Source organism: Bacillus sp. XF8 (genome assembly GCF_017498755.1).
GTDB classification, from domain to species: Bacteria; Bacillota; Bacilli; order Bacillales; family Bacillaceae_G; genus Bacillus_A; species Bacillus_A bingmayongensis.
This window is the reverse complement of the sequence record NZ_JAGDQK010000003.1, coordinates 1-188,659: the sequence shown is the minus strand read 5'-3', so window position 1 is coordinate 188,659 and position 188,659 is coordinate 1. Positions and strand designations below refer to the sequence as shown.

Sequence of the window (188,659 nt, the reverse complement as noted above, 5' to 3'; positions counted from 1 at the left end):
CAGGGGGAAATGAAGAAAATGGGAACAATCGTATGTCAAGTTTGTGAAGGAACAATTGCACACTTTGAAGATGAAAAAACAACAGTACTTTACGGAAAATGTGAATCTCATTGCGAATGTGGTCACAAAGAGCATACAAAAGCCCAATAATTAAAAGGCGCCTGCACATTTGCAGGCGCTTTTTTAATAGATTGTAGTTGTGTGACCAACTGTTACAACAATTGCATCATCTCGAATTGGAATGAATTTGAGTGTTGTTTGTAGACTATTAGTAGAAGTATATTGGCTCATGAGGCGGCTATCTATGCGAGTAATAAAATCTGTTAAATATGCTGAGACAAAGGCATTGGGAATTCTTCGTTCATTTAATAAATAAATGATTTGTTCTTTTGTTTGTACTCCTACACCATGCCCATAAAAAAAGAAATTACCTAAATAAATCGCATTCTCTCCTTGCCATTCAATTGAAGTTGGATTCACTTGTGGATTTTTAAAGTAAACAAGATCGCCAGGAACGATATCCCCACCGGTTTTTGTTATCAGTTTTAAATCTCGGTCATAATCCCATGTATATAGTAGAAGATTCGCGAATAAGAAGTTAAAAGTTTTATCATCATATAGTGCTAAAAGTGCTTTGTAAAAAATAATAATCATTGCTGTTGCACATTCTGTTCCGTACTTTTTTCCATTTTTAAAAATATCTCGTATCGCGACGGAGGGTGGTACATTTGGGAGTAGTTGAAATCCTCCTAGTGGTGTCCTTTGCCAAAATTCAGGGTTACAATAGGATTGTTGGAATGTACGGAACTGAAGTCCACTTTGAAAGAGTTCTAAGGCAGATGTAATAATATGAATTCGCAAATTCAGATCAAAACTGAGTTCATCAGCTGTTCGGAATGAATATACTTCTTGATTTCCAGTCATAATGGCTAATATTTGTTGTTTCTCAGTAGCGAACGGTTCATTTTCACTCGTGATATAAGGATGTACAATAGAACGCCCAATCACAATCATAACTGTATCACCGCCTATACGTTACATTCTTTAGTATGGTATGAGTAAATGAAAAAAGGGTGAAAAAAAAGCCTATCAAATGATAGGCTTATATTCTTTAATGACGCGTAATGTTTTTAACGTCATATCTTCTGGACCTTGTACTGGTAGACCCGCTTCTAAATTTTTATGAATGTAATCTAAGTTTTCTTGTGTAATAATTTCACCTGGAGTAAAGATTGGAATCCCTGGTGGATAAACCATTACAAAATCAGCTATAATGCGGCCAGCAGCATTTTTAAACGGGATGACCTCTGTCTCTGAATAAAAGGCATCTCGAGGAGAGAGGGCAAGTACAGGGATTTCTGGAATTTCGACTTGTACTTGAACACCTTTGTCGGCTCTATGTTTAAATGTTGTTGCTAGTTCTTGTAAGGCTTTAATAAGAATGTTTGTCTCATCTTCTGTATCGCCTAATGTAACAAGACATAAAATGTTATATAAGTCTGAGAGTTCAACTTCAATGTTATAACGCTCTCTTAACCATAATTCTGCTTCGTGGCCTGTAATTCCTAAGTCCTTTACAGATATAATTAGCTTTGTTGGATCATAGCTAAACGTGGCATCTGTACCTAACATTTCTTTTCCAGGACAATAAAGATGTTCAGTATTGTTTATAGCGTTACGAACATGCTCAGCTAGCTGTATTGTCTTTGTTATTAATGTCTTTCCTTCAGTTGCAAGTCGTTTTCTTGCAACATCAAGGGAAGCAAGCAAAATGTACGAGGTCGATGTTGTTGTAAGCATGCTAATAATGGATTGGACATGTTTTACGCTCACAAGGCCCTCTTTTACATTTAGAATAGAGCTTTGTGTTAAAGAACCGCCGAGCTTATGAACACTTGTTGCTGCCATATCTGCACCAGCTTGCATAGCTGACATTGGTAATTCGTCATGGAAATGAATATGGACACCATGAGCCTCATCAACTAATACAGGTATTTCGTAGGAATGAGCTAATTCTACAATTTGCTGCAGGTCTGCGGCGAATCCAAAGTATGTTGGATTAATAACGAGTAATCCTTTTGCATCTGAATGTTCCTCGAGTGCTTTTTTTACAGATTGAATCGTAATCCCGTGTGAAATACCGAGATTCGGATCAATTTCAGGATGAATGAAAATTGGTTTTGCACCTGAGAAAATAATGGCTGACATTACAGATTTATGAACGTTTCGTGGTACAAGAATCTTATCTCCTGGGCCACAAACGCTCATCACCATTGTCATAATTGCACCGCTTGTACCTTGAACGGAAAAGAAAGTATGATCTGCACCGAACGCAATCGCTGCTAAGTCCTGTGCTTCTTTAATCATACCCTTTGGATGATGTAAATCATCGAGCGGCGCGATATTAATTAAATCAATTGCTAATGCATTATGCCCAATAAATTCGCGAAACATAGGATCCATTCCTTGTCCTTTTTTATGACCTGGGATATGGAATTGAATTGGATTTCGCTTACTGTGCTCTACTAAAGCGGTAAACAATGGTGTTTTGTATTGGGACAATCTATACACCCCTTCTTCTTCGTAATATTTATTATGAGTTGTTTTATGTGTATCTTGTTCAATTAGAAAGTTATCTCCTCTTATATAGTTAAATAACCGTCTAGAAGAACTTGATTTGTTTACTTACCATTCAAAAGTTTTTTCATGGAAGCTTCACTTTATTTTCAATAAAACAAAAGCATTATATCACCAATGATTATATATGTATAGAAAAAAATCATTATTTTTATTATATGCATAATTAGTAGTAAGTTTCTCCCATTATGCGTGAATAGTAAACGTTCATCTCGAGGTTTAAAGAAAGCGAGAAGATACGTAGCACCCTAACAATGGGAGTTACATTTTAAATTGGCTGAAATTACCTCATTGTCTTCGGTCTGGCAGGAGATAATTCCATAAAAAAAGAGAAATGGTGTATAATGCAAAGGGGTTATAGCGAAGAAGGATGGAAGTTGTATTTTTAAGGTAGCATAATGGTAAAAATAAAAATGAATGAGGTGTACATATGGAATATCAATACCCACTTGATTATGATTGGTCAAATGATGAGATGATTGCAATCGTGACATTCTATGAGGCGATTGAAAAGGCATATGAGAAAGGTATCGTGAGAGAAGAATTGATGAGACTATATCGTCGCTTTAAAGAAATCGTGCCTTCGAAAGCGGAAGAGAAGAAAATTGATAAAGAGTTTCAAGAGGTAAGTGGTTACTCTATATATCGGGCAATTCAAAGAGCGAAAGAAGCAGAAGAACAAAAGATTGTAAAAATGTAAAAAGATTTTGAAAAATTAAATTCAAAGTGCTATAATGGGAGAACAACTTAAAACGGACAATAGATCTATTGTCCGTTTTCTTACTATCGATTGCAAATTCTATATAAAGGAAGGAGTGAGTGCATAGTAGATGTAACCTTCGCAAGAAATTGCTCATCAGTAAGTGTTGAAAATTCTTCTGGTGAGATGTGAATACCAACTAGTAACTCTGCTTTTTTTATAGTCGCTAAGCGTTCAATCATCTTTTGTAAATCATTTGCTTCAAGCGTGTTATGTGGTTTTACAGCTGGTTTAGTATGGTCAATGGACCAAACGAAGTCATTTGGTATATTTGTTTTTAAATCATTTAAGTGTTCTAAGAAGGCATGAGCCGCTTCCACTTTCTGTGGACACTCATAGATTAAACCAAAGTATATGAAAGCGTGGGTACCCCATAAACCGATTTGAAAATGTGGTAGCATTTTATATCCGCGTTTATTTGTTGAAAAAGCAACCCAAGTATCGTTTGGTGGATTGACTTTACGACGTGCGTGTTTCGCAACATGATAGAAAAAAGTTTCCCCAGTTTGTTCTGATAAATAATGAGAAAATTGCTCGCCTAGAGCTTCTAATTTAGGATGAATATTCGTTTTAATAGCATTCATTCGTTCTTCGAGACCATCAACTGCAAAGACAGCAAAGTCAGTTGATTTAAATGTTTGTAATGTCATGACAGTTCCTCCAACTCCTAGTTTGTTTTTTATTTTAGCATAGCTTGTACTATTCATAAAAAAAACAGCATAAAAAAATTACGTAAAAAAAAATAATTATGTTGCATAGATGTTTTATCCAACATAATATAGTATAAAACAAAAAATCAGAAAATTAAGTTAATTCTAGTCCAAGGGCAGACGAATATTGGGAGGAGGCAATAAAAATGAGACAGGTGATTAATGCGTTAAAGAGAACAGATGCTGAAAAAAGAATTCCGGTGCTAAGATTGGAGTTAGATTATGAATTAGCAACGCTATATGATGCGATGATGGAAAATGATAATCAGAAAAAAGAAGAGTGCGTGCAAAAATTAGAAGTGCTAAGACTTGAAATGATTCGTTTGGAAGCGTAATAATAGTATATGTATAAAATTTTAGTTGGTGCGAACCTTATAAAGGGTTCGTTTTTTCTGTGAACAGTATAGATCGGAGTGTTTAAACATGCAAGAGGTATGGAAAGAAATCGATACAAATGCAAAGCAGTGGGTTCGAGAAGCTGGTGAACGTTTAATGGCATCATTGCAAAAGACACTTATTATAGAGACGAAATCAAATGCAGCTGACCTAGTAACAAATATGGATCGGGAAACAGAACAGTTTTTGATTGGGAAAATTAAACAAACATTCCCAGACCATTATATTTTAGGAGAAGAAGGATATGGGGATGAAGTTGCATCTTCTGATGGAGTTGTTTGGTTAATTGATCCAATTGACGGTACGATGAATTTTGTTCACCAAAAAAGAAACTTTGCGATTTCAATTGGTATTTATGAGAACGGTATCGGAAAAATCGGTCTGGTCTATGATCCGGTTCATGATGAACTTTATCATGCTGTAAAAGGAGAAGGAGCTTTTTGCAACGATGTATCTATTCCTACTCTAGAGAAAAGTACGGTGGAACATGGAATAATTGCTTTAAATGCAACTTGGCTTACTGATAATCCATTACTTAATATGGAGAAAATGATGCAACTTGTAAAATTGGCAAGGGGGACACGTTCATATGGATGTGCAGCATTAGAAATGGTCTATGTTGCAACTGGAAGATTGGATGCTTACGTGACGCCTAGACTATCTCCTTGGGATTTTGGTGGTGGAATGATTATTGTAGAAGAAGTCGGGGGTAAAGTAACGACATTCGCCGGTGCTACGCTTTCTATTGTGGAGAAGAGCAGTGTATTAGTTGCAAAACCTGGAGTATATGAAGAGTTATTACAATATGTATCACAGTAACAAAAAAAGTAAGAGGCCCAAGACGTAGCTTCTTACTTTTTCATGTTACTGTGATTTACGCATTTTGCGTTTTGTTATAAATCCATATCCGACTGTAACAAATGTACCAATAATGCAAATAATAATACCGATGGGACTATTTTCAGCAATCATAATTCCGATGCCAATTAAGAAAATAACACCGATAATAGCTGTTAGTAAAAAGCGATATTGAATGTGTTCCATATCTTCACCCTCCAATTTCATTTTACTTTCACAAAAGTAAGAATACAACTATATTTTCATTCTTGATTTTATTTTGATTGCCATTGTATCCCCTTCGCTCTTATAATAGAGAAGGATTAAAAAGACACTAGGAGTTGGACATGTTGAAAAAACGACAAGATTTACGTAATATAGCAATTATCGCCCACGTTGACCATGGTAAAACAACACTTGTTGACCAATTATTACGTCAAGCGGGGACGTTCCGTGCAAACGAGCACGTAGAAGAACGTGCAATGGATTCAAATGACTTAGAAAGAGAACGCGGTATTACAATTTTAGCGAAAAATACAGCGATTCATTATGAAGATAAACGAATTAACATTTTAGATACACCTGGACACGCTGACTTTGGTGGTGAAGTTGAGCGTATCATGAAAATGGTTGATGGTGTTTTACTTGTTGTTGATGCATATGAAGGTTGTATGCCACAAACACGATTTGTTTTAAAGAAAGCATTAGAACAAAATTTAACTCCAATCGTTGTTGTAAACAAAATTGACCGTGACTTTGCTCGCCCAGACGAAGTGGTTGATGAAGTAATCGACTTATTCATTGAACTTGGTGCAAACGAAGATCAATTAGAGTTCCCAGTAGTATTTGCGTCAGCAATGAACGGAACAGCAAGTTTAGATTCAAATCCAGCAAATCAAGAAGAGAATATGAAATCATTATTTGATACAATCATTAATCATATTCCAGCACCAATCGATAATAGTGACGAGCCACTTCAATTCCAAGTAGCACTTCTTGACTATAATGACTATGTAGGTCGTATTGGAGTTGGCCGTGTATTCCGCGGTACAATGAAAGTTGGACAACAAGTTGCGTTAATGAAGGCTGATGGAAGTGTAAAACAATTCCGCGTAACGAAACTATTTGGTTATATGGGATTAAAACGTCAAGAAATCGAAGAAGCAAAGGCTGGAGATTTAGTAGCTGTTTCAGGTATGGAAGACATTAACGTTGGTGAAACTGTATGTCCAGTTGAACATCAAGAAGCATTACCATTATTACGTGTTGATGAGCCAACACTACAAATGACATTCCTTGTAAATAACAGCCCATTTGCAGGTCGTGAAGGAAAATATATTACATCTCGTAAAATTGAAGAGCGTCTTCGTTCTCAGTTACAAACAGATGTTAGTTTACGTGTAGATAATACAGAATCTCCTGATGCATGGATTGTATCTGGACGTGGAGAATTACATTTATCAATCTTAATTGAAAACATGCGCCGTGAAGGATACGAATTACAAGTATCTAAACCAGAAGTAATTATTAAAGAAGTAGACGGTGTAAGATGTGAGCCTGTAGAGCGTGTACAAATTGATGTACCAGAAGAATATACTGGTTCTATCATGGAGTCTATGGGTGCGCGTAAAGGTGAAATGTTAGATATGGTGAACAATGGAAATGGTCAAGTTCGTCTTACATTCATGGTACCAGCACGTGGATTAATCGGTTATACAACAGAATTCTTAACTTTAACACGTGGTTATGGTATCTTAAACCATACGTTCGATAGCTATCAGCCAGCACATGCTGGTCAAGTTGGTGGACGTCGTCAAGGTGTTCTAGTTTCATTAGAAACAGGAAAAGCATCACAATACGGTATTATCCAAGTAGAAGACCGTGGTGTAATCTTTGTTGAACCAGGTACAGAAGTTTATAATGGTATGATCGTTGGGGAACATACACGTGAGAATGATTTAACAGTTAACATTGTAAAAATGAAACAACAAACTAACATTCGTTCTGCAACAAAAGACCAAACGTCAACAATGAAAAAAGCTCGTATCATGACATTAGAAGAATCATTAGAATACTTAAATGATGATGAATACTGTGAAGTAACACCAGAATCAATTCGTCTTCGTAAAAAGATTCTGGATAAGAGCGAGCGTGAAAGAGCTGCTAAGAAAAAGAAATCTGTAGAAGCGTAAAAAATAGGGAGCTACCTTTAAAAGGTAGCTTTTTTTTATTCTGTTATTTTTCGAAAATTTACTCTTTTATCTAGACAGTATTTTTTCTGCAATGTACTCTTATAGTAGGCAACATAGAATTTAAAAATTAAGAAGTAATGCGCTGCTAGTCAGTTGAATGAATGGGGCTCATATGGAATATTTTCTATCTTTATTTTAGATAGGGGAATTTTTATTCATTTTTGCTAGATAAAGGGGAGAAGTATAATGCTAGAAAGAATGTCATTTTTTGCAAAGCTATACAATGTAGATGTGAATCCAGAAGTAGGTATGTGGCTACTTTATGGTACAATGATTATTTTGAGTGCACTTGTATATAATTTGGGTTTTGCTAGGAAATTATCGCTATTAAAAAATGTTGTGATTTATGTGGTATTAGCAATTGGGTGTACGGTTCTAACTTTTTTTGGAGTTTTGTTACCAGTTGGGGAAGGGCTCGTTGTAGCGGCGCTTGTGCTTGGTATTTATAGATTGCGCTTACGTCAAGTAAAGAAACAGAGAGTGAGCTAAGGGGGGATGTTTCATGCGTTCTGTACAAGATGCATTATACAATTGGCTAACGATTAAAACTGTCGCGGAAGCACGCCCGTATGATGAGGCTGCAAAAGAAACATATTTACTGTTTCATAATATGTTACATGAAGATCATCAATTAAGAGATGTAACGGTGGAAAAGAAAGAAGATATGTATTTGGTTACATATGAACGAGACGGGGAAAAACATTCTACAAGATTTCCATTAGAGCTTATAGATTGTTTCTTAGATCAAATGAAACGAGAGCCGGAGAAATATAAATAAGCCCTCATCTGAAGGATTAAGGACTTATTTGGCAGTTTACCACTCATCTTCTATTGTTTTATCACGATATAAGTGGAATTTTCCGGTTGCATGGCGTTCCATTGTACGTTCTGCAATACGTTCTGTGCATTCCATGCACATATATGTATGAATAGGACGGTTACGAAGCCTTTTGGCCATAGGATTTTCGTCATCTAACTCTTCTTTTTTATCACAAAGCATGCATTTGACTCTCATTTCGTCACCTCAATACAAATTCTATCGATATAAGTATATCATGTAAATTTGATATTTTTGAACTATAGGGGGAAAAAATAATATTTTCGCAATTCGAAAAATAAGTTATTATTAAGATGAAGAAAAATTTGGAGGTGGAAATATGGCAAATGTAGTAGAAACTACATTGACAGATTCTTTAGTTCAATCTTTACGTGAAGGACATATTATTACAATTGCAACAATTGATTTTGAAAAGGCTGTTCCAAATGTAAGTGCTATTTCATGGGTATATGCAATGAATGAGACAAGTATACGATTTGCAGTTGATCAACGCTCTCGTATTGCGGAAAATTTACGCCATCAGTCAGGGCTTGTACTTACTGTAATGGCAAATGAATCTGTATTTTCCATTAGCGGTGAAGCAAAGATTTTAACAGATAGAATGGAAGGCATTCCCCTCAAATTAACTGTAGTAGAAGTATCTGTTCAAGAAGTGCGTGATGTTATGTTTTATGGAGCAAAGCTTGCTTCGGAACCAACATATGAAAAAACATATGATCTTCGTGCTGCTGAAAAACTTGATAATCAAGTTTTAACAGCAATGAAAGAATTGTAGGAATGGATGAGCGCTATGATTGTTCATCCTTTTCTACTATTTTAACCAAAGTAAATAGTTGATCTTTGTTGCATGTTAAAATATAAATTTTGATGAATAATACAATACCTAGTTATAAATGAGAAAAATGATTAAGAAAAGTTTTAATTTATATGAATTTCGATTCTACCTCGTTAATACATTACATATAATTATAACAATGGTTCGTCCATATCATGATCATGGATGAAACCCTTGTTCTACAAATTTAAAAGTGGAGTCAGGGGGTAACAGGTTGGATAAAATTTATGTGTTAGATACGAATGTACTTTTGCAGGATCCTTTATCTATTTTTTCTTTTGAAACAAATGAGGTAGTGATTCCAGCAGTTGTATTAGAAGAGGTTGATTCGAAAAAACGCTACATGGATGAAGTCGGACGAAATGCTCGTTATGTATCTAAATTGATAGATAAATTTCGCGAATTAGGAAAACTGCATGAGAGTATTCCTCTTGAAAATGGAGGGACATTTCGTATTGAATTAAACCATCGTTCATTTGTTCAACTGCAAGATATTTTTGTTGAAAAAACAAACGATAATCGCATTTTAGCTGTTGCGAAAAATTTATTTTTGGAAGAGCAAGAGAAAGAGAGTGGAAAGGCTGTCATTCTAGTCAGTAAGGATGTGCTTGTAAGAGTAAAGGCGGATGCACTTGGTTTACAAGCTGAAGATTATTTAAGCGATCGTGTAATTGAAGTGGACAATATATATTCAGGTTTTTTAGAAGGCTACATATCAAAAGAGAAATTAAATTATTTTTATGAAAAAGGGGAGCTTCCTTTATCAGAAATTGCAAATCACCCATTTTATCCAAATCAGTTTATTGTGATGAAAGATGCGTTGGGTGGTTCTAGCTCTGCACTTGGAATTGTGGATTTTTCAGGGAAAAAAGTGAAGAAACTTGTTTTTCATAATGAGCAAGTTTGGGGAATACGTCCGCGGAATGTGCAGCAAACTATGGGATTAGAATTGTTGCTCCGTGAAGATATTCCACTCGTAACATTAACGGGTAAAGCAGGAACTGGTAAAACTTTACTTGCGCTAGCAGCTGGCCTTATGCAAACGGAGGATTTAGGGTTGTACAAAAAACTCCTTGTTGCCCGGCCAATTGTTCCAGTTGGCAAAGATATCGGCTATTTACCAGGAGAAAAAGAAGAAAAATTAAGACCGTGGATGCAGCCGATTTTCGATAACCTAGAGTATTTATTTAATACAAAAAAACCAGGTGAATTAGATGCGATTTTAGCAGGGATGGGTTCAATTGAAGTAGAGGCGCTTACTTATATAAGAGGGCGAAGTATTCCAGATCAATTTATTATTATTGATGAGGCACAAAATTTAACGAAACATGAAGTGAAAACAATATTAACAAGGGTTGGAGAAAAGAGTAAAATTGTATTAATGGGAGATCCACAACAAATTGATCATCCTTACTTAGATGAATATAATAATGGTCTAACGTATGTTGTAGAGAAATTTAAAGAACAAAAAATTAGCGGACATGTAAAGTTTGTAAAAGGAGAACGTTCGAATTTAGCACAACTAGCAGCGGATTTATTATAAAAAGAAGCGGGACACAGTCCCGCTTCTTTTTTAAATAATTGTAAACTTACGGATGTTTCGAATGGGATTGTTTATATTAGAACCATCACCAAAGTAAAGGTGAACAGGCCCATCTTCTCGTAATGGTTTTCCGTCTTTTGAAAATCCAAGAATAACATTGTTTGTTTCTTCTAATGAAAGTCTGATTGTATCATGCAGTGTATGAATTTCAACATGTGTCGCTTCAGCTGCAATTTCAGCGTTTTTAAAAAAGGGATGAAGTGGTATGCCAAACGTTCCTGTAATGAGCTGTTCTTTTTTAAATTTTTTTACGCTTTTTTGAATAGGTGGGAAAGCGGCGCCATCACGGATTTCGCGATCCCAATGTTCGGAAGTATGCTTGAGATAGTCTTCTAATTCTGATTTTTCTTCTTTCGTTTCGGTGAAGTAAGTTGTTAAATCTACTTTTCGATCATCAAAAATCCAAACGCTTGGATCAAGTGTGATTGGAAAGCGGACTTTCCCGTTTATAAATAAAATTTCACTCATTGTTGTTCCCCCATTTGTATTATGCTCCCACTTTTCAGTATAATAGCATTAGACACGATTGTCACAAAAAATGTTTCTATTGCAATTTATTAAAACTATCGCTAATATTAATAGATAGGATAGGAGAGTAGGACGGAAACGGAGGGAATCAATTTGGCGTCTGAGACAGTAGCAAATCATCAGGAAAAGGCACTTGCCCTTCTACAAGCGGATGCGGAGAAGATTTTAAGACTTATTAAGGTGCAAATGGACCACCTTACGATGCCGCAATGTCCATTATATGAAGAAGTGTTGGACACACAAATGTTTGGACTATCCCGTGAAGTTGACTTTGCGGTTCGTCTTGGTCTTATTGCAGAAGAGCAAGGCAAAGACATGTTAGGAGAGCTCGAACGGGAATTATCAGCACTTCATGAAGCATTTACAAACAAACAACAATAAAGGGTTCAAATAAGGGGGCTCAAACTGGCTAAGTTTGAGCTTTTTATTTGTATAATAAAGAAGGAAGAATTCCAATACATATGGAATACAACAATTAAACTGAAAACAGAAAGAGGATATTGAATGAAAAAAGTATGGAAGTCAATGGATTATTCATTATTGCTTCCTCTTGTTATTTTATGTGTACTGGGAGTTATAATGGTATATAGTGCTAGCTCAATTTTAGCGGTTACAAAATATGGGAAACCGGCTAATTACTTTTTTTATAAGCAACTACTAGCATTAGGAATAGGGACAGTATTAGGATTAGGTATAATTGCTGCGATTCCATACCAGGTTTGGAGAAAACGGATTATTTTGCTACTAATGATGATAGGTAGTATAGGATTGCTAGTGTTATCATTATTGCTGGGAACAACAGCAAATGGTGCGCAAGCGTGGGTATTTGGGATACAACCAGCTGAATTCATTAAAATCGCTATTATTATCGTACTTGCACGTTTCTTTGCAAGAAGACAAGAAACAGATACTTCAGTGTGGCAAGGATCAGCGGGTACGATTCTATTTATAGGATTAATAGTACTTTTAATTCTTAAACAAAATGACTTAGGAACGGTTCTGATAATCATAGGTATTGTCGGAACTATGTTTCTTTGTTCAGGTGTTCCGATTAATAAGTGGATAAAGCGTTTGGTGTTAAGCTCTATTATATGGATTCCGCTTTTATACTTAATTGGTAACTACACATTGGAAGATTATCAGAAAGCCCGTTTTACAGCGTTTTTAAATCCATTTGAAGATACTCAACATGATGGATATCAGCTGGTGAATTCCTTTATTGCAATTGCATCAGGTGGCCTAAATGGTAGAGGACTTAGTAACAGTATACAAAAATTCGGATATTTACCTGAACCACATACAGACTTTATTATGGCGATTGTATCTGAGGAACTTGGTTTTATTGGTGTAGCGATTGTTTTAATTAGTTTGTTACTTATTATCATTCGTGCATTTAGAATTGCTCAAAAGTGTAAAGATCCATTTGGAAGTTTAATTGCAATTGGTATTGCTAGCCTGATTGGAATACAAACATTTGTTATTGTTGGTGGTATGACGGGGCTAATACCTCTTACTGGTGTACCTTTACCATTTGTCAGTTATGGTGGTAGTTCTTTAATGGCGAATTTTATTGCAATGGGGATATTGCTAAATATAGGTAGTTACGTGAAACGACAAGAGAAACAGCAAAAAGAAATATATGAGAAAAAAGAGCAAGGTGAGCCGCATCTTGTTGTTGTGAAATAAAAAGGCTTTGTGTTTTTTGACACAAAGCCTTTTTATTATGATATTTTAAATAGGTTATACTTTGTGGGGGTCGTAATGTTAATAGTGTAACATATTTATTTTAATGTGATATACAATAAAGCTGTTAGAAAAAGAAGAGTTGTGCTATACTATTTTTGTGAAACAAATTGATCAGAAAACTTATCATTTGTTGAAAAATAAGGTATGATGAATAAAAATAAAGTGAAGCTTTCCGAGTATAATTTAGAAAAGAAAGTGAAGAACTTCACGCTCAAAAGAGCGTGTACCTATTTAATCTCTAGAGTGGTAGGAAAGTAGAGGGGGAAAATCATGAAAAAGCTGCAACGTATTCAAAAAGTATTAGTAGCTAACCGTGGGGAAATTGCAATTCGTGTATTCAGGGCCTGTTCAGAACTTGGATTAAACACAGTTGCAATTTATTCAAAAGAGGATAGCGGTTCTTACCATCGCTATAAAGCAGATGAATCTTATTTAGTGGGAGAAGGCAAAAAGCCAATCGATGCTTACCTTGATATTGAGGGTATTATTGAAATTGCGAAAAGCAATCACGTGGATGCAATTCACCCTGGATATGGTTTCTTGTCAGAAAACATCCAATTTGCTAGACGCTGTGAAGAAGAGGGAATTATCTTTATCGGACCAAAAAGTAAACATTTAGATATGTTTGGAGATAAAGTAAAAGCAAGAACACAAGCGCAATTAGCTGATATTCCAGTTATTCCTGGCAGTGATGGGCCTATTAATTCAATAGAAGAAGTTGAAGAGTTTGCTAAGAAGTATGATTACCCTATAATTATTAAAGCTTCCCTTGGTGGTGGCGGCCGTGGTATGCGTATTGTGCGCAGCGGTGAAGAATTAAAAGAGTCTTATGATCGTGCAAAGTCAGAAGCAAAAGCGGCTTTTGGTAATGACGAAGTCTACGTTGAAAAATTTGTTGAAAAACCTAAACATATAGAAGTCCAAATACTGGCAGATGAACAAGGAAATGTTGTGCATTTATATGAGCGTGATTGTTCTGTACAACGTCGTCATCAAAAAGTAGTTGAAATTGCACCAAGTGTATCACTTTCAGATGATCTTCGTCATCGTATTTGTGAAGCAGCGGTGAAATTAACGAAAAATGTAAATTATTTAAATGCTGGTACAGTTGAATTCCTTGTAAAAGGTAATGATTTTTATTTCATCGAAGTAAACCCACGTGTTCAAGTAGAACATACTATTACAGAGATGATTACAGGGATTGATATTGTTCAGTCACAAATTTTAATTGCAGATGGACATGCCTTACATAGTCCAATGGTAAGCATACCAAAACAAGAGGAGATTATTGTACATGGTTATGCGATCCAATCTCGTGTAACGACAGAAGATCCACTTAATAACTTTATGCCTGATACAGGAAAAATTATGGCGTATCGCTCTGGTGGCGGTTTTGGTGTTCGTCTTGACACAGGGAACAGCTTCCAAGGTGCAGTTATTACACCGTACTATGATTCTTTACTTGTAAAGGTAACAACTTGGGCACTTACATTTGAACAAGCCGCTGCGAAAATGGAGCGTAACTTAAAAGAATTCCGTATTCGAGGTATTAAAACAAATATTCCATTCTTAGAGAATGTGGTAAAACATAAAAACTTTTTATCAGGGGAATATGATACATCATTTATTGATGCATCACCTGAACTATTCGTATTCCCAAAACGTAAAGACCGTGGTACAAAAATGTTAAGTTATATCGGTACAGTAACGGTAAATGGTTTCCCGGGAGTAGGGAAGAAAGAAAAGCCAATTTTCCCAGATGCACGTATACCAAATGTGAAGCACTATGAGCCAATTCAAAGTGGAACGAAACAAATTTTAAACGAGCGCGGTGCAGAGGGATTAGTAAAATGGGTACAAGATCAAAAGCGTGTACTTTTAACAGATACAACATTCCGTGATGCACATCAATCATTACTTGCAACACGTATTCGTACAAAAGATTTAAATCAAATTGCTGAACCAACAGCTAGAATGTTACCAAACTTATTCTCAGCGGAAATGTGGGGCGGTGCAACGTTTGATGTTGCATATCGTTTCTTAAAAGAAGATCCATGGGAACGCTTATTAGAACTTCGTGAAAGAATGCCAAATGTTTTATTCCAAATGCTTCTTCGTTCATCGAATGCAGTTGGTTATAAAAACTATCCAGATAATTTAATTCAAAAATTTGTGGAATGTTCAGCACAAGCTGGTATTGATGTATTCCGTATTTTTGATAGCTTAAATTGGGTGGAAGGTATGAGAGTTGCAATTGATGCTGTAAGAGATAGTGGTAAGATTGCAGAAGCAACAATGTGTTATACAGGGGATATTCATGACCCAATGCGTAGTAAATATGATTTGAATTACTATAAAAACTTAGCGAAAGAATTAGAAGCATCAGGGGCACATATTTTAGGTATTAAAGATATGGCTGGCTTGTTAAAACCAAATGCAGCGTACGATTTAGTTTCTGCGTTAAAAGAAACGGTATCGATTCCGATTCACCTTCATACGCATGATACAAGTGGAAATGGTGTTTTAACGTATACGAAAGCAATTGAAGCGGGTGTTGATATTGTCGATGTAGCGGTAAGCTCAATGGCAGGATTAACATCACAACCAAGTGCGAATACACTATACTATGCGTTAGGTGGAAATGAAAGACAACCAGATGTTGATGTAAATTCATTAGAAAAACTTTCACATTACTGGGAAGATGTTCGTAAATATTATGCCTCATTTGAAAGCGGCATGAATGCTCCTCATACAGAGGTGTACATGCATGAAATGCCAGGTGGACAATATAGTAATCTTCAACAACAAGCGAAAGCAGTTGGATTGGGAGATCGATTTGATGAAGTAAAAGTGATGTATCGCCGCGTAAATGATATGTTTGGTGATATTGTAAAAGTAACTCCATCATCAAAAGTTGTTGGTGATATGGCATTATTTATGGTTCAAAATCACTTGACAGAACAAGATATTTTTGAACGAGGACAGTCTTTAGACTTCCCAGGTTCGGTTGTTGAAATGTTCTCTGGTGATCTTGGACAACCATATGGTGGCTTCCCAAAAGAATTACAAAAAATCATTTTAAAAGGGAAAGAGCCGTTAACAGTAAGACCGGGAGAATTGTTAGAACCAATAGATTTCAATGCTTTAAAAGAAGAGCTATTCCATAAACTTGGACGTGAAGTAACAATTTTTGATGTAGTTGCATATGCATTGTATCCAAAAGTGTTTATGGATTATGAAAAAGTTGCTGGCCTTTATGGAAATGTGTCTGTGCTTGATACACCGACATTCTTCTATGGTATGAGACTTGGTGAAGAAATTGGTGTGGAAATTGAACGTGGTAAAACATTGATGGTTAAATTAGTATCAATTGGAGAACCGCAGCCAGATGGAACACGTGTACTTTACTTTGAATTTAACGGACAACCTCGTGAAATTGTTGTGAAAGATGAAAGTATTAAAGCAACAGTTGCACAGCGTGTGAAAGGGAACCGTGAGAACCCAAATCATATTAGTGCTACAATGCCAGGAACTGTTATTAAAGTCGTTGTGAATGAAGGCGATGAAGTGAAAAAAGGTGATTCCATGGCCATTACAGAAGCAATGAAAATGGAGACAACAGTTCAAGCGCCATTCAACGGTAAAGTGAAGAAAGTATATGTAAAAGATGGCGATGCTATTCAAACAGGTGATTTATTAATCGAACTAGATCAATAATTGTAAAAAAAGAGCTGCTGAAAAGCAGCTCTTTTTTAGTGCTCGTAAAAACTTAATTGGTGAGGACAGACCCCTCACTGGTGAAAGTGTCACTTTATATAAAAATAATAACTTGCCATAGTGGCAAGTTATTAAAATGATTGTTTCTTTTACGCTGTAGTTGATTCGTTTGTGTCTTGTGCGTTTGCTTTGCTTCTTGTACCTAACATAACTAAATAACATAATACGGCAAAGAGGCAAGAGATAAAGAGTGAGTGTAACAGTGCCATTGATAAGCTTGCATCTGTATATACAACTAAAACACCAACAATTGCTTGAAGGGTAACGAGAATAAATGAAATAATCCATCCCCAATATATAACTCGTTGTTGTTTATAATGACGAATAGCAATAATCATCGCATATAGAATCCAAGCAAATATTAACATGGCTGCAACCCTGTGCCCCATTTGAACCCATTCGTGTAACTGGGTAGGCCATGGTCTATTTTTACTACAAAGTGGGAAGTCTGGACATGCTAAACTTGCACGTTCATGACGTACCAGCGCTCCTGTATAGACGACAATATAGCTGTAAATTGTTACACCATAAATATGAAATTTCATTTTTTTGTCCATAATGAGAGATCGTGCATCGAATTTTTTATCAATCTCAAAAATAAGACATGTTAGTAAAATGACAGAAGCAAATGAAATTAAGGAAATACCAAAATGAATAGCGAGTACAGCAGGGACTTGTCCCCATACAACTGCGGCTGCTCCCATTAGCGCTTGTGCAACTAAAAAGACGAAAGATAAAATAGCTAGTGTTTTTGTTTCACGTACATGTTTATAGTATTTCCAGGCTAAGATACACAGAAGTGTAACGAGAATTCCTGCGGATCCTGATGTTAAGCGGTGACTTAGTTCAATAATCGTTTCCATCGATAGATTAGAGGGAACGAGTTCACCATTACAAAGTGGCCATGATTTACCGCAACCTTGACCTGAACCTGTTTTTGTAACCAAAGCCCCTCCTAATAAAACCCCTAGTAAATCAAGGCTTGTAATGACTGCTAACCATTTAATAAAGCGTTGCAATCTGTTTCACCATCTTTCTGTTATGAAGTTATTGCGAAATATTTTCATTCCATCAATTTTATAGAACAAAACGCGCTACAGTCCTATGATATATAAAAAATAATAAAATAGCAAAGAAATGAAGAAGGGGGATAAAGTTCTTTGAATAAGAAAAAAATGGAATTTAAATTACATATTTTAGGAGAAAATACTTCTATTATGAAAAGAAATAGGGAGAATATATGCTAAATATGACAAAATAGTTTATTATAGAAGGTAACCTCATGTTATGATAGGAAGTAATAGGAGAAACTTTTTTGTTATTCGACACAAAAAGTTCATGTTTTCTTCACAAAATGTTCGGGAAATATGATTTAATATATTCGAGTATGAGCGTAGATTAGTAGTAGAGTGAGAAAACAACATTTCTACTGTAATAATATTGCTATATAGAAGCGTATTACTTTTGTAAAGTAAAGACGCGAAAGAAGGATGAAAGTTTTAAGAGGGGGTTGAAATGATGAACCATGCAACAAGTGAGCTGCATGATGAGTCAGCTGTAACAGATGTACCGGAAACAACACGTGTACAAGATTTATTAGCGCTCGTTAAGATGGGGATTGTAAACTCAAATACACTTACTGTGTTTACAGGATTTTGGTTGGCTTTACACTTTAATGGATTAAATGCTGTGAACCACTTGGATAAAATGTTCTTTACAATTGTCGGTTCTGCATTAATTATGGCAGGGTCTTGTAGCTTAAATAACTATATTGATCGAGATATCGATCATTTAATGGAACGGACAAAAAACCGTCCGACAGTAACTGGAAAATATAAACCTGGGTTTGTGCTAACGTTAGGCATTACACTATTGCTTCTTGGTTTTGTATTCTTGCTACTTACAACACCAATGGCAGCATTTATTGGTTTCATTGGTGCTTTCACATATGTTGTTTTGTATTCATTATGGACAAAACGAGCATATACACTAAATACAGTAGTAGGTAGTGTATCTGGAGCAGTTCCACCTTTAATTGGCTGGGCAGCAATTGATTCTAGTTTAGATCATCCAATCGCTTGGATGCTATTTTTAATTATGTTTATTTGGCAAATCCCACATTTCCTCGCGTTAGCGATGAAACGTGTTGATGAATATCGAAATGCAGGCATTCCAATGCTTCCTGTTGTACATGGATTTGATATTACAAAACGTCAAATCATGATTTGGACAGTATGTTTATTACCACTACCATTTTATATGAGTGGACTTGGAGTAACATTCATGGTAATTGCAACACTGCTTAACATCGGATGGATCGTATTAGGATTCTATGGCTTCCGTAAGAAAGATGACATCAAATGGTCCGTGCAAATGTTTGTCTACTCCTTGAATTACTTGACAATCTTATTTGTGTCAATGATTGTAGTTACATTCTTCTAAGACAACGACATGAGGGGATTTCTTTACGTTGAGATTTACTTTACTTACTATAAATAAAGTACAATCTAATTCACAAAGAAAGTGGGGGTTGTTTGTATGAAGAAACAGTGGCGACTGCTTTCATTCGTTTCACTGCTGGCTTTACTGTTAGGGGGATGCGGTAAAGCCTTCCAATCTACTTTAATTCCGCAAGGTGAAGTAGCAAAAATGCAATATGATTTACTCTTGTTAGCAAGTGCAATTATGGTAGGTGTAGTACTTGTAGTTACTATTATTTTCTTGTATGTAATTGTGCGTTTCCGGCAAAAGAAAGGGCAGGAAGATTATATCCCGAAGCAAGTTGAAGGAAATCACAAGCTAGAGATTATATGGACAGTCATTCCAATTATCCTTTTACTGATATTGGCTGTTCCAACTGTTACATATACATTCAAACTTGCTGATGTAAGTGCGATGGAGAAAAAGAATATTGATAAAGATACAATCGTTGTTGATGTAACAGCGAATCTTTATTGGTGGGAATTTTCTTATAAATCAGAAAAGGTAGTAACTTCGCAAGATTTAGTCATCCCCACAGGAAAGAAAGTATATTTGAATTTGAAAGGTGCCGACATTAAACATTCATTTTGGGTTCCATCTTTAGCTGGAAAAATGGATACGAATACAGATAATGTCAACAAAATGTGGTTAAAAGCAGATAAATCAGGCACTTATAATGGTTTTTGTACTGAATTTTGTGGCCCATCACATTCTTTAATGCAATTTAAAGTGAAAGCTGTTGATGAAAGCGAGTACAAAGCTTGGATTGCTGATATGAAGAAGATTGATGGTAAGAAGGAAGTAGCTTCTACAAAAGAACAAGAAGGTAAGGAAATATTTAACAAAAGTTGTATTGGTTGTCATGCAGTTGGATCAAATGATAGTAGACCACCTTCTGCACGTATCGCACCAAACCTAGCAAACTTTGCTGATCGCGATATGGTTGCCGGCATTGCTGAAAATAATGAAGAAAACCTAAAAAAATGGCTAAAGGATCCTGAAAATATGAAACCAGGAAATAAAATGACCGGTAAGTATGGCAACTTAACGGATGAACAAGTAGATGCATTAAATGCATATTTGCAAACGTTAAAAGTTGAGAAGTAAAGAGGGATTATTTGCGAAGGGGAGGTTGAAAACGTGAGTTCTGTAGCAAAAAAACAGGGGATGGGTGCTGTTATATGGGATTATTTAACGACAGTAGACCATAAAAAAATTGCCATTCTCTATTTAATTGCAGGTGGGTTGTTTTTTATCATTGGCGGAATAGAAGCACTATTTATCCGTCTTCAATTAGCAATTCCAAATAATGCTTTTCTTGTTGGAGATGCGTATAACCAAGTATTAACGATGCACGGCACAACAATGATTTTCCTCGCAGCTATGCCGCTTGTATTTGCATTTATGAACGCTGCTGTACCACTTCAAATTGGAGCACGGGATGTGGCGTTTCCATTTTTAAACTCACTTGGATTTTGGTTGTTTTTCTTCGGTGGAGTATTTTTAAACTTAAGTTGGTTTTTAGGAGGAGCACCTGATGCAGGGTGGACATCCTATGCATCGTTATCCCTTGCTTCTAAAGGACATGGTGTTGACTTTTATGTATTAGGATTACAAATATCAGGTATCGGCACACTGATCGGTGGTATTAACTTCCTTGTCACAATTATTAATATGCGTGCCCCCGGAATGACATATATGCGTATGCCGATGTTTACATGGACAACATTTGTAACTTCTTCACTTATTTTATTTGCTTTCCCGCCATTAACAGTGGGATTGGCACTACTTATGTTAGATCGCTTATTTGGTACAAGTTTCTTTAACCCTGCTTTAGGAGGGAATACGATTATATGGGAGCATTTATTCTGGATCTTTGGTCACCCAGAAGTGTACATTCTTATACTCCCAGCTTTCGGAATATTCTCAGAAATCTTCGCTACATTTTCTAAAAAACGACTATTTGGTTACTCATCTATGGTATTTGCAACAGTGTTAATTGGATTTTTAGGATTTATGGTATGGGCGCATCACATGTTCACAGTTGGTCTTGGTCCTGTTGCGAATGCTATTTTTTCAGTTGCAACGATGGCAATTGCAGTTCCGACCGGTATTAAAATCTTTAACTGGCTCTTTACAATGTGGGGTGGGAGTATTAGGTTTACAACGCCAATGATGTGGGCTGTTGCTTTTATTCCATCATTCGTAATGGGTGGTGTAACAGGAGTCATGCTTGCCTCGGCTCCGGCTGACTATCAATTCCACGATAACTATTTTGTTGTGGCGCATTTTCACTACGTAATCGTTGGTGGGGTTGTGTTCGGATTATTAGCAGGTGCACATTATTATTGGCCGCTTATGTTTAACAGAGTATTAAATGAGACGTTAGGGAAAATTACATTTTGGTTGTTCTTCATCGGCTTCCATTTAACATTCTTTATCCAGCATTTCCTTGGTTTAATAGGTATGCCGCGTCGTTACTATACGTATTTACCAGGTCAAGGATTAGAGATGGGGAACTTAATTAGTTCGATTGGTGCTATATTTATGGGACTTGGAACGATTGTTCTATTATTCAATGTTGTGAAAACATCGTTGTCTAAAGAAAAAGCGGGCCGTGATCCATGGGATGCTCGTACATTAGAATGGACAATGCCAGCTCCAACACCAGAATATAATTTTAAACAATTACCATTCGTTCGAGGGTTAGATCCGTTCTGGATTGAGAAACGTGAAGGGAATAAAGAAATGACACCAGCAGAGCCTGTGAGTGACATTCATATGCCGAATCCTTCATTTTCACCATTTGTTATATCCCTTGGATTGTTTATAGCAGCATTTGGTGCAATGTATATGCAAGGTGGAAAAGATAAATTCTGGTTATTAGTTGCAATTATTGGGCTTATCATTACGTTCGGTGCAATGTTCTTGAGATCGATAATTGATGATCATGGGTATCATATTCATAAAGAAGATTTAGATGATAAGGGGGGCAAGGCGTAATGCATGTGGAGGAAAAATTAACGAATGAAACATTTCCAGCAGAGCCTGAAAAAGCAACCCTCGAGGGGAAAAATAAGTTTGTGGGATTTTGGCTGTTTCTTGGAGGCGAAACTGTATTATTCGCTTCCTTGTTCGGCACATATTTAGCATTAAAGAATTCTACAAACGGCGGCCCCACTTCTCAAGAAATGTTTCAAATGCCACTTGTCTTTATTATGACGATGCTTCTGCTAACGAGTAGTTTAACAAGCGTGTATGCGATGTATCATATGAAGAACTTTAACTTTAAGCAGATGCAGTTTTGGTTAATTGTTACGGTACTATTAGGATTAGGATTTTTAGGGTTTGAGATTTATGAATTTTATCATTATACACATGAATTCAAACATACGATGAGAAGTAGTGCATTTGGTTCAGCATTTTATGCGCTTGTTGGAACTCATGGATTACACGTATTGTTCGGATTGTTATGGATCTTAACATTAGTTTTTCGGAATGCAAAGCGGGGGCTGAATTTATATAATGCCCCAAAGTTTTACGTTGCATCTATTTACTGGCACTTTATTGATGTAGTTTGGGTGTTTATTTTCACTGTAGTATACTTGATGGGAATGGTGGGATAAACAATGGCGATAAAGCAAACAAACACAAGTAACTCAAAGATAGATCTCGTTTATCGTAGAAAAAAAAGTGCAGAGGAAATGAGACATCAAGTAATTACATTTGGTTTAATGATTTTCTTAACGATTGTAGCTTTTGTGGCAGTCGCTTATCCGAAAACATTTAGCCCTCTTTTCTCTGTACCATTTATTTTATTGTTAGCTGTCGTGCAAGTAATATTTCAATTATATTATTTCATGCATATGAGTCATAAAGGACATGAAGCAGCAGCCTTTTTCTTATATTCAGGGTTATTAGTAGGGTTATTAACCATTTTAGCTTTTATGACGATTGTCTGGGTTTAAAAAGTAAAGGATAGGGAGCTTGAAGTTATCTTCGCTCCCTTTTTCCTATGAGGGTAAGGAGTTCGTATTGAAAGGGTGGGTGTGAAAATGAGCAACTTATGGATATTTGGTTTTCAAGCTTTATGGAGCCCGATCTTTTTACTTTTTATGGTGTCTATCCTTATCTGTTATTTTCTTATTATCGGGCCATATAGAAAGCGGTTCGATGATACAGAAAAGGTAAATAAAAAGCAGATATTTTATTTTACGACTGGGATTGTCCTATTGTATTTTGTAAAAGGTGGACCTGTTGATTTACTGGGACATATTGTATTTAGTGCACATATGTTTGAAATGGCAGTGATGTATATTGCGGTACCGCCATTATTGTTATTAGGAATTCCGATTTGGTTATACAAATATATTACTTCTTTTCGTTTTATCCAAGTGATATTGACTATGTTTACAAAACCACTTATTGCTTTGTTTGTATTTAATGGATTATTTTCCATTTATCATTTGCCGGTTGTGTTTGATGCTGTAAAACAAAATCAAGTTGCTCATCCTATTTTTCTTGCTGTTTTATTTTTTACTGCAATGATGATGTGGTGGCCTATGCTGAATCCATTGCCGGAATATCAAACATTAAGTGAAATTAAAAAAATTGGTTATATGTTTGCGAACGGTGTATTATTGACACCAGCTTGTGCACTGATCATATTTGCTAGCGAATCGTTGTTTGCTACATATACGGATCCGAGTGCATGGATGAAAGCGATGGAGCTCTGTGTGCCTGCAGGAACATTGACTGATTTAAACATAACTGGACCAGACTTTTTACATTGGATACCAGTAGTAGAGGATCAACAAACAGGTGGTATCATTATGAAAATTGTCCAGGAAATAGTGTATGGTACGATTATTGGTTATGTGTTTTTTAAGTGGGCACGTAAAGAACGTAAAAAGGATGAGGAGCAACTTCAGGCAGTGCCTCATTATTTGCAAACGAAATGAAAAAAGGTGCATGAGTATGCGCCTTTTTTTCTGTGTATAGAATGAATTGTAATATGATTGTGTTTGGTAAAAGAAGGGATTTCCAGCATCTGTGTGGTATTTAATATAGGGATTGATGAAAATTCATATTGTTAAAGACATACAATGATTCACTACTAGTTTTATTGAAACACATTTTTAAACTCTAATTTTAGGTTTGAATCGGGAGACATAACATGCTCTCTTTATTAAACATAAATTATTTTTAAGGGGGACTTTAAATGGGGAGTAGTGGAAGTATGGTAAAGCCAATTAGTGGTTTTTTAACAGCTTTAATTCAATATCCGGTACCAATAGTGGAGTCACGAGCAGATATTGATAAACAAATTAAACAGATTATTAAAACAATCCATTCAACCAAAGCTGGCTATCCAGGATTAGAATTAATAGTGTTTCCTGAGTATAGTACGCAAGGGCTTAATACAAAGAAATGGACAACAGAAGAATTTTTATGTACAGTACCTGGACCAGAAACAGATTTATTTGCTGAAGCGTGTAAAGAAGCACAGGTGTATGGTGTGTTTTCGATAATGGAAAAAAATCCAGATGGTGGGGAGCCGTATAATACAGCAATTATTATTGATTCACAAGGTAAGATGATTTTAAAATATCGGAAATTGAATCCTTGGGTGCCAGTTGAACCGTGGAAAGCAGGAGACTTAGGTCTACCTGTATGTGAAGGACCAGGAGGAAGTAAGCTGGCGGTTTGTATTTGCCATGATGGTATGTTTCCTGAAGTTGCTCGTGAGGCAGCTTATAAAGGTGCCAATGTTTTAATCCGTATTTCTGGATATAGCACACAGGTGAGTGAACAATGGATGTTAACGAATCGTTCGAATGCATGGCAAAATTTGATGTATACATTATCGGTAAATTTGGCAGGTTATGACGGTGTGTTCTATTATTTTGGCGAAGGGCAAGTATGTAATTTTGACGGAACGACTTTAGTACAAGGACACCGAAACCCATGGGAAATTGTTACGGCAGAAGTATATCCAGAGCTAGCGGATCAAGCTAGATTAGGGTGGGGGCTTGAAAATAATATTTATAATTTAGGTTCTAGAGGTTATGTAGCTACTCCAGGCGGTGTCAAAGAAAATCCATATACATTTGTAAAAGACTTAGCTGAAGGCAAGTATAAAGTTCCGTGGGAAGATGATATTAAAGTAAAGGATGGTTCTATTTATGGCTATCCAGTTAAAAAGACAATTCATTCTTAATTTGTAAATAAAACAGGCGTGTCCATATGGATACGCCTGTTTTATTTACTCGATAACTTGAAATTCCTTCAATTCTTTTTCAATGTTTTGCAGAAGTTGTTCGCATTTTTGGATTACGTTTGTAGGAAAAACTTCATTCTCACCATACTCAACACCATGTGGATAATAATGTTTTCCTAGCAATGGTGAAAGTAATTTAACTTGTGCATGTCGTCCTCCGATTTCCCCTTCCACCGCAAAGCCTTGTATTCGTAAATAATATACATCCTTCAATATTTCAAATTTATAGTCATATGTAACTCGCTCATAATCCCACTGTCCAGCAAGTACAAAATGCTGATTTTGCATAACTTCCGTGAGCAGTGTAAAATCAATAATCGTACCTATAAGTTTTGAATCTGTAAATTGCATGAAATCCCTCCCTGTTTTTATGTGAAAACCTTTAATTTTATAATAGTATGAATAATAAGAAATCGCAATTCATATTGAGAGAAAAGGGAGAATCACGGCTTTTTTCATAAAAATATGATATAGTGAAAATAGTATGGTACACACAAAAGTGAAGACAGATATTTGTGTATATCTCAATTTTATGTTTGACCAGGAGGTATATTGTTTGAAGAAATTATTACGTATCGTAATGATTACGGTTTTTATTTTAGCAATGGATTTATACGGGAAATTACTCGTTTCGCAATATATATTACAGCCATCTCATTCTAAACAGGAACATAAGATTGTTAAGAAAAAGAAACAGATAAATGAAGGGTTTCCGGAGACGATCTCCCAATTAATAGGAGGAGATTCGGAAAATTTGTTAGCAAAATGGGGTGAACCAGCTCGAATCGAACCTTCTGCGTATGGTTACGAATGGTGGATTTATAATCAAGATTTATCGCAATATGTACAGTTTGGTGTTGCAGAACATAAAATTGTAACAGCTTATGCTGCTGGTGATCAAGTGGATGTGGCTCCATTTCGTATGAATGAAAGATATGAAGATGTCTATAAAAAAAATCCATTCTCACATGAAATTTCTTTGAAAAAAGGAAGGAACAGTTATCAATTTGAATTATCTGATAATGAAATTGCAGAACAACCACTTGTTTCGATAGAAGAAGATGGTTGGGCACAGTTATATTTTGACCGATTCACACATGAACTTGTTGGAATTCGGTATATGGATGATGAGACATTGCTTCGACAAAGACCGTATCAGCTTGTTTATTCTGGAGAGTTAGCGGCAGTGCAGCCAACCACTCCAGAAAAAATGACACAAATAGAACATGGGAATATGCAACAAATTCTAGATCTGACTAATATTATTCGTAGTCGTCATCAATTGCCATTATTAACATGGGATCAACAAACAGCTGAAGTGGCTTTTGGGCATAGTAAAGATATGAAAGAAAATAATTATTTTTCACATGATTCACCGAAATTTGGGACTTTAGGAGATCGATTACAACGAGGTCAAGTTGCATTTCAACTTGCAGGTGAAAATATAGCAGCGCAGCATACTGATGGGATCGCTGCAGTACAAGGTTGGCTGAATAGTGAGGGACATCGGAAAAACTTGTTAAATGAACAATTTACTGGACTAGGTGTTGGAGTCTTTGATAAATTTTATACTCAAAATTTCATTAGAAAATAGGGGAAGGTGCATGAATCGTTTAAAAATAGGCGAACCATGCGCCTTTTTTTTCTTACAATGATAGTAGATATATCTGAAGAGGTGAGGATTATGACAAAAACAAAAGGACCGTTACATCCTTCTGTTCAACAATTTAAAGCGTTTGTAAACCATCACCCTAAAATGGTTCATGAAGTTCGAAATGGTCAAAAAACATGGCAACAATTTTATGAGGAATGGTATTTACTTGGGGAGCAAGATGAAATGTGGAAGGTCTATAAAGCAGACGGAGAAGTGATTTCTTCTCCAGCACAAGAAAATAATGATGAAAAAGCTGCCGATTTGATGGGGCAAATGCTTTCTTTTTTAAAAAAATTAGATGCAGAGCAAATGCAACAACATCTGGCTAATGTAACGAGTGCGATTGGGAGTGTGCAACAGGTCATTCAGCAATTTCAAGGGAATCGTACACGACCTGAGCAAAGAACTTCTGAAAATAATCCATTTTTCTTTCGAAAAGATTAGGAGGAAAAAGAGGATGAGGGCAGAGCTTATGGAATTTATAAAAGTTGATAAAGATTTAGAGCGTTATATTCGTGAACAACCCCATTGGTATCGGAAATTATCTCGTAGTCCGGAGGAAAAGGAGGCATTTGAATTAGCTGCCTTACAGTATTATAAAAAGACAATCCCAGATAAAGTTGCAAAATTTCAAAATCAATTGGCAGTTGCTTCTATTATGATTGACATGTTTCAATATATGAAGCAGCAAAATGCAACGTAATTGGAAGGGAAAACTATGTCCGTCATGTGAAACTTTTGTTACAATAGAAACAGATTGTTGAAAAAAGGAGTTATAACATGACGGAAATTTGTTTAGTACGACATGGACAAACTGATTGGAATTTTCAAGAGATTATTCAAGGGCGTGAAGACATTCCGCTTAATGAAGTTGGGAAAAAGCAAGCAAGTCAAAGTGCAGCTGCGTTAAAATTGGAAACGTGGGATGTGATTATTAGCAGTCCCTTAATTAGAGCACAGGAAACAGCACAGGCAATTAGTGGGGCTGTTGGAATACATTCTATTCTTCTTGATGAGCGATTTGTTGAACGGAATTTTGGAGAGGCTTCAGGAAAACCAGTTCCTACAGTTAGAGAACTTATTGCAGAGGGAAATGTAGAAGGTATGGAGACAGATGAAGAGATTGTAAATCGCTGCTTTGCTGCATTGCAAGATGTTGCACAAGTACATGCAGGTAAGCGCATTATTATTGTTGCACATTCACATGCGATAAAAGCAATTTTACACGCAATCTTACCTGATGAAATTACATTTAAAACTCCATTGAAAAATGCGTGCATTAGTTATGTAAAAGAGGAGAATGGAAGCTGGGACGTATTACGATATAATATCGCGGAGCATATTTGTGTATAAGAAATTATGATGGATAAGTGTTTTCAGTAATAGAACTTTTTACTGTATATGCAGATGTGATACTCAAATTAGTAGTTCTGTTCTAAATGTGTTATGATGGTTACTCGGAGGTGTCTCTCATGATTGTAGCGACGCTTGAAAGCGTAATGATATTAGACGAGGCAGAGCAGCTTGCAAAAGCGATTGTCTGTTCAGATATAGCAGAGAGTTATCGTGAATGTTATAAGGCGTTACAGGAAGATTTGGAGGCTCAAACATTAATTGGCCAATTTACAGTAATGAAAGAGCGATATGAAGAAGTGCAACGCTTTGGAAAATACCATCCTGATTATACTTTCGTTTCGAAAAATATGCGAGAATTAAAACGTTCTGTAGATTTGCATGAAAAGGTATCTGCTTTTAAAAAAGCAGAAAATGCTTTGCAAAAACTATTAGATGAAGTCAGTGTAGCGATTGGTTCCGAAGTATCATCTGCTATTAAAGTTCCTACTGGAAATCCGTTTTTTGATGCAGGTGGATGCGGAGGCGGTTGTGGCTCTGGTGGAAGTTGTGGTTGTAAAAAGACGGGGTGATATGCCCCGTTTTTTAGAATATGGAAGAAACCGTATACAGAACTTGTTCTATAACGTACTATAATTTCACAAATTTCTGATTGATGTTTATAAGATACAAGAATATGAGTATATAAAAGGAGAAGATGGAGAAGATTATGTTCGGGCAACGACAAAGTATGATTGTTTATTTACATTCATTGAAACATGCCAAGATTTTAAGGAAATATGGTAATATTCATTACATATCAAAGCGTTTGAAATATGCAGTCGTATATTGTGATATGGAACAAATAGAGCATATGATGCAAAAACTAAATAAACTTCCTTTTGTGAAAAAAATTGAGCAATCATATCGTCCATTTCTTAAAACGGAATTTGAAAATTCACGTCCGGATCGCGCGAAAGAATACGACTATAGTTAAAGAGGAAGACCCCCACTAATTTTGGTGGGGGTTTTTTATGTTAATAAAATACAATGAGTATAAAGTGAAACTTCCATCAGTGGGGGGACTGCCTATAAATAGCGAGATGAAAATTGCTACTGCATTGGAGGAATGAAATGATTCATTCGTAAAATGCCGATAAGGTGATTAAAATATAATTCTTTTTCCGGGAAAATTGTAGAAGGTTTTACTGTAAAAGAAGTAACGTTTTTCCCGATTTGTTCAGCCGTTTCTTCAAATAAAATGATTCGTTTACTTTTTGTATCTTCAAGTATAGGAATCCCTTCGCGGCATATGTATAGCGGTTGGAAGTCACCAACCTTTGTTGGTTTAAGAACAACAACAAGTGAGCATACTTTTTTATCATTTTTTAAGGTTTCAAATTGTAACATATGTGACACACGATCTTTATTTGTGTGTGCAATCTCAAGTAATTCATATAAATCGGAGTAGCCTTCTCCTAGTTCAATAAAACGTTGAATCATATTATTTCCTCCTCTTTCTTTTACTGTATCATTTCATTTTTAAAATGAAAAGCAGACCAAAGAAAAAAACCCTGCAAAGCAGGGCCCTTCTTATACTAGTATGTACTAGTAAGAAGGCAAAGGGAGAGGAGAAACCGGAGGAAGAACTTATGGGGAAACGTAAGTCTTCTCCGCGGTTGGCAACAACATCGAAGGTGATGTTGTTATATTTATTTATGTCCAATCTAAATGAAGATATACATAATGAATTTAAAATTTATCGTAGGCTTTTTATTTTTCTTTCTTTTATTTTATGATAGGATAAAAAAGATAAAGTGAACCTTGTGTTAGTAGAGGCGATCTTACTTGTAAGTAGCGAGATGAATATACATATGGGACACTGGAAAGTTATCATACAATGATGGCCTTTAAAAGAAATAAATTGTTTTTTCTTTTAATAAGTAGTGGATTCGGTTATCCTTTAATGGAAAAATACCCAGAAAACAATGGGATTTGATAGCGATTACGGGAGCGGATATGCGTTTGTAATAATCGCTCGATAGATTGAAATAAAGGTAGTGACAGCGAATGAGAGTAGTTTCTGGAAAATGTAAAGGGCATCCGCTTAAGGCTGTGCCAGGTAATACAACGCGACCGACAACGGATAAAGTAAAAGAAGCCATTTTTAATATGATTGGTCCTTATTTCGAAGGAGGGGTTGCCCTCGATTTGTTTGGAGGTAGCGGAGGACTTGGGATTGAAGCACTTAGCAGAGGAATTGACAAAGCTATTTTTGTTGATCGAGATAATAAAGCGGTGAAGGTTATTCATCAAAATTTAGAAAGTTGCAGAGTACATGATCAAGCTGAAGTGTATAGAAATGATGCAGAGCGGGCTGTAAAGGCGTTGATTAAACGTGAACTATCATTTGACCTCATACTGCTAGATCCACCATACAAAGATCAAAAAATCATTTCATTAATTAGTGTTATGGACCAACATGGATTATTGAACGAAGATGGATTGATTATGGCAGAACATGGGGATGATGTAGTCTTACCTGAGACAATAGGGGGACTTGTAAAGGTAAGAGCAGAAAATTATGGTATTACGGCGATTTCGATTTATAAGTATGAAGGTGAGGGGACCGAATGACAAGCATAGCAATTTCTTCAGGGAGTTTTGATCCGATAACTCTTGGACATTTGGATATTATTAAAAGGGGCGCAAAGGTGTTTGACGAGGTGTATGTTGTCGTTTTGAATAATTCTTCTAAGAAACCGTTCTTTTCAGTAGAAGAGCGCCTAGAGCTAATTCGAGAAGCAACAAAAGATATTCCAAACGTTAAAGTTGATTCGCACAGCGGACTGTTAGTTGAATATGCAAAAATGCGTAATGCAAACGCAATTTTGCGTGGTTTACGTGCAGTTTCTGATTTTGAATATGAGATGCAAATTACATCGATGAATCGTAAGTTAGATGAAAACATAGAAACCTTTTTTATTATGACAAATAATCAATATTCATTTTTAAGTTCAAGCATTGTGAAGGAAGTGGCTCGTTATGGTGGAAATGTAGCAGGTCTTGTTCCTCCTATTGTAGAGCGTGCTTTAAAAGAAAAGTTTCAAACCCCGTTAAGATGAACGGGGTTTTTCTTTGTTTATTATGCGTAAGAATAATAAAATAACATATAGATATAAACAAAATAGTGTAAAGGCTGGACCGTAGTAAAGTAATAGTTCCCAAGCCTTCGCAAGAATAGAAGAGTGGTTTAATAAAAATACGGGAATATCTTGTTGGTTCGGTGAAAAAGAATGTAAATTTTCATAAAGTGGCACCCAAAATATAAAAGTGTAAATTGGGGCGAGAATACTTTGGATAATTCTTGCAAAGAAATATGGTTTAAAGCGAATATCAGTTTCGGCTAAAATACTTGCTACCTGAGCTTGGATAGAAAGGCCGCTAAATGCGAGAATAAAGCTCGTTACCATGGCTTGTTCAAGAATTGTGGTCTGATTGGTTTGGCTAATCATTTGGCTACCTAGTGTCATTTCAAAAATCCCTGATAAGATAGGGATGCTAAAGTGTGGTGATAGTTGGAAGAATGTTAAAATATGTTGCATAATAAAAGCAAGCGCTTCCGTGATTTGGAAAACAGTAATCATTTTATTTAAAACGGAGAATAAAATAATAAATCCACCAATCATGAGTAAAGTTTGAATAGAGGAGATAATCGCATCACCAAGTAGTTTTCCAATCGGTCTGTTCTCTTGTAAACGTGTTTCGTGAAGAATAGCAAAAGCGTGTTGTAAGGGACGTTTTTGAATGGAATGTTTTTCTTTTATGTAGGTATTGTTGTTGCCATAAAAACGCATAAGTAATCCGACGGTAAAGTTACTAACATAATGTGCAGCGGCTAATATGAAACCTAATTTTGGATTGTTAAAAAAGCCAATAGAAACAGCTCCAAAAATAAATAATGGATTTGAAGAGTTTGTAAATGATACGAGTCGTTCTGCTTCAATTTGTGTTAGCTGATTACTTTGCCGAAGTCTCGCGCTTAATTTGGCGCCTGAGGGAAAGCCAGAAGCCATTCCCATTGCCCAAACAAAGCCACCAATACCAGGCACACGAAAGAGCGGACGCATAAGCGGCTCTAATATAACACCGATAAACTTTACAACACCTATACTAATTAACAGCTCCGCAACGATAAAAAAAGGTAGTAGCGAAGGAAAGACAACTTCCCACCATATATTTAATCCGCGAATAGAAGATTGCAAAGCGGCTTGGGGGTGAAGTACGAGAGAAAATGTTAGAAATATCATCGTTATGGTGAGAAAAGCTGTTTTCCATTTTTCATACATTTTAACGTAGCCCCCTTTGTCCCAAAAACGTTCATTTCAGTATACGTGGATACATGGTGGGTTTAGACCATAAGTATGAAAAAGAGGATGAAAAAATTTTAAGGGTGAGAGAAATGAATGAACCGAAAATAGGTTTAGCTCTTGGATCTGGAGGTGCGAAAGGCTTCGCGCATGTTGGTGTGATTAAAGTATTACGAGAAGCGAATATCCCCATTCATATGATTGCTGGAAGTAGTATGGGAGCATTAATTGGTACCTTTTATGCAACGAGTTGCAACGTGGAAAGGCTCTACCGAATGGCTGCATTATTTAAACGAAAATACTATTTGGATTTTACTGTACCAAAAATGGGATTTATTTCTGGAAAACGTGTAAAAGATATGATTAAAATGTTTACATATAATAAAAAATTAGAAGAGTTAGATATCCCAACGGCAGTTGTGGCCACTGACATTTTAAAGGGGGAAAAAGTTGTATTTACAAGCGGTCCTATTGCTGATGCGGTTAGAGCGAGTATTTCTGTTCCAGGTGTATTTGTACCAGAGAAAATAGACGGTCGCTTATTGGTGGACGGTGGGGTCATTGATCGTATTCCCGTATCTGTCGTAAAAGAGCTAGGTGCTGATATTGTGATTGCTGTAGATGTATCTCCTATTAAGGTGAACGGGGAAGTTACATCCATTTATGATGTTATCATGCAGAGTATTGAAATTATGCAGCATGAACTTGTTGTTAATCGGCAAATTGCCTCAGATTTAATGATGCGTCCGGCAGTAGAACAGTTTAGTTCTCGTGCTTTTACCAATATTGAAGACATTATTCGGGTTGGAGAAGAAGAGGCTGAAAAACATATTCAGAAAATTTACTTGTTAATTGAGCAGTGGAAGGAGAAAAATAATGTTTAAGCGTTTTCGGTTTATATATGCAATTTTAATTGGAGTTATATTGGCAATGTTACTTGTCTATGTACGCCTTCCGTATTATGTAACAAAACCAGGAATGGCAGCAAAATTAGAGCCATATGTACAAGTTGATGGTGGAAAGAAAGAATCAGGTGATTTTATGCTCGTGACAGTGTCAATGGGGCCTGCAAATGTTGTAAATCTAATAGCTGCCCAATTTAATAAATATAATCACATTTCTAAAGCAGAGGAGATTTTACAAAAAGGCGAGAGTGATGAGGAATATCAATTCCGCCAAGCGTATGCAATGAAAGATTCTCAAAATGCAGCGATTTATAATGCATATAAGCGTGCAAATCGTTCAGTTTCCTTTCAAGAGAAAGGAGTATTAGTTGCTGGGATTGCTAAAAATATGTCCGCTGAAGGAAAATTAAAACTTGGGGATGTAATTGTCGCTGTTGACGGTCAGCCGTTTGAAGCGATAGACCAATTTATTGCGCACATGGCAGGGAAAAAAGAAGGTGAAGTAGTAAACATTGAATATGTTCGAGGGGAAAAGCGTTTGGCGGAAAAGTTGACACTAAAACAAATTCCTGATGGTAAGGGACGTGTAGGGATTGGGGTTTCGATTGCTCCTTATAAGGAATTAGTAGTAGATCCAAAAGTGAAAATCGACTCACATGAAATTGGTGGCCCCTCGGCAGGATTAATGTTTACATTAGAAATTTATAATCAATTAATTGAAAAAGATATGACAAAAGGTCATGAAATTGCTGGGACAGGAACCATTAATGAAAAGGGAGAAATCGGTCCAATTGGTGGTATTCAACAGAAGGTTGTAGCAGCTAGTGATGCGGGAGCAGAAATATTCTTTGCTCCAAATGAAAAAGGAGCACCCGAATCGAATTATAAAGACGCACTTGAAGCAGCGAAAGATATTAAGACGAAGATGAAAATTGTACCAGTAGATACATTAGATGATGCGTTAGCATATTTAGAAAAAATGCCAGAAAAAAAGTAAACCTCTCGCCCTAGAGAGGTTTTTTTACAAAAAGTTATTCGTTGTTTCATCATACCGAATAGGATGTTGCGTTATATCCTTCTGTATACATTTTGTACGTAAAGGTTCTTGTAGCACTGAAAAATAAATAGCGTTTGCTTTTCGCTCTATATCTAGAACAGGATGCCTGAATGTCTTCGTATGAGCGAGAAGTGGGAGTCCGAGATTTTTTTTATGTTTTGAAATATAAGTTTGTCCTTTTTGTGACATACCAAGTAAACGTATATATGGTGAATGTTGCTCTATATGTGCCTTTTCCATTTCTTCTTTTGTTGTATTCGTTAAAATATGTGTACATGCTCGTTGTAATCTAGTCCATGTATAACGTTTTGTTTTTAATGCTTCCATGAAAGTAAGAAATGAAGAGGCATTATGTATTTTTGATAAAATACGATGCTCCAATCCTTCCTCTATCTCATATATATGTTGTAACTCCTGGGAAGACATTGTCAGAAGTTTATATTTGAAAAATGGGAAATACTCCTCCCAACAATGCAAGGTATGATACGTTTGTTTATAGCTTTCTAAAAAGGATGCGGTACAATTTGGTACAAATGGATATATGTTTGAGAATGAATCATTTTCACTAAATAATTGTTTGCGAATGCTGGTCGCACTTGCGATATGGTTATCTTGAAAAGTTTCATCATGATAATGAGATGCGAACCTTTCAATGGTATGTGCATGAATTGAACTTTTCTGGGAAAGAATCGCCTCAATGTAATGTAAGCCTAATATATTATTTGGCTGGGACATATCAACAATATTGACGTCCGAAAAAATATGTGAGAAGGCTTGAGAAGTTGCTTTGGCATAGCTGTTTCCAGCATTCATAAATTGCTGCACAAGTTGATTGAAAGTATCTTTTTCTTTTTGGCGTAAAGAAATGGTGTTATAGAAATTTTGAACTTCTCCATCCTCACTGCCAAAGCAAATTTCAGAAACGCCAAGGGCATCTAAAATAGAAATGGCTCCACTAGCAAATGTTTCGGCTTTTTGTGTTGCGAATGCATAAGGGAGTTCAACAACAAGATCTATACCACCAGCTAGAGCCATCTTGGTTCGATACCACTTTGATACGAGAGCTGGTTCGCCACGTTGTAAAAACGGTCCGCTCATAACAGCGATTGTAATGTCAGACTGTGTTAACTTTTTTGTTTGTTGCACATGATAAGCATGACCGTTATGAAAGGGGTTATATTCAACAATAATACCGCTTGCCTTTATGATAATCTCTCCTTTCGATGTAGCATCTTTTCTAAAAACATGATAATCTATATATTATTTCCTATAATGACTTCATTATAGTGTAAAGAAAAAACATTGACAAATATAAAATGGCTAGCTATAATTTTGTTTGTTGCCTTGAGGTGATATGATATGAAATGGTCCATCCATCAATTAAATAAATTGAGACATAAAGGATTGACATTGGATGAGATGGTAGATGTAAGTGAGCTAAAAGAAGTCGAGAAAGAAATTCGCGAAATTAATCCTGTTCATGTAACAGGTAGAGTTGATTTTGGCTCCAGTAAGTTTACGTTTCATCTACATATAACTGGAAGCATGGTTTTACCATGTTCTCGCTCTTTAGTAGATGTAACATTACCATTTGACATTAAAACAACTGAGGTGTTCCAAACTTCAGCAGAAGAGTACGAAACGGAAGCGGAAATCCATTACTTAGAGGGAGAAGTACTTGACTTACTCCCAATAATCAAGGAAAATATACTTTTGGAGATTCCAATGCAAATTTTCAGTGATGATGTTTCCGGTGGAGCACCGACGCAAGGTCAAGACTGGCAAGTGATTTCGGAAGAAAGCAAAGAAAAGCCTGTTGATCCAAGGTTAGCAGGACTTGCGAAGTTTTTTGACAAATAATCGGAAGACTGGTTCAGGCCTTCATATGAAAATAACTATTTCTTTTAAGGAGGTGGGAAGAATGGCTGTACCTTTTAGAAGAACTTCTAAAACAGTAAAAAGAAAGCGTCGTACGCATTTCAAATTATCAGTACCTGGTATGGTAGAGTGCCCAAGCTGTGGTGAAGCGAAATTAGCTCACCGTGTATGTAAAGCATGCGGTACTTACAAAGGTAAAGAAGTAATCAGCAAGTAATTGCAAAAATAAACGCAGAAGATATCTTCTGCGTTTATTTTTTTTGTTTTTTTTCTATTAGAAGAAAGAAGAGGTTTTTCATTATGCTCCTTGAACAATAACTGTGAAGTGAAAGGGGAGAAAAAATAATGAAACTTTTGGTAGAGCAGAAAGAAGATGTAATGTGGATTACACTAAATCGCCCAAAGAATCACAATGCAATTGATAATGAAATGATGAATACATTAGAAAAGTTGATAAAAGAGATTAGGCGAGCGGATTGGATTAAATGTGTAGTTATTACAGGGAATGGCAAGTCGTTTTGCGCAGGGGGGACTTAGAGGAGTTTCATGGATTGAAAACGGAAAGAGCTGCTTATGAGATGCTTGAACGAATGGGGAGAGTTTTGTATGATATTATGACGCTTCCTGTACCGACAGTAGCGCTTATAAATGGTGCGGCTGTTGGAGGCGGATGTGAACTTGCCGCAGCATGTGATTATCGTTTTGCCTCTAAAGATGCGGTCATTGGCTTCATACAAGGAAATTTAGGAATTATAACGGGGTGGGGAGGGGCTGCGATGTTGCATGAGAAGGTTTGCTATTATCAAGCGATGATAATGCTTTGTTCGGCGCATCGTTTTTCTGCCGAGAAAGCAAGTGAATATGGATTTGTAAATGAGATATTTCTCGGCGATGTCATGAAATCATGTCATAAATGGCTAGATAATATGATTGTTCCAAACATCAAAGTTCAAAAAGCATATAAAGCTGTTGCGATTCGAAAGTGGGAAGAAAGTAATTTACGAGAGCGAATGAAAGAAGAAATAACGGAATGTGCACGTTTATGGGAGTCTGAAGAGCACAGTCAGGCTATTGCAGCATTTTTAAAAAAATAGAAAAATATATTCTTTACATGTTAGTATTCTATCTTTTCTAGTAACTGCATATGTTTAATAAAAAATGCATAAGGAGGACTAGAGGGATGGCGACAACAAGACAAGATGCATGGACTGATGATGAAGATTTACTTCTGGCAGAAGTGGTACTCCGGCATATTCGTGAAGGTGGAACGCAACTTTCCGCATTTAAAGAGGTAGGCAGACATTTATCTCGTACACCCGCAGCATGCGGATTTAGATGGAATTCTTACGTTAGAAAGCAATATAAGGAACGTATTGAAGAGGCGAAACAAATTCGTAAGGTAGAAAATTATGAAGTAAGGCAACCAAAAGTAGTGGAGTTTCCCCCTGTATCGATTACATTAGATGATGTTATTACCTTTTTACAAAAATATAAAGATGAAAAAGAAGTAAAAGAATTACACCAAAAAATTGAATTGTTACAAAAGGAAAAGGAACGGCTTCTTCAGCGTTTATCTGTATATGAAGAAGAGTATCGTACTTTGCTTGATTATATTGATCGAAAAAGAAGTGTGATGGTGTTAGAAACAAGAGAAAGAGATGCAATTCATGAGCATGAAACATTAGAAAAGTTGAAAAAATAAAAACAGCTGAATAACAGCTGTTTTTATTTTATGCGGATTCTTCGTTTGTAACCGCATTCAAATTAGTTTCTGGATGCCAAATATAAAATTCGCCATCAGCCGTTGATACTTGCCCGAAATTTTGTTTATCCCAAAATGCAGCAGATTGAATGCGGGCTGTTGTTTTGATTGGGAATTGTAGTTGTTTTGCGTAGTTAACAAGCATTTGACCAAAACCTTGTTTTTGAAAATTTGGTAACACTTCAAGTTTTGAAAGTTCTACGTAAGATCCAGTAATCTCAGGATTGGATTCACTATGTCTTCTCATGTACAAGCTCATACGTGCGATAAGGGATCCACCGTAATAAATGCCGTAAAAGGGAGATTCGCTACCGTTTTCAATAATATTTGCTTGTAATTCTTCAAACATGGAAAGTTCTTGAGCACCACAGCCCTTAAATTTTTTAAATTCGTCTAACGTTTTATAATTGATGAGCAAGCGCTCAACTTTTGGGAATGTCATTACATCACATCCTTTTCTCGTTTTGTAAAATAAAGAAAAGTATAAATATTTTCAATAATATTATAACTCATTTTTTCATTTTTATGAAGAAAATAGAATATTTCTTTCAGTATTTTTTTAAAGTGTTTGCTACACTAGTCATAGGAAGGGGATTTATACATATTTATGAAATGTACTTTCGGTTGTTGAAATATAAATAAGATATAATCAATGTTAGAACAAGTATAGAGAGGAGGAAATCAGAAGGCTTCTAAAGGATGACAGGATATATTTCTTTTTGGTATTCGTTAGGAGCTTCTGAAGGATAGAGATGAAAATTGGGATTGTTGGTCCAGGAGCGATTGGTCTGCTTTTTGCATTTTATTTAAAAAAGAACAAACAGGATGTTACATTATTTACAAGAACGGTGGAACAAGCTGAAAAGTTAATGCAGGAGGGGATAAGGTGTATTCGTAAGGGAGAAATGGAAACGGTATTTATAAATGTTATGCCATTAGAGAATATTGTAGACGAACAAATGGATTATATGTTCATTGCTGTAAAACAATATCATTTAGTGAATATACTTCCGTTCATAAAAGAACAAAGACGGATTATCTTTTTGCAAAATGGGATGTCTCATCTGCATATCTTGCAAGAAATAAAATGTGAAAATGTAGCGGTGGGAATTGTAGAGCATGGGGCAAAAAAAGAAAATGAATATACAGTGAATCATACAGGAGTAGGGGTTACAAAATTTGGAGTGATAAATGGTGATTTGTCTCAATTTGAGTCACTATTAGAGTGTTTTTCCCAAAAATATTTTCCGGTGCAAGTAGAAGAAGATTGGAAACGGACGATGTGTTATAAACTTGTAATAAATGCCTGCATTAATCCGCTAACAGCTTTATTGGGTATACAAAATGGAGCATTGTTATCGAATCCTTATTTTTATAAAGTCATGGAGCAAATATTTCAAGAGGTTGTGTTTCTTGTAGGGGAGGGCGAAAAAGAAGAACTGTGGCAATTGGTTTGTCGTGTATGTGAAACCACAGCCGGTAATACATCCTCTATGTTAGCTGATGTAAGAGAGAGTCGGGAAACGGAAATTGATGCTATTATTGGTTATGTGATAGAAGAAGCGAGGAAACAGCAAAAGCAAGTTCCCACACTGCAATTTGTATACAATTCAATAAAGGGATTAGAAGTATAAGATATATTCTTTGCTTTTACATCAAACATTGACTACAATTTGGATTGGTGAGAGAACAGGATAGGAAAGGAAGAATTATATGGAGATAAAAGAAATCTCTGTTCCACTACAAGGTGTTGTGGCGGACTATATGAATGGTAGAAAAGAAGTGCAGGCATACTTCGATTATCCGTTGACAGAAGATGGATTCGGACAACGTCTGCATGATTTGCGTGATAAGAAGTTTTTCCGTCAAGATGTAGTGGCACATTTATTAGAATATAATACTAATTTACATGCTGGAGAGCATACTCTTCGGAATATAAAGGCGCTAGCGGATGAAAATACATATGTTGTTGTTGGGGGACAACAAGCAGGACTATTAACAGGACCTCTTTATACTGTGCATAAAATCATTTCGATTTTACAGCTTGCAAAAGAAAAAGAAGCCAGTTTAGGAGTCCGCGTCGTTCCTGTTTTTTGGATTGCTGGTGAAGACCACGATATTGATGAAATTAATCATGTGTTTGTAATGAAAAATAAAAAAATAAAAAAGACGATTTTTCATGATCGTCATCCGAAAAAGGCGAGTGCGTCTGAATCTGATCTTTCGATAGAAGACTGTAGAAAGTGGATTGAAGAAATTTTTAAAACATATCCAGAAACGAATTTCACAAAGGATGTGTTACAGTTTGTTGAAGATGCTTTGCAGAATTCGCGTACATATGTAGATTTCTTTGCGCATCTTATTATGAAATTATTTGTAGATTCAGGCTTGATTCTCGTTGATTCGCATCATCCATCGTTAAGAAAATTGGAGGTCTCCTTTTTCAAACAAATACTAAGTCGATATAAAGAAGTGCAGGGGAGCCTTCAAAAACAACAGCAATTGATAAGGGAAAAAGGATATAAACCAATTATTGAAACGAAATCAAATGCAGTGCACATATTTATGCAAATTGAAGAAGAACGTGTGTTGTTAGAAGAAGAGAATGGGAAATTTGTTGGAAAAGATGGTGCTTATTCATTTTCGTATGAAGAATTGATAGCGGAAATGGAAAAAAATCCGGAACGATTTAGCAATAATGTTGTAACAAGACCACTTATGCAAGAATATATATTTCCGACATTAGCGTTTATTGGAGGACCGGGTGAAATTGCTTACTGGAGTGAATTACAGCAAGTATTTCATGTGTTTGGTTTTCGCGTGCCTCCTGTTGTCCCAAGACTCACAATTAGTTATATGGAACGCGATATTTTAACAGACTTGCATGATTTGCGATTACAAGAGAGTGATCCATTTGTAAATGATATAGGTGTGCTACGTGAAAATTGGCTTTCTAACCAAATAGAAGAACCGATTGATAATCAGTTTATTGAAGCGACAGAGAAAATGATGGATATTCATACTTCTTTACAGCAGTTTGTAAAAAAAATAGATCCAGGATTACAGCAATTTGCTGAGAAAAATGAGCGGAAAATTAAAGAGCAAATTGAGCTGCTAGAAAGAATGTTAAAGCGAAGTGTTGAGAAAAAACATGAAGTAGAGCTGAATAAATTTCGCCGTTTACAATGCGGGATCCGTCCGTTAGGTGCACCGCAAGAACGTGTATGGAATATATGCTATTATTTAAATCAGTTTGGATTAGATTTTGTTGAAAGAGTAATGAAACAATCCTACTCTTGGGACGGGAAACATCATATTATAAAACTATAAAATCTTGCTCTTAGGAGCAGGATTTTATTTTTGATTTGTGGAACTAACTGTAAAGTTCTTTTTTTCTGAATTATCTAACGTTATAACTCGGAGTATGATATGGATAACAAAACGAATGTATATGACAAAATAGAACAAAATGTAAACGTATTATCGTGCTTTTCGACATGTTTTTATTTAATTTCCCGCAAAAAATGATAAAATTTAGTATATAATAAAGAGAAACTGCGATTTGTGGATATTAGATTTCCACTGACGCTAAGTTGGATGTGACATGTTTTCGGAGTATTAATTTCCCAACACATTGTGTGGTTTATTAGAAGGAAAAAGAGAGACATTCAACGTAATTATTTTGCAAAAAGTAGGTGCAACAATGTTTAAACACGTAACAGTTCTTTTAAAAGAAACAGTAGATGGTTTGGATATAAAACCGGGTGGTACATATGTGGATTGTACGCTAGGTGGTGGAGGACATAGTTCTTATTTATTATCCCAACTAACGGAAGGAGGAAAATTAATTGCATTTGATCAAGATGAGATTGCGATTCAAAATGCAAAAGAAAAATTTTCTTCTTATGGTGATCAATTTGTAACAGTGAAGAGTAATTTCCGCTATTTATCAGAAAAACTACACGAACTAGGAATAAAAGAAGTAGATGGCATTTTATTCGATTTAGGTGTTTCATCCCCACAATTAGATACACCAGAACGTGGTTTTAGTTATCATCATGATGCACCCTTAGATATGAGGATGGATCAAGATGCCTCATTAACGGCATATGATGTTGTGAACAACTGGTCATATGAACAACTCGTAAGAATCTTTTTCCAATATGGTGAAGAGAAATTCTCAAAGCAAATTGCAAGGAAAATTGAAGCATATCGTGAAAATAAGGCGATTGAAACAACAGGAGAGTTAGTGGAGTTAATTAAAGAAGGAATTCCTGCTCCAGCTCGTAGAACGGGAGGACATCCTGCAAAACGAGTATTCCAAGCAATTCGGATTGCTGTAAATGATGAATTGAAAGTGTTTGAGGAAGCACTAGAATCTGCGATTGAAATGGTCAAGCCTGGTGGAAGAATTAGTGTAATTACGTTCCATTCGTTAGAAGATCGTATTTGTAAAACAACATTTAAACGAAATAGTACAACACCACAGCTACCTCCAGGATTACCAATTATTCCGGATGAGTTTAAGCCAAAACTAAAACTCATTACAAGAAAACCGCTTTTACCTTCTGATGAAGAGTTAGAAGAAAATAATCGAGCGCGTTCTGCAAAGTTACGGATCGCTGAAAAACGATAAAAGGGAGAGAGAGGTATGACAAATTTAGCTGTAAAGTATAAACAACAACAAGTACAAGAACAAGTACAATCTCAAGCTCCGCAGCAAAAAGTACAACCAAAGGCGAAAACAAAGATCACAAGGATTGAAAAATTGTTGTATGTGGCTTTTATTGGCTTTTTATTATATGCTTGCGTTGCTTTTATTGGAAATAAGGCGGGACTGTACCAAGTTGATGCGGAAGCAGCAAAAATAGAAAATACAATTGTGAAACAACAAAAAACAAATCAAGAATTACAAGCTGAAGTGGAAAAATTAAAGCGCTATGAGCGTGTCGCAGAAATCGCAAAAAAACACGGGCTAGAAATTAATGCGAATAATGTGAAAGGTTTACATTAATATAGTAGGTGTGAAGAAAATATGAAGATGAATATGAACAAAATTCATACCAATAAAGGAGCAGGTTACTTTATGATATTTTTCCTCCTGCTCTTTTTGCTGTTGTTAGCCCGATTCTTTTATATTCAAGCAACAGGAACGGTACATGGGCAAGATTTAAAGAAACTTGCACAAGACAAGCACAATAAAAATGGCGTACTTGAAGCGAATCGCGGAACAATTTATGATCAAAATGGGCATGTGTTAGCACAAGATGCGAATTCATACAAGCTTGTTGCAGAATTAAAAGGTGAGGATCCTGTAAAAGATAAAGAGGATACCGCAAAAAAAATTGCAGGCGTACTTGGGAAAGGCGAAGATGAAATTTTAGCTGCTTTAAACAAGGATAAGAGTCAGGTAGAGTTCGGAGCGTTAGGAAAGAACTTGACGAAAGAGACGAAAGAACAAATAGAAACTCTTAAGATACCAGGGATTTCATTTGTTACAGAGAAAGCTAGGGTTTATCCAAATGGCGATTTCGCATCTTATGTGTTAGGTTTTGCAAAGCCTGATGATAAAGGAATTGCAGAGGGGAAATTTGGATTAGAAAAGAGTTTAGATAAGTATTTACGTGCTTCGAATGGAAGTGTGGCGTATACGGGAGATCGTAGGGGGGTTTCTCTTGATGGTGGAAAGCAAAGTGTAAAGCCACCTGAAAATGGAAAAAATGTGTATTTAACAATTGATCAACGTATTCAGGGATTTTTAGAAGATGCGATGAAAGCGGCTGATCAGCACTATGAACCTTCTATGCTAATTGGATTGGTTGCAGATCCGAAAACAGGAAAAATACTTGGGATGTCTAGTCGACCTAGCTATGATCCGAACAAGCGTGATATTCAATACTTTTTAAATGATCCAATCGCAAATGCATATGAGCCGGGGTCTACGATGAAAATCTTTACATTAGCTGCGGCGATTAATGAAGGTGTATATAATGGTCAAGAATATTACCAGTCAGGTACGTATCCAGTTGGAAATCGTAAAATAAAAGACCACAATGGTGGTGCAGGTTGGGGATCTATTACATTCGATGAAGGGGTTGAGCGTTCTTCTAACGTTGCATTTGCCATTTTAGGAGATCAGAAACTGGGTCCAGATCGTTTCCGTCAATATATTCACAAATTTGGATTGGATGAAAAAACTGGCATTGATTTACCTGGTGAAGGCGAGAATACAATTGTATTTGATAAGCAGATTCAGCAGGTAACAACTGCCTTCGGACAAGGGTCAACGGTAACGCCAATGCAGCTTGTACAAGCCGCAACTGCAATTGCGAATGATGGAAAAATGATGAAACCTTATACAATCGATAGGATTGTAGATCCAATAACGAATAAAGTGGAATTACAGCATAAACCAGAAGAGGTAGGAAAGCCGGTTTCAAAAGAAACTGCGGCACAAGTAAGACAATTATTAGAACAAGTTGTTACATCACCGAAAGGAACAGGGAATGCGTATAAAATAGATGGATACTCTGTCGGTGGTAAAACGGGAACAGCGCAAATTCCGGATGGAAAAGGTGGATATATGACAGGAAGAGAAAATTATATTTTCTCATTCCTTGGTATGGCGCCAATGGACGATCCACAGTTAATTGTTTACTTTGCAATTAAGCAACCGAAATTAAAAGATAATGAATACGGAGCGCAACCTCTTGCAGAAATGTTTAAATCTGTAACGAAAAATAGCTTAGAGTATTTGAAAATTAAACCGAATGAAGTAAAAGATTCGAAGAAATATGTGAAAGAGCAGCAGGCTACTGTTCCAGATGTAACTGAAAAAACAATGGAAGAGGCGAAAGCAACATTAGAAAAAGCCAAATTCCATCCGATTATACTAGGTGAAGGAAAAGTAAAACAACAGGTACCAAAAGCGACTGAAAAAACATTGAAGGGCGATCGAGTCTTCTTAGTGGGGGATAAGCCATTAATGCCAAATGTACAAGGGTGGGCACTTCGTGATGTAATGAATTTAGCGAAAACGTTAAATCTGAATTTGAAACCATCTGGTACAGGGTATGTGACAGAACAAAGTGTGGCGGAAGGAACGCCGTTACAAGCAGGTACGGAATTAGCTGTAACACTTGTACCGCCACTTGAACCACAGCAAGAGGCAGAAACGCCATAATGTTCTAGGGGCATATAATGTAAGAAGTGCAAGAGGTTCTATCTGAACAGGTACAAGCATATATTGGAACAAGCTAGGCGTGAAGGAGGCTTGTTCCAATATGCGTGTATCGAATGTAACAGTTAGAAAACGACTCATCTTTATACTTATATCAGGTATACTCATTTTTACAATTATTGATATTCGTCTTGGATATGTACAGTTTTTTCTTGGGAATATGTTAACAGATCGTGCGAAGGATTCGTGGAGTCGTAATATTACTTTTGAACCTGAGCGAGGAAAAATTTTAGATCGAAATGGTGTGGAGCTTGCAACAAATAAAAGTGCACCAACTGTCTTTGTTGTACCAAGGCAAATTGAAAAACCAGCAGAGACTGCAGAGAAGTTAGCTGCAGTTTTAGGTGTGCAAAAAGAGGAAATCTATAAACGGATTACAAAAAAAGAGTCTATTGTAAGATTGGATAAAGGCGGAAGAAAAATTTCTCATGATAAAGCGAAGGAAGTACGTGCTTTAAGTTTAAAAGGTGTTTATATTGCTGAAGATTCCATTCGATATTATCCATTCGGCAAATATTTATCGCATGTACTAGGGTTTGCTGGTAGTGACAATCAGGGACTTATGGGACTTGAGGCATATTATGATAAAGAGTTAAATGGTGATAAAGGCCATGTGCGCTTTTTTGCAGATGCGAAAGGGCAAAGGATGCCAAATGTCGGTGATGATTTTAAAAAACCAGAGGCTGGTTTAGATTTAAAATTAACAATTAATTCGCGTATACAAACAATTATGGAACGAGAACTCAATATCGCAGAGTCAACTTACGACCCTGATGGTATGATTGCAATCGCCATGAATCCAAAAAATGGTGAGATTTTAGGGATGTCTAGTCGACCAAGTTTTGATCCAGCAGATTTTCAGAGTGTTTCACCAGAAGTGTTTAATCGAAACTTGCCTGTATGGAGTACATATGAGCCGGGGTCGACTTTTAAAATCATTACATTGGCGGCTGCTTTAAATGAAAAATTAGTAGACTTAGAGAAAGATACGTTTTATGATGATGGAGCAGCTGAAGTTGGTGGAGCGAGGCTCCGTTGTTGGAAAGCTGGTGGCCATGGTAGTCAAACGTTTTTAGAAGTTGTTCAAAATTCTTGTAACCCAGGTTTTATTGAGCTTGGGGACCGTCTTGGTAAAGAAAAGTTATTCCAATACATTCATGATTTTGGTTTTGGACAAAAGACAGGAATTGATTTGCAAGGAGAAGGGAAAGGGATTTTATTTAACTTGGATAAGGTTGGTCCTGTTGAACAAGCAACAACTTCTTTCGGGCAAGGGGTTTCTGTTACACCGATTCAACAAGTCGCTGCGGTAGCAGCAGCTGTAAATGGTGGGACGTTATACCAGCCGTATATTGCGAAAGAGTTTGTTGATCCCTCGAATAATCAAGTTGTAAGAAAGAAAACACCGGTCGAGAAAAGAAAAGTTATTTCCAAGGAAACATCGGAAAAAGTTCGTTATGCGTTAGAAAATGTTGTAGCGAAAGGTTCTGGTAAAGGTGCATATATTGATGGATATCGCGTTGGTGGGAAAACGGGAACTGCCCAAAAGGTAAAAGATGGGAAATATTTGGAGAATAACTATATTGTATCTTTTATCGGATTTGCTCCAGCAGATGACCCGCAAGTTGTTGTGTATGTTGCGGTTGATAATCCAAAAGGAGTTACTCAATTTGGTGGTGTTGTTGCTGCGCCAATTGTAGGGAATATTCTTCGTGATGTGCTTCCTGTTATGGGAGTAGAGCCACGCAAGGAGCAAGTTGAAAAGGAATATAAATGGGGAGATACACCTACAATAGAAGTTCCGGATTTAATCGGGATGAAGAAGAAAGATATACAAACGCAGCTTGTAGATTTGCAGCTCGATGTAAGTGGTGAGGGTGATAAAGTAATTAAACAATCACCAGAAGCTGGTGCCAAAGTAAAGGAAGGTTCAAAAATTAGAATTTACTTCGGTAATTAAAGGTCAGAGATTGTGTTTTATGATACAATTGGTGGAAGTTGAGTTAATATATAATATCTGTTTTCATAGAAATTTAATTTCTATGAAAACAGATTATATTGCTCTTGAACATAAAAAATAAAGTAAACAATTTATCAGATGAGCTATTATATGCCGCACTGATAAACGAGTCTGATTTTTCGGGCTCTCAGCAAATGCTTCCTTTCTCGATTTTTAACGAATGAAGGACGGGGAGAACTGCTTATTAAGTAAGAGATAAATAAACAATGTAGAGAGGGTTTAGTGAAATGAAGTTGCACACACTTGTATCATGTTTGCATGATTTTCCAGTTGTTCCAAAAGAAAATCCAGAAATTACATCCATTGAAGCAGATTCACGTAAAGTGACAAATGGAAGCTTATTTGTATGTATGAAAGGATATACGGTTGATAGCCATGATTTTGCTAAGCAAGCAGCCGCGCAAGGTGCGGCTGCTATTGTTGCGGAAAGACCGATTGATGTTGACGTTCCAGTTGTACTTGTGAAAAATACCTATCGTTCTTTAGCGGTTTTAGCTGATTATTTTTACGGACAGCCAACGCATAAGTTACACTTGATTGGGATTACAGGTACAAATGGAAAGACAACAACGTCGCATATTATGGATGAAATTATGCGAGCACATGGTCATAAAACAGGGCTAATTGGAACAATTAATATGAAAATCGGTGATGAAACATTCGAGGTGAAAAATACAACGCCAGATGCACTGACACTTCAGCAAACGTTTCACCGTATGGTTGAGCAAAATGTAAATAGCGCAGTAATGGAAGTTTCTTCACATGCATTAGATCTTGGCCGTGTACATGGCTGTGATTATGATGTGGCAGTATTTACAAATTTAACGCAAGATCATTTAGATTATCATAACACGATGGAAGAATATAAACATGCAAAAGGTTTGTTGTTTGCTCAGCTTGGTAATAGCTACCATCATGACCATGAAAAGTACGCTGTGTTAAATAGTGATGATCCAGCAGCAGAAGAGTATATGAGAAGTACTGCAGCTACAGTTATTACGTATGGAATTGATACACATAGTGATATTATGGCAAAAGATATTGTGATGACGAGCGGTGGAACAACATTTACTCTTGTTACGCCAAATGAGAGTATAAATATTACGATGAAGTTAATTGGAAAGTTTAACGTATACAATGTTTTAGCAGCGATAGCAGCTGGTCTTGTTTCGGGTGTATCTTTACAAACAATTATTGATGTTGTGGAAAAGTTAACTGGAGTTCCAGGGCGTTTTGAAGTTGTGGATGGCGGTCAGGATTATACAGTCATTGTCGATTATGCGCATACACCAGATAGCTTAGAAAATGTATTAACTACAGCAAAACAATTTGCGAAAGGAAATGTGTATTGTATTGTTGGTTGTGGCGGCGATCGTGATCGGACGAAAAGGCCAATTATGGCTGGAGTTGCTACAGAATACGCAACACATGCAATCTTGACTTCAGATAATCCAAGGAGTGAAGATCCAAAAGCAATTTTAGATGATATGTTAACAGGTGCAAAAGGAAATAATTATGAAGTAATTGTTGATCGAAAAGAAGCGATTTTCCATGCAGTTTCAGAAGCGAAAGCAGAAGATATTATTATTATTGCTGGAAAAGGGCATGAAACGTACCAAATCATTGGCAAAGAAGTACATCATTTTGACGATCGTGAAATTGCTAAAGAGGCAATCAATGAGCGTCTAAACAACAAAGAGTAACAACATGAGAGGGGGACTACATGTGCTTGAACAAGGTTTATTAGTAACGGCTGGGGTAGCGTTCTTAATTTCAGTTGCCCTTTCGCCATTGTTTATTCCATTTTTACGTAAGTTAAAGTTTGGGCAGAGTATTCGTGATGAAGGACCGAAATCACATCAAAAGAAATCAGGAACACCAACGATGGGTGGTATTGTCATTTATGTGTCTATGATGGTGACAACACTTATCATGGCAATTAAATTTAAACATTTAGGTGCGGAAGTATCATTATTGTTATTAGTTACATTTGGCTATGGATTGATTGGGTTTTTAGATGACTACATAAAAGTAGTTAAAAAAAGAAATCTTGGTTTAACATCAAAACAAAAATTAATCGGTCAGTTAGTTATTGCGATTGCATTCTTTCTAATCGCAAAAGGACAGGGATTTGATACACATTTAATGATTCCAGGAACCGATATTAAATTTGATTTACACTGGGCATATTTTATCCTTGTACTATTTATGCTTATTGGTGGATCAAATGCAGTCAATTTAACGGATGGTCTAGATGGATTATTATCAGGAACAGCAGCAATTGCATTTGGAGCATTTGGCATTATTGCAGTTGCGCAAAACCAATATGCGGTAGCTATTTTCTGTATGGCAGTTGTCGGAGCGGTACTTGGATTTTTAGTATTTAATGCAAATCCAGCTAAGGTATTTATGGGAGATACAGGCTCCCTTGCTTTAGGTGGTGCAATAGCCGCTGTAGCCATTTTATTAAAACAAGAACTATTACTTGTTGTAATTGGCGGCGTATTTGTAATGGAAACATTATCTGTTATTATTCAAGTTATTTCATTTAAAACGACAGGAAAACGTGTCTTTAAAATGAGTCCACTGCATCATCATTATGAATTATGTGGCTGGTCAGAGTGGCGTGTTGTTGTAACATTCTGGTCTGTAGGATTTTTATTGGCAGTATTAGGAATTTATATCGGGGTGTGGATGTAATTGAAAACTGTAACTGACTATCAAAATAAAAATATTCTTGTATTAGGTATTGCAAAAAGTGGCTATGCAGCAGCAACTTTATTAAAAAGTTTAGGTGCAAATGTGATTGTAAATGACGGAAAACCATTAGCTGATAATGTATTAGCTGCAGAATTGCAAGCAAAAGGAATGGACGTTGTATGCGGGGGACATCCACTAGAATTGTTAGAAAGAAATATTTCACTTGTTGTAAAAAATCCAGGGATTCCATATTCTAATCCATTACTTGTTGCAGCGAAAGAAAAACAAATTCCAATTGTAACAGAAGTGGAATTAGCGTATCGTATTTCAGCGGCCCCGTTTGTTGGAATTACAGGATCTAACGGAAAAACAACAACGACAATGCTAACATTTGAAATGTTAAAAGAAGGACAAAAGCATCCTGTTATTGCTGGAAACATAGGTACTGTAGCATGTGAAGTTGCACAATTTGCGAAAGAAAATGAAGTAGTTGTTACAGAACTTTCATCATTCCAGTTAATGGGGGTGGAATCATTCCAACCGAAAATTGCAGCATTTTTAAATTTATTTGAAGCACATTTGGATTATCATGAAACAAAGAAAGAGTATGGTTTAGCAAAAGCGAATATTTTTAAAAACCAAACTGAAACTGACTATAGTGTAATTAATGCTGATGATGCAGATGTGATGGCTTTATCAGCAAATAGTAAAGGGCAAAAAGTATTATTTTCAGCTACGAAAGTAATTGAAGATGGTGCATGTATTAAAGATGGTGCTCTTTATTTTAAAGGTGAGAAAATCGTTGAGGTCCAAGACATCGTTTTACCAGGTAAACATAATTTAGAAAACATTTTAGCAGCAATGAGTATTGCTAAATTGTTAGGTGTAGCAAATGAGGCAATTATCCTAGTATTAAAACGATTTACAGGTGTAAAACATCGCCTGGAATATGTAACAACAATTAATAATCGTAAGTTTTATAACGATTCAAAGGCAACTAATATGTTAGCAACGGAAAAGGCGTTATCGGCATTTACACAGCCTATTATTCTGTTAGCGGGTGGTCTTGATCGTGGGAATGAATTTGATGATTTAATTCCATATTTTGAACATGTAAAAGCGATTGTGACATATGGACAAACTGCATCAAAATTAGTAAAGGCAGCGGAAAAAGCAGGATTAGATATCATTGAAACTGTCGATAATTTAGAAGAGGCTGTAGAAAGAGCATATTCTCATTCTACAGCTGGAGATGTCATTCTTCTTTCTCCAGCTTGTGCAAGCTGGGATCAATTTAAAACATTTGAAGAAAGAGGAGACATTTTTATACAAGCTGTGCATAAACTTATATAAAGTAAACAAAACATCAGTAGGCTAACACCTACTGATGTTTTGTTACATAGAACCAAAAAGCTTCTTCAAAAGAGGTGGTGCTCATTGCCAATGAAAAAAACGCCTGATTTTATTTTAATTATCGTTACACTTTTGTTGTTAACAATTGGAATGATTATGGTCTACAGTGCAAGTGCTGTCTGGGCTTCCTATAAGATGGGTGATTCATTCTTTTTTGCAAAACGACAGCTGTTATTTGCGGGACTTGGTGTAGCTGCCATGTTTTTTATTATGAAAATTGATTACTGGACATGGCGTACTTATTCGAAAGTGATTTTGCTTATTTGTTTTATCCTTCTCATTCTTGTCTTAATCCCCGGAGTTGGACTTGTTCGGGGGGGAGCAAGAAGCTGGATTGGAATTGGAGCATTTTCGATTCAACCGTCAGAATTTATGAAATTTGCAATGATTATTTTTTTAGCAAAATTTTTAGCAGAAAGGCAAAAATTGATTACATCTTTTAAAAAGGGGCTACTTCCTGCGCTTAGTTTTGTTTTTGTTGCATTTGGAATGATTATGTTACAACCAGATCTTGGGACCGGAACAGTAATGGTTGGGACATGTATCATAATGATTTTTATCTCAGGAGCGCGTGTTTTTCATTTTTCGATGTTGGGGCTAATAGGAGTAGCAGGGTTTGTTGGATTAATTGCATCGGCACCATATCGAATGAAACGGATTACCTCTTATTTGGATCCATGGTCAGACCCACTCGGGAGTGGATTTCAGATTATTCAATCGTTACTTGCGATCGGGCCTGGTGGTTTGTTTGGACTTGGACTTGGACAAAGTAGACAAAAATTTTTTTATTTACCCGAGCCACAAACTGACTTTATTTTTGCGATTTTATCTGAAGAATTAGGTTTTATTGGTGGGTCGTTTGTGTTATTATTATTTAGTCTGTTATTATGGCGTGGGATTCGTATAGCATTAGGAGCGCCTGATTTATATGGTACGTTTTTGGCAGTAGGTATTGTGGCGATGATTGCGATTCAAGTGATGATTAATGTTGGTGTTGTAACAGGACTAATGCCTGTTACAGGAATTACTTTGCCATTTTTAAGTTATGGTGGGTCGAGTTTGACCTTAATGCTAATGGCAGTTGGCGTATTATTGAATATAAGTCGTCATTCTCGCTACTAAACCCTGTTTATAAGACAGGGTTTTTCGTGTGTATATAAATACAGATTGAAAAAACGACATAAAGCCTAATATTTAAGTGGGAGAGAGCGTCCGGCCGAACATAGAAGCGGTCAGTGCTTTTTAGCCCCATGCTATGTGGAAACAAAGGGAGAAAATGAGTGGAGATTCTTTTTTATTTTCATAGCCGGGAATTATGTGTCGGAAAATCAAAATGGATATATAACGGAAAATATATTATGAATATATAAATTTGAATTTAGAATAGAGAAGCGGAGGAATTTGTAGTGCGAGTATTAGTTAGTGGTGGTGGCACAGGAGGTCATATATATCCAGCTCTTGCGTTAATTAGAGAAATAAAAAAACTACACCCTGAAGCAAGATTTTTATACATTGGTACGGAAAATGGACTAGAAAGTACAATTGTTCCAAAAGCAGGTATACCATTTCAATCCATTGTCATTAGTGGATTTAAACGAAAAATATCTCTTGATAATGTAAAAACAGTGATGCGTTTTCTAAAAGGTGTGCAAGATAGTAAACGATATATTCGACGTTTCAACCCAGATGTTGTAATTGGGACAGGAGGCTATGTATGTGGTCCAGTCGTTTATGCGGCAGCGAAATTAGGAATTCCAACAATTGTACACGAACAAAATAGTGTGCCTGGTGTAACGAATAAATTTTTAAGTCGCTATGTGGATAAGGTAGCTGTTTGTTTTGAAGCGGCAGCTGAACATTTTCCAAAGTCGAAAGTTGTAATGACAGGAAATCCGCGTGCATCAGAAGTAATGAATCAAAATGGCATGAAAGGGAAGCGTTCTGTTGAATTATCTCTTTCTAAAAAGTCTGTGCTTATTTTTGGTGGGAGTCGCGGAGCAAGACCGATTAATGATGCATTTGTGGCAGCAATTGAACAATTTGGTAACAAAAATTATGAAGTATTGTATATCACAGGTGAAGTACATTATGATAAAGTCATGGAGGCTGTGAAACAAAAAGGGAATCCGAATAATGTAATCATTAAACCATTTATTCATAATATGCCAGAGGTACTTACTGGTGTGGATCTTGTCGTTTCACGTGCTGGTGCTACAACGTTAGCAGAGTTAACAGCGTTAGGAAAACCAAGTATTTTAATTCCAAGTCCTTATGTGACTAATAATCATCAAGAGAAAAACGCGAGATCAGTTGTCGATAAGGGGGCAGCAAAAATGCTTCTTGAAAAAGATTTAACTGCTGAAACCCTTCTTCATGATATTGATGAAATTCTATTAAATACACAAACATTACAAAATATGAAATTAGCTGCTACGCAGTTAGGAGTTCCGGATGCAGCAAATAAGTTATTTGAAGTAATGAAAAAACTTGTACAAAATAACGTTAGGTGAATGCCCTGCATACTACTGTAATACGGAGATTTAATATGGGGGAGATCATCATGAAACAATTAGCAAAGGAACTTATCGAAGCAGAAGTTGGTAAAGTGTTAGAAAATGAAGCGTTAGCTCGTTATACAACTATGAAAATAGGTGGGCCAGCTGATATTCTAATCGTGCCAAGTAGTGTGAGTGGTGTGGAAAAGACTTTAGATTTAGTAAAGAAGTATCACACAAAGTGGACAGCAATTGGACGTGGGTCTAATCTTCTAGTATCTGATAAAGGTATTGAAGGTGTTGTAATTCGTTTAGGAGAAGGATTAGATCACTTAGAAGTAGAAGGAACTACTGTAAGAGTTGGAGGAGGATATCCTCTTATTAAGTTGTCAACATTACTTAGTCGCCAAGGTCTAGCTGGATTAGAATTTGCTAGTGGTATCCCAGGAAGTGTCGGTGGAGCAGTATATATGAATGCAGGTGCACATAAATCAGATATGTCAGAAATTTTAATGAGAGCGCGCATTATGTTTGAAGATGGTACAATGAAGTGGTTAACAAAAGAGGAGATGGGATTTTCTTATCGTACTTCTGTTCTACAAACAAAGCGTCCTGGCATTGTAGTAGAAGCGGAATTGCAGTTAAAAGCAGGAAATCGTGAAGAAATAGTAGGTATAATGCAAAAGAATAAAGACTATCGTCGTGAAACTCAGCCATGGAACCATCCTTGTGCTGGTAGTATATTTAGAAATCCACTACCCAATTTCGCTGGAGATCTAGTGGAAAAAGCGGGCCTACGTGGACATCAAATCGGTGGTGCGAAAATTTCTGAAATGCATGGAAACTTTATTGTCAATGCAGGATTTGCGTCAGCGCAAGATGTACTGGATTTAATTGCATTTGTTAAAAAAACAATTAAAGAAAAATTTGATGTAGATATGCATACAGAAGTAGAAATCATTGGAAGATAGCTGTTATTTGTTCCGCTCATTATCATTTATGGTATAATAAGAAGATAAGAACGGCATGCGTAACATGCCGTTCTTTATGTTACATAGGGGGATCGTACATGAAAAATAGTAAAGTGATTAAACTACAAGATCGTGTACCAAAACTAAAGAATCAAAAGAAAAGGAATAAAAAACCTGTCAATCAGAGATTAATTTTATATGTATCGATTTTATTTTTACTAGTACTTTTTTTAATTTATTTTCGGTCTCCACTTAGTAATATAAAAAAGATAAGTGTTCTAGGGAATCATTATATGACAGATGCACAAGTCATGAAGGAATCTGGAGTTACATATGAAACGAGTTATTTTCGAGTGACGGCACATAAGGCAGAAAAGAATTTAACAAAACGAAAAGAAATTAAAAAAGTGAATGTCAAAAAGCGTTTTCCGAATAAAATTGACATTCACATTGAAGAGTATGTAACGATAGGCTATATAAACAAAGGTGGGAAATTACAACCGCTTTTAGAAAATGGTAAAACACTTGATGTACTACCAAACGGAAAGTTACCTGTCGCAGCCCCGATTTTTGAACCATTTAAAGAAGAAAAAATGAAAGAGTTAATTGAAGAACTAGAAAAGTTAACTCCGACGATTATCCGGTCTATTTCTGAAATTCATTATGCTCCAACGGATTCAAATGAAGATCATCTTACTCTATATATGAATGAAGGCTATGAAGTGAGTACAACGATACAAGATTTTGCAGAGCGTATGGGAAATTATCCACTTATTATAAAGAATATAGAGTCTGGTAGAAAAGCTCTAATTGATTTAGAAGTAGGGGCATACTTCAAATATTTGGATAGTGAAGAGGAAAAGCAGTAGAGTAGTAGTTTTATTTCTTTTTAAATACAATAATGACAAGTGTGTTCTTCTATGTGTAAATTTCATTACAATTAGAATCAATTTGGTGAAATTATCTAGATTTTCTTCGATTCATATTAGGATTGGTATAAGTTTAGCTTTTCTACGAGTACATCTTAGTGTAGACTTATATTTGGCGGTAATCTTTGCATTTGAAATAGAGTTATTTCAAAATAAAGCAGTCATTCACAGGTTACTGTAATATCAATAAGTGAATGTTAAATAAAAATAAGAAAAATACAGGGTTAAAAAAGGGAAACGCATAAAGACGTTGAATATTTTTCTTATAAATAGTAAAGCTGCGATTGTTGTTCCATATATTGACTTGTATGGTATAAATAAAGAAGGAGGTGCCAAAGAATGAACAGCAATGAAATATATGTTAGTCTTGACATCGGTACATCCAATGTTAAAGTCATCATTGGTGAAATGGTTAATGACGGCTTAAACATTATTGGTGTTGGAAACGTAAAATCAAATGGTTTGAAAAAGGGCTCCATAGTTGACATAGACGAAACTGTTCGATCAATTAAAAAAGCAATTGAACAAGCTGAGCGTATGGTGGGAATTCACATTGAACAAGTTGTTGTAGGTGTGAATGCAAATCAGGTGCAGCTTCTTCCTTGTCACGGAGTTGTCGCTGTTTCAAATGAAGATCGTGAAATTGGAAATGAAGATGTCTTACGCGTTCTGGATGCAGCACAAGTTGTATCAATTGCTCCTGAACGTGAATTTATTGATGTGGTGCCTCGACAGTTCATTGTAGACGGTCTTGATGAGATTAACGATCCACGCGGGATGATCGGTGTAAGATTAGAAATGGAAGGCACATTAATTACAGGTTCAAGAACGTTACTACATAATTTACTACGCTGTGTAGAAAAAGCGGGCCTTGAAATTGTTGATATTTGTCTGCAACCTTTAGCAGCTGCGACGGTTGCTTTATCTTCTGATGAAAAAAACAGAGGTGTAGCTCTTGTTGATATTGGCGGAGGATCTACAACTTTATCAATTTTTCAAGATGGAGAGTTACAAGCAACAAGTGTATTGCCTTTAGGTGGAGATCATATAACGAAGGATATTGCTATAGGACTTAAAACTTCAACTGAAAATGCGGATCAAATTAAGCTGAAATATGGACATGCTTTTTATGATACTGCATCTGAAGAAGAGATGTTTACGGTTCCTATTATGGGAAGCGATCAAACAGAACAATATTCACAACTAGAGTTATCTGATATTATTGAGGCACGTGTAGAGGAAATTTTGATGTTTGTTCAGGAAGAGGTCCGGAAGCTAGGAGTAAAACAAGTAGCGTCGGGTTATGTATTTACTGGAGGCATTGCTTCTATGCCGGGTGTTCTTGATCTTGCATATGATATTTTACATGAAAATGTTCGTATAGCAACTCCAGATTATATTGGCGTTCGTGAACCGCAGTATACAATTGGGGTTGGATTAATTAAACATTCTTATCAAAAAGCGAAATTGCGCGGAAAAAATGTTCAGGAAAAGGAAGAACATTTTGAACCAGTACCAGCACCAATGCCGGTACAGCAACAACCTGCAAAGCAAACAACTCGTAAGCAAAGCAAAAATAATGAAGACAATGAGCGTATGATGTCAAAAGTAAAACGTGTATTCCGCTATTTATGGGATTAAAATTGCACACGAAAAATGAGGTTCTAGGGGGATTTCGACATGTTAGAGTTTGATACTACTCAAGATCAATTAGCGAGCATAAAAGTTATCGGTGTCGGTGGTGGCGGAAATAACGCTGTAAACCGTATGATTGAGCATGGTGTACAAGGTGTAGATTTCATCGCTGTGAATACTGATGCGCAAGCATTAAATTTATCAAAAGCTGAAACAAAAATGCAAATTGGCGGGAAATTAACGCGTGGACTTGGTGCCGGCGCAAACCCTGAAGTAGGGAAAAAAGCCGCTGAAGAAAGTAAAGAACAAATCCAGGAAGCACTTCGCGGTGCAGATATGGTCTTTGTAACAGCTGGTATGGGCGGTGGAACTGGTACGGGTGCAGCTCCAGTTATCGCACAAATCGCAAAGGAGCTAGGTGCGTTAACAGTTGGTGTTGTAACACGCCCATTTACATTTGAAGGTCGCAAACGTGCAACGCAGGCTATATCTGGGATTGCAGCATTTAAAGATAATGTAGATACAATCATTGTTATACCGAATGATCGTATTTTAGAAATTGTAGATAAAAATACACCAATGCTTGAAGCGTTCCGTGAAGCGGATAACGTATTACGACAAGGTGTACAAGGTATTTCAGATTTAATTGCTACACCTGGTCTCATTAACTTAGACTTTGCAGACGTAAAAACAATTATGTCTAACAAAGGTTCTGCGTTAATGGGTATTGGTGTTGGAACTGGTGAAAACCGTGCAGCAGAAGCGGCAAAACGCGCGATTTCTAGTCCATTATTAGAAACATCTATCGATGGTGCGCAAGGTGTTCTTATGAATATTACTGGGGGCACAAACTTAAGTTTATATGAAGTGCAAGAAGCGGCAGATATCGTTGCTTCGGCTTCAGACCCAGAAGTAAATATGATTTTCGGCTCTGTAATTAATGAGAGTTTAAAAGATGAAATTGTTGTTACTGTAATTGCAACTGGTTTTGATGATAGTGTTACAGTTCAGCCACCAAAACCATTTGTACGTCCAGTGGCAACTACAAATCACGCTCAACAGCAACAACCAACAGCTCAACCACCAAAACAACGTGAAGTAAAACGCGAAGTGAAACGTGAAGAGCCTGTTGTGCATGAGCGTAATACAGATTCAGATGATATCGATATTCCAGCATTTTTACGTAACCGTCGTAGACGATAAAAAAGAAGGGAGCTTATGGCTCCTTTCTTTTTTTATATTTAACATCCTTAAATATTAATGTGAGTATTTATCCCGCTATTTGAGGGCAGTAAGACCCCCACCTCAAAATTCAGCGAAAGCAAAGAAGTTAGGTGGGGGGCGGGCTGCCCGTAAAAGCCCGATGGTGAGGGCTAATAATCAGTGAGGGATGAAGAAAACCCCCACTGATTAAAGTTTCACTTTATATCATCCTGCTATTTGTAAATAGTAAACTTTTAGAAAGCAATAAAAGAATCACTATATATCCCACGACAGATTATGTCTAGAAACCACAAAATAACAAAAAAACCCCTCCGTAAATTGACACACTTTCCCATTGGATATGCTTTATACTAGTCTCAACTTAAAAAAAGAGGTGAATTGTTTGGTTGTTTACGCCGACGTTGTTTGGTTGTTAAACGCCTGCATTGATTTTCTTTTACTTTTATTGACAGCAACTGTGTTGAAAAAGAAGATCAAAAGATGGAGGCTTGTGCTAGGAGCATTTATAGGTTCTACAATTGTTATTTTTGCCTTTACTCCTTTTGCTTCTATGATGACACACCCAATTATGAAACTAGTGTACTCGCTACTTATTGTGTATACAGCATTTGGATTTTCTACTTTTAGAGATTATACACAGACTGTTTTCACTTTTTATTTTGTAACATTTATGGTAGGAGGAGGGTTAATTGGAACTCATTTTTTCCTACAAACGAATGAAATGGTAGATGGATTAGTTCAGGCGAAAGCAATTTCTTATGGTGATCCAGTAAGCTGGATGTTTGTGATTTTAGGATTTCCGATTATTTATTACTTTTCCAAAAAACGTATTGAAACTGTGGAAGTGACTAAGATTCATTATGACCAAATTGTGCAAGTGAATATTAGACTCGTTGAAAATGAAATTAAACTAGATGGCTTAATTGATAGTGGAAATCAGCTTTATGACCCTTTAACGAAAACACCAGTTATGATTATGCATATTTCATCATTAGAGCATTGTTTACCAACATGGTTAACAGAACAGATTTATTCAAAAACAGAGATTCCGCAAATACCAGAAAATGATTCAGGTTGGGCAACGAGACTACGCTTAATTCCTTTCCGAGCGGTAGGAGTTGATCATCAGTTTTTGTGGGCAATTAAGCCAGATGTTGTTCAAATTCATCATGAAGGAAGCGATATGATCGTAAACAAAGTATTAATCGGTTTAAATACACAGCAATTGTCTACAAATGGAGAGTATCAATGTATTATACATCCAAAAATGTTGATATCACCAAAAGTGACAATCGCTTAATTATGAGAGGTGGGAGAATATGGCGAAAATAAAATTTTATTTCATATATCTTTGGTATAAAGTATTGTTGAAACTTGGAATTAAGACCGATGAAATTTACTATATTGGTGGAAGTGAGGCGTTGCCACCGCCTTTGACAAAAGAGGAAGAAGAAGTACTCCTCAATAAATTGCCCAAAGGTGATCAAGCCGCACGATCATTGCTCATTGAGCGTAACTTACGGCTTGTTGTGTATATAGCCCGTAAATTTGAAAATACAGGAATTAATATTGAGGATTTAATTAGTATTGGAACAATTGGTCTTATTAAGGCTGTGAATACATTTAATCCTGAAAAGAAAATAAAACTAGCAACTTATGCATCACGTTGTATAGAAAATGAAATTTTAATGCATTTACGTAGAAATAATAAAAATCGTTCAGAAGTGTCATTTGATGAGCCATTAAACATTGATTGGGATGGGAATGAATTGTTACTATCAGATGTTCTTGGTACGGATGATGATATTATTACAAAAGACTTAGAGGCTACTGTAGACAGACATCTTCTTATGAAAGCACTACACCAATTAAATGATCGTGAAAAACAAATTATGGAACTCCGCTTTGGACTTGCGGGGGAAGAAGAAAAAACACAAAAAGATGTGGCGGATATGCTAGGGATTTCACAGTCTTACATTTCTCGACTTGAAAAGAGAATTATAAAAAGGCTTCGAAAAGAATTTAATAAAATGGTATAAAGTGGCGCTTGAAAAGCTTGTGTTATCAAGGAGAGTATATAAAACCAATCGGTATTCCGATTGGTTTTATTGTATTTTTTATTTGAAAGTACTAAAAAAACGGTATGCATAAAATTCCCTCCAAAGGAGATACTTTACACTGTACAGCAACTCCCGATAGGAGGGAACACTTTGACGAGAAACAAAGTAGAAATTTGCGGTGTTGATACAGCTAAACTTCCAGTACTAAAAAATGAAGAGATGCGTAAATTATTCCGAGAAATGCAAAGTGGAGAGATAAGCGCAAGAGAGAAATTAGTAAATGGAAACTTACGTCTTGTACTGAGCGTCATTCAGCGATTTAACAACAGGGGAGAATTTGTTGATGATTTATTTCAAGTCGGCTGCATTGGACTTATGAAATCCATTGATAACTTTGACTTAAGCCAAAATGTTAAATTTTCAACATATGCTGTGCCAATGATTATTGGGGAAATCCGTAGATATTTGCGTGATAACAATCCAATTCGCGTCTCTCGTTCACTGCGAGATATCGCGTATAAAGCATTACAGGTAAGAGAAAAGCTTATTGCTGAAAATTCAAAAGAGCCGACAGCGATGGATATTGCAAAAGTACTTGAAGTGACACATGAAGAAATCGTTTTTGCACTTGATGCCATTCAAGATCCAGTATCACTATTTGAACCAATCTATAATGATGGGGGCGATCCTATTTTTGTAATGGATCAACTAAGTGATGAGAAACAAAGGGACGAGCAATGGGTGGAAGAATTGGCGTTGAAAGAAGGAATGAAACGATTAAATGATCGCGAAAAAATGATTATTCGAAAACGTTTTTTTCAAGGGAAAACACAAATGGAAGTTGCCGAAGAAATTGGAATTTCACAAGCGCAAGTATCGCGCCTTGAAAAATCAGCAATTAAACAAATGAATAAAACAATTCAAGGATAAGGTCTCATCATTTTAGATGAGACCTTTTTATGTGCATGATTGAGATTCTGTTCATAGGAAAGATTGCGTGTTCATATAATGACAATAAAGTGAAACTACTGGCAGAAGGAAACTTCTCGATTACAAATAGCAACATAAAAGGGGAGAATGACAATGATACGGATTTCAGAGTTTCAAATTAAGGATGTTGTAAATGTCTCTGACGGAAAAAAGCTTGGAAACATTAGCGATATAGATATTGATCTGAACACAGGGAAGATTCAAGCTGTCATTATTTCAAAGCAAACACGAATGCTAGGGATATTTGGGAAAGAGGCAGAGTTTGTCATTCCGTGGAAGCAAATTGTAAAAATTGGAGAGGATGTAATATTAGTAAGAGCTGATCATGTCAATTCTGTAACAGAATCAATACAAACACCGACAATTTCTTAAAGAATATTACAAATTCCTCTTTTTTTTATGTTGTCATTATGGAAAAATAAAAGTATGGTAAAATAGACAGGAAGTACCATGCTTTTTTATGTTATTTTATTAAAAGGAGCCGCTTTATGAGAGAACCATTTATATATGAGGACGGTATATTGTATTTACAAGCGTGGAAAGAACTTGGAAACATTACTGCAGGATTTACGACAAAAGATGGTGGAGTAAGTACAGGCTCCTTTCAGGCGATGAATTTAGGGTTACATGTGAATGATATGATGGAGAATGTTCATGAAAATAGACGTATTTTAGCGAACAAGTTACAAAAACCATTAGAAAATTGGATTTGTTCAGAGCAAGTTCATGATCATCACGTTGAAAAAGTAGGACAAGGGGAAAAAGGGCGAGGAATCTATTTATATGAAGATGGTATTCCAAATACAGACGGTATTTATACAACTGATACAGATGTATGTTTAACATCTTGTTATGCCGATTGTGTTCCACTCTATTTCTATGCACCATCACATGGTATGATAGGACTGGCACATGCTGGATGGAAAGGAACTGTAAAAGAAATTGCAAAAGAAATGATTCAAAAGTGGAGAGCAGAAGGGGTACCAGTTCATGAGATTTATGTTGCGATTGGACCAGCCATTGGGTCCTGCTGTTATGTAGTTGATGATCGCGTATTATCAGCAGCAAAACAAGCGGTAAACGGACCTGTTCCATATAAAGTGATTTCAGACGGACAATATGCAATTGATTTAAAAGAAATCAATCGTATATTATGCATACAAGCTGGCATAAAAGATGAGCATATTGTGATGTCGTCTCTTTGTACAAGCTGTGAAGAACAATTGTTTTTCTCACATCGCCGTGATCGCGGAAAAACAGGAAGAATGTTGAGTTTCATAAGCTTTAAGGAGGATTGAAAACAAGTGGCAGTGCAAGAAAATTTAATATTCGTAAATGAGGAAATCAAAAAAGCATGTGAGCGAGCAGAGCGCTCGGCACATGAGATTAAGCTTGTTGCAGTAACAAAAACAGTAGGAATTGAAAACACAAATGAAGTAATAGAAGCTGGACTTACTGATTTAGGTGAGAATCGTAATGAAGGTTTTTTACAGAAGTATGAGCATTTCGGTTCAAAAGTAAATTGGCATTTCATTGGTTCGTTACAAACAAGAAAAGTAAAAGAAATTATTAATGAGATTGATTATTTGCATTCATTGGATCGCATTTCACTTGCAAAAGAGATTCAAAAGCGGGCTACAAAAACAGTGCGATGTTTTGTACAAGTGAAAACATCGTCTGAAGAATCAAAGCAGGGGATACCAGCAGAAGAAACAATTGCGCTTATTCGTGCCCTGCAAGAGTTTGATAAAATTGAAGTTGTTGGATTGATGACGATGGCACCATTCACTGAGGAAGAAGCAGAAATTCGTCATTGTTTTAAGGAATTGCGTGGGTTGCAAAAACAAGTGCAAGAACTAGGGTTATCGTATGCTCCGTGTAAAGAGTTATCGATGGGAATGTCAAATGATTATACGATTGCAATTGAAGAGGGTGCTACATATATTCGTTTGGGAACGATTTTAGTAGGGAAAGCGTAAAAGGAAGGAGAATATTATTATGAGTTGGTCAAAAGTAAAATACTTCTTTTTTGACACACCGGAAGAGCGAGAAGCTTACGAAAAGGAAAAGGAGCAAGCTGAAATGAAAAAACAACAAGATCCTCCAGAGCAGCAGGATATTCCACTTACGAAAGCACAGCCGAAACAAAATATTGTAAGTATTGAAACAGCGAAGCAGTCTTCTAAAGTTGTTTTGCTAGAACCGCGTACATATTCAGAAGCACAAGGTATTGCGGATCATTTAAAGGGAAGAAGAGCAGTGGTCATCAATTTGCAAAGGATGTCAACAGATCAAGCTGTGCGTATCGTTGACTTTTTAAGTGGTACTGTATACGCTATAGGCGGGGATATTCAAAAATTAGGACCGAAAACATTTATTTGTACACCTGAGACTGTTGATATTGTTGGGGCCATTTCTGAGTTGTTCGGTGAAGAGGAAGAGACAAATATAAAGAGGTGGTAATACGCCATGACGATTATTTTACAAGCATTGGTCTTGATCATTCAAATTTACTCCTGGGCGCTTATTATCTATATTCTTCTATCATGGTTTCCAGGGGCTAGAGAATCAACATTTGGCGATTTTCTATCGCGTATTTGTGAACCATATTTAGAGCCGTTTCGGAGATTTATCCCACCTTTTGGTATGATTGATATTTCTCCACTTGTTGCAATTATTGCGTTGAGATTGGCTAGTAGTGGTTTAATAAGTCTGTTTAGTTATTTCTTGTAACAAGAGGTTGGATGAATGAGCATCTATGAGCATTTTAGACCAGAAGAAGCGGTCTTTGTAGATAAAGCGTTAGAATGGAAACAGGTAGCTGAAGAATATCATCAAGTGAAATTAACGGATTTTCTTGATCCGCGTCAGCAACAAATTGTTGCTACGATAATTGGTAATCAAGGAGATGCGACTTTGCGACTTTATGGTGCTACGCCAAAAGCGGAAAGGAAAAGAGCTCTTATTTATCCGAGTTACCTTGATTTAAATGAAGAAGAGTTTCAAGTTGAAGTATTAGAAATTGACTATCCTTCCAAGTTTTATACGCTTGAACATAGGCAAATATTAGGTGCATTTATGTCTCTTGGTCTCACAAGAGAAAAGTGCGGTGATATTTTGCTTCAAGAAAATCGTGCCCAAATTATTGTTGCAAAAGAAATTGTTTCATACATTGAAATGAATTTACAATCGATAGGGAAAATGAAGGTCTCACTCTCCTCTGTACAAGCAGAGAAAGTATTGCGATTGCAAGAAGAATGGAGAGAACAGTCTGGAACTGTTTCATCACTTCGATTAGATGTCCTGCTAGCTGAAATGCTCCATATATCACGGCAAAAAATACAGCCGCTTATAAAAAACGGCCTTGTGAAAGTAAATTGGAAAACGGTTGAGCAAACTGCATACGAGTGTTTTCCGGGTGATGTTTTTTCAGTTAGGGGATATGGCCGGAGTAAATTATTTTCTGTAGAAGGAAAAACGAAACGCGACAAATGGAGAGTTTTGTATGGTATACTAAAATGATTAGTTTTTTAGAAGGAAAATCTCTAATTTTGTCGAAGAAAAGATATAATTAAAAGAGGAAAATTTAGATAACTACTTGGAGGTGGCGTTTGTGCCGTTAACACCATTAGATATTCATAACAAAGAATTTGGTCGCGGATTCCGTGGCTATGATGAGGATCAAGTAAATGAGTTTCTTGATCAGATTATCAAAGATTATGAATTGGTCATTCGTGAGAAGAAAGCATTAGAAGAAAAAGTTGCCCAACTAGAAGGGAAATTAGATCATTTCTCTAACATTGAAGACACGTTAAATAAATCTATCGTTGTTGCACAAGAAGCAGCGGAAGAAGTAAAGCGTAATGCACAAAAAGAAGCAAAATTAATTGTACGTGAAGCAGAAAAGAATGCAGATCGTATCATTAATGAAGCTTTAGTAAAATCAAGAAAAGTTGCATTTGATATTGAAGAGTTAAAGAAACAAGCGAAAGTATTCCGCACGCGTTTCCGTATGCTATTAGAAGCACAGCTTGAAATGCTAAACAACGATGATTGGGACAAATTAATTGAGCTAGAAGAAGAAGTGGACGAGCTGTTAAAGAAAGAAGAAACAGTGTAAGCTTGACGTTTTTCTCATTATTACATATAATTTTAAACAACATATTTATTAAGAAAAACGAAGATAGGGATAAGTACCTTTTTCATACCTTATATAGCGAACTGAGGACGGTGTAAGCTCAGGATAAGGAGATAAATGGGAATATCACCCTGGAGTTCCGCGCTGAACAAAAAAGTAAGCGTAGGCGTATATTCGCGTTAAGAATATAAAGAGGACTTTGTATATACATGCATGGTCTACTAGGGTGGTACCGCGGGAGACTTTCTCGTCCCTTTTTGGGGGATGAGAAAGTCTCTTTTTTATTCCATTTTTTAGGGTCTTTCTTTTATACATTCGAGGAGGAATTGAGCATGGAGTATAAAAACACATTACTAATGCCGAAAACAGAATTCCCAATGCGAGGGAATTTACCAAAACGTGAGCCTGCAATGCAAGAAAAATGGGCTGAGATGAACATTTATGAAAAGGTACAAGAACATACAAAAGGTCGTCCTTTATTTGTACTGCATGATGGTCCTCCATATGCGAATGGTGACATTCATATGGGACATGCGTTAAATAAAGTATTAAAAGATTTTATTGTACGTTACAAATCGATGACTGGATACTGTGCACCATATGTACCAGGATGGGATACACACGGTTTACCAATTGAACAAGCTTTAACAAATAAAGGTGTAAAACGTAAAGAAATGACGGTTGCGGAATTCCGTAAATTATGTGCAGAATATGCATATGAACAAGTAAATCGTCAACGTGAGCAGTTTAAACGTCTTGGTGTACGTGCAGATTGGGATCGTCCATATATTACTTTAGAGCCAGCATATGAAGCGCAGCAAATTAAAGTGTTTGGTGAAATGGCGAAAAAAGGTTACATCTATAAAGGACAAAAACCTGTTTATTGGTCTCCAACAAGTGAATCTGCGTTAGCTGAAGCTGAAATTGAATATAAAGATAAAAAATCAGCATCTATTTACGTAGCATTCCCAGTAAAAGACGGGAAAAACGTATTAGAAGGCGACGAGAAATTTATCATTTGGACAACAACACCTTGGACATTACCAGCAAACTTAGGTATTTCTGTTCATCCAGAACTGGAATACAGCATTGTAAATGTAAATGACGAAAAATATATTATCGCTTCTGAACTATTTGACACAGTTTCTAAAACGTTAGAGTGGGAAAATGCTCAAGTTGTGAAAACGATTAAAGGTAGTGAACTTGAGTATACAGTTGCGAAGCATCCATTCTATGATCGTGATTCTCTAGTTATGCTTGGTGAGCACGTTACAACAGATGCTGGTACAGGTTGTGTACATACAGCGCCTGGACATGGGGAAGACGATTTCCTTGTTGGTAAACAGTATGGCTTAGAAGTTCTTTGCCCAGTTGATGATAAGGGTGTATTAACAAGTGAAGCACCTGGATTTGAAGGGCTATTTTATGATAAAGCGAATAAGCCAATCACAGAAAAACTAGAAGAAGTTGGCGCATTATTAAAACTAACATTTATTACGCATTCTTATCCACATGACTGGAGAACGAAAAAACCAATTATCTTCCGTGCGACAGCGCAATGGTTTGCATCTATTGAAGTGTTCCGCAGCGAATTATTACAAGCGGTTGAAGAAACAAAATGGGTACCAGCATGGGGTGAAACACGTCTTCATAATATGGTTCGTGACCGTGGTGACTGGTGTATTTCTCGTCAACGTGCGTGGGGTGTACCAATTCCTGTCTTCTATGCAGAGAATGGCGATCCAATTATTACAGATGAAACAATTAATCATGTAGCAGATTTATTCCGTGAGAACGGTTCTAACGTATGGTTCGAACGTGAAGCGAAAGATTTATTACCAGAAGGATTTACACATCCATCTAGTCCAAATGGCGAATTCCGTAAAGAAACAGACATTATGGATGTATGGTTTGATTCAGGTTCTTCTCACCAAGCTGTATTAGAAGAGCGTGACGATCTGCAGCGTCCGGCTGATTTATACTTAGAGGGATCTGACCAGTACCGTGGTTGGTTTAACTCTTCATTATCAACAGCAGTTGCAGTAACAGGTAAAGCACCGTATAAAGGCGTTCTAAGTCACGGATTCGTACTAGACGGTGAAGGTCGTAAAATGAGTAAATCTATTGGAAACATTGTTGTGCCGAAGAAAATTATGGATCAATTAGGCGGAGATATTTTACGTCTATGGGTATCTTCTGTTGATTATCAATCTGATGTACGTATTTCAGATGATATTTTAAAACAAGTTGCAGAAGTATATCGTAAAATCCGTAACACATTCCGTTTCTTATTAGGAAACTTAGCTGACTTTAATCCAAGTCAAGATGCAGTAGCAGCAGCTGAACTACGTGAAGTGGATCGTTATATGCTAGTGAAATTAAATGACTTAATTACAAAAGTAAAAGAAGCATATGAAACATATGATTTTGCGGCAGTATATCATGCAATTCATAACTTCTGTACAATTGATTTAAGTTCATTCTATTTAGACTTTGCAAAAGACATTTTATACATCGAAGCTGCAAATCATCATGACCGCCGTGCAATTCAAACAGTACTTTATGATGTTCTTGTTGCATTAACAAAGCTTGTAACACCAATCTTACCTCATACAGCTGATGAAGTATGGCCATATATTCCTGGTGTTACTGAAGAAAGCGTTCAGCTAACTGATATGCCAGAAGCTGTAGAAGTAGAGGGTGCTGAAGCGCTAAAAACAAAATGGGATGCATTTATGACACTTCGTGACGATGTATTAAAAGCGTTAGAAGTGGCGCGTAATGAAAAAGTAATTGGTAAATCGCTTAATGCGAGCATTACTTTATTCCCAACTGCGGAAATGAAACAAATGTTAGAGTCTATTAGTGAAGATTTAAAACAATTGTTTATTGTTTCTGAGTACAAACTTGGTGGAACAATGGAAGAAGCGCCAATCGATGCTCCGAAATATGAGCATACAGCTGTTGTTGTAGCGCAGGCAACTGGTGAAACATGTGAACGTTGCTGGGTTGTTTCTGAAACAATTGGTAAAGATGCTGAACATGAAACATTATGTGAGCGTTGTGCAACAGTAGTAAAAGAAAACTATGTAAAATAATGATGTGATAAAAAACTGACTGCTATTACGGTAGTCAGTTTTTTGCATTCAGTAGGGATTTTTCTTAACAGCTGGCAGATGTATGGAAAGTTCGATTGCTTATAGATTTTCTATCAGGCAGGATGAAGTGATTTTTAAGTACTTTCCTATGAAGGAAAAATGTGTGAGCGGTAAGTGAGAAAATTTCGGACACACTAACGGTACATTGCAGCCGGGAGGAATGTACACGTGAATGACATCTACATGGAAATCAAAGAAGAATTGCAATTGATGAAAAAAGAATTACAGGAGCGACTGGCAAAAGAAGCGATGCACACGTACCGTATGGAATTCGGACAAGAACTAGGTTATGAAATGAAGGAAGATGCGAAAAAGAAATTATTTTTACATGATATAAGAGAAGATTTAAAAGATGTTGAACGAGCATTATTTAAAATGGAAATCGACATGTATGGAATTTGTGAAGAAACTGGAAAATATATTCCTGTAAAGCAAATGCAAAGGATGCCAACAGCTCGTACAATTCATGAATTTTTATATGAGAAAGTAAATGTCTGATAGGCACAACGATATTATATTACCTTTTTTCGTTTTATTTTATTCTTCCGTAAAGGTTCATTGTGAAAAGACGGTAGCTATGCTAAAATTTTGAGGTACACTGTCTTTGTGGGGGAAATGAAAATGATATATTATTTAATAGCCTTATTTGTCATTGCCATCGATCAAGTATCGAAATGGTTAATTGTAAAGAACGTGGAATTAGGTACAAGTATCCCGATTATCGATAATGTATTATACATAACATCACATCGGAATAGAGGAGCTGCCTGGGGCATTTTAGAAAATCAAATGTGGTTCTTCTATATTATTACAGTTGTTTTTGTAGGATTTATCGTATTTTATATGAAAAAGTATGCAAAAACAGATAAGCTCCTAGGGATTTCATTAGGTCTTATTTTAGGCGGAGCAATTGGCAATTTTATTGATCGTGTATTTAGACAAGAAGTGGTGGATTTCATTCACGTGTATATTTTTTCATACAACTATCCGGTATTTAACATAGCTGACTCAGCTTTATGTATTGGAGTTGTATTAATTATTATTCAAACATTATTAGAAGGAAAGAAAATGAAGGAGTAATTGAATGAGCGAAGTAGTACAAGTAACAGTTGCAGAAGAACAAAAAAATGAACGGATTGATAAATTTGTTGCTGGTGTAAACAATGAGTGGTCACGTACTCAAGTGCAGCAATGGATTAAAGATGGTGTTGTAACCGTAAATGGAAATACCATCAAAGGAAATTATAAAGTAAAAGCAAATGATGAAATTGCAGTAGCAATTCCAGAACCAGAAGAGCTTGATATTTTACCAGAAGACATGAATTTAGAAATTTATTATGAAGATGCAGATGTACTTGTTGTGAATAAGCCACGTGGTATGGTTGTACACCCAGCTCCTGGACATACAAGTGGTACACTTGTAAATGGATTAATGCATCATTGTAAGGACCTATCAGGGATTAACGGTGTAATGCGTCCTGGTATTGTTCACCGTATTGATAAAGACACGTCTGGTTTATTAATGGTTGCTAAAAATGATATGGCACATGAATCTCTTGTAAATCAGCTTGTGGCAAAAACAGTAACAAGACGATATAAGGCGATTGTTCACGGTGTAATTCCACACGATAAAGGAACAATTGATGCACCGATTGCTCGGGATAAGAAGGATCGTCAAAGTATGACGGTTGATGAAAATGGGAAACACGCTGTTACGCATTTTCAAGTATTAGAACGATTTAAAGATTTCACGCTTGTTGAATGTCGTTTAGAAACGGGACGTACACATCAAATTCGTGTTCATATGAAATATATTGGATACCCGCTTGCGGGAGATCCGAAATATGGTCCGAAAAAAACATTAGATATAAATGGACAGGCACTTCATGCAGGAATTTTAGGATTTGATCATCCTCGTACAGGCGAATATATCGAATTTGAGGCGCCTGTACCAGCGGTATTTGAAGAAGTCTTAAATGTTTTACGAAAATAGTATTGACAAAATGAGTAAAAACTGCGATACTAACAACAGTTAAATAATGATCCTTTAACACAGCCCCGTGAGGTTGAGAAGGTAACGGTTTGAAATACTTAGGGTATGCTTGTACCCTTTTTTCAAAAGTCCTCTCGCACACGTTGAGAGGACTTTTTTTATACCATCCCTCTCACGCAAGAAAAAAGCTTGGAGGTGTAGAGCATGAAAGAGAAAGCTGTCGTTTTAGATGACCAAATGATTCGCCGCGCTTTAACACGCATCAGTCATGAAATTGTGGAACGTAATAAAGGTGTTGATAATTGTGTTCTTGTCGGAATTAAAACACGTGGTATCTTTATTGCACAGCGTTTAGCAGAACGCATTGGTCAAATTGAAGGGAAAGAAATAGAAGTAGGTGAGTTAGACATCACATTGTATCGTGATGACCTAACACTACAATCTAAAAACAAAGAACCACTTGTAAAAGGTTCAGATATTCCTGTAGACATTACGAAGAAAAAAGTCATTCTTGTCGATGATGTATTATATACAGGAAGAACAGTTCGAGCAGCAATGGATGCTCTTATGGATTTAGGTAGACCATCACAAATCCAACTGGCTGTTCTTGTAGACAGAGGTCATCGTGAATTACCAATTCGCGCTGATTATGTAGGGAAGAACATTCCAACGTCAAGTGAAGAACGTATTGAAGTTGATTTGCAAGAGACAGATCAGCAAGATCGAGTAAGTATATACGATAAGTAAAGCCCTTTTAAATGTAGTCCCGTGAGGCTGCCAAAGGGTCTTGACTTTCGTATGTCAAATTTGACATACGAAAGTATAGGACTCTTTGTGCACAGGGCGCAAAGAGTTTTTTTATTGCAAAGTTTTAAACTGAAGGAGGATGTAACAATGGAGCAAAAGCCAGTGTTAGACATTCATGAAGTACCGAAACCGGGAAAATGGTTATTTTTGAGTATACAACATTTGTTCGCGATGTTTGGATCAACAGTGCTTGTTCCGTTCCTAACAGGACTGAATCCATCAGTAGCTTTAATCTCAAGTGGGTTAGGAACACTCGCGTTTCTACTTATAACAAAAGGTCAAGTACCAGCATATCTAGGGTCATCATTCGCGTTTATCGCACCGATTATAACGGCGAAGACTGCAGGGGGACCAGGAGCGGCAATGCTTGGTGGTTTACTAGCAGGACTTGTGTATATCTTGATTTCACTTGGAATTAAGAAATCGGGATCAGCGTGGATTATGAAGTTACTTCCACCGATTGTCGTTGGTCCAGTTGTAATGGTTATCGGATTAGCATTAGCGCATACAGCAGTTAATATGGCAATGAATGATACGGATGGTAAGTATAGTTTTACACACTTCTCAGTGGCATTAGTAACACTTGCAATTACAATCATTTGCTCGATATTTGGAAGAGGATTTTTCAGTATCATACCAGTCTTACTCGGGATTATCGGAGGATATATCTTCGCTTACTTCCAAGGGCTAGTGGATTTAAAGCCAGTGGCTCAGGCAAAATGGTTTGATGTACCAGATTTTGTAGTACCATTTGTAACTTATACACCAGAGTTTTCATGGAAAATCGTACTCTTAATGGTACCAGTTGCTCTAGTGACGATTTCAGAACACATTGGGCACCAAATTGTGCTAGGAAATGTTATTAAAAGAGATTTAATTGAAAAACCAGGTTTACATCGTTCAATTTTTGGCGATGGTCTAGCCACATTAATCGCATCAGTAATTGGTGGACCACCAAATACAACATACGGTGAAAACATAGGTGTACTGGCAATTACGAGAGCTTACAGTGTATATCTATTCATCGGATCAGCGGTCTTCGCGATTATGTTCGGATTTATCGGTAAGATTTCAGCACTGATTCACTCGATTCCAACACCAGTTATGGGGGGCGTATCAATCTTACTCTTTGGAGTAATTGCATCAAGCGGTTTACGCATGATGGTAGATGATAAAACAGACTTAAGCGACAAACGAAACTTAATGATTGCATCAGTGATTCTTGTAATCGGTATTGGTGGTGCGGTACTTCATGTCGGAGAATCATTCCAAGTAGAAGGAATGGCACTTGCAGCAATTGTAGGTGTACTGTTAAATCTACTGTTACCAGAAATGAAACAAAAACAACAATCTAAGCAGATTGCTTCATAAAAACAACCTTTTAATTCAGTCCTGTGAGACCGAAAAGGGTGGCTTCTTTCTTGCACCCTAGTCTCACATGACTAGGGTATTTTTATGCGAATATTGTTATATAAATACAAAAATGTTATCATAAAAATCAGAAAGATGAGGGATGACAATGAGCCATTTGTTAACGATGAGTGAATTATCGAAAGAAGAGATTTCAGAAATCCTAAAAGACGCAGAAGATTTCGCAAATGGAAGAGGTAAAAAAATAACAGAGCAAACATTTGTAGCGAACTTATTCTTTGAAAATAGTACGAGAACAAAGTTTAGCTTCGAAGTTGCTGAGAAGAGATTAGGACTAGATGTGTTAAACTTCTCAGCAGATTCATCTAGCGTACAAAAAGGAGAAACATTATACGATACGATAAGAACACTAGAATCAATCGGAACAAAAGCAGTAGTCATCCGCCATCAGCAAGATCGCTACTTCGATGAGCTAAAAGATAAAGTAAATATTCCAATTCTAAATGCTGGCGATGGATGTGGAAATCACCCAACGCAATGTCTGTTAGATCTTTTAACAATTAAACAAGAGTTTGGAAGATTTGAAGGATTAAAGATTGCAATCGTAGGAGACATCCGCCACAGTCGAGTAGCACGCTCTAATGCTGAAGCATTAACGAAACTAGGAGCAACAATTTACTTTGCTAGCCCAGAAGAGTGGAAAGATGAAACAAACACATTCGGAACATACAAAAGCTTAGATGAACTTGTTCCAGAAGTTGATGTGATGATGTTACTTCGTGTGCAACATGAGCGTCATGATCATTATGAAACAGACATCATGAAAGAATATCATGAGCAGCACGGTTTAACAATTGAGCGAGAAAAACGTATGAAACAAGGAAGCATTATTATGCATCCAGCTCCTGTAAACCGCGATGTAGAAATTGCGAGTGAACTCGTTGAGTGTGAGCGTTCTCGCATATTCAAACAGATGGAAAATGGAGTTTACGTAAGAATGGCTGTATTAAAACGCGCATTACCAAATGTATTAGGAGGAATGAAACATGAATTATTTGTTTAAAAACGGACGTTATCTAAATGAAGAAGGAAAAATCGTAGCAACAGATCTTCTTATACAAGATGGTAAAATTGCGAAAGTAGCAGAAAATATTACGGCAGATAATGCTGAAGTAATCGATGTAAACGGAAAATTAATCGCACCTGGATTAGTAGATGTACACGTTCATCTTCGCGAACCAGGTGGTGAACATAAAGAAACAATTGAAACTGGTACACTTGCAGCAGCAAAAGGTGGTTTTACAACAATTTGTGCAATGCCAAATACACGCCCAGTACCAGACAGCAAAGAACATATGGAAGACTTGCAAAAGAGAATTAAAGAAAAAGCACATGTAAATGTACTGCCATATGGCGCAATTACAGTACGCCAAGCAGGTTCTGAAATGACAGACTTTGAAACATTAAAAGAACTTGGAGCATTCGCGTTTACTGATGATGGAGTAGGCGTACAAGATGCAAGCATGATGCTAGCAGCTATGAAACGTGCGGCAAAATTAAATATGGCAGTCGTTGCACACTGTGAAGAAAATACACTGATTAATAAAGGTTGTGTACATGAAGGGAAGTTTTCTAAGGAACACGGATTAAACGGTATCCCATCAGTATGTGAATCTGTACATATTGCCCGGGACATTTTACTTGCGGAAGCAGCAGATTGCCACTATCACGTATGTCACGTAAGTACAAAAGGATCTGTACGAGTGATTCGTGATGCAAAGCGTGCTGGAATTAAAGTAACAGCAGAAGTAACACCGCACCACTTAGTATTATGTGAAGATGATATCCCATCAGTTGATCCAAACTTTAAAATGAATCCGCCGCTTCGAGGAAAAGAAGACCACGAAGCATTAATTGAAGGATTATTAGATGGAACAATCGATATAATCGCAACAGATCATGCACCGCATGCAGCAGAAGAAAAAGCACAAGGTATTGAAAGAGCACCATTTGGAATTACTGGTTTTGAAACAGCATTCCCATTACTATATACAAACCTTGTGAAGAAAGGAATTATCACATTAGAACAATTGATTCAATTTTTAACAGAAAAGCCAGCAGATACATTTGGTTTAAAAGTGGGGCGTCTGAAAGAAGGAAGAGCGGCAGATATTACAATTATTGATTTAGAACAAGAAGAAGAGATTGATCCAACAACATTCTTATCAAAAGGAAAAAATACGCCATTTGCAGGCTGGAAATGTCAAGGTTGGCCGGTTATGACAGTAGTTGGCGGTAAGATCGCATGGCAAAAGGAGAGTGCATTAGTATGAAAAGACAGCTTATCTTAGAAGATGGAACAGTATTAATTGGAAAAGGCTTCGGCGGAGAAATTGAAAAATCAGGTGAGGTCGTATTTACAACAGGAATGACAGGATACCAAGAAACATTATCTGATCCATCATACTGTGGTCAAATTGTAACATTTACGTACCCATTAATCGGAAACTACGGAATTAACCGTGACGACTTTGAATCGATTCAGCCATCTGTACACGGCTTAATCGTAAATGAAATTTGTGATCACCCATCGAACTTCCGTAATGAAATTTCATTAGATGAGTATTTAAAAGGAAGAAACATTCCAGGACTTGCAGGAATTGATACTAGAAAATTAACACGAAAAATTCGTCAATATGGAACATTGCGCGGACGTCTTTGTAACATGGATGCAGATGTAGACTATATCGTAAGTCAATTAAAAGCAACAGTCTTTACAGATCATGTAAAACGCGTATCAACAAAAGATCCATATCCAAGCCCAGGCCGTGGCTACCGCGTTGTACTTGTGGACTTTGGAATGAAGCACGGTATTTTGCGCGAACTAAATAAACGTGACTGTGATGTAATCGTTGTGCCTTACAATACATCAGCAGAAGAAATTCTACGTTTAAGCCCAGATGGAATTATGCTAAGTAACGGACCTGGAGATCCAAAAGATGTACCAGAAGCAATTGAAATGCTAAAAGGCATTATTGGAAAAGTACCGTTATTCGGAATTTGTCTTGGACATCAATTGTTCGCTCTAGCATCTGGTGCGAATACAATCAAATTAAAATTCGGTCACCGTGGTTTAAACCATCCTGTAAAACATGTAGCAACAGGAAAAGTTGCAATTACTTCTCAAAACCATGGCTATGCAGTAGAAGAAGAATCAGTGAAAAGTACAGATCTTGAAATTACACATGTTGCTTTAAACGATGGTACAGTAGAAGGTCTTCGTCATACGAAGTTCCCAGCATTTACAGTACAATATCATCCAGAAGCATCAGCAGGACCAGAAGATGCAAATGACTTATTTGAAGATTTCTTAGCAATGATTGCAAACTTTAAGAAAGAAGGGGAAGAGTTATGCCAAAACGCCTAGACATTAACACAATTTTAGTAATCGGATCAGGACCAATTGTAATCGGGCAAGCAGCGGAGTTTGATTACTCTGGAACACAAGCTTGTCAATCTCTTAAAGAGGAAGGTTACAAAGTAATCCTTGTCAACTCTAACCCAGCAACTATCATGACAGATACTGCAACAGCAGATAAAGTATACATCGAACCATTAACATTAGAATTTGTAAGCCGTATTATTCGTAAAGAACGTCCAGATGCAATTTTGCCAACACTTGGCGGACAAACAGGATTAAACATGGCTGTTGAACTTGCGAAATCAGGTGTACTTGATGAGTGCGGAGTTGAAATTTTAGGAACAAAATTATCAGCAATCGAGCAAGCGGAAGATCGTGATTTATTCCGTACATTAATGCAAGATTTAAATGAACCAACACCTCCAAGTGAAATTATTCATACGCTTGATGAAGCATATGAATTCGTAAAAGAAATCGGTTATCCAGTAATCGTTCGTCCAGCATTCACATTAGGAGGAACTGGTGGCGGTATTTGTAATAACGAAGAAGAGTTAATTGAAATCGTAACAAGTGGTTTAAAACATAGCCCAGTAACACAATGTTTATTAGAAAAAAGTATTGCTGGCTGTAAGGAAATTGAATATGAAGTAATGCGTGATTCAAATGATAACGCAATCGTAGTATGTAACATGGAAAATATCGATCCAGTTGGGGTTCACACAGGTGATTCTATCGTTGTAGCGCCGAGCCAAACATTAAGTGACCGTGAGTATCAAATGTTACGTAACACTTCATTACGAATTATTCGTGCATTAGGAATTGAAGGCGGATGTAACGTTCAGCTTGCACTTGATCCACATAGCTTCCAATACTATGTAATCGAAGTAAACCCACGTGTAAGTCGTTCATCTGCACTAGCATCCAAAGCAACTGGATATCCAATTGCGAAGTTAGCAGCGAAAATTGCAGTCGGTTTAACATTAGATGAAATTGTAAACCCAGTAACACAAAAAACATATGCATGTTTCGAGCCGGCATTAGACTATGTTGTTTCAAAAATTCCACGTTGGCCATTTGATAAGTTTGAATCAGCGAACAGAACGCTTGGTACACAGATGAAGGCAACTGGTGAGGTTATGTCAATCGGACGTAATTTAGAGGAATCATTATTAAAAGCGGTTCGTTCTTTAGAGCTTGGCATTTATCACCTAGAGTTAGAGCACTTAAAAGAGCTTGATAAAGAAACAATGAAAAAACGTATTATAAAAGCTGATGATGAGCGTCTGTTTGTTGTAGCAGAGGCGATTCGTCAAGGTGTAACGAAAGAAGAAATTAACTCATGGTGTGAAATGGACTTCTTCTTCTTACAAAAAGTTGAAAACATCGTAAACATGGAACGCGAAGTAAAAGCGAATGTAGGAAATATGGAAGTATTACAATACGCGAAAGAAATGGGCTTCAGTGATCACTACATTGCAGCTGCTTGGAACAAAACTGAGCGTGAAATTTACGATATGCGTAAAGAAAATAATATGACGCCAGTATTTAAAATGGTAGATACTTGTGCGGCAGAGTTTGAATCTGCAACACCGTATTACTACAGCACATACGGTGACGAGAATGAATCAATTGTGACAGATCGTAAGAGTGTAGTTGTACTAGGATCTGGACCAATCCGTATTGGTCAAGGTGTTGAGTTTGACTATGCAACAGTTCACTCTGTATGGGCAATTAAAGAAGCTGGATATGAAGCAATCATTATTAATAATAACCCAGAAACAGTATCAACAGACTTCAGTATTTCTGACAAATTATACTTTGAACCATTAACAATCGAAGATGTAATGCACATCATTGACTTAGAGCAGCCAGAAGGTGTTATCGTTCAGTTTGGTGGACAAACGGCAATTAACTTAGCGGCGAAATTAGAAGAACATGGTGTGAAAATTTTAGGAACATCACTTGAAGATTTAGACCGTGCAGAAGATCGTGATAAATTTGAAGCAGCTTTAACACAGCTTGGTATCCCACAACCAGTTGGTAAAACAGCAACAACTGTAGAACAAGCGGTAGCGATCGCTGAAGAAATTGGTTACCCAGTATTAGTAAGACCATCTTACGTACTAGGTGGGCGTGCGATGGAAATCGTATATCGTCAAGAAGAACTACTGCACTACATGAAAAATGCGGTTAAAGTTCATGCAGATCATCCAGTATTAATTGACCGCTACATGGTTGGTAAAGAAATTGAAGTAGATGCAATTTCAGACGGTGAAAATGTATTCATTCCAGGTATTATGGAACATATTGAACGCGCTGGAGTTCACTCTGGTGACTCGATTGGAGTATATCCACCGCAAAGCTTATCTGCAAAACTGAAAGAACAAATTATTGAAAATACAATTGCACTTGGAAGAGGATTAAACATTGTTGGATTACTAAATATCCAGTTTGTAGTATTCAAAGATGAAGTGTATGTAATTGAAGTAAACCCACGTGCGAGCCGTACAGTACCATTCTTAAGTAAAATTACAGGCGTACCAATGGCGAATATCGCAACGAAAGTTATTTTAGGCCAAAACCTTGTAGAACAAGGGTATGGAACTGGCTATCACCCAGAAGAGAATGAAGTGTATGTAAAAGCGCCAGTATTCTCATTTGCGAAACTACGTTCAGTTGATACAACATTAGGACCTGAAATGAAATCAACAGGGGAAGTAATGGGTAAAGACTTAACGCTTGAAAAAGCATTATATAAAGGACTTGTTGCTTCTGGAATTAACATTCCAACGCACGGATCAGTAATCATTACTGTGGCGGATAAAGATAAAGAAGAAGCAATGGAAATCGCAAAACGCTTCCATGAAATCGGTTATAACTTATTAGCAACAGCAGGAACAGCAAAATCTTTAACAGAACAAAATATTCCGGTGCAAGTTGTAAACAAAATTGATTCTGAAGACTACAACTTACTTGATATTATTCGTCAAGGAAAAGCACAGTTTGTTATCAATACATTAACAAAAGGAAAACAACCAGCGCGTGATGGTTTCCGCATTCGTCGTGAGTCTGTAGAGAATGGTGTAGCATGCTTAACATCACTTGATACAACAAGAGCAATTCTAAGAGTACTAGAATCTATGACATTCTCAGCTCACGCAATGAAAGAAATCGCGCCAGCGCAGCGTCACGAGGTGATACATGCATGATGCAAAAGCAAAATATGATCGTCGTTAATCAAACAGAAATCGCAAAAAACATTTACGAATTAGTGCTTCAAGGTGATCTTGTACAGCAAATGAACGAACCAGGGCAGTTTGTACACATTAAAGTAGCAGAAGGCATTACGCCTCTGCTGCGCCGCCCAATTAGTATTTGTAATGTCGATCAAGAAAAGAACGAATTTACAATGCTATATCGTGCGGAAGGACAAGGAACAAAAACACTAGCAAAGAGAAAACAAGGTGAACTTGTAGATGTATTAGGACCATTAGGCCATGGATTTCCTGTAGAAGAAGCAGAGGCTGGACAAACAGCTCTATTAGTAGGAGGCGGAATTGGTGTGCCACCACTTTATGAGCTATCACAACGCCTTGTTGCAAAGGGAGTACGTGTGATTCACATCTTAGGCTTCCAAACAAAAGATGTTGTCTTCTACGAAGAGAAATTTGCGGAACTTGGTGATACGTATATTGCAACAGTCGATGGCACACATGGTACAAAAGGATTTGTAACAGATGTGATTGATAGCTATGGAATTGACTTTGACATTTTATATTCATGCGGACCTTTAGCGATGCTTCGTGCATTAGAAGGCCGTTATAAAGAGAAAAAAGCCTATATTTCACTAGAAGAACGTATGGGCTGTGGTATTGGAGCATGCTTTGCATGTGTATGCCACTTGCAAGAAGATCCAAGCGGACATTCTTACAAGAAGGTGTGTAGCGACGGGCCAGTATTTCCAATCGGGGAGGTTGTACTATGAACAGATTGCAAGTTGACTTACCAGGATTATCATTAAAGAATCCGATTATCCCAGCATCTGGTTGTTTTGGGTTTGGTCGTGAGTACGCACAGTTTTATGATTTAAGTGTACTCGGATCAATCATGATTAAAGCAACAACAGAACAACCTCGTTATGGAAATCCAACGCCTCGTGTTGCTGAAACACCGGGCGGAATGCTAAATGCAATTGGGCTTCAAAACCCAGGGCTAGAAAAGGTAATGACTTCCGAATTACCATGGTTAGAGCAATTTGATCTTCCAATTATTGCAAACGTTGCAGGCTCACAAGCTGAGGATTATGTAGCAGTAGCGAAAGAAATTTCGAAAGCACCAAATGTTCATGCGCTAGAATTAAATATTTCTTGTCCTAACGTAAAAACGGGAGGTATTGCTTTTGGGACAGTCCCAGAAATTGCTGCTGATTTAACGAAGCGAGTAAAAGAGGTTTCTGAAGTACCGGTATATGTGAAATTGTCACCGAACGTGGCAAACATTGTGGAGATTGCGAAGGCAATTGAAAATGCAGGTGCGGATGGTTTAACGATGATCAATACATTGCTTGGTATGCGTCTAGATTTAAAAACAGCAAAACCCATTTTAGCAAACCGTACAGGTGGACTATCAGGCCCTGCAATCAAGCCAGTGGCGATTCGTATGGTGCATGAAGTAAGCCAAGCGGTTAACATTCCAATTATCGGAATGGGTGGTATTGAATCAGCGGAAGATGTAGTTGAGTTCTTTTACGCTGGTGCAAGTGCAGTTGCAGTTGGTACAGCGAACTTTGTAGATCCGTTCGTATGTCCAACAATTATTGAAGAATTACCAGCATTATTAGATGAGTTAGGGTTTGAACACATTTCGGAATGCCAGGGAAGGAGCTGGAAATAATCATGTCACAGTCACTAATCGTTGCACTGGATTTTTCAGGTAAGGCAGAGGTAGAACAGTTTTTAGGCCACTTTGAAGGGGAACAGTTATTTGTCAAAGTTGGTATGGAGCTATTCTATAAAGAGGGACCTGCTATTATTATGTACTTAAAAGAAAAAGGACATAAGATTTTTCTAGATTTAAAACTTCATGATATTCCGAATACAGTAAAAAGCGCAATGCGCAGCCTAGCTAGTCTAGATGTTGATATGGTAAATGTTCATGCTGCTGGGGGAAGCAGCATGATGAAAGCTGCGCTTGAGGGGTTAGAGGAAGGTAAGCAAGAAGGAAAAGAGAGACCGATTTGTATTGCAGTTACACAACTAACAAGCACTTCGGAAGCTATGATGAAAAAAGAGATTGGTATTGAGAAAACGTTAGAAGAAGCGGTTACTCATTATGCAAAGTTAACGAAAGAAAGTGGACTTGATGGCGTTGTATGTTCAACGTTAGAAGTACCAAAGTTACGTGAAGTATGTGGACCTGGATTTGTAACAGTAACACCGGGGATTCGTCTTGCAAGTGATGATGTAAATGATCAAGTGCGAGTGGCAACACCAAAACGTGCGAGGGAACTTGGTTCAAGTTACATCGTAGTAGGACGTAGTATTACAAAGGCAGAAAATCCGCTTGAAGCGTATAAAACAGTAAAACAACAGTGGGAAGGTGTAACAATATGAAAAAAGAAATCGCATCTCATCTATTAGAAATTGGAGCAGTATTTTTACAACCCAATGATCCATTTACATGGTCTTCTGGCATGAAATCACCAATTTACTGTGATAATCGTTTAACGTTATCATATCCAAAAGTACGTCAAGCGATTGCAGCAGGATTAGAGAAGTTAATCGAGGAACACTTCCCAACTGTAGAAGTTATTGCAGGAACAGCAACAGCTGGTATAGCACACGCTGCGTGGGTAAGTGATCGTATGGACTTACCAATGTGCTACGTACGTAGTAAAGCAAAAGGTCACGGTAAAGGGAACCAAATTGAAGGAAAAGCAGAAAAAGGTCAAAAAGTAGTTGTAGTAGAAGACCTTATTTCAACTGGCGGTAGCGCAATTACTTGTGTAGAAGCACTTCGCGAGGCTGGTTGTGAAGTATTAGGAATCGTATCAATTTTCACATACGAGCTTGAAGCAGGAAAAGAAAAACTAGCAGCAGCAAACGTAGCATCATATTCTTTAAGTGACTACAGCACATTAACTGAAGTAGCAGAAGAAAAAGGTATGATCGGACAAGCTGAAACGAAGAAATTACAAGAATGGCGTAAAAATCCAGCTGACGAGGCTTGGATTACAGCATAATTATAAAAAACACGACCGCGGGGGGAAACGCGGTCGTGTTTTAATAGGGATAGATGAATATTGTCTTACCTTTTATTAAAGCTCTTTTATTTGTTTCGTAAGTTCTTTAAATCTTTTATCAAGTTCCGTGTATGCTTCATCTTTAGGAGTTAGGAAGCTGAGTTTTCCTAAAACTTCTTGTCGTTCTGTTTCAAGCTTTAAACGTAGTTCAACGAGATTATCTCTTTTTTGAGATGTTTCTTTCGACTGTTTTTGTATGCTATTGTTTGAAAACACCAATCTGCTGGTAGTCGTTTTTTCAAGGAAGTATCGATCATGTGAAACAACAAGCAGTGTACCATTATATTGTGCTAATGTATTTTCAAGCTGTTCACGTGAAGGTAAGTCAAGGTGATTTGTTGGCTCATCTAAAATAAGCACATCTTTTTCATCTAATATATATGTCATCAGCTTACACTTTACACGCTCTCCCATACTCATGTGTTTGATTGGTTCTGTCCATTGAGAAGATTTAAATCCTAAATGATTCATTAAACTTTGTACTTTTCCTCTTTCTTCAAAAGTCTCTTTATAAAATAATTGTTCTGGTGTTTTTTCAACAGGTAAATCAAATACTTCTTGTGTTAAATAACCAACATTTGCAGATGGTGAAATCCATACTTCACCTTCAACAGTTTCATGTCCCATAATCATCTTCAATAATGTTGTTTTTCCACAACCATTAGGACCCATTAGTGCAATCTTTTCACCATGTTGAATTGTAAAATTAACTTTTTCAAATAATGTCCGTTCCTCAAAACATTTTTTTAATTGTTTTACTTCTAAAAAACGTTTTCCTACCTTTTTATTTGTTTGAATTGAAAACTCTACAATAGGGTCCGGCTTGACACGGTCTGTTTTCATCTTTTCAAGTTCTTTTTCAAGACGTTTTTGTTTCGACTTTACTTGTGCATCTGTTCGCTTTGCTTTGACACGATAATATTCTTTAAAACCCTCTTTTTTTGTCGACTGTGCATGTGCTTTTTGTGACCATGATGTTAATTCTTTCATTTGTGATTCTATACGTTCAATATTTTTTTGTTGTTTTTCATATTCGCGCTGCTGGGTGAGCCTCTTTTGCTCTCGAGCTTGCATATAACTCGTGTAATTTCCTTTATGCTCAATTAGTTTTTTATCTTCTATCGACCAAATTCTTGTTGCAACAGTATCTAAGAAATAACGATCGTGCGATACAACGATAATTGTTCCACTAGTGCTTTTTATCTGTTCAATAAGAAATTCTGTACTTTTTTCATCTAAATGATTCGTCGGTTCATCTAGTATTAGAAGGTTTGTTCCTTTCGCAAATCCTTTGGCGAGTCGGATTTTAACCTTTTCGCCACCACTTAACTTATGAAAATCGTTTGCTGGTACGCCCCATTTTGCAAGAAGTTCCGCTTCTACTGCTGAGATTTCGTTAGATGTAAACCCCTCTGTTTCTTGTTCAACATATGCCATTGTGACGTTCGTCTGTTGCCAGTCTAATTTCCCTTTTGTTGGTTCTATTTTTCCATTTATTAATTGTAGCAAAGTGGATTTTCCAGCACCATTTTTTCCTATGACGCCGATAATATCTCCTTGTTTCACTGTAATATTCAATTGTTCTAACAGGGTATTTTCCATTATTTCCACACAAACATCTTTTATTTTTAAAAGTTCTTTCATACTATCTAATCCCTTCTTTTAAAGGAGAACAAAAAAATCCTCCCAATTAAATTTGGCAGGATTAGTCGTTATATTATTTATACCCAAATAAGCTATTGTATGAAATAGCAATACTTTCTTATGGAGAATGGGCAGACTAATCCTATTTTTTATAAATTGAAATATCAAATTTCAACATTTAAAAATAAGATTAGTTAATCATCGTCCACCCATCATCCTTTCCATCATTAGTAATGATATTGTAGCACGGTAATGTTGTATTAGTAAATGAGATTATTTGTAGTACAAAAAAGAAAGATAAGAAAAAGTACATTTATCCTAGCTTGATAGTAATGGGGAGCATCAAAGAAACACAAATTTCGTACGATAAGGAATTTGTGTTTCAAAAAATTTAGCTTTATCGTACGCTAAAAAAGTTCCCCAAAATCATTTGTAGCAACTTTTAAGGTGTTTTTTTGCAAAATACGAAATGGATATTTATGTTGATTAAAAGAAGGAATTGTGAAGAGAGGTACTTAAGCGAATGGAGCAGGATAGTTGAATAACTCTCAAGTTTGATTAAAACAAGTGACTCAATAGACTAAATTGAATCACTTGTTTTCTTTTAAATAACATTGTTCAAGTATTTACTCTATTTGACAAGAATTGAAAAAGCACTAAATACCAATAAAACTGCCATAATTATATTAAACTGTTGTCGGTATTGTAATAAGAGCTTTTGAAAAACCGAGCCAAATAGACTCCAACTAAACGTACTCATTAAACCAACCATTCCTAAAAATAATGAGAAAAGAAGATAGCTGGAATATGAATTGTAATAGGGGAGAATAAAGGTTGCTACTACTGTAAGCCCAAAAAGAATACCTTTTGGATTAATAAATTGTAGCAAGATACCTATTAAGAAAAAGTTTCTATTACCTTCATCATTTTCGCCCGTATTCTCTTTACTGGTAAGTATTTTAAAAGCCAAGTATAACATATAACCTACACCCAAAATGGTTAAAGGAAATTCAATGATTGGTATAACACTTGTAAGTATAATATTAAAAAAGCTACACAATAATGTGAGAACAAAAAATCCAAAACTTACTCCTAAACAAAATGTAAATGTTTTCTTTAATCCATGTTTATTCGCAAACGTCATTGCCATGATATTATTGGGACCTGGAGTAAAACTGCTAATAAAAACAAATAACAAAAATGAAAATAAAGGCATTTTTAGCCTCCTCCTTTTCATGGGTGTATGTTATAATGTCCAAAATGAACAATATAACGTTCTGCTTTTTATTATACATAATGGTCGTTATAATGTATACAGTATAGGAGTGATTTTATGGAGGAAATTCAGCTTATTCTTGCAAAGAATTTAAAAGCTATCAGAGAGAAGGAAAAATTAAGTCTGGGGAAGGTCTCTCAATTAAGTGGAGTAAGCAAAACGATGATAGGACAAATTGAAAGAGGAGAGTCAAGTCCAACTCTTACAACGATTTGGAAGATAGCGAATGGATTAAAAATTTCCTTTACTTCCCTAATAAATAATCCACAGCCTGATACGACAGTTGTTTTAAGAAATGAAATTCAAGTATTGTCTGAAGACAATGGAAGGTATAGAGTCTATCCTTACTTTCCCTTCCAAGAGGATAGACGCTTTGAAGTTTACTCTGTTGAAATTGAAAAAGAAGGGATATTAAGTTCTGATTCCCATAGAGAAGGAACTGAGGAATTTATCACTGTTTTTGATGGAGAAGTAACGATTCATGTTAGTGAATGCAAATATAAATTAAAAAGTGGTGATTCAATCAGATTTAAGGCTGATAGACCTCACACATATTATAATTCTGGAGAAACATTAACTCGATTAAGTATGACGATATATTATCCAAGCTAACAAGTAACCTAAAAAAGTCCACTTTCTTAACATAAAGGAAGTCGACTTTTTTATCATTTTAACCGAGAAGAACCCCTCCTCTAAACGAAGTGAAGGTGGGGGTAGTTCAATGGGAGAATGTTTAATTAACCATTTCTTTTTCGTGATGGTCACTTGTACATGAAGAAATAGGACTATCTAATAGAAGTCCTAAATTTTTACTAATTGTCAATATTATGCCTTAAAAGAACTTAAATAAAAATATTAGAATTTTCCCTCTACAGCTTCATATCCTTTTACAAATAATAAAGTTATATAAGAAACGATAAATGAGAAAATGCTATACATGCCAACCCAAAAGAAAAAGGATGGGGTAAACAATGTAACTCCTAATATTAGAAATATAGCAAACGTTATAATTGGCATTACGTAATACGTTCTTGTTCTACGTGTTCCAATTATTGAAACAATAAAGATAAGTAATGGACAAATAAATAAGACGAAAATTAATTCACTCATGGTCATGTCCCCTTTTCTTACGAAGTAATATGTTTCTCGTAAACGTTTTGGAATAATTGTTGTTCTAATATAATTTCGGTAGATGGTTTAGAATCCCTTTGTGAAATCAGTATATTTTAACAATTTACAAGAGAAAACTGTAAGAAAAGAAAATCTTGCTTACGGTTATAAAAGAAACATCGCTACAATTGTAGTAACAAATAATCCGATAACAACCGGTATAAAATTTCGCCGTGCAAGTTCAAATGGATCTACTTTACAAATTGCTGCTGCCGGAATAAGTGCCCAAGGAATTAAGGTGCCGCCTCCAGTCCAAATGGCAGCTACTTGTCCAAGTGCTGTTAACGTAGCTGTTCCGTGTCCAAGTGCTGTTCCAAAAAGATTTGCAATAGAGCCGGCAAGAGAAATACCAGAGAATCCAGAGCCGTCTAAACCGGTGATAACACCAACACCGGTCAACGTAATGGCAGAGACATATTGGTTAAGAGGAACAGTTTGTGAAAGGGCAACACCTAAATCATTAATAATCCCATGCGATCCTTTTGGTAAATAGTCTCCAATAATTTTGACAAAACCGCTGTCGCCTAAGTAAAAAAGTGCAGCAATGGGAATGATGGGACCGAAAATTTTAAAGCCAAATTGGAGCCCTTGGATAAAATAATCAGTTGTTTTTTCAAATCCTTTTCCTCTATATGCAATGAGGGAAATGATGATAATCATTACAACCGTTGTTCCACCAATAATTGCTGTTGCATCACTTCCTTGTAAATGAAATTGAATCATACACAGAATATCAATGGCATAAATGATAGGAATACAAATTGCGAGCCATCTTTTGACCCGAGGAGTAAGAGAAGTGAGGGTTTTAGATAATACAGTTGATTCTACATGGCTTGTATGCAACGAACCTGTTTGAAATTCTTTTCGTAAGAAGAAAAAGGCGACAGAGGTTGTAACAACACCCATAACGATAACAAGAGGAACACTGGCAGAAACAACGCTGGAAACAGGAAGACCAGCAGCATCGGCTGTTAATTTTGGAGCGCCTTGAATAACGAAATCCCCAGATAAAGCAATCCCGTGTCCGAATAAGTTCATGGCAATCGCCACACCGATTGGTGGAAGACCGACGCGAACGGCAACTGGTAACAAAATTGCTCCCATTAACGCAACGGCAGGAGATGGCCAAAAGAAGAAAGAAATCGTCATCATTAAGAGACCGATAATCCAGTAGGCAAGAGTAGGGGTACGAATCATTTTTGTAAATGGTGAAATCATCGTATCGTTTATTCCGGTATGCACGAGTAAATTGCTCATCGAAACAATAATAGAGATGATTAAAATTGTTGGTAGTAGTTCGGTAATGGCATAGATAAGACTTTGAAAAATCCCGCTAACAGCAAGAGGAATAGAATGTGTTGCGGTTAGAGCTAATAAAAAGATAAAAACAATACAAATGATTGTCGTATCTTTTCGGAGAATAAAAAAGGTGATAATTGTAAGTAAACAAAGAATATAGAGGGCGTGCAGAAGTGTTAATTCTACTCCCATTATGCTCACATCCTTTAGGCGTTCGTGTAGTTTAGTTTATGAAGAGATTGGGAGTGTGTGAGTGTAGGAAGAAAATATATAGTTTCATGCACTTTAATAATGAAAGAAAAAAGGCATCATCACGATTGTTGAATAGATAATGCCTTATTAAAGGGATGTATTCGTTATTTCATATAGTCAGGTTTCCAGAAACCTTTAAAAGAAGGATCTGTTTCAATAAGTTTTTTAAACTCTGGAGAGTGATAGGCTTCAATAATGTCTTTTACAAATTGTTTATTTTTATCTTCTTGACGGACTGCTACTAAGTTTTGATATTCAAAAGGCGGGTCTTCAATTGCTAAGGCTTCGCTAATTTTAATACCGGATGCAATTGCGAAGTTCCCGTTGATTAAAGCATAATCAGCATCGTCTAATGATCTTGGTAACTGTGGTTGTTCAAGAGTTGTAAAAGAAAAATCTTTATTTCTTTTTGATATATTTTGCTCAGATACAGTAAGAGGATTGATGTTTTGTGTTAGAGTTAACCAATTAACTTCTTCAAGAATTCGAAGGCTGCGTGCGAAATTTACCGGGTCGTTTGGTGCGGTAATTTTAATTTTACTATTCACCTCATCTAGTGATTTATGTTTTTTTGAATATAAGCCCATTGGTGCAGTAGGGACTTTTAACACTTCAGATAAGTTCAATTTGTTTTCTTTAGTAAAAGCTTTAAAATAAGCTGTGTGTTGGAATATATTTACATCTAATTCACCTTTTGATAATGCGAAGTTTGGTTGAACAATATCATTAAATTCTACAATAGAAATTTTATATCCCTTTTTTTCTAAATAGGGTTTAATAACTTTTCGTACTTGGTCACTATATGGACCAGGAGTAAATCCAAATACTAATTCTTTTTTAGCAGATATATTTGTAGAAGCAGTTTTACTTGTTTCTAAATTGGAAGTACAACCAATGAGTAAAAGTAACATAACAATAAAAATCAATAGTCTTTTCATTTGTGGCATCATTTCCTTTCTTTGTTATTTTTTTATCCTGCATTAACGGGCAGTAAGACCCCCACTTCAAAATTCAGCAAGAGCAAAGAAGTTAGGTGGGGGATCAACTGACCGTAAAAGCCCGATTGGTGCGGGCTGATTAAAGTTTCACTTTATTGAGCTTGAGATTGTCTGTGGAGTGGTGAGATATTTCAAGCATATAAACGTATAAAAAGAAAAGAGGTATGAATATAATTTCATACCTCTGGTGATCCAGTCAGAATCAAAATTTAGTAAACGTATGTATTTAATTGGTTTAAATGTATTATAAAAGGGAATCTATTTATATTGCAACTATTTATTTGGAAAATTATTCATGTAATTTTCTTTTAATGACAAAACATTTTAATAATTCATACTTGACAACTCTGTTTTGTTGGTATTAGAATGGAACAAAGTTATTTATTAAGTATAAAATCTGCTGACTGGACAGCCAGAGGCCTTTCGTGTATATACGCGAAAGGCCTTTTTATTTTGGTTGAAGGAGGAATCTGTGTAGTGACCAAATCAATTGGGAAAAATTTTATAGAAAGCTTAGATGATAATCGATCTGTTTGGATAAGTGGTCGTAGAATTCAATCTGTTTCTAGTAATTTAGCTTTTAAAGGAACGTTACAAACATTAAGCTCTTTAATGAATACGTTAGAAAATCCATCTACTCAAAAAATAGTAGGGCACGTCAGTCCTAAAACAGGAAGTTACGTTCACAATGCTTTTTTAGTACCGAAGAATCATGAAGATTTAAAAAGAAGAAAAGCAGCTTTTGAGTTATGGGCGAGTCAAACCTACGGTGTGATGAGTAGATTATCAGAATATGCAAGGTCTCTTGTAACGGGTTTGTATGCATCTAAATCGTATTTTCAGATGTTTGATTCTCAGTTTTTGGATAAAATAACGGAATATTTCGAGAAATCTCGCGATGAAAATAGGATGATTACGACAGCTATATTAGATCCGCAAATAGATAGATCAACAGATATTTATAATCAAAAGGATGATGCGATTTTACGTGTTATCCGCGAAACAAAGGATGGGATTGTAATACGAGGGGCTAAAATGATTGCGACAGCAGCCCCTTATTCTCATGATGCGATTATTATGCCGCATCAGCGTTTAAAGGATGAAGATATTTCAACTACAAATTTACTGATTGTACCTCTTAATTTACCTGGGATTCATATCGTATGTCGTGAATCGTTTGCAGAGCAAGAAGCAAATCGATTGCCTTTAAGTGCTAGATTTGAAGAAATGGATGCAGTGTTGATTTTTGATGATGTACTTGTCCCTTGGGAGAGAGTGTTGATTCGTGGGAATGCAGAAGGAGTATGGCAAGCACAGCGACAGCAAAAAACAAATGAATTAGCGAACCATCAAACTGTTGTAAGATTGGTGAAAAAGTTAGAGTTTGTGACAGGAGTAGCCATTGCTGTTGCGGAGTCAATCGGAGCGGATCATTTCTTACATGTACAAGAAAAGCTCGGAGAACTGATTATGCAAGTAGAAAGCATTTCAGCTTTATTGACTGCGTCTGAAGTAAATGCGAAGTTAAATGAATTCGGTGTATTTGTCCCAGATGCAACCCCATTGTATACTGCTAGAAATTTAGGAACTCGTTTTTATCCACGTGCATTAGAAGTAATACAACAAATCGGAGCTGGCGGATTGATTCAAATACCTTCTGGAAACATCGGGGAATTTAGTGAAATAGATGAATTGATTCATAAATATTTTAAAGGGAAAAATATTGAGGCAGAGCAGCGGATTCAATTATTTCGCCTTGCTTGGGACTTAGTAGGAAGTGAACTGGGATCTCGGCATGAATTATATGAAAGGTTTTATACAGGAGATCCAGTCCGGATGTTTGCTTTTCAATATGAAATGTATGACAAACAAGTCCTTCATAAAAGAATAGAGGATGCGCTTCAGGTGTTTCATAAACAAGTAAAGGAGGATGAAACAAATGGGTTACGGTCAAAAATATCTATCCCGTTTAAATGATGGTCGTAATGTTTGGTTACAGGGAGAGCTTGTAAAAAATATAGACACTCATCCAGCTTTTGAGGGGACAATTCAAACTTTTGCAAAGCTTCTAGATATGCAGAATCACCCAGAAACAAGAGATAAACTTACTTTTATTTTAGATGAAAATAAGGATAGAGCAAATCTTGCGTTTTTGGTACCTAAAACTACTCAGGATTTGGCAAGAAAAAGAGAGGCTTATAAAGTATGGTCTGATGCTACTTTTGGTGTGATGAGTAGACTTTCAGAATATTCACGTTCGCTCATTACAGGATGGTATGCAAGTAGACATCGTTTGGGGAAAAATGTGAATCATTTCGCTGAAAAGATAGAGCGGTACTATCAAAAAAGTTGTGTGCTTGATTTGTTATCTACAACAGCAGCACACGATCCACAAATTGATCGTTCGAAAAAAGCATCAGAAATGATAGATCCTTATACGATGGTCAGGATTGTAAAGGAAACAGAGGATGGAATAGTTGTTCGAGGTGCAAAAATGATTGCAACAGCAGCTCCATATGTAGATGAATTACTTGTTTTTCCATATCATAAAAGACCGCAAGAAGACATTCGATATGCAACAATGTTCGCTGTCTCTGTAAATACACCTGGTGTCCATATTGTATGCCGTGAATCATTTGCCTCCGAATATGAAGAGGATCATCCTTTAAGTGCCCGTTTTGATGAGATGGATTCGGTAGTGATTTTTGAAGATGTATTAATTCCATGGGAAAGAGTGTTTATTAAAGATGATCCGGAAGCTATTTGGAAGACACGGACAGATCCTGTTGTCTCCGCTTTAAGCCAACATCAAACGGTTGTTAGGCTTATTAGTAAATTGGAGTTTATTACAGCTTTAGGAAATGAAATTGCGGTATCTATTGGTGTTACACAGTTCTTGCATGTGAAAGAAAAGTTAGCAGAATTGATTATGCAGCTTGAAACTATAAAAGCATTGCTTCTAACAGCAGAGCATCAAGCAAAAATTTATGAAGGAATATTTTTACCAGCAATTGTACCATTAACAACTGCTAGAAATTTAGGAACTCGCTTTTATCCACGGGCTATTGAAATCTTACAGCAAATTGGCGCAGGTGGGTTATTACAATTACCATCTGAATTGCAAGAGTTACAAGGGCCTATTGGTCATCTACTTCATCGATATTATAACGGTGCAGACCGTAATGCAGAGAAGAAAGTGCGACTGTTCAAATTAGCTTGGGATATCATTGGTAGTCCACTTGGTGCACGGCATGAGTTGTATGAAAGATATTATTCAGGTGACCCAGTTCGGACGTTTGCAGCTCAGTATCAAGGATATGATACGAAAAAGCTCACAAAACAACTAACACCATTTCTTTGAAGAGGGAGGAGTATAGAATATGACAATTCAATTTTATTGGTTTGCCCCTACTAGTGGTGATGGACAATATGTTGGTACGCAAAAGCCAGAACGACCACCTACACTTGATTACCTGGTGTCTATTGCCCAAAAAGCAGAAGAAGCACATTTTGATGGGATTTTAATTCCAACAGGAACACCTTATTTAGATGCGTGGATGGTTGGATCAGCTATTATTCATGCAACAAAATCTATTTCTCCATTAGTGGCATTTCGACCTGGTTTTATTTCTCCTACAGTAGCTGCAAAAATGGCTTCTACTTTGGATGAGTTTAGCCGAGGGCGATTAATGGTAAACTTTGTAGCAGGTGGGTCTTCTGTTGAATTAGGACAAGATGGTGATTTTTTAGAACATGATCTTCGCTATGAACGGGCAGATGAATTTTTAGATATTATAACAAATTTGTGGAAGGGACAATTAGTTGATTATCAATCTAACTTTTATAAAGTAGAGAAAGCAAATTTAATTCCGAAAAACTATCAAAATCGAAACCTTCCTATTTATTTTGGAGGTTCGTCTCACGCAGCAAAAGAAGTAGCTGCTAAATATGCGAATGTATATTTACAATGGGGTGAACCTGCAAATGAAATTAGACAGCAGTTGCAAGATGTACAAGAAAGAGCGAAAGCATATAATCGTTCATTAGAGTTTGGGATTCGTATTCATATTATTGTACGTGATACTGAAGAAGAAGCCTGGAAGGCAGCTCATCATCTTCTCAGTGAAGTGAACACTAAAGTTAAGAATAAGATGAGTACGTACTATAAGGAAGCTGATTCTGTTGCGCAAAAGCGTATGAATGATTTGTTAACCGGCGATTATCGTTTTGGAAAATATAAATGGGCCGGGATTGGAACAGTACGGAAAGGGGCAGGAACAGCGATAGTGGGAACACCGAAGCAAGTAAGAGAAGGGTTACAAGAATATATTGATCTTGGTGTTACTCATTTTATTTTGTCAGGATATCCTCATTTAGAAGAAGTAGAGCGTTTTGGAGAATTAGTAATGCCGCTGTTTAAATCTAATGAAGTATTAGCTTGAGTAGGAGGGAACGGGATATGGAGTTTGCTACATGGGGATATAATGTTTCAGGTGGTTTCTTGCGTGCAAGCGTGGAACAGATTACAGAATGGTCTTATGAATATAATAGGGATTTAACCTTGCTTGCAGATCGATTGGGAGTAGAGTTTATACTGTTCCCAGTTCGATATATCGGAAAAATTGGTGGAGGAGATGACACTAGTGGTCAATTAGATCCTTTGAGTATCACTGCGGCTTTAGCAGTAGAAACAGAGCATATTCATTTTATTAGTGCCGTTTTGCCTGGTTTTATTCCTCCTGCCACTTTAGCGAAAATAGGAGCAACAATTGATGTTATTAGCGGAGGAAGATGGCATATTAATTTAGTAAGTGGATGGTTTCAAGGTGAGCAAGAAGCCTTTGGAATTCCGTGGATTACTCATGAAGAAAGATATAAACGCTCTGAAGAGTATTTAGAAGTTTTGAAAAGCTTATGGCAACAAAAAGATGTTACATTTACAGGAGATTACTATTCTCTCAAACATGCGCAAATGGAACCAAAACCCGTACAAAAGCCTTATCCTAAAATTTTTCAGGGAGGGAATTCTGAGGAAGCTAGAAAAATGGCAGGAAGGTTGTCAGATTGGTATTTTATAAACGGCGCTCCACAGGAAGAGTTAATAGCGCAGGTACAGGAAGTCAGTACAATTGCTAAAAGTTATAACCGGAAAGTACAATTTGCTGTAAATGCATTTGTAATTGCTAGAGAAACAGAAGAAGAAGCAAAACAAGAATTACAAACGATTGTTACTCATGCAGATGAAAATGTAATTCAAAAATTTAAAGAAAAAGTGGGAAATGCAAAAGGCATGTGGGCAAATGCAACAGAAATTAGTGACTTTGTTGCAGCTAATGAAGGATTCCGTACGGGTTTAATTGGTTCTTATGAACAAGTCACCAAAAAAATTCAACAACTAGAAGAAATTGGGATTAATCTAGTGTTATTGACATTTCGTGATCCGTTAAAAGAGTTGCCTACTTTTTATGAGAAAGTTCAATCTAAGTTGTTGCAGATTCATAGTCTATGAAAATAGAGGAATGTATGAATAAGAGAGATGACTTGAAATAAATTGGAGTCATCTTTTCCTAATTCTTTATATTCAAGGTTGTAAGATCATTGATTGATACAAGAGAGTTATAGTTTCATGTACTGAACTGACAAGATGGATAAAGTGAAACTTTAATCAGTGGGGGTTTTCTTCATTCCCCACTGATTATCAGCCCGCACCAATCGGGGTCTTACTGCCCACAAATAGCGGGATAAATGGATGGTATAATACAAAAAATCCTGAAAATGGCATAAAAGGAGGGGGCTTATGCTCAAGAAAATTAGTTTTTCAAAATTTATTATTTTACTGAATGAGCCTTTTGCATCTTTTTAATTAATCGAATTTGTCCGCGATGGTTGATTTCATCTTCAAAGACGTGAAACCATTTGAAATAGTTGTTTGCTGGTTTGTCATGCCAAAACGGTGTCGTTTGATATAGCCATTCATCAGGCAGTGATTGAAACGTTGCAATTGTTTTAGCGCGAACTTCTTGTAACGTATGTATGTAGTAGTCTAATGGATGATTTTTAATCGTTTGACGTCCAAGATCACCTAATTCAATCCCTGGTAACCAGCGTTCTAATTCAGCTTCTGTTGGTTCGCGATCTTCAAAAGTATGAATTTGATAGTAAAATTCGATTGCAGCCATATGATATAAAAGCATACCAATGGAATTCGCCTCATCATTGTACAAATAATCCAGTTCTTCAATTGTTAAGTCTTGTACAGCTTGCATAGTTTTATAACGAGCATAATTCATCATAGAAACAAGTTTTGAGAACTCTACGTTTAATCCGTCCATTTTATCAATTACAAAATTCAATAGAAATTCCTCCTAGTAAATAATCTCTTCAGAGAAGGATTTCTCTATGCAGAAAGAAATTCCTGTTAAATAAAGAAGGTGAAATTCCATATGTTAAAAGAAAAAATCGTTACATAGGGGATAGATTAACCAATAACAATAAGGTCTCTAATCGCTTTTGTAATGAGTAATCCGTCTATTACGTATTGATGTAGTTGTTCGTGGATTTTTTTATTCTTGAAGTCATTTTAATCTCTTCCTTTCATCTCCTTAATATAAAAACAATAATTGTGCCAACTCATAACAAGTGCTAATTCATGTATAATGTGTCAAAAAATAAGAAAGGAATTATGTATGTGTCTGGATTTTGACAATATAGAGATAAAGTGTCAATTTTTTATCAGTATATTGTCCAGAGAGAGCGAGAGTAGTAAATAAAAAACGCAATGATCTTAATCAATCATTGCGTTTTTATATTTAAGATTTTAACTTCATCACCATATCGGCATCAGGCGTTACATACAGTGTTTGTTGATTATCGTATGTAACAAATCCAAGTTTGGCACCACTCGGTTTTTTAACATGACGAATCTTTGTGAAATCTACAGGAACAGAGCTAGAGTCCTTTGCTTTGCTGTAATAAGCAGCAAGTTTGGCAGCTTCTAATAAAGTTTCTTCGGTAGGTTCTAATGAGCGAATGACAACATGAGAACCAGGAATATCTTTTGTATGTAACCAAATTTCATCACGGCGTGCAAATTTCGTTGTTAAATAGTCGTTTTGTTTATTGTTTTTACCAACTAAAATTTCAGTTCCATCGCTGGCGATATACTTATCTAGTACTGGCTTCGTCTGCTTTTTCTTTGTGTTTTTCGATTTGCGGTTACGCACATAACCCTCTTCAGCTAATTCTTCACGGATTTCTTCAATATCTTTTGAAGAAGCGGCCTCCATTTGTTGAAGTAGGCTATCAAAGTAAATGATTTCTTCATTTGTTTTTTCAATTTGTTCTTTTACGATTGCGACAGAATTTTTTGCTTTTTGATACTTTTGGAAATAACGTTGTGCGTTTTCTGACGGTGTTTTTAGTGGATCTAACGTAATTTTTACTGTTCCACCATTTTCATCGTAGTAGTTGACAACTTCAATTTCTTTGTCGCCTTTTTTTAATGCATACATGTTAGCTGTAAGGAGTTCACCGAATAATTGATATTTATCAGCTTTCCCAGCATCTTGTAGTGTTTTTTGTAATTTAATTAATTTCTTTTCATTCTTTGTTTTTTCATTGTGCATAAATCGTTCTAAATCATGTGCCTGTTGTTTTACACGGTCGCGCTCTGCTTTTCCGAAGAAGAAACGATCTAATAATTCACTAACAGATGAAAATGTTTTTTCATCACCTTTTAAGTGAGCGAGAGGGAATAGATAAAAGAATTCTTTTCCGTCTGCTGTTATCATTGTTGGTTCATATTGGTGTACTTGCAATGGTTTTTGTAATGTGAAAAACGCTTCTGATAATGCACTTTCATTTACCATACCAGCTTTTTTTACAACTTCTTTTGCAAATAGCGGAGAAAGCCCCATAAAGGCCCCAACGAGTTGTTTATCCATATTTCCTGCTAAAAAGTCTAGTGGCCTAATAAACTCATCTTGTGTTTCAATCTGCAAGGGATTGATTTTATGCTGTGCTGGTGGTGCAACATATTCTGCGCCAGCATATACAGTACGATGCCGGTTTACCGCTAAAGAAACGTGCTTTAAGCTATCCAAAATGTTATTCGTTTTCGTGTCTACTAAAATAATATTGCTGTGACGCCCCATTATTTCAATAACTAATGTTTTTAACGATTCGTCCCCAATTTCGTTACGGCTTCGAACGGTAATTTGAATGATTCGTTCTAAATCGATTTGTTCAATTTTCTCAATAAATCCACCTTCTAAATGTTTGCGAAGAAGCATACAAAACATTGGTGGTAATGCCGGTGAATCATAACTTTGATTTGTAAGATGCATACGTGCGTATGTAGGATGCGCGGAAAGAAGCAGTTTTTGATTTTTTCCGTTCGCTCGAATATGTAACAAAATCTCATATTTTGAAGGTTGATATATTTTCGAAATTCTTCCTGTTTGAAGAGAATTTGTAATTTCATGTGTAATCGCTCTTGTAAATAATCCATCGAATGCCATTATGAACACTCCTTTCTAACTAAATGTTAATTATAGCATTTTTTTGGACGGGGCTGAATAAGCTTTCATTAGAGCATGTCTGCAATCAGGAGGTCGATAGCGAGATGAATTGGTATGAAATGCGTGCAAATGAAGTGGAAGAAAGAACGAATACGAATGTGAAGGTAGGACTGTCAGAGCAAGAAGCGGAAGGGCGATTAAAGAAGCTAGGTCCAAATGAATTACAAGAAGCAAAGCGGCCTTCTGCACTCGTTGTATTTTTATCACAATTTAAAGATTTTATGGTGCTTGTTTTATTCGGTGCAACGATTATTTCAGCATTTTTAGGAGAGTATATTGATGCAATTGCAATTGTGGCAATTGTGATTATTAATGGGATTCTTGGTTTTTTTCAGGAACGAAAAGCAGAAAAGTCACTTGAAGCTTTAAAGGAACTAGCCGCCCCGCAAGTGACAGTTTTACGAAATGGAAAATGGATAAAGGCACCATCAAAAGCTCTTGTTCTTGGTGATGTCATTAAATTTTCTAGCGGGGATCGTATTGGAGCAGATATTCGTCTTATTGAAGCATCCAGTTTATATATCGAAGAATCAGCATTAACAGGTGAATCTGTACCTGTTCAAAAGAAAGTAGAAGCATTACAAGGTGAAAATGTTGCGATTGGTGATCAAAGAAATATGGCTTTTATGGGAACGATGATAACGAGAGGATCAGGGATAGGCGTAGTAGTAGGGACAGGAATGAATACTGCAATGGGACAAATTGCAAATATGTTACAAAATGCGGAGCAAATGGAAACACCATTACAAAGAAGGTTAGAACAACTTGGAAAGATTTTAATCATTGTTGCCCTTATTTTAACAGCACTTGTTGTACTAGCTGGGGTATATCAAGGGAATGAAGTGTACCATATGTTCTTAGCGGGTGTATCACTTGCTGTTGCAGCAATTCCAGAAGGATTACCGGCAATTGTTACGGTTGCATTGTCACTTGGTGTACAGCGCATGATTAAAAAGAGAGCGATTGTTCGAAAATTACCAGCAGTAGAAACGTTAGGATGTGCTTCTGTTATTTGTTCGGACAAAACAGGAACGATGACACAAAATAAAATGATGGTAACACATATGTGGTCAGGTGGCGAAACATGGCATGTAACAGGGCAAGGATACGAGCCTACTGGATCGTTTATGAAAGGTGAGCAGAAGATTAATCCGGCATCTACAAGGTCGTTATATCAATTGTTAACATTTGGGTGTCTATGCAATAACGCGAACATTGTAAAAAAGAAAAAAACGTATGTCCTAGATGGAGATCCTACAGAAGGTGCACTCATTGCAGCGGCGATGAAAGCGGGAATATCGCGTGAAGCTTTAAAAGAAAAGTTTGAAATTATTCATGAGTTCCCTTTTGATTCCACACGTAAAATGATGAGTGTTATCGTTCGTGATCGTGATGGTAAAAAATTTGTAGTCACAAAAGGAGCACCTGATGTTCTTTTGCAAATGAGTCAAACCATTTTATGGGGGGATAAACAGCAGCCTTTAAGTGAGTTATATCGTAAAGAAGTGCAGGCAGCAATTCATAACCTTGGAAGCCAAGCGCTTCGAACGATTGCTGTTGCATTTAGGGCTTTAAAAGTAACAGATTCAATTGAACATGAAAGAGAAGTAGAAAAAGGCTTCATGCTTGTCGGGATACAAGGAATGATCGATCCGCCAAGACCGGAAGTGAAACAGGCTGTAAAAGAGTGTAAAGAAGCTGGTATTAAAACGGTAATGATTACGGGAGATCATAAAGTAACAGCAATGGCTATTGCAGAACAGTTAGGAATATTACCACAAAATGGCCGCGTTGTAGAAGGTGTGGAATTAGCAAATATGTCTGTAGGTGAACTAGAAGATATTGTAGAAGATACTTATGTATTTGCACGTGTATCACCGGAACATAAGTTAAAAATCGTGAAGGCTCTTCAAAATAAAGATCATATTGTTGCAATGACAGGTGACGGAGTGAATGATGCCCCAGCAATAAAAACAGCTGATATCGGGATAGCGATGGGGATTACAGGAACGGATGTAGCAAAGGAGGCTTCATCTCTTATATTATTAGACGATAATTTTGCTACAATTAAATCGGCAATTAAAGAAGGTAGAAATATATATGAAAATATTAGAAAATTCATTCGTTATTTATTAGCATCAAATGTTGGGGAAATTTTGGTTATGTTATTTGCGATGATGCTTGCATTGCCACTCCCGATGGTTCCGATTCAAATTTTATGGGTGAATTTAGTAACAGATGGTTTACCGGCAATGGCACTAGGATTAGATGCAGCTGAAGGAGATGTAATGCGAAAAAATCCACGGCATCCGAAAGAAGGGGTGTTTGCAAGAGGGTTGGCTTGGAAAATTGTGAGCCGAGGATTTTTAATAGGGATTGTAACCTTACTTGCATTTATTATTGCGTTTAATCAGCACCCAAGTGAATTGAAATATGCGCAAACAGTAGCTTTTGCTACACTCGTTTTAGCACAGCTTATTCATGTATTTGACTGCCGGAGTGAGCACTCTATATTCCATCGTAATCCTTTTGGGAATATGTATTTGGTTGGAGCAGTTATTATTTCAGTGTTACTAATGCTTGTGGTTATATATTATCCACCATTGCAACCGATTTTTAGTACAATGCCAATTCAGGCGAGGGATTGGTTATTAATTGTAGGCTTATCATCTATTCCAACATTCTTATTAGTTGGATCTTTATTAACAGGGAAGAAAGAGAAAAAGAAAAAGCCTTTGTTGTATAAGAAGAGTGTAAACTTGAAATAGTCAATGATATGAAAATGTGATATAATTTACAAAAGGTAGTAGAGTTGCATCTCTATTACCTTTTTCATTGAGTTATTTCATGGCGTGGATGTGATAAAAATGATTTCTAGCATGACAGGGTTTGGAAGGTCAAAAGTAGAAAACGAAGCTTTTCAAATCACAGTAGAAATGAAGTCAGTGAATCATCGCTTTTTAGAGATGAACATTCGACTTCCGAAACAAATGATGGTTTTTGAAGATAAAATTCGTAAGTTAATTGCAGAGCAAGTTCGCCGTGGGCGCATTGAAGTGTCCGTTATTATTACAGGAGAAGCTCTTGTTGAAAGAAAGTTAAGTGTGAATTGGTCGCTTCTTGAACAGTATAAATCCATTATGGAAGATGTGAAAACGAAATTTCAATTACAAGATTCCATTACACTTCAACAATTAATGGCGATGCCAGAAGTAACGGCGATTGAAGAAATGGAAAATGTAAATGAACAATTTGAACAAAGTTTATATGAAGCTGTTCGCCAAGCTGCTCGTATGTTAAAAACGATGAGAGATGGCGAAGGAGAACGATTACATAAAGATATAGCACATCGTTTACAAGAAATTCACGATTGTGTCAATGCGATTATTCCGCATGCACCAATTGTTACTCAAAAGTATCGTGAACGATTGGAAAATCGCTTAAAGGAATTACATAATCAGGAGTTAGATGAACAAAGGTTGCTGACAGAGGTGGCGATATTTGCGGAGCGCTGTGATATTCATGAAGAATTGGTTCGCTTGCAAAGCCATTTAGATCAATTTCATGAAGCGCTTGCAATTGAGGAGCCTGTTGGTAGAAAAATGGACTTCATTGTACAAGAGATGCATCGGGAAATTAACACGATTGGTTCTAAGGCAAACGACTTAACAATTTCAAAATATGTTGTAGAAATGAAAAATAACCTTGAAAAAATTCGTGAACAGGTACAAAATATTGAGTAGCTGTCAAAAAATATATAAAGTTATACGTGGTGGAGAAATCGGATAGACTTACTAGGAGGCGCAAACTATGGCCATGCGGTTTTTAAATATTGGATACGGAAACATTGTATCTGCTCATCGAATTATTGCAATTGTAAGTCCGGAGTCAGCTCCTATTAAACGAACGGTACAGGAAGCGCGTGAACATAACGTGTTACTAGATGCTACGTATGGGAGAAAAACAAGGGCGGTTATTGTTATGGATGATGGGCATATTGTACTAAGTCCAATTCAGCCAGAGACGATTGCACATCGTTTAAATAATAAAGAAGATTTAAGTGAGGAAGGGTAGGTTTTACATATTTATGAGAAGTAGAAGAGGGTTGCTCATCGTTCTTTCAGGACCTTCTGGCGTTGGGAAAGGGACAGTTCGAAAAGAATTGTTTAGCCATGAAGATACAAAATTTCAATACTCTATTTCAGTAACGACACGTAAACCGCGTGAAGGTGAAGTGGATGGTGTGGATTATTTCTTTAAAGAAAGAGAAGAGTTTGAAGAAATGATTCGGGACGAAAAGTTGCTTGAATGGGCAGAGTTTGTTGGGAATTACTATGGAACACCAATCGATTATGTTGAAAAGACGTTGCAAGAAGGAAAAGATGTGTTCTTAGAAATTGAAGTACAAGGAGCAATTCAAGTAAAGAAAGCTTTCCCAGAAGGTGTATTTATTTTCTTAGCTCCTCCAAGTTTATCAGAACTAAAGAACCGAATCGTTGGTCGTGGTACAGAGACTGACGATGTTATTGAAAATCGTTTAACTGTAGCAAAAGAAGAAATCGAGATGATGGACGCTTATGACTATGTAGTAGAAAATGATAAAGTAGAACTTGCTTGTGAGCGCATTAAAGCTATTGTGGTTGGTGAACATTGCCGCCGCGAAAGAGTAGCGAAATATTATAAAGAAATGACGGAGGGTATATAATATGTTAAATCCATCAATTGATTCATTACTAAAAAAAATCGACTCTAAATATACATTAGTAACGGTAGCTGCAAAACGCGCTCGTGAAATGCAAATGGCTAACAACTGTGTTGTTGAAAATCCTGTTTCTCATAAATGTGTAGGTAAAGCATTGGAAGAAATTGATGCGGAAGCGTTAAATTATGTACCAAGCGAAGAGAAAGTGTCTGAGTAAGGCATTCTTTTCGACAAATGAAAACATAGACTTTATACTTTTCTATGTAACGGTAACAACCTATTTACAAGTAGGTTGTTATTTTTTTACGATAGAGCTAAAAAGAAATAGGTTTTTGTTTCATGAAATACTAGCACTGACGAGCTGGAATGAATACATTTCAGCAGAATAAGTTTGAAAAAGAAAGAGGACGAGTCATATGCTAAAAGGGAAAAAGATACTTCTATGTGTAACAGGAGGCATTGCTGTTTTTAAAGCGGCAGCGTTAACGAGTAAATTAACACAAGCAGGGGCACTTGTAAAAGTAATGATGAGTGAATCAGCGATGAAATTTGTTACACCTCTTACATTTCAAGCGCTTTCTCGCCATGATGTATACACGGATACGTTTGATGAAAAAGATTCTGCAGTTATCGCTCATATTGATTTAGCAGATTGGGCGGACGTTGTACTTGTTGCTCCAGCAACTGCGAACTGTATCGGAAAACTAGCAAATGGTATTGCTGATGATATGATTACAACAACATTGTTAGCTACTACAGCACCAGTTTGGATTGCACCTGCTATGAATGTGCATATGTATGAAAATAAAATTGTTCAAAAGAATATGATGACGTTAAAAACGTTAGGATATACATTTATTGAGCCTGGGGAAGGCTTTTTAGCATGTGGATATGTTGCGAAAGGTCGATTAGAAGAACCAGAAACGATTCTTGCTCGATTGCAAGAAGCTTTTTCGGAATATAAACCATTAAAAGGGAAGAAAATTTTAATAACGGCTGGGCCAACTCGTGAAAAAATTGATCCAGTACGTTTTATGACGAATTTTTCTTCAGGAAAAATGGGTTATGCTCTAGCGGAAGTTGCGGCTGACTTAGGAGCGGATGTAATTCTTGTTTCAGGTCCAACTGCAATAACACCGCCTATAAATGTAACAACTGTACAAGTAGAATCTGCACAAGAGATGTTAGAAGCTGTAATGCAACATTATGGACTTATGGATGTTGTCATTAAAACAGCTGCAGTAGCAGATTATCGCCCCAAAATAGTGCATGATCAGAAGATGAAAAAGAAAAGTGGCGATGCGGTCATTGAGTTAGAAAGAACAACCGATATTTTGAAAACACTCGGTGAGAAAAAAGAACATCAGCTACTTGTCGGTTTTGCCGCTGAAACGACAAATATAGAAGAATATGCAACGAAAAAATTACGCGAAAAAAATGCGAATATGATTGTTGCAAATGATGTGAAAGCCCAAGGAGCAGGATTCGGTACGGATACGAATATTGTAACAATGTATAGAAAAGATGGAGAAGTTATTCGATTGCCTCTTTTAACAAAGAAAGAAGTTGCGCGTGAAATCCTAATGCAAATCAAAGCGATGTTAGAAGAGGATCATGTATGAAGTTTGCAAGTGTAATCGTTGATGTACCGGCACGTCAAACAGATCGCCCGTTTGATTATGTTATCCCAAAGAAATGGGAGGATATTGTACAAACAGGTATGCGTGTAGTCGTTCCATTTGGTCCACGGAAATTACAAGGTTTTATTATTGAAATAAAAGATTCAGTCGATGTGGAAAGTAAAAAGTTAAAAGCATTACATGAAATACTAGATGTTACGCCAGTTTTAAACGAAGAATTATTAAAACTTGGTTTTTGGCTGACGGATGAAACGTTATGTTATACGATTTCAGCTTTTCAAGTTATGCTTCCAACGGCGATAAAAGCAACTTATAAAAAGCGATTGCAGCTCCATAAACCAGAAGAAGTAGCGCCGGAAATTCGTGATTTGTTTCAAGGGAAAGAAGCGATAGATTGGGAAGAAATTGCCACGCACTCACATATGTATCGCATGGTTCAAAAAGAGATAACAAACGGTACCATTGAAGTCATCTATAGAGTAAAGGACAAAGTGCAAAAGAAGAAACAAAGAGTGGTTCGGCCAGAATTGCCACAGGAACAATTGGAAGCAGCTGCATTTGAACTGAAAAGTAAAAAGCAACAAGATGTACTTTATTATTTTGTAGAAAATTATCACAGTGTGGCATTAAAAACGTTAACAGAAGAACTACAAATAACAGATGCACCTGTAAAGTCGCTTGTGAAAAAAGGACTGCTTTTAGAAAAGTATGTTGAAGTATACCGTAATCCATATGACGACGAGGCTTTTGAACAGACAAAGCCATTTCCACTCACAGATGAACAAACCCAAGTGATTACACCTATTTTGTCATCTATTGCAAATGAAACATATAATCCATTTTTACTATATGGTGTTACAGGAAGCGGTAAAACGGAAGTGTATTTACAATCCATTGCTGCGGTATTAAAAAAAGGAAAAGAAGCCATTGTGCTCGTTCCGGAAATTGCGTTAACGCCGCAAATGGTAGATCGTTTTAAAGGACGATTTGGTTCACAAGTTGCGGTTCTTCATAGTGCGCTTTCTGTTGGGGAAAAATATGATGAATGGCGGAAAATTTTACGGAAAGAAGTAAAGGTGGTCGTCGGGGCACGTTCTGCTATCTTTGCGCCATTTGAAAACTTAGGAATTATTATTATTGATGAAGAGCATGAATCAAGTTATAAACAAGAAGATAATCCAAGGTATCACGCACGAGATGTTGCAGTCTGGAGAGGTCAATATCATAATTGTCCAATCGTGCTCGGTAGTGCAACGCCGACACTTGAATCGTTCGCTAGAGCGAAGAAGGGCGTTTATAATTTATTAACAATGCAAAAACGTATGAATGAACAAGCGTTGCCGACAGTAGAAATTGTTGATATGCGTGAAGAACTTCGAGATGGAAATCGTTCCATGTTTTCTAAATTACTTCATGAAAAAATAGCGGATCGGTTAGCAAAAAAAGAACAAATGGTTCTTTTTTTAAATCGAAGAGGCCATTCAACGTTTGTCATGTGTCGTGATTGCGGTTATGTAGTACAATGCCCTCATTGTGATATATCACTCACTTATCATAAAATGAATCATCGTTTAAAATGTCACTATTGTAGCTATGAGGAAAGTATGCCAACTGCTTGTCCTGCTTGTAATAGTTCGTATATTCGTTTCTTTGGTACAGGCACACAAAAGGTAGAAGAAGAAATTACAAAGTTATTTCCAGAGGCACGGGTTATTCGTATGGATGTTGACACGACGAGTCGTAAAGGAATGCACGAAAAACTATTAAAAGCGTTTGGTGAAGAGAAAGCGGATATTTTACTTGGTACACAAATGATTGCCAAAGGGCTTGATTTTCCAAAGGTGACACTTGTTGGTGTCTTAACAGCTGATACGATGCTGCATTTACCAGATTTCAGGGCGAGTGAAAAAACGTATCAGTTATTGACGCAGGTGAGTGGACGTGCAGGGCGACATGAATTACCGGGAGAAGTGGTAATTCAAACGTATACGCCAGAACATTATAGTGTAGAACTAGCAAAGAATCAGCAGTACGATGTATTTTTCGAACAAGAAATGCAAATGAGAAAAATGAGGCAATACCCACCGTACTACTACGTCGCGCTTATCACCGTTTCGCATCCAGAGTTATTAAAAGCAGTGAAAGTAACGGAAAAAATTGTCGGTTATTTACGAACGCATTGCATGCAACAAACAATGGTACTAGGGCCGGTTGCTTCAGCAATTCCAAGGATAAAAGATAGATATCGATACCAATGCATGATAAAATACAAGCGGGAACCAAACTTAAAGTACGTGCTCAAAATGGTAAATGAACATTATCAAGCAGAAATGCAAAAAGATTTGCAGATTTCAATCGACTTTAATCCAACAATGTTAATGTAGCGGAGGAAAATATGGCAGTTTTAGAAATTATAAAGCATCCAGATGAAGTGTTAGAAACCCCATGTGAACGGGTAATTAACTTTGATAAAAAGTTAGTGAATTTGTTAAAAGATATGCATGAAACAATGTTAGTTGCAGATGGTGTTGGTTTAGCAGCGCCACAAGTAGGTGTAAGTTTGCAAGTGGCAGTTGTTGATATTGGTGATGATACTGGGAAAATCGAACTGATTAATCCGGTTATTTTAGAAAAACGTGGTGAACAAGTAGGTCCCGAAGGCTGCTTAAGCTTTCCGGGACTTTATGGTGAAGTGGAGCGTGCAGAATATATTAAAGTACGTGCGCAGAATCGCCGTGGTAAAATCTTTTTATTAGAAGCAGATGATTTTCTAGCACGTGCAATCCAACATGAAATCGATCATTTACACGGTGTGCTATTTACATCAAAAGTGACGAGATATTATGAGGAAAATGAATTAGAAGAGATGTAAAAGGAGCGGTCTTTGAATGATAAAAGTAGTGTTTATGGGAACACCGGACTTTTCTGTACCGGTGCTTCGTCGTCTTATTGAAGATGGATATGATGTGATTGGTGTTGTAACGCAGCCTGATCGTCCAGTGGGCAGAAAAAAGGTTATGACACCAACACCTGTTAAGGTTGAAGCGGAAAAACATGGTATCCCGGTGTTACAACCGTTAAAAATTCGTGAACAAGACGAGTATGAAAAAGTATTGGCATTAGAGCCTGATTTAATTGTGACAGCTGCGTTTGGACAAATTGTACCAAACGAAATTTTAGAAGCACCAAAGTATGGGTGTATTAATGTTCATGCTTCATTGCTTCCAGAACTTCGAGGTGGTGCACCAATTCATTATTCCATCATGCAAGGAAAAGAAAAAACAGGTATCACGATTATGTATATGGTAGAAAAATTAGATGCGGGCGATATTTTAACGCAAGTAGAAGTGGAAATCGAAGAGCGTGAAACAACTGGTTCATTATTTGATAAATTAAGTGAGGCTGGAGCACACTTATTATCAAAAACTGTTCCACTTTTAATACAAGGAAAATTAGAGCCGATTAAACAAAATGAGGATGAAGCAACGTTCGCTTACAATATTAAACGTGAGCAAGAAAAGATTGATTGGACGAAAACAGGAGAAGAGGTTTACAATCATATTCGTGGTTTAAATCCGTGGCCAGTTGCTTATACAACTTTAGCAGGGCAAGTTGTAAAAGTATGGTGGGGCGAAAAAGTTCCTGTAACCATGCAGGCTGAAGCTGGTTCTATTGTAGCGATTGAAGAAGATGGTTTCGTTGTGGCAACAGGAAATGAAACTGGGGTTAAAATTACTGAGTTGCAACCATCTGGTAAAAAACGTATGAGTTGTTCACAATTTTTACGTGGAACAAAACCTGAAATTGGTACGAAGTTAGGAGAAGACGCATGAGACAAAATGTTCGTGAGTTAGCTCTCGATGGTTTAATACAAGTTGAAAAAAGCGGTGCTTATAGTAACTTACTTTTAAATAATTTGATTGAGAAGAGTCAAATTGATAGAAAAGATGTTGGGTTGTTAACAGAAATCGTTTACGGAACAATTCAACGTCGCGATACGCTGGATTATTATTTACAACCATTTTTAAGAAAAAAGGTGGAGGCGTGGGTAAAAGTCTTACTACGTCTTTCCTTATATCAAATGATATATTTAGACCGTGTTCCAGAAAGAGCGGCAATTCATGAAGCAGTTGAAATCGCAAAACGCCGTGGCCATAAAGGGATTGCGGGAATGGTAAACGGAGTGCTGCGCTCGATTCAACGTGAAGGTGTACCGGCTGTAGAAGAAATACAAGATCCTGTAAAACGACTTTCTGTTGCGACGAGCCATCCTGAGTGGCTTGTACAAGAGTGGACGGCAGCATATGATTTAGAAACAGCAGAAAAAATGTGTGAAGTGAACTTGCTTCCACCTGTTTCAGCAGCGCGTGTAAATGTCGATAAAGGAACAGTAGAAGAAGCGATTGTCTTGTTAGAAAATGAAGGTGTAGAGGCAAAACGTGGTGATTTATCCGAAGATGCTATCCAAATTGAAAAAGGAAACGTAGCGCATACAGAAGCGTTTCAAAAAGGTTTCCTTTCTATTCAAGATGAAAGCTCTATGCTTGTTGCGCGTGCTTTGGAACCAGAAGAAGGAGATATGGTTCTTGATAGCTGCGCGGCGCCTGGTGGGAAAACAACACATATCGCAGAGCGTTTAAAGGGGACTGGACAGGTAACATCACTTGATTTACATCCGCATAAAGTTCGATTAATTCAGCAACAAGCGAAGCGCCTTGGCTTAGAAAATGTTGAAACAAAGGCCCTTGATGCAAGAAAAGTCCAAGAGCATTTTGCAAACGAAAGCTTTGATAAAATACTAGTAGATGCACCGTGCTCTGGGTTCGGTGTAATCAGACGTAAACCTGATATTAAATTAGGTAAAGAAAAAGGCGATAGTGAAAGATTGTCGACAATTCAGCTATCGATACTAGAAAAGGTAGCTCCACTGTTAAAAGCAGGAGGTCGCCTTGTTTATAGTACATGTACAATTGAAAAAATAGAAAATGAACAAGTGATAGAGCGATTTTTACAAGAGTATCCTGAATTTGAATGGGATACTACTATGAAAGAGCGCATGCCAGAAAAACTACGTCCTTATATAAATGATGGACAAGTACAAATTTTACCGCATTATTTTGCAACAGACGGCTTTTATATTGCTTGTTTAAGAAAGAAGGTGTAGCATCATGGAAACGACTGTAAAAAAACAAAAGAAAAATTTAGAAACAAAAAAACCATCTATTTACTCTTTACAACTTCATGAAATGCAAGATTGGTTAAAGGAACAAGGTGAACCGAAATTCCGTGCAGGTCAAATTTTTGATTGGCTATATAAAAAACGTGTAAAAAATTATGAGGATATGACAAACCTTTCCAAAGGATTGCGTGATAAATTGTCGAATTCCTTTGATATTACTACTTTAAATACGTTAGTAAAACAAACATCTTCTGATGGAACAATTAAATTTTTATTCCAATTGTACGATGGATATTCTATTGAAACGGTATTAATGCGACATGAATATGGAAATTCCATTTGTGTAACAACACAGGTAGGTTGCCGAATTGGTTGTACATTCTGTGCATCAACACTAGGTGGTTTAAAGCGAAATCTAGAGGCTGGAGAAATCGTAGCGCAAGTAGTAGAGGTTCAACGTGCGCTGGATGAGACGGATGAGCGCGTGAGTTCTCTTGTTGTAATGGGAATTGGAGAGCCGTTTGATAACTACGATAACTTAATGTCGTTTTTACGCATTATCAACCATGAAAAAGGAATCCATATTGGTGCGCGTCATATGACGGTTTCAACAAGTGGAATCATTCCGAAAATTTACAAGTTTGCTGAAGAAGATATGCAAATTAACTTTGCGATTTCATTGCACGCTCCAAATACAGAATTACGTTCAAAGTTAATGCCGATTAACCGTGCTTATAAGCTACCTGACTTAATGGAAGCTATTAAATACTATGTAAATAGAACTGGGCGTCGTATTACGTTTGAATATGGTTTATTTGGAGGAGAAAACGACCAAGTTGAGCATGCTGAAGAATTGGCTCAACTTTTAAAAGGTGTAAAATGTCATGTAAACTTAATTCCGGTAAACTATGTACCAGAACGCGATTACGTAAGAACACCACGTGAACAAATTTTCTTATTTGAAAAAACGTTGAAAGACCGTGGAGTGAATGTAACGATTCGTCGTGAGCAAGGTCATGATATTGATGCTGCCTGCGGTCAGTTGCGTGCAAAGGAGCGCAAAGAAGAGACGAGGTGACAAGATGAAAGCCGTGTTTCTATCGGATAAAGGAAAAGTTCGTCAACATAATGAAGATAGTGCAGGAGTTTTTCATAATTTAGATGGAGATATTTTAGCGGTGGTAGCTGATGGAATGGGAGGTCATCGAGCGGGCGATGTTGCTAGCTCGATGGCCATTCAACTATTCCATGATTATTGGAAGCAAACGTATAATATGGATATACCAAAAAAGGCAGAAGAATGGCTACATACAAATGTTAAAATGATTAACGAGAGGGTATACGAATACTCGAAAAAGCATACAGAGTGCAATGGTATGGGAACTACTGTTATTGTTGCAATTTGTACAGCGGGATTTGTAACAATTGGACACATAGGAGATAGCCGGTGTTACATGTTATCAGATGGGGAGATTTCACTTATAACTGAAGACCATTCACTTGTAAATGAACTTGTCAGGTATGGTGAGATTTCAAAAGAGGATGCAGAGTATCATCCAAAAAAGAATGTGCTTTTACGAGCGCTTGGAACAGAAGAAAAAGTTGGATTAGATGTTAAAACATTAGTGTTAGAAGAAAATGATCAACTGCTTCTTTGCTCTGACGGATTATCAAATAAAGTTGCAATGGATGATATGCGAAAAATTTTGCAATTAAACGAACAACTCGAGACAAAGGGAGAGCATCTTGTTCAACTTGCGAATGATCGTGGTGGAGAAGATAATATTACCCTTGTTATTGTTGATTATGCGGATTCGGCAAACGAAAGTAGGTGAATTACAACGTGCTGATTGGAAAACGCCTAAACGACCGTTATAAGCTGCTGAAAATGATTGGTGGCGGAGGAATGGCCAATGTATATTTAGCTCATGATGATATACTAGGCCGGGATGTAGCGGTAAAAATACTACGACTCGATTATGCAAATAATGAAGAGTTTATTAAACGTTTCCATCGAGAAGCGCAATCTGTTACAACGTTGTCGCATCCAAATATTGTGAATATGTATGATGTTGGGGAAGAAGATGGAATTTATTATCTTGTCATGGAATATGTACCTGGACAAACATTAAAGCAATACATAGATCAGCGTGGGATGTTACCTATTGGGGAAGCTCTTGATATTATGGAGCAGTTAACATCTGCAATGGCACATGCTCATCATTTTGAAATTGTCCACCGAGATATAAAACCACATAACATCCTCATTCGAAATGATGGCGTTGTGAAAGTGACGGACTTTGGAATTGCGACAGCTACAAGTGCAACGACGATAACCCATACGAACTCAGTGCTCGGTTCTGTTCATTATTTGTCACCAGAACAAGCGCGTGGAGGGATAGCGAATAAACAATCGGATATTTATTCACTTGGCATTGTTATGTTTGAATTGTTAACAGGGCGACAACCATTTTCAGGGGAGTCCGCCGTTGCGATAGCTTTAAAACATTTACAAAATGAAACACCATCTCCAAAACGCTGGAATCCAGATATTCCGCAAAGTGTAGAAAATATTATTTTAAAAGCAACTGCAAAAGATCCGTTCCATCGATATCAGTCTGCTAATGCAATGAAAAGAGATATTGAAACAGCACTTTATCCAGAACGTATAAACGAACAACCATTTTATATACCTAAAGATATGGAAGCGACGAAGGCGATTCCAATTATTCAACAAGAACAATTATTTGGAAATGTAAGTGATGAAACAATTGTATTGAATGGAAGCAAAGCGGATGAACAGATAAAAAATGAAGAAATCAAACCAAATGTGGAAAAAAAGCGGAGTAACAAATGGTTGAAAGTATTAATTACAACATTTTTACTTTTAGCAATCGGTACAACGTTAGCGCTTACGGTAATTCCAGGATTCTTTATCCCAAAAGATGTGAAAATTCCTGATGTGTCTGGTATGAAGTATGAGACTGCTGTTAATGCTCTTGTTGAGAAAGGATTTGAAGTTGCTGAGCCAAACATTGTTTATACAGATGATGTTGAAGCTGGGCAAGTAATTAAAACAAGTCCGGCAGCAGGAAGGGTTGTAAAGGAAAGTTCTAAAATTACAATCTATCAATCCGGTGGGAAAAAAAAGAGTAAAATGAGCAATTTAATCGGAAAAGATTTTGATAGTTTGAAGGACGAATTGGAAGGAAAATATAAAATTATTGTTCCATCCTATATTGAAAGTGATAAACCAAAAGGTCAAATTCTAGACCAAAGTCCAGCGGCAGATCAAATGGTTGTGGAAGCGGAGCAAGACGTGAAAGTTTGGATAAGCAAGGGTCCTTATCAAATTAGACTTGGTGATTTTTCAGGGTGGACTGAAAATTATGTGAATAGCTATTTGAATGAAAATAAACTTGTCCCTAATATAAAAAGAGAGTATTCGGATACAGTTGAGAAAGGTTTGGTGGTCTCACAATCACCAAAACCAGGGACTCCGTTAAAAGAAGAAGATAAAGTAACGGTTACTATTTCGGATGGACCAAAGCCGAAAGTAACGAAGACTGTAAAAGTTGATAATATTTCGCTTCCGTATGAGTCTCCCGCAGAAGGTGAGAAAAAGCCACAAACAATTGAAATTTATAAAGAAGATATGCAGCAAAAAATGGATAAACCAATTGAAACCCGAACAATAACAGAATCTGCTACTATTTCTTTGGAATTTGTGATCCAAGAAGGAACAAAAGGTCATTACAAAATTGTTCGAGATGGAACGACAATTATTGATAAAGAAGTGCCATATCCAGCCCAGTAAAGGTGTGAATCCATTTGGTGGATTCCACCTTCTTTGTATGGAGGGTGGAATTTGTTGCTCTTGCCTGTTATGCTGGTAACGTAGCGGACGGCAAAAAGGGCAAGAAATTACGTTTTGAAATAGAAGGATAGCCATAAAAGTGAAGTCGAAATAAAGGATAATCTGAACTGATAGATAGTTAGTGTTATCCAGTATTCGCTGGCAGTACCCCGTCTCAAGGCTTTAAGGAAGGGATAAATGCAGGGAGAGGCTGATAACAATTTCACTTTATATAGAATAAAGGAGAATTATATGGCAGAAGGAAAAATTATAAAAGCTTTAAGTGGTTTTTATTATGTGCAGCATGAAGGCGGCATTACACAATGCCGTGGTCGTGGTGTATTCAGAAAAAATAAAATTACACCACTTGTAGGAGATCAAGTAGTTTTTCAAGCGGATAATCCGAATGAAGGCTATGTTTTAGAGGTTTTTGAGCGGAAGAATGAACTTGTTAGACCGCCAATTGCCAATGTTGATCAAGCAATCCTTGTTTTTTCAGCAGTTGAACCAGATTTTAACCCAGGATTATTAGATCGATTTCTAGTATTAATTGAATATCATAACATTAAACCAATTATTTGTATCAGTAAAATGGATTTAGTCGATGAAAAAGTGCGAGAAACTGTTGAATCTTATGCAAATGATTATCGTGAAATGGGATATGATGTATTATTTACTTCTATAAATACATCGGAAAGTATTGATATTTTAAAACCATTTTTAGAAGGCTGTGTCTCAGTGGTTGCAGGACAATCTGGTGTAGGGAAATCTTCCATGTTAAATGTATTACGACCAGATTTAGCGCTGAAAACAAACGATATTTCTTCACATTTAGGGCGTGGTAAGCATACGACAAGACACGTAGAATTAATTGAGGTTGGAAGTGGGCTTGTTGCAGATACACCTGGTTTTAGTTCCCTTGATTTTATTGATATAGAAGTAGAAGATCTTACACATTGTTTTCCAGAGTTGAAAGAAGAGAGTCAATATTGTAAATTTAGAGGGTGTACACATCTTTCTGAACCAAAATGTGCGGTGAAAGTTGCGGTTGAGGAAGAGAAGATTACCCAATATCGTTACGAACATTACAAACAATTCGTAGAAGAAATTAGAGAGAGAAAGCCGAGGTATTAGTCATGATTAAAATTGCACCATCGATTTTATCAGCAGATTTTTCAAGATTAGGGGAAGAAATTAAAGATGTAGAAAAAGGCGGAGCGGACTATATCCATGTTGATGTAATGGATGGACACTTTGTTCCGAACATTACAATTGGTCCGTTAATTGTAGAGGCAATTCGTCCAATTACATCATTGCCATTAGATGTACATTTAATGATTGAAAATCCTGATAACTATATCCCTACTTTTGCAAAAGCTGGAGCGGATATTATTACTGTTCATGTAGAGGCATGTCCACATTTACATCGTACAATTCAATTAATTAAATCACATGGTATCAAAGCTGGAGTTGTATTAAACCCACATACACCAGTTTCAATGATCGAACACGTATTGGAAGATGTTGATATGGTATTACTTATGACAGTAAATCCAGGATTTGGTGGACAGAAGTTTATTCATTCTGTATTATCGAAAATTAAACAAGTTGCGGAAATGGTCAAAGAGCGTAATTTACAAGTAGAAATCGAAGTTGACGGTGGTGTAAATGCTGAGACTGCGAGACTTTGTGTAGAAGCTGGAGCAAATGTCCTTGTAGCTGGATCAGCAGTATACAATCAAAAAGACCGCGGAGAGGCAATTCGCCTAATTCGTGGATAAGGAATAGATGTAAGAAAATTTTCATGACCTGTTAGAACGGGAAAAATGTGAAAAAGGCAATCTACCGACTGGCAGATTGCCTTTTTCTATAGAAGGGGAAGAAAAGATGATTATTCATATTTTAGCTGGAGGACCTGAGGAATACTGTGCTGATTTCTCTCTATATGAAAATGAGAAAGTGATATGGGCAGCGGTTGACCGTGGTGTATATCGTTTGTTGCAAAGAGGGATCGCGCCAACAGTTGCATTTGGTGATTATGACTCAGTTACAGATGAAGAATTAGCGTGGATGCAAAAACAGACAGAGGAGTTACATATTGTTCCGCGTGAAAAAGATCAAACGGATTTAGAAATCGCAATCCATTGGGCATTGGAGCAAAAACCGGATTTAATTCGTATTTTTGGTGCTACAGGTGGAAGGCTTGATCATGGATTAGCGAACATACAAATGCTTTTAAAAGGATTAGAAGCATATACTGAAATGTATATCGTTGACAATAAAAATGAAATCTCTGTAAAAAAAGTAGGTACATATATAATTGAAGAAAATGAACAATTTCCATACGTATCCTTTGTGCCTGTTACCGAAATTGTAAAAGGTATTACACTTCGTGGCTTTAAATATCCTCTTACTGATAAAACGATAGAATGGGGATCAACGCTTTGTATTAGTAATGAACTCATTGCGGAAAAAGGTACTTTTTCATTTACTTCTGGCATATTAATGGTGATAAGAAGCACTGATTGAAGAAACACTTTTGCTACTCGCATCATATAGTAAACAAGTGGAGTAATGGGGATTAGGAGGGAAACCATGAGATTTTATACAATTAAGTTACCTAAATTTCTTGGTGGAATTGTTCGCGCGGTGTTAAATACCTTTAAAAAGGACTAAAAAAGCACCATTAATGGTGCTTTTTTCATGAGGATAATAAAAAAAGAGCCTATTGGCTCTCTTTTTTATTATTAAACACGTTCGATTTTGCCAGATTTTAATGCTCTAGCAGAAACGTAAACACGTTGAACTTTACCGTCGATGCGTACGCGAACTTTTTGAAGGTTAGCGCCCCATTTACGTTTTGTAGCGTTCATTGCGTGAGAACGAGAGTTACCAGAACGAGCTTTTCTTCCAGTAATAGCACAAACACGAGCCATCTATATTTCCCTCCCTTAACTACCTTACCATACGTAATTTTTCAATGTTAGTCTTTTATGCGATGCTAAAAACACTACTATAATTTAACACAACTAAAAAGAGAATGCAACAGTGTATAAAAAAGAAATCAAGAAAAATTACTTGACACTAAAGGTCAGTAAAGAAAAGTAGAAATCAAGAAAAATTGCTTGACATATTATAGTGGTACATGTTGTATAATAACAATGGACTATTTTGCTCGTCATAGAAAAGTGTAATAATAAGCATAAAATATGAGGGCGAAAAGAAAGAACGATGGAATTTTCTTTAAAAAGATTATATGATAGTAATTAAAGTAGTCTAGCTCACTTTCACCATTTATGAAGGGGGAAAAGAGATGTCAATTGAAATTAAAACGAAGTACGGTCAAATTGATATTAGTACAGATGTAATTGCAACGATTGCTGGAGGTGCCGCGGTAGATTGCTACGGTATCGTTGGTATGGCTTCAAAAAATCAATTAAAAGATGGATTAACCGAAATTTTACGAAAAGAAAACTTCACTAGAGGCGTTATTGTTCGTAAAGACGAAGATGAAGTACATATTGATATGTATATTATTGTGAGTTATGGTACAAAAATTTCAGAGGTAGCACATAACGTCCAAACGAAAGTGAAATATACATTAGACCAAACGGTAGGACTAGCAGTAGATTCTGTAAACATCTACGTACAAGGAGTTAAAGTAATAAACTTGTAATGTGCATTAAGGAGGAAAATCTGTGTCAATTCAAAAAATTGATGGAAAACGTTTATCACAAATGATTATTCAAGGAGCGAATAATTTAACAAACAATGTTCAGCTTGTTGATGCATTAAACGTTTTTCCAGTTCCAGATGGCGATACCGGTACAAATATGAATTTATCAATGACTTCAGGTGCGCGTGAAGTAAAAGCAAACCCTTCACAGCATGCTGGTAAAGTCGGCGTAAGTTTAGCAAAAGGATTATTAATGGGAGCTCGTGGTAACTCAGGTGTTATTTTATCTCAGTTATTCCGTGGTTTCTCTAAATCCATCGAACAAAAAGAAGAATTAACAACAGTTGATTTTGCGGCAGCTTTAGAAGCTGGTGTAGAAACGGCGTATAAAGCGGTAATGAAGCCGATTGAAGGAACGATTTTAACAGTTGCAAGAGAAACGGGTAAATATGCAGTCACAGTTGCGAAAAAACAGCGCGACTTTGTTTTGTTTATGGAAGACGTTGTAAAAGAAGCGAATGCATCGTTAAATCGTACGCCAGATTTATTACCTGTATTAAAACAAGTTGGCGTTGTAGATAGCGGTGGTAAAGGTCTTGTTGTTGTATACGAAGGCTTTTTAGCTGATTTAAAGGGAGAAACAATTTCTTCTGAGTTACCTGTGCAACCATCTATGAATGAAATGGTACGTGCAGAACATCACCGTAGTGTACAAAGCCAATTGAGTACAGAAGACATTAAATACGGATATTGTACGGAATTTATGGTGAAATTAGAGTCTGAGAAAATGAAAGAACATAATTTCTCTGAACAAAAATTCCGTGAAGATATTAGTGTTTATGGAGATTCATTACTTGTTGTATCGGATGATGAAGTTGTAAAAGTTCATATTCATGCAGAACATCCTGGTGATGCGATGAACTACGGTCAACGTTATGGTAGTTTAATTAAAATTAAAGTAGAAAATATGCGTGAACAGCATACTGCTTTATTAGATGAGCCAGCACCGATGCACGAAGAAGTGAATGTGCCAAAAGAAAAGCAACCATACGGTATTGTAACTGTAGCGATGGGATCGGGTATTAAGAACTTATTCGAGAGCATTGGGGCAACTGAGGTTATCGAAGGTGGTCAAACGATGAATCCAAGTACGGAGGATATCGTAAAGGCAATCGAAGAGGCGAATGCTGAAAAAATCATTATTTTACCGAATAACGGTAATATTGTGATGGCGGCAGAGCAAGCTGCATCTGTTGTTGATCAAGAAGTGATTGTTGTTCGTTCAAAAACTGTTCCTCAAGGAATGGCTGCGATGTTGGCATTTAATCCGGCTGGAACGTTAGAAGAAAACGAAGAGAACATGAAAGAAGCACTAGCACATGTGAAAACAGGTCAAATTACGTATGCGGTTCGTGATACGGAAATTGACGGTGTAGCGATTCAAAAAAATGATTTCATGTGTATAGCAGATGGGAAAATTGTATCTACAAATGCTAAAAAAGTAGGTGCAGCGAAACAATTGCTAGAAAGCATGATCGATGAAGATTCTGAAATCGTAACGATCTTGCAAGGTGAAGATGCAACAGATGAAGAAGTGGCAGAGTTAGTTGCATTTGTAGAAGAGAAATTTGAAGATGTAGAGGTAGAAGTTCACCAAGGAAATCAACCTGTATATTCTTTCATATTCTCTGTAGAATAAGTTGAATCTCTTTTTCGCAGAGATGAACGGTTTTACTTGCTAATGAGCAAGAGCTAGCGGCAATATATTGTCAGCGGTTCTTTTTCAAAAGGCTAGCATAATGATGATAAAAAAGAGCCTTGCTGCTATAGTAAGGCTCTTTTCTTTCGTATATCTTTCTTCGGGTGAAGCATCATTTGCTCGTAATATTTTAAGTAAGCATTTAGGTTCATGGAAGGGAAGGGCCATTGTATAGGTGATAATGTATAAGGCTAGTTTCTTTTAGAATGCTTATGATAGAATAGAAAAGGCAAAAGAGAGCGATTAAGTTAGGACAGTAAATGTATAAAGTATATGGAATTATATATTCATATAGGTATGCAGATTATATTTGAGTAAAAATAAGAAAATGATGCGACGGAGCGTGAAAATCTTGAATGAAGTTGTGCAAGTTCCTGTGACGGATGTAAAGGGAATCGGGGAAGAGACATCTGAATTATTACATGAGATGGGGATTTATACAGTTTCTCATCTATTAGAGCATTTTCCGTACCGTTATGAAGACTATGCGATGAAAGATTTGGCAGAAGTGAAGCATGAAGAACGTGTAACAGTGGAAGGAAAGGTACATAGTGCTCCATTATTACAATATTATGGGAAGAAGAAATCGCGTCTTACTGTTCGCGTACTTGTTGGTCGTTATTTAATTACGGCTGTATGTTTTAATAGACCGTATTATAAGCAAAAATTAAAGCTTGATGAAACGGTGACGATTACTGGTAAATGGGATCAACATCGTCAAACGATTTCTGTATCCGAACTTCACTTTGGTCCAGTCGTACGTCAGCAAGAAGTGGAACCTGTGTATTCAGTAAAAGGGAAATTAACAGTAAAACAAATGCGTCGTTTTATTGCGCAAGCATTAAAAGAATACGGTAACTCTATAACTGAAGTATTGCCAGATGGTTTACTAAGCCGTTACAAGTTGTTGCCTCGATATGAAGCTCTTCGGGCATTGCATTTCCCAGTTGGTCAAGAAGATTTAAAACAGGCACGTCGCCGATTTGTATATGAAGAATTTTTCTTATTCCAGCTCAAAATGCAAGCGTTACGTAAAATGGAAAGAGAGAGTTCGAAGGGGACGAAAAAAGATATTTCAATGAAAGAATTAGAAGAGTTCACTGATGCGCTTCCATTCCCACTTACTGGTGCACAGCGCCGCGTTGTTTCTGAGATTATGAAAGATATGCAGTCTCCTTATCGAATGAATCGGTTATTACAAGGGGATGTTGGATCTGGGAAAACAGTCGTAGCTGCAATTGCTCTTTATGCAGCAAAACTTGCGCATTATCAAGGTGCGTTGATGGTACCTACAGAAATTTTAGCTGAGCAACATTATCAATCGCTAGCAGAGACGTTCTCGCATTTTAATATGAATGTGGAATTGTTAACGAGTTCAGTTAAAGGCGCACGTCGTCGTGAAGTTTTAGCGAAACTTGAACAGGGAGAAATAGATATTCTTGTTGGGACACATGCTTTAATTCAGGATGAGGTCATTTTCCATAGACTTGGACTTGTTATTACTGACGAACAACACCGTTTTGGTGTAGCGCAGCGCCGCGTTTTACGGGAGAAAGGTGAAAGTCCAGATGTGTTGTTTATGACAGCAACACCAATTCCTCGTACATTGGCGATTACTGCTTTTGGAGAGATGGATGTTTCTATTATTGATGAAATGCCGGCTGGGCGTAAAGTGATTGAAACGTATTGGGCAAAACATGACATGTTAGAGCGTGTCCTTGGCTTCGTGGAAAAGGAAGTGAAGAAGGGGAGACAAGCTTATGTAATTTGTCCACTTATTGAAGAATCTGAGAAGCTTGATGTGCAAAATGCAATTGATTTGCATAGTATGCTGATGCATCACTATCAAGGGAAGTTTCAGGTTGGGTTAATGCACGGACGTTTATCTTCTCAAGAAAAAGAAGATGTAATGGAGCAATTTAGTGAAAATAAAGTGCAAATTCTTGTTTCAACAACTGTAGTTGAGGTTGGTGTTAACGTGCCAAATGCAACAGTTATGGTAATTTATGATGCGGAGCGCTTTGGTTTATCGCAATTGCATCAGCTTCGAGGTCGTGTTGGCCGTGGAAGTGAGCAGTCATATTGCTTGTTAATCGCAGATCCGAAATCGGAAACTGGGAAAGAACGCATGCGCATTATGACGGAAACAAATGATGGATTTGTATTGTCGGAAAAAGATTTAGAGTTACGTGGTCCTGGAGATTTCTTTGGAAGTAAACAAAGTGGTCTACCAGAGTTTAAGGTAGCTGATATGGTACATGATTATCGAGCATTGGAAACAGCGAGACAAGATGCGGCCATACTGGTTGATTCAGAAGCGTTTTGGCATAACGAGCAGTATGCTGCACTCCGCGTATATCTTGAAGGGACAGGTGTGTTTCAAGGAGAAAAGCTCGATTAAAAATAGAATATGTAAACTTTTTGTTGCATTCTACTTTTAATGATTATATACTACTGTTAGTACCTAGTCATAAAAATGGATGGTGCGGTATGAAAAAGAGAAAAAGTAAGAAAGAAAGACAAGCGTTATTACAACAAACGATAGAAACGAATCCGTTTATAACGGATGAAGAGTTAGCAGAGCAGTTTCAAGTAAGTATACAAACAGTTCGCCTTGATCGGATGGAATTATCTATTCCAGAGTTAAGAGAGCGAATTAAACATGTAGCGACACGGCAGCATGAAGAAGATGTGAAATCTTTACCGTTAGAAGAGGTAGTTGGAGAAATTATTGATATAGAATTAGATAGACATGCAATTTCTATTTTTGAAGTGAAGATGGAGCATGTATTTAAAAGAAATCAAATTGCACGTGGGCATCATTTATTTGCTCAAGCAAACTCACTAGCTGTTGCAGTTATTGATGAAGAACTAGCTTTAACTGCAAAGTCTACCATTCGATATATTCGTCCTGTAAAATTAGGAGAACGTGTTGTTGCTAAAGCGCGCGTTGAAGATGTGGAGAATGATAAAGGTCGAACGGTTGTAAAAGTGCGTAGCTTTGTTGGCGAAGAACTTGTTTTTTCAGGCACTTTTGAAATGTATCGATCTAGTAATTATAGTGAGGAAGGTAACAATTTATGAAAATCGCAATAGATGCAATGGGCGGCGATCACGCTCCAAAAGCAGTTGTATTAGGAGCAATGAAAGCTATTAAGGAATATTCGGATTTACATATTACCCTAGTAGGGAAAGAAGAGGAAATTCGTCAGTATTTAACAAATGAAGAGCGTATTACTATACTTCATACAGACGAAATGATTGAAGCGACGGACGAGCCGGTAAGAGCTGTTCGCCGTAAAAAACAAGCTTCAATGGTACTTGCAGCACAACAAGTAAAGACAGGTGTAGCAGATGCTTGTATATCAGCGGGTAGTACAGGAGCTTTAATGGCCGCGGGATTGTTTGTGGTAGGACGAATGGAAGGGATTGAACGACCAGCTTTATCACCTACAATGCCAACTGTTGATGGAGGAGGCTTTGTTATGCTAGATGTTGGAGCAAATGTCGACGCAAAACCGATTCATTTATATCAATACGCGGTTATGGGTTCTGTTTACGCTGAAAAAGTAAGAGGGATTCAAAATCCACGCGTTGGGCTTTTAAATGTTGGTACAGAAGATGGAAAAGGAAACGACCTTTCAAAACAAGTATTTGCTATGTTAAAAGATGCGCCGATTAACTTTGTTGGAAACGTTGAATCAAGAGACTTACTGCAAGGCGTAGCGGATGTTGTTGTATGTGATGGTTTTACTGGGAATGTAGCATTAAAATCATTAGAAGGAACAGCACTTGCGTTGTTCTCTATGCTAAAAGAACAATTAATGAGTTCGTTTGCAAGTAAATTAGCAGCAGCAGTATTAAAACCGAAACTTATGAGATTAAAAGATAAAATGGATTATTCGGAGTATGGCGGAGCAGCATTATTTGGATTGAAAGCTCCTGTCATTAAGGCTCATGGTTCTTCTAATGCTCAATCGATATTCAGTGCGATTCGTCAAACGAGAGAAATGGTAGCGAAAGAAGTAATTCCTACAATTTCAAGTGTAATGGAGAAAGAGCCGCTCCGATAAGAGGAGGATTTGAAATGGGAAAATTAGCATTTCTTTTTCCGGGCCAAGGTTCACAGGCAGTTGGAATGGGTAGACAGTTAGCGGAGAATCATAAAAAGGTTGCAAAAGTGTTTCAAAAAGCGGATGAAGTTTTACAAGAGTCTCTTTCAGATGTGATTTTTGAAGGACCACAGGAAAAACTGACATTAACGACAAATGCACAGCCAGCATTGTTGACGACCAGCTTTGCGATTTTAACAGCTTTGAAAGAATATGATATTACACCAGACTACGTGGCAGGGCATAGTTTGGGTGAATATAGCGCGCTTGTAGCAGCTGGAGCATTGACATTTGAAGATGCTGTGTATGCTGTGAGAAAACGTGGTGAATATATGGAAGAAGCTGTGCCGGGTGGAGAAGGGGCAATGGCAGCTATTTTAGGAGCTGATCCGGATGTCCTGAAACAAGTTACAGAAGAAGTAACAAATGAAGGTTATGCTGTACAAATTGCTAATATGAATAGTACAAAGCAAATTGTCATTTCTGGAACGAAACAAGGAGTAGAATTGGCTTCTCAAAGAGTGAAAGAAAAAGGTGCAAAACGAGCGATTCCGCTCCGTGTGAGTGGTCCGTTCCATTCTTCATTAATGAAACCAGCAGCTGAAAAATTTCAAAATGTTTTAAATGAAATTACAATCCAAAATGCAAATGTTCCAGTTGTTGCAAACGTTACGGCAGACTGTATTACGCGTAGCGCAGAGATTAAAGAAAAGCTAATTGAACAACTCTATTCACCTGTTTTATGGTACCCATCGATTGAACGTATGGTAGAGCAAGGGGTAGACACGTTTATTGAAATTGGACCCGGAAAAGTGTTAGCTGGTCTTATGAAATCAATCGCTCCATCTGTGAAAGTATATGCGATATATGATGAAGAGACATTGAAAGATACCATTTCAAGTTTGAGAGGAGAAAGCGGATGTTAAAAGGGAAAGTAGCATTAGTAACAGGTGCATCACGCGGGATTGGTCGTGCAATTGCAATTGATTTAGCAAAGCAAGGTGCGACGGTTGTAGTAAACTACGCTGGTAATGAACAAAAAGCAAATGAAGTAGTCGATGAAATAAAAAAATTTGGCTCAGAAGCAATCGCGGTAAGAGCTGATGTTGCAAATGGTGAAGATGTTGCAAATATGGTAAAACAAACTGTTGACACATTTGGGCAAGTTGATATTCTTGTGAATAACGCAGGAGTAACGAGAGATAATTTATTAATGCGTATGAAAGAAGAAGAATGGGATACAGTTATTAATACAAACTTAAAAGGTGTATTCTTATGTACGAAAGCAGTATCTCGCTACATGATGCGTCAACGTCATGGTCGTATTATTAATATTGCTTCTGTTGTTGGTGTTACAGGAAATCCTGGTCAAGCGAATTACGTTGCTGCAAAAGCAGGTGTAATAGGATTGACGAAAACGTCTGCTAAAGAATTAGCTAGTAGAAATATAACTGTAAATGCCATCGCACCTGGATTTATTGCTACCGATATGACGGACGTATTGGCAGAAAATTTAAAAGAAGAAATGTTGAAATTGATCCCTGCTGCTAAGTTTGGAGAGGCGCAAGATATTGCGAATGCTGTAACATTTTTTGCTGCTGATCATAGCAAATATATTACAGGACAAACATTACATGTTGATGGCGGTATGGTAATGTAATAAAAGAAACGATTTCACCTAGTTTTTTTGTGAAATATTTAATATAATATTTGAGGGGAGGTGAATGAATTATGGCAGATGTTTTAGAGCGTGTAACGAAAATCATCGTGGATCGTTTAGGAGTAGAAGAAACAGAAGTAGTACCAGCTGCAAGCTTTAAAGAAGATTTAGGTGCAGACTCCCTAGATGTAGTTGAACTTGTAATGCAATTAGAAGATGAGTTTGAAATGGAAATTTCTGATGAAGAAGCAGAAAAAATTGCTACTGTTGGCGATGCTGTGACTTACATAGAGAGTCATCTATAATGTTTGAGTGAAGTCCCGTTTTATAGCGGGGCTTTCTCGGCTTATATCTGGAGGGACCTATGCCGTACCGAAAATATAGAGAAAAAAAATATGAAACAAAATATCGTGAAGCTTTTAAAACGTTTCAACAAAAAATAGGTATTACGTTTACAGACGAAAAATTATTGATTCAAGCATTTACGCATTCATCGTATGTGAATGAGCATCGAAAAAAGCCACATGAAGACAATGAACGTCTTGAATTTCTTGGAGACGCTGTATTGGAACTAACTGTATCACAGTATTTGTTTCAAAAATATCCGACAATGAGCGAAGGAGAACTAACAAAGTTGCGTGCAGCTGTTGTGTGTGAACCATCTCTTGTCCGTTTTGCGAATGAATTGTCATTTGGAAATCTAGTTCTATTAGGAAAAGGTGAAGAAATGACAGGCGGGCGTGAACGACCAGCTTTATTAGCGGATGTCTTTGAAGCGTTTATTGGTGCCCTTTATCTTGATCAAGGATTGGATACAGTTTGGGAATTCTTAAAAGAAATTGTATATCCAAAAATTAATGAAGGTGCTTTTTCTCATGTGATGGATTATAAGAGTCAATTACAAGAATTAATTCAGCGTGATGGTAGCGGTAACATTGAGTATCAAATTTTGCAAGAAAAAGGACCTGCTCACAATCGAGAATTTGTGTCACGTGTTACATTAAATGGCGTGGCTCTTGGTCTTGGTAGCGGTAAGTCGAAAAAAGAAGCAGAACAACAAGCTGCTGCAGAGGCGTTGAAAAAGTTAAAAGAACAATCATAAGGAATCCCCCTTTCAATGAGGGGGATTCCTTATGCATAGAATGAAACTTTATTTTTATTTGGATATAAAAAGATAAATATGAATCCGTACAGTAGCTGGTTGTTACAGACATAGACTATAGCAGCGGAGAATAGGGGGAAGGCCTTTCGTGTTTTTAAAGAGATTAGAAATAGCAGGATTTAAATCCTTCGCGGAGCGTGTATCTGTTGATTTTGTTCCGGGTGTAACATCTGTAGTTGGTCCAAACGGAAGTGGAAAGAGTAATATTACTGATGCGATCCGCTGGGTACTTGGTGAACAATCTGCAAAATCATTACGCGGTGCGAAGATGGAGGATATTATTTTTGCAGGAAGTGATACGCGAAGAGCAGTTAATGTTGCGGAGGTAACATTAACCTTAAATAATGAAGATCAGCGTTTACCAATTGAGTATAATGAAGTGAGTGTTACGCGCCGTGTTTCCCGCTCAGGAGATAGTGACTTTTTTATTAACAAACAATCTTGTCGATTAAAAGATATTATTGATTTATTCATGGACTCTGGTATGGGGCGAGAAGCTTTCTCAATCATTAGCCAAGGGAAAGTAGAAGAAATTTTAAGCAGTAAATCTGAAGAGCGTCGCGGTGTATTTGAAGAAGCAGCAGGCGTATTAAAATATAAACTTCGTAAAAAGAAAGCTGAAGGGAAATTAGCAGAAACACAAGAAAACTTAAATCGTGTACAAGATATTATTCACGAATTAAGCAGTCAAGTAGAGCCACTCGAAAAACAAGCTTCTATTGCGAAAGACTATCTTGAGAAAAAAGAAGAACTAGAAAAAGTAGAGGCGGCTCTCATTGTATATGAAATTGAAGAATTACATGAAAAATGGGAAGCGCTTAGAAATCAGTTTGGACACAATAAAGATGAAGAAGTAAAAATGTCAACGCATTTACAAAAAAGTGAAGCAGAGCTCGAAGAATTACGCGGGCAATTGCAAGCGATTGATGAATCTGTAGATTCCTTGCAAGAAGTGCTCCTTCTTTCTAGTAAAGAGCTAGAAAAATTAGAAGGGCAGCGTGAATTATTAAAGGAACGAAAGCAAAATGCAACAACGCACTGCGCGCAGCTCGAGCAGTTAATTATTGAGTTGGCAGAAAAAGCCAAGGCTTACGATGGGGAAATCGAAACAAGTACAGAAGAACTCATGAAATTTGCAGATCAGGTAAAAGAGTTGGAACAGAAACTACATGAAAATGAGAAACTTCTTTCTACATATGCAGAAAACCTGGAAGAGCAAATTGAGCATTTAAAAGGTGATTATATTGAACTTTTAAATCAACAAGCAAGTAGCCGCAATGAATTATCTATGCTCGAGGAACAATTCAAACAACAAAATTCTAAAAATCAACGCCTTGATGAAGAAAATGAAAAGTATGTACAAATGCGTATGCAAATTACAGCTAAAAAGGGAAAAGTTGTAGAGAGTTATGAACAAGTAAAAGAGAAAGTGACAAGCGTTATTACAAATATACAAAAAACAGAAGCGGCGCTTGGAAAATGCAAGGCACAATATAGTGAAAATGAAACAAAATTGTATCAAGCGTATCAATTTGTTCAACAAGCTCGCTCTCGAAAAGAAATGCTGGAAGAGATGCAAGAAGATTATTCTGGATTTTATCAAGGTGTACGTGAAGTATTAAAAGCACGTGAAAGTAAACTTCATGGCATTGAAGGTGCGGTAGCTGAACTACTTACAGTACCGAAGGAATATGAAATTGCGATGGAGATTGCACTTGGTGCAGCAATGCAACACGTTGTTGTACAAACTGAAGAGCATGCTCGCAAGGCAATTGCCTTTTTGAAACAAAATCGCCATGGACGTGCAACGTTTTTACCGCAGGCAGTTATTAAGGGAAGATCTTTATCTTTTGAACAGCTAAGAATGGCAAAACAACATCCATCATTTGTAGGCGTTGCAGCAGAATTGGTACATTATAATAATAAATATGAAAACATAGTTTCAAATTTATTAGGAACGGTCGTTGTTGCGAAAGATTTAAGAGGTGCGAATGAGCTCGCAAAGCAATTGCAATATCGCTACCGTATTGTAACGATTGAAGGCGATGTTGTAAATCCAGGTGGTTCTATGACTGGTGGAGCTGTGAAGCAAGCTAAATCATCTTTATTAGGACGTCAGCGAGAATTAGAAGAGTGGAGCAAGAAACTTGCTGAAATGGAAGAAAAAACTTCTAAGCTAGAAAATTTTGTTAAAGCGTTAAAACAAGAAATTCAAGAAAAAGAAGTTAAGATAAAAGAATTACGTCAAGATGCGGAACAAGAGCGTGTAGATGAACAAAAATTAAAAGAAGAAATTAATCAGTTAGAGTTAGAAGAGCATCGCATTAATGATCGTTTATCTATCTATGATTTAGAAATAGAAGGATTTTTACAAGATCAAGTCAAAATGCAAGGGCGCAAAGAAGAGTTAGAAGGAATTTTAGCGAGCCTTCAAAAAGAAATTACAGAGCTGGATGAAAAAATTGCTGCTTTAACAAAGCAGAAAAGTGAGCAACATTCTTCGAAAGAAAAAGTTCAAACGGAGATGACGGAGCTGAAAGTACAAGCAGCAGAAAAGCAGCAACGTTTGTCTAATCAAAAAGAGAAAGTAGATCGTTTGACGAAAGAACAAGAAGAAACGCAGCGAACACTTGTAAAAACAAAAGAAGATTTAGCGTTCTTAAAGCAAGAAATGACATCAAATTCAAGCGGTGAAGAGCAAATTACCAATATGATTGAAAAGAAAGCACACGATCGAAATCAAACATCGGAATTAATTAGTTCCCGTCGTGAGCAACGTCTGGCCCTACAAGAACGAGTAGAACATATAGAGCGTGAAGTTAAAGAGACGAAAGGGCGATATAAATATGTTCTCGAGATTTTAAAAGATCAAGAAGTGAAAATCAATCGTCTTGATGTTGAATTAGAAAATAGATTGCAACATTTACGCGAAACGTATACTATTTCATTTGAAGCAGCAAAACTGAAATATACAATGACGATGCCTGCAGAGGATGCGCGTAAAAAGGTGAAACTAATTAAATTATCCATTGAAGAGCTTGGAACAGTGAATTTAGGAGCAATCGATGAATATGAACGTGTAGCCGAAAGACATACATTCTTGCTAGAGCAACGGGATGATTTGGAAGAGGCGAAGACGACACTGCACCAAGTTATAACGGAAATGGATGAAGAAATGAAAAAACGGTTTTCTACTACATTCCAAGCGATCCGAACAGAGTTCCAATCTGTATTTTGTGAATTATTTGGAGGCGGAAGAGCAGATTTAGTAATGACGAATCCGCAAGATTTATTAAATACAGGCATTGATATTGTAGCGCAGCCACCAGGTAAGAAATTGCAAAATTTAGGTTTATTGTCAGGTGGAGAACGTGCTTTAACTGCAATTGCATTGCTATTTGGTATTTTAAAAGTACGACCTGTTCCGTTCTGCGTACTAGATGAGGTAGAGGCTGCTCTTGATGAAGCGAATGTAGCTCGTTTCGCGCAGTATTTGAAGAAATTTAGTGATGAAACGCAGTTTATTGTTATTACACACCGAAAAGGTACAATGGAAGAGTCCGATGTACTATATGGGGTAACGATGCAAGAATCAGGTGTATCTAAGCTTGTTTCCGTTCGTTTAGGTGATGGGGAAGAAGAGCTTGTTACAAGTGAGTAGGAAGGATGAGAAGAATGAGTTTCTTTAAAAAATTAAAAGAAAAGATTTCACAGCAAACAGATACTGTAACTGAAAAGTTTAAGCAAGGGTTAGAAAAAACAAGAAATTCATTTGCGGATAAAGTAAATGATTTAGTGTATCGCTATCGTAAAGTCGATGAGGATTTCTTTGAGGAATTAGAAGAAATTTTAATTGGGGCAGATGTTGGTGTTGCAACAGTAATGGAGCTTATTGATCAGCTGAAGGAAGAAGTACAACGCCGCAATATTCAAGATCCGAAAGAAGTACAAGCTGTTATTTCGGAAAAATTAGTAGGGATTTACAAAGGTGAAGAAGACTTCAGTAATGAACTTAACATGCAACAAGACCAATTAACTGTTATTTTATTTGTTGGTGTTAACGGTGTTGGCAAAACAACAACAATTGGTAAAATAGCTCATAAGTTTAAAACAGAAGGTAAGTCTGTCTTATTAGCAGCAGGGGATACGTTCCGTGCAGGAGCAATTGAACAGTTAGAAGTATGGGGCGACCGTGTTGGTGTGGAAGTTATTAAGCAAGGATCGGGTTCTGACCCAGCAGCTGTTATGTATGACGCTGTACAAGCTGCAAAGGCTCGTAAAGTAGATGTACTATTATGTGATACAGCAGGACGTTTGCAAAATAAAGTAAACTTAATGAAAGAGCTAGAGAAGGTGAAACGTGTTATTGAACGCGAAGTTCCCGGTGCTCCTCATGAAGTGTTACTTGTTATTGATGCGACAACAGGACAAAATGGTTTAAGCCAAGCGAAAACATTCCGCGAAGCAACAAATGTGACAGGTATTGTTCTAACAAAATTAGACGGAACTGCTAAAGGTGGTATCGTATTAGCGATTCGTAATGAGATGGACGTACCTGTAAAATTCGTTGGTCTTGGAGAGCAAATGGACGACTTGCAGCAATTTGATCCAGAACAGTATGTATACGGTTTGTTTGCGAACTTAGTAGAAAAAGAAGAAGTATAAAGTGAAAGAAGCGGTGTTTCCGCTTCTTTTTTATAAAAAATATATCATGTTAAGAAAAAAACTTGACACTCTTTTATACTCCATGTAAACTAATTCATGTAAAGGGAAATCACTTAACAAAGGATGATCCAACATGCTCGAAAAAACAACGAGAATGAATTATTTATTTGATTTTTATCAATCGTTGTTAACGCAAAAACAAAGAAGTTATATGTCGCTTTATTATTTAGATGATTTATCTCTTGGTGAAATTGCGGAAGAATTTGATGTAAGTCGCCAAGCCGTGTATGATAACATTAAACGGACTGAAGCGATGCTTGAAGAATATGAAGAAAAATTAGTATTACTTCAAAAGTTTCAAGAGCGACAGCGACTTGTTGCAAAGCTAAAACAGCTAATCAGCGAAGAAGAGCATGTGAATGAAGAAATGAAACAAGTTGTTGAAGCTATCGAAAAATTAGATTAGGAGGGCGGCAATATGGCATTTGAAGGATTAGCCGACCGACTTCAACAGACGATGCAAAAAATCCGCGGCAAAGGAAAAGTTTCTGAAGCCGATGTAAAAGAAATGATGAGAGAAGTTCGTCTTGCTCTTTTAGAAGCGGATGTTAACTTTAAAGTAGTAAAAGATTTTGTAAAGCGTGTGTCTGAGCGTGCTGTCGGACAAGATGTAATGAAAAGTTTGACACCTGGGCAACAAGTAATTAAAGTTGTACAGGAAGAACTGACAGAGCTTATGGGCGGAGAGCAAAGTAAAATTGCTGTCGCTAATAAGCCTCCAACTGTTATTATGATGGTTGGACTTCAAGGGGCAGGTAAAACAACGACAACAGGTAAACTTGCGAATTTGCTTCGTAAAAAGCATAATCGTAAACCGATGCTTGTTGCGGCAGATATTTACCGTCCAGCAGCGATTAAACAGCTTGAAACATTAGGGAAGCAATTGGACATGCCTGTTTTCTCATTAGGAGATCAAGTAAGTCCTGTTGAAATTGCGAAACAAGCGATTGCAAAAGCAAAAGAAGATCATCATGATTATGTTTTAATCGATACAGCAGGTCGTCTGCATATTGATGAAGAACTAATGGATGAATTAGCGAAAGTGAAAGAAGTTGCGAAACCGGATGAAATTTTCCTAGTTGTCGATGCGATGACAGGACAAGATGCGGTCAATGTTGCACAAAGCTTCCATGAACAGTTAGGTTTAACAGGTGTTGTTTTAACGAAATTAGATGGCGATACGCGCGGTGGTGCAGCATTATCTATTAAAGCAGTAACGAATACACCAATTAAATTTGCTGGTATGGGTGAGAAGTTAGATGCAATTGAAGCATTCCATCCTGAACGTATGGCATCCCGTATTTTAGGTATGGGTGATGTTCTAACATTAATTGAAAAAGCGCAAGCTACAGTTGATGAAGAAAAAGCAAAAGAACTTGAGCAAAAAATGCGTACGCTTTCGTTTACGTTAGATGATTTCCTTGAGCAACTTGGACAAGTGCGTCAACTTGGACCGCTTGATGAATTGCTAGGGATGCTTCCTGGTGCAAATAAAATTAAAGGGCTGAAAAATGCACAAGTTGATGAAAAACAAATTGGGCATATTGAGGCAATTATTCGTTCTATGACAATCCTAGAGCGAGAACAACCGGAAATAATCAATGCTAGTCGTAAAAAACGTATTGCCAAAGGTAGCGGTACAACCGTACAAGAAATCAATCGTCTACTGAAACAGTTTGAAGATATGAAAAAAATGATGAAGACGATGACGGGCATGCAAAAAGGTAAGAAAAAAGGACTAGGTGGATTGAAGTTTCCATTTATGTAAGGAAAAAAAGATGGCTCTGTTAAGAAAAAATACTTTACAAAGCAATAGTCTTTTTGCTAATATAATTATCTGTGTGAAATAAATTCGGAGGTGCTTTATAAATGGCAGTTAAAATTCGTTTAAAACGTATGGGAGCTAAAAAGACTCCTTTCTATCGTGTAGTTGTTGCAGATTCTCGTTCTCCTCGTGACGGACGTTTCATCGAGGAAATCGGTACTTACAATCCAGTTGCTCAACCAGCTGAAGTGAAAATCGACGAAGAAGCAGCATTAAAATGGTTAGGAAACGGTGCGAAACCATCTGATACAGTTCGTAATCTTTTCTCTAACCAAGGTATCATGGAGAAATTCCACTTATCTAAACAAGGTAAGTAATTGAGGCAATGGCTATGAAAGGGTTAATCGAAACGATCGTCAAGCCTCTTGTAGATCATCCTGAAGATGTAAAGGTTACACAGGAACTTTGCAACGGAGAGATAAAATATCGATTAACTGTACATCCTGAGGATGTTGGGAAAGTCATTGGAAAGCAAGGGCGAGTTGCAAAAGCAATTCGAATGCTCTTGTATTCAGTGGGACATCATAATCATGAAAAAGTTACACTGGAAATTCAATAAATATTAAAAGGGCGAGGATCTGTTCCTCTCCCTTTTTTAACATTTTAAGAGAAAATGCATGTTCCATATATACAATGGAGATGCTTAAAATATATAGAAAACAGGGGTGACATGCTGTTTATGACAAAATGGTTTAACGTAGGGAAAATTGTAAATACTCATGGTGTTAGAGGAGAAATCCGTGTCATTTCTCGTACTGATTTTCCAGAAGAACGATATAAGGTAGGAAATACGTTATACATATGGAACGATAAAGGAACAGAATCGCTTCCGGTAAAAATCACTTCTCATCGTCAGCATAAAACATTTGATTTATTGACATTCGAAGGATATAACAATGTAGATGAAGTAGAGAAGTTTAAAGGTTCTCTATTAAAGGTGCCAGAAGATCAATTAGGTGAACTTGCTGAAGGTGAGTATTATTACCATGAAATTATTGGTTGTAAAGTTGTAACAGAGGATGGCGAAGCGTTAGGTACGATAAAAGAGATTCTATCTCCTGGTGCAAATGATGTATGGGTAATTAAACGTCCGAAAGGGCAAGATCTTTTAATTCCGTACATTGATGATGTTGTACTGCAAGTTAACATCGAAAATAAACTAGTAACCATTCATGTGATGGAAGGATTGCTATAATGAAAATTGATATTTTAACATTATTTCCAGATATGTTCACTGGTGTGTTTGGATCTTCGATTTTAAAAAAAGCGCAAGAAAAAGAAGCAGTTAAGCTTCGGGTTGTAAATTTCCGTGATTATACGACAAGTAAGCATAACAGTGTAGATGATTACCCATATGGTGGCGGGGCGGGTATGGTATTAACCCCGCAACCTATTTTTGATGCTGTAGAAGAACTTACAAAAGAGACAGAGCGTAAACCGAGGGTCGTACTAATGTGTCCGCAAGGGGAGCGTTTTACACAGAAAAAGGCGGAAGAGCTCGCTAGGGAAGAACATGTGATTTTTGTGTGTGGTCATTATGAAGGATATGATGAGCGAATTCGTGAGCACCTTGTAACGGATGAAATTTCTATTGGTGACTATGTGTTAACGGGTGGAGAATTAGCATCCATGGTTGTTACAGACAGTGTTGTACGTCTTTTGCCAGGAGTGCTAGGTAATCAAAATTCTCAGGTGGAGGATTCTTTTAGTACAGGTTTATTAGAACATCCGCATTACACGCGTCCTGCTGATTTTCGAGGTATGAAAGTACCAGATGTATTAATGTCAGGTAATCATAAGCATATTGAAGAATGGCGCCATAAGGAATCATTGCGCCGCACATATACACGTAGACCAGATTTACTTGAAGAACGTGAGTTATCCAAGCAAGAAGAAAAGTGGCTTGAGCAGATTAAAGGAGAACAATAACAACTTCATATATTTTCTATTGCAACAGGCCTAGCAATATGCTATTATAACATTTGTGCTACTGAAATCAGTGGCCGTATTAACGATGTTCCGCTGTAATTTATTAAAGACTTTATAAGAGCATCTGTTTAAAGGAGAGAATTGAATATGCAACAATTAATCGCAGAAATTACAAAAGGCCAATTAAAAACTGACCTACCTTCATTCCGTCCTGGTGACACTTTACGTGTACACGTAAAAGTAGTTGAGGGTACTCGTGAGAGAATTCAGCTTTTTGAAGGTGTTGTAATTAAACGTCGTGGTGGCGGAATTAGTGAAACGTTCACAGTTCGTAAGATTTCTTACGGTGTAGGTGTTGAGCGTACATTCCCAATCCACACACCAAGAATCGCGAAAATCGAAGTACTTCGCCGTGGTAAAGTACGTCGTGCTAAGTTATACTACTTACGTAACCTTCGCGGTAAAGCAGCACGTATTAAAGAAATTCGATAAGACATGTATGGGAGCTTGTAAATGCACAAGCTCCCTTTTTCCAATCTATATGAAATTTTGATATAATACGGGCAGCTTACATAATTGTGGAGGGGAAATGCATGAAGAAAGAGAAGAGTTCGCTTTGGGAATGGATAAAAGCAATTTTGATTGCTGTTGTGTTGGCTGGTGTCATTAGACAGTTTTTCTTTGCACCAATTCTTGTAGATGGTGTATCAATGTCACCGACGCTGCATGACCGTAATCGAATGATTGTCAATAAGATTGGCTATCACATTGGAGAACCGAAGCATTTTGACATAATCGTATTCCGAGCAACAGAAGAGAAAGATTATATTAAACGTGTTATCGGCTTACCAGGCGATGAGATTGAGTATCGTAATGATAAACTCTATATTAACGGAAAACCTTATAAGGAACCGTATTTAGACAAGCAGAAAAAACAACTTGCTGATGGACCGCTTACATATGATTTCAAACTTGAAGAAATTACAGGTAAAAAAACAGTTCCAAAAGGTCAATTATTTGTGCTAGGTGACAATCGTCGTTTTAGTAAAGATAGTCGTACAATTGGTACGATTTCGATGGACCAAGTAATTGGAAAAGCGAATATGTTATATTGGCCATTAGAAGATGCACGTATTGTGAAATAAATGAAAAAAAGAAGGTGGCAACATGGCAATTCAATGGTTTCCAGGGCATATGGCAAAAGCGAGACGCCAAGTAACAGAAAAGTTAAAGTTAATCGATGTTGTAATTGAACTTGTAGACGCTCGTTTACCTTTATCTTCCCGAAATCCGATGATTGATGAAATTATTACACATAAACCGAGATTGGTCGTTTTAAATAAAGCTGATATGGCTGATGATCGCTTAACGAAGCAATGGATCGCTTATTTTGAAGAAAAAGGTCATAAAGCGATTTCGATTAATGCGCAAGCTGGACAAGGTATGAAAGAAATTACAGCTGCATGTAAAGTGCTTGTAAAAGAAAAGTTCGATAAAATGATCGCAAAAGGGATTAAGCCGAGAGCGATTCGTGCATTAATCGTTGGGATTCCGAACGTCGGGAAATCTACGTTAATTAATAAATTAGCAAAGAAAAACATCGCGAAAACAGGTGATCGCCCAGGTGTTACAACAGCTCAGCAGTGGATTAAAGTAGGTAAGGAAATGGAGTTGTTAGACACACCGGGTATTTTATGGCCGAAATTTGAAGATGAATTAGTAGGACTTCGTCTTGCAACGACTGGTGCGATTAAAGATTCTATTTTAAACTTACAAGATGTTGCTGTATATGCACTTCGCTTTATGGAAAAACAATATCCAGAGCGATTAAAAGAACGTTATAAACTAAGTGAAATACCAGAAGATATTGTTGAATTATTTGATGCGATTGGCAAGAATAGAGGCTGTCTAATGGGTGGCGGAATGATTGATTATGATAAGACGTCAGAACTTGTTCTTCGTGAACTTCGTGGTGGTAAACTTGGAAAAATGACATTTGAAACGCCGGATGAATTTGTAGAAGAGGTATAAGACGTACGTTTGTACGTCTTTTCTTTTTGGTTATTTTTAAAAAAGGAGTGTACACAAAATGCAAAAATTAACAATTCAAGAAGTAGAGTGTTTATTGCAAGAAATTTTGGCCGAAGAAGATGAACGCTTTCAAATGTTAATAAAAGATGAGCGAAAAGGCGTTGAAAAGTTAATTGTGAAATGGCATAAACAGAAAGAGCAGGCGCAAAAAGAAAGAGAGCAATTTTTAGAGATGTCTAGATATGAACAAGCATTACGTGGACAGGGACTATTATATATTGCTGGAATTGATGAAGTAGGAAGGGGGCCGTTAGCTGGGCCTGTTGTTACAGCTGCTGTTGTCCTTCCAAAAGATTTCTATATACCAGGGCTAAATGACTCTAAAAAGCTAAGTGAAGCGAAACGTGAGCGTTTCTATGATGAAATTAAAGAAAAAGCAGTAGCAATTGGTGTTGGAATTGTATCGCCGCAGGTTATTGATGAGATAAATATTTATCAAGCAACGAAACGAGCAATGTTAGATGCAATTGCAAATTTATCATGTACACCAGAGCATTTATTAATTGATGCAATGAAACTTCCTACCCAAATTCCGCAAACGTCCATTATTAAAGGAGATGCAAAAAGTATTTCTATCTCAGCTGCATCTATTATTGCGAAAGTCACGCGTGATCGTATGATGAAGGAACTAGGTAAGGAACATCCTGAATATGGTTTTGAACAGCACATGGGTTATGGAACAAAGCAACATTTACAAGCGATTGAGACGTATGGCGTATTAGAAGAACACCGAAAAACATTTGCACCAATTAAAGATATGATTCAAAAATAAGCTGTGAATCCACAGCTTATTTTTTTATTTTGGCATATTAACATTACTATTTTCAAAAAAGAATAAAGCGATTTCAGTTTTCTGACACTTTATTGTAGACAGCGTGGCAATCATTTTATACAATGGCAATGTAGTGTTTTTTAAACATTAAAAAACTTTTTGAGTAAAACAGGGGAGGATGGGACCATGAATATCCATGAGTATCAAGGTAAGGCAGTCCTTAGAAGCTATGGGGTTAGCGTTCCGAACGGGAAGGTTGCCTTTACAGTAGAAGAAGCTGTAGAAGCAGCGAAAGAATTAGGAACAGATGTATGTGTAGTAAAAGCGCAAATTCACGCTGGTGGACGCGGCAAAGCTGGTGGTGTAAAAGTTGCGAAAAATTTAGAAGAAGTTCGTACATATGCGGAAAGTATTTTAGGTACTACGCTTGTTACGCATCAAACAGGTCCTGAAGGTAAGGAAGTAAAACGCTTACTTATCGAAGAAGGTTGCGATATTAAAAAAGAATATTATGTAGGTCTAGTTTTAGACCGTGCGACTTCTCAAGTTGTTCTAATGGCTTCTGAAGAAGGTGGAACAGAAATTGAAGAAGTAGCAGAAAAAACACCAGAAAAAATCTTTAAAGAATATATTGATCCAGCAGTAGGTCTGCAAGGCTTCCAAGCACGCCGCATTGCATTTAACATCAATATTCCAAAAGAGCTTGTTGGACAAGCAGTGAAGTTTATGATGGGCTTATATCGTGCTTATATCGAAAAAGATTGTTCTATTGCAGAAATCAACCCACTTGTTACAACAGGTGACGGGAAAGTTATGGCATTAGATGCAAAATTAAACTTCGATTCTAATGCATTATATCGTCATAAAGATATTTTAGAACTTCGTGATCTTGAAGAAGAAGATCCAAAGGAAATCGAAGCATCTAAATATGACTTAAACTATATTCCTTTAGATGGAAATATTGGTTGTATGGTTAATGGCGCAGGATTAGCAATGGCAACAATGGATATCATTAAACATTACCATGGTGATCCGGCTAACTTCTTAGATGTTGGTGGCGGTGCTACAGCTGAAAAAGTTACAGAAGCGTTCAAAATTATCCTTTCTGACAAAAATGTAAAAGGTATTTTCGTTAACATTTTTGGTGGCATTATGAAATGTGATGTAATCGCAGAAGGTGTTATTGAAGCAACGAAACAAGTAGGCCTTGAATTACCACTTGTTGTTCGTCTTGAAGGTACAAATGTAGAATTAGGTAAGAAGATTTTAAATGAGTCTGGTTTAAATATCGTTGCAGCAGAATCTATGGCAGACGGTGCACAAAAAATTGTATCACTAGTGGGCTAATAGAAAGCGGGGGAGAAAAATGAGTGTATTAGTTAATAAAGATACAAAAGTTATTGTACAAGGTATTACTGGTTCACAAGGTTTATTCCATACAAAACAAATGATTGAATATGGTACGAAAATTGTCGGTGGTGTAACACCTGGTAAAGGCGGCACTGAAATTGAAGGCGTACCTGTCTTTAATACAGTAGAAGATGCTGTAAAAGCAACGGGCGCAAACGCTTCAGTTGTGTACGTTCCACCTGCTTTTGCGGCTGATGCAATTATGGAAGCTGTTGATGCAGAGATTGACTTAGTAGTATGTATTACAGAAGGAATCCCTGTATTAGATATGGTTAAAGTTAAGAAATATATGGCAGGTAAACAGACACGTTTACTTGGACCAAACTGTCCGGGTGTAATTACACCTGATGAATGTAAGATTGGTATTATGCCAGGATATATTCATAAAAAAGGTCATGTAGGTATTGTATCTCGATCTGGTACATTAACATATGAAGCTGTACATCAATTAACACAAGAAGGCATCGGTCAATCAACTGCTGTAGGTATCGGTGGTGACCCTGTTAATGGTACAGACTTTATTGATGCGTTAAAAGCATTTAATGAAGATGAGGAAACACATGCCGTTATTATGATTGGCGAAATTGGCGGAACAGCAGAAGAAGAAGCTGCTGAGTGGGTAAAAGCAAATATGACAAAACCTGTTGTTGGGTTTATCGGTGGTCAAACAGCGCCTGCAGGGAAACGTATGGGCCATGCTGGTGCCATTATTTCTGGCGGAAAAGGTACAGCTGCTGAAAAAATTAAAACAATGGAAGCTTGTGGTATCAAAGTTGCTGAAACGCCAGCTGTTATGGGTGAAACTTTAATCTCTGTTTTAAAAGAAAAGGGATTATTTGAAACTTGTAAAAACTATTAATCTTTTTGAAAGACACCTTCATGCTAGAGGGTGTCTTTTTACATTTTTTCTGTTTACATAATAAAAATTATGGGTAAGGAGAATGGTTATGAAAAAGGAACGATTGCTCCATCTTCATTATGTGTTAGCGGATCATTGGAAAGCATTAGCTCGCTTACTGCATATGGATCCAGAGATCAAGAAACTGTGTAGTTTTAGCTCGGTGGAATTCGAAAAATATGCTGGATTAACTCCAAAAAAATCTTCTGAATTAGTTAGCTTCTTACAAACATATACCCCATCACAATGTACACGTCATTTAGAAAAAAATCGTATTTTTCACGTCACAATATGGGATGATGATTATCCGGAATTATTACGTGAAATACCAGATCCGCCTTTCGTTTTATATGGAAAAGGAAAGAGAGAATTATTAGGAAAAATAAATAAAATTGCAGTAGTTGGAACAAGAAAACCTTCTTTATATGGGAAAGGAAGCATACAATCTATTTTACAACCGCTAATAGATAAAGAATGGTTAATTGTAAGCGGCTTTGCAAGTGGAATTGATACGATTGCTCACCAAATCGCAGTGCAGCAACATAGTTCCACTATTGCTGTCTTAGGGCATGGCCTACAGTATATGTATCCGAAAGAAAATGGTCATTTTTATAAAATGTGGGATAATAATGTACTGTTATTAACAGAATATCCACCTCATTACCCTCCTAAAAAATGGTATTTCCCGAAGCGAAATCGAATTATAAGTGGTCTTTGTAAAGGGGTTTTAGTAGTGGAAGCAAAATCAAAAAGCGGCTCGCTTATTACAGCAGATCTCGCTTTAGAACAAAATAGAGAGGTATTTGCTCTTCCAGGTCCTATTTTTACGGAAAGTGCAGCAGGAACAAATCAACTCATAAAGCAAGGGGCAAAACTTGTTCAGAAAGCAGAGGATATTCTCGAAGAATTTTTAAATTAACCTTATATTTTTATGTTTTTATTAAACAATTATTGACAAATGGTAGATTGGCACTGTATGTTATACTCATTCTTGATTGACAAAAACAAGAGAAATCAATAAGATTAATGAAGACTTGAATCCACCTCTTAAGGAGGCACTAGCATGTCAGATTACCTCGTAATCGTGGAGTCGCCTTCTAAGGCGAAAACCATTGAGAAATATTTAGGGAAAAAATACAAAGTCGTCGCGTCTATGGGACATGTTCGCGATTTACCTAAAAGCCAAATGGGGATAGAAGTAAAGAACAACTTCACCCCGAAGTATATTACCATTCGTGGTAAAGGTCCTGTTTTAAAAGATTTAAAATCAGCAGCAAAAAAAGCAAAAAAAGTTTATCTCGCAGCCGATCCAGACCGCGAAGGAGAAGCGATTGCTTGGCATTTAGCGAATACGTTAAATGTAGATGTTGAATCAGATTGCCGGGTTGTATTTAATGAAATTACAAAAGATGCAATTAAAGAGTCATTTAAACATCCTCGTGCAATTAATATGGATTTAGTAGACGCGCAACAAGCAAGACGAATACTTGATCGCCTTGTTGGTTATAATATTAGTCCTTTATTATGGAAGAAAGTCAAAAAAGGATTAAGTGCAGGACGTGTACAATCTGTAGCGGTTCGTTTAATTATTGATCGTGAAAAAGAAATTCAAAGCTTTATTCCGGAAGAGTTCTGGACAATTAAAACAGAATTTGTAAAAGGAAAAGACACATTTGAAGCATCTTTTTACGGTGTAAACGGAGAAAAGGTTCAATTAACAAATGAAGCGCAAGTAAAAGACATAATTGAAACAATGAAAGACAATGCGTTTTCAGTTGAAAATGTAACGAAAAAAGAGCGAAAACGTAATCCTGCATTACCATTTACAACGTCTTCTTTACAGCAAGAAGCTGCACGTAAATTAAATATGCGAGCGAAGAAAACAATGATGCTTGCACAGCAGCTATACGAAGGAATAGATATTGGTAAACAGGGAACTGTAGGTCTTATTACGTATATGAGAACAGACTCAACGCGTATTTCAGAAACAGCTCAAGAAGAAGCACGTTCTTACATTACTGAAGCGTTTGGTTCGGAATACATAGGAACAGAGAAGAAGAAGGAAACGAAAAAAGCAAATGCACAAGACGCGCATGAGGCAATTCGTCCAACTTCTGTGATGAGAAAGCCAGAGGAGCTGAAAAGTTTCTTAAGTCGTGATCAACATCGTTTATACAAATTGATTTGGGAGCGATTTGTTGCAAGTCAAATGGCATCTGCTATAATGGATACTGTTACAGCTAGACTCATTAATAATAACGTTCAATTCCGTGCAAGTGGCTCAGTAGTGAAATTTCCAGGGTTTATGAAAGTTTATGTAGAATCGAAAGATGATGGTGCGGAAGAAAAAGATAAAATGCTGCCTCCTTTAGAAATAGGAGAGACCGTATTTTCAAAAGATGTGGAGCCAAAGCAGCACTTTACGCAGCCACCACCACGTTATACAGAGGCCCGTTTAGTTAGGACACTTGAAGAGCTTGGAATTGGGAGACCGTCTACTTACGTACCGACACTTGAAACGATTCAAAAGCGAGGGTATGTTGCATTAGACAATAAACGCTTTGTTCCTACTGAACTTGGAGAAATTGTAATTGAACTTATTTTAGAGTTTTTCCCAGAAATTATTAACATTGAATTTACGGCCAATATGGAGCAAAACCTTGATGAAGTAGAAGAGGGAAAAGCAAATTGGGTAAAAATTGTTGATGATTTCTACGTAGGCTTTGAACCCCGCTTAGAAAAAGCGGAAAAGGAGATGCGTGAAGTCGAGATTAAAGATGAGCCAGCTGGGGAAGATTGTGAATTATGTGGTCACCCGATGGTCTTTAAAATGGGCAAATACGGGAAGTTTATGGCTTGTTCTAATTTCCCTGATTGTCGTAATACAAAACCGATTGTGAAAGAAATCGGTGTAACTTGTCCGAAATGTGATAAAGGACAAATTATTGAACGCCGAAGCAATAAAAAGAAACGTCTTTTCTATGGATGTGGCACGTATCCAGAATGCGACTTTGTATCTTGGGATAAACCGATTGGTCGGAAGTGTCCGAAATGTGAAGGCATGCTCGTAGAGAAGAAGTTGAAAAAAGGCGTTCAGGTACAATGTATTTCTTGTGATTATGAAGAAGAACAACAAATGTGAGCGTAACTGCTCACATTTTTTTCGGGATAGAAAAGGAAAGGTGATAAATACATGACAACACAAGTAGTAAACGTCATTGGTGCAGGTCTTGCAGGAAGTGAAGCAGCTTACCAAATTGCAAAACGTGGTGTCCAAGTAAAATTATATGAAATGAGACCAGTAAGACAAACGCCGGCTCATCATACAGATAAATTTGCTGAGTTAGTATGTAGTAACTCACTTCGTGCAAATACATTAACAAACGCTGTTGGGGTTATTAAAGAAGAAATGCGCCGAATGGACTCTGTTATTATTCGTGCAGCTGATGAGTGTTCTGTACCAGCAGGAGGAGCTTTAGCTGTAGACCGTCATGAGTTCGCAGCAAAGGTAACTGAATATGTGAAGAATCATCCGAACGTAACTGTAATGAATGAAGAGATTACAGAAATCCCAGAAGGACCAACTGTTATTGCAACAGGTCCACTTACATCTCCAAATCTTTCTGCACAGCTAAAAGAGTTAACGGGTGAAGATTATTTTTATTTCTATGATGCAGCTGCACCAATTGTGGAAAAAGACAGCATCGATATGAACAAAGTATATTTAAAATCTCGTTATGATAAGGGCGAAGCGGCATATTTAAACTGCCCAATGACAGAAGAAGAGTTCGACCGTTTTTATGATGCTTTAATTGCTGCAGAGACAGTGCCATTAAAAGAATTTGAGAAAGAAGTATTCTTTGAAGGATGTATGCCTGTAGAAGTAATGGCAAGCCGTGGTAGACAGACATTGTTATTTGGACCGATGAAACCAGTGGGGCTAGAGGATCCGAAAACAGGAAAAACACCATACGCTGTTGTTCAATTACGCCAAGACGATGCAGCAGGAACGTTATACAATATTGTTGGGTTCCAAACACATTTAAAGTGGGGACCTCAAAAAGAAGTATTACAATTAATTCCTGGACTGGAAAATGCAGAAATTGTACGCTATGGTGTCATGCATCGCAATACGTTTATTAATTCACCGAAATTACTTCGTCCAACATACCAATATAAACATCGTGATGATTTATTCTTTGCGGGGCAAATGACAGGTGTTGAAGGATATGTAGAATCGGCTGCTTCAGGACTATTAGCGGGGATTAATGCAGCGCGCCTTGTAAAAGAAGAAGAGCCTGTTGTATTGCCACCAGTAACTGCAATGGGAAGTATGGCGAATTATATTACTGCAACAAACGCGAAAAACTTCCAACCGATGAATGCAAACTTTGGTTTATTTGCACCGTTAGAAAAGAAAATTAAAAAGAAACAAGAGCGAAATGAAGCATACGCAACACGCGCTTTAGAAACAATTCAAAATTTTGTAAATATTTAGTTAAATTTCTTGCAAAGGCTACTGAGTTGTGATACGATTTAGTAGCCTTTATTGAGGTGAGTTGTGTGAATGTGAAGAAATTGTTACAATTATTCGTTGGATATTTACAAATTGAAAGAAATTATTCAAAATATACAATTGCGAGTTATCAAAATGATTTAGAACATTTTGTGCAATTTATGGAGCGAGAAGGTATATCCTCTTTTTTAGATGTTACATACGTAGATGTTCGTTTGTATTTAACGACGTTACACGATGAAAAGCTAGCCCGTAAATCTGTCGCGAGAAAAGTATCAAGTTTACGAAGTTTATATCGTTTTCTGATGCGTGAAGGATATCGAGAAGATAATCCGTTTGCACTTGCGTCACTCCCCAAAAAAGAATGGTCAATCCCAAAGTTTTTGTACGTTGAAGAATTAGAGAAATTGTTTGAAGTTTCTGATACAGGAACGCCACTTGGTCAAAGGAATCAAGCTTTATTAGAGCTTATGTATGCAACAGGGATCCGTGTGAGTGAATGTGTAAGTTTACAACTTGCTGATATTGATTTTTCAGTAGGGACGATTCTAGTGACGGGAAAAGGCAAAAAACAAAGGTACGTTCCATTCGGAAGTTATGCGCAAGATGCTTTAACTACTTATATAGAAAACGGGAGAAAACAGTTAGCTAAAAAAACGGAGGAACACTCTCAAATGGTGTTTTTAAATGCAAAGGGTACGCCGTTAACAGATCGAGGTGTGCGTTATATTTTAAATGAGCTCATTAAGAAAGCTTCTCTTACAATGCGAATAAGTCCGCATATGTTAAGGCATACATTTGCTACACATATGTTAGATGAAGGTGCAGATTTACGAACTGTACAGGAGTTACTGGGTCATGAAAATTTATCAACGACACAAATTTATACGCATGTTTCAAAAGAAAGATTGCGTTCTGTTTACATGAAGCATCACCCGCGGGCATAAATTGCTTTTAAAGCTATAAAAACATAAAAAGGAGTTTTTTCTATGGGAAATTTCCACGCTACAACGATATTTGCCATTCACCATAATGGAGAGTGTGCTATGGCTGGCGACGGACAAGTGACATTTGGTAATGCTGTTGTGATGAAGCATACAGCACGCAAAGTTCGAAAGCTATTTCAAGGGAAGGTGTTAGCTGGATTTGCAGGTTCCGTTGCGGATGCGTTTACTCTTTTTGAAATGTTTGAAGGGAAATTAGAAGAGTATAATGGAAACCTACAACGTGCTGCAGTTGAAATGGCGAAACAATGGCGTGGTGATAAAATGCTACGTCAATTGGAAGCGATGTTAATCGTTATGGATCAAACAACGTTACTGCTTGTTTCAGGAACAGGAGAAGTAATAGAACCGGATGATGGCATTTTAGCAATCGGTTCAGGTGGACATTATGCGCTTGCAGCTGGTCGAGCTTTAAAGCAACATGCAAGTGAACATTTAACAGCAAAAGCAATTGCGAAAGCAAGTTTAGAAATTGCTGGTGACATTTGTGTGTATACAAATCACAACATTATTGTGGAAGAATTGTAGAATCGTAAGGGAGGCATTTTATATGCATTTACATTTTACTCCGCGTCAAATTGTAGAAAAATTGGATCAATATATTATTGGTCAAAAAGATGCGAAAAAAGCGGTTGCAGTAGCACTTAGAAATCGATATCGTCGCAGTAAACTAGCAGAAGATTTACGCGATGAAATTGCTCCAAAGAACATTTTAATGATTGGACCGACAGGGGTCGGAAAGACAGAGGTAGCACGACGAATGGCGAGGCTCGTTGGGGCACCTTTTATTAAGGTTGAGGCGACGAAATTCACAGAAGTTGGATATGTCGGCCGGGATGTAGAATCTATGGTGCGTGACCTTGTAGAAACTTCAGTTCGTATTGTAAAAGAAGAAATGGTTGTAAAGGTTAAAGATAAAGCTGAGGAGCAAGCGAATCAACGGCTTGTTGAAATTTTGGTACCGAGTCCACAAAAACAATCTGGATTCAAAAATCCGTTAGAGATGTTATTTGGTGGAAATCAAAATGCGAATCAGACATCTGAAACACAAGATGACACAGAAATTGAAAAGAATCGCCGAGAAGTTGAAAAGAAACTTGCTGCCGGTTTACTTGAAGAAGAGATTGTATCGATTGAAGTGACGGAACAACAGTCTTCTATGTTCGATATGTTGCAAGGAACTGGTATGGAACAAATGGGGATGAATTTCCAAGATGCATTAGGAAGTTTTATGCCGAAAAAAACGAAAAAACGCAAACTTTCTGTAAAAGAAGCAAGAAAAGTCTTGACAAATGAGGAAGCACAGCGCTTAATTGATATGGATGAAGTTACACAAGAGGCTGTTTATCGTGCTGAACAGCTCGGGATTATTTTTATTGATGAAATTGACAAAATTGCTGGTAAGCAGTCGAATAGCGTGGACGTATCGCGTGAAGGTGTACAGCGTGACATTTTGCCAATTGTAGAAGGATCGAACGTTGCAACGAAATATGGATCGGTGAAAACAGATTATATTTTATTTATTGCGGCTGGTGCCTTCCATATGTCCAAACCGTCTGATTTGATCCCAGAACTGCAAGGGAGATTCCCAATCCGAGTGGAATTAACAAAATTATCGGTTGATGATTTTGTTAAAATTCTTGTAGAACCTGATAATGCTTTAGTGAAACAATATATAGCATTGTTAGCAACTGAGGGTATAGAAATTGAATTTTCTGACGATGCTATTCGTAAGATTGCTGAGATTGCTTATCAAGTTAATCAAGATACGGATAATATTGGAGCGAGAAGACTTCATACCATTATGGAGAAACTTCTTGAAGATTTATCGTTTGAAGCATCTGAAATTACGTTAGAGAAAATAACGATAACACCTCAATATGTAGAGGAAAAATTAGCAACGATTGCTAAAAATAAAGATGTGAGCCAGTTTATTTTGTAATAGTGTCATCAGGTGACTCGCCCTAGTTTCCAAGTGATGAAAAAATATGTGAGTAACATGTAGGAGGAACTTTAGAAATGGAATTATTAGCAAAAACGAGAAAATTAAATGCGTTATTACAGAGCGCAGCAGGCAAGCCTGTTAACTTTAGAGAAATGTCAGATACAATGTGTGAAGTAATTGAAGCAAACGTATTCGTTGTAAGTCGTCGTGGTAAATTATTAGGATATGCAATTCACCAACAAATCGAGAACGAGCGTATGAAACAAATGCTTGCAGAGCGCCAATTCCCAGAAGAGTATACACAAAGCTTATTTAATATTACAGAAACATCTTCAAACTTAGATGTAAATAGTGCATATACAGCATTCCCTGTAGAAAACAAAGAATTATTCGGTCAAGGTTTAACTACAATCGTACCAATCGTTGGTGGCGGTGAGCGTCTAGGTACACTAGTGTTAGCTCGTCTTGGTCAAGAATTCTTAGATGATGATTTAATTCTTGCTGAATACAGCTCAACTGTAGTAGGTATGGAAATCTTACGTGAAAAAGCGGAAGAAATCGAAGAAGAAGCGCGTAGTAAAGCGGTTGTTCAAATGGCAATTAGCTCGTTATCATACAGTGAGCTAGAAGCAATTGAGCACATCTTCGAAGAATTAAACGGAACAGAAGGTTTACTTGTTGCAAGTAAAATCGCTGATCGCGTTGGAATTACTCGTTCTGTAATCGTAAACGCACTTCGTAAATTAGAAAGTGCAGGAGTTATTGAGTCTCGTTCTTTAGGGATGAAAGGAACATATATTAAAGTATTAAACGACAAGTTTTTACATGAACTTGCTAAATTAAAAACAAACTAATTTTTAAGGAAAGCTCTTCTCGTATGAGGAGAGCTTTTTGTATTTTTTGAGAGATTTATTGTGATTTAACGTGCGGGAAATTTTAGTTTTCTTCATTGGACAAGGTTGCTTAAAGTAGAAAAAGAGTGGTAATACTGGAACTGAAGCAGGGGAGAAAGAAGAGTAAAATCATAATCAAAAAGAAAGTTTTACATTGTTCGCATTTTCGACTTGATTGTAATATTTCATTATGATATAGTAAGCAGTGGTGTCAGTACAAAGTACACACGTTTACTGATTTAAGTGTTGGTGCTACGCTTGTAGTTTCGCTTAGAGATGAAGTAAACGGAGGATATCAAAAACCATTTAGGAGGAACTAAATTATGTCAGTAATTTCTATGAAGCAATTGCTTGAAGCTGGTGTTCATTTCGGACATCAAACTCGTCGTTGGAACCCAAAAATGAAACGTTACATTTTCACAGAGCGTAACGGTATCTACATCATCGACTTACAAAAAACTGTGAAAAAAGTTGAAGAAGCTTTCAACGTAATGCGTAACATCGCTGCTGAAGGTGGCGACATTTTATTCGTAGGTACAAAAAAACAAGCACAAGAAGCTATTAAAGAAGAAGCAACTCGTGCTGGTATGTACTTCGTTAACCAACGTTGGTTAGGTGGAACGTTAACAAACTTCCAAACAATCCAAAAGCGTATCAAGCGTCTTAAAGACATCGAAAGAATGCAAGAAGATGGTACATTCGATGTACTTCCTAAGAAAGAAGTTGTTCAACTTAAAAAAGAGTTAGAGCGTCTTGAAAAATTCTTAGGCGGTATTAAAGATATGAAAGGTCTTCCAAGTGCATTATTCGTAGTAGACCCTCGTAAAGAGCGTATCGCAGTTGCTGAAGCACGCAAATTAAACATTCCAATCATCGGTATCGTTGATACAAACTGTGATCCAGACGAGATCGATCACGTAATCCCAGCAAACGATGATGCAATTCGTGCTGTAAAACTTCTTACATCTAAAATGGCAGACGCGATCCTTGAAGCAAAACAAGGTGAAGAAACTGTTACTGCGTAACAAATTTGGAAAGGTGATAAGGGGTTCGGCCTTTTATCACCTTTTTTAAGGTATAAATACATATTTTAGGAGGATGAAAAGTATGGCAATTACTGCACAAATGGTAAAAGAACTTCGCGAAAAAACTGGCGCAGGTATGATGGACTGCAAAAAAGCTTTAACAGAAATGAATGGCGACATGGAGAAAGCAATTGATTTCTTACGTGAAAAAGGTATTGCGAAAGCTGCGAAAAAAGCAGACCGCATTGCTGCTGAAGGTTTAACATACATCGAAACACAAGGTAACGATGCTTTAATCTTAGAATTAAACTCTGAAACTGATTTCGTTGCGAAAAACGAAGGTTTCCAAGCTTTAACAAAAGAATTAGCTGCTCACTTATTAGCTAACAAGCCTGCAACTGTTGAAGAAGCTATGACTCAAACAATTGCAAACGGTAAAACAGTAGAAGAACACATTAACGAAGCAATCGCTAAAATCGGTGAAAAACTTACACTTCGTCGTTTCGAAATCGTAACAAAAACTGATGCAGATGCATTCGGCGCTTACCTACATATGGGTGGACGTATTGGTGTAGTAACAGTTCTTGAAGGTTCTACTGATGAAGCAGCTGCTAAAGACGTAGCAATGCACGTTGCAGCAGTTAACCCTAAATACATCGACCGCGATGCTGTAACAGCTGAAGAAGTTGAGCATGAGCGTCAAGTATTAACACAACAAGCTTTAAACGAAGGCAAGCCTGAAAAAATCGTTGCTAAAATGGTTGAAGGTCGCCTAGGTAAATTCTTCGAAGAAATTTGTTTACTTGACCAAGCATTCGTTAAAAACCCTGATATGAAAGTTCGTCAGTTCGTTGAGTCTAAAGGCGGAACGGTAAAAGGATTCGTTCGCTACGCTGTTGGTGAAGGTATCGAGAAGCGTGAAGACAACTTTGCTGAAGAAGTAATGAACCAAGTAAAAGGTAACAACTAATACAGATTAGGGAACACATTGTGTTCCCTTTTTTAAAATAAAGATGTAAGCAATTGGAGGTTCATTATGAGTAAACCGAAATATAATCGTGTTGTTTTAAAGCTAAGCGGTGAAGCTTTAGCTGGTGAAAAAGGATTTGGAATTAACCCAGCTGTTATTAAATCAGTTGCAGAACAAGTGAAAGAAATTGCAGAACTTGATGTAGAGGTTGCTGTTGTTGTTGGTGGCGGTAACATTTGGCGTGGGAAAATCGGAAGCGAAATGGGCATGGATCGTGCAGGAGCGGACTACATGGGCATGTTAGCAACCGTTATGAATTCATTAGCACTTCAAGATAGTTTGGAGAACATTGGGATTCAAACACGTGTTCAAACTTCTATTGAAATGCGTCAAGTGGCAGAACCTTACATTCGTCGTAAAGCAGTTCGTCACTTAGAGAAGAAACGTGTTGTTATTTTCGCGGCAGGTACAGGTAACCCATACTTCTCTACGGATACAACTGCAGCATTACGTGCAGCGGAAATTGAAGCTGATGTTATTTTAATGGCGAAAAACAATGTAGATGGCGTATATAATGCAGATCCATCTATTGACCCAACAGCTACGAAATATGAAACACTTACTTACTTAGATGTATTAAAAGAAGGTTTAGGTGTAATGGATTCTACTGCTTCTTCTTTATGTATGGATAATGATATTCCATTAATTGTATTCTCAGTTATGGAAAAAGGTAATATTAAACGTGCCGTTTTAGGCGAAAATATTGGAACAATTGTAAGGGGGAAATAAACATGGGACAACAAGTATTAAAAACTGCAAATGAAAAAATGGAAAAAGCAGTTGCTGCTTATTCTCGTGAGTTAGCTTCAGTTCGTGCTGGTCGTGCAAGCGCGTCTGCATTAGATAAAGTACAAGTTGATTATTATGGTGCACCAACACCTGTTGTGCAATTAGCGAATATTACAGTGCCTGAAGCACGTTTACTTGTAATTCAACCGTATGATAAAACATCTATCGGTGATATTGAAAAAGCAATTTTAAAAGCTGATTTAGGATTAAATCCTTCTAACGACGGATCAGTAATTCGTATCGCATTCCCTGCATTAACAGAAGAACGTCGTAAAGACCTAGTAAAAACTGTTAAGAAATATGCTGAAGAGGCAAAAGTAGCGGTTCGTAACGTACGTCGTGATGCTAATGATGATCTTAAAAAACTTGAAAAAGCTGGCGAGATTACAGAAGACGACTTAAGAGGATATACAGAAGATATCCAAAAAGAAACAGATAAATATATTGCAAAAGTTGACGAAATCGCAAAAAACAAAGAAAAAGAAATCATGGAAGTGTAATAGCGATACCTTCGCAAATATGACCCTCTTCTTAAGGGGGTCTTTTTACACTTTTAGGCATACGTCTGCTTGTTGGAGGGTATGAATGATGTTTAAAAAGTTTCCTTTTTTTAAAGGTAAAAAGGTCACATCGTTTGATCATCTCATTGAAGAAGTGAAAAAGGGGCATATCCCAGAGCACATTGCAATCATTATGGATGGTAATGGAAGATGGGCGAAAAGAAGAGCAATGCCTCGTATTGCTGGACATCATGAAGGAATGCAAGTAGTAAAAAAAATTACGAAATTTGCTAGTAAACTTGATGTGAAAGTGCTGACTCTTTATGCTTTTTCAACTGAGAACTGGAAAAGACCGAAAAAGGAAGTCGATTATTTAATGAAGCTTCCAGAAGAATTTTTAGGTACATTTTTACCAGAATTGATTGAAGAAAATGTACAAGTCCGAGTAATTGGACAAAAAGATCGTCTTCCTACGCATACGCGCAGAGCGATGGAGAAGGCCATGGAAGATACAAAAGAGAACACGGGATTAATTCTTAATTTTGCGTTAAACTATGGAAGTCGCGATGAAATCGTTTCTGCTGTGCAACATATGATGAAAGATAACGAAGAAGGGAAAGTTCGTTCAGAAGATATAAATGAAGAAATGCTTTCTTCATACTTAATGACAAGTTCTTTACCTGACCCAGACTTGCTTATTCGTACAAGTGGGGAATTGCGTATTAGTAATTTCATGCTATGGCAAATTGCGTATTCGGAGCTTTGGTTTACAGATGTGTATTGGCCAGATTTTACCGAGGAACATTTGCTAAATGCGATTACAGACTTTCAACATAGAGGGCGCAGATTCGGAGGCGTGTAGAAAGAGAGGGTTTGGTAGTGAAACAGAGAATTATTACTGGAGTGATTGCTGCCGCGCTATTCATTCCCATCGTATTTTACGGTGGCGTGCCTTTTACAGTTTTAGTGTATGCACTTGCTTCAATTGGATTATATGAATTAGTTCGTATGAACAAGCTTACACTTATTTCGGTACCAACGTTTTTAGCTGCATTATTATTATGGATTATTTTAGTTCCCAGTAATGCATTAGGATTTTTTGATTGGATTGGATTAGATAAATTAGAAATCACATTTTTGATTGTTTTATTACTTTTATCATATACAGTCCTTTCGAAGAATACATTTACTTTTGACAATGCTTCATTTTTACTTATGGCAACAACGTATGTTGCAATGGGGTTCTTATATTTAAATGAAACGAGAATAGCAGGAATCCATTATGTGTTTTATGCATTATTTGTCATTTGGGCAACTGATTCAGGCGCATATTTCATAGGAAAAGCAATTGGAAAAAGAAAATTGTGGCCAGAGATTAGTCCGAATAAAACGATAGAAGGTTCATTAGGTGGTATTGTTTGCGGGATTGTCGTTGCTTTTGTATACAATATGTTTTTCACAGTTCAAGGAAATGTTGGAATGTTAATTGTTGTTACAATCGCAATCTCTATTTTTGGACAAATTGGTGATTTAGTACAATCTGCATTTAAACGTCATTACGGTGTGAAAGATTCAGGTACAATCTTACCTGGACACGGTGGAATATTAGATCGAACAGATAGTTGGTTGTTCGTATTACCAATTTTACATTTCTTACATTTCATTTCATAATAAAACGAGGGGTTGGAGTTATGAAAAACATTAGTTTATTAGGTGCAAGTGGGTCAATTGGAACGCAAACTTTAGATGTACTGCGCTTGCATCCAGACCAATTCCGTCTCGTTGCTTTTTCTGTAGGGAAAAATATTGATTACGCACTAAAAGTCATTCAAGAATTTTCTCCTCAGCTTGTTTCTGTACAAAGAGAAGAAGATGTTGTAAGGTTACAATCCGTTTCTGGAAATACAAAAGTAGTATACGGTGACGAAGGACTATTAGAGGTAGCTCTTCACCCAGATGCAGAAGTTGTAATCAATGCTGTTGTAGGTAGCGTAGGATTGTTACCTACACTTCGTGCAATTGAGGCGAAAAAGACAATTGGAATTGCGAATAAAGAAACATTAGTAACTGCGGGGCATATTGTAATGGAAGCTGCACGCAAACATAATGTGCCGCTACTTCCAGTAGATAGTGAGCATTCGGCTATTTTTCAATGTTTGAATGGAGAAAATGAAAAGCGAATTTCCCGCTTAATTATCACTGCTTCAGGTGGAAGTTTCCGTGATAAAAAGAGAGATGAATTATATCATGTGACTGTGGAAGATGCGCTTCGTCATCCTAACTGGTCAATGGGTTCGAAAATTACAATTGATTCTGCTACAATGATGAATAAGGGGCTGGAAGTGATTGAAGCACATTGGCTTTTCGGCATACCTTATGAGCAAATCGATGTTGTTTTACATAAAGAAAGCATTATTCATTCTATGGTTGAATTTGAAGATCGTAGTGTAATGGCACAGCTCGGCTCACCAGATATGCGTGTACCAATTCAATATGCACTTACATATCCTGACAGGTTTCCTCTCTCTGATACAAAACAGTTAAATCTATGGGAAATTGGAACACTGCATTTTGAACAAATGAATCAAGAGCGTTTCCGTTGCCTGCGTTTTGCGTATGAAGCTGGAAAGATGGGCGGGAGCATGCCAGCTGTAATGAATGCGGCAAATGAAGTAGCTGTAGCAGCCTTTTTACAAAAGAAAATTGGTTTCTTAACAGTAGAAGACCTCATTGAAAAAGCAATGCACCATCACAATGTCATTGCACGTCCGAGCTTAGAGGAAATTCAGGAAATTGATGCAGCCACAAGACGATTTGTGATGGAACAAATTTAGCAAAGGTGGTTATGGGATTGAATACAGCGATTGCCTTTATATTAATTTTCGGTGCACTCGTATTTTTCCATGAGCTAGGGCATCTATATTTCGCAAAAAGAGCAGGTATTTTATGCCGCGAGTTTGCAATTGGTTTTGGACCAAAAATATTTTCATTTGAAAAGAATGAAACGGTTTATACAGTTCGGCTACTACCTCTTGGAGGCTATGTTAGAATGGCTGGCGAGGATGCAGAAACGGTTGAATTAAAACCGGGAAAAAAAGTTGGACTTGTGTTAAATGAAAACGAAGAGGTTATGAAATTAGTTTTAGACGGGCACGAAAAGTATCCAAATGTTCGCGTGATTGAAGTAGAACAAGCTGATTTAGAACATCATCTCACGATTTCTGGTTACGAAGAGTATGAAGAGGAATTGCAAACATTCCGCGTAAACGAAAAAGCTCGTATTGTGTCAGCGGGAGAAGAAATACAAATTGCACCGTTTAACAGACAATTTGGTTCTAAAACGTTAGGACAGCGAGCATTAACAATCTTTGCAGGTCCTGCTATGAACTTCATTCTTGCATTTGTTATTTTTGTTATCATCGGATTGGTACAAGGCATTCCAGTTGATAAGCCGATGATTGGTAAAGTAATGAAGGGTAGTGTTGCAGAACAAGCAGGATTGAAACAAGATGATACGATTCAAGCAATCGATGGGAAAGATACGAGTTCATGGAAAGATGTTGTAACGATTGTACGAGAAAACCCAAATAAGGAAATTACGCTTCATGTACAACGTGATAGCGAGAAATTTAATGTGAAAGTAACGCCAACTGCTGATACAGAAGGTAAAGAAAAGGTTGGTAGAATTGGTGTATACTCTCCTGTAGAAAAATCTATCTTTGGCTCTATTAAATCAGGATTTGAGCAGACGTATACTTGGACAAAATTAATTTTTGATTCCTTAGTAAAATTAGTGACGGGTCAGTTTTCTATTAATGATTTATCAGGTCCGGTAGGGATTTATAATTTAACAGACCAAGTAGTAGATTATGGTGTCATTCGTGTTCTTAGTTTGGCAGCTGTTTTAAGTATAAATCTTGGTTTATTTAACTTATTACCGGTTCCCGCTCTTGATGGAGGACGCTTGTTCTTCTTCTTAATTGAAGCTTTACGAGGGAAACCAATAGATCGTCAAAAAGAAGGAATGGTTCACTTTATTGGTTTTGCGTTATTAATGTTACTTATGTTAGTTGTAACGTGGAATGACATTCGGAAGTTTTTCTTGTAAAATAAAGTGAAACTTGTAGTAAGTGTGAATTTCACAATATTTTTTGTGGATAGTGAATGAAATGAATAGAGCTCTGAGAGTTGTAATCCCTCACCTAATTTGAGGTGGGGGGTTTTACTGCGTATTAGAGTAAAATAAAGAGGTGCGAATAGATGAAACAAAGTATGGTATTTAGTCCTACATTACGTGAAGTGCCAGCAGATGCTGAGATTAAAAGTCATCAATTGCTACTTCGTGCAGGATTTATGCGTCAAAATGCTTCTGGTATTTATAGCTTTTTACCACTTGGGCTAAAGGTGTTGCATAAAGTGGAGCGTATTGTTCGAGAAGAAATGGAGCGTGCAGGGGCTGTAGAATTATTAATGCCAGCATTACAAGCGGCTGAATTATGGCAAGAATCAGGTCGCTGGTATTCTTACGGTTCTGAATTAATGCGTATGAAAGATCGTAACGATCGTGAGTTTGCATTAGGAGCAACGCATGAAGAAGTTATTACTGATCTTGTCCGTGATGAGATTAAGTCTTACAAAAAATTGCCTTTAACACTATATCAAATTCAAACAAAATTCCGTGATGAGCAACGACCACGTTTTGGTTTATTACGTGGAAGAGAGTTTTTAATGAAAGATGCCTATTCTTTCCATGCAACACAAGAAAGTTTAGATGAAGTTTATAGCCGTTTATATCAAGCCTATTCTAATATCTTTGCTCGTTGTGGTTTGAATTTCCGTGCGGTTATTGCTGATTCTGGAGCAATGGGTGGTAAAGATACACATGAATTTATGGCGTTATCTGATGTAGGGGAAGATACAATTGCGTACTCTGATACATCTGATTATGCAGCGAATATTGAAATGGCTCCTGTTGTTGCTACTTATACAAAGAGCGATGAAGCAGAAAAAGCACTTGAAAAAGTAGCAACGCCAGACCAAAAGGCAATTGAAGAAGTATCTGCATTTTTAAACATTGAAGCAGCTAATTGTATTAAATCTATGGTATTTAAAGTAGATGAGAAATTTGTTGTTGTACTTGTTCGTGGAGACCACGAAGTAAATGATGTAAAAGTGAAGAACGTATATGGTGCTTCAGTTGTTGAGCTTGCTTCACATGAAGAGGTAAGAAGTCTATTAAATTGTGAAGTAGGTTCTTTAGGTCCGATTGGTGTAACTGGTGATGTTGAAGTAATCGCTGACCATGCTGTAGCAGCAATTGTAAATGGTTGCTGTGGTGCAAATGAAGAAGGATTCCATTATGTAAATGTAAATCCAGAGCGTGACTTCAAAGTAAGTCAATATACAGATTTACGTTTCATTCAAGAAGGAGATCAATCTCCAGATGGAAATGGGACAATTCGTTTTGCTCGTGGTATCGAAGTTGGACATGTATTTAAATTAGGTACACGTTATAGCGAAGCAATGAATGCAACGTTCTTAGACGAGAATGGAAAAACGAAGCCACTTATCATGGGATGCTACGGCATTGGGGTATCTCGTACAGTTGCAGCAATTGCTGAGCAATTTAACGATGAGAATGGTCTAGTTTGGCCAAAAGCTGTTGCGCCATTCCATGTACATGTAATTCCAGTAAATATGAAATCTGACGCACAGCGCGAAGTGGGCGAAACGATCTACAATTCATTACAAGAACAAGGTTATGAAGTATTGTTAGATGATCGTGCAGAACGTGCAGGTGTTAAATTTGCTGATGCAGACTTATTCGGTCTTCCAGTTCGAGTAACAGTGGGGAAAAAAGCTGATGAAGGCATCGTTGAAGTAAAAGTCCGTGCTACAAATGAATCTACAGAAGTAAAAGTAGAAGAACTTCATGCATACATTGCTAATATTTTAAAATAAGAAGAGGTACCTCCAGGTGAGGTACCTTCTCTTTCTTTGTAGAGTAAGCTTTTTAGTAAAGAAGTAAGAAACCTTCTTTGCCGAACGGAACATTTCAATTTATAATAGCAAATGGAAGGAGGTTGCTTATGTCGTTAACAAATGAACAACAAGAGCGATTTCAAATTTTGCTCCAGCAGTTGCAAATGCCTGAAGACCTTATAAATCAATATTTACAAGGTGGTGGCATACAAAGACTAGTTGTCGATAAAGCAAATAAAAGTTGGCATTTTGATTTACAAGTACCACGTATTTTACCAATAGAATTATATGAATTGCTTGAAACACAGCTTAAGCAGTCATTTTCGCATATTGCAAAAACGTCATTTGCACTAGAAACAGAGAATAAACAATTTACGGAAGAAGAGGTCAAGGCATATTGGCCACTTTGTACAGAGCGAATTACTTTTTCGCCTATGTTTGCGTATTTAAAAAAGCAACTTCCTCATGTAAACGGAGTGAAGTTGTTACTTGATGTGAATAATGAATTAGAATCTACAGCATTAAAGAAAAATCTTGCGAAGCCAGTCGGTGATCAATATGAAGTTTTCGGATTTCCACGTTTCCAGCTGGAAACAAATATAAAGCAAAACGAAGAGGAAGTTCAAAAATTTCGGGAACAAACACAGCAAGAGGATCGTCAGCGTGTTATACAAGCTATGGAAGAGATGGCTAAGAAGCAAGCCGAAGAAAGCGACATTGTACACGAAGGGCCGATTGTGCTCGGGTATCTTATTAAGCCTGATGAAGAAATCACACCGATGCGAGAAATTCAAGATGAAGAAAGACGAAAAACCGTCCAGGGTTATGTCTTCCATGTGGAAACAAAAGAACTCCGTAGTGGACGTACGTTATTAACTTTAAAAATAACGGACTATACGGATTCCATTATGATTAAGATGTTCTCGCGTGATAAAGAGGACCTTCCGCTTCTGCAATCATTGAAAAAAGGAATGTGGGTAAAAGCGCGAGGTTCAGTTCAAAATGATACGTTTGTCCGTGATTTAGTCATGATTGCGAACGATATTAATGAAATAACAGGACCTTCTCGTAAAGATAAAGCACCTGAAGGAGAAAAACGAGTAGAGCTACATTTGCATACACCAATGAGTCAAATGGATGCTGTTACATCAGTATCTAATCTCGTTGCACAAGCTGGAAAATGGGGACATGAAGCGATTGCGGTTACAGACCATGCAGTTGCACAGTCTTTCCCAGAAGCGTATTCTGCTGGTAAAAAAGCAGGTGTAAAAGTCATTTACGGTGTAGAAGCCAACTTAGTAAATGACGGTGTTCCTATTGCTTACAATGAAGAACATCGACTACTTGCAGATGAAACATATGTTGTTTTTGACGTCGAAACGACAGGGTTATCGGCTGTATATGATACGGTTATCGAATTAGCAGCAGTAAAAGTCAAAGGTGGCGAAATTATTGATCGCTTTGAATCGTTTGCGAACCCACATCAACCGTTATCAGCGACGATTATTGAGTTGACAGGTATTACAGATGATATGTTGACGGATGCACCAGAGGTAGACGAAGTATTTAAAAGGTTTGAGAAATGGATTGGCGACCATACATTGGTTGCCCATAATGCAAGCTTTGATATGGGATTCTTAAATGTTGGATTTAAGAAATGTGGATTAGACAAGCCGAAAAATCCAGTTATTGATACATTGGAGTTAGCTAGATTCTTATTCCCAGAGATGAAGAACCACCGCTTAAATACGATGTGTAAAAAGCTCGACATTGAATTAACACAACATCACCGTGCAATTTATGATACAGAAGCAACGGGATATTTACTTGTGAAAATGTTAAAAGATGTGATTGAAAAAGGTTTTGAATATCACGATCAATTAAATGACAGCATGGGACAAGGAGATGCGTATAAACGTGGACGTCCAAGTCATACGACACTACTTGCAACATCAGATGTTGGTTTGAAAAATTTATATAAGCTTGTTTCATATTCTCATTTGAATTATTTTTACCGCGTACCACGGGTGCCACGTTCTTTATTAAAAAAGTATCGCGAAGGTATATTAGTTGGTACAGCTTGTGATAAAGGTGAAGTATTTGAAGCGATGATGCAAAAGGCCCCTGAAGAGGTAGAAGAGATTGCGCAGTTCTATGATTACATTGAGGTTATGCCTCCAGAAGTGTTGCGTCATTTAGTGGAGCTTGAACTTGTGAGAGATGAAGGACAACTAAAAACGATCATTTCTAATTTAGTAAAATTAGGTGAAACGTTAGACAAACCTGTTGTTGCTACAGGGAATGTACATTATCTTAATCCAGAAGATGCAATGTATCGCAAAATTTTAGTAAGTTCACAAGGCGGGGCGAATCCATTAAATCGTCATTCATTACCGCCCGTATATTTCCGGACAACAGATGAAATGCTAGATTGCTTCTCGTTCTTAGGAGAAGAGAAGGCGAAAGAAATTGTTGTGACAAATACACAAAAGATCGCATCATTGATTGGTGACGTTCATCCAGTAAAAGATGACCTATACACACCGAAAATTGAAGGTGCAGACGATGAAACGCGTGACATGAGTTACAAAATGGCACGTAGCATTTATGGAGAAGAACTACCAGAAATCGTAGAAGCCCGTTTGGAAAAAGAATTAAAAAGTATTATTGGACATGGATTTGCCGTTATTTATTTGATTTCGCATAAGCTCGTGAAAAAATCATTAGTAGATGGCTATCTTGTAGGTTCGCGTGGATCGGTAGGGTCATCATTTGTTGCGACAATGATGGAGATTACGGAAGTAAACCCATTACCACCACATTATGTATGTCCAAAGTGTAAGCAGTCAGAGTTCTTTAATGATGGTTCTGTAGGTTCTGGTTTTGATTTACCGGATAAAGATTGTCCAACATGTAACATTCCATATGTAAAAGATGGACATGATATTCCGTTTGAAACGTTCCTTGGTTTTAAAGGAGATAAGGTACCGGATATCGATTTGAATTTCTCTGGAGAATACCAACCACGTGCTCATAACTATACGAAAGTGCTGTTCGGTGAGGACTATGTATATCGCGCTGGAACAATCGGTACAGTTGCAGAGAAAACAGCTTACGGTTATGTAAAAGGTTATGCGTCTGACCATAATTTAACCATTCGAAATGCTGAGGTTGATCGTCTTGTTGCTGGTTGTACAGGTGTAAAACGTACAACGGGGCAGCATCCAGGTGGTATTATCGTTGTGCCAGACTACATGGATATTTTTGATTTTTCACCAATTCAATTCCCTGCCGATTCAGTAGGCGCGGAGTGGAGAACGACACACTTTGATTTTCATTCTATTCATGATAATTTGTTGAAACTAGATATACTAGGGCACGATGATCCAACCGTTATTCGTATGCTACAAGATTTAAGCGGCGTAGATCCGAAAACAATACCGACAGATGATCCAGAAGTAATGAAAATCTTCTCTGGTCCAGAATCATTAGGTGTAACAGAAGAACAAATTAATTGTAAAACAGGTACACTTGGTATTCCAGAGTTTGGAACGAAATTCGTAAGACAGATGTTAGAAGAAACAAAGCCAACGACATTCTCAGAGCTTGTCCAAATTTCTGGACTATCCCATGGTACAGACGTATGGCTTGGTAATGCTAACGAACTGATTTATAACGGTACATGTACACTAAGCGAAGTTATCGGTTGTCGTGATGATATTATGGTCTACCTGATTTATCAAGGATTGGATCCATCCTTAGCGTTTAAAATCATGGAATCGGTGCGTAAAGGTAAAGGTGTACCGGAAGAGTGGGAAGAGGAAATGCGTAATAACAATGTACCTGGTTGGTATATTGATTCTTGTAAAAAGATTAAGTACATGTTCCCTAAGGCCCATGCGGCTGCTTATGTACTTATGGCTGTGCGTATCGCTTATTTCAAAGTGCATTTTGCACTCTTATTCTACGCAGCATACTTTACAGTACGTGCAGATGATTTTGATGTAGATGCGATGGTGAAAGGCTCAGCATCAATTCGTGCAAGAGTTGATGAAATTGCGCAAAAAGGATTGGATGCTTCTCCGAAAGAGAAAAGTTTACTCACAGTGTTAGAAATGACACTTGAAATGTGTGAGCGTGGTTACTCATTCCAAAAGGTTGATTTATATCGTTCACATGCAACTGACTTTATTATTGATGGAGATACGTTAATCCCTCCATTTAATGCAATACCTGGTCTTGGTACAAATGCCGCATTAAGTATTGTGGCGGCACGCGAAAACGGCGAGTTTTTATCGAAGGAAGACTTGCAGCAGCGCAGTAAGATTTCTAAAACAATTATTGAGTATTTAGATAGTCAAGGTTGTTTAGGCGACTTGCCAGATCAAAACCAATTGTCGCTGTTCTAGAGGTAGGAAAAGTCTTTGCAAATCGCTATTTGCTATGTTATACTATTAACCGAGATAACCATGTCATGTATATTTTGCAAAAAAAAGAGTGGGGAAACCCACTCTTTCGTGTTACTATCTATGTTTTATCTACGTATGTAGGTGAGACATTTCTGTCCTATATACATATTTTGTTACAAGTTTTACTTCTTAAATTTGGTAATACTAAGACAGATATTCCCTGCTTAACGGCAGGGGCTTTTGTTAGCTAACAAGAAAGAATAAGATAGGTCGTTATAAATGAGGCGGATCTTTTCTTTCAAATGGTACATGGCGGCAGGAAGGAGGCTGTTTATGGATAAGAAAGTCACAGAAGTTGTTGAAGCACTTGCGCAGCCGATTGTTGAAGAGTTAAATCTTGAACTTGTAGATGTAGAATATGTGAAAGAAGGAAAAGACTGGTTCCTACGCGTATTCATCGATTCTGAAACAGGAGTAGACATTGAAGAATGCGGTGCGGTAAGTGAACGTTTAAGCGAAGCTTTAGATAAAGAGGATCCAATTCCTCATCTTTACTTTTTGGATGTATCATCTCCTGGAGCAGAACGCCCATTAAAGAAAGAAAAAGACTTCCAGCAAGCGGTAGGAAAGCAAGTGGCAATTAAAACATATGAGCCGATTGATGGTGAAAAGATGTTTGAAGGAAAGCTACTTTCCTATGATGGTACAACAATTACACTACTATTAACAATTAAAACACGTAAAAAAGAAATCCAAATTCCAATGGACAAAGTTGCGAATGCGCGACTTGCTGTTACGTTTTAGTAAGAAGGGGGATCTTCATGAGCACTGAGTTGTTAGATGCTTTGCTCGTATTAGAATCAGAAAAAGGTATTAGCAAAGATATTATTATTGATGCGATTGAAGCAGCTTTAATCTCTGCTTATAAACGCAATTTTAACCAAGCACAAAACGTTCGTGTTAGCTTTAACCCAGAGGTGGGAACAATTCAAGTTTTAGCACGTAAAGACGTTGTTGATAATGTGTTTGATCCACGTCTTGAAATTTCTGTAGAAGAAGCAAGACATATCAATCCAAACTATCAAGATGGTGATGTACTTGAAATTGAAGTAACACCAAAAGATTTTGGACGTATTGCAGCACAAACTGCAAAACAAGTTGTGACACAACGTGTACGTGAAGCAGAACGAGGTGTCATTTATTCAGAATTTAGTGACCGTGAAGAAGATATTATGGTTGGTATTGTACAACGTCAAGATGCGCGTTTTATTTATGTAAGCTTAGGAAAAGTAGAAGCACTACTACCAGTAAGTGAGCAAATGCCAAACGAACAATACAAACCACATGATCGCATTCGCGTGTTCATCACAAAAGTAGAAAAAACGACAAAAGGACCACAAATTTACGTATCACGTACACATCCAGGTCTTTTAAAACGTTTATTTGAAATTGAAGTGCCAGAGATTTATGATGGAACGGTAGAGATTCGTTCTGTTGCACGCGAAGCAGGAGACCGCTCCAAAATTTCTGTATATGCAGAGAATATTGATGTTGATCCAGTAGGTTCTTGCGTAGGTCCAAAAGGACAACGTGTACAACGCATCGTAGATGAACTAAAAGGTGAAAAAATTGATATTGTTCGCTGGTCAAATGATCCAGTTGAATATGTAGCAAATGCTTTAAGTCCATCACAAGTTGTAAAAGTACTTGTGAATGAAGAGGAAAAAGCAACAACTGTTGTTGTTCCAGACCACCAACTTTCATTAGCAATTGGTAAACGCGGGCAAAATGCACGTCTTGCAGCGAAATTAACGGGCTGGAAAATTGATATTAAAAGCGAGTCTGATGCGAAGCAACTTGGCATTGTAACAGAAGAAGACAACATGATTGCATTCGATTCAGTTGAAGACGAAATCGAATAGAGGTGATGATTGTGAGCAATCGAAAAGTTCCGTTACGAAAATGTATTGCAACACAAGAAATGAAATCCAAACGCGAGCTCGTTCGCATTGTTCGTTCCAAAGAGGGCGAAGTGTCCATTGATTTAACTGGAAAGAAATCAGGACGTGGTGCATATTTGTCGAAAGACAAGGAATGCATCATCCAAGCGCAGAAGAAAAACATTTTGGAACATCATCTAAAAGCGAAAGTCGACAGTTCCCTTTATGAAGAGCTTCTCGAGCTTGTTGAGAAGGAGTCGAAATAAGTGTCCGATTGGAAATCGTTTTTAGGACTAGCAAACCGTGCTCGAAAAATAATTTCGGGTGAAGAACTCGTTTTAAAGGAAGTACGAAGTGGCAAAGCAAAGCTTGTATTGCTTTCTGAAGATGCGTCAGCGAACACTACAAAGCGCATTACAGATAAAACCACGTACTACAACATACCAATGAGAAAAGTCGAAAATCGACAACAATTAGGGCATGCGATTGGGAGAGACGAGCGAGTCGTTGTAGCTGTGTTAGATGAGGGCTTTGCGAAAAAGCTGCGTAGCATGCTCGATACAACTTACCGGGGGTGAAGGTATGAGTAAAATTCGAGTGTATGAATATGCAAAGAAACACAATATCTCAAGTAAAGATATTATTACAAAACTAAAAGAAATGAATATCGAGGTTTCGAATCATATGACAATGTTAGACGATGAAGTAGTAAACAAATTAGATAATCAATATAATACTGGAGCAGAAAAACCTTCTGTTGCAGATGAGTTTGAAGTAGAAGAAAAAGTTGTTCGCAGTAAAAAGAACAGCAATAAGAAGAAGAAAAAAGGCAAAGGAAATGAAGACAAACGTCAAGAAAACTTTGCTGGAAGACAACAAACACAAGTTGTAGAAACACCAGATAAAATTACTTTCTCTGGCACTCTTACAGTAAGTGAACTTGCAAAAAAACTAGGGAAAGAGCCATCTGAACTTATTAAAAAGCTCTTCATGCTAGGTATTATGGCGACAATTAACCAAGATTTAGACAAAGACACAATTGAGTTACTTGCGAGTGATTACGGTATTGAGGTAGAAGAAGAAGTAATTGTAAGTGAAACTGAGTTTGAAACATTCATCGATGAGCAAGACGATGAAGAAAACTTAAAAGAGCGTCCAGCTGTTGTTACAATTATGGGACACGTTGACCATGGTAAAACAACATTACTTGATTCTATCCGTAATTCAAAAGTAACTGCTGGCGAAGCTGGTGGAATTACTCAGCATATTGGTGCATACCAAGTTGAAGTAAATGATAAGAAAATTACGTTCTTAGATACACCTGGTCACGCAGCATTTACAACAATGCGTGCTCGTGGTGCACAAGTAACAGATATTACAATTCTTGTTGTTGCAGCAGATGATGGTGTTATGCCACAAACTGTTGAAGCGATTAACCACGCAAAAGCAGCAGGAGTACCAATTATCGTTGCTGTGAATAAAATGGATAAACCATCTGCAAATCCAGATCGTGTAATGCAAGAATTAACAGAATACGAATTAGTTCCAGAAGCTTGGGGCGGTGACACAATCTTCGTACCAATCGCAGCAATTAAAGGTGAAGGAATTGACAACTTATTAGAAATGATTCTTCTTGTAAGTGAAGTGGAAGAATATAAAGCAAATCCAAACCGTTATGCAACTGGTACTGTAATTGAAGCACAGCTTGATAAAGGTAAAGGAACAATTGCAACATTACTTGTACAAAATGGTACACTTCGAGTGGGGGATCCAATTGTTGTTGGAACATCATTCGGACGTGTTCGTGCAATGGTAAGTGATATTGGTCGTCGTGTGAAAGTTGCTGGTCCATCTACTCCTGTTGAGATTACAGGTTTAAATGAAGTACCACAAGCGGGCGATCGTTTTATGGCATTTGCTGATGAGAAGAAAGCGCGTCAAATTGGTGAATCACGTGCACAACAAGCATTGCTTGCACAGCGCGGTGAAAAATCTAAATTAAGCCTAGAAGATTTATTCCAACAAATCCAAGAAGGCGATGTGAAAGAAATTAACCTAATTGTGAAAGCAGACGTACAAGGTTCTGTAGAAGCAATGGCAGCATCACTTCGTAAAATTGATGTTGAAGGTGTAAAAGTAAAAATCATTCATACAGGCGTAGGGGCAATTACAGAATCTGATATTATTTTAGCTTCTGCATCTAATGCAATTGTAATCGGATTTAACGTACGCCCTGATGTAAATGCGAAGCGTACAGCTGAGCTAGAAAATGTTGATATTCGCTTACACCGTATTATTTACAAAGTAATCGAAGAGATTGAAGCAGCAATGCAAGGTATGCTTGATCCTGAGTTTGAAGAAAAAGTAATTGGTCAAGCGGAAGTTCGTCAAACGTTCAAAGTAACAAAAGTTGGAACAATCGCAGGTTGTTACGTAACAGATGGTAAAATCACACGTGATAGCGGCGTGCGTATCATCCGTGATGGTGTAGTAATTTACGAAGGACAACTTGATACGTTAAAGCGTTTCAAAGACGACGTAAAAGAAGTTGCACAAAACTATGAGTGTGGTATTACAATTGAAAGATACAATGATCTTAAAGAAGGAGACATCATTGAGGCGTACATTATGGAAGAAGTGAAGCGATGATTATCGCTTCACTCTCATTCGAGTGTATGATTTATGATGTACATTCTTTAAAAGAGAAACGAGCAATTTTACAGCGTGTGCTAACTCGTGTGAAACAACGTTATAATGTAGCTGTTTCCGAAGTAGGACATCAAGATGTATGGCAACGTACAGAAATTGCAATTGTTTCCGTATCCTCAAATCGTGTTGTCTGCGAAAAAGAAATGAATCGTGTACTTGAGTACATCGATTCATTTCCTGAAATTGAACGTACGATAACACAATTGGAATGGTATTGAATGAGGTGAATAGTTATGAAATTACGTGCAAACCGTGTGGGCGAGCAAATGAAAAAAGAATTAGGCGACATCATTAGTCGTAAAATTAAAGACCCACGTGTTGGATTTGTTACAGTAACAGATGTACAAGTGAGTGGAGATTTACAAATTGCCAAAGTATATATTTCTGTTTTAGGAGACGAAGAACAGAAAGAGAATACATTAAAGGGCTTAGCGAAGGCAAAAGGCTTTATTCGTTCAGAAATTGGCCAACGTATTCGTCTTCGTAAAACACCAGAGATTTCTTTTGAATTTGATGAATCTATCGGATATGGTCATCGAATTGATACACTTTTACATGAAATTAATAAAGACGGTAAACGTGAAGAATAATGGATAGACATTTGTCTATCCATTTTTTCAATGGAAAGTAAGTTTTGCATACAAGTGAGTGTTTAAAAGGAAGGATAAAGGGAGCTGAGCATTTCTAGGCAAAGAAGACGGAGTGTAGCTGGAACTTACACGAGGACTGATGACAAAATGAAAAATAGCGATTGCTATTTATACCTGATTTTTTGAACATCTCCTACAAAAGTATAACGATGAGGTGAACATATGGAAGGCGTATTATTATTACATAAACCAAAAGGAATGACATCACACGATTGTGTATTTAAGTTAAGAAAGATATTGCGTGAAAAAAGAATTGGCCATACAGGAACATTAGACCCAGATGTAACCGGAGTATTACCAATTTGTGTAGGGCGTGCAACAAAGATTGCGCAATTTTTAACAAGTGAAACAAAAACATATGAAGGTGAAGTTACACTAGGGTTTTCGACAACGACTGAAGATGCTTCTGGTGAAGTAGTGGAAAAGCAGGGTGTAAATCGCGTAATTACACGTGCGGAAGTGGAATCTGTATTAGCAGAATTAACGGGTACAATTGAGCAAGTACCTCCCATGTATTCAGCTGTAAAAGTAAACGGAAAGAAACTATATGAATATGCAAGAGCAGGACAGGAAGTTGAACGCCCAGTTCGTACAATAACAATCCACGAATTTGTGTTACTTGATAATCGTGAGGTATTTGAAGGAGAGAATATTTCATTCCGTTTCCGAGTTACATGTAGCAAAGGAACGTATGTGAGAACACTAGCTGTTATGATCGGTGAAAAACTAGGATTCCCAGCACATATGTCACACCTTGTGCGAACAGCTTCAGGAGAATTTCTGCTGGAAGATTGCATATCATTTGAAGAAATTGAAGAAAACATGCAAAATGGAACAGTAGAGTCTATTTTTATCTCAATTGATGAAGCGTTAAGTAAATTTCCGAAAATGATTGTAGATGAAAAACAAGCAGAAAAGATAAAAAATGGTATGTTTTTAAAGAACGAACTGCAAGTGACAGCGCCGTTTATTACAGTATTTGATAAGAACGAACATTGCTTAGCCATTTATGAACATCATCCAAAACACCCTGGTATGTTAAAACCAATGAAAGTACTTGTGAATAATCAGGAACTAAAGCTATAATGAATTATTGGAAGGATTATTACAGAAAAAGGTGAATTCAAGCGTGAAACTCATTCATTTAACTCATCCACATGAACAAAATAAAATAGAATTACCACCTACTGTAATGGCATTAGGATTTTTTGATGGCATTCATTTAGGACATCAACGTGTGATTCGGACAGCAAAAAAAATAGCGGATGAAAGAGGATGTAAAAGTGCTGTCATAACGTTCCATCCACATCCATCTGTTGTGTTAGGGAAAAAGGAAGCGCATGTAGAGTATATTACACCACCGTGTATTAAAGAAAAAGTAATTGCAAGTTTAGGAATTGATATATTATATGTGGTGAAATTCGATGAATCATTTGCTGGATTACTGCCACAACAGTTTGTAGATGAATATATTATTGGGCTAAATGTAAAGCATGTAGTAGCAGGCTTTGATTATTCATATGGACGTTTAGGAAAAGGGACGATGGAGACTTTACCATTTCATGCAAGAGGGGAGTTTACACAGACCGTGATTGAAAAAGTTGAATTTCAAGAAGAAAAAGTAAGTTCCACAGCATTACGAAAATTAATTCGAAATGGAGAGATGGAACAAATTCCATCTATTTTAGGTAGGGCTTATACAGTAGAAGGAACGGTTGTTCACGGGGATAAACGTGGACGTCAAATTGGTTTTCCGACAGCTAATGTAGCTTTAAGTGAGGAATATCTTTTGCCGCCTGTTGGTGTGTATGCAGTAAGATTAAAAGTTCATGATGAGTGGCATGATGGCGTATGTAATATCGGTTATAAACCAACTTTTAAAGAAGATGAGCGCAAACTGTCTATTGAAGTGCATCTATTCCATTTCAATAAGGATATATATGATCAGGTTGTTACTGTTGAGTGGCATATGCGTATTCGAGAAGAGAAAAAGTTTAATGGCATTGATGAATTAGTTGCTCAAATTGCAAAAGACAAAAAAACAGCACAAGAATATTTTAGCGCGGCAAAGAATATACTTGCTTTTTCAAATGAAAAGTAGTATTCTATGTTATGTACTTTATGACAACCATTGCTTGGCATTGCGACTCACCGACGCTTGCTAGGTAATTGGGGGTTTAATTATTAGGAGGTGAAATAGGATGGCTTTAACACAAGAGCGTAAAAATGAAATCATTGCACAATTTAGAACTCATGAGACTGATACTGGTTCTCCAGAGGTTCAAATTGCTGTCCTAACAGAGCAAATTAACACTCTAAATGAGCACTTACGTACTCACAAGAAAGATCATCATTCACGTCGTGGTCTATTAAAGATGGTTGGTAAACGTCGTAACTTACTTACTTACCTTCGTAATAGCGATATCACACGCTACCGTGAATTAATCACAAAGCTTGGCTTACGTCGATAGTCAAAGAAGCGGGAATATTCCCGCTTTTTTGTTAGGTAAAAATATATCTTCTACTCTTATAGCTTACTTAAATTTCGGTAATACTAGAGGAAGAATATTGTGATATATTATCCATTTACATAGAAGAATTGAATATTTTAAATTGAGAGGGGTACTTAAATGAGTCAAGAAAAGCAAGTCTTCTCGATAGATTTAGCTGGTCGTCAGCTAACAATTGAAACAGGCCAGCTTGCAAAACAAGCAAACGGGGCAGTGTTAGTAAGATATGGCGACACAGCAGTTCTATCTACAGCAACTGCATCAAAAGAGCCAAAAAATGTAGATTTCTTCCCACTTACAGTAAACTATGAAGAACGTTTATATGCAGTCGGAAAAATCCCAGGCGGCTTTATTAAACGTGAAGGTCGTCCAAGTGAAAAAGCAATTTTAGCAAGTCGCTTAATTGACCGACCAATTCGTCCACTTTTCGCAGACGGATTCCGTAATGAAGTGCAAGTTGTCAGCATCGTTATGAGTGTTGACCAAGATTGTTCTTCTGAGATGGCAGCTATGCTTGGTTCTTCATTAGCGTTATCGATTTCAGATATTCCATTTGAAGGCCCAATTGCTGGTGCAACAGTTGGTCGTATCGACGGCGAATTCGTTATTAACCCAACAGTAGAACAACAGGAGCAAAGTGATATTCACCTTGTTGTAGCTGGGACAAAAGATGCAATCAACATGGTAGAAGCAGGTGCAGATCAAGTACCTGAAGAAACAATGTTAGAAGCAATTATGTTCGGTCATGAAGAAATTAAACGTCTAATTGCTTTCCAAGAAGAGATTGTACAAGCTGTTGGAAAAGAAAAGACAGAAGTGCAGCTATATGAAGTTGATGCTGATCTTGATCAAGCTATTCGTGAAATGGCAGAGAAAGATATGCATGCTGCAATTCAAGTACATGAAAAACACGCGCGTGAAGATGCGATTAATGAAGTGAAAAAACGTGTAATTGAGCATTACGAAGCGCAAGAAGTTGATGCTGAAACATTAGGACAAGTAAATGAGATTTTATATAAAATTGTAAAAGAAGAAGTACGTCGTCTTATTACAGTTGAAAAAATTCGCCCAGATGGACGTAAAGGTGATGAAATTCGTCCTTTATCATCAGAGGTAGGTATTTTATCTCGTACGCACGGTTCTGGTTTATTCACACGAGGACAAACACAAGCACTAAGTATTTGTACATTAGGTGCATTAGGTGATGTGCAAATTTTAGATGGCCTTGGTGTAGAAGAATCAAAACGCTTTATGCACCATTACAATTTCCCATCATTTAGTGTTGGTGAAACAAGACCAATGCGTGGACCAGGTCGTCGTGAAATCGGCCATGGTGCATTAGGTGAGCGTGCACTTGAACCAGTTATTCCATCTGAACAAGACTTCCCGTACACAGTTCGTCTTGTATCAGAAGTATTAGAGTCGAACGGTTCTACTTCACAAGCAAGTATTTGCGGTAGTACATTAGCGATGATGGATGCAGGTGTTCCACTGAAAGCGCCAGTTGCTGGTATCGCAATGGGTCTAGTGAAGTCTGGTGAGCACTACACAATTTTAACTGATATCCAAGGTATGGAAGATCACTTAGGTGATATGGACTTTAAAGTAGCAGGTACAGCACAAGGAGTAACTGCATTACAAATGGACATTAAAATTGATGGTTTATCTCGTGAAATTTTAGAAGAAGCATTGCAACAAGCGAAAGTTGGTCGCATGCACATTCTAGATCATATGTTATCTGCTATTGCTGAGCCTCGTAAAGAGCTATCTGAATATGCTCCGAAGATCATTACAATGACAATTAATCCGGACAAAATCCGTGATGTTATTGGGCCAAGTGGCAAACAAATTAACAAGATTATTGAAGAAACTGGCGTGAAAATTGATATCGAGCAAGATGGTACAGTCTTTATTTCATCTATTGATCAAGAGATGAATGAAAAGGCGAAGAAAATCATCGAAGATATCGTTCGTGAAGTACAGGTAGGCGAGGTTTACTTAGGAAAAGTAAAACGCGTTGAAAAATTCGGTGCTTTCGTTGGATTATTCAGTGGTAAAGATGGTCTTGTTCATATTTCTGAGCTTGCACTTGAACGTGTAGGTAAAGTAGAAGACGTTGTGAAAGTCGGTGACGAGATTTCAGTAAAAGTTATCGAGATTGACAAACAAGGTCGTGTAAACTTGTCTAGAAAAGTATTGCTAAAAGAAGAGCAAGAAAAAGAAGCAGCAAAAGAAGAAGCTACAAAACAAGAAAATACACAAGAACAAAATTAAGTAAAAAAGCCAGGATTTCTGGCTTTTTTTTGTTAAATAAAATATATTTGATGCATAGATTTTTATTGATGAAAAGGTATAGTTTTTATGATAACGCTCAAATTAACAAGGATAATAAGAAAATGGATTTTTCTTATTCGTATAGTTAATGGGAGGGTTTGTATGAGAACTCGTATAGTTATATTCATATCTGTATTCATTCTTTGTATAGGTTTATGCTCATATTCAGCGCTAGCAAATGATGATCTTTATGAAGAAATTCAGAAACAAGCGAAACAATATTCAATTGCCGCGCAAAATGCGATAATTGATAAGATTTGGAAAGCTACGCCAGGGTATAATGGTAAAGAGGTTGATATTGAAGCGTCATATAATAACATGAAGAAAATAGGAAAATTTGATGAGAAGCATTTTGTATATCGGGAAGTTTCACCAAGCGTGCATTTAGAAGATTTATCACCTTCTCCTATTTATCGTGGTCATCCACATAAAAAAATGGTAGGATTAACGATAAATGTGGCGTGGGGAAATGAGTATCTTCCACGTATATTAGAAACATTGAAAAAGCACGATGTAAAGGCAACGTTTTTTTTAGAAGGACGCTGGGTAAAAGAAAATTTAAGATTTGCAAAAATGATCGTAGATGCAAAGCAAGAAGTAGGAAATCATTCTTATACGCATCCAGATATGAAAACGCTGTCTAAAATTCAGATACTAGAACAATTACAAAAGACAAATCAAATTATTGAGGCAGCTACAAATCAAAAAGTACGATGGTTTGCACCACCAAGTGGAAGTTTCCGTGATGAAGTTGTAGAGGTGGCGGATGGATTAAAGATGGGGACTATTATGTGGACAGTTGATACAATCGATTGGAAACGCCCAGAGCCTGAAGTGATTCTCCAGCGTGTGATGGGGAAAGTGCACCCGGGTGCAATTGTATTGATGCATCCGACATCTCCAACAGCTGAGGCGCTAGATACGATGATTTCGCAGTTGAAAAAACAAGGGTATAAAGTAGGCAATGTTACAGAATTATTAGATGAAAAACGCATTGATTAAATACATTTGCATGACATTCATGTTCAAACTTGTTATCATTAAATAATAGCAATAATTTAGAGAAACTGGCATTAGGAGGAAAGTTTTTGATTAAAAAATATACTTGTAAAAATGGTGTAAGAATCGTTATGGAGAATATACCAACTGTTCGTTCTGTTGCAATTGGTATATGGATTCATGCAGGTTCAAGAAATGAAAATGAAAAGAACAATGGAGTTTCGCACTTTTTAGAGCACATGTTTTTTAAGGGGACAGAGACGCGTAGTGCGAGAGAAATTGCAGAGTCATTTGATAGCATTGGTGGTCAAGTGAATGCATTTACTTCAAAAGAATACACGTGCTACTATGCAAAGGTACTTGATGAGCATGCAAAGTATGCGCTTGATGTATTAGCTGATATGTTCTTTAACTCCACATTTGATGAAGAAGAATTGAAAAAAGAGAAGAATGTTGTATTTGAAGAAATTAAAATGTACGAGGACACACCAGATGATATCGTACATGACATGTTAACGAAAGCGACATATGAAACGCATCCGCTTGGATACCCAATTTTAGGTACAGAAGAAACGCTTGAAACATTTACAGGTGATACACTGCGTCAATATATAAAAGATCATTATACACCTGAAAATGTTGTAGTTTCGATTGCTGGAAATATTGATGAAACATTTGTCCAAACAGTGGAACAATATTTTGGTAACTACGAAGGAACAACAAATCGTGAACAAGTACATAGCCCGATTTTTCATTTTAATAAAGTGGCCCGCAAAAAGGAAACAGAACAAGCTCATTTATGTTTAGGATTCAAAGGCTTGCAAATGGGTCATGATGATATTTATAACTTAATTGTATTAAATAATGTATTAGGTGGTAGCATGAGTAGCCGTCTGTTCCAAGAAGTACGTGAACAACGTGGTTTAGCATATTCAGTGTTCTCTTATCATTCTTCTTATGAAGATACTGGAATGCTAACACTTTATGGTGGTACAGGAAGTCAACAGTTAGATACGCTGTATGATACGATGCAAGAAACGTTAGAAACATTAAAGAATACTGGTATTACAGATAAAGAACTTGTGAATAGTAAAGAGCAGCTTAAAGGAAATCTGATGTTAAGTTTAGAAAGTACGAATAGTCGTATGAGCCGTAATGGTAAAAATGAATTACTTCTTAGAAAGCATCGTTCTCTTGATGAAATTATTGAGAGTGTAAATAGTGTTACGAAATCAGATGTAGATTTACTGATTCGCAATATGTTTACAAATGAATTTTCTGCAGCGCTTATTAGCCCGAATGGAGAGCTTCCAAAAGGAATGAAATAAGGAAAAAAACCGTATCTCTTACGAAGAGATGCGTTTTTTTTATGTATTAAGCTTTTATAACGAGTTTTTGAGTGGTAGAGAGAGGAGTTCATTTTTTTGGTATTTTTTAGAGACATGTAGAATACGTACTTATTATAGGATAGATTTAAGGATATTGCATGGAAGATGTTTGTAAAGGAGAGGGGCATATGCGTTTAAGTGAATTAAGTGGAAAAGAAATTGTGGACTTAGAGCGGGCAGAAAAAATGGGGGTTTTAGGTCACGCTGATTTAGAAATTAATGAAAAGGACGGTAAGATCCAAGCTCTCATCATACCAGTTGGAAAATGGGGTGGATTTAAAAGGGAGCAGCAGGAGGTACGTGTAGAATGGAATCGTATTAAAAAGGTCGGCCATGATATGATTATTTTTGACCTTGCAAACCACTCAGGCTCATAGTGAAAGATAACCATTTCGGTTGTCTTTTTTTATTTTATTCTCCTATTTGCGGACAGTAATACTTCACCTCAAAACTCAGTAAAAACATAGGAATTAGGTGGGAGATAAACGGTCTGTAAAAGCCTGATTAGTGAGGGCAAAAGTCTCCTTCAAACTGATTAAAGTTTCACTATATGCTTAGAAATATTGGATGCTTTTGTTTTTCAATCACCTCTAACTCGTACGGCACATATGATGTGGAGGAAAAAGAAAAAGTAGGCACTTTTCTTATAAATGAAAGAAAAAGAAGGTGAAGTAGGGAATGTTGACTGAGATGCACATTGCTGTCATAGGAGGAGATGCAAGGCAGCTAGAAGTGATTCGTAAGTTGGTTGAACTTGATGCGAAACTTTCATTAGTAGGATTTGATCAACTGGATCATGGTTTTACAGGGGCAGCAAAAGAGAGTATGCAAAATCTAGATTTCACTTCTTTAGATGCAATTATTTTGCCGGTAGCAGGAACAAATGCAAAAGGAGAAGTAGATACTATTTTTTCAAATGAAAAAGTTGCACTTACGAAAGAACAGATTGAAAAAACACCAGCAAACTTTACTATATATTCAGGAATTGGTACACCGTATTTAGAAAGTATTGTGTCTACCACAAATCGAAAACTTGTGAAACTATTCGATCGTGACGATGTGGCGATCTACAATTCTATTCCAACGGTAGAAGGAACATTAATGATGGTTATTCAACATACAGATTATACAATTCACGGTTCGAATGTAATAGTTTTAGGATTTGGTAGAACAGGAATGAGTGTAGCGAGAGCTTTTCAATCATTAGGAGCTCATGTCAAAGTAGGAGCACGACGTTCAGAACATATCGCTCGTATTTCGGAAATGATGTTCTCTCCTTTTTATATGCAGGATATTGAGAAAGAAGTAAGTGATGTTGATATTGTCATTAATACGATTCCACACCTCGTTGTAACGGCTAGTGTTATTTCGCGGATGCCAGCTCATACATTGATCATTGATTTGGCTTCTAAGCCTGGTGGTACGGATTTTCGTTATGCAGAGAAGCGGGGGATAAAAGCCTTGTTGGCACCCGGTCTTCCAGGGATTGTTGCCCCAAAAACAGCAGGACAAATTTTAGCGAATGTTCTTTCTCAGTTATTAACAGCAGATATGATTGCAAAGGAGGAGAATGGAAAATGAGTTTAAAAGGGAAACGAATTGGGTTTGGATTTACAGGATCACATTGTACGTATGCGGAAGTCGTGCCGCAGTTAGAGAAACTAATTGCAGAAGGAGCGGAAGTGCTGCCGGTTGTTTCATATACTGTACAAACAACAAATACTAGATTTGGTGAAGGAGCAGAGTGGATTGAAAGAATTGAGGAGATAACAGGAAATAAGGTTATTAATTCTATTGTAGGGGCAGAACCACTAGGCCCCAAAATCCCATTAGATTGTATGGTGATTGCTCCATTAACAGGAAATTCAATGAGTAAATTTGCCAATGCAATGACAGATTCTCCTGTATTAATGGCAGCAAAGGCGACGCTTCGGAATGGGAAACCAGTTGTATTAGCTGTTTCGACAAATGATGCACTTGGTCTAAATGGTGTAAACCTAATTACACCAATATGGTGACGACAAAAAGCAAACGCTTATTTGTCGCCATCTTTAGGGAGCTTAGGATAAAGAACAAGTTCGAAATCATCGAGTCTTTGCCACTTTTCCTTCTTATAAACAGCCTTTTCTAAAACCGACTTTAGGAGGCTGTTTTTCTTTTTCGGATCATCTGTTTTGAAGTACAGATCAAGAACGTGCTCGACTTGAGGAATTGTATCTTTCTTTACTTTTTCCTTTTTGATTTCTGTTTTAATTTCTTTTTTGAGATTTTCCATCGTTTCAGTAATTTCATTAATACGATCAGAAACAATATTAGAACGTTCTAAAAACATATCGACAGTATAAACACCACGCTCTAATAAATCATGCAAATTATTTTTTTGTTTTTGGACATCCACTAACTCTTTTTCAAGTTTTCGTAATGCAGCCTCGTTCATTTGGATAACTTGTGTTTCTTTCAACTTATCATCTTGCTTATGTTTTTCAAAATCAGCTTTATAATTGATATACCATTCTTTTAGAGCATCGAGTAAACGTTTTTCGATCAATTCTGTATAACTAGACTTATTTTCACAACCACGATGTTTACAATCCATTGTATGTTTTCGATTTTTGGGATATCGTTGTACCATGCTGTATCCACATTTTCCGCATCTGATAATCCCAGCTAGGGGGTTCTTTAATCCATTCGTATTATAAGGAACGTGATACCTCGTATTTAATTTCTCTTGTGCTTTTTCGAATAGGCTTTCTGGAATAATCGGATCATGTTTTCCATCCGCAATAATCCATTCTGACTTATCTTGTCTAGTGCAACTACGTTTCGTTGCATCCGGACGTTTCACTTCTTTTCTTTTTTGCCATGTTACTTTTCCAATGTAGACGTGATTTTTTAACATATCTAATATACTGTATGGATTCCAATCGTTGCCTAACTTACTTTTGTAACCAAGTTCATTTAGTTTTCGCATAATCGCAGTTGCGCCCATATCCTCATTGGCATACCATTCAAATATCATTCTTACAACAGAAGCTTCTTCTGAATTAATCGTTAGTGTACGTTCACGCTTATTTAGACGGTGGATATCATATCCGTATGGCGCATGGGTACCGAGGTAATTGCCAGCCTCTACACTTGCAATACGGCCGCGTTGCATACGGCGTGTAATAATCTTTAATTCTTTACGTGCCATAAACGCTTCAAATTCGCTGTATTCTTCGTCCCATTCGTCATTAAGGTCATAAGTCTTCCTAGGTGTCATAATCTTCGTATTCGAGCGTTTAAACGTTTCTAAAATGATTCCTTGCTCTTTCATACCGCCACGACCTAATCGGTCCATATCCATGCAAAGAACAACATCATATTTGTTGTCTTCAATTTCTTCAAGTAGCGCTAGCATTTCAGGACGTTTTACTAAGCTTTCACCAGAAACAATTTCCTCTCGGACAGCTAAAACATTTAAGTTTTTTTCCTTAGCAATTTTTAGTAGGGTAGAGCGGTGCTTTGCTAAAGTTTCCCCTTCACCGCGTGCTTCAGCTTCGAGATCGGCACGAGATTTACGTAAGTAGATTGCTGTTTTCATAGCAGAACCTCCTATAATTAGTATTAATTATATGAAAAGTAAGTAACATAAATTATAAAAATTCAATGTAGTTAATGTAGTTAATGTAGTTAAGTAGAAGTTATAGTTCTTATTATGTAATTAGGCATATTTGTGAAAAAACATTTTGCAAATGACTAGCCAGCAGCTGATTTTCATAATGTAACAAGCGTTGCTCCGCAGTATGAAATGAAACATTGAAAGTTTTTGCAATGAGGTATATCGATTCTTTTCTTGTTTCGGGGAGGTCTAGTGTCCTTATCATAAAAGTAGGAATACAAAAATGTAGCTTGAAATTGTTTGCTTTTGCTTCTTGATAGTCTAAAAATAATTTCGGTATGTATAGCTGATTTCCTACATGGAATAGAACATGGCAAAGCTCATGCCCAAAGTCCTCCCATTGTTGATAAGCCATGTTTCGATTATCAATAATAATACTAGGCAAGTTATTTCTACAAATAGCACGGCTTCCAAATGGAGCAAAATGTAACCAAATATTTAGTTTTTGGGAAATTGTTATCATATCAATTTGTTCGGGAGTAAAGATAGACAAAGAATGATACAATTTTTCAATATAGTCTTCGATTTGTGTTGTGTAGTAAGGCTGTGTTTTATGCACATCATTCACTCCATTGTCAAAAATACAAACGTAAGTTCTGGTTTTACTGTAAAAAGAAAAGCCCGTTAAGCGGGCTTAAAATATAATTCTAAGTATCTAAGGTGATTTCTCCATATTTACTATGAATCTCTTTTATGCCATTTTGATAACTTGTTTCATCAATAATTTTTCTTTCATGTAGATTTTTTAAGGAAAGAAATAGTCTGTCGTGATAAGGAAGTTTTATATTTTCGTCGCTATAATCATCTTCAATTTCATCAACTATGTTTTGATATTTGCGCTTTAACATCGTATAAAAATTATTTTCTGTTAAGCTTTCGAGTTCATTGATATTAAAACCAATAATAATTCTCTTTTCAGATAAGGCTAATTTTCTTCTTTTTCCTTCTGCAAAGTGCCACAAAGATTTTCCTTTGCTAAAAGATCGATATGAAGAGAATATTCCTAGTTTTGAGTATTTAGATCTAAGTAATTCATTCAAATCTGCAACTTCGCGTACTGATATTGATTTATTATGGTTTTTTGACTCTCCAACAAGTGTTAAGCCAATATTATGGTGAATAAATGTTGGGGTCATTCCATCAATAAATTCTATAATATGATCAATTTGATTATCGCCTCGTTGTACATTGTCATAGACGCGTATGTGTTTAAATCTTTTATATATGTAAGTCATTAATATTTCTAAGGTTTGTCCTTTTTCTTGTTTAGTCCCGTTATGGAACGCTTCGCGTACATTTTGGATTAACTGTAGAAAATCTTCTTTTTCATTACTTGATATAGGTCGCCAAATATTATCATCTGGAGAATGATCGACATAAAAATTATAACTTATTGTATCAGCCATGACCTTCACCCTCAATTGAAAGTATTTTTTTTATGAATGCTACTCTCACATCTGTTGTTTTTAATGTAGCTTCACAATCTGGGCATTTATCTTCTTGTTTTTTTATAAATTCAATGAGTTGTTCATCTGTTTTAAATTCAAAGCTATGAATAAGGTCTAAATCTTCATTTGTACAGTTAATTATAAAACTTACATCAATCAGATCTCTATTCTTTAATTCCATTAATAAGGTGATAGTTGTTTCTTTTGGTATGCGTGAAGTTCTCGATATGTACTTTGGAGAAATATGTTCCCCATCTTTTAAAATAGTTAATAAATCACTAACTATTTTCAATTTCTCCTGAGGTATTGCTAATTTCTTGCTTGTATTTATATTCATTAAACTTACATAAAACATTATCAACAACCTCCTTTTCAGTAGTAGAAGTTGTAATTCTTTTAAGCGAATAATAGTTATCCTCTTTGGAAACCTTATAAGGATAATTCTTCTCATCTTTTGTGTATATAATACCTACTTTTGAAGTATCAGCATTTTGTGACATTACTCTTATGATTTCTCTACATTCGATTAAACTTAATGGTTTTCCTTTAGAGTTAGCATTAAATGTTGTGACACCTTTATCAGTATTGTGTTGACATACCCTAAAAGGTGTTTGTTTAGGTATCATTCTATATGAATCAATTAATTCGTCTTCATAAATTAACTGTAATGCTTTTTTAATCCTCAGTTCACTTGAAGGAGTTGAAAAGCTAGGTTCTTTACTTAGAAATAACTTCATTAAATCATTTAGCATATTATTGTTAAAATCATTCATCTTCTTTTCAATTAAAGGGTTATTATGGAAGAAATATTCTTCTACAATATCGCACATAGCATCTACAATCCATTCAGGATCCTTATAATTAAAAGGAAAGAAATTCTTTCTAAAATGATTCATGAAAACAGGGATAAAAACATCCATGTCTTGTTTTCGAGTTGTACCCATAATCGAATACAAGTGTTGAGTTGGATGAAGAGAGAGTACTACATGCTTAAGGTTTGTGTCAACTAATATATATGCAAAGAATAGTTCTTTCTTCATATTAGGAATAATTTGATTGATTTTGTCATTTTTATTTTGGATATATGAAGGTGCTACAAATGTATACAATAGTTGATGTTCTTCAATAATATCAAGGTTTACTAATTTAACATCTGTTAGTTCCCTCCAATTTATATTGTAAATTTTTACTAAAGAATCTTTTGATTTCTTATACAATTCCACTAAATTTTTAGTGTTGAAGCTTTGAAGATTTTCAGGTTCAAAAATAAATAGTGTATTGTTTCCTTCTAAATGAAGTTGAGGTAGCCAATTAATAAAATACGAAAAATCAATTTGCTCCATCATTAAATCATGTATAACATTTTCGTGAAATTGCGATAAACATCCTCCAGGTTTAACATTGAATTGTTCTTTTAACTTATTGAGGTGGTGTCTGGTTGTTTTTTCTAAAATAAATAGTAGATTTTGGATTTGTTCTTCATTTAAATCCTTATAGTGTATTTGCTGTTCCATCTGTTTACCTCCTGTTAATAAAAAAGTTTGATGAAAGTTGAAACATTTCAATACAGATCTGTTATTTTGAAAATGGAAATAACATTTTTCTAAAATCTAATAATATAGGAACAATTAACCATTAATTGACCAAATAAATACACGCAATTTAGCGTGTATTTATTATGTTTCTTATTTAATTAGCCTTGTTTATCCCCAGGTTTACGATCTTTTTCTTTATCTTTAATAAATTCCCAAAACTGTCTAAGCTCTTCCTGTTTTTCAGGAGAAGCATCTTTTATATCTTTAAACCAAAGGCCAAGTTCAGGATCGTTAAGTGTTTTTTCTAAATTATGATCTATCTTGTTTTCTTTTGGAAGGATGGATTCTTCATTAAGAAGAAAATCTACAGAAACACCAAAAAAGTTTGCAATCTCAAGTAAACGTGACTTTCTTGGTAAACGATCGTCACTATTTTCATAATGTGTGATAGAAGAGCGAGGGATATTTAGTTTAACTGCTAATTCTTCTTGCGAAAGTCCTTTAGATTCCCTGAGTTCTCTTAATTTTGTAGAAAATGACAAATTTATCCCTCCTTTATAAATAAGATTTTAACATGATATGTTCGTGAAAAAAACAGTGCGAAAAACGCACGAAAATGTTGAGATGTTCGTTTTTAGAACATATTATGTACTTATGAGGTTCGAAAAACGCACTATATGGTGGTGAAAAATTGAATAAGATTACTAACTTAAGAAAAGAAAAAGGAATAACTCAAGAAGAGTTAGCCATAAAAATCGGAATAACAAGAGCATACTTATCAAATCTAGAAAATGGAAAGCATAAACCATCTTTAGATGTAGCTTTAAAAATTGCCGAAGTATTAGATAGTACTGTAGAAAAAATTTTTAAATGTAATGTGCGAAAAACGAACATATAAACTGATTAGAAAGAAGGTGAAAAAATGTCAGTAGTTCAAATGGCAGTACCAACAGATCAGCAGCATACAAATATAGAAAGCACTTCAAGAGGTGACACCATGAGCCAACAAGAAGAATATGCAGCGTCTTATGAATTTGGAAAAACAAAAGTCTACGTTGTGGCTCCTGAACCGAAACCACAAAAGGAAATTGATAAAATCCTTCAAGCATATTATAAGGCTGGTTGGGCCATCATCGAAGAAATGCAAACAAAAGAAAATATCGAGGATTAGTTCCTCTCTTTTTACATAAAAAATAGACAGGTCATGCATGTACTAAATATTTTAATACCTTAACAACTTAATATGGAGGCGAACAAACATGGGAACAAGCATATATTGTAATTCATCAATTGGTGATTTGTTACAAAATGCGAGAGAGTGTTGTGAAAATGCTGAGTTGAAAACAAAAAAAGGATTAGCAAAGTATCTTGGTATTACATATGAACGCTTACTACGTATTGAATCTGGTCAATCCAAACCGGAATTTGAACTGGCGATGGATTGGTGTGATGCAACAGGAGCAAATCTAAATAAGCAAGCAATTAAACATATTTATGGTGTCGGTTTACCGCCTACGGATCCACGTTTAACACAAGATGTAAATTTACAATTGATGAATTACATCAAGCAAGCTGAGGAAGGAATAGCTGCAGCAAAGGAAATTATGAATTTGCAAGTTACAACGCGGTCATGGCAGTTGAGTGAACAGAAGAAACATGAGTATGCAGTTCATGCGAAAGAGATATTCGATATGATCCAAGCGACTCAATGTGTAGTACAAGCCTTAACACAAGTTCATTCCGACATTATGGATCAAATACAAAGAAGTTGGTTACAAAAAGCGATGTCAGAAAACGTCATTATCCATTCAGTAGACAGTTTAATAAATATAACAAAAGTGTTGTAAGGGAGGTAATACATATGACAGTAGATTATAAAAATCCAAACTTAAATGATTACAAGAATTTAATTCGTTACGATGCAAAGTTAAACGGTGAAATAACAATAGCAAAAACGTTCGGTGATAATAGAAAATTTGAGGAGTTAAATCAAGAGAAGAAGTTAGTGGGTATTCGTATCAAAATTATTGAAGCATCTTTCACTTTAAAACATAAATGGGCAAAAGAAAAAGCTACCGCCTAGGAAACAGTAGCTCGCAATAAATTCAACAAAGCAATTATAACATTGTATAAATCATTTGGACAAGCACTGTGCTTGTCGTTACAACCAGAAAGGGATTGTTCCTCCCCATACCTCTACTATGCTCCTTTCTGGTTGTAACGATGCGTACAGCATCAACTCAAATAGAAAGGAGATGTAATTCATGACACATAAATACGATCGTCTTCATGATCTAGTTCTTCCAGGAGATTTTTCATTTGCTAATAAACTTCATAACTGTATGGTTGCATGTATTCATAGCATGTTTAATGCAGAATCAACTGAAGAATCAAATCGCTGGGAAGAAGAACTGGAGCGATGTATGAAAGAATTTAAAATGCTTCGTGATACAAAAGAAGAACATGAGGCATCGATGAGTTATCGTGTAGTGATTAAAGATTTAAGAGCAAGAGGAGTTAACGCCTCATTAGTAAGACGTAGAAAATAAAAAATCTATCACTTAGCAGAGTGATAGATAAATGGTTTTGCAAAAGATCTTAGGATTAATTATATCAAATTAGCATTCGTATAACAATGGAGTGTGTTGCATGCTTTTAGACAAATCATTACATAGGGTGTTACTGAACCCTAAGGTATTTCAGCGAGCGACCTCAGAGCAACACCTAATTTACTTAATAAAACAATATCTCAAAACAGGATACAAGAATTATCGCTTATTACGTGTAGAGGACGGATTCGCGATATGTAAACAGGAGGATGAATAAGATGGCAGTTTATAGACCAGTACATGTTTCATTTTGGCAGGACTCATTTGTTTTAGATCTTACACCGGAGGAAAAGTATTTCTATTTATATTTAATGACAAACAGTAAGACGTCTCAATCAGGAATCTATGAGCTTCCACTTCGTATTATTGAAACCGATACAGGATATAACCGTGAAACTGTTATGAAGCTATTAGAACGTTTTGCTGAGTACGGAAAAATTAATTACAACCAAAAAACAAAAGAGTTGTTCTTAATAAACTGGTTAAAATTTAATCCAATTAAAAATGTAAACATTGAAAAGTGCGTTTTAAAAGAGATTCAATCTGTGAAGGACCAGGATTTTTTAGTTGACTTCTATGAAACTTGTTTGCAATTAGAAAAAGAGCAAGATTTTAAAATTCCTCGTATTAAGGGGTATTTATCAGTCCGTTTGGAGGGGCTTATAAGGGGCTTCCAAGACCCTAGCAAGGAAGAAGAAAAAGAAGAAGAAAAAGAACAACAACAAGAAGAACGCACAGGCGTGGAAGAAGTTGTTGAGGTTAATCCAATTTCTTTTTACGAGCAAAACTTTGGATTCATGACACCTTTTATCGCAGATGGTATTCACGCTTGGATAGATGATTTAAATGCAGAGCTAGTTGTAAAAGCTATGGAGATTGCTTTAGAGAAAAATACGAGAAACATGTCTTACGTAAATACGATTTTACGAGATTGGCATCTTAAAGGATTGAAAACAGTAGCAGATGTTGAGGCTGCTAATCAAGCTTTTCGTGCTAAACAAACAGTACAAGCGAAACAACAGCCAGCACAACAACCTGTCACTATGTCTGAATCTACTAAGCAAGTATTACAGCAACAAGAATCATGGCAGAAAAACATTCCTACAGATGAGGAACTTGCAGCACTTAATCAACAGAATGGATGGATGCAATAATGAGTAACGACATCATTCGTAATGTAGAGGCAGAACAGAGCGTTTTAGGGAGCATCATTGTTGAAGGAGATTTGATTAAAGATTGTCAGTTGAAGTCAAATCAATTTTCTCTTCCAACGCATCAAGTCATTTTTAAAGCAATGAAGGAGCTTGATGATGCTGAAAGTCCTATAGATCTTGTGACTGTAGTTGAAAAATTAGATAGTTTTATACACCAAATTGGTGGCATTCAGTTTTTGGTTAATTTAGCTGAGGGCGTTTCAACAACAAAAAACTTTTCATATCACGAGGGTCTTGTGATAGAAGCGTGGAAAATGAGGCACGCTCAAGAGGTTGCTGGCAATTTATATAAATGCCTTCAAAAAGACAAAGATATTAGTGTAATCAGCACTACCATCGATGAACTAAGCGCAATTGAGGAAACGGGTTACTCAAATGAGTTTGATCTAAAAGGAACGCTTGTAGAGCTATATAAAAAAATGCAAATCGATGTTGGTGATTTAACAGGTATAAACACTGGATACAACGACTTGAATCGAATGACTTCTGGATTACAGGCAGGAGACTTAATCATTGTCGGCGCACGTCCGGCAATGGGGAAAACAGCATTTGTATTAAATGTTGCTTATCATGCAGCGAGCTCAGATACATCCGTTGGAATCTTTTCGTTAGAGATGGGAGAAGAACAATTGCTCAAGCGAATGATTTCTAGCACTGGCAACGTTGATGCAACAAAAATGAAAAACCCTAAAAAGCTTTGCAATATCAAGGACTGGGAGAAAATTAGCCAAGCAATGGGGCTGATTAACAATCTACCACTGGAAATATACGATAAGGCAAACGTCACAATGCAAGAAATTTATGCAAAGACTAGAAAGTTAAAACGTAAATATCCAGATAAAAAAGTATTAATAGCGATTGATTATTTACAGCTTATTGTTGGTGATCCAAAGCATAGAGGAAATCGCATGCAAGAGATTGGTGAGATTAGTCGTAAGTTGAAATTGATGGCCAGGGAATTAGATGTATGTGTAGTTGCTTTATCACAGCTAAGTCGTGCCGTTGAGAGCAGACAAGATAAACGTCCCTTGTTATCTGATTTACGCGAGACTGGGCAAATTGAGCAAGATGCTGATTTGATTGCATTCTTATATCGAGAAGATTACTACGATGCAGAAACAGCGAACAAAAACATAACTGAAATTATTTTAGCAAAACAAAGAAATGGCCCTGTCGGTACAGTTGAGCTTGCGTTCATTAAAGAGTTTAGCAAATTCATTAATTTAGAGAGAAAACACGATGACCAACAGGAGGCACGGTGATGTTATTACGACAAGAAGTTGAACGACGAAAATTGCTCATTATTCGTAAATTACTCGGTTTAGGGTTATCTGAAGTAAATAGACAAACATTAGACCAATTAACATTAACACAACTTGAAGGGATTTTAAAAACAGGCTTGCAGATATTGGAGGGAAAGAGCAATGCCAAAGCAGTTAACAATATTTGATGTTGAACCGGTGGTGGCGTTTGATTCTAAGAAGGCACATATTCATCTAGTTAATTCAAAATTACGCTTTGCTGATGTAGTCGTTAAAATACCGCGACAAGTAAAAGCGATTGATGAATTAAAACCAACAACAGCACCTGATGATCGTTACGAACTATTTGAAGATTATACGATTGGGATTTGGCGATACAAAAGAGCGGAGGGCAAACAGTTTGATTGGGAAGATGCAGAGAAGCTTTGTAAGAAAGCAAGAGATAATAAAGAGCCAATTCCAATACGGCTCCATTTATCACTTGAACAAGAATTTATTCCAGATAATGTTGTGCAATATTTATAGACAAATAAAAAAGCCGAGATTGCTCCCGACATAATTATTCGACAAAGTAATTATAACACATATGGGAGTGGTTTCGGTGGCAATTATCAAGGAAAATATTGCGGAAATGAAGGCTGAAATTTCTTTAGTAGAAAATATGATTTATGTCGTAAAAGATGGACAAATTCATCCGATAGAGCCGCCAACAAGTGGTCATGGTGAACAGTCCTTTATATATAAAAGCGGAAAAGTAACTCGTATGGATGAACGTGAAAGTCAATTATTTTAATACAATTTGAATTTTGTAGAAAAAGGAGAATGAGAGATGAAATAAGACCGCCTCATTTAAGAGAACGGTCATACAAAAAACATTTGCTGGAGGTCGCTACGAATAGCTAACAATGTCTTCTTTAGTTATTTTGGACAAGAATTTTGACGTCTATACATATAAAACGGCAGGCAACTGTTCAAGTTGCCCGCTACGTCTTTAGGATACCAAAGCACGTTTTGAATGGGTGAAGCCATCAAGTCGGCTTTCCGATAGTATATGTAAAACATAAAAAAGTATTCAAAAAGGAGAATGGATATGGATGACGAGGTAAAAAAATTAGTAGAAAAGACAAAGGAGCTTTTTCCAAAGTCTTTTGTAAACAGTGGTAACGAATTAATATTTGAACCTCAAAATAACCTTTACTTTAGATTAGAAGATGTAGAAAGTGAACTGGATTTTAAATGTAAGTTATTTGCCTGGCTATCAAGACCTATTAGTAAAGGATTGAGTGAATATTGGTCTAGAAAAGTCTTAAGAAGCTTTAATAGATTATTAGGGACAAACTTCACCAAACAAGAAATGAGATTGGTCTACACTTATTTAGGAAACGGTGTAAACAAATCATTGTGTGTGGAATTCGTCAAAGCTAATTATGATTTATCATTACTGAATCCTGAAAATAAAAGAGCAGCTAGCAAAAGCTAACTGCTTGGCTCCAAAGAATCTCCAAGGGGGTGGAGAAAGGTTAGGGATTATAAATGAGTTCTGGCTATCGCCTATCTACAGTATTGACGGAGTATTTAGATTTATTAACTGAAGAACAATAAAAAAGCTAGGATTTCTCCCAGCGAGTCATAGGGTATTCGTGCATAGACGAATTACTTATATTATATCGTAATAACTAACTTGGTGAGTTTTTAAGTTGGTTAAGTTTTTTACAAGATAATTACAATTGTAAATTGAAGGTTAAGGAAGGTTTTAACAAAATAGTTATTTGGGAGAATTGTGATTATTCAAATGTGTTTCAGCCATTCCAGCGCCAATAATAGCACCAATAATTAATGCGCAAGCAATTAAAATACCTAAAATAATTAACATAGCAAAAGTAATTTTTTTCGCTGTATCTCCTTTCGGGGCAAGAATAGCTAAAACAATTGAGATAGGTATTAAATAAATTAAGTAATTGTTTGTATGCCCAGATAATGAAGCAAAAAACACGATTGAAGTTAAAAACATTGAAATAAAACCAAAGTATTCTCTCATTTTGTTATCCTTTCTCGAAAAATGAATTATACAGATTATACCATGAGGGAATTGAATTAGAGTAATTTTCAAACAAAAACGCTATTTTAATAAAAAAAGAGCTTGTGACAGAAAACAAGCTCTTTCTAAGGGAAATAACATAATTGAGATT

Annotated in this window: 186 protein-coding genes, 4 pseudogenes and 1 other annotated feature; of the genes and pseudogenes, 164 read left to right on the top strand and 26 right to left on the bottom strand. The window is 36.8% G+C overall.

What is annotated here, in order from left to right:
• The first annotated feature begins 18 nt into the window (after positions 1–18).
• A complete protein-coding gene (locus tag J4P91_RS04145; RefSeq protein ID WP_017151127.1) occupies positions 19–150 on the top strand; it encodes a GapA-binding peptide SR1P in 132 nt (43 codons plus the stop codon).
• Between the two features lie 33 nt (positions 151–183).
• On the opposite strand, the gene J4P91_RS04140 is transcribed toward J4P91_RS04145, so the two are convergent.
• Positions 184–1,014 (bottom strand): protein-glutamine gamma-glutamyltransferase, encoded by an 831-nt coding sequence (locus J4P91_RS04140; protein WP_017151128.1) that lies wholly within the window; start codon positions 1,012–1,014, stop codon positions 184–186.
• A gap of 75 nt (positions 1,015–1,089) precedes the next feature.
• Positions 1,090–2,562: an aminotransferase class I/II-fold pyridoxal phosphate-dependent enzyme gene (locus tag J4P91_RS04135; RefSeq protein ID WP_243763705.1), complete on the bottom strand. Its 1,473-nt coding sequence runs from the start codon at positions 2,560–2,562 to the stop codon at positions 1,090–1,092.
• A 505-nt stretch (positions 2,563–3,067) separates the two neighbouring features.
• Between J4P91_RS04135 and J4P91_RS04130 the strand changes: the two genes are divergently transcribed.
• Positions 3,068–3,337, top strand: a complete 270-nt coding sequence (locus tag J4P91_RS04130) for a UPF0223 family protein (RefSeq protein WP_207993046.1) — start codon at positions 3,068–3,070, stop codon at positions 3,335–3,337.
• An 83-nt stretch (positions 3,338–3,420) separates the two neighbouring features.
• Here J4P91_RS04130 and J4P91_RS04125 read toward each other — a convergent pair whose 3' ends face one another.
• Complete coding sequence (locus J4P91_RS04125) at positions 3,421–4,047, bottom strand: YktB family protein (RefSeq protein ID WP_017151131.1); 627 nt, start codon at positions 4,045–4,047, stop codon at positions 3,421–3,423.
• Between the two features lie 206 nt (positions 4,048–4,253).
• On the opposite strand from J4P91_RS04125, the gene J4P91_RS04120 reads away from it, so the two are divergent.
• Entirely contained in the window at positions 4,254–4,442 is a 189-nt protein-coding gene (locus tag J4P91_RS04120; RefSeq protein WP_001250169.1) for a hypothetical protein, read from the top strand.
• A gap of 88 nt (positions 4,443–4,530) precedes the next feature.
• Positions 4,531–5,322, top strand: coding sequence for an inositol monophosphatase family protein (locus J4P91_RS04115; RefSeq protein WP_017151132.1), 792 nt, complete (start codon positions 4,531–4,533; stop codon positions 5,320–5,322).
• A gap of 45 nt (positions 5,323–5,367) precedes the next feature.
• Here J4P91_RS04115 and J4P91_RS04110 read toward each other — a convergent pair whose 3' ends face one another.
• On the bottom strand, positions 5,368–5,547 hold the full coding sequence (locus tag J4P91_RS04110; RefSeq protein WP_000400124.1) for a DUF5325 family protein: 180 nt from the start codon (positions 5,545–5,547) through the stop codon (positions 5,368–5,370).
• Positions 5,548–5,687: 140 nt separating this feature from the next.
• Between J4P91_RS04110 and typA the strand changes: the two genes are divergently transcribed.
• The 3 genes from typA to J4P91_RS04095 all read left to right on the top strand — a co-directional run bounded on the left by typA (position 5,688) and on the right by J4P91_RS04095 (position 8,370).
• Positions 5,688–7,532 (top strand): translational GTPase TypA, encoded by a 1,845-nt coding sequence (gene typA, locus J4P91_RS04105; RefSeq protein WP_017151133.1) that lies wholly within the window; start codon positions 5,688–5,690, stop codon positions 7,530–7,532.
• 246 nt (positions 7,533–7,778) lie between these two features.
• Positions 7,779–8,081: a YlaH-like family protein gene (locus J4P91_RS04100; protein WP_017151134.1), complete on the top strand. Its 303-nt coding sequence runs from the start codon at positions 7,779–7,781 to the stop codon at positions 8,079–8,081.
• Between the two features lie 13 nt (positions 8,082–8,094).
• Entirely contained in the window at positions 8,095–8,370 is a 276-nt protein-coding gene (locus J4P91_RS04095; RefSeq protein WP_207993045.1) for a hypothetical protein, read from the top strand.
• Between the two features lie 36 nt (positions 8,371–8,406).
• Here J4P91_RS04095 and J4P91_RS04090 read toward each other — a convergent pair whose 3' ends face one another.
• Positions 8,407–8,607: a YlaI family protein gene (locus J4P91_RS04090; RefSeq protein ID WP_026049164.1), complete on the bottom strand. Its 201-nt coding sequence runs from the start codon at positions 8,605–8,607 to the stop codon at positions 8,407–8,409.
• A gap of 142 nt (positions 8,608–8,749) precedes the next feature.
• On the opposite strand from J4P91_RS04090, the gene J4P91_RS04085 reads away from it, so the two are divergent.
• Both J4P91_RS04085 and J4P91_RS04080 read left to right on the top strand, forming a co-directional pair.
• The gene (locus J4P91_RS04085; RefSeq protein ID WP_017151136.1) at positions 8,750–9,205 is read left to right on the top strand and encodes a pyridoxamine 5'-phosphate oxidase family protein; all 456 of its coding nucleotides are present in this window, start codon (positions 8,750–8,752) and stop codon (positions 9,203–9,205) included.
• Between the two features lie 274 nt (positions 9,206–9,479).
• Positions 9,480–10,808, top strand: coding sequence for a PhoH family protein (locus tag J4P91_RS04080; protein WP_017151137.1), 1,329 nt, complete (start codon positions 9,480–9,482; stop codon positions 10,806–10,808).
• Between the two features lie 30 nt (positions 10,809–10,838).
• Here J4P91_RS04080 and J4P91_RS04075 read toward each other — a convergent pair whose 3' ends face one another.
• Complete coding sequence (locus J4P91_RS04075; RefSeq protein ID WP_207993044.1) at positions 10,839–11,336, bottom strand: molybdopterin-binding protein; 498 nt, start codon at positions 11,334–11,336, stop codon at positions 10,839–10,841.
• A gap of 153 nt (positions 11,337–11,489) precedes the next feature.
• Here J4P91_RS04075 and J4P91_RS04070 point away from each other — a divergent pair, with 153 nt between their 5' ends.
• From J4P91_RS04070 to pyc, 3 genes are all read left to right on the top strand, one after another.
• Entirely contained in the window at positions 11,490–11,777 is a 288-nt protein-coding gene (locus J4P91_RS04070; protein ID WP_017151139.1) for an Fpa/YlaN family protein, read from the top strand.
• A 123-nt stretch (positions 11,778–11,900) separates the two neighbouring features.
• A complete protein-coding gene (locus J4P91_RS04065; RefSeq protein ID WP_017151140.1) occupies positions 11,901–13,082 on the top strand; it encodes an FtsW/RodA/SpoVE family cell cycle protein in 1,182 nt (393 codons plus the stop codon).
• Between the two features lie 330 nt (positions 13,083–13,412).
• Positions 13,413–16,859, top strand: coding sequence for a pyruvate carboxylase (pyc, locus tag J4P91_RS04060; protein WP_207993043.1), 3,447 nt, complete (start codon positions 13,413–13,415; stop codon positions 16,857–16,859).
• A gap of 149 nt (positions 16,860–17,008) precedes the next feature.
• Here pyc and J4P91_RS04055 read toward each other — a convergent pair whose 3' ends face one another.
• Positions 17,009–17,938, bottom strand: coding sequence for a COX15/CtaA family protein (locus tag J4P91_RS04055; protein ID WP_207993042.1), 930 nt, complete (start codon positions 17,936–17,938; stop codon positions 17,009–17,011).
• A gap of 499 nt (positions 17,939–18,437) precedes the next feature.
• Here J4P91_RS04055 and cyoE point away from each other — a divergent pair, with 499 nt between their 5' ends.
• The 7 genes from cyoE (at position 18,438) to J4P91_RS04020 (ending at position 25,620) form a co-directional block, all read left to right on the top strand.
• Positions 18,438–19,361: a heme o synthase gene (gene cyoE / locus J4P91_RS04050; RefSeq protein ID WP_207993041.1), complete on the top strand. Its 924-nt coding sequence runs from the start codon at positions 18,438–18,440 to the stop codon at positions 19,359–19,361.
• 96 nt (positions 19,362–19,457) lie between these two features.
• Positions 19,458–20,507, top strand: coding sequence for a cytochrome c oxidase subunit II (coxB, locus tag J4P91_RS04045; RefSeq protein ID WP_207993040.1), 1,050 nt, complete (start codon positions 19,458–19,460; stop codon positions 20,505–20,507).
• A 60-nt stretch (positions 20,508–20,567) separates the two neighbouring features.
• Complete coding sequence (gene ctaD, locus J4P91_RS04040; RefSeq protein ID WP_207993051.1) at positions 20,568–22,403, top strand: cytochrome c oxidase subunit I; 1,836 nt, start codon at positions 20,568–20,570, stop codon at positions 22,401–22,403.
• On the top strand, positions 22,403–23,026 hold the full coding sequence (gene ctaE / locus J4P91_RS04035) for a cytochrome c oxidase subunit III (RefSeq protein ID WP_017151146.1): 624 nt from the start codon (positions 22,403–22,405) through the stop codon (positions 23,024–23,026). Before ctaD ends, ctaE begins: the two co-directional genes overlap by 1 nt.
• Before the next feature lie 3 nt (positions 23,027–23,029).
• A complete protein-coding gene (ctaF, locus tag J4P91_RS04030) occupies positions 23,030–23,368 on the top strand; it encodes a cytochrome c oxidase subunit IVB (protein WP_207993039.1) in 339 nt (112 codons plus the stop codon).
• A gap of 87 nt (positions 23,369–23,455) precedes the next feature.
• Positions 23,456–24,361, top strand: a complete 906-nt coding sequence (gene ctaG / locus J4P91_RS04025) for a cytochrome c oxidase assembly factor CtaG (protein WP_207993038.1) — start codon at positions 23,456–23,458, stop codon at positions 24,359–24,361.
• A 260-nt stretch (positions 24,362–24,621) separates the two neighbouring features.
• Positions 24,622–25,620: a formamidase gene (locus J4P91_RS04020; protein WP_207993037.1), complete on the top strand. Its 999-nt coding sequence runs from the start codon at positions 24,622–24,624 to the stop codon at positions 25,618–25,620.
• A gap of 45 nt (positions 25,621–25,665) precedes the next feature.
• Here J4P91_RS04020 and J4P91_RS04015 read toward each other — a convergent pair whose 3' ends face one another.
• Positions 25,666–26,031, bottom strand: coding sequence for a YugN family protein (locus J4P91_RS04015; protein ID WP_207993036.1), 366 nt, complete (start codon positions 26,029–26,031; stop codon positions 25,666–25,668).
• 205 nt (positions 26,032–26,236) lie between these two features.
• Between J4P91_RS04015 and J4P91_RS04010 the strand changes: the two genes are divergently transcribed.
• From J4P91_RS04010 to J4P91_RS03985, 6 genes are all read left to right on the top strand, one after another.
• Positions 26,237–27,274, top strand: coding sequence for a CAP domain-containing protein (locus tag J4P91_RS04010; RefSeq protein ID WP_207993035.1), 1,038 nt, complete (start codon positions 26,237–26,239; stop codon positions 27,272–27,274).
• A 90-nt stretch (positions 27,275–27,364) separates the two neighbouring features.
• Positions 27,365–27,778, top strand: coding sequence for a YlbD family protein (locus J4P91_RS04005; protein ID WP_207993034.1), 414 nt, complete (start codon positions 27,365–27,367; stop codon positions 27,776–27,778).
• Positions 27,779–27,791: 13 nt separating this feature from the next.
• Complete coding sequence (locus J4P91_RS04000) at positions 27,792–28,037, top strand: YlbE-like family protein (protein WP_207993033.1); 246 nt, start codon at positions 27,792–27,794, stop codon at positions 28,035–28,037.
• 77 nt (positions 28,038–28,114) lie between these two features.
• Positions 28,115–28,687: a histidine phosphatase family protein gene (locus tag J4P91_RS03995; RefSeq protein ID WP_207993032.1), complete on the top strand. Its 573-nt coding sequence runs from the start codon at positions 28,115–28,117 to the stop codon at positions 28,685–28,687.
• A 119-nt stretch (positions 28,688–28,806) separates the two neighbouring features.
• The gene (locus tag J4P91_RS03990) at positions 28,807–29,259 is read left to right on the top strand and encodes a YlbF/YmcA family competence regulator (RefSeq protein ID WP_017151155.1); all 453 of its coding nucleotides are present in this window, start codon (positions 28,807–28,809) and stop codon (positions 29,257–29,259) included.
• A gap of 137 nt (positions 29,260–29,396) precedes the next feature.
• On the top strand, positions 29,397–29,663 hold the full coding sequence (locus J4P91_RS03985) for a YlbG family protein (protein WP_026049165.1): 267 nt from the start codon (positions 29,397–29,399) through the stop codon (positions 29,661–29,663).
• 116 nt (positions 29,664–29,779) lie between these two features.
• Here J4P91_RS03985 and J4P91_RS03980 read toward each other — a convergent pair whose 3' ends face one another.
• Positions 29,780–30,169: a DUF7147 family protein gene (locus tag J4P91_RS03980; RefSeq protein ID WP_207993031.1), complete on the bottom strand. Its 390-nt coding sequence runs from the start codon at positions 30,167–30,169 to the stop codon at positions 29,780–29,782.
• 149 nt (positions 30,170–30,318) lie between these two features.
• Between J4P91_RS03980 and J4P91_RS03975 the strand changes: the two genes are divergently transcribed.
• From J4P91_RS03975 to coaD, 3 genes are all read left to right on the top strand, one after another.
• The gene (locus J4P91_RS03975) at positions 30,319–30,465 is read left to right on the top strand and encodes a hypothetical protein (RefSeq protein ID WP_170958144.1); all 147 of its coding nucleotides are present in this window, start codon (positions 30,319–30,321) and stop codon (positions 30,463–30,465) included.
• Positions 30,466–30,736: 271 nt separating this feature from the next.
• Positions 30,737–31,303, top strand: a complete 567-nt coding sequence (gene rsmD, locus J4P91_RS03970) for a 16S rRNA (guanine(966)-N(2))-methyltransferase RsmD (RefSeq protein ID WP_017151157.1) — start codon at positions 30,737–30,739, stop codon at positions 31,301–31,303.
• The gene (coaD, locus tag J4P91_RS03965) at positions 31,300–31,791 is read left to right on the top strand and encodes a pantetheine-phosphate adenylyltransferase (RefSeq protein WP_017151158.1); all 492 of its coding nucleotides are present in this window, start codon (positions 31,300–31,302) and stop codon (positions 31,789–31,791) included. The genes rsmD and coaD overlap by 4 nt, the downstream gene beginning before the upstream one ends.
• Here coaD and ylbJ read toward each other — a convergent pair.
• Entirely contained in the window at positions 31,783–33,015 is a 1,233-nt protein-coding gene (ylbJ, locus tag J4P91_RS03960) for a sporulation integral membrane protein YlbJ (protein WP_207993030.1), read from the bottom strand. The two genes, coaD and ylbJ, sit on opposite strands and share 9 nt — an antisense overlap.
• A 113-nt stretch (positions 33,016–33,128) precedes the next feature.
• Here ylbJ and J4P91_RS03955 point away from each other — a divergent pair, with 113 nt between their 5' ends.
• Together J4P91_RS03955 and J4P91_RS03950 are read left to right on the top strand one after the other, a co-directional pair.
• A complete protein-coding gene (locus J4P91_RS03955) occupies positions 33,129–33,920 on the top strand; it encodes a patatin-like phospholipase family protein (RefSeq protein ID WP_207993029.1) in 792 nt (263 codons plus the stop codon).
• Positions 33,913–34,938, top strand: coding sequence for a SepM family pheromone-processing serine protease (locus tag J4P91_RS03950; RefSeq protein ID WP_017151161.1), 1,026 nt, complete (start codon positions 33,913–33,915; stop codon positions 34,936–34,938). The genes J4P91_RS03955 and J4P91_RS03950 overlap by 8 nt, the downstream gene beginning before the upstream one ends.
• 24 nt (positions 34,939–34,962) lie before the next feature.
• On the opposite strand, the gene J4P91_RS03945 is transcribed toward J4P91_RS03950, so the two are convergent.
• Positions 34,963–36,204: a nucleotidyltransferase gene (locus J4P91_RS03945; protein ID WP_207993050.1), complete on the bottom strand. Its 1,242-nt coding sequence runs from the start codon at positions 36,202–36,204 to the stop codon at positions 34,963–34,965.
• A gap of 153 nt (positions 36,205–36,357) precedes the next feature.
• Here J4P91_RS03945 and J4P91_RS03940 point away from each other — a divergent pair, with 153 nt between their 5' ends.
• The 4 genes and pseudogenes from J4P91_RS03940 (at position 36,358) to J4P91_RS03920 (ending at position 38,578) form a co-directional block, all read left to right on the top strand.
• Positions 36,358–36,858: a YceD family protein gene (locus tag J4P91_RS03940; RefSeq protein WP_017151163.1), complete on the top strand. Its 501-nt coding sequence runs from the start codon at positions 36,358–36,360 to the stop codon at positions 36,856–36,858.
• Between the two features lie 61 nt (positions 36,859–36,919).
• Positions 36,920–37,093 carry a 50S ribosomal protein L32 gene (gene rpmF / locus J4P91_RS03935; protein WP_001984764.1) on the top strand — a complete coding sequence of 58 codons (174 nt, stop codon included), beginning with the start codon at positions 36,920–36,922 and terminating at the stop codon, positions 37,091–37,093.
• A gap of 158 nt (positions 37,094–37,251) precedes the next feature.
• Positions 37,252–37,970: pseudogene (locus tag J4P91_RS03925) on the top strand (enoyl-CoA hydratase/isomerase family protein); the annotation flags it as partial.
• Between the two features lie 86 nt (positions 37,971–38,056).
• On the top strand, positions 38,057–38,578 hold the full coding sequence (locus J4P91_RS03920; RefSeq protein ID WP_017151165.1) for an RsfA family transcriptional regulator: 522 nt from the start codon (positions 38,057–38,059) through the stop codon (positions 38,576–38,578).
• A gap of 28 nt (positions 38,579–38,606) precedes the next feature.
• On the opposite strand, the gene J4P91_RS03915 is transcribed toward J4P91_RS03920, so the two are convergent.
• Positions 38,607–39,080 carry an N-acetyltransferase gene (locus J4P91_RS03915; protein ID WP_207993026.1) on the bottom strand — a complete coding sequence of 158 codons (474 nt, stop codon included), beginning with the start codon at positions 39,078–39,080 and terminating at the stop codon, positions 38,607–38,609.
• Between the two features lie 304 nt (positions 39,081–39,384).
• On the opposite strand from J4P91_RS03915, the gene J4P91_RS03910 reads away from it, so the two are divergent.
• The 40 genes and pseudogenes from J4P91_RS03910 to pyrE all read left to right on the top strand — a co-directional run bounded on the left by J4P91_RS03910 (position 39,385) and on the right by pyrE (position 83,444).
• Positions 39,385–40,272: a 2-dehydropantoate 2-reductase gene (locus tag J4P91_RS03910; protein ID WP_207993049.1), complete on the top strand. Its 888-nt coding sequence runs from the start codon at positions 39,385–39,387 to the stop codon at positions 40,270–40,272.
• 79 nt (positions 40,273–40,351) lie between these two features.
• Positions 40,352–41,968, top strand: coding sequence for a bacillithiol biosynthesis cysteine-adding enzyme BshC (gene bshC / locus J4P91_RS03905; RefSeq protein ID WP_207993025.1), 1,617 nt, complete (start codon positions 40,352–40,354; stop codon positions 41,966–41,968).
• Between the two features lie 373 nt (positions 41,969–42,341).
• A complete protein-coding gene (rsmH, locus tag J4P91_RS03900) occupies positions 42,342–43,274 on the top strand; it encodes a 16S rRNA (cytosine(1402)-N(4))-methyltransferase RsmH (protein ID WP_026049170.1) in 933 nt (310 codons plus the stop codon).
• A 15-nt stretch (positions 43,275–43,289) separates the two neighbouring features.
• Positions 43,290–43,652, top strand: a complete 363-nt coding sequence (gene ftsL / locus J4P91_RS03895; protein ID WP_207993024.1) for a cell division protein FtsL — start codon at positions 43,290–43,292, stop codon at positions 43,650–43,652.
• A 21-nt stretch (positions 43,653–43,673) separates the two neighbouring features.
• A complete protein-coding gene (locus tag J4P91_RS03890; RefSeq protein ID WP_207993023.1) occupies positions 43,674–45,821 on the top strand; it encodes a penicillin-binding protein in 2,148 nt (715 codons plus the stop codon).
• A gap of 100 nt (positions 45,822–45,921) precedes the next feature.
• Complete coding sequence (locus J4P91_RS03885) at positions 45,922–47,838, top strand: stage V sporulation protein D (protein WP_207993022.1); 1,917 nt, start codon at positions 45,922–45,924, stop codon at positions 47,836–47,838.
• Between the two features lie 287 nt (positions 47,839–48,125).
• Entirely contained in the window at positions 48,126–49,601 is a 1,476-nt protein-coding gene (locus J4P91_RS03880) for a UDP-N-acetylmuramoyl-L-alanyl-D-glutamate--2,6-diaminopimelate ligase (protein WP_207993021.1), read from the top strand.
• A 22-nt stretch (positions 49,602–49,623) separates the two neighbouring features.
• Positions 49,624–50,598 carry a phospho-N-acetylmuramoyl-pentapeptide-transferase gene (mraY, locus tag J4P91_RS03875; RefSeq protein ID WP_207993020.1) on the top strand — a complete coding sequence of 325 codons (975 nt, stop codon included), beginning with the start codon at positions 49,624–49,626 and terminating at the stop codon, positions 50,596–50,598.
• A complete protein-coding gene (gene murD, locus J4P91_RS03870) occupies positions 50,599–51,951 on the top strand; it encodes a UDP-N-acetylmuramoyl-L-alanine--D-glutamate ligase (protein WP_207993019.1) in 1,353 nt (450 codons plus the stop codon).
• A 90-nt stretch (positions 51,952–52,041) separates the two neighbouring features.
• Entirely contained in the window at positions 52,042–53,133 is a 1,092-nt protein-coding gene (gene spoVE, locus J4P91_RS03865; protein WP_026049171.1) for a stage V sporulation protein E, read from the top strand.
• 284 nt (positions 53,134–53,417) lie between these two features.
• Complete coding sequence (murG, locus tag J4P91_RS03860) at positions 53,418–54,521, top strand: undecaprenyldiphospho-muramoylpentapeptide beta-N-acetylglucosaminyltransferase (protein ID WP_207993018.1); 1,104 nt, start codon at positions 53,418–53,420, stop codon at positions 54,519–54,521.
• 50 nt (positions 54,522–54,571) lie between these two features.
• A complete protein-coding gene (murB, locus tag J4P91_RS03855) occupies positions 54,572–55,477 on the top strand; it encodes a UDP-N-acetylmuramate dehydrogenase (protein WP_207993017.1) in 906 nt (301 codons plus the stop codon).
• A gap of 98 nt (positions 55,478–55,575) precedes the next feature.
• Positions 55,576–56,346 (top strand): cell division protein FtsQ/DivIB, encoded by a 771-nt coding sequence (locus tag J4P91_RS03850; protein WP_207993016.1) that lies wholly within the window; start codon positions 55,576–55,578, stop codon positions 56,344–56,346.
• A gap of 124 nt (positions 56,347–56,470) precedes the next feature.
• Positions 56,471–56,587 (top strand): annotated as a pseudogene (locus tag J4P91_RS28740) (DUF1290 domain-containing protein); the annotation flags it as partial.
• 158 nt (positions 56,588–56,745) lie between these two features.
• Positions 56,746–58,047: a cell division protein FtsA gene (gene ftsA, locus J4P91_RS03840; RefSeq protein ID WP_207993015.1), complete on the top strand. Its 1,302-nt coding sequence runs from the start codon at positions 56,746–56,748 to the stop codon at positions 58,045–58,047.
• A gap of 39 nt (positions 58,048–58,086) precedes the next feature.
• Positions 58,087–59,244: a cell division protein FtsZ gene (gene ftsZ, locus J4P91_RS03835; RefSeq protein ID WP_017151182.1), complete on the top strand. Its 1,158-nt coding sequence runs from the start codon at positions 58,087–58,089 to the stop codon at positions 59,242–59,244.
• A 403-nt stretch (positions 59,245–59,647) separates the two neighbouring features.
• Positions 59,648–60,565 carry a sigma-E processing peptidase SpoIIGA gene (gene spoIIGA / locus J4P91_RS03830; protein ID WP_207993014.1) on the top strand — a complete coding sequence of 306 codons (918 nt, stop codon included), beginning with the start codon at positions 59,648–59,650 and terminating at the stop codon, positions 60,563–60,565.
• Positions 60,566–60,584: 19 nt separating this feature from the next.
• On the top strand, positions 60,585–61,304 hold the full coding sequence (gene sigE, locus J4P91_RS03825) for an RNA polymerase sporulation sigma factor SigE (protein ID WP_017151184.1): 720 nt from the start codon (positions 60,585–60,587) through the stop codon (positions 61,302–61,304).
• 171 nt (positions 61,305–61,475) lie between these two features.
• A complete protein-coding gene (gene sigG, locus J4P91_RS03820) occupies positions 61,476–62,255 on the top strand; it encodes an RNA polymerase sporulation sigma factor SigG (protein WP_017151185.1) in 780 nt (259 codons plus the stop codon).
• 153 nt (positions 62,256–62,408) lie between these two features.
• Positions 62,409–62,687 carry a YlmC/YmxH family sporulation protein gene (locus tag J4P91_RS03815; RefSeq protein ID WP_017151186.1) on the top strand — a complete coding sequence of 93 codons (279 nt, stop codon included), beginning with the start codon at positions 62,409–62,411 and terminating at the stop codon, positions 62,685–62,687.
• Positions 62,688–62,803: 116 nt separating this feature from the next.
• Complete coding sequence (gene pgeF, locus J4P91_RS03810) at positions 62,804–63,613, top strand: peptidoglycan editing factor PgeF (protein ID WP_207993013.1); 810 nt, start codon at positions 62,804–62,806, stop codon at positions 63,611–63,613.
• Positions 63,614–63,619: 6 nt separating this feature from the next.
• Positions 63,620–64,294, top strand: coding sequence for a YggS family pyridoxal phosphate-dependent enzyme (locus tag J4P91_RS03805; RefSeq protein WP_207993012.1), 675 nt, complete (start codon positions 63,620–63,622; stop codon positions 64,292–64,294).
• Positions 64,295–64,313: 19 nt separating this feature from the next.
• Positions 64,314–64,778: a cell division protein SepF gene (locus tag J4P91_RS03800; RefSeq protein WP_003199801.1), complete on the top strand. Its 465-nt coding sequence runs from the start codon at positions 64,314–64,316 to the stop codon at positions 64,776–64,778.
• Positions 64,779–64,784: 6 nt separating this feature from the next.
• Positions 64,785–65,048 carry a YggT family protein gene (locus tag J4P91_RS03795; protein ID WP_017151189.1) on the top strand — a complete coding sequence of 88 codons (264 nt, stop codon included), beginning with the start codon at positions 64,785–64,787 and terminating at the stop codon, positions 65,046–65,048.
• A 15-nt stretch (positions 65,049–65,063) separates the two neighbouring features.
• Positions 65,064–65,837, top strand: coding sequence for a YlmH family RNA-binding protein (locus J4P91_RS03790; protein ID WP_207993011.1), 774 nt, complete (start codon positions 65,064–65,066; stop codon positions 65,835–65,837).
• Between the two features lie 91 nt (positions 65,838–65,928).
• Positions 65,929–66,435: a septum site-determining protein DivIVA gene (gene divIVA, locus J4P91_RS03785; protein ID WP_016116021.1), complete on the top strand. Its 507-nt coding sequence runs from the start codon at positions 65,929–65,931 to the stop codon at positions 66,433–66,435.
• 51 nt (positions 66,436–66,486) lie between these two features.
• Positions 66,487–66,711 (top strand) — a binding site (T-box leader).
• Between the two features lie 74 nt (positions 66,712–66,785).
• Positions 66,786–69,551, top strand: coding sequence for an isoleucine--tRNA ligase (gene ileS2 / locus J4P91_RS03780; RefSeq protein ID WP_207993010.1), 2,766 nt, complete (start codon positions 66,786–66,788; stop codon positions 69,549–69,551).
• Between the two features lie 228 nt (positions 69,552–69,779).
• Entirely contained in the window at positions 69,780–70,109 is a 330-nt protein-coding gene (locus J4P91_RS03775) for a TraR/DksA C4-type zinc finger protein (RefSeq protein WP_207993009.1), read from the top strand.
• Between the two features lie 123 nt (positions 70,110–70,232).
• Positions 70,233–70,691: a lipoprotein signal peptidase LspA gene (gene lspA / locus J4P91_RS03770; protein WP_017151193.1), complete on the top strand. Its 459-nt coding sequence runs from the start codon at positions 70,233–70,235 to the stop codon at positions 70,689–70,691.
• A 4-nt stretch (positions 70,692–70,695) separates the two neighbouring features.
• Positions 70,696–71,604, top strand: coding sequence for an RluA family pseudouridine synthase (locus J4P91_RS03765; protein ID WP_207993008.1), 909 nt, complete (start codon positions 70,696–70,698; stop codon positions 71,602–71,604).
• Between the two features lie 204 nt (positions 71,605–71,808).
• On the top strand, positions 71,809–72,351 hold the full coding sequence (gene pyrR, locus J4P91_RS03760) for a bifunctional pyrimidine operon transcriptional regulator/uracil phosphoribosyltransferase (RefSeq protein WP_017151195.1): 543 nt from the start codon (positions 71,809–71,811) through the stop codon (positions 72,349–72,351).
• A 147-nt stretch (positions 72,352–72,498) separates the two neighbouring features.
• Positions 72,499–73,782 carry a uracil permease gene (gene uraA, locus J4P91_RS03755; RefSeq protein ID WP_207993007.1) on the top strand — a complete coding sequence of 428 codons (1,284 nt, stop codon included), beginning with the start codon at positions 72,499–72,501 and terminating at the stop codon, positions 73,780–73,782.
• Positions 73,783–73,930: 148 nt separating this feature from the next.
• Positions 73,931–74,845: an aspartate carbamoyltransferase gene (gene pyrB / locus J4P91_RS03750; RefSeq protein ID WP_207993006.1), complete on the top strand. Its 915-nt coding sequence runs from the start codon at positions 73,931–73,933 to the stop codon at positions 74,843–74,845.
• Complete coding sequence (gene pyrC / locus J4P91_RS03745) at positions 74,829–76,115, top strand: dihydroorotase (protein WP_207993005.1); 1,287 nt, start codon at positions 74,829–74,831, stop codon at positions 76,113–76,115. Before pyrB ends, pyrC begins: the two co-directional genes overlap by 17 nt.
• Complete coding sequence (locus J4P91_RS03740) at positions 76,112–77,209, top strand: carbamoyl phosphate synthase small subunit (RefSeq protein WP_207993004.1); 1,098 nt, start codon at positions 76,112–76,114, stop codon at positions 77,207–77,209. Before pyrC ends, J4P91_RS03740 begins: the two co-directional genes overlap by 4 nt.
• Positions 77,194–80,412 carry a carbamoyl-phosphate synthase large subunit gene (gene carB, locus J4P91_RS03735; RefSeq protein ID WP_207993003.1) on the top strand — a complete coding sequence of 1,073 codons (3,219 nt, stop codon included), beginning with the start codon at positions 77,194–77,196 and terminating at the stop codon, positions 80,410–80,412. Before J4P91_RS03740 ends, carB begins: the two co-directional genes overlap by 16 nt.
• Complete coding sequence (pyrK, locus tag J4P91_RS03730) at positions 80,409–81,188, top strand: dihydroorotate oxidase B electron transfer subunit (protein WP_207993002.1); 780 nt, start codon at positions 80,409–80,411, stop codon at positions 81,186–81,188. Before carB ends, pyrK begins: the two co-directional genes overlap by 4 nt.
• Positions 81,185–82,096 carry a dihydroorotate oxidase B catalytic subunit gene (gene pyrD, locus J4P91_RS03725; RefSeq protein WP_207993001.1) on the top strand — a complete coding sequence of 304 codons (912 nt, stop codon included), beginning with the start codon at positions 81,185–81,187 and terminating at the stop codon, positions 82,094–82,096. Before pyrK ends, pyrD begins: the two co-directional genes overlap by 4 nt.
• A gap of 2 nt (positions 82,097–82,098) precedes the next feature.
• Positions 82,099–82,815 (top strand): orotidine-5'-phosphate decarboxylase, encoded by a 717-nt coding sequence (gene pyrF / locus J4P91_RS03720; protein ID WP_207993000.1) that lies wholly within the window; start codon positions 82,099–82,101, stop codon positions 82,813–82,815.
• Entirely contained in the window at positions 82,812–83,444 is a 633-nt protein-coding gene (pyrE, locus tag J4P91_RS03715) for an orotate phosphoribosyltransferase (protein ID WP_097895132.1), read from the top strand. Before pyrF ends, pyrE begins: the two co-directional genes overlap by 4 nt.
• Before the next feature lie 75 nt (positions 83,445–83,519).
• On the opposite strand, the gene abc-f is transcribed toward pyrE, so the two are convergent.
• Together abc-f and J4P91_RS03705 are read right to left on the bottom strand one after the other, a co-directional pair.
• Positions 83,520–85,148, bottom strand: coding sequence for a ribosomal protection-like ABC-F family protein (abc-f, locus tag J4P91_RS03710; protein WP_207992999.1), 1,629 nt, complete (start codon positions 85,146–85,148; stop codon positions 83,520–83,522).
• 631 nt (positions 85,149–85,779) lie between these two features.
• Positions 85,780–86,364 carry a LysE family transporter gene (locus J4P91_RS03705; protein WP_207992998.1) on the bottom strand — a complete coding sequence of 195 codons (585 nt, stop codon included), beginning with the start codon at positions 86,362–86,364 and terminating at the stop codon, positions 85,780–85,782.
• A gap of 117 nt (positions 86,365–86,481) precedes the next feature.
• Here J4P91_RS03705 and J4P91_RS03700 point away from each other — a divergent pair, with 117 nt between their 5' ends.
• Positions 86,482–87,036 (top strand): helix-turn-helix domain-containing protein, encoded by a 555-nt coding sequence (locus J4P91_RS03700; protein ID WP_207992997.1) that lies wholly within the window; start codon positions 86,482–86,484, stop codon positions 87,034–87,036.
• Between the two features lie 243 nt (positions 87,037–87,279).
• On the opposite strand, the gene J4P91_RS03695 is transcribed toward J4P91_RS03700, so the two are convergent.
• From J4P91_RS03695 to J4P91_RS03685, 3 genes are all read right to left on the bottom strand, one after another.
• Positions 87,280–87,534, bottom strand: a complete 255-nt coding sequence (locus J4P91_RS03695; protein WP_207992996.1) for a YbeF family protein — start codon at positions 87,532–87,534, stop codon at positions 87,280–87,282.
• Positions 87,535–87,699: 165 nt separating this feature from the next.
• A complete protein-coding gene (locus J4P91_RS03690) occupies positions 87,700–89,085 on the bottom strand; it encodes a hypothetical protein (RefSeq protein WP_207992995.1) in 1,386 nt (461 codons plus the stop codon).
• A 164-nt stretch (positions 89,086–89,249) separates the two neighbouring features.
• Positions 89,250–90,083 carry a MetQ/NlpA family ABC transporter substrate-binding protein gene (locus J4P91_RS03685; RefSeq protein WP_207993048.1) on the bottom strand — a complete coding sequence of 278 codons (834 nt, stop codon included), beginning with the start codon at positions 90,081–90,083 and terminating at the stop codon, positions 89,250–89,252.
• 537 nt (positions 90,084–90,620) lie between these two features.
• Here J4P91_RS03685 and J4P91_RS03680 point away from each other — a divergent pair.
• The 4 genes from J4P91_RS03680 to J4P91_RS03665 are packed head-to-tail and all read left to right on the top strand — an operon-like array spanning position 90,621 to position 95,652.
• On the top strand, positions 90,621–92,120 hold the full coding sequence (locus J4P91_RS03680) for a 4-hydroxyphenylacetate 3-hydroxylase family protein (RefSeq protein WP_207992994.1): 1,500 nt from the start codon (positions 90,621–90,623) through the stop codon (positions 92,118–92,120).
• On the top strand, positions 92,083–93,504 hold the full coding sequence (locus tag J4P91_RS03675; protein ID WP_207992993.1) for a 4-hydroxyphenylacetate 3-hydroxylase family protein: 1,422 nt from the start codon (positions 92,083–92,085) through the stop codon (positions 93,502–93,504). The genes J4P91_RS03680 and J4P91_RS03675 overlap by 38 nt, the downstream gene beginning before the upstream one ends.
• Before the next feature lie 19 nt (positions 93,505–93,523).
• Positions 93,524–94,585 (top strand): LLM class flavin-dependent oxidoreductase, encoded by a 1,062-nt coding sequence (locus tag J4P91_RS03670; protein WP_207992992.1) that lies wholly within the window; start codon positions 93,524–93,526, stop codon positions 94,583–94,585.
• Between the two features lie 17 nt (positions 94,586–94,602).
• A complete protein-coding gene (locus J4P91_RS03665) occupies positions 94,603–95,652 on the top strand; it encodes an LLM class flavin-dependent oxidoreductase (protein ID WP_207992991.1) in 1,050 nt (349 codons plus the stop codon).
• 319 nt (positions 95,653–95,971) lie between these two features.
• On the opposite strand, the gene J4P91_RS03660 is transcribed toward J4P91_RS03665, so the two are convergent.
• Both J4P91_RS03660 and J4P91_RS03655 read right to left on the bottom strand, forming a co-directional pair.
• Positions 95,972–96,496: a DinB family protein gene (locus J4P91_RS03660; RefSeq protein ID WP_207992990.1), complete on the bottom strand. Its 525-nt coding sequence runs from the start codon at positions 96,494–96,496 to the stop codon at positions 95,972–95,974.
• Positions 96,497–96,952: 456 nt separating this feature from the next.
• Entirely contained in the window at positions 96,953–98,662 is a 1,710-nt protein-coding gene (locus J4P91_RS03655) for an Rqc2 family fibronectin-binding protein (RefSeq protein WP_207992989.1), read from the bottom strand.
• Positions 98,663–98,766: 104 nt separating this feature from the next.
• Here J4P91_RS03655 and J4P91_RS03650 point away from each other — a divergent pair, with 104 nt between their 5' ends.
• From J4P91_RS03650 to spoVM, 17 genes are all read left to right on the top strand, one after another.
• A complete protein-coding gene (locus J4P91_RS03650) occupies positions 98,767–101,490 on the top strand; it encodes a calcium-translocating P-type ATPase, SERCA-type (protein WP_207992988.1) in 2,724 nt (907 codons plus the stop codon).
• A gap of 99 nt (positions 101,491–101,589) precedes the next feature.
• Positions 101,590–102,465, top strand: a complete 876-nt coding sequence (locus J4P91_RS03645; protein WP_017151217.1) for a YicC/YloC family endoribonuclease — start codon at positions 101,590–101,592, stop codon at positions 102,463–102,465.
• 67 nt (positions 102,466–102,532) lie between these two features.
• Positions 102,533–102,796 (top strand): extracellular matrix/biofilm regulator RemA, encoded by a 264-nt coding sequence (gene remA, locus J4P91_RS03640; protein WP_001251459.1) that lies wholly within the window; start codon positions 102,533–102,535, stop codon positions 102,794–102,796.
• 13 nt (positions 102,797–102,809) lie between these two features.
• Entirely contained in the window at positions 102,810–103,427 is a 618-nt protein-coding gene (gmk, locus tag J4P91_RS03635; protein ID WP_026049172.1) for a guanylate kinase, read from the top strand.
• A 1-nt stretch (position 103,428) separates the two neighbouring features.
• On the top strand, positions 103,429–103,641 hold the full coding sequence (gene rpoZ, locus J4P91_RS03630) for a DNA-directed RNA polymerase subunit omega (RefSeq protein WP_003199650.1): 213 nt from the start codon (positions 103,429–103,431) through the stop codon (positions 103,639–103,641).
• 199 nt (positions 103,642–103,840) lie between these two features.
• Positions 103,841–105,046, top strand: a complete 1,206-nt coding sequence (coaBC, locus tag J4P91_RS03625; protein WP_207992987.1) for a bifunctional phosphopantothenoylcysteine decarboxylase/phosphopantothenate--cysteine ligase CoaBC — start codon at positions 103,841–103,843, stop codon at positions 105,044–105,046.
• Positions 105,043–107,448 carry a primosomal protein N' gene (priA, locus tag J4P91_RS03620; protein ID WP_207992986.1) on the top strand — a complete coding sequence of 802 codons (2,406 nt, stop codon included), beginning with the start codon at positions 105,043–105,045 and terminating at the stop codon, positions 107,446–107,448. The genes coaBC and priA overlap by 4 nt, the downstream gene beginning before the upstream one ends.
• An 11-nt stretch (positions 107,449–107,459) precedes the next feature.
• On the top strand, positions 107,460–107,936 hold the full coding sequence (def, locus tag J4P91_RS03615; RefSeq protein WP_207992985.1) for a peptide deformylase: 477 nt from the start codon (positions 107,460–107,462) through the stop codon (positions 107,934–107,936).
• 16 nt (positions 107,937–107,952) lie between these two features.
• Entirely contained in the window at positions 107,953–108,897 is a 945-nt protein-coding gene (fmt, locus tag J4P91_RS03610; protein WP_207992984.1) for a methionyl-tRNA formyltransferase, read from the top strand.
• Positions 108,894–110,228 (top strand): 16S rRNA (cytosine(967)-C(5))-methyltransferase RsmB, encoded by a 1,335-nt coding sequence (gene rsmB / locus J4P91_RS03605; RefSeq protein ID WP_207992983.1) that lies wholly within the window; start codon positions 108,894–108,896, stop codon positions 110,226–110,228. The genes fmt and rsmB overlap by 4 nt, the downstream gene beginning before the upstream one ends.
• A gap of 4 nt (positions 110,229–110,232) precedes the next feature.
• Entirely contained in the window at positions 110,233–111,321 is a 1,089-nt protein-coding gene (gene rlmN, locus J4P91_RS03600) for a dual-specificity RNA methyltransferase RlmN (RefSeq protein WP_017151224.1), read from the top strand.
• 4 nt (positions 111,322–111,325) lie between these two features.
• Positions 111,326–112,078 carry a Stp1/IreP family PP2C-type Ser/Thr phosphatase gene (locus tag J4P91_RS03595; RefSeq protein WP_207992982.1) on the top strand — a complete coding sequence of 251 codons (753 nt, stop codon included), beginning with the start codon at positions 111,326–111,328 and terminating at the stop codon, positions 112,076–112,078.
• A gap of 8 nt (positions 112,079–112,086) precedes the next feature.
• Positions 112,087–114,060: a Stk1 family PASTA domain-containing Ser/Thr kinase gene (pknB, locus tag J4P91_RS03590; RefSeq protein ID WP_207992981.1), complete on the top strand. Its 1,974-nt coding sequence runs from the start codon at positions 112,087–112,089 to the stop codon at positions 114,058–114,060.
• Positions 114,061–114,351: 291 nt separating this feature from the next.
• A complete protein-coding gene (rsgA, locus tag J4P91_RS03585) occupies positions 114,352–115,233 on the top strand; it encodes a ribosome small subunit-dependent GTPase A (RefSeq protein ID WP_207992980.1) in 882 nt (293 codons plus the stop codon).
• Between the two features lie 2 nt (positions 115,234–115,235).
• The gene (rpe, locus tag J4P91_RS03580) at positions 115,236–115,880 is read left to right on the top strand and encodes a ribulose-phosphate 3-epimerase (RefSeq protein WP_017151229.1); all 645 of its coding nucleotides are present in this window, start codon (positions 115,236–115,238) and stop codon (positions 115,878–115,880) included.
• Between the two features lie 106 nt (positions 115,881–115,986).
• Entirely contained in the window at positions 115,987–116,628 is a 642-nt protein-coding gene (locus tag J4P91_RS03575) for a thiamine diphosphokinase (RefSeq protein WP_207992979.1), read from the top strand.
• Positions 116,629–116,694: 66 nt separating this feature from the next.
• On the top strand, positions 116,695–116,775 hold the full coding sequence (spoVM, locus tag J4P91_RS03570) for a stage V sporulation protein SpoVM (RefSeq protein ID WP_001213600.1): 81 nt from the start codon (positions 116,695–116,697) through the stop codon (positions 116,773–116,775).
• A gap of 71 nt (positions 116,776–116,846) precedes the next feature.
• Here the strand turns inward: spoVM and rpmB are convergent, their stop codons facing one another.
• Positions 116,847–117,035: a 50S ribosomal protein L28 gene (gene rpmB / locus J4P91_RS03565; protein ID WP_000124776.1), complete on the bottom strand. Its 189-nt coding sequence runs from the start codon at positions 117,033–117,035 to the stop codon at positions 116,847–116,849.
• Positions 117,036–117,412: 377 nt separating this feature from the next.
• Between rpmB and J4P91_RS03560 the strand changes: the two genes are divergently transcribed.
• From J4P91_RS03560 to dpaB, 56 genes and pseudogenes are all read left to right on the top strand, one after another.
• Positions 117,413–117,775, top strand: coding sequence for an Asp23/Gls24 family envelope stress response protein (locus tag J4P91_RS03560; RefSeq protein ID WP_000021111.1), 363 nt, complete (start codon positions 117,413–117,415; stop codon positions 117,773–117,775).
• Positions 117,776–117,797: 22 nt separating this feature from the next.
• Positions 117,798–119,474 (top strand): DAK2 domain-containing protein, encoded by a 1,677-nt coding sequence (locus J4P91_RS03555; RefSeq protein WP_017151231.1) that lies wholly within the window; start codon positions 117,798–117,800, stop codon positions 119,472–119,474.
• Between the two features lie 412 nt (positions 119,475–119,886).
• Positions 119,887–121,935: an ATP-dependent DNA helicase RecG gene (gene recG, locus J4P91_RS03550; protein ID WP_207992978.1), complete on the top strand. Its 2,049-nt coding sequence runs from the start codon at positions 119,887–119,889 to the stop codon at positions 121,933–121,935.
• 89 nt (positions 121,936–122,024) lie between these two features.
• Positions 122,025–122,618 (top strand): transcription factor FapR, encoded by a 594-nt coding sequence (fapR, locus tag J4P91_RS03545; protein ID WP_017151233.1) that lies wholly within the window; start codon positions 122,025–122,027, stop codon positions 122,616–122,618.
• Positions 122,615–123,607, top strand: a complete 993-nt coding sequence (gene plsX, locus J4P91_RS03540) for a phosphate acyltransferase PlsX (RefSeq protein ID WP_207992977.1) — start codon at positions 122,615–122,617, stop codon at positions 123,605–123,607. Before fapR ends, plsX begins: the two co-directional genes overlap by 4 nt.
• A gap of 14 nt (positions 123,608–123,621) precedes the next feature.
• The gene (gene fabD, locus J4P91_RS03535; RefSeq protein WP_207992976.1) at positions 123,622–124,572 is read left to right on the top strand and encodes an ACP S-malonyltransferase; all 951 of its coding nucleotides are present in this window, start codon (positions 123,622–123,624) and stop codon (positions 124,570–124,572) included.
• Positions 124,566–125,306, top strand: a complete 741-nt coding sequence (fabG, locus tag J4P91_RS03530; protein ID WP_207992975.1) for a 3-oxoacyl-[acyl-carrier-protein] reductase — start codon at positions 124,566–124,568, stop codon at positions 125,304–125,306. The genes fabD and fabG overlap by 7 nt, the downstream gene beginning before the upstream one ends.
• Before the next feature lie 71 nt (positions 125,307–125,377).
• On the top strand, positions 125,378–125,611 hold the full coding sequence (acpP, locus tag J4P91_RS03525; RefSeq protein ID WP_000786063.1) for an acyl carrier protein: 234 nt from the start codon (positions 125,378–125,380) through the stop codon (positions 125,609–125,611).
• Positions 125,612–125,670: 59 nt separating this feature from the next.
• Positions 125,671–126,408 (top strand): ribonuclease III, encoded by a 738-nt coding sequence (gene rncS / locus J4P91_RS03520; protein WP_017151237.1) that lies wholly within the window; start codon positions 125,671–125,673, stop codon positions 126,406–126,408.
• A gap of 148 nt (positions 126,409–126,556) precedes the next feature.
• Entirely contained in the window at positions 126,557–130,129 is a 3,573-nt protein-coding gene (smc, locus tag J4P91_RS03515) for a chromosome segregation protein SMC (protein ID WP_207992974.1), read from the top strand.
• A gap of 14 nt (positions 130,130–130,143) precedes the next feature.
• Positions 130,144–131,133, top strand: coding sequence for a signal recognition particle-docking protein FtsY (gene ftsY / locus J4P91_RS03510; RefSeq protein WP_207992973.1), 990 nt, complete (start codon positions 130,144–130,146; stop codon positions 131,131–131,133).
• A 133-nt stretch (positions 131,134–131,266) separates the two neighbouring features.
• The gene (locus J4P91_RS03505; protein ID WP_000891062.1) at positions 131,267–131,599 is read left to right on the top strand and encodes a putative DNA-binding protein; all 333 of its coding nucleotides are present in this window, start codon (positions 131,267–131,269) and stop codon (positions 131,597–131,599) included.
• Positions 131,600–131,611: 12 nt separating this feature from the next.
• Positions 131,612–132,961, top strand: coding sequence for a signal recognition particle protein (gene ffh / locus J4P91_RS03500; protein ID WP_174101815.1), 1,350 nt, complete (start codon positions 131,612–131,614; stop codon positions 132,959–132,961).
• 101 nt (positions 132,962–133,062) lie between these two features.
• On the top strand, positions 133,063–133,335 hold the full coding sequence (gene rpsP, locus J4P91_RS03495; RefSeq protein WP_000268748.1) for a 30S ribosomal protein S16: 273 nt from the start codon (positions 133,063–133,065) through the stop codon (positions 133,333–133,335).
• Positions 133,336–133,349: 14 nt separating this feature from the next.
• Positions 133,350–133,577, top strand: coding sequence for a KH domain-containing protein (locus J4P91_RS03490; RefSeq protein ID WP_017151241.1), 228 nt, complete (start codon positions 133,350–133,352; stop codon positions 133,575–133,577).
• Between the two features lie 120 nt (positions 133,578–133,697).
• Positions 133,698–134,213 carry a ribosome maturation factor RimM gene (gene rimM / locus J4P91_RS03485; RefSeq protein WP_207992972.1) on the top strand — a complete coding sequence of 172 codons (516 nt, stop codon included), beginning with the start codon at positions 133,698–133,700 and terminating at the stop codon, positions 134,211–134,213.
• Positions 134,213–134,947, top strand: coding sequence for a tRNA (guanosine(37)-N1)-methyltransferase TrmD (gene trmD / locus J4P91_RS03480; RefSeq protein ID WP_017151243.1), 735 nt, complete (start codon positions 134,213–134,215; stop codon positions 134,945–134,947). The genes rimM and trmD overlap by 1 nt, the downstream gene beginning before the upstream one ends.
• Before the next feature lie 147 nt (positions 134,948–135,094).
• Positions 135,095–135,439 (top strand): 50S ribosomal protein L19, encoded by a 345-nt coding sequence (gene rplS / locus J4P91_RS03475; RefSeq protein ID WP_017151244.1) that lies wholly within the window; start codon positions 135,095–135,097, stop codon positions 135,437–135,439.
• A gap of 101 nt (positions 135,440–135,540) precedes the next feature.
• On the top strand, positions 135,541–136,092 hold the full coding sequence (lepB, locus tag J4P91_RS03470; RefSeq protein WP_207992971.1) for a signal peptidase I: 552 nt from the start codon (positions 135,541–135,543) through the stop codon (positions 136,090–136,092).
• Positions 136,093–136,114: 22 nt separating this feature from the next.
• Positions 136,115–136,978, top strand: coding sequence for a ribosome biogenesis GTPase YlqF (gene ylqF, locus J4P91_RS03465; RefSeq protein ID WP_017151246.1), 864 nt, complete (start codon positions 136,115–136,117; stop codon positions 136,976–136,978).
• Between the two features lie 58 nt (positions 136,979–137,036).
• Positions 137,037–137,810 carry a ribonuclease HII gene (locus J4P91_RS03460; RefSeq protein ID WP_207992970.1) on the top strand — a complete coding sequence of 258 codons (774 nt, stop codon included), beginning with the start codon at positions 137,037–137,039 and terminating at the stop codon, positions 137,808–137,810.
• 186 nt (positions 137,811–137,996) lie between these two features.
• Complete coding sequence (sucC, locus tag J4P91_RS03455; RefSeq protein WP_016115965.1) at positions 137,997–139,157, top strand: ADP-forming succinate--CoA ligase subunit beta; 1,161 nt, start codon at positions 137,997–137,999, stop codon at positions 139,155–139,157.
• A gap of 19 nt (positions 139,158–139,176) precedes the next feature.
• Positions 139,177–140,079, top strand: coding sequence for a succinate--CoA ligase subunit alpha (gene sucD, locus J4P91_RS03450; RefSeq protein WP_017151248.1), 903 nt, complete (start codon positions 139,177–139,179; stop codon positions 140,077–140,079).
• A gap of 88 nt (positions 140,080–140,167) precedes the next feature.
• A complete protein-coding gene (gene dprA / locus J4P91_RS03445; RefSeq protein WP_017151249.1) occupies positions 140,168–141,037 on the top strand; it encodes a DNA-processing protein DprA in 870 nt (289 codons plus the stop codon).
• Between the two features lie 144 nt (positions 141,038–141,181).
• Positions 141,182–143,260: a type I DNA topoisomerase gene (topA, locus tag J4P91_RS03440; RefSeq protein WP_017151250.1), complete on the top strand. Its 2,079-nt coding sequence runs from the start codon at positions 141,182–141,184 to the stop codon at positions 143,258–143,260.
• Between the two features lie 51 nt (positions 143,261–143,311).
• Positions 143,312–144,616 carry an FADH(2)-oxidizing methylenetetrahydrofolate--tRNA-(uracil(54)-C(5))-methyltransferase TrmFO gene (gene trmFO / locus J4P91_RS03435; protein ID WP_017151251.1) on the top strand — a complete coding sequence of 435 codons (1,305 nt, stop codon included), beginning with the start codon at positions 143,312–143,314 and terminating at the stop codon, positions 144,614–144,616.
• A gap of 65 nt (positions 144,617–144,681) precedes the next feature.
• Positions 144,682–145,581, top strand: a complete 900-nt coding sequence (xerC, locus tag J4P91_RS03430; protein WP_017151252.1) for a tyrosine recombinase XerC — start codon at positions 144,682–144,684, stop codon at positions 145,579–145,581.
• A 42-nt stretch (positions 145,582–145,623) separates the two neighbouring features.
• Positions 145,624–146,166, top strand: coding sequence for an ATP-dependent protease proteolytic subunit HslV (gene hslV, locus J4P91_RS03425; RefSeq protein WP_003199482.1), 543 nt, complete (start codon positions 145,624–145,626; stop codon positions 146,164–146,166).
• Between the two features lie 22 nt (positions 146,167–146,188).
• Positions 146,189–147,580, top strand: a complete 1,392-nt coding sequence (gene hslU, locus J4P91_RS03420; protein ID WP_207992969.1) for an ATP-dependent protease ATPase subunit HslU — start codon at positions 146,189–146,191, stop codon at positions 147,578–147,580.
• 77 nt (positions 147,581–147,657) lie between these two features.
• Entirely contained in the window at positions 147,658–148,437 is a 780-nt protein-coding gene (gene codY, locus J4P91_RS03415) for a GTP-sensing pleiotropic transcriptional regulator CodY (protein ID WP_000421288.1), read from the top strand.
• 362 nt (positions 148,438–148,799) lie between these two features.
• Entirely contained in the window at positions 148,800–149,501 is a 702-nt protein-coding gene (gene rpsB / locus J4P91_RS03410) for a 30S ribosomal protein S2 (protein WP_012094919.1), read from the top strand.
• A gap of 82 nt (positions 149,502–149,583) precedes the next feature.
• The gene (gene tsf, locus J4P91_RS03405; protein WP_017151254.1) at positions 149,584–150,471 is read left to right on the top strand and encodes a translation elongation factor Ts; all 888 of its coding nucleotides are present in this window, start codon (positions 149,584–149,586) and stop codon (positions 150,469–150,471) included.
• Positions 150,472–150,537: 66 nt separating this feature from the next.
• Positions 150,538–151,260: a UMP kinase gene (gene pyrH / locus J4P91_RS03400; protein WP_017151255.1), complete on the top strand. Its 723-nt coding sequence runs from the start codon at positions 150,538–150,540 to the stop codon at positions 151,258–151,260.
• 2 nt (positions 151,261–151,262) lie between these two features.
• Positions 151,263–151,820: a ribosome recycling factor gene (gene frr / locus J4P91_RS03395; RefSeq protein WP_017151256.1), complete on the top strand. Its 558-nt coding sequence runs from the start codon at positions 151,263–151,265 to the stop codon at positions 151,818–151,820.
• Between the two features lie 85 nt (positions 151,821–151,905).
• Complete coding sequence (gene uppS, locus J4P91_RS03390) at positions 151,906–152,682, top strand: undecaprenyl pyrophosphate synthase (protein WP_017151257.1); 777 nt, start codon at positions 151,906–151,908, stop codon at positions 152,680–152,682.
• 17 nt (positions 152,683–152,699) lie between these two features.
• Positions 152,700–153,491: a phosphatidate cytidylyltransferase gene (locus tag J4P91_RS03385; RefSeq protein WP_207992968.1), complete on the top strand. Its 792-nt coding sequence runs from the start codon at positions 152,700–152,702 to the stop codon at positions 153,489–153,491.
• 20 nt (positions 153,492–153,511) lie between these two features.
• Positions 153,512–154,654 carry a 1-deoxy-D-xylulose-5-phosphate reductoisomerase gene (dxr, locus tag J4P91_RS03380; RefSeq protein ID WP_207992967.1) on the top strand — a complete coding sequence of 381 codons (1,143 nt, stop codon included), beginning with the start codon at positions 153,512–153,514 and terminating at the stop codon, positions 154,652–154,654.
• Positions 154,655–154,671: 17 nt separating this feature from the next.
• Complete coding sequence (gene rseP, locus J4P91_RS03375) at positions 154,672–155,928, top strand: RIP metalloprotease RseP (protein WP_207992966.1); 1,257 nt, start codon at positions 154,672–154,674, stop codon at positions 155,926–155,928.
• Between the two features lie 152 nt (positions 155,929–156,080).
• Positions 156,081–157,781: a proline--tRNA ligase gene (locus J4P91_RS03370; RefSeq protein ID WP_207992965.1), complete on the top strand. Its 1,701-nt coding sequence runs from the start codon at positions 156,081–156,083 to the stop codon at positions 157,779–157,781.
• A 128-nt stretch (positions 157,782–157,909) separates the two neighbouring features.
• Complete coding sequence (locus tag J4P91_RS03365) at positions 157,910–162,211, top strand: PolC-type DNA polymerase III (RefSeq protein WP_207992964.1); 4,302 nt, start codon at positions 157,910–157,912, stop codon at positions 162,209–162,211.
• A gap of 333 nt (positions 162,212–162,544) precedes the next feature.
• The gene (gene rimP, locus J4P91_RS03360; RefSeq protein ID WP_017151263.1) at positions 162,545–163,015 is read left to right on the top strand and encodes a ribosome maturation factor RimP; all 471 of its coding nucleotides are present in this window, start codon (positions 162,545–162,547) and stop codon (positions 163,013–163,015) included.
• Positions 163,016–163,032: 17 nt separating this feature from the next.
• Positions 163,033–164,133, top strand: coding sequence for a transcription termination factor NusA (nusA, locus tag J4P91_RS03355; protein WP_017151264.1), 1,101 nt, complete (start codon positions 163,033–163,035; stop codon positions 164,131–164,133).
• An 11-nt stretch (positions 164,134–164,144) separates the two neighbouring features.
• Positions 164,145–164,417, top strand: a complete 273-nt coding sequence (gene rnpM / locus J4P91_RS03350; protein ID WP_017151265.1) for an RNase P modulator RnpM — start codon at positions 164,145–164,147, stop codon at positions 164,415–164,417.
• Positions 164,418–164,729, top strand: coding sequence for a YlxQ family RNA-binding protein (locus J4P91_RS03345; protein WP_017151266.1), 312 nt, complete (start codon positions 164,418–164,420; stop codon positions 164,727–164,729).
• Positions 164,730–164,733: 4 nt separating this feature from the next.
• Entirely contained in the window at positions 164,734–166,800 is a 2,067-nt protein-coding gene (gene infB, locus J4P91_RS03340; RefSeq protein WP_207992963.1) for a translation initiation factor IF-2, read from the top strand.
• A complete protein-coding gene (locus tag J4P91_RS03335) occupies positions 166,797–167,078 on the top strand; it encodes a DUF503 domain-containing protein (protein ID WP_017151268.1) in 282 nt (93 codons plus the stop codon). Before infB ends, J4P91_RS03335 begins: the two co-directional genes overlap by 4 nt.
• 15 nt (positions 167,079–167,093) lie before the next feature.
• On the top strand, positions 167,094–167,450 hold the full coding sequence (gene rbfA, locus J4P91_RS03330) for a 30S ribosome-binding factor RbfA (RefSeq protein WP_017151269.1): 357 nt from the start codon (positions 167,094–167,096) through the stop codon (positions 167,448–167,450).
• Positions 167,451–167,672: 222 nt separating this feature from the next.
• Positions 167,673–168,596, top strand: a complete 924-nt coding sequence (gene truB / locus J4P91_RS03325) for a tRNA pseudouridine(55) synthase TruB (RefSeq protein WP_207992962.1) — start codon at positions 167,673–167,675, stop codon at positions 168,594–168,596.
• Positions 168,597–168,639: 43 nt separating this feature from the next.
• Positions 168,640–169,611 carry a bifunctional riboflavin kinase/FAD synthetase gene (ribF, locus tag J4P91_RS03320; RefSeq protein WP_017151271.1) on the top strand — a complete coding sequence of 324 codons (972 nt, stop codon included), beginning with the start codon at positions 168,640–168,642 and terminating at the stop codon, positions 169,609–169,611.
• 100 nt (positions 169,612–169,711) lie between these two features.
• Positions 169,712–169,981, top strand: a complete 270-nt coding sequence (rpsO, locus tag J4P91_RS03315; protein WP_001229392.1) for a 30S ribosomal protein S15 — start codon at positions 169,712–169,714, stop codon at positions 169,979–169,981.
• A 159-nt stretch (positions 169,982–170,140) separates the two neighbouring features.
• Entirely contained in the window at positions 170,141–172,294 is a 2,154-nt protein-coding gene (gene pnp / locus J4P91_RS03310) for a polyribonucleotide nucleotidyltransferase (protein WP_207992961.1), read from the top strand.
• Between the two features lie 162 nt (positions 172,295–172,456).
• Complete coding sequence (locus J4P91_RS03305) at positions 172,457–173,356, top strand: polysaccharide deacetylase family protein (protein ID WP_207992960.1); 900 nt, start codon at positions 172,457–172,459, stop codon at positions 173,354–173,356.
• An 86-nt stretch (positions 173,357–173,442) separates the two neighbouring features.
• Positions 173,443–174,681 carry a M16 family metallopeptidase gene (locus tag J4P91_RS03300; protein WP_017151274.1) on the top strand — a complete coding sequence of 413 codons (1,239 nt, stop codon included), beginning with the start codon at positions 173,443–173,445 and terminating at the stop codon, positions 174,679–174,681.
• A gap of 188 nt (positions 174,682–174,869) precedes the next feature.
• A complete protein-coding gene (locus J4P91_RS03295; protein ID WP_207992959.1) occupies positions 174,870–175,118 on the top strand; it encodes a YlmC/YmxH family sporulation protein in 249 nt (82 codons plus the stop codon).
• A 301-nt stretch (positions 175,119–175,419) separates the two neighbouring features.
• Positions 175,420–176,322, top strand: coding sequence for a dipicolinic acid synthetase subunit A (gene dpaA, locus J4P91_RS03290; protein WP_017151276.1), 903 nt, complete (start codon positions 175,420–175,422; stop codon positions 176,320–176,322).
• A pseudogene (dpaB, locus tag J4P91_RS03285) lies at positions 176,319–176,744 on the top strand (dipicolinate synthase subunit B); the annotation flags it as partial. The gene dpaA and the pseudogene dpaB, both read left to right, overlap by 4 nt.
• A 32-nt stretch (positions 176,745–176,776) precedes the next feature.
• Here the strand turns inward: dpaB and J4P91_RS03280 are convergent.
• From J4P91_RS03280 to J4P91_RS03255, 6 genes are all read right to left on the bottom strand, one after another.
• Entirely contained in the window at positions 176,777–178,324 is a 1,548-nt protein-coding gene (locus J4P91_RS03280; RefSeq protein ID WP_207992958.1) for a recombinase family protein, read from the bottom strand.
• A 112-nt stretch (positions 178,325–178,436) separates the two neighbouring features.
• Complete coding sequence (locus J4P91_RS03275) at positions 178,437–178,961, bottom strand: ImmA/IrrE family metallo-endopeptidase (protein WP_207992957.1); 525 nt, start codon at positions 178,959–178,961, stop codon at positions 178,437–178,439.
• A gap of 88 nt (positions 178,962–179,049) precedes the next feature.
• Positions 179,050–179,808 carry a hypothetical protein gene (locus J4P91_RS03270; RefSeq protein WP_207992956.1) on the bottom strand — a complete coding sequence of 253 codons (759 nt, stop codon included), beginning with the start codon at positions 179,806–179,808 and terminating at the stop codon, positions 179,050–179,052.
• Positions 179,801–180,142, bottom strand: a complete 342-nt coding sequence (locus tag J4P91_RS03265; RefSeq protein WP_207992955.1) for a hypothetical protein — start codon at positions 180,140–180,142, stop codon at positions 179,801–179,803. The genes J4P91_RS03270 and J4P91_RS03265 overlap by 8 nt, the downstream gene beginning before the upstream one ends.
• Complete coding sequence (locus J4P91_RS03260) at positions 180,129–181,364, bottom strand: hypothetical protein (protein WP_207992954.1); 1,236 nt, start codon at positions 181,362–181,364, stop codon at positions 180,129–180,131. The genes J4P91_RS03265 and J4P91_RS03260 overlap by 14 nt, the downstream gene beginning before the upstream one ends.
• Before the next feature lie 179 nt (positions 181,365–181,543).
• Positions 181,544–181,927: a helix-turn-helix domain-containing protein gene (locus J4P91_RS03255; protein WP_207992953.1), complete on the bottom strand. Its 384-nt coding sequence runs from the start codon at positions 181,925–181,927 to the stop codon at positions 181,544–181,546.
• Positions 181,928–182,076: 149 nt separating this feature from the next.
• Here J4P91_RS03255 and J4P91_RS03250 point away from each other — a divergent pair, with 149 nt between their 5' ends.
• The 12 genes and pseudogenes from J4P91_RS03250 to J4P91_RS29665 all read left to right on the top strand — a co-directional run bounded on the left by J4P91_RS03250 (position 182,077) and on the right by J4P91_RS29665 (position 188,533).
• On the top strand, positions 182,077–182,283 hold the full coding sequence (locus tag J4P91_RS03250; protein ID WP_207992952.1) for a helix-turn-helix transcriptional regulator: 207 nt from the start codon (positions 182,077–182,079) through the stop codon (positions 182,281–182,283).
• A gap of 24 nt (positions 182,284–182,307) precedes the next feature.
• Positions 182,308–182,556: a hypothetical protein gene (locus tag J4P91_RS03245; RefSeq protein WP_207992951.1), complete on the top strand. Its 249-nt coding sequence runs from the start codon at positions 182,308–182,310 to the stop codon at positions 182,554–182,556.
• A gap of 88 nt (positions 182,557–182,644) precedes the next feature.
• A complete protein-coding gene (locus J4P91_RS03240) occupies positions 182,645–183,232 on the top strand; it encodes a helix-turn-helix domain-containing protein (RefSeq protein WP_207992950.1) in 588 nt (195 codons plus the stop codon).
• A 14-nt stretch (positions 183,233–183,246) separates the two neighbouring features.
• Positions 183,247–183,468, top strand: a complete 222-nt coding sequence (locus tag J4P91_RS03235; protein WP_207992949.1) for an RNA polymerase subunit sigma — start codon at positions 183,247–183,249, stop codon at positions 183,466–183,468.
• A 181-nt stretch (positions 183,469–183,649) separates the two neighbouring features.
• A complete protein-coding gene (locus J4P91_RS03230) occupies positions 183,650–183,934 on the top strand; it encodes a hypothetical protein (protein ID WP_207992948.1) in 285 nt (94 codons plus the stop codon).
• Between the two features lie 278 nt (positions 183,935–184,212).
• The gene (locus J4P91_RS03225; protein ID WP_207992947.1) at positions 184,213–185,148 is read left to right on the top strand and encodes a DnaD domain-containing protein; all 936 of its coding nucleotides are present in this window, start codon (positions 184,213–184,215) and stop codon (positions 185,146–185,148) included.
• Positions 185,148–186,470 carry a replicative DNA helicase gene (gene dnaB / locus J4P91_RS03220; RefSeq protein ID WP_207992946.1) on the top strand — a complete coding sequence of 441 codons (1,323 nt, stop codon included), beginning with the start codon at positions 185,148–185,150 and terminating at the stop codon, positions 186,468–186,470. Before J4P91_RS03225 ends, dnaB begins: the two co-directional genes overlap by 1 nt.
• Complete coding sequence (locus J4P91_RS03215) at positions 186,470–186,658, top strand: hypothetical protein (protein ID WP_207992945.1); 189 nt, start codon at positions 186,470–186,472, stop codon at positions 186,656–186,658. The genes dnaB and J4P91_RS03215 overlap by 1 nt, the downstream gene beginning before the upstream one ends.
• Positions 186,633–186,995 (top strand): cell division protein SepF, encoded by a 363-nt coding sequence (locus J4P91_RS03210; protein WP_207992944.1) that lies wholly within the window; start codon positions 186,633–186,635, stop codon positions 186,993–186,995. The genes J4P91_RS03215 and J4P91_RS03210 overlap by 26 nt, the downstream gene beginning before the upstream one ends.
• Before the next feature lie 76 nt (positions 186,996–187,071).
• Positions 187,072–187,263, top strand: coding sequence for a DUF3954 domain-containing protein (locus J4P91_RS03205; protein WP_207992943.1), 192 nt, complete (start codon positions 187,072–187,074; stop codon positions 187,261–187,263).
• A gap of 297 nt (positions 187,264–187,560) precedes the next feature.
• Positions 187,561–187,950: a hypothetical protein gene (locus tag J4P91_RS03200; RefSeq protein WP_207992942.1), complete on the top strand. Its 390-nt coding sequence runs from the start codon at positions 187,561–187,563 to the stop codon at positions 187,948–187,950.
• 352 nt (positions 187,951–188,302) lie between these two features.
• Positions 188,303–188,533 (top strand): annotated as a pseudogene (locus J4P91_RS29665) (hypothetical protein).
• Positions 188,534–188,659: the final 126 nt, after the last annotated feature.

Excerpts from the sequence above, each read along its gene's own strand:
- murB (WP_207993017.1), top strand. The coding sequence starts at position 54,572 with ATGAAACAATTAGCAAAGGAACTTATCGAAGCAGAAGTTGGTAAAGTG.
- spoVM (WP_001213600.1), top strand. The coding sequence starts at position 116,695 with ATGAGATTTTATACAATTAAGTTACCTAAATTTCTTGGTGGAATTGTT.
- ylqF (WP_017151246.1), top strand. The coding sequence starts at position 136,115 with ATGGCAATTCAATGGTTTCCAGGGCATATGGCAAAAGCGAGACGCCAA.
- J4P91_RS03225 (WP_207992947.1), top strand. The coding sequence starts at position 184,213 with ATGGCAGTTTATAGACCAGTACATGTTTCATTTTGGCAGGACTCATTT.
- coxB (WP_207993040.1), top strand. The coding sequence starts at position 19,458 with ATGAAGAAACAGTGGCGACTGCTTTCATTCGTTTCACTGCTGGCTTTA.
- rpsP (WP_000268748.1), top strand. The coding sequence starts at position 133,063 with ATGGCAGTTAAAATTCGTTTAAAACGTATGGGAGCTAAAAAGACTCCT.
- trmD (WP_017151243.1), top strand. The coding sequence starts at position 134,213 with ATGAAAATTGATATTTTAACATTATTTCCAGATATGTTCACTGGTGTG.
- J4P91_RS03955 (WP_207993029.1), top strand. The coding sequence starts at position 33,129 with ATGAATGAACCGAAAATAGGTTTAGCTCTTGGATCTGGAGGTGCGAAA.
- J4P91_RS03505 (WP_000891062.1), top strand. The coding sequence starts at position 131,267 with ATGCTCGAAAAAACAACGAGAATGAATTATTTATTTGATTTTTATCAA.
- pyrF (WP_207993000.1), top strand. The coding sequence starts at position 82,099 with ATGTCACAGTCACTAATCGTTGCACTGGATTTTTCAGGTAAGGCAGAG.
- J4P91_RS03740 (WP_207993004.1), top strand. The coding sequence starts at position 76,112 with ATGAAAAGACAGCTTATCTTAGAAGATGGAACAGTATTAATTGGAAAA.
- J4P91_RS03885 (WP_207993022.1), top strand. The coding sequence starts at position 45,922 with ATGCGTGTATCGAATGTAACAGTTAGAAAACGACTCATCTTTATACTT.
- J4P91_RS03915 (WP_207993026.1), bottom strand. The coding sequence starts at position 39,080 with ATGACATTCCCAAAAGTTGAGCGCTTGCTCATCAATTATAAAACGTTA.
- hslV (WP_003199482.1), top strand. The coding sequence starts at position 145,624 with ATGGGAAATTTCCACGCTACAACGATATTTGCCATTCACCATAATGGA.
- ffh (WP_174101815.1), top strand. The coding sequence starts at position 131,612 with ATGGCATTTGAAGGATTAGCCGACCGACTTCAACAGACGATGCAAAAA.
- J4P91_RS04110 (WP_000400124.1), bottom strand. The coding sequence starts at position 5,547 with ATGGAACACATTCAATATCGCTTTTTACTAACAGCTATTATCGGTGTT.
- J4P91_RS04120 (WP_001250169.1), top strand. The coding sequence starts at position 4,254 with ATGAGACAGGTGATTAATGCGTTAAAGAGAACAGATGCTGAAAAAAGA.
- J4P91_RS03560 (WP_000021111.1), top strand. The coding sequence starts at position 117,413 with ATGTCAATTGAAATTAAAACGAAGTACGGTCAAATTGATATTAGTACA.
- rsgA (WP_207992980.1), top strand. The coding sequence starts at position 114,352 with ATGGCAGAAGGAAAAATTATAAAAGCTTTAAGTGGTTTTTATTATGTG.
- pgeF (WP_207993013.1), top strand. The coding sequence starts at position 62,804 with ATGAGAGAACCATTTATATATGAGGACGGTATATTGTATTTACAAGCG.
- rpsO (WP_001229392.1), top strand. The coding sequence starts at position 169,712 with ATGGCTTTAACACAAGAGCGTAAAAATGAAATCATTGCACAATTTAGA.
- fabD (WP_207992976.1), top strand. The coding sequence starts at position 123,622 with ATGGGAAAATTAGCATTTCTTTTTCCGGGCCAAGGTTCACAGGCAGTT.
- J4P91_RS03460 (WP_207992970.1), top strand. The coding sequence starts at position 137,037 with ATGCAAAAATTAACAATTCAAGAAGTAGAGTGTTTATTGCAAGAAATT.
- J4P91_RS03690 (WP_207992995.1), bottom strand. The coding sequence starts at position 89,085 with ATGGGAGTAGAATTAACACTTCTGCACGCCCTCTATATTCTTTGTTTA.
- pyrK (WP_207993002.1), top strand. The coding sequence starts at position 80,409 with ATGATGCAAAAGCAAAATATGATCGTCGTTAATCAAACAGAAATCGCA.
- J4P91_RS03650 (WP_207992988.1), top strand. The coding sequence starts at position 98,767 with ATGAATTGGTATGAAATGCGTGCAAATGAAGTGGAAGAAAGAACGAAT.
- plsX (WP_207992977.1), top strand. The coding sequence starts at position 122,615 with ATGAAAATCGCAATAGATGCAATGGGCGGCGATCACGCTCCAAAAGCA.
- dprA (WP_017151249.1), top strand. The coding sequence starts at position 140,168 with ATGAAAAAGGAACGATTGCTCCATCTTCATTATGTGTTAGCGGATCAT.
- J4P91_RS03990 (WP_017151155.1), top strand. The coding sequence starts at position 28,807 with ATGATTGTAGCGACGCTTGAAAGCGTAATGATATTAGACGAGGCAGAG.
- J4P91_RS03645 (WP_017151217.1), top strand. The coding sequence starts at position 101,590 with ATGATTTCTAGCATGACAGGGTTTGGAAGGTCAAAAGTAGAAAACGAA.
- J4P91_RS04085 (WP_017151136.1), top strand. The coding sequence starts at position 8,750 with ATGGCAAATGTAGTAGAAACTACATTGACAGATTCTTTAGTTCAATCT.
- J4P91_RS04075 (WP_207993044.1), bottom strand. The coding sequence starts at position 11,336 with ATGAGTGAAATTTTATTTATAAACGGGAAAGTCCGCTTTCCAATCACA.
- rpoZ (WP_003199650.1), top strand. The coding sequence starts at position 103,429 with ATGTTAAATCCATCAATTGATTCATTACTAAAAAAAATCGACTCTAAA.
- J4P91_RS03335 (WP_017151268.1), top strand. The coding sequence starts at position 166,797 with ATGATTATCGCTTCACTCTCATTCGAGTGTATGATTTATGATGTACAT.
- ctaG (WP_207993038.1), top strand. The coding sequence starts at position 23,456 with ATGAGCAACTTATGGATATTTGGTTTTCAAGCTTTATGGAGCCCGATC.
- uraA (WP_207993007.1), top strand. The coding sequence starts at position 72,499 with ATGGAGCAAAAGCCAGTGTTAGACATTCATGAAGTACCGAAACCGGGA.
- topA (WP_017151250.1), top strand. The coding sequence starts at position 141,182 with ATGTCAGATTACCTCGTAATCGTGGAGTCGCCTTCTAAGGCGAAAACC.
- dnaB (WP_207992946.1), top strand. The coding sequence starts at position 185,148 with ATGAGTAACGACATCATTCGTAATGTAGAGGCAGAACAGAGCGTTTTA.
- rpmF (WP_001984764.1), top strand. The coding sequence starts at position 36,920 with ATGGCTGTACCTTTTAGAAGAACTTCTAAAACAGTAAAAAGAAAGCGT.
- J4P91_RS04095 (WP_207993045.1), top strand. The coding sequence starts at position 8,095 with ATGCGTTCTGTACAAGATGCATTATACAATTGGCTAACGATTAAAACT.
- pnp (WP_207992961.1), top strand. The coding sequence starts at position 170,141 with ATGAGTCAAGAAAAGCAAGTCTTCTCGATAGATTTAGCTGGTCGTCAG.
- J4P91_RS03655 (WP_207992989.1), bottom strand. The coding sequence starts at position 98,662 with ATGGCATTCGATGGATTATTTACAAGAGCGATTACACATGAAATTACA.
- J4P91_RS03920 (WP_017151165.1), top strand. The coding sequence starts at position 38,057 with ATGGCGACAACAAGACAAGATGCATGGACTGATGATGAAGATTTACTT.
- ylbJ (WP_207993030.1), bottom strand. The coding sequence starts at position 33,015 with ATGTATGAAAAATGGAAAACAGCTTTTCTCACCATAACGATGATATTT.
- lepB (WP_207992971.1), top strand. The coding sequence starts at position 135,541 with ATGAAGAAAGAGAAGAGTTCGCTTTGGGAATGGATAAAAGCAATTTTG.
- J4P91_RS03975 (WP_170958144.1), top strand. The coding sequence starts at position 30,319 with ATGGGGAAACGTAAGTCTTCTCCGCGGTTGGCAACAACATCGAAGGTG.
- uppS (WP_017151257.1), top strand. The coding sequence starts at position 151,906 with ATGATGTTTAAAAAGTTTCCTTTTTTTAAAGGTAAAAAGGTCACATCG.
- cyoE (WP_207993041.1), top strand. The coding sequence starts at position 18,438 with ATGAACCATGCAACAAGTGAGCTGCATGATGAGTCAGCTGTAACAGAT.
- rncS (WP_017151237.1), top strand. The coding sequence starts at position 125,671 with ATGCCGTACCGAAAATATAGAGAAAAAAAATATGAAACAAAATATCGT.
- J4P91_RS03595 (WP_207992982.1), top strand. The coding sequence starts at position 111,326 with ATGAAAGCCGTGTTTCTATCGGATAAAGGAAAAGTTCGTCAACATAAT.
- lspA (WP_017151193.1), top strand. The coding sequence starts at position 70,233 with ATGATATATTATTTAATAGCCTTATTTGTCATTGCCATCGATCAAGTA.
- bshC (WP_207993025.1), top strand. The coding sequence starts at position 40,352 with ATGGAGATAAAAGAAATCTCTGTTCCACTACAAGGTGTTGTGGCGGAC.
- abc-f (WP_207992999.1), bottom strand. The coding sequence starts at position 85,148 with ATGAAAGAACTTTTAAAAATAAAAGATGTTTGTGTGGAAATAATGGAA.
- J4P91_RS04130 (WP_207993046.1), top strand. The coding sequence starts at position 3,068 with ATGGAATATCAATACCCACTTGATTATGATTGGTCAAATGATGAGATG.
- pyrC (WP_207993005.1), top strand. The coding sequence starts at position 74,829 with ATGAATTATTTGTTTAAAAACGGACGTTATCTAAATGAAGAAGGAAAA.
- rlmN (WP_017151224.1), top strand. The coding sequence starts at position 110,233 with ATGGAAACGACTGTAAAAAAACAAAAGAAAAATTTAGAAACAAAAAAA.
- J4P91_RS03270 (WP_207992956.1), bottom strand. The coding sequence starts at position 179,808 with ATGGCTGATACAATAAGTTATAATTTTTATGTCGATCATTCTCCAGAT.
- fabG (WP_207992975.1), top strand. The coding sequence starts at position 124,566 with ATGTTAAAAGGGAAAGTAGCATTAGTAACAGGTGCATCACGCGGGATT.
- remA (WP_001251459.1), top strand. The coding sequence starts at position 102,533 with ATGGCCATGCGGTTTTTAAATATTGGATACGGAAACATTGTATCTGCT.
- J4P91_RS03665 (WP_207992991.1), top strand. The coding sequence starts at position 94,603 with ATGGAGTTTGCTACATGGGGATATAATGTTTCAGGTGGTTTCTTGCGT.
- ftsZ (WP_017151182.1), top strand. The coding sequence starts at position 58,087 with ATGTTAGAGTTTGATACTACTCAAGATCAATTAGCGAGCATAAAAGTT.
- rpe (WP_017151229.1), top strand. The coding sequence starts at position 115,236 with ATGATTAAAATTGCACCATCGATTTTATCAGCAGATTTTTCAAGATTA.
- dpaA (WP_017151276.1), top strand. The coding sequence starts at position 175,420 with ATGTTGACTGAGATGCACATTGCTGTCATAGGAGGAGATGCAAGGCAG.
- rsmB (WP_207992983.1), top strand. The coding sequence starts at position 108,894 with ATGAGACAAAATGTTCGTGAGTTAGCTCTCGATGGTTTAATACAAGTT.
- ftsY (WP_207992973.1), top strand. The coding sequence starts at position 130,144 with ATGAGTTTCTTTAAAAAATTAAAAGAAAAGATTTCACAGCAAACAGAT.
- rsmD (WP_017151157.1), top strand. The coding sequence starts at position 30,737 with ATGAGAGTAGTTTCTGGAAAATGTAAAGGGCATCCGCTTAAGGCTGTG.
- J4P91_RS03850 (WP_207993016.1), top strand. The coding sequence starts at position 55,576 with ATGAAAAATAGTAAAGTGATTAAACTACAAGATCGTGTACCAAAACTA.
- infB (WP_207992963.1), top strand. The coding sequence starts at position 164,734 with ATGAGTAAAATTCGAGTGTATGAATATGCAAAGAAACACAATATCTCA.
- J4P91_RS03700 (WP_207992997.1), top strand. The coding sequence starts at position 86,482 with ATGGAGGAAATTCAGCTTATTCTTGCAAAGAATTTAAAAGCTATCAGA.
- J4P91_RS04020 (WP_207993037.1), top strand. The coding sequence starts at position 24,622 with ATGGGGAGTAGTGGAAGTATGGTAAAGCCAATTAGTGGTTTTTTAACA.
- J4P91_RS03800 (WP_003199801.1), top strand. The coding sequence starts at position 64,314 with ATGAGTTGGTCAAAAGTAAAATACTTCTTTTTTGACACACCGGAAGAG.
- J4P91_RS04125 (WP_017151131.1), bottom strand. The coding sequence starts at position 4,047 with ATGACATTACAAACATTTAAATCAACTGACTTTGCTGTCTTTGCAGTT.
- J4P91_RS03765 (WP_207993008.1), top strand. The coding sequence starts at position 70,696 with ATGAGCGAAGTAGTACAAGTAACAGTTGCAGAAGAACAAAAAAATGAA.
- sigE (WP_017151184.1), top strand. The coding sequence starts at position 60,585 with ATGGCGAAAATAAAATTTTATTTCATATATCTTTGGTATAAAGTATTG.
- fapR (WP_017151233.1), top strand. The coding sequence starts at position 122,025 with ATGAAAAAGAGAAAAAGTAAGAAAGAAAGACAAGCGTTATTACAACAA.
- J4P91_RS03695 (WP_207992996.1), bottom strand. The coding sequence starts at position 87,534 with ATGAGTGAATTAATTTTCGTCTTATTTATTTGTCCATTACTTATCTTT.
- J4P91_RS03230 (WP_207992948.1), top strand. The coding sequence starts at position 183,650 with ATGACACATAAATACGATCGTCTTCATGATCTAGTTCTTCCAGGAGAT.
- codY (WP_000421288.1), top strand. The coding sequence starts at position 147,658 with ATGGAATTATTAGCAAAAACGAGAAAATTAAATGCGTTATTACAGAGC.
- def (WP_207992985.1), top strand. The coding sequence starts at position 107,460 with ATGGCAGTTTTAGAAATTATAAAGCATCCAGATGAAGTGTTAGAAACC.
- rpmB (WP_000124776.1), bottom strand. The coding sequence starts at position 117,035 with ATGGCTCGTGTTTGTGCTATTACTGGAAGAAAAGCTCGTTCTGGTAAC.
- typA (WP_017151133.1), top strand. The coding sequence starts at position 5,688 with ATGTTGAAAAAACGACAAGATTTACGTAATATAGCAATTATCGCCCAC.
- J4P91_RS03490 (WP_017151241.1), top strand. The coding sequence starts at position 133,350 with ATGAAAGGGTTAATCGAAACGATCGTCAAGCCTCTTGTAGATCATCCT.
- J4P91_RS03370 (WP_207992965.1), top strand. The coding sequence starts at position 156,081 with ATGAAACAAAGTATGGTATTTAGTCCTACATTACGTGAAGTGCCAGCA.
- rimP (WP_017151263.1), top strand. The coding sequence starts at position 162,545 with ATGGATAAGAAAGTCACAGAAGTTGTTGAAGCACTTGCGCAGCCGATT.
- J4P91_RS04140 (WP_017151128.1), bottom strand. The coding sequence starts at position 1,014 with ATGATTGTGATTGGGCGTTCTATTGTACATCCTTATATCACGAGTGAA.
- hslU (WP_207992969.1), top strand. The coding sequence starts at position 146,189 with ATGCATTTACATTTTACTCCGCGTCAAATTGTAGAAAAATTGGATCAA.
- J4P91_RS04015 (WP_207993036.1), bottom strand. The coding sequence starts at position 26,031 with ATGCAATTTACAGATTCAAAACTTATAGGTACGATTATTGATTTTACA.
- J4P91_RS03280 (WP_207992958.1), bottom strand. The coding sequence starts at position 178,324 with ATGAAAACAGCAATCTACTTACGTAAATCTCGTGCCGATCTCGAAGCT.
- J4P91_RS04100 (WP_017151134.1), top strand. The coding sequence starts at position 7,779 with ATGCTAGAAAGAATGTCATTTTTTGCAAAGCTATACAATGTAGATGTG.
- trmFO (WP_017151251.1), top strand. The coding sequence starts at position 143,312 with ATGACAACACAAGTAGTAAACGTCATTGGTGCAGGTCTTGCAGGAAGT.
- ftsA (WP_207993015.1), top strand. The coding sequence starts at position 56,746 with ATGAACAGCAATGAAATATATGTTAGTCTTGACATCGGTACATCCAAT.
- ftsL (WP_207993024.1), top strand. The coding sequence starts at position 43,290 with ATGACAAATTTAGCTGTAAAGTATAAACAACAACAAGTACAAGAACAA.
- J4P91_RS03365 (WP_207992964.1), top strand. The coding sequence starts at position 157,910 with ATGTCGTTAACAAATGAACAACAAGAGCGATTTCAAATTTTGCTCCAG.
- J4P91_RS03880 (WP_207993021.1), top strand. The coding sequence starts at position 48,126 with ATGAAGTTGCACACACTTGTATCATGTTTGCATGATTTTCCAGTTGTT.
- J4P91_RS03200 (WP_207992942.1), top strand. The coding sequence starts at position 187,561 with ATGGATGACGAGGTAAAAAAATTAGTAGAAAAGACAAAGGAGCTTTTT.
- pyrB (WP_207993006.1), top strand. The coding sequence starts at position 73,931 with ATGAGCCATTTGTTAACGATGAGTGAATTATCGAAAGAAGAGATTTCA.
- tsf (WP_017151254.1), top strand. The coding sequence starts at position 149,584 with ATGGCAATTACTGCACAAATGGTAAAAGAACTTCGCGAAAAAACTGGC.
- J4P91_RS03245 (WP_207992951.1), top strand. The coding sequence starts at position 182,308 with ATGTCAGTAGTTCAAATGGCAGTACCAACAGATCAGCAGCATACAAAT.
- fmt (WP_207992984.1), top strand. The coding sequence starts at position 107,953 with ATGATAAAAGTAGTGTTTATGGGAACACCGGACTTTTCTGTACCGGTG.
- coaD (WP_017151158.1), top strand. The coding sequence starts at position 31,300 with ATGACAAGCATAGCAATTTCTTCAGGGAGTTTTGATCCGATAACTCTT.
- J4P91_RS03795 (WP_017151189.1), top strand. The coding sequence starts at position 64,785 with ATGACGATTATTTTACAAGCATTGGTCTTGATCATTCAAATTTACTCC.
- J4P91_RS03295 (WP_207992959.1), top strand. The coding sequence starts at position 174,870 with ATGCGTTTAAGTGAATTAAGTGGAAAAGAAATTGTGGACTTAGAGCGG.
- J4P91_RS04065 (WP_017151140.1), top strand. The coding sequence starts at position 11,901 with ATGAAAAAAGTATGGAAGTCAATGGATTATTCATTATTGCTTCCTCTT.
- J4P91_RS04145 (WP_017151127.1), top strand. The coding sequence starts at position 19 with ATGGGAACAATCGTATGTCAAGTTTGTGAAGGAACAATTGCACACTTT.
- J4P91_RS03890 (WP_207993023.1), top strand. The coding sequence starts at position 43,674 with ATGAAGATGAATATGAACAAAATTCATACCAATAAAGGAGCAGGTTAC.
- J4P91_RS03260 (WP_207992954.1), bottom strand. The coding sequence starts at position 181,364 with ATGGAACAGCAAATACACTATAAGGATTTAAATGAAGAACAAATCCAA.
- J4P91_RS03980 (WP_207993031.1), bottom strand. The coding sequence starts at position 30,169 with ATGATTCAACGTTTTATTGAACTAGGAGAAGGCTACTCCGATTTATAT.
- J4P91_RS04005 (WP_207993034.1), top strand. The coding sequence starts at position 27,365 with ATGACAAAAACAAAAGGACCGTTACATCCTTCTGTTCAACAATTTAAA.
- dxr (WP_207992967.1), top strand. The coding sequence starts at position 153,512 with ATGAAAAACATTAGTTTATTAGGTGCAAGTGGGTCAATTGGAACGCAA.
- J4P91_RS03790 (WP_207993011.1), top strand. The coding sequence starts at position 65,064 with ATGAGCATCTATGAGCATTTTAGACCAGAAGAAGCGGTCTTTGTAGAT.
- carB (WP_207993003.1), top strand. The coding sequence starts at position 77,194 with ATGCCAAAACGCCTAGACATTAACACAATTTTAGTAATCGGATCAGGA.
- ctaF (WP_207993039.1), top strand. The coding sequence starts at position 23,030 with ATGGCGATAAAGCAAACAAACACAAGTAACTCAAAGATAGATCTCGTT.
- J4P91_RS03815 (WP_017151186.1), top strand. The coding sequence starts at position 62,409 with ATGATACGGATTTCAGAGTTTCAAATTAAGGATGTTGTAAATGTCTCT.
- pyrR (WP_017151195.1), top strand. The coding sequence starts at position 71,809 with ATGAAAGAGAAAGCTGTCGTTTTAGATGACCAAATGATTCGCCGCGCT.
- J4P91_RS04090 (WP_026049164.1), bottom strand. The coding sequence starts at position 8,607 with ATGAGAGTCAAATGCATGCTTTGTGATAAAAAAGAAGAGTTAGATGAC.
- frr (WP_017151256.1), top strand. The coding sequence starts at position 151,263 with ATGGGACAACAAGTATTAAAAACTGCAAATGAAAAAATGGAAAAAGCA.
- J4P91_RS03675 (WP_207992993.1), top strand. The coding sequence starts at position 92,083 with ATGGGTTACGGTCAAAAATATCTATCCCGTTTAAATGATGGTCGTAAT.
- rimM (WP_207992972.1), top strand. The coding sequence starts at position 133,698 with ATGACAAAATGGTTTAACGTAGGGAAAATTGTAAATACTCATGGTGTT.
- J4P91_RS03210 (WP_207992944.1), top strand. The coding sequence starts at position 186,633 with ATGCCAAAGCAGTTAACAATATTTGATGTTGAACCGGTGGTGGCGTTT.
- J4P91_RS03240 (WP_207992950.1), top strand. The coding sequence starts at position 182,645 with ATGGGAACAAGCATATATTGTAATTCATCAATTGGTGATTTGTTACAA.
- coaBC (WP_207992987.1), top strand. The coding sequence starts at position 103,841 with ATGCTAAAAGGGAAAAAGATACTTCTATGTGTAACAGGAGGCATTGCT.
- priA (WP_207992986.1), top strand. The coding sequence starts at position 105,043 with ATGAAGTTTGCAAGTGTAATCGTTGATGTACCGGCACGTCAAACAGAT.
- J4P91_RS03985 (WP_026049165.1), top strand. The coding sequence starts at position 29,397 with ATGTTCGGGCAACGACAAAGTATGATTGTTTATTTACATTCATTGAAA.
- ctaE (WP_017151146.1), top strand. The coding sequence starts at position 22,403 with ATGCATGTGGAGGAAAAATTAACGAATGAAACATTTCCAGCAGAGCCT.
- sucC (WP_016115965.1), top strand. The coding sequence starts at position 137,997 with ATGAATATCCATGAGTATCAAGGTAAGGCAGTCCTTAGAAGCTATGGG.
- rbfA (WP_017151269.1), top strand. The coding sequence starts at position 167,094 with ATGAAATTACGTGCAAACCGTGTGGGCGAGCAAATGAAAAAAGAATTA.
- pyrD (WP_207993001.1), top strand. The coding sequence starts at position 81,185 with ATGAACAGATTGCAAGTTGACTTACCAGGATTATCATTAAAGAATCCG.
- J4P91_RS03575 (WP_207992979.1), top strand. The coding sequence starts at position 115,987 with ATGATTATTCATATTTTAGCTGGAGGACCTGAGGAATACTGTGCTGAT.
- acpP (WP_000786063.1), top strand. The coding sequence starts at position 125,378 with ATGGCAGATGTTTTAGAGCGTGTAACGAAAATCATCGTGGATCGTTTA.
- rpsB (WP_012094919.1), top strand. The coding sequence starts at position 148,800 with ATGTCAGTAATTTCTATGAAGCAATTGCTTGAAGCTGGTGTTCATTTC.
- J4P91_RS03685 (WP_207993048.1), bottom strand. The coding sequence starts at position 90,083 with ATGAAAAGACTATTGATTTTTATTGTTATGTTACTTTTACTCATTGGT.
- gmk (WP_026049172.1), top strand. The coding sequence starts at position 102,810 with ATGAGAAGTAGAAGAGGGTTGCTCATCGTTCTTTCAGGACCTTCTGGC.
- J4P91_RS04000 (WP_207993033.1), top strand. The coding sequence starts at position 27,792 with ATGAGGGCAGAGCTTATGGAATTTATAAAAGTTGATAAAGATTTAGAG.
- J4P91_RS03305 (WP_207992960.1), top strand. The coding sequence starts at position 172,457 with ATGAGAACTCGTATAGTTATATTCATATCTGTATTCATTCTTTGTATA.
- pyrE (WP_097895132.1), top strand. The coding sequence starts at position 82,812 with ATGAAAAAAGAAATCGCATCTCATCTATTAGAAATTGGAGCAGTATTT.
- pyc (WP_207993043.1), top strand. The coding sequence starts at position 13,413 with ATGAAAAAGCTGCAACGTATTCAAAAAGTATTAGTAGCTAACCGTGGG.
- pyrH (WP_017151255.1), top strand. The coding sequence starts at position 150,538 with ATGAGTAAACCGAAATATAATCGTGTTGTTTTAAAGCTAAGCGGTGAA.
- J4P91_RS03235 (WP_207992949.1), top strand. The coding sequence starts at position 183,247 with ATGACAGTAGATTATAAAAATCCAAACTTAAATGATTACAAGAATTTA.
- sucD (WP_017151248.1), top strand. The coding sequence starts at position 139,177 with ATGAGTGTATTAGTTAATAAAGATACAAAAGTTATTGTACAAGGTATT.
- rsmH (WP_026049170.1), top strand. The coding sequence starts at position 42,342 with ATGTTTAAACACGTAACAGTTCTTTTAAAAGAAACAGTAGATGGTTTG.
- J4P91_RS03670 (WP_207992992.1), top strand. The coding sequence starts at position 93,524 with ATGACAATTCAATTTTATTGGTTTGCCCCTACTAGTGGTGATGGACAA.
- J4P91_RS03950 (WP_017151161.1), top strand. The coding sequence starts at position 33,913 with ATGTTTAAGCGTTTTCGGTTTATATATGCAATTTTAATTGGAGTTATA.
- ctaD (WP_207993051.1), top strand. The coding sequence starts at position 20,568 with ATGGGTGCTGTTATATGGGATTATTTAACGACAGTAGACCATAAAAAA.
- J4P91_RS03215 (WP_207992945.1), top strand. The coding sequence starts at position 186,470 with ATGTTATTACGACAAGAAGTTGAACGACGAAAATTGCTCATTATTCGT.
- J4P91_RS03705 (WP_207992998.1), bottom strand. The coding sequence starts at position 86,364 with ATGCCTTTATTTTCATTTTTGTTATTTGTTTTTATTAGCAGTTTTACT.
- J4P91_RS04115 (WP_017151132.1), top strand. The coding sequence starts at position 4,531 with ATGCAAGAGGTATGGAAAGAAATCGATACAAATGCAAAGCAGTGGGTT.
- J4P91_RS03995 (WP_207993032.1), top strand. The coding sequence starts at position 28,115 with ATGACGGAAATTTGTTTAGTACGACATGGACAAACTGATTGGAATTTT.
- spoVE (WP_026049171.1), top strand. The coding sequence starts at position 52,042 with ATGAAAAAAACGCCTGATTTTATTTTAATTATCGTTACACTTTTGTTG.
- J4P91_RS03940 (WP_017151163.1), top strand. The coding sequence starts at position 36,358 with ATGAAATGGTCCATCCATCAATTAAATAAATTGAGACATAAAGGATTG.
- ileS2 (WP_207993010.1), top strand. The coding sequence starts at position 66,786 with ATGGAGTATAAAAACACATTACTAATGCCGAAAACAGAATTCCCAATG.
- truB (WP_207992962.1), top strand. The coding sequence starts at position 167,673 with ATGGAAGGCGTATTATTATTACATAAACCAAAAGGAATGACATCACAC.
- rplS (WP_017151244.1), top strand. The coding sequence starts at position 135,095 with ATGCAACAATTAATCGCAGAAATTACAAAAGGCCAATTAAAAACTGAC.
- nusA (WP_017151264.1), top strand. The coding sequence starts at position 163,033 with ATGAGCACTGAGTTGTTAGATGCTTTGCTCGTATTAGAATCAGAAAAA.